Below are 221,993 nucleotides of genomic sequence, written 5' to 3'. Positions count from 1 at the left end.
CGACCAGAGCGCGACCGGTGGTGTCGTCGCCGGCACCCCGAGCTACATGGCGCCTGAGCTGCACCAGGGCCGTCCGGCTGGCCCGGTGAGCGACGTCTACTCGCTCGGCTGCCTGCTCTGGGCAACGTTGACCGGCCGGGCGCCGTACGTCGGCACGACGGACTACCAGGTCGTCGAGGCCCACATCGGGGCACCGATCCCGCAGTCGACCGGCCGTACGGCGTTCGACCGCGAACTCAACCGGGTGCTCCGCACGGCCCTCGCCAAGAATCCCCACGAGCGCTATCCGTCGGCCGCCGCCTTCCGCGACGACCTCCGGTCTCTCCCCGGTACGACGTCCGTTCGGCCGCGCAGGTCAGCCGCTGTGATCGCTGCGACCGTCGGGGGCATCGCCGCGCTCGTCGTACTGATCGCGCTGGCGGCGGTGCTGATCGGCCGCGGCGACGACGGCGACCGGAGTGCGGGGACCGACACCAGCACCGACCCGACCACGCCCCAGGGCCTGCTCGCTTCCCGCGAGGAGACCACGATCGCCAATATTGCCCAGACCCTCGCGGAGGAGGCCGACCTCGACGCCGATGACGCCGACTGCACCGCCCGCGAACTGGTCAAGAAGCACGGGGTCGACGGCCTTCAGGAGCAGGGTCTGATCGACGACGACCTGATGCTCGTCGAGGACGGCAACGGCAAGGTGAAGCCCGGCATCCTGGCCGACATCTTCACCTCGACCTTCTCCTGTCTCTGGGAGTAGCGCCCCTCAGCCGTCGGCCAGACGGACCAGGCCGATCAGCGTGGCGACGTACAGCGTGCCGTCGGGGCCGAGGTAGATCGCGGCGTAGTGGTTGTTCCACTGGATGCCGGTGCCGGTGAGGCGACTCCAGGCGGTCTTGCCGGTGCGGATGTCGATCGCCGTGACGTACCAGGCGTCGAGGAGGTCGGCGCGCTTCGGCTTGGAGTAGACGTAGACGAGGCCGTTGCCGAGGGACGCCTTCGGGACCGAGGTCGGCGCGGAGGTGGGGTTGGTCCAGGCGACGTGGCAGCCGTCGTCCTCGATCATCACGCGGGAAACGCCGGGGGTCGTGGTCTTGCCGAGCAGCGTGGACTGCACGCCGGCGTACCCGTAGTTGTTCTCGATGATCAGCGAGTTCCCTGCTGCGACGAGGCTGTTCTCGGTCGTGCTGGCGCCATCCGCGAGCACGGGCACGGAGCAGTGCAGGCGATCGGTCACGCCGACGCGGCGGTCGTAGACCAGGACGTGGCTCTGCGGGTCGGCGTTGTCGGCCACCGCGATCCAGCGCTCGCCGATCAGGGTGGGGGAGGTCCCCGACCCCTGCGAGAGCATGCCGGGCTTCTTGACGCTGCCGCGGTCGTACGGGATCGCCCACGTGATGTGGGGGACGCCGTTGCTGTCGGCGTCGGCCCGATAGGTCTGGTGCGTCGTGACGAAGTAGATGCCGCCGGTCTCGTCGGTCGACACCGAGTTGAAGATGCCCTCGCCGCCGCCGAGGGCGAGTTCGTGGACCGCCCCGGTCTTGCGGTCGAGGGTGCCGATCACGCCCTGCTGACTGAACCACCAGACCCGGCCCGACCAGTCGACGCCGGTGGCGACGAGGCAGTCGCCGTCGGGCAGGTGCGCGGCCAGCGGCCACTCACGGCCTTGCACGAGTCCGCCGGCGGCGGTGACGCTGACTTCGGCGATGGAGGAGCGCGTGGTCGTGGCGTACGCCCGGTCCTGGCCGTCGAGGAAGAAGTAGGTGCCACCGCAGATGTCGGTCAGCGGGTTCGCGCCACTGGTGAAGTCGCGCTGCGAGACCCGCATCTGCGAGATCGTCTTCAGCGTCACCGGGTCGATCACCATCATGGTGAAGCCCTCGAGGCCGCCGCACAGCCCGACGATCCGGTCGTGCGAGTCGAACGCCATCGTGGCGCACTCGCGGACGCCGTACGTCGCCGACTTCACGGTGAGGGAGCGGCCGGTCGGCCCGGAGACGGCGTACGCGTCGGTGCTGTACGCGTCGTTGTGCATGCTGCTGCGGCCGTTCGGCGCGAGGAAGGGGTTCTGCGGTACCGGCGGTGCGGCCAGCGGTTGGGGCGTGACCGCGGCGCCGATGAACCTCGGCACCAGCAGGTCCGTCGGCAGCGACGGGATCGGCAGGACGTCAGCCGTCGCCGGGGCCGCGGCGAGGGTCAGGGCGAGAACGGTCGCGGCCCCCGAGGCCACCACGGAGCGGAGCATGCGCATCCCGAGAGAGTAGAACGTGTTCCACCTTTGCGGGAAGGCCCTTCGGGAAGGGTCAGCGCGACGGTGTCTGCTCGCCGAGCAGCCAGTCCTCGAAGAACGACGTGAGCTCCTCGCCCGTCTTCTCCTCGATCCAGGCCCAGTACTCCTCGCGGTCCGCGTTGCCGTTCTCCTGCGAGGCCGGCCATTCCTTGAGGACCTCGAAGAACTTCGTGTCGCCGATCTTCTCCCGTAGCTCCTGCCACATCAGCGCGGGTCCGAAGTAGATGTTGCCGTCGCCGAACTTCTTCGGGTCGTAGTCCGCCGGCGGCCCTGCGGCGTCGCGCAGCGTGGTCTCGAAGGCGGCCCACTCATCCATCTTCTGTACGACGGTGCGGCCCTCCTGCTCGGCTTCCCACATGCCCTGCAGGTACATCGCCATGCCCTCGTTCATCCACACCTCCGACCAGTCGGCGGGGGAGACGGTGTCGCCGTACCAATGGTGCGCGGCCTCGTGCACCACGACGGCCGGCGAGAGGCTGTACTCCGAGTCGCCCAGCGTGACCATGGTCTGCGTCTCCATGCCGCTTTCGTTGTTGACGACGACGATGCCGAACGTGTCGAACGGGTAGGGGCCGAGGTACTTCTCGAGCCAGTCGATCGCGTCAGGCGTGGTGGCCAGGCCCCCGGGCAGCGCCGCGCCGTCGGGGTCGGTCCAGATCTGGATCGGCACGCCGCTCTTCGACTTCAGGTCGGTGCGCTGGAAGTCTCCGAACGCCACCGTGACGAGGTACGACGACGCGGGCTCCGCGAGATGCCACGTGTTCGTCGTCCGGCCGTCGGCCTTGGTCGACGACGTGAGCACGCCGTTGGAAACGCCCTGCATCGCGTCCGGGGAGGTGAGGCTGAAGTCGTAGAACGCCTTGTCGGCCGGCTGGTCGTTCGCTGCGTACCAGGTGAAGGCGCCGTACGGCTCCTGCACGGTCCACGTCTCGTGTTCGTCGGTGATGTTCCAGCCGACGCCGGTCGCGAAGTCGGACCGCTCGCTCGGCGCGGGCGCGGGCTTCGGGACGCCGGCGTAGGACAGTTCGACGGTGTACCGCTTGCCCTTCGTGATCGGCGCGTCCACGGTCAGGTGGTAGCCGTCGATCGTGTGCTGCGCGTCCTTGCCGTCGACGGTCAGGGCCGAGATCTTCAGGTCCTGGTTGAAGTCCAGCGGGATCTGGTCGGCGTCGGCGGTCGCGCGGAAGACCAGCGTCTGCTGGCCGGTGAGCGTGTCCGCCACCGGGTCCCAGTCCAGGTCGAGGTCGTAGCTCAGGGCATCGACCAGGGGGTCGCCCACCTCCGGATAGACCGAGTCCTCCCGGGTCTCGCTCTCGGCCAGCGCCAGGTCCGTGGCGCCTGCCGGCGTCGTGCTGCTCGGCTCGGTCGGGGTCGTCAGGGTCGGTGACGGCGATGCGTCGGGGGCCTGCTTCATCTCGCCGCCGCCGTTGCAGCCGGCGAGCGCCGCGGTGAGCGCGAGCGCGGAGAGCGCGCCGAGCGCGCGCGTGGTGCTGGTCATGGAGGTCCCTTCCCCGATCCGTGCCGCCATCATGCCTGCCCGCCCCACCCCGTCTCCGGGGACGGCAAACATGAACGGGGTTCACATTTGGCGTAGCAACGGCTACGTTCGCTCGTTGGCAGTGTGAGCGCAGGCACATCCAGAGTGCCGGGGAACGGAGATCAGTCGTGATGATCGAACGACGTCGGGAGCCGGAAGCCGGCAACTCGGGGCAGCGCGTCGGGCTCGCCGTGATCGCCGCCCTCGCCGTGATCGGGACGGCCCTCGCCATCCCCGTCGCCTCCGGCGGCGGTACGACGACCCTGGCCGTCGCATCGGAGCAGGCCCGGTCCGACCGCGGCCTGCCCCACGACGACTCCGTGCTGCCCGCGCACGACCACAACGACCCCGCCACGAAGAACGACGTGTCCCGCGGTCTGGCCGTCGGTGACAACGTGGTCGATCCCACGACCTCGCTCGAGCGGACCGCCTCCGAGGCCTACGTCGAACGCGAGCGGGCACTCCCCGACCCTGTGCTGGTGAAGGTTCCGGCCTACCCGTCGCGCCAGGCCGTGCCGGGTGACCGCTACGCCATGGCCGGTGGGTGCTACACCTTGAAGACCGCGTCCGGGCGCTACGTCACCCGCACCGGGACGGTCCTCGGCGCCACCGCGGTCCCGCTGGCGTCCGCGGCGCGGTTCTACTTCAAGGCGACCCGGCTGGGCGGCTACCTGCTGCACACCGAGCCCGGCGAGGTGACGCTGGCGACGAACGGTTCGGTGGCGATCGCAGCCAAGCCGACCCCGGCGGCCGACTGGACGGTCACGAAGGTGGTCGGTGGCTTCCTCTTCCAGATCGCGGCCGACAAGCAACTCACGGTCGTGTCCGGCGGCAAGCTCGCCGGGAGCAGCGCCGGCACGCCCTTCCAATTGGCCCTCGCGACCGGCTGCCCGGCGTACCCGGAGGCGGGCATCAACATCTCCGGCGACCCGTTCGCAGGCGCGTCGTCGTACCAGGAAGTGCGCGGGTTCGTGGACGCCCACACCCACGGCATGGCCTTCGAGTTCCTCGGCGGCAAGGTGCACTGTGGCCGCCCCTGGCACCAGTACGGAGCGCCGTACGCCCTGGTCGACTGCCCCGACCACACCGCCACCGGCGGCAACGGAGCGCTGCTCGAAGCGGTGCTGTCCGGGAAGGCGTCCCATGACCCGGTGGGCTGGCCGACCTTCAAGGACTGGCCGGCGCCGGAGTCGCTGACCCACGAGGGCACGTACTACCGCTGGCTGGAGCGGGCCTGGCGCGGCGGCCAGCGGTTGTTCGTCAACCTGCTCGTCGAGAACAACAAGCTGTGCCAGCTCTATCCGCTCAAGAAGAACTCCTGCGACGACATGGACTCGATCCGGCTGCAGGCCGCCGACATGGTGACCATGCAGTCCTACATCGACGCCCAGTTCGGTGGCCCGGGCAAGGGCTTCTACCGGATCGTGAAGGACCCGTTCGCGGCGCGGAGTGTCATCAACTCCGGGAAGATGGCCGTGGTGATGGGGATCGAGACCTCCATCCCGTTCGGCTGCACCTACAAGAAGTTGCTTGGCAAGGACTTCCCCGCGTGTACGACGGCGGAGATCGACGCGAACCTCAACGAGATGCACGCGCTGGGTGTTCGCCAAATGGAGCTGGTCAACAAGTTCGACAACGCGCTCGCCGGAGTGGCCGGAGACGCCGGCGAGGTGGGCGTCGTCGTCAACGCCGCCAACTTCCTCGAGACCGGGTCGTTCTGGGCGATGGAGCACTGCGAGCCCGCGGACGGGGAGTCCGCCGACAACCCGCAGATCACGCTGCCCGACATCACCGCCGGCCAGCAGGACGCGCTGTTCGGCGCGATCGGCCAACTCCTCGGCGTCCTGCCGGCGCTCCCGCTGTATCCCCAGCCAGCGCACTGCAACAAGCGCGGCCTGACGGACCTGGGCGTGCACACGATCAAGGGCCTGGCCCAGCGGCAGATGGTGTTCGACCCCGACCACCTCTCCGTGAAGGCGCGGGCGGCGTCGATGGACGTGATCGAGGAACTCCGCTACCCGGGCGTGATCTCCAGCCACTCGTGGTCCACGCCCGACACCTACCCGCGGATCTACAAGGCCGGCGGCTTCATCACGCCGTACGCGGGCGACTCGACCGGCTTCGTCGAGAAGTGGCGCCGCCACCTCGGCTGGGCGGACCCGCGCTACTACTTCGGCTTCGGTTTCGGGGCGGACATCAACGGCCTCGGTGCGCAGGGCAACCCGCGCGGCGCCGGCGTGACCAACCCGGTCCGCTACCCGTTCACGGGCCTCGGCGGGGTGAGCATCGGCAAGCAGCAGGCCGGCCAGCGCACCTGGGACATCAACGTCGACGGTGTCGCGCAGTACGGGCTCTACCCGGACTGGGTCGAGGACCTGCGCCAGGTCGCGGAGAAGCAGCAGGCTGGCGACGGCAGCAAGATCGTCGACGACATGGCGCGCGGCGCCGAGGCGTACCTGCAGATGTGGGAGCGGACCTCCGGCATCAAGGCCGACTCGTGCCGCAACGCCGCACTGCGCCCCAGCACGAGCACGGTGCAGCAGGTGGTCAAGGTCGGGATGACGACCGGGTCGGTGTTGAAGGCCGTCGGTCAGCCCTACCAGCGCCGCGGGACGTCGTACGTCTTCTGCGCGAAGACGTCGACCCGGGCCCGGGTGCCCGTGACGGTCACCTTCTCGGCCGCCGGAAAGGTCACCGCACTCACCATCTCCTGAGGCGATCGTCACGTCCCGGGGCAAGTTACCGACCGGTAAGATGCTGGGCGCGAGCCTGTTGCGGGCGGCGCGGGTAAGGGTTGCCTTTCATCCGCGAAACCGGCCGGTGGCAATAGGCTCGACGCGCGCACTCGTGTGCGCACGCTGAGCCCCCTGTGGACGAGGAGCTGTTCGAGATGTCCTTCCAGACCATTGCGATCGTGGTGTCACTGGCGGTCTCGGTCGTCGCGATTGCGCTGACCACCCGTGCCGTTCGCTCGATGCTCGGCGTGATCCGCCGCGGCCAGCCGGCTCCTGGCCGGATGGGCAACCCCGTCGGCCGCACGGTGACCATGGTCAAGGAGACGTTCCTCCACACGCGGATGCTCCAGTGGACCTGGGTCGGCATCCTGCACTGGTTCGCGTTCGCCGCGTTCCTCTTCCTCTCCACTGCGGTTGCCGCGGCCTTCCCGCAGCTGTGGGATCCCGAGTGGACGATCCCGATCATCGGCAAGTGGGTCGTCTACGAATGGACCGCCGAGATCCTCGGCCTCCTCGGTGCGCTCGCGATCATCCCGCTGATCTACTACCGGCTCACCCACCTGCCCTCGAAGCTCGGCCGCAAGAGCCGGTTCTTCGGCTCCACCATGTGGCAGGCCTTCTTCGTCGAGGCGATGGTGCTCCTGGAGAGCGCCGCGATCCTGTTCATCCGCGGTGCCGAGTACAACCTCGCCCAGGCCCACGGCGGCGAGCACGCCGAGCACGCGACCGGTGCCCACTTCCCGATCTCGCAGTACGTCGGCAACCTCTACCCGACCGGCCACGACTCCATCGGGTCGCTCGAGAACATCATCTTCGCCATCGCGATGTTCAAGATCACCTCCGCGATGATCTGGCTGATCGTCATCTCGACCAACCTGACCATGGGCGTGGCCTGGCACCGCTTCACCGCCTGGTTCAACATCTGGTTCAAGCGTGAGGACGACGGCAGCACCGCGCTCGGAGCCGTCAAGCCGCTGACCGTCGGCGGCAAGCCGATCACCCTCGACGACGTCGATGACCTCGATGAGGACGCCGTCCTCGGCGCCGGCTCCATCTGGGACTTCTCCTGGAAGGACCTGCTCGACTTCACCACCTGTACCGAGTGTGGTCGCTGCCAGTCGCAGTGCCCCGCGTGGAACACCGAGAAGCCGCTCTCGCCCAAGCTGATGATGATGGCCCTGCGCGAGCAGGCGTACGCCGCTGCCGGTGGCGTCGACGGTGCGGCCGACAAGGTGCTCATCGGCAACGCCGACGCCGACAAGGGCGAGTGGTTCTACAACCCCGAGGGTGGCGACTTCGTCATCGACGAGGACGCGCTGTGGGGCTGCACCAACTGCGGTGCCTGCGTCCAGCAGTGCCCTGTGGACATCGAGCACGTCGACCACATCGTCGACATGCGCCGCTATCAGGTGCTCGTCGAGTCGAACTTCCCCTCCGAGCTCAACGGCCTCTTCAAGGGCCTGGAGAACAAGGGCAACCCGTGGAACATGTCGCCCACGGTCCGCCTCGACTGGGCCAAGGGCCTGCCGTTCGACGTCAAGGTCGTCGGTGACTCGATCGAGACGCTCGACGAGGTCGACTGGCTGTTCTGGGTCGGCTGCGCCGGTGCCTACGAAGACCGTGCGAAGAAGACGACCCGCGCCGTGGCCGAGTTGCTCGACCTCGCCGGCGTCTCCTTCGGCGTACTCGGCAATGGCGAGACCTGCACCGGTGACTCCGCGCGCCGCGCCGGCAACGAGTTCGTGTTCCAGGGCCTGGCCCAGCAGAACATCGAGACGCTGACCGAGGCCCGTGCGAAGAAGGTCGTCTCGACCTGCCCGCACTGCATGAACACCCTCAAGAACGAGTACCGCGAGCTCGGCATCGAGCTCGAGGTCATCCACCACACGCAGCTGCTCAACCGCCTCGTGCGCGAGGGCAAGCTGACCCCGGTGGCCGAGGGGGCCGGTGCGCACGAACGCAAGATCACCTACCACGACCCCTGCTTCCTGGGCCGCCACAACCAGGTCTACACGCCGCCGCGCGACCTCCTGGAGATCCTGCCCGGCGCCGAGTTCGCCGAGATGGAACGCAACAAGGAGAAGTCCTTCTGCTGTGGCGCCGGTGGCGCCCGCATGTGGATGGAAGAGACCATCGGTGAGCGGATCAACCTCAACCGCACCGCTGAGGCGGTCGGGACGAAGGCCGACCAGATCGCCGTCGGTTGCCCCTTCTGTCGCGTGATGATCTCCGACGGCCTCACCAAGATGCAGGCCGATGGCGAGGCTCGCGAAGAGGTCGAGGTCCTCGACGTCGCGCAAATGCTGCTCGCGTCGGTCAAGGGTGAGCAAGCCACCAAGCTCAAGCCCGGCGAAGGTACGCCGGTCAGTGCTCCCGCGGCCAAGACGTCCTCGCCGGCCGGGACCGCCATCGCCGCCGCGACCGCCGACACCGAGGTTGCTCCCGTGGCGCCTGCAGTCGAGGCCGCTCCCGAGGCCAAGGCTGCACCGGCCGGTGGCTCGATGTTCGACAACCCGGACTCGATGTTCGACACGCCTGCGCCAGCTGCCACCCCGGCTCCGGCCGCGGCCGAGCCGGAGACCAAGCCGGCTTCGGGCGGATCGCTGTTCGACGACTCGAGTTCGATGTTCGACACGCCCGCGCCGGCCGCCACCCCGGCTCCGGCCGCGGCCGAGCCGGAGACCAAGCCGGCTTCGGGCGGATCGCTGTTCGACGACTCGAGTTCGCTCTTCGACACCCCTGCTCCGGCGGCGCCCGCCGCCGCGGCACCTGCCGCTCCGGCACCTGCCGCTCCGGCGGAGGCCAAGCCGGCTCCGGCGGAGGCCAAGCCCGTCGCGGACCTGGGCGCGGGTGGGTCATTGTTCGACGTCGCTCCGACGGAGACCGCTGCACCTGCGGCACCTGAGGCCGCCGCGGAGGCACCGAAGGCCGCTGAACCGGCCAAGGCCGCCGAGCCTGCTGCTCCCGCGACGCCCGCTGCTGCACCGACGCCGTCGGCGGAGATCCCGTCCGGTGGGTCGCTGTTCGACATCGCAGCACCCGAGCCCGCCCCGGCTGCTGCCGCCCCGACCCCCGTGGTCGAGGAGAAGGCTGCCGAGCCCGAGCCCGCCCCGGCGCCGGTGGTCGAGGAGCCCAAGGCAGCCGCGCCCGCGGCGCCCGCTGCTGCACCGACGCCGTCGGCGGAGATCCCCTCGGGTGGGTCGCTGTTCGACATCGTGGCTCCGGAGCCGGCTGCCCCGGCAGCGACGCCGGCCCCCGTGGCTGCTCCGGTCGAGGCCGAGCCGGTTGCCGCGGCCGAGCCGGTTGTCGAGGCTGAGCCCGAAGCAGCCGAGCCTGCTGCCGAGGAGCCTGCTGCCGAAGAGCTTGTTGCGGAGGAGAAGCCCGCCCCGGCGGCGCCTCCGGCCGCGTCGTCCGGCGAGGCCAACCAGCCCCGCACCGACGTGGACATCAACGAGACGGGTTCGCTCTTCGATCTCTGATCGGTATTGGGGAACTTCTGATCAGCCTGCTTGATCAGAAGTTCCCCAATCTGGTTTTTGGCAGTCTGGGCACGGAGTCGCGGAACCGGCCCACCCCCTGAGTTGCAGAAGCCGACCGAGCTTCGCGGCCGTCCTGCAAGGCCGCCCGAGCACCTGCCCGTACCCGAGCCGCACGGTGTCCTCGAGGTCGAGCGCCGCGTCGAGGTCGCGCTCCATGTCCCGATCGCGCGCAGCGGTCGAGTCGTGCCAGAGACGTCCGTCGAGTTCGACGATCTGACGCCAGCGGGGTCGAGCCCCGCCATACACGACGTCCCGGAACATCCGGCGCCCGCCGGCATCGAGTGCGACGACCTGCCGAAGGCCGCGCGGTAGTCCGTGCGGCTGCTCGACCCGCGTGAGATAGGCGTGTTCGAGCACCGAGCAGGAGCCCTCGGCCACGTCGCGGACGATGCCTGAGAGCCAGACCCGCCGAGCGAGACGGGGTGTCCGCTCCATGGCGGCGAGGAGTCGCGTCGCCGTGGTTCGCCGGCCTCCGCACGCGTCCGCGATGACGGCGATCGCAGCGAGGTCGTCGCGAGCAGCGTCGGCGATCGTGATGATCGCTTCGTCGTACCGGACCCTGGGTGGACTCAGGTTCCACTGGATGATCGGCTCGAACCCGCGCGCCCGGGTGACCGTCACGCCGTCGGGTGCCCGTGCCTTGCGCCGATGCGCGACGACGATCTCAATGGGTGCATCGGTGCTGCCTGCTCGGCGCCCCGGGCCCTCGTGGGCTCGGCGGGCCGACTCGCCCGACAACGCCGCGGGCCAGCATGCGAGAACCGCCGCCCAGGCTCGCTGTTGCCAGGTCAGCGGCCCGGTGTGCAGCACATAGACGCCGTCGTGGACGGGCGTCCACTCGCGCCTGCGCAGGCGTCGGGCGACATCGGTGGGGGTGAGCCCGCACGTCAGCGCCTGCCGTCGGCTGATCACTCCGTCCTGGCGATCCAGTAGTCCGTCGATGTTGTCCATCCCGATCAGGTCTCCCGCAGGCCCTGCGCCCACACCGCGCCTCCCGGCGCCTGTGGATGGGAGCGTGAACCGCTGGTTCGGAACCGAACGGGAGGCCTCGGCGGTCACACTGAGTGACCCCGACTCCGAGGAGCCCGATGGACTTCAGCACGTACGTCGCGCAGCGGCGCCCGCGGCTGGTGCGGACGGCCGTCCTCCTGGGCTGCCCGTCGGCCGACGCCGAGGACGTCGTGCAGAGCGCGTTGCTGAAGTGCTACCGCTCGTGGCGCAAGGTGGTCCGCGCCGATCACCCCGATGCGTACGTCCATCGCGTCCTCGTGACGACCTTGTACGACGCCCGCAACCGTCGCTGGAACGGCGAGCTGCCGACGGAGGAACTGCCGGAAACGGCAGCCGCCGACCCGGAGTGGGCCGAGGGCATCGCCGTGCGTCGGGCCCTGGGCGCGATGAGCTCTGACCACCGCGAGGTGCTCGTGCTCCGCTACTTCGCCGACCTGTCCGAACGGGACACCGCGCTGGCGCTGGGTGTCGCGCCGGGCACGGTCAAGTCCCGCACCTCCCGGGCGCTGGCTGCGCTCGCCCCGCTCGTCGCTGCCGAGGAGACGTCATGACCGACCCGATCGACGAGGGCGTGGCCCGGCGGCTCCTGGCGAATGCAGCGGCAACAGTGGAGGTGGTGGAGCACGCGCCGCTGACGCTCACGGGCATGCCCGATCCGGACGCCCTGCATCGGCGGCGCTGGGTCAGTCCGGTGGCGGCTGCGGCGGTCCTGGTGTTGGTCGTCGGCCTGACAGCGTGGGCGTTGGGCCGGCAGGCCGGTATGTCGCCAGATCCGGCTCCGCGGCCGACGGGTGATCCGGTGGAGACGGAGCACGCCTTTGAGGCCGGCCAGATGCCGTCGTACCTCGGCTTCGACCGGGCGGATGCCGTGGCCGACCTCGAGGCGCGCGGCGTCGAGGTGGACGTGGTCGAGCGCCCGACGGATTGCTCGCTGCGCGACGTCGTGGCTGGCACGAGCCCTGGCCCCGGGGCTCCGCTGCCGACGGAGAAGTGGGACTCCGTGACCGTGTGGGTGACGGCGCCGGCACGGACCGAGGGTTGCTACGACTCCTGGCTCGACGCCTGGAAGCTGCTGCGGTTCGCGCGCGGGTTGGGGCCGGCGCCGGAGTTCACAGACCAGGTCCGGCTCGCCTTCTGGGGTCCGGGGCAGAGCAACCGCAGTGTCACCGTCGACGCCGCTGACCTGACGGATCCGAAGGCCGCCGCCTGGACTGTGTGCGACGGCGCCACCTGTCACGCCGTTCCCGCGCTGCTCCGGGACCTCGCGACCCGCACGTGGACACGAGGCGGACAGGCTGTGTCGCCTGAACTGCTGGTCGTGGATGAGGAGTGTCCGGGCACGCACTCGTCCTTCATCCTGACCATCGCGGCGGGACGACCGGCCTGCCCGGGCCTGTCCGTCTTCTGGACGTACGACGGAGAAGGCCGCATCAACGTCATCTCGATGTCGCTGGAAGGCGCACCGGCCGCGTCGCCGCCGCCGATCGAGCCACCGACCGCTGGCCGGGCGCAGTCGGCCCGAGAGTTCCTCGCCTGGGCGCGGGGCAAGGACGACGTTCCCCGGTTCGCCGACCGGGTCCGCAACTTCCTCGCTGGGTTCACGTCCCCCTGGAACGACAGGCCCGAGGAGCGATTCGGCTGGGCCGGGTGCTCGGGTCTCGGGTACCCCGACTGCGGGATCGACCCGCTCGGCGCGCTGTTCCAGGAGAAGCGGGACATCGTCGTCGCAGCCGGGCCGGCGACCTGTTCGTGGCGGAGGGACACGACCCCGGCGTCGCTGCCGAAACGGTTCGCGCAGGCCGGCGACGACATCGTCCGGCTCCAGGTCAAGAATCTGGTCGGCTGTGACGACGGTGCGGTCGTCGAGTTGTGGATCCGGCCTGACGGCGAGATCTACGGCGTCCAGCTGGTGGTGCCAGCACTTCCCGCGGGTTGACGCCACGATGCCTTGACAGTGACGTCATCGTGACGTCATAGTGATGCACATGGACATCACCCCCTTCGTCGAGAGCCTTCGACGCGACCTCCTGGCCGCGGCGGACAGCGCCGGTCCCGAGGCGCGCGAGATCGCCGAACGCCTCGGCTACGCGCTCGACCCGGCCGTTCGTCTTGCCGTGATGGAGGCGATCAGCCAGGCCGCGTCGGAGATCACGGCGGCGATGTCGAGTGGCAGCGTCGACGTACGGCTCGACGGGCGCGAGCTGGACTTCGTCGTCGACGCCGGTATGCGTCCGGAGCCCCCTGCCCCGCCGCCGCCCCCGCCCCGCCGCTGCCCCCGGGCGCGGAGGACGAGGGGCTTGCTCGCGTCAGCCTCCGGCTGCCCGAGTCCCTCAAGGCCCGCGCGGACGATGCTGCTGCGCAGGCCGGCCAGTCGCTGAACACCTGGCTGGTCAGCCTGATCCGTGGCGCCACCCGCGACAACGCGATCCACGTCGACGTCGACCTGTCGAGCCTGCCCTTCGGTGGCGACTTCCCCTTCGGGGGCAAGCGCGGCAATCGCCGGATGACCGGCTGGCTCTGACCCACCACCCCTGAGCACCCCCACACGAGGAGTACGCCATGTCCGAACCCGTCACCCGCGTCTTCGACACCCCCGCACCCGTCCACCTGTACGTCGAGAACGGCTCCGGCCGCGTCGTGATCACCACCTCCGACCGCACCAGCACCGAGGTGCGCGTGCACGGCGCCCGCGCCGCCGAGGTGACGGTCCTGGAGGAGGGCGACCGGGTCAGCGTCATCGCTCCGAAGAACCGCGCCGGCTTCTTCGGTGGAGACCAGCACCTCGACATCGAGATCCACGCCGGCGAGGGCAGCCACCTGGTCGCCAAGACCGGTAGCGCCGACCTGTCCGTGTCTGGCCCGCTGGGCGACGTACGCCTCAAGAGCGGGTCCGGCGAGGCCGTGCTCGACCAGGTCGACGGCGCCCTCGTCATCGACACCGGCTCCGGCAACGTCAAGATCGCCGGCGCCTCCGGGGACCTCAAGATCCGCAGCGGCTCCGGAGACGTGGCGCTGAACCGGAGCGGTGGGTCGGCGTCGATCTCGACCGGATCCGGCGACATCCGGATCGCCCACGCCCGCGGGCCGGTCGTCGTGAAGACCGGCTCCGGTGACCTCGAGATCGGTGAGGCCGAGTCCGATGTCGCGAGTACGACGGCCTCGGGTGATGTCCTGGTCCGGGCCGCGCGCCGCGGCAAGATCACCGCCAAGGGTGCGTCCGGTGACATCTGCGTCGGCGTACCCGCCGGCACGCCGGTGTGGACCGACGTCAGCACCCTGAGCGGCCGGATCACCTCCACGCTGCAGGCCGTCGGCGAACCCGAGCCGGGCGTCGAGCACCTGGAACTGCGTGCCACGACGATGTCGGGCGACATCGCCCTCATCCCTGCCTGACCCCAGTCCCCACCCCAGTCCCCACCGTACGAGAGGAGGAACGCAATGTTCGAGATGCTCACCGAGACCCGGGTCCGTCAGGACCTCGACGACCGCATGCGCAAGGCTCGTCAACGCCGCCTCGTGGCCCGCGTGAAGACCGCTCGCCGGAAGCCCGACCGCCTGGCGTGACGACAGTCACGGGTCCCTCGTTGTCCCCTGCAGATCCAGGAGAGGGACCCCCCATGACTTCAGCGCTGCCCCGCGTTGCCGCGGCCGCACTCACCGCCGTACTCGCCGCTGCCACCCTGCTGCCGGCGGGTACGGCGACAGGCGCTTCCGCCCAGCCGACGGACCGCCTCGCCGCGGCACCGCTGCCGCAGGTCGCGCCGACGCCGTGGAAGCCGCGGCCTGAGCAGTACAAGGCCACCGTCACCACTCGGGACATCCCGATCGTGATGGACGACGGCGTCGTCCTGCGCGGTGACCTGGTCCGACCGGCCGTGCTCGGCCAGCCGGTCCTCACGAAGCTGCCCGTGATTGTCACGATCACGGCGTACAACAAGACCGTCATGGCGTCGGGTGGTGGCGGCCTCGCCGGCTCCGGACCCGACTACCTCGTCAAGCGCGGCTACGCGCAGTTGACCGTCGACGCCCGTGGCACCGGTTCCTCGCAGGGCCAGTGGGGAGCGTTCTCGGCCCGTGAGGGCAAGGACGCGGGCGCGATCATGAACTGGGCGGCCCGTCAGCCCTGGAGCAACGGCAAGACCGGCATGACCGGGCCGTCGTACATGGGTATCTCGCAGTTGTTCGCGGCCGCGAACCAGCCCACGGGACTCAAGGCGATCTTCCCGCAGGTGCCCGCCGCCGACGTCTACCGCGACGTCGTGGCCTCGGGCGGCCAGATCGATGTCGGCTTCATTCCGCTGTGGCTGGGCCTGGTCACCGCGACCGGCGTGATCCCGCCGGCGTACGGCGCCCAGGAGCCCGCCGCGGGCTTCAAGATGGCGACCGACCACCTGATGGGTGGCCTCAACTTCACGCTCCCGCTCGCGGTCAAGGCGGTCCTCGGCGGCGAGTCGGCGTACGACGGCCCGTTCTACCGCGAGCGTTCACCGATCTCGATCATCGACAAGGTGAAGGTGCCGACATTCCTGATCGGCGGCGAGTATGACCTGTTCCAGCGCGGGACGCCGCTCGACTTCGAGCGGCTCCAGAAGAACGGCGTGCCGACCAAGTTCATCCTCGGTCCGTGGGACCACCTGCAGGGTTCGTCGGGCGCCGAGGTCGCGAAGGCCGGCTACGGCACCCTCGCCGAACTCCAGTTGCGCTGGTTCGACCACTACATCAAGGGGATCGACGGCAAGCTCGACGCGATCGCCCCGCTCACCTACTTCGAACAGGGTTCCGGCGCCTGGGTGAAGAAGAGCAAGTGGATGGACACGGACCTCACGGCGAAGAAGTACGCCCTGTCCGGGACGTCGATGGCCGGCGGCAAGGCCGGCGCGCTCACCACGGGGACCCCGGTGGCCGGCAAGTCGATCGTCGCGCCGCTCCCGGTCACCGGGTTGTGCACCCGTTCTGCCAACCAGTGGACGGCCGGTGTCATGAACCTGTTGCTCGCCGACCTGCCCTGTTTCCACGACAACAAGCTGAACGACCTCGGCGGCCTGACCTTCGACACCGCGCCGGTGACCAAGGCGGTGCGGATCCAGGGTCCGATCAATGCGCGGCTCTACGCGTCATCGATCACCGGTGACGGGATGTTCTCGGTCGCGATCGAGGACGTCGCGCCTGACGGCAAGGTCAGTCGGCTCACCGGTGGCTGGCAGGTGATCTCGCACCGCGCGCTCGACACGAGCAGGTCCCGCTACCTGGGCGGCCAGTTGCTGCAGCCGTACCACCCGTTCACGAAGGCGGCGCAGAAGAACCTTGCCCCCAACGAGATCGCACCCATCGATGTCGAGGTGTTCCCGACCGGCGCGGTGATCCTGCCCGGCCACAAGCTGCGGATCGCGGTACAGGCGTTCGACATCCCGCACCTGCTCTCGCCGCTGACTGCGCTGCTGGGTCAGTTGGTGCCGGTGACGGTCCATACCGGCCCGACGTACCCCTCGGCGATCACGATGGCGGTGCGCTGACTCAGGAGCGCATGGAGACGCCTTCGCGCCAATAGCCCATGAAGGCGACCTGCTTGCGGTCCAGTCCGAGGTCGTTGACCAGCTTGCGACGGAGGCCGGTGACGACCTTGGACTCGCCGGCGATCCAGGCGTAGAGGCCGGCGTACGGCGCCTCGCCCGTCGGTACGGCGGTCGCCTCGGCGACCTCCTCGCCCGACGACGAGTAGATGGGGGTTTCCCACAGGTCGGGGTCGATCTCGTCCTCGGCCACGATCAGCGCCTCGTTGGGTGCCTCACCCGTCAGGTGCGCGAGTACGGCGGCGTGCAGTGCCTCGCCGCGGGCGGCGCCGTTGCGGGGGAGCCACGACACGGTGACGTCGTTCGGGGTGGTCACGTCGTTCGGCACGTCGCCGTCGACGGGCACCTCCACGAACGCGGCGCCGGTCGCGTCGGCCGGCAGGTCGCGCAGGACGCCGCGGATCGCGGGCAGCGCGGTCTCGTCGCCGACGAGGAGCAGGCGGGTCGCCTGGCCGGGGGACCACTCGATGCCGCCGAAGTCGTGGCCCCGGCGCGGCGCCATCACGATGAGTCGCTGGCCGACCGCAGCCTGCTGGGCCCACGCGTTGCCGGCGCCGTCGAGGGCGTCACCGTGCGCGCCGTCGTGGGCGCCGTCGTGGGCGTGGGTCACGATGTCGACGACGAAGCGGGTGTCCTCGCCCGACCCGACCACGTCGCGGATCGTGTAGGTCCGCATCGACCCGCGCTCGTCCTCGGGGATCTCCATCCAGCTGGTCCACCAGGACTCGTCGGCCGCGGTGAAGTCCGGCAGGTTGCCGGCGGAGTTGGGGAAGATGACCTTGATCCGCTGGTCGAAGACCGGTCCGTCGACGCCGAACTCGCCGAGCGCAGCACCGCCCAGTTCGACCCGAACGAACGACGGGGACACCCGTTTGGCGCTGCGCACCTCGACCTCCGTGAGCAACAGCGGGAGGGTGGCGACGTACTCGTTCTGATCGGTGGACATAAGGGCAGCCTAACCTGACTGCCGCGGTCCGTCGAAGCGGGCGGTCAGATCTTGGTGCGGTGGAAGCTCTGGAACGAGCGCGACGGGGTCGGGCCGCGCTGGCCCTGGTAGCGGGACCCATACTTCTCGGAGCCGTAGGGGTGCTCGGCGGCCGAGGAGAGGCGGAAGAAGCAGACCTGGCCGATCTTCATACCGGGCCACAACTTGATCGGCAGGTTGGCGACGTTCGCGAGCTCGAGGGTCACATGACCCGAGAAGCCGGGGTCGATGAAGCCGGCCGTCGAGTGCGTCAGCAGGCCGAGGCGGCCGAGCGAGGACTTGCCCTCGAGGCGCGCGGCGACGTCGTCGGGGAGCGTGACGACCTCGTAGGTCGAGCCGAGCACGAACTCGCCCGGGTGCAGGATGAACGGCTCGTCGCCGATCGGCTCGATCTCGCGCGTCAGGTCCGACTGGTCCTCGGCGGGGTCGATGTGCGGGTAGCGGTGGTTCTCGAACACCCGGAAGAACCGGTCGAGCCGCACGTCGACGGACGACGGTTGCAGCATCGAGGGGTCGTAGGGGTCCAGGGCGATTCGGCCGGCGTCGAGTTCTGCCGAGATGTCGCGGTCGCTGAGCAGCACGACGGCACCTTACCCGCAGGAGGGCCTGACCCTTCTCGTCCTTCGGCCTTTGGGCTGATCAGGTCCTCCGACGCACAATGGCTCGGTGACTTTCCAGAAGTACGTCGCCCTCGGCGACTCGTTCACCGAAGGCGTCGGTGACCCCGACGACACCCGTCCCAACGGCCTGCGCGGCTGGGCGGACCGCACGGCCGAGGTGCTCGCGGCCGATGCCGCCGCGGCCGGTGCCGACTTCGGCTACGCCAACCTCGCGATCCGCGGCCGCAAGCTGCCCGCGATCGTCGCCGAGCAGGTCGATGAAGCACTCGCCCTGGGGCCCGATCTCGTCACGATCCACGGGGGCGGCAACGACGTACTCCGGCCCAAGGTCGACCTCGATGCCCTCGCGGCCGATTACAACGCAGCCGTCGCGCGCCTGAAGGCCTCGGGCGCGCACGTCGTCATGTTCACCATCGCCGACCCGCGCGACAGTGGCGTGTTCAAGTTGATGCGCGGCCGGTTCGCGATCTTCAACGAGTGGGTGCGCGAGATCGCCGAGAGCCACGACGCCACGGTCGTCGACATGTGGCGGATGCGCGGCTGGGCGCACGCCGAGGTCTTCGACGAGGATCGCCTGCACCTCAACCCCGTCGGTCACCAACAGATCGCGATGGCGGTGCTGGACGCGCTGCGGATCCCGCACACCCTCGAGCCGCTCGCGCCGATCGAACTGCCGGTGCTGTCCTCGCGGGAACAGCGGCAGGCCAACCTCGCCTGGGCCCGCACCCACGTCGCGCCCTGGGTGCACCGCCGCGTCACGGGCCGATCGTCCGGCGACACCGTCGAACCGAAGCGTCCCGCCCTCGCGCCCATCGGGTAGCATCCTCCACGCTCGGGCGACCGGGCATGCGGACGTAGCTCAGTTGGTAGAGCGCGACCTTCCCAAGGTCGATGTCGCGAGTTCGAATCTCGTCGTCCGCTCCACGTTCGCCCCACTGCTCCTCGCGTTCTTCGGGTTAGATGTCTCCCATGTCCGAACCGGGACCTCCCCCCTTCACGTTCGAACCGCGCCCCTTTCGGCCCTTCTGGGTCGTGACGGCGCAGTTGCTGCTGCTGGTCGGTGGCGTGGCCGCGGGCTACGGCATCGGGTGCACGGTCATCGACGGGTACGGCGACGGCCCGGCGTCGTACATCGCGGGTGACGAGGCGGGTCTGGCCACCATCGGCGGCGGCGTCGCCGCCGTGCTCGGCCTGCTGACCTGGTCGCTGATCGTGGACCAGTACCCGCTCCAGTTCGGCCTGTGGCACGCGCTGGGGACGTTCGGCCTGGCTTCCGCGCTCGGCCAGTTGTTCGCGGTGGTCGAGCTCGACGTCGAAGGCCGGTACGTCGTCGCGGCCATCATCTCGGGGGTCGTCGGAGCCGCGGCACTGCTCGTGGGCGGCGCCCGGGTTGCTGCACGTCGCAAGAGGTTCGCGCACGAGGTGGCGCTGATCGCGCGGGGCGTGCCGGTCGACGCGACCGTCGTCGATCCCGGTTGGGAGCCGGACGACTTCGACGAGGCGAGCAACGTGATCACCACCAGCACGTTCCGCTACGTGGGGGCGGACGGGACGTCGTACGTCGTGCGTCGGCGGGTGACGATCCCGTCGCGTGCCCCGATCGAGAAGGGGCAGCACACGACGGTCTGGTACGACCCCGACGACCCGCTGAACGACAAGGCCATCGTCGTCGGCATCCAGCACGCGCTGCGCTGGAACGTCCCGGTCCCCGTCCCTGGCAGGGCTGCCCGGCATGGCTGAGTTCACCGGCTTCCCCGAAGCTGCCCTCGACTTCTATGACGACCTCGAGGTCGACAACACGAAGTCCTTCTGGGAGGCGCACAAGGACGTCTACGCGACCGAGGTGAAGGCGCCGATGGTGGCGCTGACCGATGCGCTCGCGCAGGAGTTCGGCGCGGCCAAGGTGTTCCGCCCGTACCGCGACGTCCGCTTCGCCAAGGACAAGACGCCGTACAAGAACCACCAGGGTGCGTTCGTCGGCGTCGGCCCCGCGACGGGTTGGTACGTCGAGGTGGCCGCGCCGGGCGTGCGGGTCGGTGGCGGGGTCTACGAGATGGCGGGGGAGCGGCTGGCCGCGATGCGCGAAGCGATGGCCGACGACAAGACCGGTCCGGCCCTGGCGCGGATCCTGGGCGACCTCGAGCGGGGCGGCTTCGGGATCGCGGGCGACCGATTGAAGACCGTGCCGCGCGGCTACGACAAGGAGCACCCGCGGATCGACCTGCTGCGGATGAAGACCGTCCTCGGCATGCGGGAGTACGGCTTCGAACCGTTCATCCACACCGCCGACCTGCTCGACCGGGTGCGTGAGGACTGGCGCCGGCTGCGTCCGCTGGTCAACTGGATCGCGGAGGCCACGGCCTGACGCACCAGCCGAATTTGTCGTCCCGCGACGGGAGTCGCGACAAATTTGGTTGGTACGACGCCGTCAGGTTCAGGCCGAGGTGAAACTGGCCATCGTGCGGTCGGGCTCCCAGAACGCCTTCATCGACTTCACGCGGCCGTCGTCGTGGATGACGTAGACCATGATCAGGTCGGTCACTGCGGACGAGCCGTCCGGGAACGTCGTCCGGATCTGGCCGATGTTGGCGCAGGTGTTGCTGCCCGGGTTCGCGAACGAGTCGCTGATCGTGAACTCGAACTTCGCGATGGACGCGATCGCCTTGTCCCAGAAGGCCGAGATGCCGGCGTGGCCGCGGTGACCCGCGCCCTCGGGGTCGAACATCGACGGACCGACGGGGTCCTCGATGACGGCGTCCTCGGCGTAGGCGGTCAGCCACTCGGCCAGATCGCCCTTGGCGACGGCGGAGTACGAACGCTGGGAGGCGGCGCGGGCCGGGTGCGGGTCGTTCGGCGCGTTCCAGACGATGGCGTCGGAGGTGATCATGGGAGCATCGTAGACAAAATCTAGAACGTGTTCTAGTGGCTGACCGCACATGCAGCGCACGCCCTCCGGCCACCATCGGTTCACGTCGCGCTCACCGGCCCCTGCGACCGTCAGGACATGCCCAAGAAGCACAAGGCGTGGATTCACGTCGGGATGGCAGGCACGGCCGACGCGATCGAGCCCGCCCTCGCCCACCACCACGAGGCACTCGTCGAACTCGGCGTCTCCTCGATTGCACAGACGCCCGCGGAGAGCTTCCGCGCGGCCGTTGAGCTCACCCGCTCCCACAAGGCCTGGGGCCTCAAGCGCACCGACGTCGAGGGTCAGTGGACCCGGATGGTTCGCCGCGCCCAGAAGTCCCGCGCCGACCTGGCGTTCAGCCAGCCCCTGCTCGCCACCGCCACGGCGGACCAGATCGCCCTCCTGATCGACGCCCTCGCCGGCTACCAGGTCCACGTCGTCATCACGACCGGCCTGGACGACGAGTCCGACGCGATCACGCGCTGGTCGGCCGCCGTACGCAAGCCCGAGCGGTTGCATGTCGTCGAGACCGACGGCATGGACCCGGCCCATGTCTGGAAGGCCTTCGGCAAGGTCGTCGGCTTCGGTACGGCGTCCCTGCGGCTCGACGTGGTCCCGCAGGCCGCGCCCGCGGTGCAGTCGCTGCCCGAGGCCCTGCGCGAACTGGAGAAGCTCTCGCGTCGCAATGCCTCGCTCGAGGTCCGTCTCGAGGAACTCGACCGCCGGCGCCGCAAGCTCAAGCGCAAGCTCGGCAAGCTGGACGACGTCGCCTGACGTCTGCCGGTCAGTTGACGGTGATCGTCAGCGGGTCAGCCGAGTCGTCGGCGTAGCCGGCCACCCCTGAGAGCGTCGCTGTCCAGGTGCCGCTCGCCTTCGGATAGACCCGTGCAGTGAAGGTTCCTGCCGTCGTGGTCGTCACGGTCGAGACCAGAGTGGACGTCGACCCACCCGTCGGCTGGAAGGTCACCTTCACCCGGAGTCCGGGCGCCGGAAGCGTTGCGCCCAGGTAGGTGCGGGTCACGGATCCCGTGATCGTCACCGAGCCACCGAGGACGACCGAGGCCGCTGACCTCGAAGCGGTGACGGTGGTGGTCCAGGTCCCCGACACGACGGCGCCGATGTCCGCCCGCGCGGCCGGTTGTCCGGCGGCGCCGGCATAGGCGACGTACAGGAGTCCGCTCACCTTGAGCGGAACGGACGCGGTGAAGGTGCCGTTGGCGGTCGTGGTCGCTGACCCGACCTTCACCGGCGCGCCGGTCGCAGGCGCAACGTAGACCGCGACCGGCTTGCTGGCCAGCGCCGTCACGACGCCGCCCGCATCGCGCCGCAGGGTGCCGGTGACGACCACCGCCTGCCCGTAGCCGACGTCGGTCCTGTCGACCGCCCCCGTGATCAGGGTGGCGGGAATGCGGACCGTGATCGCACCGGCCGAAGCGGTGGACGCGGTGTAGGCCGTGCTGGCGGCGAGGCTCACCGCAATGGTTCCGCTCGCGGTCGGCTTCACCACCAGTGCATAGGTGCCGTCGGCGGTGGTCTTCGCCGAACCGAGGGTGAGGACCGTCCCGGTCGCCGTGGTCAGGCGTACGGCGAGCGTGACGCCGGATGCGGCGACGGGGGTCGCGCCGACTGCGGCGGTCAGGGCGCCGGACACGGTCACCGGGTCGGCGTAGTGGATGTCGTTGTCGCTCACGCTGGCGGAGAGCGCCGTCGTACAACGGGCCGGGGCGGCGGCCAGCGCGACCTGGGCGCCCGCGGCATAGACGGTGCCGGCGGCAGTCCGCCCGCGGTAGGTCGTCGCGACGCTTGCGGTCTGGCTCTGCGTGGCCACGCCCGACGCCGCCGTGATCGGGGAGCCGGCGCTGGCGGGCGCTGTCATGGTCGCGGTCTGCTTCGTCAGCGGCACGGCCAGTCCCTTGATGGGTTGACCGCTTGCCACGTCGACGACGCGGGCGGTGAGGGGGAAGGCGGCACCGGTGCAGACCGACGCGCTGCCGCCAGCGGGCCACTGACCTGCAGCGCCGAGGCTCACCGTGACGGGGCGGGCGGTGCCGGTGGCGAAGGTCAGGGGACTGGTGATCACCTTGGTCGCGCCGGAGGAATCGGTGAGGGTCGCCGTCACCGTCGTGGCGGCGGAAGCGGCCGCGCCACACGCGACCTCGGTCTGCAGCGCGGTCGGCGTCGTGAACGAGCAGTCGGTCCGTGCGGACTTCCACTGCACCGACGTCACCGTCCGGCCGGCGGGCAGCGAGGGCGCCACCGACGCCTGCGTGGCCAGGCCCGGGACGGCCGGGTTGTTCACGGCGATCGTCGCTCCCAGGACCGTCGGGGCGCCGGGCGTGCCGCCGCCCGCGCCGTTGCCGCCACCGATCAGGAACCGCGAGTCGGCGGCGTTCCAGTGGCTGTCGAGATAGCTGCCTGGGTCGGGGTACGTCGAGAAGTAGTCGTCGTTGTTGCAGTCGAAGAGGTACTCCCGCTCGGCCGGGCAGATCTGCTGCATCGAGAACCCGCCGCCGTCGGCGTAACACATCGTGTCCGACTCGTCCCAGCAGTGACCTGCGCGCGTGCCGTGCGGTGCGGTGCTCATGACACCGCCCAGGGTGTGCAGGAGCTCGTGGGCCTCCACGGAGTGCTGGGCGGCACCGTCGCCGAAGCCCCAACAACCCGAGTCCGTTCGGGCGTACTGCGCGTAGCTGCCGTTGTTCGGGTTGGCCTGCGTGTCACTGTCGTTGGGATACATCGAGGCCACGCCGCAGAGCACGGTGGCGTCGGTCCACATGAGGTACTTGCGGCTCGGGTCGGTGTAGCCGAGCGCCTGGATCGCCGAGATGCTGGAGTTGAACGACGACAGTGCTCCCGCCGGGACGGTGACGTTGAGGACCCGAGCGACACAGGTGCCGCCGGACGGGTCGGTCACGAACCGGACTTGTCGTACGCCGCCGGTCAGCGCCGCCGATCGGTTGACGACGTCGTCGACCCCTGCGGCCCACAGCTGGAAGCTCGACTGGAGTGCCGCAAAGCGGTTGGTGCGGCCGGCCTCGACGACGTACATCGCCTGGACGCGGTAGCCGGCGACACCGTCGCCCTCGCACGTCACGGCCGGGCTGGACGCAGCGACCGCGCTGGGGGCGGGGACGCCGAGCTCCTCGGCAGCGGCGTACGCGCCCTCGCTCCCGCCCTCGCGGGTGCGCAGTTCGGCCGTCGTGACCGGTTCGGTCGGGTCGACCCCCGGAGGTGCCTCGTCGCCGTGCTGACAGGCGCCCGGCAGCGTCCAGCTCAGGTCGCTGCCCGTGCCACAGCGCGCCGCGACGGTGACGGTGTCCGGCAACCCGATGACCGCCGGCGTGACGACAGCGACAGCAAGGGCGAGGGCGACGAACACACGGCGGACCATGTGCGTCCGATTGGCCCCGCGGTCACCCGCCTGAGCGAATGAGCCTCAACTCAGGCCGGGGGTCCCAGAACTCAATGCGGTTGCCAGGCGTCTTCGTCGGCGGTGCGGGACGTGACGGCTTCCGGCAGTACGCCGTCGGCGAGTTGCTGGATCGACACGTCCTCGAAGACCTCGCGCAGGGCGCGGCGGGCGGCGATCCAGACGTGCTGGAGGACCTCGGCCGACTCGTTGTAGTTCACGGCTTCGGGGCGCAGGCCGTAGACGGAGACGAGCGGTCCGTCGACGGCGCGGATCACGTCGGCGACCGAGACTGTGTCGGCCTCGCGGGCCATCCGCCAGCCGCCGGACTGGCCGCGCTGCGACATCACGATGCTGGCGCGTCGGAGGTCGGCGAGGATTGCCTGGAGGAACCCGTGGGGGATGTCCTGCAGGCGGCCGAGTTCTTCGGCGCTGACTGCCCGCCCGTCGGATCGCGAGGCCATCGCAATCAGGGCGCGCAGGGCGTAGTCGGACTTCGCGGAGACGCGCATGGACCCAAGTGTGTCAGATTGCTCGATCGATTCACTCGACCTAGTGGTCTGTGCCTGGTCAGTGCGTAGTTCGGGAGTAGTTCGCGACTGGTTCGTTGGTGTGAGGCAGAACCACCCGCCCCGTGCTTGCCCGCAGCAAGCACCCCCCGTATCATTAAGTTACTGACGAGTAGCACTCTTCACTTCGAGCTAGAAACGGTGGGACAGTGAGCCACTACAAGAGCAACCTCCGCGACATCGAGTTCAACCTGTTTGAGCTCTTCAAGGTCCAGGAGTACCTCGGGACCGGCATCTACGAAGAGATGGACGCCGACACCGCACGCGAGATCCTCAGCGAGGTCGAGCGCATCGCCCGCGAGGACCTCGCGGCGTCGTACGTCGACTCGGACCGGAACCCGCCGGTGTTCGACCCCAAGACCAACACCGCGCCCGTGCCGGCGTCGTTCAAGAAGTCGTATGACACCTGGATGGAGTCCGGCTTCTGGGGCCTCGGCCTGCCGGAGGCGATCGGTGGCACCACCGCTCCGCCGTCGCTCGTGTGGGCGACCGGCGAGATGGTCCTCGGTGCGCAGGCCCCGATCTGGATGTACTGCACCGGCCCGTCGATGGGTTCGGTCGTCTACAAGAACGCCAACGGTGTGGCCCGCGACGTGCGGATCGCCGAGATCATGGTCGAGCGCCTGTGGGGCGCCACGATGGTCCTCACCGAGCCCGACGCGGGCTCTGACGTGGGTGCGGGCAAGACGTTCGCGACGCCCAACGAGGACGGCTCCTGGAACATCTCCGGCGTCAAGCGCTTCATCACCAGCGCCGAGTCGGACCTGCAGGAGAACATCATGCACCTGGTCCTCGCCCGCCCGAAGGGCGTCGAGGGCGTCGGTGGTCCGGGCACCAAGGGCCTCTCGCTCTTCCTGGTCCCGAAGTACCACTTCGACCACCAGACCGGTGAGCTGACCGGCGAGCGCAACGGCGTCTACGTCACCAACGTCGAGCACAAGATGGGCATCAAGGTGTCCAACACCTGCGAGCTCACCTTCGGCGACGCGCAGGTCGGCGGCGGCGAAGCTGCCCAGGGCTGGCTGCTCGGCGAGGTCCACGACGGCATCCGCCAGATGTTCGACGTCATCGAGAACGCCCGCATGATGGTCGGCACCAAGGCCATCGCGACCCTCTCGACCGGCTACCTCAACGCACTCGAGTACGCCAAGACGCGTGTCCAGGGCGCCGACCTGACCCAGGCCGCCGACAAGGCCGCGCCGCGGGTCACGATCACCCACCACCCGGACGTCCGCCGCTCGCTGATCACCCAGAAGTCGTTCGCCGAGGCGATGCGGTCGCTGGTGATCTACACGTCGACCTGGCAGGACAAGGTCGCCATCGCGAAGGCGTCCGGCGAGCACGACAAGCTGGCCGAGGCGGTCAACGACCTGCTGCTCCCGATCGTCAAGGGCTACGGCTCGGAGCGTTCGTGGGTGCTGCTCGGCACCGAGTCGCTGCAGACCTTCGGTGGTTCGGGCTTCCTGCAGGAGTACCCGATCGAGCAGTACGTCCGCGACGCGAAGATCGACACGCTCTACGAAGGCACCACCGCCATCCAGGGCCAGGACTTCTTCTTCCGCAAGATCGTCAAGGACCAGGGCAAGGCGCTCGGTCACCTCGCCAACGAGATCAAGGCGTTCGTGGAGACCGAGGCCGGCAACGGTCGTCTCAAGAACGAGCGTGCGCTCCTCGCGACCGCGCTCGACGACGCCAACAGCCTCGTCGGTCTGATGATCAACGACCTGATGTCCTCGGACGTCAACTCCGGTGGCGACCTGCGCAACATCTACAAGGTCGGCCTCAACACCACGCGCATCCTGATGGCGCTCGGTGACGTGGTCTGCGCCTGGCTGCTGCTCCGCGGCGCCGAGGTGGCGCTGGAGAAGCTGGACGCTGCCGGTGGCGACAAGGCCTACTACGAGGGCAAGGTCGCTGCCGCCCAGTGGTTCGCGCAGCTCAACCTGCCGCGGATCACGGCCGAGCTCCGGATCGCCGAGGCCACCGACCTCGCGATCATGGACCTCGACGAGGCTGCGTTCTGATTCACCCCTGAAGCAACAGGTACGACGGCCGTCCCGGGTTCGCCCGGGACGGCCGTTGCCCCTTTTTCGGGCCGTCTGGGACTGGTTGCCCTACCCCTGCGCGGGGTAGGAAGGGTCCCGTGACGCAACCGCCGCAGCAGCCCGATGAGAACACGCCCTACGGGCAGCCCGGACAACCCCAGCCCGGACAGCAGCCGCAGTGGCCGGTCGCGCCGCCTCCGCCGGGCCAGTACTCACCGCCCCCCGGTGGCTACACGCCCCCTCCCGGCGGCGGCTACAACCCGCCTCCCGGCGGCGGCTACGGCGCGCCTCCTGGTGGCTACGGCGCCCCGTCGCCGTACGGACAGAAGCCCTCGGGTGGCAGCGGCAAGGTGATCGCCATCGTCGTCGGCGTCATCGTGCTGCTCGTCCTGCTGGTCTGCGGTGGCGCCGTGGGACTGATCATCTGGGGCGCGAACACCGTCGACGACGCGCTGGACGAGTTCGACCCCGACCGGGTCGGGGGCAGCAACAACCCCATCACCGTCGCGGTCGGGGAGGACTTCGAGATCGACGGCGTCGAGTACGCCGACGGGTGGAGTGTCGCGCCGCCGGTGGACGAGTACTCCGGCGAGACGATCAGTGGGCTCAAGGGCACCAATGACCGCGATGACGAGTCGGGGGAGTCGGTCTACCTGAACTTCACGTTCCTCGACAGCAGCGACACCGAGGTCGGCGAGGTCAACTGCACGTCGAGTGGCGACATCTCCTACGGCAACACCGAGGAACTCAGCTGCACGAACTACTCCAAGCTCACGGGTGCCTACGACCACATCGAGGTCGCGGCGTCGTACTGACGGACATCGGCTGACCACCAGCAGCTGACCACTAGCATCGGCAGCATGAGCGATCAGGAGCTGCTGGCCGGGTACGTCGACACCTGGTGGGCCTCGGTCGGGGACCTCGTGGCTTTGCTCGAGGAGCTCGACCCCGACGACTGGGCGGCGCCCACGGACCTGGCCGGCTGGGATGTGAAGGCCGTCGCGTCGCACGCCGCGCACCTCGAGTCGATCCTGGCCGGTGGTCCGGACGAAGCCGCCGAGATCGCAGACGCGCCCCACATCACCGGCCCGATGGGCCAGTTCACCGAGATCGGCGTGGTCACGCGCCGCGACCGGGAGCCGGCCTCGATCATCGAGGAGATCCGGTCGGTGACCGAAGCCCGGCGAGCCAGCCTGGCTGCCAACCCGCCCAGCGACCCGGCCGCTGGCGCCGACGGCCTCTTCGGTCTGATCGGCTGGAACCTGCGGACGTTGCTGCGCAACCGTCCCCTCGACATCTGGATGCACGAGCAGGACATCCGCCGCGCGGTCGGCCGACCCGGCGGCATGGACAGTGCAGGCGCCCGGCACACCGCCGACTACCTGTCCGAGACCTTCGGCTTCATCGTCGGCAAGCGCGTCGCGCCGCCCGCGGGTACGACGGCCGTGCTGGCCGTCGAGGGCAGCCCCACCGTTGCGATCGAGATCGGCGACGACGGCCGGGGCCGCCGGCTGGACGCCGTACCGGATGCGCCGACCGTCCGGATCGACACCGATCGGGAGAGTTTCATCGTGATGGCGGGTGGACGCCGTGCCGCGGAGCCGGGGTCCGTCGTTGTCTCGGGAGACCAGGAGCTCGGTCGACGCATTGTCGAGCGGCTCGCGACCACGCCCTGAGGACCGTCATGAACTGGAATGTCGCCGACCTGCCCGACCAGACCGGCCGGACGATCGTGGTGACCGGCCCGACGCTCGGTGGCCTCGGTCACCACACGGCCCTCGAGCTCACCCGGCGCGGTGCGCAGGTGGTGCTTGCCGGGCGCAATCCGGCCCGGGTCGAGGAGACGGTGGCTGCGATCCGGTCGGAGGTGCCGGACGCGAGACTCGAGGCGCTGCACCTGGACCTCGCCAGCCTCGCGTCGGTGCGGACTGCGGCCGCGGCGGCGCAGCAGCTCGGCCCGATCGACGTACTGATCAACAACGCCGGGGTGATGGGGACGTCGTACTCACGAACCGCCGACGGTCTCGAACTCCAGATGGCGACCAACCACTTCGGGCCGTTCCTGCTCACCGGCCTGCTGCTGCCGCAACTCGTGCAGAGTGCGGACGGGCGCGTGGTGTCGGTGGCGTCGATGGCGCACACGTGGGCCCGCAAGGCGCCGCTCGGTGACCCGCGCGAACAGACCGGCCGCTACAGCAAGTGGCGGGTCTACGGGCAGTCCAAGCTGGCCAACCTGTACTTCACCGCCGAGCTCGACCGGCGCCTGAGCGCGGCGGACCTGCCGGTGCGGGCACTGGCGGCCCACCCCGGTTTCGCGGGAACCCACCTCGCCGCGAACGGCCAGTACGGCCGGCCCGGTGGCGGCCTTGCGTCGATCCTCGACGCCACCGTCAAGGCGATCTCGCAGTCGGCGGCGGCTGGTGCCTGGCCGTCCCTGATGGCCGCCACCGACGACCTGCCGGGCAACACCTTCGTGGGCCCCAGTGGGCTCAACCAGATGGTCGGCACGCCGCGGATCGTCGGGCGCAGCAAGCTGGCGCGGGACGAGCGGGCGGCGAAGAAGCTGTGGGAGATCAGCGAGTCGACGGTCGACCTCCAGTACCCCTGAGGTAAAGGTTTTTCGTACCGCCGACGGGCAGGTAAGGACCACCTACTCTTCATAGAGGGAGCCCGGGACAGGCTCTCTGTGGTGGGGGGTACAGCCATGGCAGAAACCGACGACGGGCAAAGCTCGAGCGCTGGCTTCTACGCGGCCCTGGTCCGGAAGTGGCAGGCCGAGACCCGCGACCTGGTGCAGCATCCGCCGCAGCCGATGCTCCTCACTGAACTCGACGTCGAAGAGATGGTGGAGCTCGGGTGGGTCGCGTGCGACCTGACCGAGGAGAGCGTCGTCATCGCCACGTGCGTTCGCCCCGCCGAGGAGCTCGTGGTCGAGGTGCACGAGCACTTTCCCGGCCGTTCCATCGAGTTCGTCCGCTGCGCGCAGCAGGACCTCGACGCCGTCGCGATGCGGGTACGACGACAGCGAGCGAATGGCCGACAGCCCACGGTGATGCCCATCGTCCGGCTCCGGCACCATCTCCTCGCCCTGGTGATCGCCACACTGGGGATCGTTGCCGGCTGCGTGGTTCCGCTCGCGTTGGTGGGGGCGACCGTGGTCGGCGCGGTCGTGGTCTTCGTGGTGGGCGCCCTGGTCTCCTCGAGTGCCGGCTACCCGGTGCTGGTGAACGATCTCCGGGGCCCGCATCGGGCGGAGTTGCGCGTGATGGCATCGCTGCCCTTCGACATCGTCAACGAACCGGTGCCCGCCGACCAGGGCCTGCCCGTCTACACCGCCATCGTGCGGCTGAGCGGCGGTGACCGGGCGCTGCAGGCCCTGCTGGAGAACTTCAGCGTCATCGACTACCCGTGGGCCCGCACCGACGCCATCTTGTTGGTCGCCGACAGTGACCTCGAGACCCTGGACGCGCTCCGTCGTGCGACGCGGCGCGCGTGGACCCGGGTCGTCAAGGTTCCCGACGGGGATTTCGTCGATGCTGTCCGGGCCTACGACCACGGCCTGGCCCTGGCGCGCGGTCGGTACGTGGTCGCCTGGGAGCAGGACGAGAGGCCTGCCCGAGACCAGGTACGACGTGCGGTGGCCGCCTTCGAGCGGGATCTCGAGGAGCGGGTGGACCGGCGTGACGCCGTCCAGCCCCTGCTCGCGCTGCGGGTCGCCCGCCGGGTCAGCTCGGCACAGACAACGTTCGGACGGATGACCGCCGCCGACGAGGCGCTGCGTCTGGATCACGGAACCGGGGCGGGGTCAGCCTCTGGCCGCGAGCCCAACATCACCTCGGTCCACTGCAACATGCGGCTGCTGCGCCGGTTCGGGGGATTCTCCAGCCTGGCCCGACGGCCGACCATGGACACCGCCGACGAGGACGCCCGCCCCCGGATCGCGGAGCTGGACTCGACCTCGACACGGACCTCCGCTCCGGGGCCGCTGATGTGGACCAGCAACCGAGCCGAGGGGACCGCCCTGATCCTGCTCGACACGGTGCTGCAGGTCCGGAGCATGGTGCGACTGCACGGCCCCCGCCGTGTCGAGCGTGCCCGGATCCGTGCCCTCGCGATCGGACTCGGCACGGCAGCGATGTTCCTGGCCTATCCGCTCGTGCTCGTCGGTTCACTGCTGGCGACTCTTCGGTCCCATCGCGTCGAGGGGGCGTTGACCGGACCGATCGCATGGATCGGCCTCGTCGCCGCCCTGCTCGTGCTCATGGTGGCGGTCGGTGCGGCCTGGTTGGTCCTGGCCCGCCGCCGGGGATGGCGGGTCGGTTTCGCGGCACTTGCCCTGCCCGCCCACTGGTTCCTGCATTCCCTCGCCGTGTGGTCAGCGCTGGTCGCCGTACTCCTGCAGCCGTCGCTTCACCGGGACTGGCCTAGCCTGAAGTCGTGACCAGCGACGACATCGCCCGGTGGGTGGCCGAGGTTCGATTCACGCCCGTGCGCATGCGCGAGGGCTACGACATGGGCGAGGTCGACGTCTTCCTGGACCGGGTCGTGGCCGTGGCGGGTGAGCCCGGGGCCATCGCTGCGCTCGTCCGTGGTGCCCGGTTCACGCCGGTGCGACTGCGTGAGGGCTACAAGATGGCGGAGGTCGATGCGTTCCTGGCCGGCCTGGTGGGTGCCGAGCCGGCTTCGCATGTCTCGGCTCCGGCTCCGGCTCCGCGTCCGTTGCCGGCCCGTTCGTCGTACGACGGCGGCATCACCGAGTCGCGCAGTTGGTGGTCACGACTGTTCGGCCCGAAGGGCCGCTGACGCGCAGGATCAGGCGGCGATCAGGCGGCGAGCGGTACGGAGCCGGGCATGATCGTCGGCCGGCACGCACAGGTGTCGCTGCAGGCGAGGTAGGTGTGCACCGCGTGCCCGCAGGCAGGACACGGCAGGTCGTGGCTGAGGTGCTGCTGGTTGTTCGGGGTCGTGTCCCACATGGTCCTGTCTCCTTGGCCGAGTCGTGAGGTTCCTTCACTAGGACCACGAACGACCCGACACTGATACGACAGGTTCGGAGCAGGAAACTGATCGGCCGGGTCAGCGCACCCGCGGGCCGTAGGTCGCGTCGGCCTTCTTGAACGCTGCCTCGCGGGCGGCCTTCGTGTTGCGGGCCGCCAGCAGGAAGGCCTGCTCGATGCGTTCGCGGGCGAAGGTCTTGCGCGGCGAGGAGTTCCAGCTGTCGTTGAACAGGCGCTTGGCCGCAGCCAGGGCGTCGGGGGACTTCTGGGTGAGCTGGTCGGCGAGCCGGAAAGCTGCGCCGACCGGGTCGTTGTCGAGCTTCGTGACCAGCCCCAGTTCGAGGGCGCGGGAGCCGTCGAAGATCTCGGCGGTCATGGTGAGGAGCTTGGCTTGGTCGATGCCGACCAGTTCCTTGAGCGCCTGGATGCCCGACATGTCGGGGATCAGGCCCCACTTGCCCTCGAGCACGGACCAGCGCGAGTCGGGGGTGGCGATCCGGAAGTCCGCGGCGAGCGCGATCTGCAGGCCGCCGCCGAGGCAGTGGCCGTGGACGGCGGCAATGACCGGCACCGGGATCCGGCGGAAGGCCCAGGGCGCTTCCTGGAAGGTGTTGGTGCCGCGGAACGGGTTCGGGATGAACGCCTTGGCGACGCCGGCGGGGTTGCGCAGCACCGACGCGAAGTCGAGGCCCGCGCAGAAGGCATCGCCCTCGCCGCTGATGATCACCGCGCGCAGGGACTTGTCCTTGCGCAGCATCGCGGCCGTCGAGACGAGGTCATCGAGGATGTCCAGCGTCAGCGAGTTCAGCTTGTCCGGGCGGTCCAGTCGCACGTGCGCGATGCCGTCGGTGATCGTGCAGGTCACGTTGCTCATGGAGCAATGCTACCGCCGAGTAACCACGAGCGCCGTACGACGTGGGTCACGTCGTACGGCGTCGGGTGGTCAGGAAGATCGGTCAGGCGGCCTGGGTCTCCGGTGTGGCGGACTCCTGCTTGGCCTTGCGCTCGAGCAGCTTCAGCATGACGCGGCGCTTGCGCTTGTCAGCGGTGGAGATCTTGTAGAGCGCCACCAGTTGGGTCGGCAGGTTCTTGGCGTTGGTGGTCTCGAGCCAGCCGTTCGGGAACGACAGGCGGACCACCTTGTGCCAGGCGCTGGCGACCTGGGGGATGAACGGGCGGGTGAGGTAGGTCAGTTCGTACTTCTCGAACACGGCCTTCACCTGGGGCGCCACTTCGGCGTACCGGTTGGACGGCAGGTCGGGGAACAGGTGGTGCTCGATCTGGTGCGACAGGTTGCCGCTCATGATGTGCAGCAACTTCGAGCCGGAGAAGTTGGCCGAGCCGAGCATCTGGCGCAGGTACCACTCGCCGCGGGTCTCGTTCTTGGGGATCGACTTCAGCTCGAAGGTCTCGACGCCTTCGGGGAAGTGGCCGCACATGATGACCGAGTGCGACCAGACGTTGCGGACCAGGTTGGCGGTGAAGTTGGCCGCCAACGCGGGCAGGAACGATCCGGTCGGGATCGCGAGGGCCGGGTTGACGACGTAGTCCTTGGTGGCCTGCTTGCGGATCTTGGTCAGCGTGTTCTTCGCGTTGCGCTTGAACGCCTCGCTGCGCTTGTCCTTGGGGATCTTCAGGTTGCGGCCGAGTTCGAGGTCGTAGGCCGCGATGCCGTACTCGAAGAAGCAGGCGTTGATGAAGTTCCACAGCGGCTGGGCCAGGAACAGGGGGTACCAACGCTGCTCCTCGTCGACGCGCATGATGCCGTAGCCGAGATCGTTGTCCTTGCCGACGATGTTCGTGTACGTGTGGTGCACCTGGTTGTGCGAGTGCTTCCATGCCTCCGACGGCGTGGCGTTGTCCCACTCCCACGTGGTCGAGTGGATCTTCGGGTCACGCATCCAGTCCCACTGGCCGTGCATGACGTTGTGGCCGATCTCCATGTTCTCGAGGATCTTCGCGATGCTCAGGCCGACGGTGCCGGCGACGAACGCCGGCGGGAAGATGCTCGCGAGGAGGACGGCGCGGCTGCCGAGCTCCAGCTTGCGCTGGACGTCGACGACCTTGCGGATGTACGCCGAGTCGCGCTCGCCACGGGTGTCGAGCACCTCCTGGCGGATGGCGTCGAGCTCGGCGCCGAGCGCCTCGATCTGCTCCGGGCTGAGGTGCGCGGTCGGGTTGGTGCTCTTCTGCGTGATGGTGGTCATGCGGAGGCTCCTTCGAGGTCGATGTGGCAGTCGCCGGCGGCGGCACTGATGCAGGTCTGGATCGGAACGCCACCCGGGTTGGTCTCGCCCGGGACGGCGACGGTGACGACACCGGTGCGCAGGTCGCGCACGGCGCCGGACTTCATCGGCAGCACGCAGCCCATGCAGATGCCCATGCGGCAACCGCTCGGCATGAGGACGCCGGCGGACTCCGCGGCGTCGAGGATCGGGGTGGAGCCGTCGGCTTCGACGACCTGGTCGTTGCCGGTCGTTGCGGTGCCGGCGAAGGTGAGGGTGCCGCCTGCGCCCTCGGTCTCGACGATGGCCGCGCGGAACCGCTCGGTGTTGAGCGTGAGCCGGCGGTCGGCGTAGAAGGCCTCGAGGGTGTCGAGCAGGCCGGCCGGGCCACAGGCGTAGGCAGCGCGCTCGGCGAGGTCGGGGACCTCGGTCTCGAGGTCGGCCGTGGTGAGCAGGCCGTCGGTGTCGGTGTGGCGCTCGATGAGGCGGATCCGCCCGGCCGTGGCGTGGTCGCGGAGCTCGGCGCCGAAGATGACCTCGTCATGGCTCATCGCGGAGTGCACGAGGACGATGTCGAAGTCCCCGGCGACGCTGTGCGCGTTCGAGCGGTTGTAGAGGTTGCGCAGCATGCCGATGACCGGCGTGATGCCGGAGCCGCCGGTGACCAGGAGCAGCTTGGTCGGGCCGACGCCGGAGGTGTCGAGGACGAAGTCGCCCTCGGCCTGGGCGAGGTGGACCATCTGGCCGGCACGCGCGCTGTGGACCAGGTGCTGCGAGACGACGCCGCCCGGAATCGCCTTCACGGTGATCGAGATCCGGCCGTCACGGCGCGGGCCGTGGGTCAGGGAGTAGGTGCGCCACAGGCGGATGCCGTTGACGTCGACACCGACCCGGACGTACTGGCCGGGGATGTGACCGGCCCAGTCCTTGCCCGGCTTGATGACGATGGTGGCCGCGTCGGCGGTCTCGGCCTGGACGGACTCGATGCGTCCCTGCAGGCCGACCGCTGCGCCGGGGCGCAGGGGAGCGAAGTGGTCGAGGAGGTCGTCGACAGTCAGCGGGGTGACGGCGGCGTCGAGGACCGTGCGCAGCCGGGACGTGAACCGTCCGGCGCGGGCGGCGGCGTTGGGGGCCGCGGTCGTGGTGCTCATGCATCAAGCGTCGCAGTCGGGCGCGCTAAACTCATGACACCAGTTGGTGAATCTACCGCTCAGTTTTGTTCGCAAAAGACAAAAACCAGAAAGGCTCGCGATGCCGCGACGCTCGATACGACGACCCGATGGTGCCGCCCTGCTGCCTCCGGCCACGGTCGTCGCACTGCGGGCTGACCTGGCCACGGTCGCCGACGACGTCGTCGTCCAGATCATCCGGGAGGTGCCCGCCTACGAGGACGCCTTCGGTGGACCGATGGGCGAGACCATCCGCGGTGCCGTGCAGGTCGCTCTCGGCGGCTTCCTGTCGATGATCAGCGACAAGGACGCTCCGGCGCCTCGCTCGTCGGCCGTGGACGGCGCCTATCAACTGGGTCGCGGCGAGGTTCGCAGCGGCCGGACGGCCGATGCACTGCTGTCGGCGTACCGGATCGGGGCCCGGGTCTCGTGGCAGCACCTCTCGGCACGTGCCGTGGAGCAGGGCATCGACCCGGCCACGATGGCGTCGTTCGCCGAGATGGTCTTCGCCTACATCGATGAACTCTCGGCCGCGAGCGTCGCGGGCCACCGCGACGAGTCCGCGACCGAGGGCCGGATCCGGCAACGGATGATGGAGCGCCTTGGCCGCAACCTGCTGGCCGGTGCCGCCGAAGCGACCGTGCTGGCCGCCGCCGAACGCGCGGAGTGGGCGCCACCGACGACCCTGACGGCCGTGATCGCGCCGGAGTCGCAGGCCGGTGCACTGCAGGAACTGTTCCGCCGCGGCACCCTCCAGGTCACCGACCTGCCGGACCTGGACGGCTCGGCGCTGCTGATGGTGCCGGACGCGCACGGCCGCCGCCGGGGGACCTTGCTGCGGATGGTGCGCGACCGTGACTGCCTGGTCGGGCCTCCCCGCGAGTGGCTCGACGTCCGGGCGTCGTACGACCGGGTGATGCGGGCGCGTGCGCTGGGCCTGACCGGCGACACCGAGACCCACCTGCCGCGCCTGGTGCTCACTGCCGACCTCGATGCGCTCGCCGACCTCCGCGCCCAGGTGCTGGCGCCGCTGGACGACTTGCGGCCGACGGCCGCGGCCAAGCTGCGCGAGACGCTGCGCGCCTGGTTGCTGCACCAGGGTCGGCGCGACGACATCGCGGAGGCGCTCTTCCTTCACCCGCAGACGATCCGCTACCGCATGAACCAGTTGCGCGACCTGTTCGGCGACCGCTTGGAGGACCCCGATACCGTCCTCGCTCTGACCCTTGCGCTCGGAGTGGAGGAGGTGGCGCGGTGAACCGATGGCCCCTGATCGCCACCCTGTTGCTCGTTCTCGCCGGTCTCACGGCGTGTTCCGACGACGTCAGCGCGAAGAAGAACAAGGGAGCGCCCATCGAGGCGGGCGACAAGTACGTCGCGCTCGGCGACTCCTACACCGCCGGCGGCTACCTCGGCGACCAGACCGGCGCGGAGGGATGTCTGCAGTCCGCGGGCAACTACCCTCACCTGCTCGCCAAGGAACTGGACCTCGAGCTCGACGACGTCAGCTGCGGCGGCGCTCGTGCGCTCCATCTGAAGAGCCCGCAGCTCCCGAGCGGAGGTCGCGTGCCGCCCCAGCTCGATGCGGTCACGAAGGACACCAAGCTGGTGACCCTGAGCATCGGCGGCAACGAGTCCGGCCTCTTTGCCAGCATCGTCGTCAACTGCGTGAACCTCGGCGGGGAAGACCCGACCGGCAGCCCGTGCACCGACCTGGCCGCCCAGCGATCGGCCAAGCTCGAGCGGCTGATCGAGAAGGTCGCCAGCGACATCGAGGACGCCGTCGGCGACATCCTGGATCGTGCGCCCGGTGCCCGGGTGATCATCGTCGGCTACCCGCAGGTCATCCCGGCCACCGGCTGGTGCCCGGCGATGCCCCTCGCCCCGGCCGACTACCCCGTCGGGCGGGAGTTGTTCAGCGAGGTCACGCGCGCGCTGGAGGCCGGAGCCGAGAAGGCGGACGCCGAGTACATCGACGTGTGGTCAGCCACCGAGGGCCACGACATCTGCGCCAAGGACCCGTGGGTCGCCGGCGCAGCACCGGACCCGAAGCGGGGCGGCTTTGCCTTCCACCCCTACATCGAGGAACAGCAGGCCGTTGCCGACCTCCTCGTGAAGCAGCTCGGCGACACGTCGGCGGACTGACCGCCTCCGGGCCGATCTAGGGAGGACCCTCGGTCAGGGCATGCGCGAGCATCGCCTGCGCCGTCCAGCGCAGCTGCTGCGCAGCCTTCGGCCGGGAGAGTCCCGCGACGTCGGTCAGCCAGACGAGGGCCTCGATCCCGGTCGCGCTGCGGATCGCCACCGCCAGGCGGCGGACCTCCGCCTTCCCGAGTCGTGGCTCCAGCGGAGCCAGGGCATCGGTGAACCAGCCGATCGCCCGGCCCTGGCGCAGGGGGAGGTCGCGCTTGTCGGAGGCCTCCAGAGAGAGCCGAAGCATCGTCCGCTGCTGCCCCTCGCCCTCGAGCACCATCGCGAGGAACCTCTCGACGGCCTGGTCGAGCCTCGTGGCCGGGTCATCGCCGGCATCGTCCGACAGCAGGGACGTGGTGGTGATCTCCGGGTGCGCCGCGATCAGGAGTGCAGTCTGGCTGGGGAAGTAGCGGTAGGCCGTGGTCCGCGACACCGATGCCCGCTCGGCCGCCTCCTCCACTGTGGGGGACGGAGTGCCGCTCGCGATCAGGGCCCGGGTCGCCGCGATCAGCTCACCGCGCGTGCGCGCCTTCTGCCGGGTCCGGCCGGACTTCTCGTACGCCGTTGACATGCCTCTTACGGTACCTTAGTGTCGTTATGGGACACGAGTCCCATAAAGAAAAGGAGGCGTCATGGACACATTGACAGCCACGGTCCGGCAGCAGGGCGAGGGGGAGCAGTCCTGGTTCTGCGGCGGCGGCACGTTCACCTGGAAGGTCACCGGTGCCGAGACCGGTGGCGCGTTCTTCATGTTCGAGGACGACCTCGAGCAGGGGAAGGTCACCCCGCTGCACATCCACCCGAACGCCGACGAGACGTTCTACCTGCTCGAGGGCGAGATCCTGCTGCACATCGACGGCGAGGAGACCCGCCTTGGCGCGGGCGGCGTCGTGGCGTTCCCCCGCAACGTGCCCCACGCCTTCATGGTCACGTCACCGACAGCCAGGATGCTGACGTTCCAGAACCCTGCCGCCGGCGAGGCCTTCTACCGGCACGCGAGCGAAGCCCAGCCCACGCCGGTCGACTTCGACCGCATCCGAGCGGCCGCCGAGGCCACCGGCGCCATCGAGATCCTGGGGCCGCCGCCGTTCCGACCCCCGGCCTGATCAGCCCTGGAGAGCCTGGATCGCCTCGTTGATCGACAGCGCGCGCTCGGCCGACTCGACGTGGAGGCTCTCCACCATCTTGCCGTTGTAGGTCACGACGCCGGCGCCCTTGCCATCCTCCCATGCCTGGATCAGCCCGCGGGCGTCCTCGACGGCCTGCTCGCTCGGGGCGAAGGCGGTGTTCGCGCCCTCGACCTGACCGGGGTGGATGAGGGTCTTGCCGTCGAAGCCCATCTGGCGGCCCTGCTCGCACTCGGCGAGGAAGCCGTCGATGTTCTTCACGTCGTTGTAGACGCCGTCGATGATGACGATGCCGGCGGCGCGGGCCGCGAGCAGGGCGAGGCCCAGGCCGGTGATCACGGGCTGGCGACCGGGCACGTGCTCGGCGTACAGCTCCTTGACGAGGTCGTTGGTGCCCATCACGAAGCCGGTGAGGCGCTCGGACGCGGTAGCGATCGACAGGGCGTTGAGCATGCCGATGGGGGTCTCGACCATCGCCCAGAGCTTCGTCTTCTCGGGGGCGCCGGCGGCGCCGAGGGCGTCGACGAGGGCGTGGACCTCCTCGGCGGAGTTCACCTTGGGGACGAGTACGACGTCGGGCCCGGCCGCGGCCGCTGCCTTGATGTCGTCGTCGTGCCACTCGGTGCCGATGCCGTTGACGCGGATGATCAGCTGGCGGCGGCCGTACTCACCGGACTGCACGGCAGCGGCAGCGGCGGCGCGGGCGCCGACCTTGGCATCGGGGGAAACCGAGTCCTCGAGGTCGAAGATGATCGCGTCGGCGGGGAGCGTCTTGGCCTTCTCCAGTGCCCGCTCGTTGGCGCTGGGCATGTAGAGGACGGAACGCAGGGGCTTGAACTCGCTCATGCCGGAACCTCAATCGCGTCGTAGGCGGCCTTCAACTCGGGATCGATCTCGGCCAGCTGTTCGGCCAGCGCGACCAGGACCAGGCACTGCTTGAGGGAGGCGTCGTCCTCCATCTTGCCGTCGATCATCACGGCACCGGTGCCGTCGCCCATGGCGGCGGCGACCCGGCGGGCGTGGGCGATGTCCTCGACGCTCGGGGCGAACACGCGGTTGGCGATCGCGATCTGCTTGGGGTGCAGGCTCCAGGTGCCGACGCAGCCGAGCAGGAAGGCGTTGCGGAACTGGTCCTCGCACGCCACGACATCGGCGATGTCGCCGAACGGGCCGTAGTACGGGTAGATGCCGTGGGTCGCGCAGGCGTCGACCATCTTGGCGATCGTGTAGTGCCACAGGTCCTGCTGGAAGATCGCACGCGGTGCGTCGATCTGGCTGGTGCCGTCGGCGCCCTTCGGCGGGTCCTCCCGGACGAGGTAGCCGGGGTGGCCGCCACCGACGCGGGTGGTCTTCATCTTGCGGTCGGCCGCGAGGTCGGCCGGGCCGAGGGAGAGGCCCTGCATGCGCGGGCTGGCGCCGCAGATCTCCTCGATGTTCGCGACGCCGCGGGCGGTCTCGAGGATCGCGTGCACGAGGATCGGCTTGGTGATGCCGGCCTTGGCCTCGAGCTGGGCGAGCAGCCGGTCGATGTAGTGGATGTCCTCGGCGCCCTGCACCTTCGGAACCATGATCACGTCGAGCTTGTCGCCGATCGCCGGCACGAGCGCGGTGAGGTCGTCGAGCACCCACGGGCTGTCGAGCGAGTTGATCCGGGTCCAGAACTGGGTCGGGCCGAAGTCGGTCGACTGGCCGATCCGGATCAGGCCCTCCCGCGCGGCGACCTTGTTGTCCGCCTTGACGGCGTCCTCCAGGTTGCCGAGGAGTACGTCGACGGTGCCGACCATCCCGGGGATCTTCGCGGCCATCTTCTCGTTGCTGGGATCGAAGAAGTGGATCGCGCGGCTCGGCCGGGCGGGGATCTCGCGGGGCGGCATGGGCGCGCCCACGGCCAGCGGGCGGAAAAAGTCCTTGGCGCTCTTGTGGCTCACGTTTGGACAACTTACCGGCGGGTTGCCTTCGGTGGGTATGACGGATGTCTCGGCGAGACGTACCGATGTCCTATCGGGGCCATCGAGTCATCGACGCCGCCACCAGCGGGCGCGAGGCGCGGGCTCGGGTGCCACCGCCGCTGGGGTCGTACGACGGCGGGCGGAGCGGCGTTCGTGCCAGGCGGCGAGGGTGGCGTCGATGTCGCGGGGCATCGTGATCAGCGGCGGACCGTCGACGGGTGTGTAGCGGGCGCGGATGACGCGGGCGTTGAACTCCTCGATCTCGCGGCGGACCTGCTGCTCGGAGTCGAGGGTGTCGAGGTGCGCGTCGAGGGCGGCGTCGTCCTTGCGGAGCTGGAGGGCCGGTGGCAGCACTGCGATGTGTTCGCGCTCGACGAGTTTCTTGAGCCACCACTCGGGGTCGTAGGTGTCGCCGAGTCCCTCGATCGGCTTGCCGGCGCCGGGCAGGTTGTCGAAGTCGCCACGTTCCATCGCCTGGCGGATCTGCAGGTCGACCCAGGTCTGCTGGTGCTCGATGCGGGCGCGGGCGGCCTTCTTCTCGGCCTCGCGGGCGTCGAGGGCGTCGAGGGCACCGACGGACGGGGTCTCCTGCTGCGGTTCCTGCTGGTCCGCGGACATCGCGATCACCCCCGTTTCGCCATCAAGGGTGCCACGGGACGCCAGCGTCGGTCAGGCCTCGCCGCGCAGGAACCCGGCGACCAGGGGTGCCAGTTCGTCGGCGCTGGTGACCAGGCCCAGGTGCCCGTCGGAGTAGACGTGCAGGCGTGCGTGGGGGAGCAGCCGCCGCATGATCCGGGCGTTCACCAGCGGGATGATCGGGTCGTCGTCGCCCGCGAGGATCAGCGTGGGCTGCCGGATCAGGGGCAGCGCCGGAAGGCTGGACCAGCCCGCACCCGCAAGCAACTGGAGCAGGTAGCCACGGCGCGACCCGACACGGGACTGGTCGTGCATGAACCGTCGTACGTCGTCGGGTCGGTCGCGCATCTGTCCGCCGTACAGCTCGGCCGCGACCTGGACGGCGTAGCTCGCGTCCCGGTACCGCCGGGGAGTGACCATCTTGCGCAAGACCTGCGGACCGGCGGGAATCATCAGCGAGCCGGTGGCGGTGCTGGCCAGTACCAGCCGTCGACAGCGATGCGGCTGCTGGAAGGCGATCTGTTGCGCGAGTCCGCCGCCCCACGAGATCCCCAGGACGTCGTACTCGTGATGGCCGAGCAGGGTCATCAGCTTGCCGATGCCGTACGCGAGGAGCGCGAAGTTGTACGGCGTTCGCGGGTCCGGCGAACCACCGACGCCGGGCACGTCGAAGCGGACCACCTCGATCCGGTGGTCCAGCGCGTCGACGAAGGGTTGCAACAAGTCCAGGCTGGCGCCGATCCCGTTGCACAGCAGGAGCGGCGGCCCCGGCTCGGACCCCGGCCGCACCGAGACCCGGATCGAGTGTCCGAGCACGGTGACCTGGCGCAGTTCGTTCACAGGCGATGCCTCACTTGTCGTAGACGTAGGTGCCCGGGGCGTCGGCCAGAGGCTGCAGGCGGGTCGAGCCGAGTTCCTTGGGGGCCGCCTTGAGGTCGCCACAACGCTCGTTGAGCCACCCGGGTACGTCGTTCCACCAGGTGCCCTGCTGGGTGTCCGCACCGGCGAGCCAGGCCTTCGCGTCGGCGTCGTGGTCCTCGTTCGTGTGGAAGGTCGCCTTCGGGTTGCCGGGCGGGTTCACCAGTGCGGCGATGTGGCCGCTGGTCGACAACACGAAACGGCTCCTGCCACCGAGCAACTGCGTGGTGCGGTAGCAGTTCTCCCACGGCGTGATGTGGTCCGCGATCCCGGCGACGACGTAGTTGTCGATGGTCACCGCGCCCAGGTCGATCGGCACGCCGAGGACCGACAACGCGCCCGGTCGGGTGAGCTGGTTCTCCATCGCCAGGTCGACGAAATCGGCGTGCAGGCCCGCCGTCATCCGGGTGGTGTCGGCATTCCAGAAGAGGATGTCGAAGGCCGGTGGCTTCTTGCCGAGCAGGTAGTTGTTGACCCAGTAGTTCCAGATCAGGTCGCTGGGGCGCAGCCAGGCGAAGACCTCGGCGAGGGCCCGCCCGTCGAGGTAGCCCTTCTTCGCCGATCGGGCCTTCGCCAGCGCCGCAAGACGCGGATCGGTCAGCGCAGAGACCGAGCCCGCCCCGGCGTTGTCGATCACGGTCACGGCGAGCACGAGGGCGGCCAGTCGGTCCTGGCGGCCGATGCCGGCGAGATAGGCCGCCACGATGCTGGCCAGGATGCCGCCCGAGCAGATGCCGGCCAGCACGGTCTTGGCGCTCCCCGTGATCTCCTCGACGGCCTCGAGCGCCTCGAGGATCGCGCGCACGTAGGTGTCGAAGTTCCAGGCGGCGTGCCGGGCATCCGGGTTGCGCCAGGAGATGACGAAGATCTGCCGGTTCCCCTGGGTGCTGAACTCCACGAGGCTGCGGCCGGGCGCGAGGTCGATCGCGTAGAACTTGTTGATCGTCGGCGGCACGATCATCACCGGGATCTCGTAGACCTCGTCGCACTGCGGCGTGTACTGGATCAGCTCGAGCACCTCGTTGCGGAACACGACGGCGCCCGGTGTGGCCGCGACGTTCTCACCGAGCGTGAAGCCGGACGTGTCGACCATCTCCGGGATCCGCGGCGACGAGGCCAGGTCCTTGATCAACTGGGTGCCGCCACGGACCAGGCTGAGGCCGGCAGTGTCGACGACCGCCTTGGCCGACGCCGGGTTGACCAGCGGCACGTTGCTCGGCGCCAGCGCCTCGACGAGGTTCTCGAGCAGGAACCGGACCCGCTCGTGGTCACGGGGGTCGAGGTCGGCGTCGACGATGAGTTGGTCCACGGTTTTGCCCGCGGCGAGGTAGATCTGGACGAGACGGCGCAGCAGGGGGTTGTCGGTCCAGCCCACGTCGGCGAAGCGGCGGTCGCCGCGACGAGGCGTGACGTCCGACGTGCCGGCGACGATCTTCGCGGCCTCGCCGGCGAGGCCGCCCAGGCGTCGTGCCGTCGTCCGCGGCTGGCGGGCCAGGGAGATCGCCCACCGTGCGGTCGATGCGTCGGGCACGAAGCGGCGGACCGCGCCGAGGGCGGCGCCCACGAGCAGGGCGTCGAGCGGTGCCGCGTTCTCGGCCAGTTGGTTGCTGGGGATCGTGCTCATCGCGGGCTCCTGGGTCCTCGGGCTGTCCGCTCCAGCGTCGCCCGGATGATGCCCCCAGCGCATCGGCTGCCTGCACCGGCCTGGATGCGGCGCGCTGTGCACCGGCACAAGCGGGGCGTTACCTTTCGGTCGTGCAACGAGCTGACGTCGATCCCGAGGTGCGCGAGCTCAGCCGCCGCCTGCTCCCGGAAGCCGACCAGCTCGGCGTCCGGATCGCCGAACGGCTGCGGGAGGAAATTCCGTTCTATGCGGGCAACCCGGTGCTCGGGTTCGACGAGGTCGTCACGTCCTGCACCGACAACGTGCGCTACATCCTCGGGAAACTCGCCGGCGACGAAGCAGTGAATCTGGACAGCCCCCGGATGACGGGGGCGGCGCGCGCCGAGCAGGGTGCGCCCTATGCGGCCGTGCTCCAGGCCTTCCGCCTCGGTGGCCGGTTCCTCTGGGAGACGCTCGTCGAGCGCGCTGACCCGGAGGCGCGCGACGTGCTGCTGCTCGCGGCCGCCGACATCTGGGCAGTCACCGACGACCTCGCGGCCTCCGTCACCGACGCCTATCGCAGCGCGCTGACCGACCGGGCCCGCAGGGACGGGCAGATGCGCGCCGTGCTCGTCGGGTCACTGCTCGACGGCGAAGGGGAGGACGCCCCGATCGGTGAGACGGCCGGCCTGCTCGACCTCGGCCGCGGCGGTGAGTACGTCGTCGTGTCGGCCGAGTCGCCGACGCCGGGTGCCGAAGGCCTTCCGGACGTGGAGCGGGTGCTGCGCCGCAGCAACGTCGTGTCCGCCTGGCGCCTCGACCACGACCACCACGAGGGCGTCGTCGGGTTGCGTCGTGGATTCGGGGTCGACGAGGTCGTCGAGGCGCTGGCGCCCCTGGCGTCGGGCCGGGTCGGCGTCAGCCGCGTGCTGCAGCGACTGGAGGACGCCAGGGAGGGACGCCGCCAGGCGCGGGTGGCGTGCGCGGCGGGCACGCCGGGCTCGACGGCAGTCGTCCAGTTCGGTGACCAGCCCATCGCCGTACTGCTCGCCAGCAGTCCGGACCAGGCCCGGGCGCTGGCCGAGGCCGTGCTCGCCCCCGTGCTCGCACTCGCACCGGACGACCGCGCGGTCATGGTCGACACGGCGCGGGCGTGGCTGGAGGGCGGCGGCTCCACGTCGGTCGCAGCGAAGGCGCTGCACGTGCACCGCAACACCGTTCGCTACCGGGTACGACGGCTCGAAGAGGTCACCGGACGGGATCTCGCCCGGCCCGTCGATGCCGCCGAGCTGTACGTCGCGCTGGAGGCGGCCCGGATCCTCGGACTGGGCTGATTCTCGACAGCTGAAGTGGGCCGTAGGGCCGCGGTTCACCAACCGAATTTGTCGTTCCACGGCGGGGGATGCGACAAATTTGGTTGGTACGACGAACCACCGGCTACAGCGGGATGTCGGCGCGCCGGGGGTCGCCCGCACCGGTGGGGAGCGGGGCGCGGGAGAACTGCTCGTCGTACAGGCGCTTGTAGAGGCCGCCGGCGGCGATCAGGTCGTCGTGGGTGCCGCGTTCGACGAGGCGGCCGTCCTCGAGGCCGAAGATCACGTCCGCGGAGCGGATCGTCGACAGGCGGTGGGCGATCGCGATGGTGGTGCGCGAACGGGTGGCGCGTTCGAGGGCTTCCTGCACGAGGCGTTCGGTCTCGTTGTCGAGGGCCGAGGTGGCCTCGTCGAGGATCAGGATGGCGGGGTCCTTCAGCAGCACCCGGGCGATCGCAAGGCGTTGCTTCTCGCCGCCGGAGAGGCGGTAGCCGCGCTCGCCGGTGATCGTCTCGTAGCCCTCGGCGAAGCTGAGGATCCGGTCGTGGATGTTGGCGTCGCGCGCGGCCTGTTCGATCTCCTCGGCGGTCGCGGACGGGCGCGCGTAGGCGATGTTGTCGCGGATGGTGCCGTGGAAGAGGTACGGCTCCTGGGTCACCATCCCGACCGCGTCGGCGAGCGAGGAGAGGGTGAGGTCGCGGACGTCGTGCCCGTCGATGAGTACGGCGCCCTCGGTGACGTCGTAGAACCTCGGGACGAGGTACGTCGCCGTCGTCTTGCCGCTCCCGGACGGACCCACGATGGCAGCCAGCTCGCCCGGCTCGACCACCAGCGAGACGTGGTCGAGCGCCCAGGTCGGCCCTGCTTCCGGGCCCTCCGCGCGTGGATCTGCATCGATCCGCACACCGGTGTCACCGAACCGGTCGCGGTTCACGGTGCCGGACAGCGACCGCGGCTCGGGGTAGCGGAAGCGCACGTCGCGGAACTCGACCCGTCCCCGGAGGCGGTCGGGCTCGAGGGCGATGGCGCCTGGGCGTTCGGTGATCGCGGGCTCGAGGTCGAGGTACTCGAAGATCCGGCGGAACAGTGCCAGTGACGTCTGTACGTCCAGGGAGACCCGCATCAGTTGCAGCAGCGGCATCTGGAGGCGGCCCTGCAGGGTGGTGAAGGCGACCAGCGTGCCGGCGGTCAGCGCGTCCTCGCCGACGGGCAACGATCCCGTGATGATCCAGCCCGCCGCGAGGTAGATGAGCGCCGGCGTGATCGCGAAGAACGTCTGCACGACCGCGAAGAACGAACGGCCGGTCATCGCCTGCTCGACCTGCAGGCGGGTCTGGCGGTGGTTGGCCTCGCGGTAGCGGTCGACCTCCGACTCGGAGCGGTTGAAGACCTTCGCGAGCAGGATCCCGCTCACCGACAGGGCTTCCTCGGTGATGGCGGTCATCTCTGACAGGGATTCCTGCGTCTTGCGGGCCAGCCGCTGCCGGCGCCGGCCGACGCGCATCTGCAGGAACACGAACAGGGGCATCAGGATCAGGGTCAGGATCGTGAGCTGCCACGACAGCACGACCATCGCCACGAACGCCGCCATGACGGTCACGGAGTTCTGCACGATCGTTGTCGCGGTGTCCGTCAGCACGGTGCGGACGCCGGCGACGTCGTTGGCCAGCCGGGACTGGATCGCACCCGTCTTGGTGGCCGTGAAGAACGCCAGTTCCATCCGCTGGAGGTGCTCGAACAGGTCGCCGCGCAGGTCGGCCATCGCGGAGTTCCCGATGGTCGACGTCAGCCAGTTCTGCCCGATCCCGATCAGCGCCGTGACGACCGGGATGACGCACATGCCGACGACGAGCCAGGCGAGCAGGGGCAGCCGTGGTTCGCCGCCGTCGAGGGGGAACAGCGCGTCGTCGAACACCGCCCGGGTCAGGAACGGCACCACCGACTGCAGCGCCGCCGCGACGATCACGGCGACGAGGACGAGGACGATCTTGCCGCGGTAGGGCCGCAGCATCCGCGCGACGCGTGGGAGCACCTGCTGGTTGCCGCGCAGGTCGTCCGGCGACAGGTGGGTGATGTTGGCGCTCGGTCGCACTAGAGCCCGGCCCCCCAGCGGCCGCGGTGCGCCACCTCTTGCCACGGAGTACGACGACGCCGGCTCGCCGATCCCGCAGCACCCGTGGCGCGGGGGGCCGGATGGCCGATCGTGATCGCGCCGATGGGATGGGGTGCTTCCTGCTCGGGGGTGTCCACCAACCCGAGGTGCGTCCGAACGGCGTCGACGCGGTTCGGGACGAGCCCGAAGAAGCAGGAGCCCAGCCCGGCGTCGGTCACCGACTGGAGGATCAGGAGGGAGGCCATCGCGGTGTCGAGGTGCCAGTAGGGCATCGCCCAGCGGGACTCGTCGCCGCCCAGGCCGGCCCGCGTCTTGTCGGCCTCCGAGTAGCGCTCCAGATAAGCAGAGCGGCGACTGCACGGGACGATCACGACCGGGGCGCTCATCATCCCCGCGAGCCATCGATCGGGAGTGCCGGCGACGGCGTCGGGGGCCTGGGCCGTCCAGAAACCGCGGACCGATGCGGGGGTGTCCAGCACGATGAACGCCCAGCCCTGCGAGAAGCCGGCGCTCGGGGCGCGGGTGGCCGCTTCCAGCGCCCGCTCGACCACTCCGGGATCGACCGGGTCCGGGGTGTAGGCGCGCGTCATCCGGCGTCGTCGTACGACCTCGGAGAACTCCACCGCGCCAGCCTATTGCTGCCTCATCTGAGGTAGCTGCGGAGCGTCCCTGCTCAACCCGTCGCGGAACTAAGGCACTTGCCCGATGTGCGGGCCTACCTCAGGGGACGAATCTCTACGACATGAGCAACAACTACTTCCTCAACGCAGAGAACGAATACCGCCGTGAGCGCGTCGTCCGCGGTGTCGCCGCCAGCCGGTCCGGCCGGAGCCGGTCCTCCTGGTTGCGGCGCGTGGCCGCGGCCGACCCCGCTGTCGAGCGCCACACTCGCTGAGCCCCCGCTGAACACGCGCCTGTCGGCGCGGGACGCCATGATGGTGCCCGTGGCCGCACACAGCAGCCTGACCATGGTCGGGCGTGACGACGAGCTCGCCGAGGCGAGCGAGGTCCTCGACGACGCCGTCCGCGCCGCCGGGGAGGGCACGTCCCGACGGGTCGTGCTGCTGTCCGGCGATGCCGGGGTCGGCAAGACCCGGTTGCTGCGGGCGCTGCGCGACCGGGCGCTCGAGCGCGACTGGCAGGTGCTGGCCGGTCACTGTCTCGACTTCGGCGACAGCGCGCTGCCCTACCTCCCCTTCAGCGAGGTGCTCGGCCGGATCGGCACGGCCCACCCCGAGCTGGTCGACGCGGTGGCAGCGCGGCACCCCGCCATCGCCCGCCTGCAGCCCGGCCGCCGCTCGCGCACCGTCGCGGACGACGACGGCGATGGCGACTTCACCCATGCGACCGACCGCGGCGACATCTTCGAGGCCGTGCACGCACTGCTCGAGGCGGCGGCCACCGAGTCGCCCGTCCTGCTGGTGGTCGAGGACCTGCACTGGGCCGACCAGTCCACCCGCGACATGCTCGGCTTCCTGTTCACCCGCGCGTTCACGCAGCCGGTGGCGATCGTGGCGTCGTACCGCTCAGACGACCTGCACCGCCGCCACCCGTTGCGCCGCCAGGTCGCCGAGTGGTCCCGGCTTCCGCAGGTCGCCCGGCTCGCGCTGGGTCCACTGACCGAAGCCGCTGTCCGGGCGCTGGTCCGCGAGCTGGAGCCGACGTTGATCGACGACCGCTCGATCGACCGCATTGTCGAGCGAGCCGAGGGCAACGCCTTCTTCGTCGAGGAGCTCGTCGCGTCCGGGTCGTGCGCTGACGGCGACGTCCCCGGCGACCTCGCCGACCTCCTGCTGGTTCGCCTCGACCGGCTCTCCGACTCCGCCCGCCAGGTCGTGCGCGTCGCCAGCGTGGCCGGCCGTCGGGTCGGTCACGACCTGCTCGCTGCAGCGGCCGGACTGCCGGTCGACGAGTTCGAGGCCGGGATGCGCCAGGCCGTCGAGATGAACGTCCTCGAAGTCGGCGGCGCCTTCTACACCTTCCGCCACGCACTTCTCGGCGAGGCCGTGTACGACGACCTGCTGCCCGGCGAACGCGTCCGGCTGCACGCCCGTTACGTCTGGGCGCTCGTCGACGGAGCCGCCCGCGGCAGCTCCGCCGAGCTGGCCCTGCACGCACGCCGCGCCACCGACCTCGACCGCGCCGTCACGGCGAGCATCGAGGCCGGCGACGAAGCGCTGGCCGTCGGCGGTCCCGACGAGGCGGCCGACCACTTCCAGCAGGCCCTCGAACTGCTCGAGGACCCTGACCGGGTCGCCCGCTTGGGCATCGACCACGCCAAGCTGGTCGTCAAGGCCGCCGGCGCGCTCACCACCGGTGGCGACGCCCAGCGGGCCTGCCAGTTGCTCGCCCAGCAGCTCGACCGGCTGCCTGCCGATGCTCCGAACCCGGCGCGCGCCCGCCTGCTCAGCGAGTACGCCGAAGTCCTCTCCATCACCGAGACCGAACTCGACCCGCGCGAACTGTCGGCCGAGGCCGTCGCGCTGGCTCCCGAGGGCGACAGCATGCTGCGCGCCAAGATCCTCGCGACGCACGCCCGGATCATCGGCTACCGCCACGGCACCGTCGACGAGGCCGAGGCCTACGCCACCGAGGCGCTCGCGCTCGCCGAACGCCTCGCGATGCCGGTGCTCGCCTCCGACATCCGGACCACCCTCACCGGCATGCGGGTCAAGACCGCCGCCGGCAACGACCAGGACACGCTGCGCGCCGCCCTCGAACGGGCTGTGGAGCATGCCGCTGCGGCTGGCGCCTTCCAGGCCGAGATCCGCGGCCGCTGGCTCCTGGGCCGTTCCCACCAGGATGACGGCGAGTGGGAGCAGGCCGTCCGCTGGTTCGGCTCCGCCCTCGACCTGGGCCTCCGGGCCGGACTGGTCTGGGCGCCGTTCAGCATCGACTCCCGGTGGCAGCTCACCTGGATCCGCTACATCCTCGGCGACTGGGACGAGGTGCTCGGCCTCGTCACGCCCCTCGACGCCGTGGCCGGTCCCGCCATCCCGCGCGGTGTCGTCGAACCCGCCCGTCTGTCGGTCCTCGCTGCCCGTGGCGTCGACGTGCTCGACCGGGTGACCGCGCTGCGCGACCTGTGGGAGGACGAGGGCGGGGTCGCGGTCTACAGTGCCGGCGTCGAGATCGAGGTCCACGGTGGTCGCGGCGACGCACCCGCCGCGCTCGCGGTCTACGACGACGTGGTCGAGGTCCTCACCCGCATCTGGAACGAGCGCTTCGGCGCCCGCGTCCGACTGGCCGCGCAGACGCTGCGCGCGATTGCCCGCGCCATCCCCACTGCCAGCGCGGCCGAGCGCCGGACCCTGGCCGCCCGCGCCGACGGGCTCCGCGCCGACGGGGAGGACGTCCTGTCGTGGCTGCGCGAGACGGGCGCGACCTGGGGTCCTGAGGGCCGGATGTGGTCCACGCGCCTGGTCGCCGAGCACCAACGCGTGCGCTGGCTCGCCGGCGTCGACCCCGGGCCGCGCGAGGAACTGCTCGCCGCCTGGGCTGCTGCCCTCGACGCTGCCACGAAGTTCGGCCACGTCCCCGAACAGGCCCGGGTGCGTGCGGCCTACGCGCAGATCCTCCGGCTCGTCGGCGACGTCGCGCAGGCCCGCGAGGAGGCCGACGAGGCGCGGACCCTCGCGCAGCGACTGGGGGCCACCGTGCTGCTGAGTGACCTGAACGAGAGTGGCGGCGGGCGCGGTTCCGCGGCGCCGTCGGTGACCGGTGCTCCGGCGCTGACCGCCCGCGAGGTGGAGATCCTCACCCTCGTCGCCGAGGGCCGGTCCAACGGCGAGATCGGCAAGCAACTCTTCATCAGTACGAAGACGGTGAGCGTCCACGTCTCCAACATCCTCGGCAAGCTCGGCGCCGCCGGCCGCACCGAGGCTGCGGCGATCGCGCGGCGGGACGGTTTGCTCTAGGCGTAGCGTCGTCCCGTGACCACTGAGCTCGAGGACACCCGTGCACTGACGATGCGCCGTTTCGGCCGGTCCAGCGGAACGGGAGGCAGCACGCTGCCGCCGGTCCGGCTCGACCAACTCCCGCCCGGACCCCGCTGGCCCTCGCTCGTACAGACCGCCGCGCTGATGCGGTTCCGCCACCAGTTCCACCCGTGGCTGCACAAGAAGTACGGCGACGCGTACACCGTGAACCTGGTGCCGGGGAACCGGCCGCTGGTGCTCTTCACCTCGGCTGCGGTGACCAAGGAGATCTTCGCCGGCGACCCGGAGGTCTTCCACGCCGGCAAGGGCAACGCGATCCTCGGACCGATCATGGGTGAGCACTCGTTGCTCCTGCAGGACTCCGGCGAACACCACCGCGCCCGCAAACTGCTGATGCCGGCGTTCCTCGGCAACGCGCTGCGCGGGTACCGGACGGTGGTGTCCGAGGTGGCGACCGCCGAGGTCGTGGGGTGGACCGAGGACGAGACCTTCCGGTCGCTCGACCGGATGAACGCGCTGACCCTGGACGTCATCCTCCGGGTGGTCTTCGGCGTCACCGACGAGGACCGGCTCGCGCAACTGCGTCCCGCCGTCCGAAGGATCATCGACATCAACCCCGTGATCCTGCTGGGCTGGGCCTACCCGCGACTCCAGCGCCTCGGCCCGTGGCGCCGCACCATCGAGAACGCCGTCGAACTCGACCGGCTGATGTACGCCGAGATCCGCGAGCGTCGTACCGCCACCGACCTGGCCGAGCGCCCCGACGTACTCTCCCGGCTGCTCGCAGCGACGGATCCGGACGACGAGCACGGCGGGCTCTCCGACACCGAACTGCGCGACCAGTTGGTGACCTTGCTGCTGGCCGGGCACGAGACGACGGCGTCGGCGCTGTCCTGGGCGCTCGTCGAGATCGGGCGGGATCCCGATCTGCGTGCCCGCACGCGACGCGCGGTCGACGAGGGCGACGACGCCTGGCTCGAGGCGGTTTTCAAGGAGTCGATGCGCCTGCACCCGGTCATCCCGATGGTGGTGCGCACGTTGATGAAGCCGACCACGGTCGGTGGCTGGGACCTTCCGGCCGGTACGACGGTCGGGCCGTCGATCATCATGAGCCACCAGCAGGAGTCGAACTTCCCGGATCCGGAGGCGTTCCGGCCCCAGCGCTTCCTCGCCGACGGCGACGAACCGGTGCCCGCGTTGAATGTCTGGATCCCGTTCGGTGGGGGAGTGCGCCGCTGCATCGGGGCCGGCTTCTCCGTCATGGAAGGCGTCGAGGTCCTCCGCGCCGTCTTCGGTGCGTACGACGTCACGACCGTCGGCACCGACGTACCCAAGGTCCGCAACATCACCAGCGTGCCGAGGCGCGGGGCACGGATCCGGGTGCGGCGACGCTGACCGTCGCTGCGACGTCCTCGAACACGTCGCAGTAGGCGGCGTAGTCGTCGCGCGCGACCGAACCGGTGAGGGTGACGCCGACCCCGTCGACGACCCACGCCCACTGTTCGCAGATCACGTCGACCGTCCCGACCCGGTGGGCGAACCGCCGGTAGGAGGCAGGCCGGCCGCCGAGTTCGTAGGCATCGGAGTCCTCCACCTCGAACGCGTCGAGCTGGGCGGCCAGTTCGCGCATCGCGTCGTCCCGCCACGCGTCGAGGTCGGCTTCGACCGGGACCGAGCGCAGGACGATCTCCGGGCCGAAGCCGCTCGGCGGCGCTGTGGGTGCGCGGGCGGCGACGACGATGCCGTGGTCGAGGTCGGCGCGGGTCGCCCAGCGGCGCGGCAGGGCGACGGTGACGTCGTGCTCAGGGTCCATGCACGAGAGCCTGCGTCGGTCCGAGGTCTGGTGAAACAGGCGGCCCTGCACCCTGTGGAGGGCCGCGGGAAATCCGTGCAGCGACGGTCGCAGATCCGGCTTAGGGTCGAGGCATGGCCATCGCACGCAATCCGCAGTTCGTCCTCGACTGCCCGGACCCCGTCGTCCTGGCGGAGTTCTACGGCGCGATCCTCGGCTGGAAGCCGGTCCCCGATCCGGACGGGAGTTGGGCCACCATCACCTCCGGTGACCAGGCGATCCACTTCCAGCGGGTCGAGGGCTTCCGGGCGCCCGAATGGCCCGGACAGGACAAGCCGCAGCAGGTCCACCTCGACGTCGATGTCGACGACCTCGACGAGTCCGAGGGTGCGGTGATCGCCCTCGGTGCCCGCAAGCACGAGCACCAGCCCGGGACGTCCTTCCGGGTCTACCTCGATCCGGCCGGACATCCGTTCTGCTTGTGCCTGGCGCAGCCGAGCTAGAGACACGCCCTAGACGTACCATCTCCGCATGAGCCGGATGGCAGGTGCGCTGATCGCGCTGCTCCTGCCTGCGCTCCTCGTCTCGACCCTGGACTCGCCGACGACCGTCGTGCTGGCCACCGTCGCGGTCGCTGTCGCGGCGCTGCTCCTCATCCAGTCGTACGGCGCCACGTCGGCCGCGCGCCGACCGGCACCTCGTTCCTCCACGGACGACCGGGTTCCCTTGATGGCTGGTCGGGTCACCGACCCGCTGCGGCACCCGCTCCGCCCGCGCGCTCCCGGACTGGTCTGACCCTCGCCCCTACGGCGAGCACGTCCGACCACCCGTCCCGTCCCCAGGAGCACCCATGTCCCTTCTCGACCCGTTGATCCATGCCCTGGCCGCCGTTGTCGCGGCCACCCACGCCGGCCTCACCCACCTCGGCGCCGACCCTGCAGCCGGCTCCACGTGGCTCCTCTGCATCGCCACCGTGGTGGTGACCGTGCGGGTGGCGCTGCTCCCACTTGTCGTCCACGGAGTCAGGAACGCGCACTCCGCGGCCCGGGCCCGACCCCACCTGAAGGAGCTCGCCGACCGGTACCGCCACCGCAAGGACGCCGCCAGCCTGCGCGAGCACCTCGAGGAGCGCCGCAGGATCTCCGCTGAGCACGGGGTGTCACGCCTCGGTTGCCTCCCGGTCCTGGTTCAACTGCCGCTCTGGGTGGCGCTCTACCACCTGCTGGCCGGGGTGGCCGGCGGCACGCCTGTCGGGGCGATGGACACCGATCTCGTGGGAGCGTTGGGCACGGCCACCCTGCTGGCGGTGCCCCTCGCCGCGCGCGGGTACCTCGGCGGCGGTCCGGTCCACCTCGCCGTCGTCGCCGGACTGGCGCTGCTGGCGGCGGGCTTGTCCTTCGTCACCCAGCGCTACTTCGTCGCGACCAACACCGTGCTCGACGGGATGCCCGACGGCATGGCTGCCGTCCAGCAGATGATGCCGGTCATCTCGGCTGTCGGCCTGCTGGTCGCCGGCGGATTCGTGCCGACGGCCCTGCTCGTCTACTGGATCTGCAACTCGACCTGGACGCTCGGCCAGACCTTCGTCGTGTGGCGCTGGTTCCCGACCCCGGGGACGCCCGCGGCGCGGCGCAGGGCCACGCCCGCGTGAAACCTCAGAGGACGAACGCCTCGCGTACCTGCTCCTCGGTGAGGCCGTAGTCGGCCAGGTCGTAGCGGTGCGACGGGCGCGCCTTGCCGGTCTTCGACTCGGCGTCGATGCGGACGACCTCGCTGCGCGCGGCGTCGGTCCAGTCGATGCCGAAGGACTCGTAGATCGAGCCGACGGTGCCGACCGGATCCTGCACGAACTCGCGGTAGTCGACGTCGAAGAACTGGCGGTCGTCGTACTTCTGACGGGAGGTCCAGAAGGTCTGCCAGGACCGGGCCAGCATCGAGAGTTGGGTCTGGCCGATGGTCTCGCCGACGAACGTGGTCGAGGTGTCGACCGTGGCCTCGGCCGACAGGGAGCAGGCGGAGGCGATGGAGGTGATCGGCTCCCGGTGCGTCATCACGATCAGGGCGTCGGGGTAGACCGTCATCAGCGCGTCGAGCCCGACGAGGTGCGACGGGTTCTTGAGCACCCAGCGCTTGTCGGTGTCGTTGAGGCCGATCAGCTGGAGGTTCTGCTTGTGGCGCGCGTAGGCGTCGGTCCAGTCCTGCCCGGCCAGCCACTCGGAGTAGCGCGGCACGTTGGCCAGCGACTCGTAGGAGATCGACTTGCCGGTCTGGCGCAGCAGGCGCCAGCACTCCTCGACCGAGGTGGCATCCATGTAGTGAATGCCCATGAACTCGGGGGCGGAGATGTGGTGGCGCTGGAACGCCGCCTGCATGGCGTTGAAGACCGGGTCCTGTTCCCACGTGTCCCGCGGCGGGCGCGGTTGCGGGAACTCCGTCAGCCACGCCTCCAGGCCCTGGTGGCCTGGGTCGGCGCAGAGCAGGCGGTGCAGCGCGGTGGTGCCGGTGCGGGGGAGGCCGACCACGAAGATCGGTCGCTCGATCTTCACGTCGGCGTGTTCGGGGAACTGCGTGAAGCGGGCCTCGGTCAGCAACCGGCCGACCAGTGCGCTCTTCACCTCGGCGCGGTGGAAGTAGTTGCCGACCGGGGTCAGTCCGGCCTCCGGGGACGCCAGGTCCTCCACGAGGACACGCAGGCCTTCTTCGTGCGCGGTGCCGCCGAAGTCGGTCAGTCCAGTCGTCCGGCTGGCGGCGGCGGCGATGTCCTCGTAGGAGCCGACGTCGGCGCGCTGGCGCGGGCCAGGCTCTTCCGGTGATCGAGCCTGTCGAGATTCAGTCGACATGGAACTCACCGCAGTCCACGTTCAGCATCACGCCGGTCACCGCGGACGCAAGGTCCGAGGCGAGGAACAGGGTGGCGCGAGCGACCTCGTCGGGAGTGGCGAGCCGCTTGAGGTCGGTGGGCTCGGCCTTCTCGGCGTACACCTCTTCATGGGTGCGGCCGGACTCGGAGGCGATCCAGTCGAAGTACGCCTTGTTCACGTCTTCATAGATGTACGACGGCGCGACGCTGTTGACGCGGATCCCGCGCGGACCGAGCTCGGTCGCCAGCGAGGAGGCCATGTGCTTGAGCGTGCCCTTGGAGAGCTTGTAGCCGGCGTACTCGGGCTGGCTGCTGTAGACGACGCACGAGTTGACCATGATCACCGAGCCGCCGACCTTGTCGTCGGTGGCCGCAAGGGCGTCGGCGAACAGGGCGGACAGGCGCAGCGGCGCGAAGACGTTGGTCTCGTTCGCGGCGCGCAGGCTCTCCAACGAGAGCGTGCTGAGCGGGTCCATCGGGGGGATGCCGAAGGCGTTGTTGATCAGGCAGTCGACTTTGCCGAATTCGGCGAGCGCGGCGTCGACGAGGTTCTGCCGCGCCGCCTCGTCCGTGATGTCCGTCGGTACGACGAGGGCTCGGCGCCCGAAGGACCGGACCACCTCTGCGGCCTTCTCGAGTCGCTTGGGCGTGCGACTGGCGAGCACCAGGTCGGCGCCCATCTTCGCGGCCTCTTCGCCGAGCGCCCGGCCGAGGCCCGGGCCGACACCTGACAACACGATGACCTTGTCGGTCAGCAGATCCACCATGGGCACAGACTAGAACGTGTTTCAGTTTTGGTCGAGACCCAGTTTCTACGGGAGCAGTTCTGCTGGGTCGAACCTGACGTGCAGGGGCTCGTCGACCTCGACGATCTCGCCCGCAGTCCAGGTGCCCAGTTCGGCATAGACGCCGTCGCGCAGGGCGTAGGCGATCACCGTGATCGGGTCGAGCTCGACGCGCCAGTAGCCGGGGATGCCGGCTTCGCCGTACTTCTCGGCCTTGACCAGGCGATCTGTGCGCTCGGTCGTCGGCGAGGCCACTTCGACGACGAGGACCGCGGTCGAGGCCCGCTGATCATTGACTGTCCATTCGACCTCGGCGCGCTTCACGATCGAGAGGTCGGGCCCGACCAGTGAGTCCTTCAGGGCGACGCCGATCTCGCGGATGGCGATCAGGTCGTGTGGAATCTGTGTCTTCAGGACGGTCCGCAGTTCGTCCGCCACCGTCTGGTGCAGCGGGTTCGGCTGTGCGTTCACGAACAGCTGCCCGTCGATGATCTCGAACAGGTTCGATTCGGGCAGTGAGTCCAGATCCTCGGGGGTCCAGGACGCGAGCGTGGCCGGATGGTGCCCGACGATGAGGGTGCCGTCGAGGATCTCGACCCTCCACCCGTCATCGCGATCGAAGCGATCGAGGTCCTCGGGCGCCCAAGGTGCGGGGTGGCCCACGAGGAGCGCGAGCATGGCGTCACCGTCCATCCATCGAGTGTGTCACTGGTCCGAGACATGGACCAAGCATCACCTCGATCGGCGACATCGCGGCTGCGACCTGAGGTCGCCTGTGGAGAACCGCCCTACGAGAGCATGCGTCGCGCAACCGCACGCTGCCGCGCGGTGATCCGGGCGGCGTACTCCGCCTCGGTCAGCGCGACCATCGACGGGAGCCGTCCGGCCACTTCGGCCACTGGCACGATCTCGACGACCGGTCCGTCCGCAGCTGTCAGGTCGCGGGTCAACTGCTGCCAGCGCAGCATGATCGGGCCGGTGCGGTGGCCGGTCGTCTCCAGCCAGTTCGCGACCGGGGTGCCACCCGTGCCCGGCGGGCGCTCGGAGATCACGAACCGCAGCACCCCGTCGTCATCCGCCACGGCCTGGGCCTTGGTGAGCGAGGTCTGGTGGGTCTCGTAGTCGGTCGACGCGTACCAGTCCGAGCCGATCTGGATGGCCTGGTAGGTGCAGTCGTCGCACCGAGGGACGGTCACGATCATCGCCTCGTCCTCGGCGAGCTCGTAGTGCCCGATCGAGGAGAACTGCGACGACAGGCCGCCCGGTGTCGAGGTCGGCACGGTGAGGGTGTTGACCGGCTCCTTGAACTGGAAGAAATGCGGGAACGCGAACCAGGTCTGGATCGAACCGACCAGCGAACGGGCCGCGACCTCGTACTTCTTCTTCAGTGTCGCGGCCGAGAGTTCGCGACGAGCGCGACCGAGGGTGTCGGTCCGCTCAATGGTGATCGTCCCGCGCTCCTCGGTGTCCCAGTCGTTGAAGACCTCGCGCACGATCAGCGTCTTCGCGCCCGGTTCCGCGACGTAGGTGAACGAGAACGTCCCGTCTGCGGAGACCTCGAGCTCCCGCTCGTCGAACGCCATCAGTGACGTGGCGGCGGAGTCGGCGCTGTAGGCGCCGCCCATCACCTGGAACGACAGGTCCGCCGACGTCCCGCGCCGTCCGCGGACGACGTACTCGACACCCTCACGGAGGAAGGCGTTGAGGTAGACGGCGTCGGGATTGTCCAGGCCCTGCTTGGAGAACTGGTGCGTCGGGTTCACGAAGAGCGGCTGCTCGAGGTCGTAGTCGAACGCCGTCTGCATCGCCATCCGGATCCGGCCGGCGAGGTAGTCGTAGCCCTCGAGCCGATCGGCCTCGGTCCGGATGAACGGCGCGTTGGCGATCAGCTCCTCCGCCTCGGCGATCGCTGCCTGCAGAGGGCCGGTGAGGCCGAGCGACTCCGACATCAGCCGACCTTGGCGATGATGTTCTCGGCGTACCCCTCGAGGTGCTTGATCTTCGTCTCGAGCGGCTCGGTGTCCGGGCCCTTGATGTACGGCACGCGGAAGCCGACGATGCAGTCGGTGACGCCCTTGTCCTCGAGGCGCTTCACGCCGTCGAGCGTGTAGGCGTCGTACGAGATCACGTGCACCTCGAAGTCGTCGCGGGTGTCGCCCTCCTCTTTGCGGATCTCCGCGAGGCGCACGAGCAGGCGGTCGAGCTCTTCGCCGTCGCCGCCGGCGTGCATCCAGCCGTCACCCTTGCGTACGGCGCGCCGCAGTGCGGCGTCCGAGTGCCCGCCGACGAGCAGCGGAATCTTCTGGGTCGGCGCGGGGCACTGCTGGAGTGGCTCGAACTGGAAGAACTCGCCCTGGTAGCCGAAGAAGGTCGGCTCGTCGCCGGGCTGCATGAGGCCGGTGAGGATGTCCATGCACTCGTCCATCCGCTTGCCGCGCTTCTCCCATGGCACGCCGAGGGCCGTGAAGTCCTCGGGCCACGGCGACAGGCCGACGCCCAGGCCGAGGCGGTTGTCGGAGAGGAAGGCGAGCGACGACGCCTGCTTGGCGACGAGGACCGGCGGGCGCACCGGGAGCTTGAGGACGAACGGCGTCAGCCGCAGTGTCGAGGTCACGGCGAAGAGCTGCGCGCACAGGATGAACGTCTCGATGAACTCCTTGCCGAGCAGGAACTCACGGTCCCCGGTGTCGGTGTAGGGGTACTTCGAGTCCGACTCCTGCGGGTAGATGAGGCTGTCCGCGACCGACATCGACGTGTAGCCGGTGGCCTCGACGGCCTGGGCGAGGGGCGCGTAGTACTTCGCCTGGGTCATGCCTTCGGCGTAGGTGAATCGCATGGGCTCCACACTAGAACGTGTTCTAGATTTCTGCCAGAGTGAGTCCCATGGCAGAACCCAAGGCACGACCGGACGGTCTCGACAAGCCGATCGTCGGCAAGATCATGAAGTACGGCGCCAAGGCCAACGTGTGGATCTACCGGCTCACCAACGGCCGGATCGGCGCGAAGTGGCGCGTCGGCGCGGGCTGGAAGAAGCCGGTCCCGGTGCTGCTGCTCGACCACGTCGGCCGCAAGAGCGGCACGCACTTCACCACGCCGCTGCTCTTCCTCGCTGATGGAGCCAACCTCGTCATCGTCGGCTCTCAGGGCGGGATGCCGAAGAACCCGCAGTGGTTCCACAACCTCGTCGCCACCCCGGACACGACCGTCGACCTGCCGCGCGAACGGCGTCGTGCCGTGCGCGCCCGCGTTGCCGAGTCCGCGGAGCGCGCCGACCTCTGGCCGCGCCTCGTCGAGCTGTACGCCGACTTCGACAATTACCAGTCCTGGACCGAGCGGGAGATCCCGGTCGTCGTCCTCGAACCCCGCTGAGGACCGCCATGGAACTGCAGGAACTGATCGACCGCGCCGAGATCACCGACGCGATCACGCGCTACACACTGTCCGTCGACGAGGGCGACTTCGACCGTCTCGACACCGTCTTCACCCCGGACGCGCACATCGACTACACCGAGAGTGGCGGCGTCGTCGACACGTTCCCGGTGGTCAAGGCGTGGCTGGCCGAGGCGCTGCCCGGGTTCTCGAAGCACCGCCTGCACACCGTCGGCCAGATCGACTTCGCGTTCGCCTCCGGGGACGAGGCCGACGTGACGGCGTACTTCCACAATCCCATGCGGATCTCGGATGGCAAGGGTGGCGAACGGGTCGTCGAGGTCGGTGGGCTCTACCGCCACCACTTCGTCCGTACGGCGGACGGGTGGCGCTCCGACCGCCTGCACGAACAGGTCGTCTGGACCCGCGGGTTCTGAGCTCTCGCTCCGGGGGGTTTGGTTGCGCCGTCCACGTCACGGACAATGGCGAGGTGAGCGACCCCCAGCAGGAGCCCAGCGTCGACCGCCCCGTGCTCAACGGGATGGTGGCCCTGGTTGCCGTCACCCTCGGCGTGGGGCTGATCCTCGCGCTGGTGGCGCTGATGGGGTCGCGCTTCCTCGGTATCGGCGACGGCGGCGACTCGTCGGCGGCTGGCGCGACGGTCCGCGAGTCGATGTACCTGCCGACGCCGGTCGAGACCGCGGGCTCCCAGGGGCCGCGCATCACCCTGAACACCGCGACCCCCGAGGAAACCCAGTCCACGGAGGAGACGGACGTCGAGGAGACCGAGACCGCGGAGACCGAGTCGACCGAGTCCGAGTCGCCCTCCTCCGGCGAGATCTCCCTGCAGGCCGTCGACAACAGCGTCGCGGCCGACGAGCGCATCTACTTCAGCGGTGTCTACCCCGGTGGCGAAGGCGCGATCCTCTGGCTCCAGCGCTTCGAGAACGGCGGCTGGGCGGACTTCCCCGCCAGCGTCGGCGTCACCAACGGCACCTTCTCGAGCTACATCTTCACCGGCCAGGGCGGGCTCAACCGGTTCCGCGTGATCGACCGCGACGACGGCACCGTGAGCAACGAGATCCGGGTCCAGGTCGGCTGACCGACCCCGGACAGGCCTGCGCCGACCCGAGGAAACGCGGGTGTGGCGGGGCTGGTGCCTCGGTCCTGCCGGGGTGACGATGGGATGAGGACGCGACCCCGTCGCGCCGTCGGACTCGGGCCAACCACCTTGTCCCACCTTGTCACCGCCCGTCCGGAGTCGACGATGTCCGAGCCGTCCGCAGCACCTGAGCCACCGGACCTCGAGATGGACATGTGGATCGCCGTCGAGGCCGGTGACTTCGACGGCGCGTTCGCGAGCGTGACCCGGCTGCTGATCATCAGCCAGGACCCCGTCCAGCGCGGCCGCGTGGAGGCCGTGATCGGCCTGATGATGCAGCGCTCGGGCCTGATGGCCGACTCCCGCGACCAGTTCGCCCGTGCCCTCGACTTGATCGGAGACGCCGGCGCCGAGCGCGGCATGGTGCTGGCCGCGTCCTCGATCTCCTGCGTCCTGGCGGGCGACCTCGACCGGGCGGAAAAGGACGCCCTCGAGTCCATCGAGCTCGGCCTCGCGCACGGAGTCGACTTCGCCGTACGCCAGGGGCGGACCACGATGGCCGCCGTCCACCTCGGGCGCGGCCGTCTCGAGGAGGCGCTGGCGTGCGCCGAGACCGCTGCGGGGTACGACGACGACGGGATCGGCCAGGCGGAGTACCGCTCCACTGCCCACGTGCTGCTCGCCATGACCCTCGCGGAACTGGACCGCATGGACGACGCGCACGCGGCCATCGCCGAGGGGGTGCGGATCGCGGAGAACGAGGGCGACACCGGCCAGATCGCGTGGTACCTCGCGTCGCAGGCGATGTTGCACTTCATCGACGGGCACTGGGAAGCGGCGCGGGAAGAGACGGAACGTTCCCTCGAGACCGCCGCCCGGACGGGCGCCCTCGCGGCGCGGCCGCTGGCGTGGGGGATCGCGGCCTGCATCGAGGGCTTGCGCGGCAACGTCGCTGTCGCCCGCGGCCTGGTGGCCGAGGCCCGCAACCACCGGCTCGGTCCCAGTGGCGGGCTCGGCGAGGAGTGGGTCGCCCTCGCCGTCGCGGCGTCCAGTGACGACGTCACGGAGCGCTACGACGCCCTGTGTGAGGCCTGGTTCCGCCTTCGCGGCATGTCGACCCTGCTCGCCTGGAAGGTGTTCGCACATCCGCTGGTGGCACTGGCGGTGCAGCGCGGCGACCGGGTGTTCGCGGAAGCAGTGAGCGCGCGGGTGACCGAGGCCGCAGCTGCCGCCGGCACCGCGAGCGCGCGGGCCACGGCACTGTGCTGCGATGCGGCACTGTCCGGCGATCAGCAGATGCTGGCCGCCGGCCTCGAGCTGCTCCGGACCGTCGGGCGACCCCTTCCGCTGGCCTTCGGATGTGTCGCCGCGGCGGCCACCGCGACCGACCAGGCCCAGCGGATCGAGGCGTTGCGCGAGGCGGTCAGCGTGTTCCACGCTCTCGGAGCGACGACCTGGAGCGCCCAGACGGCGCGGAGCCTGTTCCACACCGCTGGAACGGCCCCGGATCCGGTGTGGTCACCGGACCCCGGGCCGTGGCATCTGTTGACGGCCAGCGAGCACCGGGTGGTTGCACTGGCGGTCGAGGGGCTGACCAACCCGATGATCGCGGCCCGGCTCGGGGTCTCGCCGCGGACGGTCCAGTCCCAGCTCGCCTCGGCCTGCCGCAAGTGCGGCGTCCACGGGCGGGTCCAGCTGGCCGGACTTTTCGCCGGCCAGCCCTGAACGGCGGTCAGGTCAGCAGCCCCTCGACGCTGTTCGACTCGCGGCCGGTGATCCAGTCGACCGTCGTACGGAACCAGCTCGGCGTGGGCGGGGTGGACGGGGTGTCGACCGACGCAAGGATCTGGCTGACCACGGCCGCGGCCTGCGCACTCGTCTCGCCCGCGTGGGCCAGACCGACGGCGTACGCGAGGCGGAGGTTCTCCTGGTCGTTGAGCCGCGCACCCAGCGGGGTCGCGCTCTCCTGGACGATCAGGCGGTAGAGCGCGGGGGCCCGGCGCAGCGCTGCCCGGTGGGCGGCGCGGAGGGTGTCCGCGCCGTCGTGGTCCTGGCCGACCTCGAGGGCGAAGTCGACGCAACCGCCGATCAGGGTCGTCCACTGCTGGAACAGGGCCCGGACCAGCTCGGCCCGGTCGGGGAAGACCGCCTTGATCTCGGGGTCCAGGTCGTCGATCCGGCCGGCGTCGATGACGCGGTGGACGACGGCGTAGCGGCGGTGCATCTGCTGCCAGCGGGCCTGGGTCTCGGACGGGGTGGTGGCGACGGCTGAGTGCTTCACGGTGGGCTCCTCGGGGGGTTTCACGTGGACGTCCCGAGAGCCCCGAGAGTCCCGCGTGGGCCTGTCTGACGGCATCCGCCAACTGGCGGATATCGGATGTGGGCTGCGTCTCAGTCGAGTCCGTGGCGGCGCAAGACCGACGTGAGTTGCACCCGCGAGGCGATCTTGAGCTTCGCGTAGATGTGCGAGGTGTGGCTCTGCACCGTCCGCGGAGAGATGAAGAGCGCTGCACCGATCTCGGGGTTCGTCAGGCCGCGCGCGACGTGCTTCGCGACCTCGCGTTCGGTCGTCGTCAGGTCCAGCCACCCGGCCGGTGCGCCGATCGCCGATCGCAGCACCGGCGCGGCCGTCGGGAGCCGCATGAGCCGCTGGCCTGCCCGTGCCAGCCACGGCGTGGCCCGCAGGTGATGGAAGATGTCCGCCGCCTCGCGCACGTAGGTGACCGCATCGTCGTCGTACCCGCGAGCACGGATCAGGCGGGCTGCATCGAGGCAGGCCGAGGCGAGGGCGAACGGCCGACCGGCCCGCCGGAACGCCTCGACCGATGCGACCGCCGTGTCGGCATCGCCGTCGAGCAGGGCCCGGCACCGCAGTGCGGCGCCGACCGCCGAAGCGATGCCGCCGGACAGGGCGGCGCCGGCTTCGGCATGCGCGGTGGCCTCGGTCGCCATCTCGCGGTGGCCGAGCAGGACGGCGTGATGGACGAGGGCTGGCGCAAGTGAACGCCAGCCCAGGAAGTACGGCGTCCGCAGCGCATGCAGCCAGCCCTCGACGAACAGTTGGTACGCCGCCTCCGCCTCCTGCGCCATGGCGGCGCGGGCCATCGACAGCCACTCCTCGCCGGGGTAGCCGATGGCCGTCAGGGCGCCCTCGCGCGGCGCAACGAGTCGCGCAGCGGTCGTGACGTTGCCGCGTCCGCCTTCGACCAGGGCGACCACCGCCCAGCCGATGGGTCGCGCGATCAGGGTGCCGGTCCGGTCGGCGTCGTCGAGTCCCGCCCGCGCGGCGATGAGTGCCTCGTCCCAGTGTCCCGAGAGGTAGTGCGCCAGTCCGCCCATGCAGTGGTACCAGGTCAACTGGCCGACCGAACCCGCGATCGCGCTGCGGCGCATGCCCTCGGCGAAGGCCGCCTCGGCGTCGGCGAAGCGGTCCATCTCGACCAGGGCAAGCCCGTGATAGAGGTGCGACAACGGCCCTCCGCCGGTGCTCTCCTTCTCCGCCGCCTGCAGGGACACGGCCTGCTTGCTCAACCGGAGGCCGTCCGCGGTGCGGCCCTCGCTGAGGGCGATCCCGGTCAGGGTGTTGAGGGCCTCGCAGACCGCGAACCGGTTGGCGTGCCGGTCGCCGAGGTGCCGGGCCCGCTCGGCCTCGCGTCCCGCACCGGCCAGGTCGCCGAGCAGGAACCGCGAACCGGCCTCGTCGGCGACGTACGACGCCTGCAGGCGGGGGTCGTCGGCGGTCAGTTCCGCGGCCAGGGCAAAGCGATCGCGCGACTCCGCGACTCGGCCGACCCGTTGCAGCAGCAGACCGAGGGCCGCGTGGATCTCAGCCTGGTCGGCCGGCGCCTCGAGCGAGTGGAGGAGGAGCAGGGCGTCGGTTGTCGCGCCGTTGAGTTCGCCGCGACCGATCCGGTCCCACATGGCGTTCCTGCGGGACACCTGCTCAGGCCCCATGGCCGTCCCCCTGGGCACGGCGCTCTCGTTGCGGGCATGCCTCAAGCCCGATCGTAGGCCCGTCCGGACGCCCGCCGACACTGTCGGAAAACCGGTGTCCCGCGAGAATTGGCGAGGTGGGAACAACCCGCCGCCGCCACCCGTTGTGGCCTGTGTCAGACTTGAGTCCATTCGGCTCAACTAACCTGACCCGCAACCGCGTCCCGTGACACACGGGACGGGATCAACGATCAGCTACACGGAGGAACAACACCATGGCACGAGCTGTCGGCATCGACCTCGGCACGACGAACAGCGTCGTCGCAGTCCTCGAGGGCGGCGAGCCCACGGTCATCGCGAACGCAGAGGGCGCCCGTACGACGCCGTCCGTCGTCGCCTTCGCGAAGAGCGGCGAGGTGCTCGTCGGCGAGGTCGCGAAGCGCCAGGCCGTCACCAACGTCGACCGCACCATCCGGTCGGTCAAGCGCCACATGGGCACCGACTGGACCCAGCACGTCGGCGACCCCGTCGACAAGGACTTCACGCCGCAGCAGATCTCGGCGTTCATCCTGCAGAAGCTGAAGCGCGACGCGGAGGCCTACCTCGGCGAGACCGTCACGAACGCGGTCATCACCGTGCCGGCGTACTTCTCCGACGCGCAGCGCCAGGCGACCAAGGAAGCCGGCGAGATCGCGGGCCTCAAGGTCGACCGCATCGTCAACGAGCCCACCGCGGCCGCGCTGGCCTACGGCCTCGACAAGGGCGACGACCAGACGATCCTCGTCTACGACCTCGGTGGCGGCACGTTCGACGTGTCCCTCCTCGAGATCGGCGAGGGCGTCGTCGAGGTGAAGGCCACCAGCGGTGACAACCACCTCGGTGGTGACGACTGGGACAACGCCGTCGTCGAGTGGATGGTCAAGAAGTTCAAGGACGCCAACGGCGTCGACCTGTCCAAGGACAAGATCGCCGCGCAGCGCCTCCAGGAGGCTGCGGAGAAGGCGAAGATCGAGCTGTCGTCCTCGGCCGACACCACGATTCACCTGCCCTACATCACGCACGGCGAGAACGGCCCGCTGCACTTCGAGGAGCGGTTGTCCCGTTCGGAGTTCCAGCGCCTGACCGCGAGCCTGCTCGAGCGCACCAAGGCGCCGTTCCAGAACGTCCTCAAGGACGGTGGCCTCGCGCTCTCCGCGATCGACCACGTGGTCCTCGTCGGCGGCTCGACGCGCATGCCGGCCGTGACCGAACTGGTCAAGGAGATGCTCGGCGGCAAGGAGCCCAACAAGGGCGTCAACCCGGATGAGGTCGTCGCCGTTGGTGCTGCCCTCCAGGCCGGTGTCCTCGCCGGTGAGGTCAAGGACGTGCTGCTGCTCGACGTGACCCCGCTGAGCCTCGGCATCGAGACCAAGGGTGGCGTCTTCACCACGCTCATCGAGCGCAACACCACCATCCCGACCAAGCGCTCGGAGATCTTCACGACCGCTGACGACAACCAGCCGTCGGTCGAGATCAAGGTCGCGCAGGGCGAGCGGGCCATCTGGTCGCAGAACCAGCAGCTCGGCAACTTCGAGCTCACCGGCCTGCCGCCGGCCCCGCGGGGCGTCCCGAAGATCGAGGTCACTTTCGACATCGACGCTGACGGCATCGTCCACGTGTCCGCCAAGGACCAGGCGTCGGGCCGCGAGCAGTCGATGACGATCTCCGGTGGCAGCGCGCTGTCCAAGGACGACATCGACCGCATGGTCAAGGAAGCCGAGCAGTTCGCTGAGGAGGACGCCAAGCGTCGCGAGGCCGTCGAGGTCCGCAACCAGGGTGACCAGCTCGTCTACACGACCGAGAAGTTCCTGGCCGACAACGGCGACAAGATCCCGGACGAGGTCAAGACCGAGGTCAGCGCCGACGTCGACGCCCTCAAGGCCGTCCTCGAGAACGCCGAGGCCGACGCCGAGTCGCTCACCGCCGCCATCAGCAAGCTGGGCGAGTCCAGCCAGAAGATGGGTGCCGCGATGTACGCCGCCGCCGAGGCCGAGTCCGCCGCTGCCGGTGGCAGCACGGGCGCGACGGGCGAGGCCGACGACGACGTCGTCGAGGCCGAGATCGTCGACGACGAGCCCGAGGCCACCGAGGGCGACGCCAAGTGACCGACGACAACGTCGTACCGGAGGGGGAGCAGCCCGACACGGCTGCTCCCTCCCCGGAGGTCCCTGAGGTCGACGCAACTGCGGAGGTCGGCGAGGTCGTGGAGGTCGTCGAGACCCCCGAGGCCGATGAGCTCACCGTGACGAAGATGGCCCTGGAGGAGCGCACGCTCGACCTCCAGCGTCTTCAGGCCGAGTACCTCAACTACAAGCGCCGGGTCGACCGGGACCGCGAACTGCTGCGGGAGAACGCGACGTACAAGGCGCTTGCGCCGATCGTCGACGTCCTCGACAACATCGACCGGGCGCGGGAGCACGAGCCGCTCGAGGGCGGCTTCAAGGCCGTGGCCGAGCAGCTCGAGCGCACCGTCGCCGGGCTGGGCCTGGCCAAGTTCGGCGAGGTCGGCGACGCGTTCGACCCGACGGTTCATGAGGCGCTGTCCCACATCGGGACCGACCCGGAGGTCACGGTCACCACGTGCAAGTTGATTGCCAAGGCCGGCTACAAGTTCGGCGACCGGGTCGTGCGCGCTGCGCAGGTCCTGGTGGTCGACCCGGTCGAATAACTCGGCGCAATGAAAACGGGAAGGGAGGTGTGCGATGAGTGACGACGGGATCCGGTCCGACTGGGCCACGAAGGATTTCTATGCCGAGCTCGGTGTCACGAAGTCGGCGACGACCGACGAGATCAAGAAGGCCTATCGGAAGCTGGCGCGCGCCAACCACCCCGATTCGAACCCGGACGACAAGGCCAAGCACGAGAAGTTCAAGTCCGTCGCTGAGGCCTACGACGTCATCGGCGAGCCCGCCAAGCGCAAGAAGTACGACGAGGCGCGGGACATGTTCCGGCGCGGAGGCTTCCCTGCGGGCGGCGGGTTCGGTGGCGGCGGCGTCAACATGGAGGACCTGCTCCGCGAGCGTGCTGGCGGCGGTGGTGGCTTCGGTGACCTGTTCGGCGACCTGTTCGGCGGTGGCTTCGGCCAGGGCCGACGCGCGCCGCGCCCGGCTCGCGGTGGCGACCTCGAGACGACCGCGACGATCGGCTTCTCCGACGCGCTCGACGGCGTCACGGTCTCGCTGCGGATCAGCTCCGACAGTGCCTGCGGCACCTGCAACGGCACCGGCGGCAAGCCCGGCACCCGCCCCCACGTCTGCGGCACCTGCGACGGCAGCGGCCAGATCACCGCATCCGTGGGTGGGGCGTTCACCATGAACGAGACCTGCCCCGCCTGCGGCGGTCGCCAACTCGTCTACGACGACCCGTGCCCGACCTGCCATGGTTCGGGGCGCGGCCAGTCGGCTCGCACGATCCAGGCGAAGATCCCGGCCGGCGTCAAGGACGGCCAGCGGATCCGGCTGCGCGGCAAGGGTGCCCCCGGTGAGGGCGGCGGTCCTGCCGGCGACCTGTACGTCGTCGTCAAGGTCTCCGCGCACCGCGTGTTCGGCCGCAAGGGCGAGCACCTCACCGTCGACGTACCCGTCTCGTTCGCGGAGCTCGCGCTCGGCGCCGAGATCAAGGTGCCCACGCTCGGCGGTGCTCCGGTGACGTTGCGCATCCCTGCCGGCACGCCCAGCGGCCGGACCTTCCGGGTCCGCAACAAGGGTGCCCTGAACGCCGACGGCAGCCGGGGCGATCTGCTCGCCACGGTGGAGGTCCAGGTCCCCGGCACCCTCGACGCAGCGGCGCGCGAGGCACTGGAGGCCTTCGCTTCCGCGACGTCCGGTACGACGCTGCGGGCGGGTCTTTTCGCGGAGGACTCGTGATGGTCGCCGGATCGACGCAGGGACCTCCCGGCGAGGGCGAGGCCGTCTTCGTCATCAGCGTCGCGGCCCAGCTCAGCGGCCTGCACCCGCAGACCCTGCGTACCTATGAGCGCGTCGGCCTGATCACCCCCGGGCGCACGGGCGGCGGTGGACGTCGCTACTCCTACCTGGACATCGAGCGGCTGCGCGAGATCGCGCACCTGACCGCGGCCGGCATCGGCATCGAGGGCGTGCGCCGGATCCTCGAGCTCGAGAACACGGTGATCGCGCTGCGTGCCCGTAACGCCGAACTGGCGGCGGAGGCCGAGGCGTTGCGCGATGCGTTGGCGCAGGCGATGTCCGCCCGCCCGGCTGCGGCTCGCAGCAACCTGCCGGCGCTTCCCCAGACCCCGTCGGGGCAGTCCGTCGTGGTCTGGCGTCGGAATCATTGACCGTCACCGGGTGTCGAGGTCGTTGACGTTTTCGCGCTGAGGTAAATTCCGTTGCATGGCCGGATCCAGCGAGTCCTTCAAGGAGCGGGTCCACGGCTTGTTGCGCACGTCGATTCTCGACGCGGCCTGGGAGCGCGCCAGTGACGCGTCGTGGGTCCACGTCCGGATCGCCGACATCGCCGAGGACGTCGGCGTCAGTCGCCAGACGGTCTACAACGAGTTCGGCACCAAGGACCAGCTCTCCATGGCGCTCTTCGAGCGCGAGATCGAGCGCCACATGGTGGGCATCGAGGACCTGGTGGCCCGCGCCGACCGGCTGGACGCCGCCCTGCGTTCGATCCTGAACTGGCTGCTCAGCGAGGCCGATCACCACCGACTGCTCAAGCGGATGGTGACGGACAGCCGAGCAGGTGGCGACGTCCTGGTGCCGGTGCTCACCGTGCGGGCAGACCGGATCATCAAGCCCGTCCGTGCGCGCCTCGTCGAGATCGTGCGCGGTCGCTGGCCCGACCTGCGTGTCGATGAAGCCACGATCGCATCGGACTTGCTGGTGCGGTTCGTGCTCAGCCAGATCGTCTGTCCGTCGGACCTCGATCGCTCGTCGTTGATCGAGGCGATGGTCGGCATGGCCGTGGGACTCCAGATCCCGGAGACGGCCAGGTGAAGGACGTCTGGCGCGACATCAGGATCTTCGTCGGCGGCCTGCTGGTCGGCGTCGTGCTGGCCGTGCTGGTTCCTCTGGCGATCCGGGCGATCTCCGACCTGACGCCCGAAACGGGTGACGACCTGGACTACGTCACGGTGGTCAGTGACGTCGATCCACTCACCCCGCGGCTCTCGGTCGTCGCCGCACGACTCGACAGCAGCACGGGGTTGGCGTGGCAGGCCCCCCTGCTGAGCGTCTCGACGATTCCTTCGCAGCCCACGACGCTGACGGCCGACCGGATTGCGCAGTTGGCCGCGGCGGTGACGGTGCCTGATGTCGAGGCCTATTCCGTCGACGGCGTGGTCACCAACCTCCTGTCCGAGGACTCGGTGCGTGCCAACGGGGCGTTCTACCTGGTCTCGGTGACTCGCCTCGGGCCCGCGCAGGACTGGCTTCTCGAGAACAACCGGATCTTCGTCGACGATGCCCAGGAGCGTGCGCGGGAGACCTTCCGCGCGGGTTCGTTGATCTTCTACTACGCCCCGACCGGCGAGGTCGACCACACGGATGCGATCCGTCGTTACGTCAACGAAGTCGTGCGCTGTCCTCGCGCGCTGGGCCCCTGTCCCGGCTGACGTTCAGCTCGCTGGCACCAGCGTCGCGGGGTTGTCGACCTTGCCCATCCGGTCGAAGGGCTGGATCCGGCGGTTCAGGATGGCCCCGATGTCGCTGGCCTTGACCAGGCCGTAGACCCGGGAGTCGTCGGAACCTCCCCAGTTGTCGCCGATGACCCAGTACTCGTCGGCGGGGATCGTCAAGGCCGTTGGCTGGGTGCTCGTGGTGCCGGTGGCCGAACAGCACACCTGGCCGGCGCGATCGCCCCACTGGGACGACCACGCCGGATTGTCGACGCGCATCTGCGTCGATTCGCCCGCGGGCGTCACCAGGACGACCGGCTGCTTGCCGTCGTTGCGCACGATGATCTCGTCGCCGGGGATGCCGATCACGCGCTTCACGATCTTCTGACCGTCGGGCAGCCCGACCTCGATCACGTCGAAGCGTCGTACGTCGTCGCGGCCGAGGAAGTTGACGAGGAGTCGATCGCCTGGCGCGAGCGTCGGCGCCATGCTCGTGCCTTCCACGCGCACCGAGAAGGCGAGGGCGCCGACGGGGACCAGGATCGCGATCAGGACCAGGCCGATGAGGGCCAGTCCGAGGATCCTGCCGAGCGGCCCGAAGTCGCGGGTGGAGTCGGACGTCATCGCATTTCGCTTCCGGTGTGGGCGGTGACCCCCGCCATTCGGCGTCAGGGTAGCGCGCCGTGGTCGATGACACCTGACTTGACGTCCTGCCTTACATGTAAAGCAGTTCAACCGCGCGGAGGAACTGTCGACAGGTGGACGAATCGTGGGGTAACGTCCATCACACGCAGTTTGTGGAGCGTTTTTTCGGGACGCTCTACGCAGGTGGGTTGGGAGCCCCGCCTGGGACGCCTCGGTCAGTCTTTCGTGCTGTCCAGCGACATTCCGTTGCGCGTGTGGCCGGAGGTATGCGAATGCGCCTCCGGAGCAATTCCTTGGGAGGGGAATTCATGAAGGAATCTGGTATGGGACGTACCCGTCTGGGTCGTTTCGCAGCAGTCACGGTGCCTGCCACCGCAGCCAGCCTCGGCCTCGGCTTCGCGATCGTCTCGGGCATGGTGTCCGCGACCGTCTCGTCGGCCGGCGGGTTCGAGGTCGGTGGTGAGCAGGCGCGTGCAGACGGCATGCAGCTCTCGTTGACCAAGACCACGGTCGCGGCCAACGAAGCCGACGCCGTCGGTGCGGACAAGGAAGCCGCTCTGGTGTCCCTGTCCGACGGTTACCTCAACGGCATGTGCCTTGCGGTCAACCAGAAGTTGCCGCTCATCGGTGACGTCAGCCTGATGCTGGGTGTTCCGGAGGGTGTCGTGGGGGTTGGCACGATCGACCTCAACGCCAGCCAGGTCAACTCGGGTGCGGCCTCGCTGCCCTCGACGACCATCGGTGTTGCTGCCGACGAACTGGACCAGACGGTCGACCCGTCCAACGCGGGTGGTTTCGGTCTCAAGACCAACGACACCAGCGGTGTCGCGGGCACCGATGAGGGTGCCCAGTCGGCCGTACAGATCGACGCTCTCGCGGCGACTGCCTACCAGCTCACGCTCAACAACGGCCTCGACGTTGACGCGCTTGAGATCGGCGTCAAGGCAGGCTCTCAGCACTGCTGATCGATTCGGAATCGGGCGGGTACACCGGAGCTCCGGTGTGCCCGTCCTCCCGATCGACCCGCATTGCTGTGGACCAAGGAGAGACCTGTGAGCACACACGAAATCAACCTCATCGCGCAGAGCGGGCCGGACGAATCGGCCTCCCCGGTGACGGAACCTGACCACACCGGGACCGGCCGTTCGCACGTCGGTACGGTCCTGCATGCCGCCAACCGGTGGCGTCGTACGCGTCCACTCGCGGGGTGCGTGATCCTGGCGCTCGGCGGATGGTTCGTCGTCAAGCCGGTCATCGGCTCGGCGTCGATGACGCTCGAGCTCGGTGCCGGTGCCATGGCCGGCTACCTGCTGGGTGGCGGCATGATCCTCGCTGCACTGATCGCGCTCGTCCTGCCCGCGCAGCGCCACTTCCCGGCGTTGATGGCCACCCTGATGTCGGTGGCGTCGCTGCCCCTGGCCAATCTCGGCGGATGGCTGATCGGCATGATCCTCGGGATCATCGGCTCCGGCATCGTGTTCGCCTGGACGCCCTACACCGACAAGCAGTTGGCGAAGTTCGCTGCCCGTGCCGAGCGCCGCGCTGCTGCCCGCGACGCGCGCCGAGCTGGGCGCGTCGAGGCGGGGGCGTAGCCGTGAGCGCACGCAAGCGCACCCGGTCCGTGCGCGCACGGATTCGGGACACCGCCGTGTCGAGCCTTGCGGACGGCGTTCGCGCGGTGCGCGAGCGTTCGGCCGCCATGGCTGAACGCTCGACCGAGGCCCGGATGGGCACCCGCCGCCGGACCCTGCTTCCCCTGATGGGTGGAGTCGTCGCGGTGGCCGGGCTGTTCTCGATGGTCGGCAGTGGCGTCCTGGCCGTGAACTTCACGGCGTCGGACCAGGCACATCAGATCTACACCGACCGCGTCGTCGGGCAGTACGCCGCCGGCTACATCAACGCGCAGGCGCAGAAGTCCGGCTCGACGGCCGTGGCACAGATCGGTTTCCAGCAGGCCGACCTCTTCGGGTTCTGTGCGATCGCCAAGCAGGACCTGGGCGGCGTGCTGGGTACCGTTTCCCTGGTGGTCACCGGCGGGGAGCCGGTGGACGGCACCGTCACCGATCCGACCAAGAAGATCACGGCCAACAAGCTGTTCCTCGCCTCGGACAGCCTCACGGGCAACGGCGAGAACATCGAGCAGATGACGCTGGGTCAGTCGGCGGACACCTTGACGATGGGCACGGGCAACCCGAACCCGGGAGCCGCCGGTGCCTTCGGCCTGCAGGCCAAGCTGATGCAGATCGGCAACCTGGACGGCAAGTCCTACGGGATCGACCTCCAGGGCAACATCAACCTGCCCGATCTGAAGATCCGGATGATTCCGGGGACGGCAACGAAGGCGAGTTGCGTCTCATGAGTGTGGTGGTGGTGGACATGGAGAAGACCGTGCTCGCCCGCACGGCCGGCGGCCTGCGGGCCGTGCGTCTGTGGTTCCGGGCCTTCCGCCGGTCGCGGCCGTTCTGGGGCGCGGTCTGGCTGGGACTGGGTGGTGCGGCGGTGATCCACTTCTCGCGGTCGCCGCTCACGATGGTGGTCGGCGGCGGGTGGAACTCCTCGGCGGGCTACATCCTCGGCGGTGCGATGGTGATGTTCGCGCTGGTTGCGGTGTTCGCGCCGCTGTACCGCGGACTGTGCGGGATCGTCGGCGTCCTGTTGGGCCTGGCGGCATTCATTGCCGCCAACCTCGGCGGCTTCCTGATCGGCACCCTGCTCGCCATCGTCGGAGGTTCGATGATCTGGGGTTGGGGCGAGAAGCGAACGCGTCGTTCGCGCCGCGGGCCCCGGGATGCCCGGGGCGCGCACGCGAACTCATCGGAGGAGGTCCTGACCGGTGGCGATGCGACTCCTGACCAGGCGAGCTGACCGGGCCGACCGTCGGGATCACGCCCTCGGGCGCGGAGTGGGCCGACAACGGCTCCTGGTGCTGTCCGCGGTGCTCGTCTTCAGTTGCGCCGTCGTCGCGGCACCTCCGTTCGGGGCCGGGCCCGGCCGTGCTGACTCCGGTGGGTTGCCGACCGCTGCGGCGGCGATGCCGGCCTGTGCGAAGGACGCCGGAGCGTTGAGCGGCCTGGTCAACGGCAACACCCTGTCGCTGGGCAACGGCACGACCGTCAAGCCGTGCATCCCCAACGCCCCGATCCACATGCGTCTCGGGTACAGCAACGGCGACACCGGTGGTGCGACCGGCAGCAGCACGGCGTTCACGACCGATGGGATCACCTTTCCCGATGGGAAGTTCACCCGGCAATACACCAGTTGCGGCGCCTTCCAGCGCAACGACTCCACGATCGCCCGGCCCACCATCCTCAAGTTCGCCGACGGCAGCCAGTCGGCAGGGCCGAGCAACGTTGCCACCAGTTCGAGGTGGGGTGCCTTCGGTACGTGCCCGTTCGACCGGACGCTGTACCAGGACAACGGCTGGTCCACGTCGTACGAGAAGAACGACAACGCCATGCTCGTTCACATGCGGCTGAAGAACCTGGAGATCCACCGCAACTCCTACATGACGGTCGTTCCGCAGTCCTCGGTGGTCGCGCCCACGTCCAGTGGAACGGGGGACTACAAGCTCTCCTTCACCCCGAGCAACCAGGGCAGCGCTGGCTGGAATGTCGGAGATTCCTGCGTCTTCACCGACCTGTGGCTGCGGGCAGACACCCACATCAAGGTCAACATCTTCGGGATCAACACCACCGTCGGAGACCTGGCCGGGGACGACAGCCTGTGGGGGTCGATCCTTGCCTCCATTGCCACCCAGGACAACATTCCGGGGCTCGAGCTCGACGCCTGGGTCTATTACATGAACACCAACAAGTCGAGCGGCTGCACCGGATCACCCACCACGCTCAACCTGCCCAACACGGTCATCCAGGTGACCCCATGACGTCAACGGAAGGCGCCATGGAAACGGACGCAGTGGCCCGCATGGGTACGCGCTGGCGCCGGGTCGCGGTGATGAACGTCGGTGCGTTCGCCGTACTCGGCTGGATGGTCTCCCAGCTCTGGACCGGCACGGTGATGGGGCTGGGTGCGGGGCTGGTGGTCCAGGGCGAGAAGTCGCAGTTCAGCAGCGCCAAATTGAGCACCACCAACGTCGGCCTCGGGGTCGTGCCGATCACGCTGCGATCCGGGAGCGGGGACAGCACCAAGTACGTCCTCCGGATGGGTTTCGCGAACGGCACCCTGGACGGCTTCTGCGTGTCCCAGACCGAAAGCTTTCTCGGTGTCGACTACACGATCAGGATCACCGCCGGCGGGAACGACATCAACGTCACCGACGTGTCGGGCAAGAACGTCCAGCTCGATGCCACGGCAGTCACGTCGACCAACCTGCCGAACACCAATGGCAACGGTGTCCTCCTGCGCGGAAACGTGGAACTCGGAGTCGCCGTGCAGAGCGTCACGACGTGGCAGTCCGGCGGCGTCGATGTGGTGAACCCGCTGGACGGACCCGAGAGCTACACCGGGATCAACGGCCGACTCTTCAGCGTCGACTCCGATGTCGGCGACCTCTACAACGTCAAGGGCGACCTCTACGACGCCGTCATCGAAGGCCCGGTCAACCTCAAGAAGTTGAAGATCGAGGTCGTCCCTGGCGGTGCAGCGGCCCAGGGCTGCAAGAACCTTCCGATCAAGTACTGATGGGTGCCGCTGACGTGCCACCGCCGGGTATGGGTCGGGTCGATCCCCTCAAGTTCTTGCGGCTGACTGCTCCAGCCACGGTGGCGAGCGTCGCCATCGGCGCTCGCGATCCTCGGGTACATCCAGGTCGTCATCACCTCGGTCCACCCGATCGTGATGGCGACCAGTGGCGGCACCGCCGACGAGATGGTGCTGGGGGTCGACTCCGTCGGCGGGGTGGTCGGTCGCGACGTCGCGGGGGAGGACCAGGGTGCGGCGCTGGTCCGCCTGGGCGAGGGACGGTTCGCTGACCTCTGCCTGATTCCGACCGTCGACGTACCGATCATCGGTCGACGGTTGAGCCTTCGACTGACCACGTCGCGCCCCGTCCACCTGCCCGAGGCCGCCCTGGCCATCACTGACGGGACCGTCCAGAACCTGGGCACGCCGCGGACGACCATCGGCGCCGCCCGGGGCGCCGGCGGATCGCCCGGCGCGTTCACGGTGCTCACGGAGGCCTCGCCCGAAGCGATCCGCCTGGGCAACACGACCATGTCGGCCCACGGCATCGTGCTCGACGGCGGGCTCCGTCTCTCGAGCCTCACGGCGCGGCCGTCCTTCGGGCGGCTGGAGTGCTGACCGGAAAACTTTCCTGCGACACCGTGACTGAGATCCTCGTGCCAATCGCGACAAGAGGCACTAGCCTCAGCCCGTCGGGACCGTCAGTGGCAATGGGGCGCGGCGGGGCCCAACAGGACGAGAGGTGCGTGTGGACGCGATAGGGGACTTCTTCAGGGACTGGGTGAGTGGTGATCTCACCGGAAGCCATGGCGTGGACTGGTTCGCGTTCATCTCGATCCCGTTCTTCACCGGCATCATCGGCTGGCTGATCAACTGGTCCGGCCTGTGGATGCTGTTCTCGCCCGTCAAGTTCCACGGCTTCAAGGTGCCGGGCCTCAAGGAGGTCACCGGTCTCATGCCGCGCAAGCTGCAGGAGATCCCGGGCTGGATGGAGGGTGGCCTCGGCTGGCAGGGCATCGTTCCGGCACGGGCCGCCAAGATGGGCAGCATCGCTGTCGACAAGGTCATCGCCAAGCTCGGCACGCCTGCGGAGTTCTACGCGCAACTCGAGCCCGACCAGATCGCCGAGCACATCGTCAATGTGTTCCGCCCCGATCTCCCGGAGCTCGTTGAAGACGTCATGCTGCGGGAGCACCCGAAGCTGTGGCGCGACCTGCCCCGTCCCGTGCGCACGGCCGTCATTGACCGCGTCCAGGCCCAGTTGCCGGCCGTCGTCAAGACGATCACCGATGAGATCGGTGTCCACATCGACCAGCTGCTCGACCCGAAGATCATGGTCATCGACCACTTCCGGAAGAACCCCGACCTCGTGGTGCGGGTCTTCAAGGACGTGGGCCAGAAGGAGCTGAACCTGATGGTGGCCTTCGGGTTCATCTTCGGCTTCCTGCTCGGTATCCCGGTCGCGATCGTCGACCAGACCTGGCACATCTGGTGGCTGCTGCCGCTGCTCGGCGTCTTCGTCGGATGGACGACCAACCTGCTCGGCATGTGGCTGATCTTCGATCCGCCGGAGCCCAAGCGGATCCTCGGCATCAAGGTGCAGGGCCTGTTCCTGCGTCGCCAGGACGAGTGTGCCGAGGTCTACGCCCGGATCATCGCGGAGGACGTCGTCACGCTCGAACGCATCGGTGACTTCCTGATGGACGGTCCCCGCGGCGACCGCACGCGTCAGATGATCGCCACCGCGATGCGGCCGGCCATCGACAAGGCCGCAGGCCCGCTTCGTGGCGCGGTCAACGTGGCCATGGGCGGCAAGCGGTACGACCGGATCAAGGACTCCTTCGCGCAGGAGGCCGTCGGTCGCACGATCACGCCGTTCCGTGACGCGGAGTTCAGTCGCAAGCAGTCGGAGAAGATCCGGGTGCTGATCGCACGTCGTACCAAGGAACTCCCGCCGACCGACTTCGTCGAGATGATGCGCTCGGCCATCAAGGAGGACGAGTGGATGCTCTACCTCCACGGTGCCGTGATGGGCGCCGCGGGCGGGTTCCTCCACCTGGCGATCTTCAACTGGGGCATGATCCCCGGCTTCCCGCCGTGAGTCGTGTCTCGTGGGTGTGACCAGCAGGGTGCGGGGCGGAACGCCCAAGGCGGTTTTGATGGAGGATGTGACCGTGGCCAGAGAATCAAGTTCGTCGGAGAACCTGGGTGTCGGTGGGGAAGACCTGCCGCGCCTGCCTGCGCTGACCAGTCCGTCCGCGGTCGAATCCCTTCCCGGTCTGGCGCGGGTGGCCGGTTCGGCCGCCCTGCACACCGCCGGTTGGGGCATGCGTACGACGGCCCGCAACTGGATGCGCGTCGGCAAGGCCGTGACGAACCGTGAGGAGGCTGCCTCCCTGATTCGCGAAGTCGGATCCGTCGTCGGTGCCGTGGGCGACCTGGCCCGCACCCTTGCGGACGGAACCCCCATGGGGACTGCCTTCCTGCGCGTCGGCGAGTCGCTCGGCGGCAACGGAAACGGCATCAGCAGCAGTGTCGAGCGTTCTCGCGAGAACAGCTCGTCTGCCCCGGTCGTCGACGGACAGGTGGTCGCGAGCCGACCGCTGTCGCTGCGCGATCGTGGCAACGAACTGCTGGAGAAGTCCCGCGACGTATGGGGTCAGAACGACCGTCACCCGGCGTTCGACCGGATCCTCGACGAGCTCGCACCCGACGAGGCACGCATCCTGGTGATGCTGCTGCGCAACGGTCCCCAGCCCAGTGTCGACGTCCGCACCGGCGGCCCGATCGGCATGATGAGCAGCCAGTTGATCGCCCCGGGCCTCAACATGGTGGGCGCGCGGGCCGGCCTGCGCTACGGCGAGCAGGTGCCGTCGTACCTCAACAACCTGTTCCGCCTGGGCCTGATCTGGTTCTCGCGCGAGGCCGTCCACGACCACCTGGAGTACCAGGTTCTCGAGGCGCAGCCCGACGTGCTGGCCGCGATGCACTCGGTGAAGTTCGCCAAGGTCGTGCGTCGCAGCGTCCACCTCACGCCGTTCGGCGAGGAGTTCTGCAAGCTGGCGCTGGTCGACGAGCAGACCGCCACGAGTGTCGCGCTGCCCGTCCACGAGGCGCCGCCGGAGATCGACGGCGACTGACCGGGGCGATCACCCGACGACGCGACCGCCCGCGTTGATCCACCACTGAGCCGCATCCCGGATCGCCGCTTCGGCGTGGGACGACGCGATCGTCACGAGTTCGGGCTGACCGGCCATGCCGGCGGCGAAGAGCGCGTCACGAGACACTTCGTCGTCGGCGGCCACCAGGTCGGTCAGCGTCGCCGCGGGCAAGGGAACCCCGGCGAAGCCGCAGATCGAGAGCCCGGCGGCCCGGAGGGCAGGGTCGGACGACGCCAGCCAGGGGGCGGGGTCGGCGACCTCGAAGGGCACCATCAGGTTCGCGAACGCGTAGGCCGCACCGTGCCGGGTGGTCTCGTCCGGCCCCTCCAGTGCTGCGATGCAGAGCTGCTCGCGGACCGCCTCGGAGAACGGTGACGCGACGAGGAGGAAGCCCGACGTGACGACGTGGGTCGCGCGGAAGTCGTAGAGCACCTCGAAGAGGAGGCGCGTCAGCACGCTCTCGCCTGCGGTGTTGCCTGCGATCTCCGCGGAGATCCGGGCCGCGTGGGCGAAGTGCCGATTGCGACGGCTGTGCGTCCAGGTGGCCGCCTTGCGGGGCGGCGGTAGGTCGAAGCCGACCGCCGTGCGTACCTCGCGCCGGAACTCGGGCGGGCAGGAGGCCAGTGTCGCGCTGAGGATCGGTCCGCGCCGGGAGTCGTCGACTGCGGCGATGCAGGCGGCCGCGAACGGTGCCACCAGCGGCAGCCAGTCGCGCGTCCGCAGGCCGCCGACGCTGCGCATGTTCTGGATGCCGAGGCAACTCGCGCGAGCGATCTGCCAGGACGGGTGGGCGAGGAGTTCCCCGCACCAGTGCACCAGTTCGGGCGTTGGCCGTTCGGTGACGGCACTCAACAGGTCGTAGGCCCGTTGCATGCCGGGTGCGAGGACCGCGGCTCGAATCTCGTCGGCCACGATGTCGCCGTACGCGCTGCAGCGCAGCTTGGCCAGCGCCTCGTAGCGCAGCTGGTAGCCCGTCCCCGCAGACCGGCCGACCTCGCTGACGAGGTGTTCGATGTGGGGGCGTACGGCGGCTTCGGGCAGTCCGAAGGGGGTGTGCGCGTGGTACTCGGCGAACCGCAACCAGTCGCAGCCGGCCGGTTCGTCCAGCACGGCCACGCAGCTGCTCGAGAAGCCCGCCAGGGTGGCTTCGGGCGTGTACGGCTCGACGTCCTCGGGTGCATAGGAGAAGGTCCGCGACAACACGTCGATCGGAGCGCGGAGCTGGCCGTACGGAAGGCCGAGGGCTCGTTCGTAGGCATCGATCACCGTGCCACTGCGCCGTCCGGCGTTCTCGACACGCGACAGGGTGGCGGGCGAGAGGTGCGCCCCGGCTCCGGCCAGGTCCCCGAACTCCCGCATCCGGACGCCGGCGGCCATCCGGCTGGTGCGCAGCAGCCAGCCGATACGTGCGGCCACGTCGATCCGGGCGCCCGCGAGCGGCGTCCGGTCATCGATGTCGTCCGCCCGCCGCGCCACGGGTCCATGCTGGCAGGGCGCGGGCGTCTGCGGGTCGTTTCGCGTGCGGTGGCACCTGAAACAACGGGTTGCAGGCGGTCGGGCTGTGGGACGGTTTTTGCCGCAGGGACCGCTGACTGCCAGTGATGTGGGGTTACTGGCGGGTTGTGGGGACAGGCGGATCCTGCATCCGTGGTGGGTGGGCGAGGACTCGCCCACCCACCATGAGGCTCCAGGTGAGACGTACCTCGCAAAGTTGAGTGCAATAGACTCAACTTTGCGAGCGTTGGAATGAGTGTCACGATCCATTCCCACGCACCTTCCAGGAGACTCCCCTTCATGAGCGCTTTCGGGTCCGACAAGTTCACGACGCGCAGCCGCGAGGCGATCGAGGCTGCGCAGCTCGCCGCGACCACGGCGGGCAACACGAGTGTCGAACCGATCCACCTCCTCGTCGCGCTGCTGCTGCAGACCGACGGCATCGCGTCCAGCCTCGTCGCCAAGTCCGGCGTCGACGCACCGGCGCTGGTGCACGCGGCGTCCGCGGTCCGCGACGGACTGCCCCGCGCGAGTGGCGCCACCGTCCAGCAGCCCGCGGCGTCGGCCGGGCTGACGCGCGTCCTGGCGTCGGGCATCGACCTCGCCAGCTCGATGAAGGACGACTACGTCGCCTCCGAGCACCTCCTGATCGCGCTCGCGACCGTCGAGTCGTCCGCGAAGACCGTGCTGACCGACGCAGGGCTGACGTCCGACGGGTTGCGGGACTCGCTCACGGCTGTCCGCGGCAACCGTCGGGTCACGTCGCAGGATGCCGAGTCGACGTACGAAGCGCTCGAGAAGTACTCCGTGGACCTCACCGCAGCGGCCGAGGACGGCAAGCTGGACCCGGTGATCGGCCGGGACGCCGAGATCCGTCGCGTCATCCAGGTGCTGTCCCGTCGTACCAAGAACAACCCGGTGCTCATCGGTGAGCCGGGCGTCGGCAAGACCGCCGTTGTCGAAGGGCTCGCCCAGCGGGTCGTCGACGGCGACGTCCCCGACTCCCTCAAGGGCCGGCGGGTGCTCTCGCTCGACCTGGCCGCGATGGTGGCCGGTGCGAAGTACCGCGGCGAGTTCGAGGAGCGGCTCAAGGCGGTCCTGGAGGAGATCAAGGACGCCGGCGGCCAGATCATCACGTTCATCGACGAGCTGCACACCGTGGTCGGCGCGGGTGCCGGAGGCGACTCCGCGATGGACGCGGGCAACATGCTCAAGCCGATGCTCGCGCGCGGCGAGCTGCACATGATCGGCGCGACCACGCTCGACGAGTACCGCGAGCGGATCGAGAAGGACCCCGCTCTGGAGCGGCGTTTCCAGCAGGTGTTCGTCGGTGAACCGACCGTCGAGGACACCATCCAGATCCTGCGCGGCATCCAGGAGAAGTACGAAGCCCACCACGGCGTCCGGATCACCGATGCCGCGCTGGTGGCCGCCGCGACGCTGTCCGACCGCTACATCACCGGGCGCCAGTTGCCCGACAAGGCCATCGACCTGATCGACGAGGCCGCGTCGCGGCTGCGCATGGAGATTGAGTCCTCCCCGGAGGAGATCGACCAGTTGCGCCGCCAGATCGACCGGCTCCGGATGGAGGAGTTCGCGCTCGCCAAGGAGTCCGACGACGCCTCGCGCGACCGGCTCGAGGTGCTGCGCGCCGACCTCGCCGACAAGGAGGAGGCCCTGCGCAGCCTCGACGCCCGCTGGGAGCGCGAGAAGGCGTCCCTGGAAGGCGAGGGCGAACTGCGCCGTCAGCTCGACCAGCTCCGCAGTGAGGCCGACCGCAAGCTGCGCGAGGGCGACCTCGCTGGGGCGAGCGAGATCCAGTACGGCCAGATCCCCGCGCTCGAGGCCCAGATCAGTGCGGTCGAGGCCAGCGAAGGTTCGTCCGACGCGGCCGCCGAGAAGGAGGAGAAGCTCGTCGGTGACGAGGTCGGCGCGCCGCAGATCGCCGAGGTCGTCGAGGCCTGGACCGGCATCCCCACCGGCCGGCTGCTGCAGGGCGAGACCGCCAAGTTGCTCGACATGGAGCAGGTCATCGGCTCCCGCCTGATCGGACAGCGCGAGGCCGTCCGTGCCGTCAGTGACGCCGTACGGCGATCGCGGGCCGGTATCTCGGACCCGAACCGTCCGACGGGGTCGTTCCTCTTCCTCGGCCCGACCGGTGTCGGCAAGACCGAGCTCGCCAAGTCGCTGGCGGACTTCCTGTTCGACGACGAACGGGCCATCGTCCGGATCGACATGAGCGAGTACTCCGAGAAGCACTCGGTGTCACGCCTGGTCGGTGCGCCTCCCGGCTACGTCGGGTACGACGAGGGCGGCCAGCTCACCGAAGCGGTCCGCCGCCGGCCCTACTCCGTGGTGCTGCTCGACGAGGTCGAGAAGGGGCACCCCGAGGTCTTCAACATCCTGCTGCAGGTGCTCGACGACGGTCGACTCACCGACGGCCAGGGTCGCACGGTGGACTTCCGCAACACGATCCTGATCCTCACGTCCAACCTCGGCTCGCAGTACCTCGTGGACCCGACGCTCGACCCCGAGGCGCAGCGCGAAGGCGTGATGGCGACGGTGCGCAAGGCCTTCAAGCCGGAGTTCCTCAACCGCCTCGACGAGATCGTCACCTTCGATGCCCTGACCCGGGATGACCTGGCCACGATCGTCGAACTGCAACTGCGGTTGCTGGAGAACCGGCTGGCCGGACGACGGATCTCGCTGGAGGTCACGCCGGCGGCGCGCGCGTGGCTGGCCGACGTCGGCTACGACCCGGCGTACGGCGCCCGGCCGCTGCGCCGCCTCATCCAGTCCGCGCTCGGCGACCCGCTCGCCCGCCTGCTGATCGGCGGTCAGGTCGCCGACGGTGGCGCGGTCACGGTGGACCACGGCGACGACGGGCTGGTCGTCAAGGTTTGATGGACCGTCTGATGGAATGGGCGCCATGAGCCAGGACCAGCCACGACCGGGACACGCGACGCTCGCGGGTTCGATGATCATCGGCGGCTCGATCATCGTCGTGCTGTCGGCATGGGAGCGGATCTCGACGCTGCACACGCTCGAGGCCCAGGAGAAGCTGCAAAAGGCCCTCGCGGACCCGCCGATGAGCGGCCTCGGGCTGACCGCCGACGGCCTCGCGTCGCTGATCCAGGTGCTCTGCCTGATCGGCGCCGGCGCGGCCGCAGCAGCCGCGATCCTGGGCTTCCAGGTCTTCAAGCGCTCGACCAGCGCCCGGCTTGCGCTGACCCTGCTGGCGCCGCTCCTGCTCGTGGGCGGCATGGCGACGGCCGGGTTCCTGGCGCCCATGGTGGTGTTCGGCATCCTGCTGCTGTGGCTCCAGCCGACGCGTGACTGGTACGCCGGACGGCCGTGGGTGCAGGCCTACGAGGCACGCCGGGCCGAGCGGGTCGGGCTGCTGCGCCCGCCTGGTGCGCCGACGGCGCCGACTGTGCCGGGCGACCCGGCTGCCCTGACTGGTCCGACGGCTGGTGACACGGCTCGCGACACAGCTGGTGACACTGCGCCGGCGGGCCGGCCCTCCGTCGTACGACGGACCCGGCCGCAGCCGCTGACGGCAGCCTGCACGCTCACCTGGCTTTCCTGCTCGCTCGTGCTGCTCGGCATCGGCGTGATGATGGCGGTGCTGCCGTCGCAGGCCGAGGACCTGTTCGCGGAGGTCACCCGCGACCAGCCCAAGATGGTCGAGGCCTACGACCTCACCGAGAACACGCTGCTGGCCGGGATGTACGTCGTCCTCGTCGGGTTCGCGCTGTGGACGGTCGCCGCGATCGTGCTCGCCGGTCTCGCGTTCATCGGGCAGAACTGGGCCCGGATCACCCTCGTCATCTCTGCGTTGACGGGTGCCCTGCCGCTGCTCGTCATGTCGATCGGCGCCTGGCCCTTGCTGGCGCTCGTGGGCGTGTTCGGGGCGACGGCCTGGATGCTGCTGCGCCCCGAAGTGGGTCGCTGGTACCAGCGCTGACGGGTCAGGTCGCCGGGGCGAACACGCGCAGCACGTTCTCGTCGATCTGCTCGGTGCCCTCGTCGGTCGTCAGTGCCAGCGCGCCGCCGATGTCGGCCGGGTCCGCGGTGGACGTCGTGGTCAGGTCAATCCGGGCGCCGGTGGGCAACAGGTTCGTTGACAGCAGCGGCCGGTCGTCGTCGAGCACCCACGTCGTTCCCTCCAGCCGCCAGACGCTCTGTGCGATTCCGGGGCGGGAGGTCGACGTGAAGTCGTCCTCGAACTCGCAGACGTTGGTGGAGCTGCTGAGGCGCAAGGTGCCGTCCCTGTCGAACCAGAGATCGTCGATCGTCTGGTACTCCTGATCGGCGGCGTCGCCTTCCACCATCGCGGACATGTCCGTGGCGACCGACTGGTCCGGGTGGGCCGGGTCGACGACGAACAGCGAGTAGCCGTAGACGCACGCGCCACCGCTGCCGCCCTGGAGTACGGCGGCGCGCGGACCGCCGTACGCCGACTGGGCCGAGAAGGCCTGGCCCTCCCAGAGTGAGACGCCGGACGGCAACTGGTTGTCGAACCGGGTGACTGTTCCCTCAGCGTCGATGCGATGCGCCATCGCGACGGGGCCGCCTCGGTAGCCGTCGGTGGAGTCGTCGTAGCCGAAGGCGAGGAGGCTGTCGCCGGCAGCCAGCAGGTCGTTCCAGGTGATACCGCCGGGCGCGGCCGCCACCTCCTGTCGGTCGTCGAGCGCCGGCAGTGCATGGCTCGCGAGCCGGGAACCGTCGAGGGTGACGACGCGACCGTCCCAGACGGCCGCCTGTGCGCAACCCTCGGGGTCACTGCAGTCGGCAGTCGTGGTGGCTCCGTTGTCGGTGTCGACGACGGTCAACCTGCCGGTCGACACGGCGGCCACGTAGCGGCCGTCCGTGCTCCACGAGGGGTTGCCCGCATCGGGAAGCCGGGTGATCTCGTCAGTCCCGTCCATGACGACGAGGGTGGTTTCGGAGATCCCGTCGCCGTCGGGATCGGCGCCGGTGAGTGTGTAGGCGTAGACGTCCCGCGGCGTCTCGGCTGGAGGATTCGAAGCAGCAGGGTCGTCGTCCTGGTTCAGGAGTACGGCGGCGCCGGCTCCCGCACTGACGACAGCGAAGATGCTTGCGGCTGCGATGGCCCCCTTGGCGCCACCGATCGCGGCCAGCATGCCGCCCCCGGACCCGGCGACCCCCGCTCCGCCCGCGCCCGCTGCTGCCGCGCCTCCGGCGCCGACGGCACCTGCGCCCGCCGCGCCGACTCCAGCACCCGCTCCGGCGCCCGCGGCGCTCACGCCCGCGCCTCCTGCGCCGAGGCCGGACCCGAACCCGACGCCACCGACACCGCCGACGCCCGCCGCGATCCCGCCCGATCCGATCGCACCAGCGGCAGCGTGGCCGGCTGCCAGCGGTGCGGCCGCGGGTGCGGCGCCGAGCAGGCCGAGTGCGGCCGGCGCTGCCGCGAGGCCCGACAGTGCGGCCAGGGTGGAGGCGACGAGCGTGCCGAGCGTTGCGCCTGCGGCGGCCCATTCGGCGCCGTACGACTGGGTTGCGGCGATGTTGAGACTGGTCAGGAAAGCTCGACTGTTCTGGTGGCGTTCGGCCGGGTTCTTGGCGAGATCCTGCGTGCAGAGACCGGCGAGGGCGTCGCTGATCCCCGGGTACAGGCGCTGGAGGTCGGGGATCGGCGACTGCACGTGCAGCAGCGCCGTCATCACCGGGTTCGGGCCGACGTACGGCGGCCGCCCGCAGAGCAACTCGAACAACATCACCGCGGTGGCGTAGAGGTCGCTGCGTTGGTCGATGTGCTGGCCGAGCACGACCTCGGGGGCGAGGTAGGCGGGCGTGCCGATCCAGGTGTCGGGGCCGGTGAGGGCACGCGGCGGTCCGGTGAGGCCGAAGTCGATCAGGCGCGAGGTCCCGGTGGTGTCGAGAAGGACGTTCTCGGGCTTCAGGTCGGCGTGGACCAGGCCCGCCGCATGGACGGCTGCGAGGCCCTGGAGCGCGCCCGTGAGGACCGACAGCGCCTGCGGGCCGTCGAGGGGGCCGGCCTCCTCGAGGACGCGTCGCAGTGACGCCCCTTCGACGTAGTCCGTGACGAGAGCGGCCAGGTCCGGGGTGTCGATGACGTCGCGGATCCGCACCACGTTGGGGTGGTTGACCGAACGCAGGGCAGCCGCCTCGTCGCGGAACATCTGGCGCCGCCAGCCCTGTTCGGGCCAGTCCAGCACCTTGATCGCCACGGGTTCGCCGGTCGCCGGGTCGGCACCGAGGTGGACGGTTCCGAAGCCGCCGGACCCGATGATTCGGGAGACGGGGTAACGGCCGATCTGCTGCATGGCCGTCAGACTTCCCGGGGGCGCTTGCCGAGAAACGGTCGACCGAGTACTTCCGCTGCCACGAGGGCCATGAAGCCGCTGAGCAACTTGTCCTCGACCGACGCCAGCAGGTTGCCGGCGAAGATCGACGCGAACAGGTGGTGCGTCACGGCGCGGATGGTGCCGATGACGTCGTCCGTCGCGTGCTGCGCCGTGCCGCCGAGCATCAGGATGATCGGTGCCGCGAGCGCCGAGCACAGGAGCGCGACGAGCAGGTTGAGCACGAAGAAGCGGGGGAGCGTCCGGCCCAGGCCGAGCCTGCGGACGCCGTACCCCCACAGGAGCGCGCCGCCGACGTTCACGATCCCGAACGGGATGGAGATCCAGCCGCTCAGCGCAGCGCCGCCCAGATTGGTCGTGATGCCGACGAGCACGCCCCACCAGGGCCCGAGAACGATGGCGGCGATGGCAGTGCCGACCATGTCGAGGAAGAGCGTGATGTCGAGGGGGCGCAGGACGTTGTCGACGGTGACCCGCCCCAGCAGGTTGAGGGCGATGCAGCCGACGAGGACGGCAGCGACCCAGCGGCGGGTCGGGCGCGGCAGGGACGGGATGTCGCCGGCCTCGGGTGCCGTCTCGGTGGGGGCCTTGGCGCTGGCGTGCGCCTCCAACACCCGCGCCTCCCAGCCCGGGACGTCGTGCTCGGGCACGCCCAGGGCCCGGACGATGTCACCGACGAGCGCCGCGTCGAGTCGACGCCGGCCGGGGCGGAAGGCGTCGTACACGGTCGTGCGGGCGGGGCGGGCGACCTCGGGGGCCAGGCCGCGACTCTCGCGCTGCAGTCCGATCCGCACCACGATGTCGTTGTACGACGGCATGCCGGCGGTCGTGCGCAGTCGCTTGAGGTCCTCGGCGATCGCGTCGAACGGACCTGTCTCGACTGACCGGTCGGAGTTGTCCGTGCTCACGCGTGCCCCCTGCCCGCGCATCCCCAAATGCGCCGCGCCGCGACGGTACCGGCCCGGCCGCGCGCGTGGGAGCGATTCCACGATGAGGCCGCTGGCAGCAGTCCGTGAGCACCCCCCACAGAACGCTCAAGGACCGCTGCACCACGACGTCTCGGGGATCCAACGAGGTCGGGTGGCGCCGGACCCGCCTGCGGGTGAAGTCCGAACAAGTCCGAACAGCGCTCAGCGGGCCAGGTCGGCGGCCGTCAGGCGGCGGACCGCCTCGGCGATCACCTCGGGCTTCTTGCAGAACGCCCAGCGCACGAGCTGCCGGCCAGCACCGGGCGCGTCGGGGTCGTCGTAGAAGACCTCGGAGGGGATCGCGACGACCCCTGCCCTTTCGGGCAGGGACCGGCAGAAGTCGCCGCCGCTGGCCCAGCCGAGGGCACTGACGTCGGTGGTGGCGAAGTACGTTCCCTCCGGTGTGTACGACGTCAGGCCGGCCGCCGTCAGACCGGCGACGAGTTCGTCGCGGCGCGCCTGCAGGTCGGCCCGGAGCCGCGCTGGGAAGCCCGACGGGCCGTCGAGGGCGCTGTCGAGCGCCTGGGCGACGGCAGGCTGGAGTGGCGCGCCCGAGGTGTAGGTCAGCCACTGCTTGGCGGCCGTGACGGCAGCGACGAGATGGGCCGGTCCGGTCGCCCAGCCGACCTTCCAGCCGGTGACCGACCAGGACTTGCCGGCGCTGGACAGCGTCAGGGTCCGCTCGGCCATGCCGGGCAGGGTTGCGAGCGGCACGTGGACCCGACCGTCGAACGTGAGGTGTTCGTAGACCTCGTCGGTCACCACGGTCAGGTCGTGCGCCTGGGCGACCCGGGCCACGGCCGCCAGCTCCTCGGCGTCGAGGACGCGGCCGGTGGGGTTGTGGGGAGTGTTGAGCAGGATCAGCTTCGTGCGCGGGGAGACCGCGGCTTCGAGCTCGGCCGGGTCGAGTCGGAAGTCGGGGGCGCGGAGGGTGACGGGTCGTCGTACTCCACCGGCGAAGGCGATCATCGCGGTGTAGGAGTCGTAGTAGGGCTCGAGGACGATCACCTCATCGCCGGGATCGACCAGGCCGAGCAGGGCACCGGCGATCGCCTCGGTGCAGCCGGTCGTGACGACGACCTGCGTGTTCGGGTCGAGCTCGATGCCGTAGTGGCGCTGCTGGTGGCGCGCGATGGCCTGGCGCAGGGCCGGGATGCCGATGCCCGGGGCGTACTGGTTCGCGCCTCCGCGCAGCGCGTCGACCGCAGCGCCGATCAGTTCCGGCGGCCCGTCGGTGTCGGGGAACCCCTGACCGAGATTCACCGCACCGGTGCGCACGGCGAGCGCCGACATCTCGGCGAAGATCGTCTCGCCCATGCCGGCGACGCGTCGGGATGCTGGGTGCACGGTCATGACCCTAGGGCCGATCCCGATAACCTTCGACCGTGACGACCACGGACACCGCCCTCGCCGCCGACATCGACGCCACCTGCCGCCTCACAGGCGAGTTCACTCTCCGCTCGGGCCAGGTCAGCAACGAGTACTTCGACAAGTACCTCTTCGAGGCCGACCCGGGCCTGCTTGCCCGGGTGGCTCGCGAGGTCGCCCAGCTGCTCCCCGGTGACGCGGACCTGCTCGGTGGCCTGGAGATGGGCGGCATCCCGATCGCCACCGCCGTCAGCCAGCTCGTCGGCATCCCGGTCGTCTTCGTCCGCAAGGAGGCGAAGAAGTACGGCACCGCCAAGCTCGCCGAGGGCCCTGAGGTCGCCGGCAAGCGGATCGTGCTCATCGAGGACGTCATCACGACCGGCGGCGCGGTGCGCGACGCCACGAACGCCCTGCGCGAGCGTGGCGCGGTCGTCGAGACCGTGGTGTGCGCGATCGACCGCAGCCCGGGCGACGACAACCCGCTCGCGGACGTCTCGCTGGAGCTGCGCTCCGTGCTGACGAAGGTCGAACTGGACGCCGCGCGGGCGGCCGCCCAGGCCTGATCCGAACCTTGCGGGTCAGTCGTCGACGACGGCGCTCGCAAGGGTGATGTCGTTGGCCGCTGCCCACTGCGCCAGGTCCTGCTTCTCGATGGCTGCGGCCATCAGCTCGGGGAACTGGTCCGGCGTGCAGGCGAACGCCGGGACGCCGATGGCGGCGAGTGCGGCGGCGTGGTCGGCGTCGTACGACGGCGCACCCGAATCGCTCAGCGCCAGCAGCGCGATCATCACCGTTCCGGCATCGGTGATGGAGTTGGCCCGGCGCAGCATCTCCTCGGCGATCCCGCCCTCGTAGAGGTCGCTGATCAGCACCAGCACCGTCTCCTCGGGGCGCTCGATCAGCGACTGGCAGTAGGCCAGCGCCCGGTTGATGTCGGTGCCGCCTCCCAACTGGACGCCGAACAGCACGTCGACCGGGTCGTCGATCTCGTCGGTCAGGTCGACGATCTCGGTGTCGAACGCGACCAGGCGAGTGGACACGGTGCGCACTGAGGCAAGGACCGCGCCGAAGATGCTGGAGTAGACGACCGATTCGGCCATCGAACCGGACTGGTCGATGCACAAGATGATGTGCCGTTGGGTCTGTCGGCTCCGGCGGGCGTGGCCGAAGAGCCGCTCCGGCACGACGGTGTTGTACTCGGGCAGGTAGTGCTTGAGGTTGGCCGCGATCGTGCGCCGCCAGTCGATCTCGTGGTGGCGGGGGCGTCGGGTCCGGGCTGCCCGGTCGATGGCACCGCTGATCGCCTGAATGGTGCGGCTGCGGAGTCGCTGCTCGAGGTCGTCGGTGACGGCGCGGACGACCGCACGGGCCGTGGCCCGACTGTGCTCGGGTATGACCTGGTTGAGCCCGACCAGGGTGGTCACCAGGTTGAGGTCGGGCTGGACGGCGCCCATCGTCTCCGGCTCCAGCAGCAGCTGGTGCAGCCCGAGTCGGTCCATCGCGTCGGACTGCATGACCTGGACCACAGAGGATGGGAAGTAGGTGCGGATGTCACCGAGCCAGCGGTTGACGCTCGGCGCCGACCGGCCCAGCCCACCGCCGCGCGGACCCTTGCCCTTGCCGGACTGACGTCCGGTGCCGTCGTACAACTGGGCCAGGGCGCGGTCGCGGACCAGGTCGTCGGCCGACAGCGGTACGTCGTCCGGGTCGGCCTCGTCGCCACCGAGGACCAGCCGCCAGCGGATGACCCGATCGCGCGGGCCGGGCAGGTCGGGGGTCTCGTCGTTCATGCCGACACCGCCAGGCCGAGCAGGGCCGCGACCCGCTGGGCCGCCGGGCGACCCGCCTCGAGGTCGAGACCCGGCACGACGTCGGCGTGATCGCTGCCGAGGTTGCGCACCCGGGTGGCGACCTGGCGTCGTTCGGCGGGCAGGAACCGCGCGAAGGTGCGGCGCAACAAGGGCAGCAGGTCCTCGAACACACCCTCGTCGACACCGTCGAGCCAGGCGTCGATCATGGTCAGCAGCGTCGGGTCGTGCAGCAGCAGGACCGCTTCGCCCTCGAGGAAGCCGTCGAGCCATGCGGCGGCGTGGGCGGGGGAGGCGCCGAGGGAGAGTTGGCGGCTGAGTCGCTCGGCGGCCCGCTCCGAGCTCAACTGGCCCCCGTCGAGCAGGATCCGGTTGACCCGGCCGGCGATCGCGCCGTGGATCCGGTCATCCGCGGCGACGGCGCCGAGGGCCTCGCGCCAGCGCTCGAGGCCGACCCCGACCAGCGCGATGCCGCGCTGCGCACTGTCGATCGAGGCGCGAAGGCTGGCGGCCGCGTCGTCGTCGAGCGCCGCACAGGCCGAGCGGAGCTCCACGGCTGCGCGGATGACCACGGTGTGCAGCACGTCGCGGACCCGCCCCACGTCGGCGCGCCGGACGTCGCCGTACCGCTGGGTCCGCGCCAGCGGCTCGACGGCGTCGAGGAGGGAGCGGGTGTCGTGCTGATGGGCGGTGGCGGCCGCCAAGGTGTCGATCACCGCGGCCAGGGCACCGGGGAGCTCGGCGACCAGGGCCACCTCGACCAGCCGGCCCAGGGTGGCCAGGTCGGAGGCCGACGCGGCGCCCTCCCGGACCCGGGCCTCGGCGGCGCCGAACACGGTCGTCCCGAGGAGGCCGGCCTCCACCAGCCCGACGGCGAACTCGGGCTGCCATTCGAGGTCCCAGACCTCCTTGAAGGTGCCGGTCGTGCGTCCGGAGTCTCCTTCGATGCCCCACGGCACCCCGAGCAGGGCCAGCCGGTGCAGCAGCAGCGAGCGTTCGAGCTGGCTCTCCTTGCGGAGGTCGAGGGTGACGGTGGTCGGTGTCGCGGACGGCTTGAGGCGGAGTCGCTTCTGCAGGCGCGCGAGGTCCTCGGCCAGCGGGACGAGGGGGACGCCCTCGGGCACCTGCCCGAGGTCCTCGCCGATGACGAGGCGCTGCTGGACCAGCACGAGGGGGACCGGGGAGCCGGCGCACAGCGCCGCCTGGCTGGCGTCCATGAGTTCGTCGAGTCCCACCGAGGGTCGACCTCGTACGACGGCCAGTGCCTCGGCCATCCGTACCGCATCCACGACCGTGGCCGGTGCCGCGTCCAGCCCGTCGTCGCGCAGGGCGCGTGCGACCCGGGTCAACCAGCCCGGCACCACGTCGTCGGGTCGGCCCTCGGCCCAGCAGAGGAACAGGTGCTGGTACCACCCGGGCGAGGTGACCCCGGCGCCGTACCCACTGGCGAAGGCGAGGCGTCCCGAGGTCCACGGCGCCCAGGTCGCAGTCACCTTGATCTTCGGGAGCCCGGTCAGCAGCTTGTTGTCCGCGGTGGTGGCGGGGAACGCATCGGGATGCAGCACGGGTGCGTGGAAGGCACCGCACACCACGGCGATCCGTTCGTGGCCCTCCTTGATCGTCGCGCGGAGCACCCGGCGCATGGCCGCCTCCCGGCGGAGGTTGTCGTCGCTGACCGGGGCAGCGTCGCGGGCCTCGGCCATGGCTTCGCGCAGGATCGCGAACCGGGCGAGCGTGGACTCCGCGCGGTGCTCGACGGCGTCCTCCCACCAGCGCTCGGGGTCGTCGTACCCGGCTGCGGCAGCGAGGACCGCGATGGGGTCGCTCCGCTCAGGCGTCGCGGCCGGTTCCTCCTCGACCTCGCCCGTCTCGGCATCGACTGCGGCTGTTGTCTCACCCTTCGGGGCGAGTGCATGGGTCGCCGGGAGGTCGGCGAACCGGACCGGCACCTCTCGCGCGACGGCCCATTGCAAGGCCACCCATTCGGGCGAGAAGGCCGCCATCGGATAGAAGGCCGCACGCCACGGTTCGGCCGTCGCGTAGACCAGTCCCGCGACCGGCGGCACCAGTCCTTCCGTGACGTACGACGTCAGCACGTCGAGCTCCGGAGGTCCCTCGATCACCACGACCGTCGGGTCCAGCTCGTCGAGCGCGTTCGCGACCGAGCGCGCGGATCCGGGCCCGTGGTGTCGAATGCCGAGTACCTCGACCTGCGGCGTCACGGTCAGGACAGCTCCCGGCAGGCGCGGTAGAGGTCGGTCCACTCGGGCCGGTCCTTGACCACCGTCTCGAGGTACTCCTGCCACACGATCCGGTCCTGCACCGGGTCCTTCACGACCGCGCCGGTGAGGCCGGCCGCCAGGTCCTCGGCCCGGATCACACCGTCGCCGAAGTGGGTCGCGAGGGCCACGCCATTGGTCATCACCGAGATCGCCTCGGCCGTCGAAAGGGTGCTGGAGGGCGACTTCACCGTGGTGCGCTGGTTGAGGGTCATCCCACCGCGCAGCTCACGGAAGATGGTCACGACGCGTTCGATCTCGGGGGTGGCGGCGAGGTCGGCGGGCAGTTCGAGGCTGCGACCGATCGAGGCTACCCGGCTGCGGACGATGTCGACCTCCTCGGCCACGGTGTCGGGGAGCGGCAGGACGAGTGTGTTGAAGCGTCGCTTCAGCGCGGAGGAGAGCTCGTTGACGCCCTTGTCCCGGTTGTTGGCCGTGGCGATCACGTTGAACCCGCGCCGGGCCTGGATCTCGCTGTCGAGTTCGGGGATCGGCAGCGTCTTCTCCGAGAGGATCGAGATCAACGCATCCTGGACGTCGGCCGGAATGCGGGTCAGCTCCTCGATCCGGACCAGCGCGCCGGACTCCATGGCACGCATCACCGGGCTGGGTACGAGCGCTTCACGCGAGGGCCCTTCGGCAAGCAGTCGGGCGTAGTTCCAGCCGAAGCGGAGCGACTCCTCGGGCGTCCCGGCGGTGCCCTGGACGACCAGGCCGGAGTTGCCACTGATCGCGGCCGCGAGGTGCTCGCTCACCCAGGACTTGGCGGTGCCGGGCACGCCGAGGAGCAGCAGCGCCCGGTCGGTGGCGAGCGAGGCGACGGCGATCTCCATCAGCCGGCGGGCGCCGATGTACTTCGCGCTGATCTCGGTCCCGTCCTCGAGCGTCCCGCCGAGCAGGTACGTCGTGACGGCCCACGGCGAGAGCCGCCACTGCGGCGGTCGCGGCCGGTCGTCCACGGCGGCCAGCGCGGCGAGCTCGTGCGCGTACTCGTCCTCGGCATGGAGACGGAGTACGTCGCCGGAGGGATCCGGTGCCGTGGTGGTGGGCGACTCGCTGACGGTCATCGGAAGGCCTCCGTGATGGCTGGAAGGAAGGACAGGTACTGGTCGAGATCGGCGGGCAGTGAGCCCCAGGTGTGGTCGGATCGGGCCCACACCGAGAGCTGCGGTCTGACGGTTGGGTGCAGGCCCGCGGCCAACGGCCCGAGCCAGCCGGCGCCCGCACCGGCGACAGGCTTCGTATGCCGCAGGAGGTCGACCACGGCGTTGCTGAGTGGTGCGCTCCAGGGCGCTGGAACTGAGGCGATCACGGCCGCGACCAGGGTCGGCGCGCGGCTGTCGCGCAGCAACTGCACGGCCGTCGCGTCACGTCGTTCCGGCGGCAGGATCGCGAGCAGGGCCGGGTCGCTGGCCACGACGGCTTCCGCCCAGACGTCGTCGTGGCGCACCCGGATCGCGCGCAGGATCCCTTCCCGGGCAGCGGGTTCGGTCACCATCGCCCAGGTGTGGGCGGCGTCCTTGCCGGACACATCGGTCCACACGGACAGGGGCGCGCCCGCACAGATCAACTCCAGCCAGCGTTCCCGCTGCGATCCGGTGCGCGTCGTGGTCAGGCCGTCCCGGATGCCCGCAGCGTCCGGGGTGGTCGGCAGGGTCACCTCCAGGCCCCGGCGAAGGCGACCGGTCATCGCGACGAGCGGGCGCAGCCGCGCGGCCATCCGGGCGGCCCGCTCCGAACCCGGAACGCCGTCGAGTGCCAGGCAGGCCTGGCGTCGTACCTTCTCGGAACGGTCGTCGAGGGCTTCCTCGAGCAGGGCGATGGTGGCCTGGGCGAGGGGTGTCGTGAGGGTGGTCAGCGCGGTGGCTCGGTCGTTCGCGGGTAGCAGGCGCCAGGCGTCCGCGTCGAAGTCGGACGACGGCGCGCCGGTCGGAGTGTCCGGCCGGTCGAGCACCCACGCCCAGTCGCTGCGGAGTGCGGCCAGCCAGTGCCCGCGCTCGCCGAGGACAGGCCGGGTCGCCGCTCGCAGCGGGGTGTCGCTGGTGGCGCGGTCGAGGAGGCGCGGCAACAGGTCGTGGGGGACGCGTGCTCCCCGTTGGGCGCAGGTGTGCAGCCACCAGCCCAGCGCCTGGGCGCGCAGCCGGGCGCTCACCGGCGGTTGGTCGAGGAGCAGGCCGAGCAACTGGACCGCGGTCGGGGGCGCCACGGGCGCGGTCTCCGGCAGCGTGGGCGGCGGCGTCTCGCGGACGGGGAACGGGTGAGCGGTCGCGCGCAGGAGTGCTCCGCCCACGGCCGCGGCATCGAGCAGGGTCGTCTCCGGGGTCGGGTCGGGACGCGGTGCGATCCCGAGCCCCACCGGGATGGCCGGGGGCTCGCGACGCGTGGTGCCGAGGAGCGCGGCGGCCGACGCCTGCTGCCACCAGTCTGCCGTCATGGCGCCCCTGCCGTCACGGTCAACGGTCGGAGGCCGGTCTCCTCGAACTCGCCGAACACGTCGGTCACCGCACCGCCCGTGCGCGCCAGCAGGTCCCACGGCTCGGGGCCGAGGAGCGGCACGGCTTCGCCCCGCTCGTCGACCAGCGCCGCTGGACCTTCGGGGGTCGGCGGCACCAGGTGACCGCGGATCAGGACCGGGGCACGGTGCGCCCACGGATTCTGCAGCCAGCGAGCGGTCAGCGCTGCGCGCGCGTCGGCGACGGAGCCACCGACTGGCAGCGGTGTTTCGACCGCGAGCCGGGCCGGCTCGCCGGTGAACCGGGCGCGTGCGGGTGCCGATCCGGGATAGCGGATCAGGGGTACGTCGAGCACGCTGCCCTCGAGTTGCGCGACGGGCAACGGCTCCGGGCCGCCTGCGAAGTCGAACACCACGACGAGCTCGCCGGTGGAGGTGGAGCGGAGCCAGGTCCGCTGCTCCTTGAGCCGCCCCCTTTCGTCCCGGTGCGCACCGAGGACCTGCCAGCTGTCGGCGTTCGTCTGCTCGGGAGCATCGAGGTCCTCGACGGTCCAGGACCAGCCGAGGTAGGTGCGCAGGTCACCGCGGGTGGCCGGATCGAGGTCGTCCCACCGGCGCCAGGCCTGGACGGCCAGCCACCAGCGCCCGACCTCGGTCAGCAGGTGGTCCGCCCAGTCGTCGCGCCGACTCACCGCCGACGACATGTCCCGCACCCGCTCGGCCAGGCCGGGGAGCTGGCCATCGACCAGACGGGCGGCCGCTGCGTCCCACCACGCCCACGGCTGGCGCCGGGTGGCGGCGGTGCCGCTCCGGGCGATGTCGGCCAGCCACTGGGCGAAGTCGTCCAGCGCCGTCGACATGGTCGCCCGGCGTTCCTCGATCCGTCGGGCACGGGTCTGGGGATCGGCCGGACGCCGCGCCGTCGCCACGCTCTCCTCCGCCGCGCGCCCGGCCCGGGTAGCGGCCCAGTCACCCGCGAAGCCAGCGGGCTCGGCCGCATCGGCCACCGCCCCGTCGGAGCGCACCCAGAGCAGGAGCAGGGCCAGAGCGTGCTTGCAGGGGAACTTCCGGCTGGGGCAGCTGCAGCGATAGGCAGGTCCGGTCAGGTCGATCGAGACCTGGTACGGCGTCTTGCCCGAGCCCTGGCAGCGTCCCCAGAGCAGGGCGTCGGTGCTGCCGGTCTCCGACCAGGGGCCGGGGAGAGCGAGCTTGCGTGCTGCCGACAGGGACGACGCGTCGGGCGCGGCCTTCTCGACGGCCGCGAGGCTCCAACGGGGCGCTGCCATAGTGAGGACATCATGTCTGACGTCCCCGACAGAAGGGACCGGATTCAGCTCACTCGGCGGGCTTCTCGCCCGCGATGTTGACCAGCCAGTCGACGCCGTACTTGTCGGACAGCATGCCGAAGGTGTCGCCCCAGGGCGCCTTCTCCAGCGGCTGCTGGATGGTCGCACCGTCGGCGAGGCCCTCCCACCAGGCACGGAGGGTGGCCTCGTCCTCGTTCGGGCCGCTGATGCTGACCTGCTGGGTCTGCGGCTCGCCGGGCACATGGTTCGGGTGGTCGGCGCCCATCAGGAGCACCGAGTCCGACACGGTCAGGGACGCGTGCATGACCCAGTCGGACTCGTCCTCGGCCTCGGCGACACTCGCCGCGGTGCCGCCCATGTCGGCGAAGGTCATCACCTGGAGATCGCCACCGAGGACGGACTGGTAGAACTCCATCGCTTCGCGAGCTTGTCCGCGCCAGTTGATGTAGGGGTTGAGGTTGATCGCCATCGCTGCTCCCGTGTCTGAAGTGGGTGATGCAGGAGAGACCGTCGCCTCAGTACGGATTCATCGCTCGTCGGTGACGGCTTCGGTGACGGCGGGCTCGGGGGTGAGGGCCTTCTTGCCCTTCGCGCCGGGACGCTTGTGGCGCCACCACTCCCACACCAGCGGGACGGCGGAGAAGGCCAGGATGGCGATGGTGACGTAGTCGATGTTCTCGCCGAGTTCGGGGATGGCCGCACCGAGGAAGTAGCCCAGCAGGGTGATCGAGACCACCCAGAGCACGGCACCGATGGCGCTCCACACGAAGAACCGGCGCCGCTCCATCTCGGTGACGCCGGCGACGACGGTGATGTAGGTCCGGACGAACGGCACGAAGCGGCCGATGACCAGCGCCTTGTTGCCGTGCTTCTCGAAGAACGCACTCGTGTTGTCGAAGTACTGCTTCTTCAGGATCTTGCCGTCGCGGTGATAGAGCGGCGGCCCGAGCTTGCGGCCGATCTCGTAGCCCGCGACGTTGCCCGCGAAGGCGGCGACGATCAGCAACGCCATCGCGATGAGGAGTTCGGTCGGTTCGTGCTCGATGCCCACGACGGAGTAGCCGGTGGTGTTGCTGCCGGCGATGAAGAGCCCCAGGGCGAACAGCAACGTGTCGCCCGGGAGGAACGGGAAGAACAGCCCGCACTCGACGAACACGATCCCGATCGCGATCCAGATGAAGGCGGCACCGTATTCGTGCTGGAGCCATTCGGGGTCCAGCCACTTGATGCCCAGCAGCATCGGCACGACGAAAGGGGTCGCGACCAGCGAGTTCACGGCGCAACGGTACCGGCCGGGTCCCAACGGCGCGGGCAATAGGGTCGGATCGTGGGCGATGATCTGGACAGCACAGACGAGCGGCGGGCGCCGTACGACCCGATGCCGAACGGCCAACCCGAGATCGGGGTCGGCCCGTGGCCGGGTGCTTGGCCCGAGGGCCCCGGTTCCGACGTGTACGACGAAGCGCTGCTCCGTGACGGCGATCGACGCAACGTCGTGGACCGCTACCGGTACTGGAGCCTCGAGGCGATCCGCGCCGACCTCGACCTGCGCCGCCACGGTTTCCACGTCGCGATCGAGAACTGGCAGCACGACTTCAACATCGGCACCATCGTCCGCTCGGCGAACGCCTTCCTCGCGGCCGAGGTCCACATCGTCGGCAACCGGCGGTGGAACAAGCGCGGTGCGATGGTCACCGACCGCTACCAGCACGTCCGCCACCACGCCACGGTCGAGGACCTCGCGGCCTACCTGTCGTCGTACGGCAGTGATGACGGAGGCGGGCCGGTGCCGTTGTTCGGCGTCGACAACCTGCCGGGCTCTGACCACCTCGAGACGATGGAGATCCCCGACCGGGTCTGCTTCCTGTTCGGGCAGGAAGGCCCCGGGCTGTCGGAGGGCGCGCGCGAAGTGTGCGACGCGACGTTCTCGATCGCGCAGTTCGGATCGACCCGTTCGATCAACGCGTCCGCGGCGGCCGCGATCGCGATGCACGCGTGGGTGCGCCAGCACGCCGACCTGGGCAGCGAGGAGAACTGGCGAGGCTAGGGCGCTTCGACGCGGCGCCGCCCCACCAGCACGAGGCCGGTGAGGAGGAGGGTGACTCCGAGACCGACCAGCGCACCGCTGTGGGCGGGCGCCCCGGTGTCGGGCAGGGCGGCGTCGGTGTCGGGTGAGACCCCGTCGTCGGGATCCGGGCCCGGCTCGGGTTCGGGGTCCGGGGTGGCGACGGCGGCGATCGTGGCGTCGTCGGTGGCCGTCACCGCGGTGCTGGAGCAGTCGGCGCAGTCGACGGATCCGGTCGCAGTGGCCACGTTGTGGTGACCGCCGACGCCCACCGTCACGTCGCAGGTGTACGTCGACCGGGCTCCCACGCCGAGGTCGCCGATCCCGCGTTCGCAGCCCGCCACCTGGTCGTCGGTGACCTCGATGCCGTCGACCCGCACGTCACCGGTGTTCTCGACCGTGATGGTGATCGTGACCGTGCTGCCCGGTGTCGTGCTCGCGACGGCCGGGGTCTTCGTGAGGGTCAGGGCCGGGTGGATCACGTCGACGAGGACGGTCCCCGACGAGGCGGACACGACGGCGCCTGTCGGTGACAGTCCTTCGATGGTCGCGGTGTTCACGATGTCGGCCGACCCGGCATCGATCGTGCAGGTGCGTTCCACGGTGGTGCCCGCGCCGAGTTCGGCGACCACGCTGTCGCAGGCCGGGTAGGCCGGGTCGCTCAGTTCCAGGTCGGTGAGCTCGGCCGTACCGGTGTTCGTGACGGTGAACGTGAACGTGACGGGGTCGCCGGGCAGCACGCGGGTGACGTCCACGTCCTTGGTCAGCGTGAGGCCGGTGCGGAACACGTCCACGACGTCCGTGGCGGTGTCCTTGACCTCGATGCCCAGCGACGAGGTGCCCGACGCGATGACGGTGTTGGTGATGTCGTCGAGAGGTGCGGTGACCGTGCAGTCGTAGTCGACGAACGCCCCGACGGCCAGCGGTCCGAGATCGGCTCGGTCGCAGGACGGGAAGGCGGGGTCGGCGACCGAGACCGGGTCGAGGGCGACGGTTCCGCTGTTCGTCACCGTGATCGTGAAGGTGACGTCGTCGCCCTGGTGCACCCGGTCGAGGTCCGCTGTCTTCGTCACCGTGACGGCAGGGTCCTGCACCTCGACCAGCGCTGACGCGTCGTCGGCGACCTCGATGCCGTCGGGCGGCGTACCGCTGACGGATGCGTCGTTGCGGAACTCGGGCTCGGTGTCGGCGATCGTCCCGCACGTGTAGGTGAGGCTCTCGCCGGGGGCCAGGTCGGCCAGGGACCCGGCTGTCCGCGCGCAGTCGGCGGCGGCCGCGTCGGTGACCGCCAGGTCCGTGAGCAGTACGTCGCCGCTGTTGATCACCTCGATCGTGAACGTGACGCTGTCGCCGATCGTGACGGAGTCCGCCGCGGTGGTCTTGATCAGCGTGACGTCGGGATGGATCACGTCGACTGGTGCCTCGGCAGCAGCGGTCACGGGGTCGCCGATGGGCGCGTCGGCGGTCACGCTCGCGGTGTTCGTGAAGTCATCGGTGCCGGCGACGACCGTGCACTCGACGGTGGCCGACGCACCCACCGCGAGGCTGGCGACCAGGCCCGAGCATCCGGGTGCATCCGGGTCGCTGATGGTGATGGCGGACAGCGGCACGTCGCCGTCGTTGGTCGCCGTGACCGTGAACGTCACCGTCGCGCCGGCCCGTACGACGTCCGGTTCGGCCGTCTTGCTGAGGGCGATTGACGGATGGATGACGTCGACCGTTGCGGCCCCCGATGCGCTCAGCGGGGTCCCGTCGGCACCAACTCCCTGCGCGGCAGCGACATTGGTCAGGTCGTCGGTCGCCGTCGACGTACAGGTGTAGGTCTGCGAGCCGGCTGGGGCGAGCGAACCGAAGGTTCGGTTGCAGTCGGGGACGGCGTCGTCGGAGACCGTGACGTCGAGGGCCTGGGCCGTGGTCGGGTTGCGCACCGTGATCGTCCAGGTGAGCGGGTCGCCCACCCGTGCCACCGCGGGCTCGACCGACTTCTCCACGCACAGCGCGGGGACCGGGACCGACAGCATGAGCGACTGCACCATGTACGAGTCACCGTTGGTGAAGGTCAGCATCTCGGCGCTGGTGTCGCCCGGGTCGATCAGGCCCGCCGGCACGTCGAACTTCTTGGCGTCGATGGAGAACGTGTTGGGGTGGCTCGGCTCGAGCGTGTTGTCGGCCGCCGACACGAAGAAGTTGTTCGGACCCAGGGCCGTGGTCGGTTCGGGGATCCCGTTCGTCGTGGTCAGCGTCGCCGGCGGGTTGATGTAGAAGCGGTCGCCGTTCTGGCTGGAGTCGCCTTCGTACGCGACGATCCCGGCACGGACGGGAAGGCCGCTCACCCGGAAGCCGCTCACCGGGATGGACGTGGAGTTGGGGGTCGTGCTCTGGCGGACGTGGCCGTCGTACACGAAGACCTGGCGGCGCTCCGCGCCACAGTCGGCCGCGTCGAGCGTGTGGATCACGGACAGCGACCAGCCGCCGTGGCAGCCCGAGCCGGTGGGTGCGAAGACGTTGCCGACGGTGATCGTGACGGCCTGCCCCGACGCCAGGTCGGCCAGGTCGCCGGTCACGTCGGCGTCCGCGCTGTAGTAGCCGATCGAGGTGGTGTCGAACGAGTGCTCGCCGGGTACGACGTCCCGCGAGGCCGCGCCGCCGACGGTCAGCCGCACGGGAGCGGTCGCCGACGACCCGGCCGGGTAGGTCCCGGGCTGGCCGATGCCGCACTGCTGGCCGTCGTAGTTGCCGCCCCACATCAGCCGGGCCCACGTGACGCGGGCGCCGGCGGGAATGGTCACGGTGCCGGTGGAGGAGTTGTAGGTGTCGGCGTCGTCATCGACGTCGACGTACTGCATGGCGTAGCCGTTGTTGTTGTTGTTCGGGCTGTCGCCCGACGCACGCAGCCGGTCGCGGGCAGCGAGGCATCCGGTGGCGGCGGGGTTGCAGTCGACGACCGTGTTGCCGGTGATCTCGAAGTCGCCATAGACCTGTTCGTCGTGCAGGAGCCCCATCGGCTCGGTCGCCGCCTGGGCAGGTGCGGGCGCGAGCACGCCCACGAAGGTCAGGGACCCGGCGGCGAGCAGCACGGACATGGCAAGGCGATGGGCGTGCTTCACGGCGCTCCCGAGGGCGAGGTGACGAGACAGCTGGGGGGTGGCCGACGCTAGCACCCTGTCGGGCGTCGGCGCGCCTAGATTGTCCCGGCCTGCGCGAGGACCCCGCGCAGCGTTTCGAGGCCCCGCGAGCAGTGGCTCTTCACGGTGCCCTCGGCGATGCCGAGTTCGTTGGCCGTCTCCGCCACCGACAACCCCAGCCAGTGCCGCAACAGCACGGTCGCCCGTTGCTGGGCCGGCAGGGTCTGCATTGCCGTGACCAGGGAGTCGTGGTCCTCGAGGGCGGTCGATGCGGGCGCCACGACCTCGGGCAGTTCGTCGGTTGCCCGCTCTCGTCGGGACGGCCGGCGCGAGTCGTCGATCGCCGCATTCAGCAGGATCTTGCGGACGTAGGCGTCCTCACGGCCGCCGCGCACGACCCGGGGCCAGGCGACGTACAGCTTGATGAGGGCGTTCTGCACCAGGTCGTCGGCCTTGTGCCAGTCGCCGCACATGCCGTAGGCGATCCGGCGCAACTGGTCGCGTCGGGATGCGGCGAATTCGACGTAGGCGAGTTCTCTGTCCGTGCGGTTCATCGCAGACCCTCGCTGCCGCCGGACTCGTTCTCCGCGTACTGGTTCTGCGTGTGGGTGCGGAACTGCTCGAACGAACCGACCTCTGCGTCACGGCGATAGGGGATGGCCTCGACCGGGCCACCCGCGATGCCCCGCACCGCGAGGAAGTACGTCGTCCCGTCCAGCACGACCTCGGCCAGTGCCGTGGGGTCGCCGGGTGGGGCGAAGTTCGCGCCGAGATCCGGGTCCGCCTCCTGCCGGACGATCGTCAGGCCGTCGAGCACCGTCACCAGGTGGGATTCGTTGTCGAAGCGCACCCAGGCGTCGTCGCCGATGTTGCTGCCGTCGACCGTCTGGGCAACCCATTCCCGCAGCGTCAGGCCCTGCGCCGGGGTGGGGAACGAGCTCGCTTCGTCGTCGCCGATGTACGCGTAGTACTCGTCGCCCCTGAGGCGCAGGTGGTAGGTGTCGACGACCGTGCCGGTGTCGGACGTGTAGTCGGCCCGCTCGAGGATCGTGGCGTCCGGATTGATGATCGTCTGGTTGTCTGGCCCCGAGAGCAGGGGCTCGGTGTCGTTCGGGCCAGGGTCGATCGTGACCGTCTCGGTGGGCGTCGGTGTGACCTTCGGCTGGACCGCCACCTCGCTGCTCTCCGGGCCGTTGTCGTCACCCGGAACGACCAGCCACGCGGTGCCGCCGACGACCAGCGCAGCAGCCAGGACCGCCCCACCTGCGGCGATCCGGCGGCGTCGTACCGCCTTGCGGCCGGAGGCCACGGTGCTCGCAATGTCGAAACCGGGTTCCGGCGCCTGGGCGAGCTCTCTCGCCAGCCTGTCGATCATGTCCTGCACGGGTTGCCTCCGTGTGTCGTCGGTGGTCGGTCATCGGGGGATACGCAACGCACTGCCGATCGGTTGCCACGGTAGGTTGATCGGTAATCAGTGACCAACCACACGTCCGTACCGGATCGCGCGCAGGAGCCAGCCAGCATGCCCATCGCAACTCCCGAGAAGTACGCCGAGATGCTCGACGCCGCCAAGGCAGGCGCGTTCGCGTTCCCGGCCATCAACGTGTCGTCGTCCCAGACGCTGAACGCGGCCCTCAAGGGCTTCGCGGACGCGGGTGCGGACGGCATCATCCAGGTCTCGACCGGTGGCGCCGAGTACCTCTCCGGCCCGTCGGTCAAGAACATGGTGTCGGGTTCTGTCGCGTTCGCGGCGTACGCCGCCGAGGTCGCCAAGAACTACCCGGTCAACATCGCGCTGCACACCGACCACTGCCCGAAGGACAAGCTGGACGGCTTCGTGCGGCCGCTGCTGGCGCTGTCGGCCGAGCGGGTCGCCCGCGGTGAGGCGCCGCTGTTCCAGTCGCACATGTGGGACGGCTCGGCCGTGCCGATGGAGGAGAACCTGATCATCGCCGAGGAGCTGTTGGCGCTCTCCGTCGCCGCGAAGATCATCCTCGAGATCGAGGTGGGCGTCGTCGGTGGCGAGGAGGACGGCGTCGTCGGTGCCATCGACGAGAAGCTGTACACGACCCCGGCCGACGCGCTGCAGACCGTTGCCGCGCTCGGGATCGGCGAGAAGGGCCGGTACATGACCGCGCTCACCTTCGGCAACGTGCACGGCGTCTACAAGCCCGGTGGCGTGACGCTGCGCCCGGAGATCCTGCGCGACGCGCAGGCCGCGGTCGTCGCCGAGCTCGGCCTGCCCGCCGGCTCCAAGCCCTTCGACCTGGTCTTCCACGGCGGCTCCGGTTCCTCCGCCGAGGAGATCGCCGCGGCGGTCGACTTCGGCGTCGTGAAGATGAACGTCGACACCGACACGCAGTACGCCTTCACCCGCCCGGCTGCCGATCACATGTTCCGCAACTACGACGGTGTCCTGAAGGTCGACGGCGAGGTCGGCGACAAGAAGGCCTACGACCCCCGCGCCTGGGGCAAGGCGGCCGAGGCCGGTATGGCCGCCCGTGTCGTCGAGGCCGCTGAGAACCTGCGGTCGGCCGGCAAGACCGTCGGCTAGTCCGGTGGTGGAGCGTGTCGAGACCCTTCCCACCGCGGCCGACGTCGACCGGGCGGCGGACCTGCTGGCGCCGGTCATTCCGACGACGCCCCTGCAGCGCGCCGACCGGCTCTCTGCCCTGACCGGGCTGGAGGTCTGGCTCAAGCGCGAGGACCTCACGCCCGTGCGGTCCTACAAGGCGCGCGGTGCCTTCACCGTTCTCGCCGGACTGTCGGAGGAGGAGCGGGCGCGCGGGGTGACCTGCGCCAGCGCGGGCAACCACGCGCAGGGCGTGGCCTTCGCCTGCGCCCGGGCGGGCGTGCACGCCACGATCTTCCTGCCGCGCACCACCCCGCGTCAGAAGCGCGATCGGGTCGCCGCCCTCGGCGGTGACCAGGTCGAGGTCGTCATCGCCGGAGAGGCGTACGACGACGCCGCGGTCGCCGCTGCGGACTTCGCTGCTGCGTCAGGAGCGACGGTCATCCCGGCGTTCGACCACCCCGGCATCATCGCCGGCCAGGCCACGGTGGCCGCCGAGATCCTGGCCCAGTCCTCCTCGCACGGTTGGTCTCCCGATGCGCTGGTGCTCCCGGTCGGTGGCGCCGGCCTGATCGCGGGATGCCTGACGGTCCTGGCCGAGCGCCTTCCGGGCGTGGCCGTGATCGCCGCGGAACCGTCGGGTGCGACGTCGCTGGCGGCAGCACTCGACGCCGGCGGTCCGGTCGAACTGGAGTCGGTCGACCCCTTCGTCGACGGTGCCTCCGTACGACGCGTGGGAGACCTGACCTACGCCGCCGTGGCTGGTGCGCGGTCGGCCGTCAACCTCTCCGTGGTTGCCGTACCGGAGGGCCTGATCTGCGTCGAGATGCTCGACCTCTACCAGGTCGACGGCATCATCGCCGAGCCTGCCGGTGCCCTGGCCGCGTCGGCCCTGCGACTGCCGGAAGTGTCCGGAACGCTGGCCCCCGGCAGCAAGGTCGTGGTCGTCGTCTCGGGTGGTAACAACGACGTCTCGCGCTACGCCGACATCGTTGAGCGCGCCCTGATCCACGAGGGCCTCAAGCACTACTTCCTGATCGAGTTCCCCCAGGAGCCCGGCGCGCTGCGTCGCTTCCTCGACGAGGTGCTCGGGCCGGACGACGACATCACGCTGTTCGAGTACACCAAGCGCAACAACCGGGAGACCGGTCCCGCGCTGGTCGGCATCGAGATGCAGCACAGCGACGACCTCACCGGGCTGCTCGCCCGGATGGAGGAGTCGCGGCTGCGCGTCGAGAAGGTCCCGCCGGACAGTCCGCTCTTTGGTTTCGTCAGTTAACGAACCGCAGCCTTCGGTCGCGCGAAGCACAGCACCGCGGCCAACCCGATCAGGATCACCGCCGGCGCGATCAGCATCGACTGCCCCATCGCGGTGGCGAACGGGTCGAGGGCCTCGGGCGGCAGGGCCGCGCCGCCGGCCGTCCCTTCGGGTGCCTTCGACGGGTCGAAGGTGAGTCCGTTGGCGGAGAGCCGGGCGTCCATGAACAGCGCGATCGCGGCCGAGCCGAGCACGGCACCGACCTGACGGGTCGCGTTGTAGACGCCGGAACCGGCACCCGCCATCTGCATCGGCAGGTTCCGGGTTGCCGTCGCGCCCAGAGGAGCCCAGATGGCGGCGCTGCCGGCGCCCATCAGGCCCATCGGCAGTGCGAGCTCCCAGACCGCTGAGTCCGGGGTGGTCACCATGGACAGCCAGACCAGGCTGATGCCGACGGTGGCGAAACCGACGCTGCAGAGATGACGCGGGTGCACGCGATCGGTCAGCTTGCCGACCGGTGCGGCCAGCACGATCGACAACAACGCCATCGGGACCATCAACAAGGCCGACTCGGTGGGGGAGTAGCCCCGGACCAGCTGGGCGTGGAGCATCAGCGGGAACCCGAGCGCGGTGAAGGTGAAGCTGATCGAGCTGATCGCGATGTTGGCCAGCGAGTAGTTGCGGTCCCGGAACAGGCTGAGCGGCACCAGCGGTTCCTGCTTGTTGTAGTGCTGCCACAGCACGAAGAGCACGAGTACGACGATGCCGCCGACGATGAGCATCGGCACGGTGAGGAACCCGGTGACCTTGCCCCAGTCGTACTGGTGGCCCTCCTGGATGCCGAACACCAGCAGGAACATGCCGACGCCGCTGAGCACGACGCCGAGCCAGTCGAACTTGTGCTGGTGGGTCGGCAGGGACGGCACGTTGCGCAGCGCGAGCGCGATGCCGATGATCCCGACGGGGATGTTGATGAAGAAGATCCACTCCCACGAGAACGCATCGACGAGGATCCCGCCGAGCAGCGGACCGACGAGCAGGGCGACGCCGGCCGTGGCGCCCCACAGCGACATCGCCTGGCCGCGGCGGTCGGCCGGGAAGATCCGGGTGATGATCGCCATCGTCTGCGGCGTGATCATGCTGGCGCCGAAGCCCTGCACGACCCGGGCGAGGATCAGCCCCTCGATCGACGAGGTCAGTCCGCACCACAGGCTGGCGAGCGTGAACACGACCATGCCGATGAGGTAGAGATTCTTCGGGCCGAACCGGTCGCCCAGGCGCCCGGTGATCATCACCGGCACCGCATAGGCCAGCAGGTAGGCGCTGGTCACCCAGACGACGGCGTTCACCTCGGCGTCGAGGTCCTCGATGATCGCCGGCGTCGCCACCGTGACGATGGTCGTGTCGACCATGATCATGAAGAACCCGAGGACCAGGGCCCACAGGGCCGGCCACGGGTTGATGTCCTCGACGGACGAGGTGGGGGTCGGGGTCGCGCTCTGGGTCACGGGAAGAGTCAACACCCGCGCGCCGACAGTCGCCGCTCGTGTGACCACAATGGGTGCATGAGCCTCACCCCTGGCGCCGACCTGATGGCTGGCCCCCCTCCCACGCACCTGCCCGTCGACCCCGCCGCCGAACTGCTCGCCTCGGGTGTCTCCGCCGCGGACGTCGTACGACGCCTGCCGGCCTCGCCGCTCGCCTGGGCCACGTTCGCCCAGGAGGCCCGCGACGCCGGTGCGGACGACGTCACCGTCTACGCCTACTCCCGTGTCGGCTACCACCGCTCGCTCGACCTGTTGCGTCGCAACGGCTGGAAGGGCAACGGCCCGGTCCCGTGGGAGCACGAGCCCAACCGTGGCTTCCTGCGCTCGCTGGCCCTGCTCGCGCTCGCCGCTCGGGCGATCGGCGAGACCGAGGAGTGGGACCGCTGCTCCGGGTTCCTCCGCGACTCGAGTCCCACCGCCGCCGACGAACTCCTCTGATCCCTCGCGTCGTACCTGACGAAACGGTCGTGGGATCGGCCGATTGACGACAGAATCGTCAGGTACGTCGCGTGGGTCGACGAGGAGAGTGACGGACGCCGTGAACAGTTCTCCCGGACCGACGTGGTGCACCAACTGCGGTGCGCCCATGAGTGGGCGCCGGTTCTGCTCCAACTGCGGGCAGGACGGCCAGCCGTCGCCGGGCGGCGGTCCGACGCACGACCCGGCACCGATGACGGTTCCGGTGACTCCCGTGCCGCCGCCGTACGTGGTGCTGCCGAACCACCCACCGGGGCCGCCGAACGTTCCGCCGCCGCTGGCTCCGCCGCCGTACGTCCCGTCCAGCCCACCGCCCCGCCGGCGTACGCCCCTCATCGTCGGAGCGGTGGTGGCGATGGCGCTCCTGCTCGCGACGGCAGGGGTCGGTGCCTTTCTGCTCGTGACCAGCGGTTCGGACGATCCGGACACCGGGGCGCAGGACAGGGATTCGGCCAGCACGTCATCGACCCCGGACCCCACGACTGCATCGAGCACGACCCCGACACAGGAGGCGGTGCCGCTCCGGCCGCTGAACCTCAGTGACGGGAGAGGCGACGCCCTGCTGCGCGGACAAGGTCCGGAGACGAGCTCGGGCGGCGACCTGAGGCTGGTCCACATCCACCCGCAGCAGGACGGCGAGCCCGGCTGGGTGATCGTGGAGTTCGCCGGCAACGCCTCGCCGCCCGTGGGAGTCATCGTGCGGTTCGACGTGGACGGCGACAGCACCCCCGACTTCGTCTCGTGGCGCCACGTGACCACCGGCGCGACCGGGTCCGGGGCGGTCAGCGACTGGGGGCACGGCCGCGACATCCTCGACGGCTCGCAGGCCGACGACCCGCGGTTCCCGGGGGACTTCTCCGCAGCGCCCCAGGACGGTCTGGCCTTCCCGTTCCAACTGAGGCCGGGCGACAGCGCCCGCGAGAAGATCAGGGTGAACGTGCAGATGGTCAGCGACGCGGAGTACTACGACTACGTCCCGGCTCGCCACGCCTGGTCCCCGCGCGTCGACATCGCGACCCGGCAGTGAGGGGTCGCTTCGGCAGGTGGGCGGTCGCGGTCAGCCTCGGTGCAGTCACGCTGGGGGTGGCTTCCTGCAGTGCTGGTGACCCGGATCCGGTGGTGGCGGCGCCGACCAGTTCTTCTGGCTCGACCAGTTCACCCGCTACGACCGAGCCCACCCCGTCGAGCGTCGAGCCCACGGACCGGGCCCACGTCGTCGCGATCTCCGTTGACGGCCTGGCCGTCGAAGCGCTCCTCGAACTCGGCGCGAAGGAGACACCGAACCTGCACCGTCTCCTCGACGAGGGCGCCTCGACCCTGAATGCCCGCACCGCCTACGAGAAGAACGTCACGCTGCCCAACCACGTCGGCATGGTGACCGGACGCCGGATCGACGCCGTCGCCGGCGGTCACGGCGTGACGTGGAACGGCAACCCGATCGACGACACCGTGCAGGCGGCAGCAGGGGAGAAGGTCGCGTCGATCTTCTCCGTCGCGCACCGCCACCACCTGACCACGGCGTTGTTTGCCGGCAAGACGAAGTTCGACATCATGCGGGACTCGTGGCCGAGGTCGATCGATGACTTCGAAGTGCGCAAGCCCCAGGCCCGCCTGGTGGCCGACGCCCTTGCCCATCTCGTGTCCGCGCAGCCGAACCTGACGTTCCTGCACCTCGCCGGCCCCGACGCGGCCGGGCACCGGGACGGCGGCATGAGTCCGGCGTACCTCGACGCGGTCCGCGTGGTCGACCGACTCGTCGGTCTGGTCATCGCGGCGATCGAGAGCACGCCAGCACTGGACGACACCACCACGGTGATCCTCACCGCCGACCACGGATTCGCCGCAGGCACCCGGGACCACGGGGCACTCGTGGCGGAGAACTACACGATCCCGTTCCTGGTCTGGGGACCGGACGTCGCGGCCGGCGACCTCTACGAGAGCAATCCGGACCGCCACGACCCGGGCACCGGGCGGCCGTCGTACGACGGAGCGCAACCGATCCGGAACCTGGATCTCGCCGACGCGGCGATGCGCGTGCTCGGCCTGCCGGCGGTCCCTCCCGATGAAGGACCACCCGACCTGCGCTGGTGACAGAGGCGCGAGGAGGCGGTGAGAGCGCTGCCCTTTCGGACATGGTCTGCGCGTCGCGCACCGCGGGAAGATCAGGGGTGGGTTCCCGGGTCGACTCCTCCACGCGGTCCCGGCGGCCGCGCCGACCACCGCGCCCGAAACCGGCCACGAAGGACGAGACCGAGAAGCCAGGAACACTCGGGCAGCTGCAGCAGACGGCAGGCAACGCGGCCGTCACGCGACTGGTGGGGGCGATGGCCTCCGCTCAGCGGGTGACGGCGACGCCTACCGTGGCCGCGCGCACCCTGACTTCGGTGGGCCCGAGCGTTGCAGGCGGGGAACCGGCGGCGGCGCCGTCACCGGCCATCAGCGCGCTGGGCCGGGTCACCGACCCGACCTTCAACCCCGCGACGCGAGCCAACGACCTGGTGCGTGCCATCGACTCGGCCGACTACGACATCGGGTTCAAGCAGTCCGGGTTCCTCGGCGGGCTCGAACGCGACGTGTCCAAGGAGAAGCGCAAGGTCGACGCCGCGAAGGTGCTGGTCGCCCTCGATGACCTGACGCCCAGCCAGGTCGGGGAGGTGGAGCGCCGGTACAACGCGTGGGAGAAGCGGACCTCGCTGCGCAAGGATCTGTTCGAGGGTGGCGAGTCCGGCAGACCCTCGAACCTGTCGCCCGACGAGCAGGCCCGGATCGCGATCCTGATGAAGGGAACCAGACCCGAGCCGATTCCCGAGTCGGTCCTCGCCGAGCTGGCGACCATGCCGCCGGAGGTCGCCGCCGACATTGCCCGGTCGATGGTGGCCGAGGCCGACAAGGCGGCCGCCCTCAACCGGCTGGAAGGGGAGGCCGTCGAGCTGCACTCCCTGCTGCGGGGGTTCCCCACGAACACCAAGGCTGATCAGGCGCTGGCAATGCACCGGGTCCCGGTGGAGCACATCGTGCGTCGCGACGCCCTCTACGAGCACCGGTTCGGACCCATCGCCGAGGACCTGCGCCGGATGACCGGGACCAGGCGGACGCGGATGGACCTGCTCCGCGGCGGCGACGTGGCGGGTGCCGACGCGATGCTGCTCGAGCAGCAGGCCCGCGAGATCGCGAAGCTCGATGCGGCCGACGCCAGTGCCGACGATTCCCTGTTCGGCGCGGTCGGCACAGAGGAACGGCGCCGGACGCGCAACGCCCTGACCAAGGAGATGATGGGGCTCATCGAGCAGAATCGCCTGGAGGCACTGGCAGATCCCGCCAACGCCACCAGGTCGGCCGGGGCCGCGGTGACCGATCGCCTCAGCAAGCTGCTCCAGCAACGTCCCGGGGCAGGCGGGGAGTCCGTCGGATCGATGCTGGCCAGGACCCTCGGCAAGGGCAACGCGGATGCCGTCGCTGCCCTCGGCAACACCGCCAAGGCAGGAGACAGCACGGCCCTGATCGAGTACGAGGCAGCGCGGCTGGTCGCTGACGAGAAGGCACGCACGACCAGCGCCAAGAAGATCATCGCCACGCTGCGATCGTTCCGCGACCTCGCCAAGCAGGACCTGATTGCGGCTGCGCAGGACCCGTGGGTGCCGGTGGCGACCAAGGAGTCGATCATCGCGGACATCGACGGAGCGATCGACGCCACCACCGGGCGCTACATCGCGCTGTACAAGAGTTCCTACCAGGGTCTCCGCGGGATGAGCGGGCGCTCCTTCGACAGGATCGTGGCCAGCGCCGACGACGCCGACGAGAAGCTGCTCGGCACGCTCGCGAGCGGCAGCGGTCGGGCGGAGGACGTGGCTGAGCTGGAACACGCGATGGGCAAGCGCGACGTCGCGAAGGTGAAGGAGATCCTGAAGCGCCAACCGCACGGTGAGGCCGTCGCGGCGCTGATCAAGGCCTACAACGGTCCCCGCGGGGAGCGGGACCTCAAAGGAGAGTTGTTCGGCCGCAATCTGGACGGAGCGGCACGCACCGAGTCGCAGGCGGCCGGCATCGACAAGCCCGGCATGTTCGAGATCCACGCCGTCAGCCAGGGACTCGTGTCGGGGCGCGACGCGACCCTGGTCGGCGAGCAGCTGGCCAAGCCCTCGAGCGCTGCGCTGAAGGAATCAGGCGGAGCGAGTGAGGCGGCCTGGCTGGTCGGTGGCGGGAAGGCCGAACACTCGGCCACGATGGCGAACCGCGGCATCACCGGCGACCTACGGGCCATCGGCGACGACCCCGAGACCCAGCGCCTGTTGACGGACACTCGCAACCGGATGTTGAAGCTCTCCAAGGACCTCGCGGTGACCCGGGACCCAGCCGCGCGCGAGGCGCTGTTGCTGGAGCTGCGGCGAGCCCGGGCAGCCCTCACCGGCGACGCCGCTGCCTACGAGGAGGACAACGAACGGGTCCGTGCCCAGCTGCAGAGTGCCGTCAGCTTTGCCGTCTCCATCGCCCTCGCCATCGCGATCCCCGGAGCCGGACCCGGTCTGGTTGCCTTCCTCCAGACGGCTGCGATCAACATCGCGGCCAGCGTCGCGACCAATGTCGTGATCAAGGGCGACGCGTACTCCCTCAACGACCTCAAGGCGGACCTGATCGGTGGCGCGCTCGGAGCCGGTGGCGCCAAGTTCGGAGAGGAGCTGTTGGGCCGGGTCGTGGGCAAGGTCCTGGCGCCGTCGGCCAAGGCAACGGGGGCGGCTGCTGAGAAGTTCGGCATGCACACCGTGCTCAGTCGCGAGGCAGCTGAACTTGCCAGCAGCGCCGAGCGTGCCGTGGTCGAGACAGCCGAGCTCGAGGCCAAGCTCGCCGGCCAGGCGACGGCGGCAACCGGTATCGGCGTGGCGTCCGATGCCGCAACGGCCGCGGGACGGCGCAACGCGTTCCTCATCGGAGGCGCCCAGGAGGTGGGCGGTTTCTTCGGCGGCATCTACGGAGGCAAGCTTCCGAGCGGCGACCTGAACCTCACCGTCGAGGAGCTCCTGCAGAACCTGGCCTCGACCTTCGCTGGCAAGGCGGGCCAACGCAAGCCGGTGAAGGCCGATGCCCCTGGCGAGCACGGGGGGCCAAGGACCCACGACGACGGCACCGGGTCGCCGGCGCACGAGGACGGACAGCAGCAGCGACGCGCCGAGGGTGAAGCGCTGCCGCACGACACCGCGTTGCCAGCCGGCGGCGAGTTCATCGCCGACCCGGCGCCGCCGTCGAGCGACGTGTTCGGACCGCGCTCGCCGAAGGAGATGTTGCAGGACGGCGGCATGCTGGAGGACACCGCGAAGGGGTTCCAGGCGGCCAGTGACCAGCTCAACGTGATCATCAAGGTGCGGCGCACGAACCCGGACTCGCTCCCGGTCCTGGAAGCGGGCGGCGTCGCGAAGCCCTCGCTGGTCAAGTCCAAGACGGTCGACCGGGTGGACGGGGTGATCGGCGGCCCGGTCGGTGGCGAGGGCAAGGTCGGCTTCTTCGAGCCGCGGATGCCGAGCGAGGCCATCTTGAAGGCGCTCACTCCGGAGGCGCGGGCTGCCGTCGAGAAGCGATTCACCGACCGCAAGCGCGAGTTCGAGACCATGAGCGCCTACTACGGCGACCTGACCGCGCAGGGCGTGGCCCGGGTCAAGGACGGAGTCGTCCAGGTCGTCGACCCGCTGCGCCCTGGCGCGGACGGTGAGGGGAGCGCCTTCAAGGACATCGGTGGCGACCACGACCTCTACCAGATCACCGGTCCCACGGGCGAGGACCTGACGGACGCCCAGCGGATGGCTGTGGTCAAGCAACTGCAGACGATGGGCATCAACGTCCTGCACCCGGACCACGTCAACTGGAAGAAGGACAGTCCCGAGACCCACGACCCCGAGCAGGACCAGAGGATCCGGGACAAGCACGCGACCGAGGAGCCCCTCCTGGCCTTTGTCCCTCGGCTGGGTCATGTGGAGGTCTTCGCGGGTGAGGTGGTGACCGGGCCGGACCGGACCGAGGGGACAAAGGACCGCTTCATGCCGGCCGAGAGCGTGACCGAGGTCCCCGGAGTCAACGAGTACGGCGGCCGGACCGACGAGATCGACTTCAGTGTCCCGCCCAAGCCGGGAGTCGCCGAACGCCAGGGCGATCCCGACCGGTCGGCCATCCGGGTCGAGGGCCTTCCGGACGACTTCACCTCCGAGGAGCCGACCCGGCCTGACATCAAGGCCAGCGCGCTCGACGACTTCAGCTCCGAGGAACCCACCCGGCCCGACATCAAGGTCAGGTCGCTGGACAAGGACGCCTACGAGAAGGTCAGTGACGCGGCGAAGGTAGAGCTCCACGGTGACCTCGCGAACAAGCCGCGCAAGGACCCGGCGACCGGGCATCCCGAAGGGTTGGTCTTCGGCCTGCTGGATCTCGTCTACGGGCCCTCGGCGGGAGGAAAGCTCCGCGAACTGTCCAACCAGGCAGGGGGACGGCTGCTCAACGATGTCGCCGAGAGCACCGTCTTTCCGAACTTCATGGCCAAGAGCAAGGCCGCCCTGGACTGGGCACGCAACAGTGGCGGCATCGTGCACTTCGACCTCAGCCACATCCCGGACGTGGCCGGGGCACTGGCGGGAACCGGCCCGAAGGCTGATTCGGTCACGTCGTTCGAACTGCGGTACGTGCGCGACCACTGGGCGGGCGACCCCGGGTTCCGAGGCAGGGTGCACTTCTACCTCCATGGCAAACGGCTCGATCGCCCGCCGTGGGAGACGCCGTGATCCGCCGGCAGCTGGGGACGGTGGAGGCGAGCGCCGACGAGGGGTTGGTGACCTTCCGTGCGCGGGACGGCTTCGTGCTCGGGGCCGGCACCGACTGGCGGGTCGCCTCGGCGCTCCTCGCGGCGCTCAGCGACCTCAGCAACACGAGCGGCATGGTCGAGGACGTGCCAGTGCGGGGCGTCTGCATGTTCGACCACACGGAGACCGACCTGGTCACCGGTCTCGACGGCGACCGGTTGCTCCTGGTGTGGCGCGACCCGCACGGACGCACGATCGGCCAGACCCATCTCGTCCTCGACGACATGCCGCCGCTGGTCGCCTGGCTCACGCCGATCGCAGCACCACCGTCAGGGAGTGAGCAGTGAGCGCACGTTCTCCGGGCCCAGGGCCGCGAAGAGGGTGGGCAGCCGCGGGCCGCGCTCGGCGGCGACCAGGAGTTCGTAGAGCAGCTTGAAGAACGCCTTCTGGTCCGCCTTCACCTCATCGGTGGGCGGATCGTCGAGGGCCAGGCCGCGCGCGAGCTTCGGGACGCCGTAGATCAGCGTGGTCAGCTCCTCGGAGTCCGCGAACGAGTCGGGCAGCCGGTCCAGCAACTGGCCGAGCCAGAGCGTCTCGTCCTCGGACAGCGCGCCCAGACGCTCGACGTCGGCCGACTCCCGCACGACGGTGCGGTCCTCGGGGTCGACGTACGCGGTGATCCAGGTGGCGGCCTTCGACAGCCGCGGCTCGAGATCCGCCTCGCTCGCGCCGACGGTGCGCGCGGTGATCTCCCGTGATCCCGCGGTCACGTCCGCCACGGACGACAGCATCCGGAACGGTGAGATGACGGCCGGCGTCGGCAGCGTGCCGGCGGTCGAGGTCGCGGAAGCCCGCTCCCACGCGAGGACCGCGGCATCACGCTTTTCGGGGATCGCGGCCTTCTTCGTCAGCGCGTCCCACTCGTCGTACAGACGGAGGACTTCCTGGCCGAAGTCGACGTTGAACGCCTGCTTCGGCTGACGGCGGACGTAGAGCCAGCGCAGGATCGGTGCCTCGAGGATGCGCAGGGCTTCCTCGGCGGTGGGCACGCCACCCTTGGAGGACGACATCTTCGGCATGCCGGCGACGCCGACGAACGAGTACCCGACGAACGACGGCGCGGAGCCACCGAAGATCGGGCCGACGATCTCCTTGCCGACCGTGTACGACGACCCCGGGCTCGCGTGGTCCACGCCGCCCGGCTCGAAGTGCACGCCCTCGAAGGTCCAGCGCATCGGCCAGTCGACCTTCCAGACCAGCTTGCCCTCGTTCTGCGTGGCGACGTTGGTGACGTAGGAGTCGCCGCACACGTCGCACGTGTAGGCCAGGTCGGTCGTGTCGTCGTCGTACGACGTCAGGGTGACGGTGTCGCGACCGCAACCGCGGCAGTAGGGCTTGTAGGGGAACCGGGCCAGGTCTTCGTTCGCGCCGTGGCCGGCCTCTTCTTCGGCCGTGGACTCGGCGATCTCTTCGCCGTCGATGGCGTCCCCGTCGGTCGAGCTTGTCGAGACCTTCTTCGTCCGGAACCGCGCCATCACGGTCTCGATCTCGCCGCGCTTCGCGATCGCGGTGAGGACCTGCTCGCGGTAGGTGCCGGCGGCGTACATCTCGGTCTGGTCGACCTCGACCATCTCGCAACCGAGGTCCTTGAGGGCTGCACGCAGCGGCGCCTTGAAGCGCTCGGCCCAGTTCGGGAACTCGCCGGTCGGGTCGGGGACTGCCGACAGCGGCTTGCCGATGTGCTCGCTCCACGACGGGTCGACGCCGGCGGGGACCTTGCGGAACCGGTCGTAGTCGTCCCAGCTGTGCAGGTGGCGGACGTTGATGCCGCGGCGCCGGATCTCCTCGGCGACGAAGTGTACGGTGAGGAACTCGCGCAGGTTGCCCAGGTGGATGGGGCCGGACGGGCTGATGCCGGAGGCGCAGGTGACCACCTCGGGCAGGGCGCCGCCGTTGACTGCCTCTGCGTGACGGAGCGCCAGGTCGGCGGTCCGGGTCACCCAGTCGCTGGGGTCCTGCTGGTCTCCACCTTGGTTGCGCTGTCCTCGTGCCACGGCGCGAAGCCTAGTTGGCTGACGGGTCCGACTCCGATTCGACCGGCACGACCATGGCGTACGCCGCCGGCAGCACCCGCCACGAACGGCTCCGGACCGGCCCGTCGATCTCCCCGTCGCTGTTGCACGTGAACTCGCTGCCGCTCACGCGCACGGACATCCCGCGCACGATCTGTACGTCGGAGTGCTCCTCGTGGCGGCCGAACGGCAGGCGCAGTGCGTAGCCGAGGCGGGACAGGGTGCCCACCGGCGTGGCGACGAGGACGTCGATGAGCCCGTCGTGCGGCTCGGCGTCCGGCGTGAGTTCGGTGCCGCCGCCGACGGAGGCTCCGTTGCCGAGCGCGACCATCAGGACCTGGTGGTCGACGTCGACCACGACCTCTCCGTCGACCTCGACCCGCACCCGCAGGGTGGGCGGGTTCAGGGCCGTCTGCAGGGCGCCGATCGGGTAGCCGATCTTGCCGAGATTGACCTTGCCGATGCCGACGGACCCGAGCCGGCTCTTCCAGCGGGCGCCCTTCTCGCCAGCCTCCGCGCCGGCTCCGAGGTGCACGCCATTGACGGTGACGGCGTCGAGGTCGTCGACGATCAGGTCCACCGCGCGGGTGTGGCCGGTGGCGAACGCCTCGGCGGCCTCGGCTGGATCGAGAGGGATGTCCAGGGTGCGGGCGAAGTCATTTCCGGTGCCGAGAGGGATGAGTCCGAGCACGCGTCCGCTGAGTTCGTTGCGGCGATGCAGGGCGGCCACGACCGCGTGGACGCTGCCGTCGCCGCCGACCACGACCACCTTGCGATCGCCCAGGTCGCCGAGCCCGTCGAGGACCTCGTCGAGTTCGTCCGGCGACGACGTCGCGTGCACGTCGACCTCGAAGCTCCGGCGCAACACCTCCAGCGCGGACTCGAGTGCCTCGTCGTCCGCCGTACCGGCGTCGGCGTTGGTGATCACCACGATCGAGTCGCTCACCTGCTCAGACTAGGGACACGCCTAGAGTTCCGGCCCATGGGGACGAGCCGCCGGTGGACCGCGCGTGAACTGATCGACCTGGTGGTGGACGAGGGGACCTACGAGTCGTGGGACTCCGCCGTCGACATCTCCGGTCACAGCGAGGCCTATCAGGCAGCTCTCCGCGCCGCGGCCGACAAGGCCGGCACCGACGAATCCGTCCTGACGGGACGCGGCGATGTTCGTGGACGTCCGTTCGCCTTCGTCGTCAACGAGTTCGCCTTCCTGGCCGGCTCGATCGGCATCGCCGCCGCCGCGCGGATCGCGGCCGCCGTACGACGGGCAACGGCGGAAGGCCTCCCCGTTGTCGCGAGTACGGCGTCCGGTGGCACCCGGATGCAGGAGGGCACCCGCGCGTTCGTCCAGATGGTCGAGATCTCCCGTGCGCTGATGGAACACCGCGCTGCGGGCCTGCCGTACATCGTGCACCTGCGGCACCCCACGACCGGCGGGGTCTACGCGTCGTGGGGGTCGCTCGGCCACGTCACCGTCGCCGAACCGGGCGCGCTGGTGGGCTTCCTGGGCCCGAAGGTCTACGAGGCGCTGGAGGGCGAGCCGTTCCCCGAGGGCGTACAGGTCGCCGAAAACCTCGCCGCGAAGGGGATCATCGACGCGGTCGTCCTCGCCGAGGAACTGCCTGCGCTGCTTGACCAGGCCCTCGGCGTACTCGTTGATCCCGCGACCGCCGCGAGTCTCGAGCGGCGTACCCCGGTCGCAGAGGGCACGACCTCGGACCACCCGGTCTGGGAGGACATCGAGCTGACGCGCGCCGAGGGCCGCGTCGGCGTCCGCGACCTCCTTCGGTACGGCGCCGCGGGCACCTTGCGCCTGCGCGGTACCGACGAGGGGGAGCGGGACGACTCGGTCCTGATCGCCCTGACCCGCCTCGACGGTCAGCCGTGTGTGCTGGTCGGGCAGGACCGGTCGCGCCAGTCGGGCGCCGCCGCGATGGGTCCCGGCGCCCTGCGCGAGGCCCTGCGGGCGATGAACCTTGCCGAGGAACTCGGCCTGCCGCTGGTCACGATCATCGACACCCCCGGCGCGGAACTGTCCGCCGAAGCCGAGGAGGGCGCCATGGCTGGCGAGATCGCCCGCTGCATCGCCCGCCTGGTCACGATGAGCGTGCCGACGGTGTCGGTGATCCTCGGCCAGGGCTGCGGTGGCGGCGCACTTGCCCTGCTCCCGGCCCGCACGGTGCTTGCCACCGAACGCGGCTGGCTCTCCCCGCTGCCGCCCGAGGGCGCCAGCGTGATCGTGCACGGCGACACCAGCCACGCTGCCGAGATGGCCGCCGAACAGAAGGTCGGCGCGCTCGACCTGCTCGCCTCCGGTGACGTGCACGCCGTCATCCCGGAGCGGGCTGAGGACACTCCGGAGACCCTCGCCCGTGCGGTCGCCGCCGAGGTCGCCGCCCGCCTCACCGCTGGTTGAGGTGCGAGCGAAATCTGGCGAGCCCGCTGGTTGAGGTGCGAGCGAAGCGAGCCTCGAAACCCGGCGTGATGGGGCTGGAACTGTGATGCGCATTCGACCGGGTTTCGAGACGCGTCGCTCAGCCCCTCGCTTCGCGCGGGTCTGAGCCGACGCTCCTCAACCTCGATCGCCTTGTCTGCCTTCGCTGCGCTCAGGCAGACGCGATCGACATGTCTTCGCCCGACCAGAACGCCCGCATGCTCAGGATCTTCCCGTCGTCGTCGAAGGTCATCACGTCGACCGGGGCGAGCGTGTAGTTCTGGTCGCCGACCTTGGTCACCAGTTCGAACGCGAAGGCGGCCTCGTTGCCGGCCACTCGCGCGTGGATCATCCGCGCCTCCTGCTCGAGCCCGTCGAGAGCGCCGTAGAACTCGGCGATCGACTCACGGGTGGTGCGCACCTCGCTGCCGACCGGGTCCTCGACGGTTGCGCCGTCGGCGTACAACGCGACGACCTCGGCGGAGGTGCCGTTGGCGACCAGGTCGACATAGCGCTGGACGGTCTCGAGGATGGTTTCCCTGCTGGCGGCCACTTTGCTTCTCCCGGTTGTCGAGCCCCGGCCCGGTTGTCGAGCTTGTCGAGACGTAGAACGTGTTCTTGTTTTCCCGAATCTAGCCTGTCGGTCGCGATTTGGTAACGTTGCGCCGCAAGAGCGCCCCGGTCCTTGCCGGGGCTTCTTGCTTGTCACACCCACCAGCATCATCAGTGGCGCGTCGAGCAGCCGTCTCCGGACGGAGGGACTCCGTCCGAGCGAAGGAGACACCAAATGCCTGCGATCGTGATCGTCGGAGCCCAGTGGGGCGACGAGGGCAAGGGCAAGGCGACCGACCACCTGGGTAGCCAGGTCGACTACGTCGTCAAGTTCAACGGCGGCAACAACGCCGGCCACACCGTTGTCATCGGCGACGAGAAGTACGCCCTGCACCTGCTTCCGTCCGGCATCCTGACGCCCGGCTGCACCCCCGTCATCGGCAACGGCGTCGTCGTCGACATCGACGTGCTGTTCCACGAGATCGACGGCCTCGAGGCCCGCGGCATCGACACGTCGAAGCTCAAGCTCAGCGCCAACGCGCACGTCATCGCCGACTACAACCGTCAGGTCGACAAGGTCGCCGAGCGTTTCCTCGGCAGCCGCAAGATCGGTACCACCGGCCGCGGCATCGGTCCGACGTACGCCGACAAGATGAACCGCATCGGCATCCGGGTCCAGGACCTCTTCGACGAGAAGATCCTCACCCAGAAGGTCGAGGGCGCCCTCGAGCTCAAGGGCCAGATCCTCACCAAGATCTACAACCGCCGCGCACCGTCGGTCGAGCAGACCGTCGAGGAGCTGCGCAGCCACGCTGAGCGCCTGGCGCCCTACGTCTGCGACACGACCCTGCTCCTGGGCCAGGCCCTCGACCGCGGCGAGGTCGTGCTGCTCGAGGCCGGCCAGGCCACGCTGCTCGACGTCGACCACGGCACCTACCCGTTCGTGACCTCCAGCAGCGCCACCTCAGGCGGCGCCTGCACCGGATCGGGCATCCCGCCGACCCGGATCGACCAGGTCATCGCCATCGTCAAGGCCTACACGACCCGCGTCGGCGAGGGTCCGTTCCCGACCGAGCTGAACGATGACAAGGGCGAGTTCCTGCGCAAGCAGGGCTTCGAGTTCGGTACGACGACCGGCCGGCCGCGCCGTTGTGGCTGGTACGACACCGTCATCGCCCGCTACGCAGCGCGCGTCAACGGCGTCACCGACTTCGTGCTCACCAAGCTCGACGTGCTCACCGGCCTCGACGTGGTGCCGGTCTGTGTCGCGTACGACGTCGACGGCGTCCGCCACGAGGAGATGCCGGTCAACCAGACCGACTTCCACCACGCCGTACCGATCTACGAAAACCTGCCGGGCTGGTCCGAGGACCTCACCGGTTGCCGCACCTTCGAGGACCTCCCGAAGGCGGCGCAGGACTACGTCGAGTACGTCGAGGCGCGCTCTGGCGGCCGGATCTCGGTCATCGGCGTGGGTCCCGAGCGCGAGCAGGCGATCGTCCGGCACCCGCTGCGCTGAGCCTCGAGGACCTTCGCCTTCAGTCGATGAAGGCGAAGCTGTCCTCGCACTCGGTCCCGCAGGCGAGGGCGCCCCAGTCCTCAGGGTCGGCGAACTTCGAGCCGTCGGAGATGCGGACGTTCACGCCGAGGGCGGCCTCGTCGGTGTTGAGCAGTTGCACGAGGTCGCTGTCGCCGTCGCCGTCGACGTCGGAGAGGGTGGCGTCAACCAATGCATCCTTGGCGAACTCCTCGCGACGTTCCTCCTTGGTGCGGCTGATGCTCCACCACACCCCCTGCTCGGTGAGGGCGCCGTCGACGAAGTCGTAGGCGATGATCCCCGTGTTGGTGGCCCCGACGATGACCAGTTCGTCGTCCCCGTTGCCGTCGATGTCACCGATGGACCAGTCGGACAGCAGCGGTGCCCGCGGTGCGTTGGTCAGGTCGAGGTCCTTTGTCGCCGTGAAGCCGTCGCCGTCGGCGACCAGCACGCGGATCAGGCCTGCGACGTCCTCGGTGGCGGGATCGGGGTCGCCGGCGCCGTCGTCGAGGTCGGCCGCGTAGAGGACGTCAGCGACGTCGTCGCCGTCGAAGTCGCCGACCCAGATGCTGCCTTGGGAGAGCTCGGAGCGATACCACGGCGCCGGTGCGGCAAAGCCGTCCTTGGTGCCCACGGCGACGTGGATCGTGTCCACGTCCCCGGCGTCCCCGACCAGCACCAGGTCGCCGCGACCGTCTCCGGTCACGTCGCCGATCTGGGCGGTGAAGTCCTGGAGGTCGTAGTCAGGTTCGATGCGGACGTCGGTGTCCCATGGCTCGCCTTCCGCAGGCTCGACGTGCACGGCGAGGATCTCGTCGGAGGTCTCCTCCGCCCACACGATGTCGGGGCGACCGTCGGCGTCCACGTCGCCGCGCGCAGGTGACCCCGCCGCGCTGGCCGTTCGTTGCGCCTTCTGGAACAGCGCGCCCGTCGAGGCCAGGGTCCAGGTGGGCAGGGGGCTGAGCGCGTCGAACCGGGACTGCTGGATCAAGACGTCGCCGTGACCGTCGCCATCGAGATCGCCGGCGATGCCGGGGGCGGTCCGGTCATCGCCGCCGCCTCCGCCGCCGTCGTCGTCGTTGTTGCGGAGCGTGAGCCAGGTGATGCCGCCGATGAGCAGGGCGAGCACGGCTGCGGCGGCCACGAACAGCGGCCACCTCTTGCGGCGCAGCGGGATGGAACTCCGGCCGCCGGGAATCACGGTGGGTGCCACTCCACCCGGCAGCGGCCGAACGGACGTCGGTGCACCTGGCGTCGCCGCGGGTCCGTCGAGGGTGTCGGCCGGCGCGGTCGCGGCGAGGCGTTCGAGGTCGGCGCGGAACGCGGACGCGTCGGTGTAGCGGTCGGCGGGGTCCTTCGCGAGGGCGCCTTCGACGACTGCGTTGAGTTGCTCGGTGAAGGGGCTGTTGCCGGGCAGGCGGGGGATGGGTGCCATCTGGTGTGCCATGGCGACCTGTACGTCGGTGCCCTGGTAGGGCTCGCGGCCGGTGAGGCAGGCCCAGAGCACGCACCCGAGTGCGTAGATGTCGCTGGAGGGTGTGGCCGGGGCTCCGGCGGTGCGGTCGGGGGAGAGGTAGGACCAGGTGCCGGCGACCATGCCGGTCGCGGTCGGCGCGGGTCCTTCGACGCCGTCGGCGCGGGCGATGCCGAAGTCGCACAGATAGGCGTGTTGGTCGGGGGTGCCTGCGCTGCGGATCAGGACGTTGCCGGGCTTCACGTCGCGGTGGATCACGCCGACGCGGTGGGCGTCGGCGAGGCCGCGTGCCAGTTGGGCGCACAGTTGCAGGGCCTGCTTCGCCGGCATGGCGCCGTGTTCGTTGATCTGGGTCCACAGGTCCACGCCTTCGACGTACTGCGTGACGATGTACGGCGTCCCGTCGACCTCGTCGTGTTCGTGGATGGCGATCACGTGCGGTGAGTCGAGGCGGGCCAGGGAGGCGGCTTCGGCCTGGAAGCGGGCCCGGAACTCGGGTGACTGGGCGAGGACGCCGGTGATGACCTTGAGGGCGACGGTGCGGTTCAGTCGCAGGTCGGTGGCGGCGAAGACGATGCCCATGCCGCCCTGGCCGAGGACCCGGTCCAGTCGGTAGCGGCCGAACTCTTCACCCACATTGGGCACGCGCATGTTTCCCCCGAGAGGTTGTGGAACGTCGGGCCCAGTGTGCCCGATCGGTCAGGCGAGCCCGGCAACCCGGCGGGCCGTGGCCCGGAAGTCGATGGCGACGTCGCTGCCGTCGAGGTAGTTGCCGACGAGCATCGCGTCCCGCAGCAGGACGAGCGCGGCAGCCGTGGCGGCCGGGTCCGGCAGTCCGGCGGCGGCGGCCAGATCGGTGAGTGTCTGGCGGAACCAGGTGCGATGACGGTGGACGACCTGGCGGACCGCGCCCGCCGCATCGGGGAACTCCGCACTGGCGTTGATGAACGGGCAACCGCGGGTGTGCAGGCGGGTCGCATCGTCGGCGACGCCGTCGATCACCAGCGCGAGCAGGTCCTGCGGTGCGGCGTGGGTTTCTGCAGCGAGGGTGGCTGCCGTCGCGAACAGGTCGCGGATGACGGCGTCCTCGTGGTCGAGGTAGGCGACGACGAGTGCTTCCTTGCCGGGGAAGTGGCGGTACATGGTGGCCCGGGTGACCCCTGCTTCAGCGATCACCTTGTCGACGCCGACGCCGTGGATTCCCTCTTCGTAGAACAGCCGGGTCGCCGTACGCAGGAGGCGTTCGCGGGGCTCGGAGACGGTCACGAACCCGATCCTACGAATCTTGCCCTTGACGGAATGCACGGCGGGCCTCCATGGTTGAGCCTACAAAGAGAACGAACGTTCTATCTCTCAGGATAGACCATCACACGAGGAGTAGCCATGAACACCACCACCGCCCCCATCACCGTCACCACCCGCGAGGCCGACGAGGTCCGCGCCGCCAATGCCTCCGGGCGCCAGCCGATCGTCTTCGTGCACGGCCTGTGGCTGCTCCAGGACAGCTGGAACCCGTGGAAGGAACTCGTCGAGAGCCGCGGCTATGCAGCGGTCGCCGTCGACTGGCCCGGCGACCAGACGTCCTTCGACGCGGCCCATGCCCACGCAGACTCGCTCGCCGGCACCTCGGTCGCCGACGTGGCCGATCACGTCGCGGAGGTGATCTCCGGACTCGACCGCAAGCCCATCGTGATCGGCCACTCCTTCGGAGGTCTGCTCGTCCAGATCATCGCGGGCCGCGGCCTGGCCGCCGGGACCGTGACCATCGACCCGGCTCCGAGCCAGGGCGTCCTGCCGTTGCCGGTCTCGGCGCTGAAGGCGGCGTTCCCGGTGCTCGGCAACCCGCTCAACCACGGCCGCACGGTCACCTTGACGTTCGACCAGTTCCGCTTCGGCTTCGCCAACGCGGTCTCCGAGGAGGAGGCCCGTGAGCTGCACGCGACGTTCCACACGCCGGCGCCCGGACGTCCGCTGTTCCAGGCCGCCACCGCTAACACGAACCCGTGGGCGAAGACCAAGGCGAAGAAGAAGAACGCCGACCGTGGCCCGATGCTCGTCATCACCGGCGAGAAGGACAACATCGTCCCCTTCGCCCTCGCCAACGCGGGATTCAAGAAGCAGCGCAAGAACAAGCACCACGTCACCGAGATCGTGGAGATCCCCGGCGTCGGGCACTCCCTGGTGATCGACAGCCACTGGCGTGAGGTGGCCGACGCGTCGCTCGAGTTCCTGGGCCGCAACGGGCTCGGCGCCAGGTCTCTCTAGAATCGACTTCCGTGAAGACCCTCGTCATCGGTACCGGCGGCCGCGAGCACGCGCTCGCCCTCGCGCTCTCCCGCGACCCTTCGGTGTCGGAGGTCCACGCAGCACCGGGCAACCCCGGCATCGGTGCGTTCGCGACGCTGCACCCCGTCGACCTGATGGACGGTACGGCGGTCGCTGCCCTCGCCGCCGAGATCGGCGCCGGGCTCGTGATCATCGGCCCGGAAGCCCCGCTCGTGGCGGGGGTCGCCGACGCCGTGCGAGCCCAGGGGATCGCAGTGTTCGGGCCGTCCGGTGCGGCTGCGCAGCTCGAGGGCTCGAAGGCCTTCTCCAAGGAGGTCATGGCTGCCGCCGGTGTGCCGACCGCCGGCTCCTTCGCCTGCACGAGCGCCGAGGAAGTGGCTGCCGCGCTCGACGCGTTCGGTCCGCCGTACGTCGTGAAGGACGATGCCCTCGCCGCCGGCAAGGGTGTCGTCGTGACGCGCAACCGCGACGAAGCCGTCGCGCACGCAGCCGGTTGCGGCCGCGTCGTGATCGAGGAGTTCCTCGACGGTCCCGAGGTCTCGCTGTTCGCGGTCTGCGACGGCGACACCGCCTACCCGCTCCAGCCCGCACAGGACTTCAAGCGCGTCTTCGACGGCGGCCGCGGCCCCAACACCGGCGGCATGGGTTCCTACTCACCGCTCACCTGGGCGCCGGCCGACCTCGCCGCGACGGTGATGGCGGCCGTCGTACAACCGACGCTGGACGAGATGAACCGTCGCGGTGCGCCGTTCGTGGGTTGCCTCTACGTCGGGCTCGCGCTGACCGAGACCGGGCCGCGGGTCATCGAGTTCAACGTGCGCTTCGGTGACCCGGACATCCAGCCGGTGCTGGCCCTTCTCGAGTCCCCGCTGGGCGAACTGCTCTCGGGGGCCGCCAACGGTCGCCTCGCCGAGACGCCGGCACCGACCTTCCTTGACGGCGCCTCGGTGACCGTCGTGCTCGCCTCGGCGGGTTACCCGGAGACGTCTTCGAAGGGCGACGTGATCACCGGCGTCGGCGTCGCCAACGGCGTCACCGATGTCGACGTGATCCACGCCGGCAGCAAGATCTCGACAAGCTCGATCACCGGTGAAGACCAGTTGGTCACCGATGGCGGGCGAGTGCTGGCCGTCCGGGCGATCGGGTACGACGTCGCGGATGCTCGTTCACGCGCCTACGCCGCTGCCGACCTGATCACCTTCGACGGACTCCAGCGCCGCTCCGATATCGCCGCTGAGCCGCTGGGCGTCATCGAAGGCGCCTCGCTCAAGGACGACTGAACGTGACGATCCGGCCCGCCACTGACGCGGACATCGATGGTGTTGCGGCGATCTACGCCCGCGAGGTCCACGACGGCACCGCCACGTTCGACCTCGCACCGCCGCCGCGGTCGAAGTGGGAGGGACTGCTCGCCTCGACCCACCCGGGCGACCACTTCCTTGTCGCGACCGACGGTGATGCCGTCCTCGGGTTCGCCTACTCCTCGGCCTTCCGGCCGAAGGGCGCGTACGACGGCACCCGCGAGGTGACCATCTACCTCGACCCGGCCGCCGCCGGTCGCGGCCTCGGCCGTCGCCTGTACGACGACCTGCTGGCGCGCCTCGCCAGCAGCGGCATGCGCACGGCCCTGGCCTGCATCTCCCTGCCCAACGACGCGAGCGAGGCGCTGCACCGCGCCTGCGGGTTCGAGCGTCAGGGCGTGCTGCGCGAGGTCGGCCGCAAGCACGACCGGTGGATCGACGTCGTGTGGTGGCAGAAGATGCTGGCCGGCGACTGACACCTGCCTGTGGACAGGCGATTCCGGTCGTTTCCCTTGCCGTGCGACGCGGCATTCCTTCCCTCGCTCCAGCCGGGAGCGCAGACTGGAAGGAGGCCGGATGTGTCCATGCCGTTCCCGGGAGGTGCCGTGGAAGCCCTGCAGCGGATCCCCATGTCGTGGGAGGACTACCTCGCGACGCCCGAGCACCCGCGCCACGAGTGGGTCGACGGGGTGGTCGTCGTGAGCCCCGACCCGGTGTGGCGCCACCAACGGGTTGCCAGGAAGTTGGCGAACGTCTTCGACGAGGTCGACGGTCTCTACGGATCGACATCCGGCAACATCAAGCTGCCGCACAACCGGGTCCGGATCCCCGACGCCTACGCGACGACCAAGCCCGAAGGACTCTTCATCGAGCAACCTGTCCTCGTCGTCGAGGTCCTGTCGCAGAGCACGCGATCCGAGGACCTGCTGCGCAAGGCACCGGAGTACGCCGCAGCCGGAATCGAGCAGTACTGGATCGTCGATCCGGAGCACCGCACCCTGGAGGTGCAGACGCTGGTCGAGGGGCGCTGGGAGCTGTTCGTACGTCTCGACGACCACACCCCGACGGGCCAGGTCGCGATCGGAGACCACGGCGTCGTACGGATCGACCTGCTGGACCTCCTCGACGGGTGACGCCGTTGCGGCTGGCAGAGTGGCGCCATGGCTGAATCCGCCGAACAGGTCCATGCCCGGGTCATGGCTGCTGCCGACGAGCAGGGCCGCATGCCGCTGCCCTCCGTCGCCGAGTGGGACATCTTTCCGTGGGACGTCGTCGACGGTGCGCTGGCCACCAAGCCCCTCGCTCCGCCGGCTCCGGAGGCGCCCCGCGAGGGCGAGGATGCTGCCGATTGCCGCATCTGCACGACCGACTCGGCACGGGTCATCTGGTCGAACGAGCGGTGGCGTCTCAAGCACCTGGCGGAGCGCAGTGGGCTGCCGCTCGTCCTGATCCTGGAGCCGCTGGAGCACCTCGACTTCGACGACCTGGACGACGCGATGGCTGCCGAGTACGGCGTGCTCGCGGTGCGGATCGTCCGCATCGTCGAGGGTCTGCCGAACATCGGCCGCTGCCACACGATGCGCGTCGGTGACGGCGCGACCCATCTGCACGTCTGGTTCATGGCGAGGACGGCCGGCCTGCCATCGGTGAAGGGTTCGTTCGCCGTGGACTGGGACGACATCCTGCCGCCCGGGCCGGAGGAGCCGTGGCGCGAGGACCTCGCTGCGGTGGCGCAGCAACTGGCGGCCTTCGATGTCTGACCAGCAAGCAGGCCTGGCCACCACGCGCCTGCGCCTGGTCCTCTGGGACGCAGCCACAGTCGCGGCCATCAAGGCCGGTGACCGCCGGCCCACGTGGCACCCGGACTTCCCGCGCGAGGACGACCTCGGTGCCGCGTCCCTGTGGCACGACGGCGACCCGTGGGGTCCGCGGTCGATCGTGCGCGACGGTGTCGTGGTCGGCTCGATCGGCTTCTTCGGCCCGCCCCAGACCGCCGACGACGGCGTGCCGGAAGCCGAGGTCGGCTACGGCCTGGTCGAGGAAGCCCGCGGTCAGGGCCTCGCGACGGAGGCGTTGGAGGCCGTGCTCGTCCCGATCGACCGGCAGCACGTGCGGCTGCGCGCCAGCATCGAGCCGACCAACAAGGCCAGCCTCCGCGTCGCGGCCAAGGCCGGATTCACCGGTCTCCGGGGTGCCAACGAGGACGGCGAGCTGGTGCTGGTCCGGCCCCCGCGCTGAAATCGGTCCCGCCCGCTGGGCATGGGAGAATGAGGCACGTGACCGTCCCGAATGTCGTGCCGAATGTCTTGGCCACCCGCTACGCCGCTGCTGACCTCGCGCAGATCTGGTCGCCGGAGCACAAGATCGTCCTCGAGCGGCAGCTCTGGATCGCCGTACTCCGGGCACAGAAGGACCTCGGCATCGAGGTGCCGGACGGTGTCATCGAGGCCTACGAGAAGGTCATCGACAACGTCGATCTGCCGAGCATCGCGGCCCGCGAGCGGATCACCCGTCACGACGTGAAGGCCCGCATCGAGGAGTTCGCGGCCCTCGCCGGCCACGAGCACATCCACAAGGGGATGACCTCGCGCGACCTGACCGAGAACGTCGAGCAGCTCCAGGTCAAGCAGTCCCTGGCCCTGCTCCGTGACCGCGCGATCGCGACGCTCGCCCGCCTCGGACGGCTTGCCGCCGAGCACGAGACCACCGTCATGGCCGGCCGTTCGCACAATGTCGCTGCTCAGGCCACCACCCTCGGCAAGCGCTTCGCGACCGTCGCCGACGAGCTCCTGATCGGTGTCGAGCGGATCGAGCAGCTGCTCGCCCGCTACCCGCTGCGCGGCATCAAGGGACCGATGGGCACCGCCCAGGACATGCTCGACCTGCTCGGTGGCGATGCCGACAAGCTGGCCGACCTCGAGCAGCGCGTCGCCGCGCACCTCGGCTTCGACCGGGTGCTCACCAGCGTCGGCCAGGTCTACCCGCGCTCCCTCGACTTCGACGTGGTCTCCGCGTTGGTCCAGTTGACCGCGGCGCCGTCCAACCTGGCGACCACGATCCGCCTGATGGCCGGCAACGAGATCGTCACCGAGGGCTTCAAGGAGGGCCAGGTCGGCTCGTCCGCGATGCCCCACAAGATGAACACCCGTTCCTGCGAGCGGGTCAACGGCCTCGCCGTCATCACCCGCGGTTACCTCTCCATGGTGGGCGAGCTCGCCGGTGACCAGTGGAACGAGGGTGACGTCTCCTGCTCCGTCGTACGACGGGTGGCGCTGCCCGACGCGTTCTTCGCCGTCGACGGGCTGTTCCAGACGTTCCTCACCGTGCTCGACGAGTTCGGTGCCTTCCCGGCGGTCATCCAGCGCGAGCTCGACCGTTACCTCCCTTACCTCGCCACCACCAAGGTGCTGATGGCTGCGGTCCGCAACGGTGTCGGCCGCGAGGCCGCGCACGAGGCGATCAAGGAAGCGGCCGTCGGCACGGCGCTGGCGATGCGCCAGGGCCAGGCCACCAACGACGTGTTCGCCAAGCTGGCTGCGGACGAGCGCCTCGGCCTCACCACCGAGCAGCTCGAGTCCCTGGTCGCCGACCCGATCACCTTTACCGGTGCGGCCGTCGCGCAGACGCAGGCCGTCTGCCGCCAGGTGGCCGCGCTGGTCGACCAGCACCCGGCAGCGGCTGCCTACAACCCGGGCGCGATCCTCTGACGGGGTCAGCCGTCCTCTTCCCGGTCCCACCGGACCGGGCATTCGGCTACCTCGCCGACCCGCGCAACCGGCCGGCGTGGCAGTCGTCCTTGCGTGCGGTCGCCGATGTGGTGCCCGGGTCCGACGGTTCCTTCACGGCTGTCGGCACGTCGTGGACCGACGTCACCGTGGTGCCGGGGGTGCGGCCGTTGCTGCGCACGGTGCAGTCCGACGAACCGGTCCGGTGGGTCGAGGAGGGCCGTTTCGGTCCGACCAACGCGCGGCTCGCGTTGACCTTTACCCCCTGCCCGGAGGGCACGCAGGTGGGCGTCGAGTTCACGGTGACCGCGCTCGGCGCCGGTCGCCTCGTCACCTTGCTCAGCCGTCGGGCCATCGTCGCGGATCTCCGTCGCGCCGCAGGGACCCTTGCCGCGTCTGGCTGATAACCATTTCGACCTACTGGTGAGTAACAGTTCCCGTCGGGCGACGGGTACGGCTACATTCCACCCACCCTGTGATGCCCATCACAGTCGGAGGGAGTCGGGTGCTCGCCGTACAGAATCTCGAGGTCGTGTACGACGACGTCGTACTCGCGCTCCGGGGCGTGAGCCTCGAAGTCCCTGACGGCAAGATCATCGCCCTGCTGGGCGCCAATGGTGGCGGCAAGTCCACGTTGCTGCGGTCGTTGTCGGGCCTGCTCGACATCCACGACGGTGAGATCCGCAAGGGCTCGGTGACCCTGGACGGTGAGTCGGTGGGCGAACTGAAGCCCTCGACGCTGGCCCGCAAGGGCATCAAGCACGTGCTCGAGGGTCGCCGGGTCTTCAAGGAACTCACTGCCGAGGAGAACCTCCGCGTCGGTGGCTACGCCGACCGCCGCAACCTGAAGACCAACCTGGAGCGGGTCTACGGGCTGTTCCCGATCCTGCGTGATCGCCGCGACGGGCAGGCCGGCCTGCTGTCCGGTGGCGAGCAGCAGATGCTCGCGATCGGCCGGGCGCTGATGTCCGACCCGCGCTACCTGCTGCTCGATGAGCCGTCCCTCGGCCTGGCGCCCAAGGTGGTCGAGCAGATTCGCGACATCATCGTGGAGATCAACAGCCAGGGCACGGGAATCCTCCTCGTCGAGCAGAACGCCTCCATGGCGCTGTCGATCGCGCACCACGGCTACGTCCTCGAGAACGGCCGCGTCGTGATGGACCGCAGCGCCGATCAGTTGCGCGACGACGCCGACGTCCGCGAGTTCTACCTCGGTCTGGGGGCCGAGGGCGAGGCGGCGCGGTCCTTCAAGTCCGTCAAGCACTACCGCCGCCGAAAGAGGTGGGCCTCGTGACCGCCGTCCTGCAGTTCGACGACGTCCACCTTTCCTTCGGTGCGGTCAAGGCCGTCAACGGCGTGAGCTTCACCGTCGAGGAGGACGAACTCTTCGCTGTCATCGGCCCCAACGGCGCCGGCAAGACCAGCATCTTCAACGTGCTCTCCGGCGTCTACCGCCCGCAGCAGGGGAGTGTCGTCCTCGAAGGCCATGCGCTGCTCGGCATGCGCCCGCCCGCCATCGCCCGGCTCGGGATGGCCCGCACCTTCCAGAACATTGAGCTCTTCGCGAACCTCACGGTTCTCGACAACCTGATGCTCGGTCGCCACCAGCACCTGCGCTACGGCACGCTCGCCGCGATGCTCTGGGTCGGGCGGGCGCGCAACGAGGAGCTCAAGCACCGGCGCAAGGTCGAGGAGATCGTCGACTTCCTCGAGTTGGAGCAGTACCGCAAGTTCCCCGTCGGGTTGCTGCCGTACGGCGTGCAGAAGCGCGTCGAGCTCGGCCGCGCGCTGGCCATGGAGCCGCGGCTGCTGCTGCTCGACGAGCCGGTGGCCGGCATGAACCTCGAGGAGACCGAGGACATGGCCCGCTACATCCTCGACATCCGCGACGAGCTGAGGATCCCGATGATCATGGTCGAGCACGACATGGGTCTGGTGATGGACATCGCAGACCGGATCATGGTGATCGACTTCGGCACTCCGGTTGCCACGGGGACGCCTGCGGAGATCCAGAGCAACCCCGACGTGATCCGTGCGTACCTCGGCGGCGATGCCGGTGACCTCGGCGGCACCGAGGGGGTCACGGCATGACCCGCACCGTCGTCACCCGGATCCGCGACCGCGCCGCGCAGTCGCCCAAGGGCGTCGCGATGCGCGAGAAGCGCCTCGGCATCTGGCACGAGATCACCTGGGCGACCTACTGGGACACGATCCTCGACGTCGCGCATGCCCTGCTGGCACTGGGCGTTCGCCCCGGCGACCGGGTTGCGGTCCAGAGCGAGAACCGGCCGGAGTGGTTGTTCCTCGACATGGCCACGGTGGCCATCCGGGCCACCACCGTCGGCCTCTATCCCACGAACCCGACCGCCGAGACGTCGTACCTGCTCTCGCACAGCGGCGCCTGCTTCCACTTCGCCGAGGACCAGGAGCAGGTCGACAAGGCGCTCGAATCCGGCGACCTGCCGGACCTGCGCCGGATCGTGTACGTCGAGCCGCGCGGCCTGCGGTCCTACGACGACCCGCGCCTGATGGCATGGGAGTCCCTGATCGCGATGGGTCACGAGCACCGCGCCGCGAACCCCGGCGCCGTCGAGGCACTCGTCGATGCGGCCGAGCCGTCCGACGTGATGACCCTCGTCTACACCTCTGGCACGACGGGTCCGCCGAAGGGCGCGATGCTCACGATCGGCAACGCCGAGTTCGCGCTGGAGACCGTGCTGGAGCGCAGCCCGTTCACCCGTCCGGCGCCCGGGCCCAAGGACCTGACGCTGTCCTATCTGCCGCTGTGTCACGTCGCGGAGCGGGTTCTGACGACCTGGTACAACGCCGGTGGCGGCACCCAGGTGAACTTCGCGGAGTCGATCGAGACGGTCCCGCAGAACCTCCGCGAAGTGCAGCCGACGTTGTTCTTCGCGGTGCCGCGGATCTGGGAGAAGTTGCTCGCAACGGCCCGGATCAAGCTGGACTCGGCGACCTGGGCCAAGCGGCACTGGTCGCGGTTCTGGCTGGGGCGCGCCGACAAGCTCGGGACCCGACTCGCGGCCAACGGTGGTCAGCACACCCTCGGCACCCGTCTCGCGTACGCCGTCGGGTGGCTCTTCTTCTACCGGGCGCTCCGCGACCGGCTCGGCCTGCGCCGGGTGCGGCACGCGAGTTGTGGCGCGGCGCCCGTGGCGCCGGAGGTGCTGCAGTTCTTCATGGGGATCGGCGTGCCGATGCACGAGCTCTACGGCATGACCGAGAACGCCGCGATCGCCACCGCCAACCGGCCCGGACGGGTGCGGCTCGGCACCGTGGGTGAGGCCCACGAGGGCATCGAGGTGAAGGTCGATGACGAGACCGGGGAGATCCTCACCCGGCACCCCGCGGTCTTTGCCGGCTACTGGGCTGACGAGGAAGCGACGGCAAGAGCCGTGTCGGCGGACGGCTGGCTCCACACGGGCGATGTCGGCGAATGGGACGGCACCTACCTGCGGATCACCGACCGGATGAAGGACATCATCATCACCGCCGGCGGGAAGAACATCGCGCCCTCCGAGATCGAGAACGGCATCAAGGCCTCGCCGTTCATCAAGGAAGCGATCGTCATCGGCGACGGTCGCAAGTTCCTCACCGCGCTGATCGGCATCGAACTCGACACCGTCGGCGCCTGGGCCCAGCAACGCAATCTCGGCTTCACGACCTACCGCGACCTCGCGGAGAAGGACGAGGTCCGCACCCTGGTCCAGTCGATCCTCGACGAGGTCAACAAGCGGCACAACCCGGTCGAACAGATCAAGTACTTCCGGATGCTGCCCAAGGAACTCGATCACGAGGACGGTGAGTTGACCGCCACGCAGAAGGTCAAGCGCGCCTCGATCGACGCCATGTTCCACGACCTCGTGGAGTCGATGTACGCCCCGGCGAAGGGAGGTGCGGCATGACGCAGTTCCTCGGTGCCGTTGCCGGCGGAGTCGGCCTGGGCTCGATCTACGCCCTGCTCGCCCTCGGGTTCGTGATCATCTACAAGTCGATGGGCGTGATCAGCTTCGCGCAGCCGTCGTTCCTGCTCGCGGGCACGGTGCTGGTGACCTACCTGTCGCCCGAGATCGGCTTCTTTGCCGCAGTGGTCGTCGGTGCGATCGCGATTGCCGCGGTGGCGCTGATCGTGGAGCGGATCGCGATCCGGCCGATGGTCGGCAAGGCCGTCTTCGTCATCGCGATCATCACGATCGGCATCGACATCATCGTGCGGATCGTGTCCGGCATGTTCGTCGGTTCGGACCAGCGCACGGTCGGCGACCCGTGGGGGCTGGACGCCTGGGAGGTGGGCGGGGTCTACATCGAGCATCGTGACCTGGCGGCCTTTGCCGTGACCACGGTGCTGGTCCTCGCGCTGTTCGCGTTCTTCCGCTGGACGCCGATCGGGCTGGCCATGCGGGCCTCGGCCCTCGACCAGGAAGCCGCGATGGCGCAGGGCGTCAGCGTCGGCACCGTGTTCGCCGTCTCGTGGGGCCTGGCCGGCGCGCTCGCCACCGTGGCCGGGGTGTTCGCTGCGGCCGGTCGCACGGTCGACCAGAACCACTGGCACATCGCGCTCCTGGCCCTGCCCGTGATCATCCTCGGCGGCCTCGACTCGCTCGGTGGCGCAGTCCTCGGCGGCCTCATCATCGGTGTGACGCAACAGATCGTGACGTCGTACCACCGGGACTGGTTCCCGGGCCTCGACACCAACATCGGCTCGATCACGCCGTACCTGGTGATGCTGATCGTGCTCCTCGTCAGACCGTACGGACTGTTCGGCACCAGAGAGGTCGAACGCGTATGAGCACCCTGATGAGCGGCTTGACCAGCAGGTGGGGACGCCCCGAGCTCTACACCAGCTACCGCCAGGACATGGCGCTGCTCAACACGCGCAGCAAGGTGCTCGGCACGGTCGCCGTGCTCGTCGTGGCTGCGCTGATGCCGATGCTCGTCTCCGACAACCTGCTGATCCTGCTCGGCAGCGGTCTGGTGCTCGCGATCGGTGCCATCGGCCTCAACCTCGTGACCGGGTACGCCGGCCAGGTCTCGCTGGGCCACGCGTTCTTCGTCGGCATCGGCGCGTACGCCGCCGCCGTACTCTCCGGCGACCCGGACGGCCGGTACCTCGGCTTCGGCGTCGACTTCATGCCGCTGTGGCTGATCGGCGCGGGCCTGGTCGCGGCGCTCGCCGGTGCCCTGGTCGCGCCCTTGGCGACGCGGCTGCGGGGTCTCTACCTCGCCGTCGTCACCCTCGGCCTGGTCTTCATCGGCCAGTACTTCTTCTTCGAGTGGAACGAGATGAGCGGCGGTCCGCAGGTCGGCCGCGAGGCGGCGAAGCCCGAACTGTTCGGCATCCAGTTCACCGTCGACAACGGGTTCAAGGGTGGCTGGACCGAGGAGCAGAAGCTCTACTGGCTGTTCCTCGGCGTCCTGGTCGTGGCCGCCGTACTGGCCCGCAACATCGCGCGTTCCCGGATCGGCCGGGCGTTCTCGGCGATCCGTGACCGCGACGTCGCCGCCGGAGTGATGGGCGTGAACCTCACCCGCTACAAGATCGTCGCCTTCACGATCTCCTCGTTCTATGCGGGGATCTGCGGGGCCCTGATGTTCTCGGCCAGCGGGCACTTCACGCCGGAGTCCTTCAGCCTGTTGATGTCGGTCCAGTTCATCGCGATCGTCCTGATCGGCGGCGTCGCCACGATCTCCGGCACGATCATGGGAGCGATGCTCATCGCGCTGCTGCCGCGCGTCGCGAGCGAACTGCCGGCCTTCGTGCCGTTCCTGTCGAGCTCGGCCAGCGAGCACCCGAACATCTTCGAGTTCGAGCAGATCATGTACGGCGTCCTGATCGTCGCCTTCCTGCTCTTCGAGCCACGCGGCCTCTTCGGCATCTGGCACCGCATACGCACCTACTGGAAGAGCTTCCCCTTCTCTTATTGACCGCCCAACCGGGGCTGCACCATCACAACAAGTGAGCACAACCACCAGGAGGAACCGTGAACCGAAGGTCGAGATCACTGGGGGTCATTGCGACTGCCCTGACCGTCACCATGGCGGTCGCCGGGTGCGGCCGCGACGACGACTCGAGCGGCGGTGCCGCGCCGGGTGTCACCGACGACGCGTGTCCGAACGCCATCGACAAGGACAAGGGCTGCATCTACCTCGGTACGGTCACCGACCTCACGGGCGTGTTCAAGGGCGTGGGTGAGCCGTTCACCGCTGGCCAGAAGGCCTTCTGGGACGAGGTCAACAAGGCCGGTGGCATCGGTGACTACGAGGTCGACGTGACCAAGTACGTCAAGGACAGTGGGTACGACCCGGAGAAGCACGCCGAACTGTTCAACGAGATCAAGGACGACATCCTCGCGGTCACCCAGTCGTTGGGCACCGCGCACACCAACGCGATCCTCGAGGACGCCACCAACGAGTCGATCCTTGTCGGCCCGGCCTCGCTCGGCTCGAACTGGATCTTCGACGACATCTCGCTGGAGGTCGGTTCCAGCTACTGCACCGAGGCGATGAACATCGTCGACTACGCGGCCGATGAGGGCGCGAAGTCGGTCGCGGTGGTGCACTTCCCCGGCGACTACGGCGACGACGCCATGGTGGGTGCGCGCATCGCGGCCAAGGAGCGGGGCCTCACCTTCACCGACATCACGACCGGCACGGTCGACGGAGGCGACGACCAGTCCGCCGCGATCGGTGCGCTCCTCAAGGCCAAGCCCGACTACGTCGTGATCGCGACCAGCCCCAAGGAGATGGCAGCGGTCGTCGGTGGCAGTGCGGCGCAGAAGTTCACCGGCAAGTTCATCGGATCCATCCCGAGCTGGAACTCCGCAGTGCTGGCGTCGCCGGCCGGTCCGGCCATCAAGGCGCTCTACCAGCAGGCCACCTCGTTCCCTGCGTGGGACGCGGACGTTCCCGGGCTGGAGAAGATGCGGGCCGCCGCGGGTGACCAGGCGCCGAACGACTGGTACTCCATCGGCTACGGCAGCGGGTACGTCCTCAAGGCGATCCTCGAGAAGGCACTCGACGACGACAACCTCGACCGCGAGGGCATGGTCGATGCGGCCAACAGCCTGACCGGGATCGACAGCGAGGGCACGCTCCCGGAGGGGACGGCCAACTACGAGGGTGACCCGAACGAGGCCGCCGTCCGTGTGACGCAGCTGAACAAGGTCGACGATGCCGCGTCGTCGAAGGTGTCCGTCGCCGTCGAGCCCTTCACGGGCAAGACAGCTGAGGCGTACAAGTTCACCGAGCCCTGCTACCTGCAGAAATAGGCACTACCCAGCACGCACAACGGCCCGTCGATCCTCGCGCAGGATCGACGGGCCGTTCTGTGAGGCTCAGGAAGGTCGTACGTCGAGCACGACCTCGAACTCGAGGAGATCGGCGCCGGTGGCGACCGGCTTCTTGGGCGCCTCGCCCGGCTTGTCGGCGTGGGCGGCCTTGCCCTGGCCGTCGCGCCACGCAGTGAAGGACTCCTCGTCGGCCCACTGGGTCACGACGAAGTAGCGCTGGTCGCCGGCGGTCGGCCGGAGCAGCTGGAAGCCGAGAAAACCGGGGGAGTTCTCGACGGCACCGGCACGCGCAGCGAAGCGCTGCTCGAGCTCGGCGCCGGCGCCCTCGGGGACGTGGATGGCGTTGATCTTCACGACAGGCATGGGGATTCTCCTCGGTCGAGTGCTTCGCGTGGTGCGAGCGGGTGGATCAGGCGCGTGCTTCGCCGCCCCAGTTGGACAGCTTCACCGCGATGTCGTGCAAGCGGTCCTCGCTCACACCGGCGACCTCGAAGGTGGCGTTGACGTGCGGCCCGGGCACGCGGCCGATCCGCACCGTGCCGGCGCCGTCGACGTGCTCGAGGATGCGGACCAGGCGGTTCGAGATCCGGCCCATCTGGGAGGCGTGCTCGTCATCGAGCTGGCCGAGCGCCTCGGCTTCGCGGGCGTGCAAGGTCAGGCCCAGGGCAGCACCGGCGTCGTGGCGGGCGAGGACCCAGATCTTGTCCTCCCACACCACTGCGGTCGAGTTCGTGCCCAGGCTGTCGGGGTAGGTCGCTGAAGACTCCGGCATGTCGCCACTCTGCCACCCGCAATCGCAGCCGGATGAGGCACCCCCTTTGTCGACATCCAAAGTCGACTCAAATGGTCGAGTATGATCGGCCCATGACCCTGGATGCGCTCGCCGTTCCGACGTACGACGACCCGCTGGTCGTCGTACCAGCGCCGGCTGCGGGTGCCGGCAACTGGGCGGGAGCCGCCAGCGCCGTCCTGGTCGACGGCACCTACTGGCTGACCTATCGCGTGCGTCGGCCCCTGTCCGAGGGGCGGGGTGTGAGTGTGGTGATCGCGCGGTCCGAGGACGGCGAGCAGTTCACCACCGTGGCCGAGGTCCAGCGTGAAGCGTTCGGCTGCGAATCCTTCGAACGCCCTGTCCTGGTGCCGGTTCCGGGCATCGGGTGGCGGCTCTACCTGTCGTGCGCGACGCCCGACTCCAAGCACTGGTGGATCGACAGCCTGACCGCCGCGACGCCCGAGGAGATCCCCCACGGCGAACGCCGCATGGTGCTGCCCGGTGACGAGACCGTCGCGGTCAAGGACCCGGTCATCGTGCAGCACTCGGACAGTTGGCAGATGTTCGTCTGTTGCCACCCGCTGACCGACCCGGGCCACGAGGACCGGATGACGACGCGTCTGATGCGCAGCTCTGACGGTTTGGTCTGGACCGATCACGGCGAGGTGCTCGCCGGGCAGGCGGGGGAGTGGGACGCGCGCGGCGCCCGCGTCACCGCCGTACTCCCGTGGCGGGTGGGTTCACCCCCAGCCGTCCTGTACGACGGCCGTCCCGATGCCGAGTCCAACTGGTTCGAGACCACCGGCGTGGCCACGTGGGACGGCGACCGCCTCATCCCGCTCGCCGGGCCGCCGCTCTCGTCGCCGCACAGTGATGGTGCGTGGCGCTACGCCAGTGCGGTCGCACTGCCCGACGGGCGCACCCGCTTCTACGTGGAGGCGGCGCGCCCCGACGGCGCCCACGACCTCGTCACGCTGGTGCGTTGATCCCGGACTGGAGCTGCTGACGCGCCTGGCGCTCGGCGAAGGATCCGCGGTCGCGCGTCGACAGCCAGTCGGAGAAGTCCTCGCCGGTGAGTTCGCCGAGCAGGCCGATGTCGTCGGCAAAGGCCGGCAGCAGCCGTTCGCGCTGCTCGGAGGTGAGCGAGGGGCGGTGTGCGTCGCGGGTCTGGAGGCGCGCGATGAGCGGCACGCTCGCGGCGCGCCACACCTCGGGCGCAGCGAACTGGCCGGCCCAGGCGCCGGCCCGGACGAGCGGTCCGACGACCTGCGGTCGCCAGCCGGGTGCGACGTACGGGCGCGAGTTGTCGCGAGGGATCGACGTGACCTGACCCTCGCGGATGCCGAGGAAGCGGCAGGCGCGATCGATGGTCTCCACCGGACGGTCGACGATGTCGCGGTACCGGACGACCAGCACCCGTGACTGCTCCACGAGCTTGAACAGGTCGCGGAACTGCTCGCCGTACAGGCCGAGCTCCTGGTACCGCCAGAACGGCGCGTAGCCGGCGGCGATGCGCTCGTCCTGGCGCGCGAAGGCGGTCTCGAAGTCCGCTTCGGGCTCGAGACCGTCGGACCACAGGTGCATCCAGTTGCTGTAGGCGCGGTCGATCGGATCACGAACGACGGCGATCAGCTTGATGTCGGGCAGGGACTCCGCGATCCGGCGCTGGGCGCCGCGGTGCCAGAGGTAGAACGGCGTGCTCTCGCCGCGCAGCGCGGCGTCGGGCGCGGGCCGGAACAGGTCCGTGTAGGCATCGCTCTGCCAGATCCATTCGCGTTGCGAGTGGCGGTCGCCGGGGCCGCTCCAGTGGGGCGGCGGCGCGTTCTCGCAGAGCCAGTACTTCGGCTCCTTGGGCGTGGTGACGAACACGTCGGGATGGGCCGCGAGGGCAAGGTGCAGCGCGCTGGTGCCGGCTTTGGGGGCGCCCACCAGGAGGAAGTCGGGGCGGGGTTCACGCGTCATGCGAATCCGATCAGAGGCCAATGTCAAGTAACCAAGTGTACTTAAACAACAAGGGGCCGTGCAACGATCCGATGACTGCCGGACATGGGAGGGGTATGACCACCGCTCGCGACGACGCGTTCCGCGACCTCTACGCCGCGCACTTCGACGCCGTCCTCGGGTTCGCCCTGCGTCGTACCGTGCGCCCGGAGGACGCCGCCGACGTCACGTCCGACACCTTCCTGGTGGCCTGGCGCAGGTGGAGCCACGTGCCGGCCGGTGACTCCACCCGGCCCTGGTTGTACGGCGTCGCGCGGCGAACCCTCGCCAACCAGCGTCGCGGCGACGGCCGGCGCACCGCACTCGGTGAACGATTGCGGGTCCAGGTCGCCCTTGCCGTCAGTGATCTGGCAGACGAGGTGGTGCACCGGGCCGACATCACGCAGGCGATGAAGCGATTGAGTGCGCGCGACGAGGAGGTCCTCCAGCTCCACCTCTGGGAGGGACTGGAGCCACGCGAGATCGCCGAAGTGCTCGGCCTGCCCTCGACCGTCGTACGACCGCGACTCTCGCGCGCGAAGGCGCGATTGCGTGACCTGCTCGGCAACGATCCGCCCGCAACCGGACATCTCCCCAGTGAAACCACCGCGATCGGCCCGAAGGAGGAGCTCCGATGAACCGCAAGATCACCGATGCCGGCGTTGCCGGTCTCCCCGTGCACGAGGGCCGCGCCGAACTCCTGGAGGAGATCATGGCCATCACGCCGCTCGAGTCCGTCACGACACCGTCCCCGACCCCGCCCTCGAAGCGTCGCCGGTTGGTCTCGGTCATCGGTGCCGCAGCGGCGGTCGCCGCCGTCCTGGCCGGCGTCGTCTGGCTGGGCAGCCAGGGCGGGGCCCAGACCGCCGAGGACGTCCCGGTCGCGAAGGCGCCGGGCACTGGCGAGATCGCTGTCCTCGACATCGACGGATGGGACATGACGTACTCGTCCATCGACAAGGAGTACGGCGGCGAGGTGCGCTACGAGAAGGGTGAACAGGGCCTGGACATCCACTGGCGTCCCGCCGCTGAGTACGACAGCTACGTCACGGACCGCGAGGACGTCAGCGCGCCCGAGGCGCTCGAGGTCCTCGGCCGGCCGGCCCAGCTGTTCACCTACTCGGCCAACGATCACGCGGTGATCCGCGAGGTCGTCGGCGACTTCATGCTGGAGGTCAGGGGACAGGGCATGGACAAGACGGGCTACCTCGCGCTCCTCGGCCAGCTCGTCGGCATCGAGCCCGCCGATCTGGACAGCCACCTCCCGGCGTCGTTCGTCACCGCCACCGAGCGACCGGCGGCCATCGCTGAAATGCTGGAGCCGATTCCGGTGCCGGACGGCTTCGACAGGACCCTTTCCTCCGAGGAAGTTGACCGCTACCAGCTGGGCGCCGAGGTCACGGGTGCCGTGGTCTGCGCGTGGGTCAAGGACTTCGCAGCGGCGAAGGAATCCGGCGACGCTGCGGCGGTCCGGGCCGCTCAGGCCGCACTCGCCACCAGCCGCGACTGGCCGATCCTCAAGGAGATGGACAGCGAGGGCGACTTCCCGGATGTCGTCTGGGACATCGCCGACCAGGTCGGTCGGGGAGAAGTGCCCGAGGGGACCGAGGAAGGGCTCGGCTGCGACGCCTGACGGTCTGCGCACCGCGGGCGGCAGCCGCTTCAATAGGCTGTCGCCCGTGACGCTCGCCAACATCCCGCCCGCACCCGAACTCCCCGGAGCCCGCCACCTCCACTCCGGCAAGGTGCGTGACCTCTACGAGGTCACCGAGGGACCGCACGTCGGCAAGCTGCTGATGGTGGCGAGCGACCGGCTCTCGATCTTCGACTTCGTGCTCGAGACGACCATCCCGGACAAGGGCGAGATCCTCACCCGGACCTCCCTGTGGTGGTTCGAGCAGCTCGCTGACCTGGTTCCGAACCACATCATCTCGACCGACGTGCCGGCTGAGGTCCGTGGCCGTGCGGTCATCTGCGAGCGCCTCGACATGTTCCCCGTCGAGTGCGTCGCCCGCGGCTACCTCACTGGCTCGGGACTGCTCGACTACCGCGCCACCGGCGAGGTCTGTGGCGTTGCGTTGCCGACGGGTCTCGAGGACGGCAGCCGGTTGCCGACGCCGATCTTCACCCCGGCCACCAAGGCCGATCTCGGCGACCACGACGAGAACGTCTCCTTCGACGCCATCGTGACCACCGTTGGCGCCGACACCGCCAATGCCTTGCGGGACCTCACGCTCCAGGTCTACGGCCGGGCCGAGCAGATCGCGCGCAGTCGCGGCATCATCCTGGCCGACACGAAGTTCGAGTTCGGGGTTTCCGCCGCCTCGCCCCAGATCGTGCTGGCCGACGAAGTGCTCACTCCCGACTCCTCGCGGTACTGGCCCGCCGATGACTGGCAGCCCGGACGAACCCAGCCGTCGTACGACAAGCAGATCGTGCGCAACTGGGCGCTCTCCCCGGAGAGCGGCTGGGACAGGTCGTCGGGCGAAGCGCCGCCGCCGCTGCCGCCCGAGGTCATCGAGCGCACCCGCAGTCGCTACGTCGAGGCCTACGAGCTGCTCACTGGCGAGCGCTTCTGACGGATCGGCATCTTGTGCCGGGCTCCAAAGCGGGGCGGCTCCTTGTGGTCACCTGAACAGTGACGGCAGTCACGGTCGCCGACTACGTTGGCCGCCATGACGAACCTCTCCGGCTTCCTCGAGAAGAGCGCCCAGGACTTCCCCGACCGCACTGCCATCGTTTTCGGTGACACCCGCCTGTCGTACCCGCAGGTCAACGGTGCCGCCAACCAGGTCGCCAACCTGCTGGTCGAGCGCGGCATCAAGCCGGGCGACAAGGTGGCGCTGAGCTGCCCGAACCTGCCCTACTTCACGATCGTCTACTACGGCATCCTCAAGGCCGGCGCGACCGTCGTACCCCTCAACGTGCTGCTCAAGGGCCGCGAGGTGGCCTATCACCTGGCCGACTCCGACGCGAAGGCGCTGTTCGCGTTCCAGGGCACGCCGGAGCTGCCGATCGGTGCCGAGTGCCACGCCGGCTTCGAGGCCACCGAGGGCTGCGAGAACTTCTTCGTGATCACCGCCGACCCGACCGCCCCGTCGCCGATCGAGGGCACCGAGACGTTCGGCCAGGCCGCCGGCACGAAGCCGCCGACGTTCGAGACCGTCGACGTTGATGACGAGGACACCGCCGTCATCCTCTACACCTCCGGCACGACCGGTCAGCCGAAGGGCGCCGAGCTGCGGCACCGCAACATGCGCGACAACGCACTGACGGGTGAGTCGCTCTTCGGTGCGAACTCGGCGAACCCGGACACCTACCTGTGTGTGCTTCCGCTGTTCCACTCCTTCGGTCAGACCGTCATCCAGAACGGTGCCTTCGCCTACGGCGGCACCGTCGTGCTGCTGCCCCGCTTCGAGGCTGCGCCCGCACTCGGCCTGATGCTGAAGGAGAAGGTGACCTTCTTCGGCGGCGTCCCCACGATGTACTGGGGTCTGCTCGGTGCGCTCGACGACACCGTCGACGTCACGACGCTCGCCGCGAACCTGCGGGTCGCCGTCGCCGGTGGCGCCGCGCTTCCCGTCGAGGTGCACCACCAGTTCGAGGAGCGCTTCGGCGTCACGATCCTCGAGGGCTACGGCCTGTCCGAGACCTCCCCGGTCGCGAGCTTCTCGCGGTTCGGCGAGACGCCGCGGGTCGGCTCGATCGGTACGCCGATTCCGGGTGTGGAGATGAAGTTGCTCGACGGCGACACCTGGGACGAGGTCAAGGACCCTGAAGGGATCGGCGAGATCGCGATCAAGGGCCACAACATCATGAAGGGCTACTACAAGCGCCCTGACGCGACCGCCGCCTCGATCAGCGAGGACGGCTGGTTCCGCTCCGGTGACCTCGGCCGCAAGGACGCCGACGGCTGGTACTACATCGTCGACCGGTCCAAGGACATGATCATCCGCGGCGGTTTCAACGTGTACCCGCGCGAGATCGAGGAAGTCCTGCTCACGCACCCGGCCGTCTCGCTGGCCGCCGTCATCGGCGTCCCGCACGACAGCCACGGCGAGGAGATCAAGGCCGTCCTCATCCTCAAGCCGGGCGCCTCGGCCACCCCTGAGGAGATCGTCGCCTGGAGCAAGGACCAGATGGCGGCGTACAAGTACCCGCGCATCGTCGAGTTCGTCGACGCGCTCCCGATGACCGCCACCGGCAAGATCCTCAAGCGCGAACTGAGCTGACCCCGCGACGTACCAACCGTTTTTGGCGTGATTCTCACGGTCCTGCCCCGAAAACGGTTGGTACGTCGACCGGCACTAGACTTCCGGGCGTGGCCCGAGTCGTCGTTTCCGTCATGCCGAAGCCCGAGATCCTCGACCCCCAGGGGAAGGCGGTGCTCGGTGCCCTGCCCCGGCTCGGCTTCACCGGCGCGACGGACGTCCGCCAGGGGAAGCGGTTCGAGATCGAGTTCGCCGGTGAGGTGACCGACGCCGTCCTGGCCGAGGTGCGCCAGATGGCCGAGACGATCCTGTCGAACCCGGTGATCGAGAACTACGCCGTGAGCGTCGAGCAGTGAAGGTCGGGGTCGTCACCTTCCCCGGCTCCCTCGACGACGTCGACGCGCAGCGCGCGGTCCGCATCGGCGGCAACGAAGCGGTTGCCCTGTGGCACGGTGACGCCGACCTCAAGGGTGTCGACGCGGTCATCCTGCCCGGCGGTTTCTCGTACGGCGACTACCTCCGCTGTGGTGCGATCTCGCGCTTCGCCCCGGTCATGACCGAGGTCATCGCCAAGGCCCAGCAGGGCATGCCCGTCCTCGGCATCTGCAACGGCTTCCAGATCCTGTGCGAGTCGCACCTTCTCCCGGGTGCGCTGATCCGCAACGACCACCGCAAGTTCGTCTGCCGTGACCAGTTGCTGCGCATCGAGAACAACAACACGCCGTGGACCTCGTCCTACGACCAGGGCCAGGAGATCCGGATCGTGCTGAAGAACGGCGAGGGCGGCTTCGTCGCCGACGCCGCCACGCTCGCCCGGATCGAGGGTGAGGGCCAGGTCGTGGCCCGCTACCTCGAGATGAACCCGAACGGCTCGCTCAACGACATCGCCGGCCTCACCAACGAGCGCGGCAACGTCGTCGGCCTGATGCCGCACCCCGAGCACGCCGTCGAGGAACTCACCGGCAGCGGCCTCGACGGGGTCGGCTTCTTCACCTCGCTGGTCGAGAAGACCTTCGCCTGACCCGTTGGCCGGTTCAGCCGGTCAGCTGACGAACTTGCCCACCTGCAGGTTCGCCCACGTGGCGGTGCTGACGATCCCCGCCCGCGGCATGCCGATCTTGGCCCGGTAGGCCTGTACGTCGGAAGCCATCTCGGCGTCGAAGATGCCGTCGATCTTGATCTCCAGGGTCGGTACGGCGGCCTGCATGGCGCGCTGCGCCCGTCGTACGTAGACACCGCGGGAGCCGATCTTGAGGACCGGCCGGTGGCCTGCGGACAGGATGGACATCCAGTCCTTCACGCCCCAGGTCGTGCTGGTGCGGAAGCCCAGCGACTTCTGCCACTTCATCGCGGCTGCCTGCGTGGCCGTGTTGTAGAGCCCGTTGATGGCGCCCGTGTAGACGGCCTTCTCGCGGAGCAGGCACTGCAACGCCTTGACCCGGGTCGCGTTCGGCACGGCCGAGGCGGTGGGGGGCTTGACGGCGGAGTACCGCACCAGGTCGATCCGGATGCCGGAGCAGTGTCGCTCGGCCGCCGGCGTGGAGTTGCCCAGGTCGAGGAAGTTGCGGTCGATGTTGATCGTCACGCCGCCCCAGGTCTCGTTGTGTCCGCCCTGGTACTGCTTCACGCGGCGACCGGGCAGCCACGCGGTGGGCGAGAGGTAGGCGGAACTGACCGTGGTGTTGGCGAGGCCGTCCCAGCGGGCGATCCAGAGTTGGTCGGGCAGCGCGACGCCGGGCGAGGTCTTCGCGACGTCGTCGAGCATCTTGATGCCCGAACCGGCGCTGGAGTAGAAGCCGGACTTGTAGCTCAGCCCGTGCACGCGCAGCGTCCACGCGTGCATGAACGCGACGGCAGACTGGCGGCAGCGCGTGTTGCCGAGGTCGAAGCCTTCGAGGTCGTAGAAGAGCGTGCTGGCGGGGGCCAGGCCCAATGCCTTCGCGGCCGTCACCGCACGCTCTGCCTCGAGCTTGCCCTGCGCCTTGGCCTTCGCGTAGCTGCTGGTCGGGTCCGGGTTGATCGTCGGGTCGTCCTTGTACTTCGGGTAGCGCACGCTGCAACTGGCCTGCGGTCCCAGCGTGATCGGCAGCAGGCGCCAGCCCTGCACCAGCTGGCGGGTCACCCAGGCCGGTGTCAGGTTCGGCTGGCTGCGGCAGGCACGGGAGTTGCCGCTGATGTAGATGCCGACCGACAGGAACGGCGAGTTCTCGAGCCAGGCGTCCATCTTCGCCTGGGTCGGAGCAACGCACTGGTCGAAGCCGTAGCCGGTGAAGTTGCCCGGGGTCACCGGGTTGGTGGTGGCGGCCGTTAGTTCGAGGGGCCGCGGCGGGCTGGCCGGAGTGTCCCCGCGGAGTTGTCCGAGCAGCGTCAGCGCGAGGACGGCGGCGAGCACGCCGGTGGCGAGTCGACCGGACTGCGAGCGCAGGCGCGCGTGCGGTGCGGGTCGTCGTACCGAAGTGGAAACGAGCCGGACTGACATGGCGGGACAACTCCAGGGGAAGAGGGAAGGGCCGTGGTGGCCATGTCACGGTAACCCCAACTTTCACACCAGTAACAGCCCTCGGCGATAACTACAGACCTGTAATTCGTCGCGGGCGGAGGCCCGGGACGGTGTCTGCACGCGGGTGAGCGATCTCATGGGGGAGCGGGCGGACTGAACCGCGACCACGGCCGATAGATTTGCCTCCGTGGCCGACTCAGCTCCTGCACCCGCACGTCCCGCGCTCGACACCGTCGCGGTCGCGACCGGCGACCCGGAGCGCGCACAGCCCTGGGCCGACCTCGGGCTCAAGACGGACGAGTACGACCGGATCAAGGAGATCCTCGAGCGCCGGCCGACCAGCTCCGAGCTGGCGATGTACTCGGTGATGTGGAGCGAGCACTGTTCCTACAAGTCCTCCAAGGTGCACCTCAAGCAGTTCGGTGAGATCCCCCAGGAGACGCCGATCGGCCCGATGCTCGCCGGCATCGGTGAGAACGCCGGCGTCATCGACATCGGCCAGGGCTACGCCGTCAGCTTCAAGGTCGAGAGCCACAACCACCCGTCGTACGTCGAGCCCTACCAGGGCGCCGCGACCGGTATCGGCGGCATCGTCCGCGACATCATCGCGATGGGCGCCCGCCCGGTCGCCGTGATGGACCCGCTGCGCTTCGGCCCGCTCGACGCCGACGACACCCACCGGGTGCTGCCCGGGATCGTCGCCGGCGTCGGCGGCTACGGCAACTGCCTGGGCCTGCCCAACATCGGCGGCGAAGCCGTCTTCGACGAGTCCTACCTCGGCAACCCCCTCGTCAACGCGCTCTGCGTCGGCGTACTGCGTCACGAGGACCTGCACCTCGCCAACGCGACGGGCAAGGGCAACCTCGTGGTCCTGTACGGCGCCCGCTCGGGTGGCGACGGCATCGGTGGCGTCTCCGTGCTCGCGTCCGAGACGTTCGACGCGGACGGTCCGGCCAAGCGCCCCAGCGTCCAGGTCGGCGACCCGTTCATGGAGAAGCTCCTCATCGAGTGCACCCTCGAGCTGTTCCAGGCCGGCGTGGTCGCCGGTATCCAGGACCTCGGCGGCGCCGGGCTGTCGTGTGCCACCTCCGAGCTCGCGTCCGCCGGTGACGGCGGCATGCACGTGCACCTGGACAAGGTGCCGCTGCGCGACTCGACCCTCTCGCCCGAAGAGATCCTGATGAGCGAGAGCCAGGAGCGGATGATGGCGGTCGTCGAGCCCGCCGACATCGAGGCGTTCCTCGCGATCACCACCAAGTGGGACGTCGAAGCCGCCGTGATCGGTGAGGTCACCGACACCGGTCGCCTGGTCATCGACTGGCACGGCGAGACCGTTGTCGATGTTCCCCCGCGCACCGTCGCCCACGACGGCCCCGTCTACGAGCGCCCCTTCGCCCGTCCGGCCTGGCAGGACGCGCTCCAGGCCGACAAGGCCGAGGCGCTCGCCCGCCCGACGACCGGCGACGAACTGAAGGCCACCCTGCTCCAGCTGGTCGCGAGCCCGAACCTCTGCGACAAGTCCTGGATCACCGACCAGTACGACCGCTACGTGCAGGGCAACACCGTCCTCGCGCAGCCGTCGGACAGCGGCATGATCCGCGTCGACGAGGAGAGCAACCTCGGCGTCGCCATCGCCACCGACTGCAACGGTCGCTTCGCCAAGCTCGACCCGTACGCCGGCGCCCAGCTCGCGCTTTCGGAGGCCTACCGCAACGTGGCCACCGGCGGCGCCCTCCCGCTGGCCGTCAGCGACTGCCTGAACTTCGGTTCGCCCGAGGATCCCGACGTGATGTGGCAGTTCGCCGAGGCCTGCCGTGGCCTCAAGGACGCGTGCCTCGAGCTCGGCATCCCGGTCACCGGTGGCAACGTCAGCCTCTACAACCAGACGGGCGAGACGGCCATCCTGCCGACGCCGGTCGTTGCCGTCCTCGGCGTCATCGACGACGTACGACGCCGGACGCCGTCGTCCTTCCAGGCGGCCGGCGAGCAGATCATCCTGCTCGGCACGACCCGCGAGGAACTGTCCGGTTCCGAGTGGGCCAACGTCGTGCACGGCCACCTCGGCGGCCTGCCGCCGCAGGTCGACCTGGCGGCCGAGCGCCGGCTTGCGCGCCTGCTCAAGGACCTCGTCGGTGTGGCGACCAGCGCGCACGACCTGTCCGATGGTGGCCTGGCGCAGACGCTGGCCGAGGGCGCGATGGTGAGCGGCATCGGAGCCACCGTGACGCTCGAGGGCGACGCCTTCATCGGTCTGTTCGCCGAGTCGGCGGCGCGCGCCGTCGTCACCGTCGAGGACGTCGACATCGCCGAACTGCGTGCGCTGTGTGCCCGGCACGACGTCCCGATGGCCGAGATCGGCACCACCGGCGGCGAGTCGCTCGTGGTCGAGGGCCAGTTCGACGTTCTCGTTGCTGACCTGCGGGATGCCTGGACGGCGACCCTGCCTGCTGCCCTGGGCTGATCGGTCCCGGGGGGCCGGTCAGCGCACCTTGGTGCTGACCTCGATGGTGGCCGTGAGCTCTTCGGGGGCGTCCGCGCCGCCGTAGATCGAGGTCTGCGTGACGGCGTAGGAGAACGCGGCGCTGAGCCGGGTCGAGGCGCCGTCGGCAAGGTCGAAGACCACGTTGTAGACCGTGGTGCAGCCGCCTTGCGTGAGATCGGGGCACGATCGGGACGCCGTGTCCTCGATGACCGCGGCGGACTTGACCTCGCCCAGCGTGAAGGTGGGCTTGACCTCCGTGGGGTAGTAGACCGCGCCGGACCGGGCATCGGACGACACGGCATAACGGCCCAGCGAGGTGCGGATCGTCACGCCGAGCCACTGGTGGTCGGGTTCGGCCCAGGCGCCGCCGGCGTAGGGCAGCCGCACCACGCGGCGCACGCTGCAGGCGAAGTCCGCCACGACGACCTTCTCGGCGAAGGTCGCGTCCTTCGTGCAGGAACGTGCGTTGTCCTTCGGGGGCTTGAGGTCGTAGAGCGGCTCGGCCGCGCCGGTGTCGCGCTCCCCGGTGCTCAGGTTGACGGTCTGTTTCACGCCTTCGAATTCGACAGCGAGGCTCGGGTCCTTGGCTGACCCGGAGACGAGCACGTAGAACGACGCCGACCCTTCGCCCGTTTCCCGCGGTGCCGGGAGCCGGTACGACGCCCCGTCGGCGACCAGGGTGATCGCAGGCGTGCTCTCGGTGGTGAGGAAGTCGGCGTAGTCGTTGAAGGTGGCGGCGTCGTACTGCCACGTCAGCGGGACGAACATGCTGCCCTCGGGCGCTTCGATCTCCTCCAGCTGCCGGGTGTCGTCGGCGCTGAGCGTGGCCGTCGGCTTGCCGAACGAGACTTCGAGCTTCCCGCGGGGAAGGACCACCGAGGAGGCCGCGCCGCCGCTGAACTGGTCATCGTTGCGGGCGGCCACGACGTCGCCGACCTCGACGCCGGCGTCGTCACCGCAGGCGGAGAGCCCCGGGGCGAGGACCAGCAGTCCGAAGGCGGCGGCAGCACAGCGTCGGAGAACCATGACCCCATTCTGGCCCGGCGCCCCTCAGGACACCGGCAGGGCCCACCCGCGAGCGGTGCGGGACAATGAGGGGCCATGCCTGCCCGCCTCCGTATTGCGTCTCCTGACGACGTCGCCGCCGCCCTTGCCCGCGTCGCTGCGGCGATCGACGGCGCCGAGGATCCGCCCCGCGCGGACCTGCGCCTGCTGACCAAGCACTACCTCGCGTTGCTCGAGGCGATCGCGCCAGGGAAGTCCGTCGAGGTCCGGGTGCCGCCCTACGCCGCCGTCCAGGTGGTCGAGGGCGTCCGGCACACCCGCGGCACGCCGCCGGCGGTCATCGAGACCGACGCGGCGACCTGGATCGCGTTGGCGACAGGTGACCTCACGTGGCCCGAGGCCGTTGCCGCAGGAACGGTGCGCGCCAGCGGCGAGCGGACCGACCTGTCGGCGTACCTGCCTCTTGGGAAGTAGTCCTCAGGGCTTCAGGCCATCGGCGAGTTCCTCGGCCTCGGCCCGGGTGAAGTCTCCGGTGATCTGCAACCTGCCGTCGGTGATGGCGGTCTGGACGACGGGTGCGCTGAGGACGGCGTTGTCGAACAGCACCGCGAACTGTTTCCCGGTGCCCGACAACTCGGTGCTGATCGCTTCGAACGCCTTGGCCGCGTCGTTGTCGAGCTCAAAGGTGACGATCCAGCCAACGCCTTGCGGCGAGAGTCCCGCCGTCGCGCGTTCGACACCGCCGACGATCTCCGCCGGGGACAACCGGTAGACGACTCCGTCGTCGTCGCAGGCGATCACTTCGGCCGTCGAGTCCGGCTGGGCCGCGGATCCGTGACCAGGCACGGTGCTGCAGTCCTCCGGTAGGTCGCCCGGCTCGAGCACACGACGGAACTGCAGGGGATCGTGCGCTTCCTTCACGGCAGCGTCGGGGTCGTCGTTGCAGGCCGTCAGCAGGGGTGTGAGCATGCTCGCCAGTGCGACGGTGGCGAGGACCCGAGAGAGTCGCATGGGCTCGATGATGCCTCATCTTCGTCCACGCGAGGGGCGTCATTTAGGTTGGTGACCATGACCGCACCTGTCTCCACCCATGACCTGCGTACGCGTCTTGCCGAGCTCCTCCCGGGCGTCCGATCGGACCTCGAGGCACTCGTCCGGATCCAGTCCGTCAGCGCCGACCCCGACCGCCTTGACCAGGTGGAAGTCAGCGCCCAGGCGACGGCTGACCTCTTCGCTGCCGAGGGGGTCGACGTCGAGATCGTTCGGGCGTACGACGGCGCTCCGCCTGCCGTGATCGGCCACCGTGCCGGCCCGGAAGGTGCGCCGACCGTGCTGCTCTACGCGCACCACGACGTGCAGCCCGAGAACGACCACGCCGAGTGGGACAGCCCGCCGTGGGAGCCGACCGAGCGCGACGGCCGCCTCTACGGCCGCGGTGCCGCCGACGACAAGGCGGGGATCATCACCCACATCGCCGCGCTGCGGGCGTTCGGCGACGAACTGCCCGTCACCGTGAAGGTCTTCATCGAGGGCGAGGAGGAGGTCGGCTCCGACACGCTCCCCGAACTGCTCAAGGCCTACCAGGACCGTCTCGCCGCCGACGTCATCGTGATCGCCGACTCCGGCAACTGGGACATCGGCGTCCCCGCGCTCACCACCTCGCTCCGCGGCCTGGTCCGCGTCGACGTCGAGGTCCGCACCCTCACCCACGCCGTGCACTCGGGCATGTGGGGCGGTCTGGTGCCGGACGCCCTGATCACCCTGTCCCGCCTGATCGCCACGCTCCACGACGACCGCGGCAACGTGGCCATCGAGGGCCTGTTCAGTGGCCCCGCCGCCGACGTCGACTATCCCGAGGCCCGGCTGCGTGCCGAGTCCGGCGCCGCCGCCGGCATCGAGTGGATCGGCGAGGGCTCCGCCGTCGAACGGCTCTGGACCAAGCCCGCACTGAGCATCACCGGCCTCGACGCCCCCAAGGTCGACGGTGCCTCCAACACCCTCGTCCCGGCTGCGCGCGCGAAGATCTCGCTCCGCGTCGCCCCCGGCGACACCACCGAGAACGCCTTGGTCTGCCTGCAGCGCCACCTCGAGGCCAACGTCTCGTGGGGCGCCACGCTGACCACGACGGTCGTCGACACCGGTGAGGCCACGAAGATCGACGCCACCGGGCCGTCGTACGACGCCGCGCGGGCCGCGTTCGCCGAGGCCTGGGACGGCACCGAGCCGGTCGACATGGGGGTCGGTGGTTCGATCCCGTTCATCGCGGAGTTCCTCGAGACCTTCCCGCAGGCCTCGGTGCTCGTGACCGGAGTCGAGGACCCCGACACCCGTGCCCACGGCCCGAACGAGGGCCTGCACCTGGCCGAGTTCGAGAAGGTCCTGCTCGCAGAAGCCCTCCTCCTGCGCAACCTCGGCGCCTCCTGATTCGCCGAGTTGGGGTTTGTCGCGCCCGAGTTGGGGTTTGTGACGCCCGAGTTGGGGTTTGTCGCGCCTGATCAGGAACCGCGGCGCCAGCGCCGACCCGGCGGCGCCGCCGCCGGGTCGGGTGGCAGTGGCTCGGCGCCATTGCCGGAGAACTCAGCCTTGGCCAACTCCTTCAGGGTCCTGACCGGGAAGACACGTGCCTGGGGTAGGTCGGTCAGGCTGCAGGCCCCGGTGAACACCTCGCCGATGACTGCAGGCAGGTCCAGGATCTCCAGCAACCCGGGAATGTCAGCGACCGGGCGCCGGATGAGGGCGCGCAGGTGCACGGCCTGCTGCTGGTCGAGGCCGAACCGCTTGATCAACTCCGCGCCATCGGATTCGCCAAGGCTGAGGTCGGCGGTCACGACGGCGACGAACTCCCGGAGTTCGTGGCGATGCAGTGACGCTGGCTCAATCACGGTCCAGTCCGGTCCCCAGAGCAGGCGCTGGTGGACATCGCCCTTGTGGAGCAGCGCGGCGTGGGTGAACTCTCCGCGCCGCCACAGAACCAGGGCGGGAGATCGGCCGCCTGCCGCCGCGGCGATCTCCCACATCCGGTCGTCGAGGTTCTCGACGAGGTCCGCCTCCGTGGCGCGTCCGTGCCCCGACACGGCCACCCACTCTCCGACGCGTGCCGCGACCAGGGCCCGCTTGCTGCCCGAGGCGTAGCCCGCGAACTGGTGGTCCGACTGATGGGCCAGCACGGCAAGGGAAGCGTGCTCGCCGCCGAGGGCGAACAAGCCGTTCTCCAGGACCTTCTGGCCGTTCCCCAGGTCGAGTTCGGCGCCGACGAGGACTCCGTCGCCGAACGCATCGACCAGAGCATCGTGCACGGTCTTCCAGGGCAGGAGGAAGGCGGTCGCGTCCTGTTCTGCGTCGAAGTACAGCAGCGTCTCGTCGGCCGTGTCGCCGAGAGTGCGAGCGAACACCCAGCCGGGAGCGCCGACGCGGGCTCCGTCGATGACCAGGCCCGTGACATCGAAGGAGCCGATGATCGAAGCGACGCGTGAAACGTCCGCGCCCGCTGCCCCTGACCGAACGGCGAAGCGGATCTCGCTGACCTGCATCTTGTTTCTTGCCACCGGCGGAGCGTAGCGGCGCCGTACGGATGGATCTGGAACACACCTTGGCTCGCGCTCGGCTGGTGACAACGCACAAGTCGAGGGTCACAACTCACAAGTCGACGGTGACAAACCCCAACTCGGGGGAAATGAGGGATCGGGCCCTCGGCCGGTAGGCTCAGCACCGTGTGCGGAGTCTTTGGTGTGTGGGCCCCGGGTGAAGACGTCGCCAAACTGACCTACTTCGGTCTCTATGCCTTGCAGCACCGGGGCCAGGAGTCCGCGGGCATCTCGGTCAGCAACGGGCGGCAGATCCTCGTCTACAAGGACATGGGACTCGTTTCCCAGGTCTTCGACGAGAACACCCTCGCGTCGTTCCGCGGTCACCTGGCGGTGGGTCACTGTCGGTACTCGACGACCGGCGCCAGCACCTGGCAGAACGCACAGCCGACGTTCCGCCCGACGGCTGACGGCTCGATCGCCCTCGGCCACAACGGCAACCTGATCAACACGGCCGAGTTGGCCGAGATGGTCGCCGAGTTGCCGAGCGACGAGGGTGAGCTCGACATTCACGCCCGCAACCTCGAAGCCGCGACCAACGACACCAGCCTGGTCACCGCGCTGCTCGCGCACCACCCCGACCAGTCGCTCGAAGCCCGCGCCATGGAGCTGCTGCCGCAGGTCAACGGTGCGTTCTCCTTCGTCTTCATGAACGAGAACACCCTGTACGCCGCCCGCGACCCCGAGGGCATCCGGCCGCTCGTGCTCGGTCGACTGGAGCGCGGCTGGGTCGTGGCCAGCGAGGACTCCGCACTGGCGACCGTCGGTGCCAGCATCGTGCGCGAGGTCGAACCGGGCGAGCTCATCGTCATCGACGAGGACGGCCTCCGTTCGCACAAGTTCGCCGAGCCGCGCCGCAAGGGCTGCGTGTTCGAGTACGTCTACCTCGCCCGCCCCGACGCCAACATCGCGGGCCGCAGCGTCCACGAGGCGCGGGTCGAGATGGGCCGCCAGCTGGCCCGCGAGTTCCCGGTCGAGGCCGACCTGGTCATCCCGGTCCCCGAGTCCGGCACCCCGGCTGCTGCCGGTTACGCGCTGGAGAGCGGCATCCCGTTCGGCCAGGGCTTCGTGAAGAACGCCTACGTCGGGCGCACCTTCATCCAGCCCAGCCAGACCTTGCGCCAGCTCGGTATCCGGCTCAAGCTGAACGCCCTCGAGCACATGATCCGCGGCAAGCGGATCGTCGTCGTCGACGACTCGATCGTGCGCGGCAACACCCAGCGTGCGCAGGTGCGGATGCTGCGTGAGGCGGGCGCCCTCGAGGTCCATGTCCGGATCTCCAGCCCGCCGGTGAAGTGGCCGTGCTTCTACGGCATCGACTTCGCGACCCGCGCCGAGCTGATCGCCAACGGCCTCGAGCCCGAAGAGATCGCCGCCTCGGTGGGTGCCGACAGCCTCGGCTACATCACGCTCGACGGCATGATCGAAGCGACCGGCCAGCAGGAGAGCACCCTGTGCACCGCCTGCTTCACGGGCAAGTACCCGATCGAACTCCCCGACGAGAGCCTGCTCGGCAAGCACCTGCTCGAAGCAACGCTCCAGCCGAGCACCCACGGCGAAGCACTCCCCGTCTTCAACAACCCCTGACCCTGGCCGGAGAACCATGAACGACAACGCTTACGCCCGCGCCGGAGTCGACATCGAGGCCGCGGACCGCGCCGTCGACCTCATGAAGGAGTGGGTCGAGAAGGCCCGCCGTCCGGAGATGCTCGGTGGCCTCGGCGGCTTCGCTGGCCTCTTCGACGCCTCAGCCCTGCTGTCCTACAAGCGCCCGCTGCTGGCCACGTCCACGGACGGTGTCGGCACGAAGGTCGCCGTCGCGCAGATGATGGACAAGCACGACACGATCGGCTTCGACCTGGTCGGCATGGTCGTCGACGACCTCGTCGTCTGTGGCGCCGAGCCGCTGTTCATGACCGACTACATCGCCACGGGCAAGGTGGTCCCGGAGCGGATCGCCGCCATCGTCAAGGGCATCGCCGAGGCGTGCGTCGAGGCGGGCTGCGCGCTCGTCGGTGGCGAGACCGCCGAGCACCCCGGCCTGCTCGCGCCCGATGAGTACGACGTCGCGGGCGCCACGACCGGCGTCGTCGAGGCCGACGCGCTGCTCGGCGCCAACCTGGTGCGCGCCGGGGACGTCGTCATCGCGATGGAGGCCAGCGGCCTGCACTCCAACGGCTACTCCCTGGCCCGCCACGTCTTCTTCACGCAGGCCGGCTGGACGGTCGACCGCCAGGTCGACGAGTTCGGCCACACGCTGGGCGAGGAGCTCCTCGTTCCGACGCGGCTCTACACGAAGCCCTCGCTGGCCATTGCTCGCGAGACCGAGACGCACGCGATGGCGCACGTCACCGGTGGCGGCCTGGCCAACAACCTCGCGCGCGTCATGCCGCCCGAGCTCAAGGCCACCCTGGACCGCAGCACCTGGACGCCCGGGCCGGTCTTCGACGTCGTACGCAAGCTCGGCAACGTGTCCCAGTCGGACCTCGAGGCCACGCTCAACTGCGGCGTCGGCATGGTCGCCCTGACCGCGCCCGATTCCGTGGATGCGGCCATCGCCCGCCTCGCCGACTTCGGGATCAACGCCTGGGTCGCCGGCGACGTCGCGGCCGACCCGGAACTCAAGGGCACCGTCGAACTGGTGGGCCAGCACCCCGGTTGGTGACCCGCCTGGTGACCCCGTGGGGGACCCGGTAGGTGACGTGGGCCTCAAACCCGACGGATCGCCGAGACCGGAGTACGGGAACACCCACGGGCCATGTAATGTTGTGCCCACGAGACTCAGATTCAGCAGTCCGGGGCCCTGAGGGCTACCGGCCAAGTGTGCGAGGGGGCTGGACCCTATGGGCCGCGGCCGAGCGAAAGCCAAGCAGACCAAGGTCGCACGCGACCTGAAGTACCAGACGCACGAGACCGATCTGTCGGCTCTCGCGCGCGAGCTCCATGGTGAGCCCGCAAAGCGCGAGGTCGTCGAAAAGGTCGACGAGCGCGACGAGTGGTCGGACTACGCCGACCCTCAGCGCGACTGAATCAACTGCGCGAGAGCGTCTTTGGAGCAGATCCGGGGCAGCAAGCTGCCCGGGGGACGCCTCCCGACGCGCTGCCGCGCTGAATCAACTGCGCGTCTGTCAGCCTCACCGGCTGGCGCGCATCACCACGACATCCCCGTGGGTGCCGTAACCGGCGAGCCGTCCGCCTGCGGGCGTGCCGTCGAACGTCACCAGTGACCATTCGTCCTCGGGCCGGGACTCGTCCGGCGCGATGACGGTCGGCCACGGGATGTTCGTGGGGTACGGCGCCTCGAGGGTGCCGATTTCGCGGAGTGCCAGGTCGAAGACCGGGAACCGGCCGCGGGTGGCTCTCGAGTTGTCCCTGCCGTCACTGGCGAGCACGCACCAGTCGTCACCGAGGCGCACGATCGTGGTGCCCTCGGTCGCCGTGCGGTCGGTTGCTGCTCCCCGGAGCGTGAGGTCGTCGAGCGACGGCCCGGCCGCCAGTACGGGGTGGAAGTCGAAGAACTTCCTCGCGCTGACGTAGCCGACCAGCCAGGCACCGGTTTCCGTGCGCACCAGGTGCGGATCCCACACGCCCACGCTCGGCCCGTCGCTCGGCAGCGCCAGCAACCGCGTGGGCAGCAGGTGCTGCCCACGCAGCAGGTCCTGGGTGGACTCGGCCAGCGTGATCTGGACGCGTGCATCGCGCCGCTCGGCCTTGTCGGCCGGGAAGTCGGCCCACGTGCTCGTCGCCACCAGCCACCGCTCGCCGTCGCGCACGAGGTGGGTGGCGTGGTCGCCGAAGCTGCCGGGCCGGTCCGGTCGCCCGAAGAACAGGTCGGCAGTGTGCGTCAGGGCAGTCCCGTCCAGCCGCCAGACCGACGTGTGAGCGGTGCCGAAGAAGCCCGGACCGGCGCTGGTGGCCGTGAACAGCACCGTTCCTTCGTCACGGTACGGCGACCCGTCGGCGTGCGACACGAGCCGGATGTCGCGCAGGCCGAGTTGCCCGAAGCCGCCGGCCGACCAGGCCGCGACGCCGTGGGTCGAGCCTGTCGAGACCCACGAACTGGTGAGTCCGGCCAGCCAGGCGCCGTCGTGGGTGTCGACGATGCCCGCGAGGTCCACCCGTCCGCGCACCAGCCAGGTGTCGTTCTCGAGGGTCAGCGCAGCCAGGTGGGTGCCCGTGAGCGTGAGCGCGAACCGCGAAGGCGGCGCTCCGACGCGGCCGTGTCGACGGCTCCGGTGGTGCGTCTCGGAGCCGCCGACGGCCACCGAGAGCGACACCGAGAGCGACACCGAGAGCGACACCGCGCCTTCGGTGAGGCTGACCCCGAGCGTGGAGCCGTCTGCGCTGGTGAGGGCCAGGGTCGTCGTACCGGGGGCGGAGGGCAGAACCACCTCGATGGCGGCGTACGGCGCCAGGAAGGGCGTTGCTGCGCTTCCTGAGCGTGGTCCCGTAGCGGCGTCGTACTCCTCGCTGACCAACGGGACTCCGACGATCGCCACCGGTCGGTGCCGGGCAATGACCTTGAAGCGGGGGAGCACCCGCTGACTTTAAGCCTGAATCCACCGATGGCTGGCCACTGCGCGACCCATCGGTGGATTCAGGCCAGGGCTCCCCAACGGGCCCCGGGACCGTCATGATCAGCCCATGGCCTTCCCAGGATCCTCCGGCGGCGCCTGGCAGCCGTCCGTCGCCTCGCCGGTCCGCAAGCGGCGCTGGGGACGGGTGCTGGTTGGTTCGCTGGGCCTGCTCCTCCTTGCGCTGCCCCTGCTGGCCGGTGGCCTCGTCGTCGCCATCGCGTCGTCGGCCTGGAACGCCGGTGACCCGGAAGGCGAGGGCCGCGTGCCCGGCAGCATGTCGCTCGACGCGGAGGACGGCCGCAAGTACGTCGTGGCGCTCGGCAACGGGCTCTTCAACGAACCGGGTCGCCGCCGCGGGTTCAACGAGACCGTGGCCACCGACATCCGGTGCACCATCACGCACCCGGACGGCAGCACGGACAAGGTCCGCGGCGACCGGCAGGGCTCGTCGGTCTCGCGCCACAACTACGCCACGGTCGGCACCTTCCAGGGCAAGGGTGGCGAGACGTCCGTGGACTGCACGTCCACGAGCAAGGACCTCTTCGGCGAGGAGCGCGACCTGCCGATGATCGTGCACGACATCAACGGCACCTGGCGCTGGGTGTGGATCGGGTTGTTGATCGCCGGCGCGGTCGTCGGCCTGCTCTCGGGGGCGCTGCTTGCGTCAGGGATTCGGGGCAGCCCGGTGCCCGCGCTCGACCTTCTCCGCTGACCCGCGTCCGACCTTGCGCAGGAAGAACAGAACACCCCCATCGGTCTCCCGACGGGGGTGTTCCTTGCGTGTGGCCAGGGGCGGGGTCGAACCGCCGACCTATCGAGTTTCAGTCGATCGCTCGTACCAACTGAGCTACCTGGCCAGGCAGTCGCACACCTTACCGGAGGGGGTGCCGTCGTACGAAAGCGAGGGCGACCCTGGCGTTCGGCGGACCGGAAGGCGACCGCAGTTGGGTGCTTCGCGCGTGCTCGCACTATGCTGTCCCGGCCGTGCCAGACTCCGGTCTGACGCGGTAGGGCCCCCATCGTCTAGCGGCCTAGGACGTCGCCCTTTCACGGCGGTAGCACGGGTTCGAATCCCGTTGGGGGTACGGCCTGAGTTCGAAGTGGTTCCCGATTGGATTCCGCGGAGAACCTTGGGTTAGAGTTCCACCGCTTCACCAGTAGCAAGTAAGGCCCTGTAGCGCAGTTGGTTAGCGCGCCGCCCTGTCACGGCGGAGGTCGCGAGTTCGAGTCTCGTCAGGGTCGCCAGTACTGCGAGCAGCCCGGTCCGCAAGGTCCGGGCTTCCTGCTTTTTCGGGGCAGGCAAGAATGGCTCCCGTGCCGGTCGAAATGAGCCCCGAGGACTTCGATGCCCTCGTCGACGCCGCCCTCGACGAGATCCCCGAACAGCTCGCCCGGCTCGTGCACAACGTCGTGGTCCTCGTCGAGGACGAGCCGCCCGAGGGCGAGCCCGACGACCTGCTCGGCCTGTACGACGGCGTCGCCCTCACTGAGCGCGACGGCTCGATGGGCGCCCACCTGCCCGACCGGATCTTCCTGTTCCGCGGGCCACTGCTCGACATGTGCGATGACGCGGCGGACCTCGCCAACGAAATCCGGATCACTGTCGTCCACGAGGTCGCCCACCACTTCGGCATCGACGACGACCGCCTGCACGAGCTCGGCTACGCCTGAGGACTATCGCGCGAGAGCGAAGCCCAGGGCGCAGGCGCCGAGGCCGGACAGGATCGTCACGGCCGCGTAGGCGGCGCCGCGGGCCGGCCCCAGGTCGCGGGCCTGGACTGCCAGGGACGAGTACGTCGACAGGCCGCCGCAGAAGCCGGTCCCGACCAGGCCGAGCGCCGACCCGTCCAGGGACCAGCCCACGCAGGCGCCCAGGAGCAGACTGGCCACGATGTTGGCCACCAGCGTCCCGTGATGCCACCGGTCGTCGTACCGCTGGCCGAGCGCGAAGCGCAGCGGGGCACCGACGGCGCCGCCGAGGGCGACCAGCAGCGCGGTCACCATTCGTCCTCCTCGGGCAGCGCCGGCGCGAGGGCTCCCACAGCGGTCACCGCGACGAGGCAGGCCGCGAGAGTGCCGAGGAGGTAGGCGGCAGCCAGTCCCGTGCGGCCGTCGGCCAGGAGGGCGCGCCCTTGCTCCGAGGTCGCCGAGAAGGTGGTGAAGCCTCCCAGCACCCCGGGGCCGAGGCCCGCGGCCCAGGCTGCGGAACGCCGGGCCAGGGGGAGCAGGAGCAGGCCGGCCAGCAGTGTGGACCCCACGACATTGATCGCGAACGTGGTCCACGGGAACCCGGAGCCGTCCGCGACCGCCTCGCCCGCGCCGAAGCGGAGCAGGGACCCGACGGCGCCACCGGCTGCCACGGCGAGAAGCAGCCGCGGCGGGGGAGTCATGCGGCGATGTTAGGGCAGGGATCAGAGCGCGCGGGACGGTGCGCCGGAGCCGGCGTTGCCCTGCCAGGACACGGGCGGTGCGCCGGCCGACTGGCGGCGGAACTCGCCGAGGAACCAGATCTGGAACGCACGCTGCTCGGGCGTCCGGGGCGCGGTCAGCAGGCGCTTGGCGCGGCTGAAGTCGTCGGCGGCGTCGAGCAGGTCGACGAGCCCGCCGATCTGGCGCGCGGCCTCTCTCGGCATCCGGAGCCGGAGGTCCACGGCGGCGTGGCCGTCCGCGTGAGCGGTGTCGACCTGTTCGCGGCCCATGTTGGCGCGCAGCGGGCGCTCGAGCGCGTCGAAGTGCTCCGACAGCACGCGGGCCAGCGGGTAGTCGTCCTCGTGAGCGAGGGCCAGCAGGCGGATCTCGCGGCGCAGGTCGCGGTGGTGGCGCTGGAACTGCCCGAACTCGCGGACCGGCACCCCGTTGATCTGGACGGCGACCTCGCCGACGCGGGTGTGCTCCTCGGCCATCGGCGCGAAACTGTAGGTGAGTTGGTACGGCGCCCCGCCGGTCTCCGAGAGCTCGGTCGCGGGCTCGAACCACACGGCCTTGCCGTCCTCCTCGATCTCGGCGCCCCAGGCGACCGAGGCGCGGGCCACGATGTCGAGGCCACGGCCGACGGTGGTGAGCGTCAGCAACTGCTCCTCGTCGAGGGCGTCGAACATGTCGAGGTCGAAGGCATCGAGATCGAAACCGCCGGCTCGGGTCACGGGCTGCGGAGCGACCGTGGTCGCGTCGTGGACCTCGAAGCGGGGGTGCTCGGTGGTGCCGCGCAACTGGGTGCGGATCGGCCCCTCGGCGTGCAGGACGGCGTTGGTGACCAGTTCGGAGATGGCCAGTTCGGCGCAGTCGATGAGCTCGTCTCGACCGATTTCCCGGCACGTCTGCACCGCCCAGCGGCGCGCGTCGTGGACGCTGCGCGGCCCGGGGGCCAACTCCAGTGTCTGCCGGTGCTGCACGGGTGAACCTTCCACTGCGGTTTCATTGCCCGAGGTTTGCGTTTGTCGGTCCGTGAGGTGCCGATCCCGAAGGCGATACCCCGTTGAACACGCAACTAAACCAACAGAGTTCTCGGGATTTGGTGACGCCGCTCGACAGACTGTGACCGACCAGACGATGCCCACGTGTTGGGACGTGCGGCCCAAACCCGGAAGAATGCGCGACAGAGGGTCATCGAAGAGGCGTCACAAGCGTCCAGGAGGAAGCCATGGCAGCAGGCGACACCACGCCAGAGATGTCGGATCGTGCGATCGTGCGCAGGTCTGACCGCCACCAGGTCGTGATCATTGGCTCCGGATTCGGTGGCCTCTTCGGCACCAAGGCGCTCCGCAAGGCCGACGTCGACGTGACCATGATCGCGAAGACGACCCACCACCTCTTCCAGCCGCTGCTCTACCAGGTCGCGACCGGCATCCTCTCCGAGGGCGAGATCGCCCCGCCGACCCGCGAGGTCCTGGCGAAGCAGGAGAACGCCCAGGTCCTGCTGGGGACGGTCACGACCGTCGACCTCGAGAACCGCCTGGTCACCTCGCACGTGCTCGGTCGCGAGATCGTGACGTCGTACGACTCGCTGATCGTGGCGGCCGGTGCCGGCCAGTCCTACTTCGGCAACGACCACTTCGCCGAGTTCGCGCCCGGCATGAAGAGCATCGACGACGCCCTCGAACTGCGCGGCCGGATCTTCGGCGCCTTCGAGATGGCCGAGCTCGGTGCCTCCCGCGGCGAGAACGTCGACCACCTGCTGACGTTCGTGGTCGTCGGCGCCGGTCCGACCGGTGTGGAGATGGCCGGCCAGATCGCCGAGCTCGCCCACCGCACGCTGACCCGCGACTTCCGTGCCATCAGCACCCGTACGGCGCGCGTCATCCTCGTCGACGCGGCGCCCCAGGTGCTGCCGCCGTTCGGCGCCAAGCTCGGCAAGTGGACCCAGGAGAAGCTGGAGAAGCTCGGCGTCGAGGTCATGCTCGGCGCTCTGGTGTCGCAGGTCGACGAACGTGGTCTTGTCGTCAAGTACAAGGACGGCACCGAGAAGCGCATCGACGCCGTGGCGAAGGTGTGGGCTGCTGGTGTCCAGGCGAACGCGCTGGGCAAGCAGCTCTCCGACCAGACCGGCGCCCCGCTGGACCGCGCCGGTCGGATCGCGGTCAACCCCGACCTGACGCTCCCGGGCTACCCCGAGGTCTTCGTCGTCGGCGACATGATCGCCCTCGACAACCTGCCGGGTGTGGCCCAGGTGGCCATCCAGGGTGCGAAGTACGCCGCCAAGGAGATCGACGGCCGACTCAAGGGCAAGCCCGCGCAGTCGCCGTTCAAGTACTTCGACAAGGGCTCGATGGCCATCATCAGCCGCTTCCGCGCGGTGGCCATGGTCGGTCGACTGCGCCTGACCGGTGTCATCGCCTGGCTGATGTGGCTGGTCGTCCACCTCTTCTACATCACCGGCTTCAAGAACCAGTTCACTGCCGTTCTCCACTGGCTGATCTCGTTCATCGGCACCGGCCGCTCGGAGCGGACGTCGACCGAGCAGCAGATCTTCGCCCGCGTGGCCCTGCAGCGCCTCGAGCGCGGTGCGACGGACCTCGTGTCCCAGCCCGGTGAGTTCGACGACGCCGAGCGTCGTCGCGCCGAGCTCGAGGAGCAGGCCGCCGAAGAGACTCGCCTCAGCGACGAGAACAAGCGTGGTGTGAAGGTCTGAGGCCCGCGCGTCTCGAAACCCAGTCGGTCACGAACAAGATGGTGCGGCGACGGGTCACTCGAAGATTCTGAGCCCGCGGATGGGTTCGCCGCCCGCTTCGGCGGCAGCCAGGGCCTCGCGGACGCGGCGCGGCAGGATGAAGACACCTTCGGCCTCGGCCGTGACGCCGTTCGGGCCGATGATGTGGCCCTTGGCCCACGTCTTCACGCCCTCCTGGCGTTCGACCCACGCCTCGCAGCGCAGGTCGCCCAGCGGCGTGCCCTGGCGGTAGACGATCGTCAGGGTGCCCGTCATCCCGGGACGCCCGGTCGTTCCGACCGCGTGGCCCAGGACCTGGTCGAGAACCATCGACACGACGCCGCCGTGGACCAGTCCCGGCGGGCCCTCGAAGGCAGCACCGCAGTGGAAGTCTGATTCGACGCGTCCCTCGGAGGACGTGGTCGTGAGGGTTGGAGCCATCGGGTTGCGGACGCCGATCACGGGGTTGCCCCACGGGCGACGCCGTCCGGCCGGCTGGTGGGCGACACCGAGGGTCGCGGTCATCTGCTCCTTGCGGAGACGGGCGACGATCTCCTCGATCTGCGCGGTGGCCGCGATGATCTCGTCCTCGTCGACCGTCGTACGAACGCTCACGTCGATCAGGTCGCGCACGGCCTGCGTGTACGGCGCCCACATCTGGATCTCGCGGTTGAGCGACTCGTCGTCGGACTCGTCGTCGATCGTGAACCAGTTCATGCCCTTGAGGGTAGAACACGTTTCACTTCTGCGGGGCGTGAGTCCCGTTACCTACCGGCTCTCGGCGTAGGCGTCGCTGATGGCGTAGCCGTCCTCGTCGACAGCGCCCGGCCGCAGCTCTGGGCGCAAGCGGTAGAGCGCGGTGGTGAACCAGTGCGGGTCGACCATCGAGGAGTTGATGACCACCAGCGGCATGCCCTTGCGCTCGATCAGCACCGTCCAGTGGCGGTGGCCGGGCTCGCCGACGATGGCGATGGGCGTGTAGGTGCTGCCCACGTCGACCAGTTCGACGTGGCCGCCGCGCTCGATCGACAGCTTGCCGCGGCGGATGGCCATCTTCGTGGTCGTGCAGCCCGCGCGGACCGCCCAGATCACGAGCGTCAGGAACGCCAGGGTCCCGGCGATGCCGAGCGCGGCGACCGTACGGTCCTGATAGGCGACGTACGACGTCACGGCCGTCGCCGCGAGGGCGGCGGCCAGGATCAGCGACAGCACCTTGCGGGCCGTGCCGCGGGCCGGGAAGTCGGCGTCGGTGGTGGCGTGGTTGGCGTTGAGGTGTTCTTCGGGTTCGGTCCACCGGCTCTGCTGGACCTGAGGGGCGGCGGTGGTGCGCACGGCCGGCTCCACGGGGACGGCGGGCGCCTCGGTGGCATCGGCCACGGGGGCCGTGCTGGCCGAAGAGGCAGGTCGCGTCACACGGACGGTCGGACCTCGATCGGAGCGGGGACTGGAGGTCGGCTTGGCCGGCTTGGCCGGCTTGGCCGGCTTGGCCGGCTTGGCCGGCTTCTCGGCCTTGGGCTCCTTGGCTGCCTTCTCCGGCTTGCCTGCCTTCTCCGGCTTGGCGGACCTGGCCTTCGACCTGGTGTCGCGTCGCGGCGCCTCGGTGGGGCTGTGGAGGGCCTCGACGACCGACCGTCCGGCCGCCGTGGTGTCGACGCTCGGGGTGCGGTGGTCGACGTCGGACTCGTCCTCCACGCCGAGCGCAGCGAGGACCGAACGGCCCACGGAGGTGCTGTCCGGACCGGACGGAAGGGTGGGCGTCACGAACTGCTCAGGGGCGGGCTCGACCCGGGCCGTGGGGCTGGCCGCCGCCGGCGCAGGTGCTGTCGCGGTCGCCAGGCCACCGCCGCCGCGAGGTGCCCCGATGACCCGGGCGTCCTTCGCGTAACTGGCGCGTTTGTTCAACCAGGCACGAATAGTTTCTGTGTCCGGTCCGAACTCGTCATTACTCCCCATGACAGAGTCCTCCCTTCCCTCTCCCACGGTCGAGCGTACTCCGCAAGAAGTTCTTCGTCTTGGGTTCGAAGGACCTCTCAACATGGCCCGTTGTGACTAGATGGACTGGTCCTTCGCCGGCGTCGCGGGCCGGGTAGATTGAGAGCGGTTCCCATTTTCTGGAGGTGAGTGATGTCCGAGATCGACGAGCGACCGAGCACATTGCGCCCGACGCGACAGCGCCTGGCCATCACCGATGCCCTGCGGGCCGGGGTCGACTTCCAGAGCGCCCAGGAGATCCACGACAGCCTGCGGCACGCGGGGGAGAAGGTCGGCCTGGCGACGGTCTACCGGACCCTCCAGGCGATGGCCGACGCGGGCGACGTCGACGTACGCCACAACCCGGCGGGCGAGACGACGTACCGCCGGTGCAGCACCTCGCACCATCACCACCTGGTCTGCCGCTCTTGCGGTCGGACCGTGGAGATCACCGGATCGGCCGTGGAGAAGTGGGCACACTCCATCGGCGACGAGCACGGCTTCATCGACGTGAGTCACACCGTCGAACTGGTGGGTCTGTGCGCGGAGTGCGCCGCGCTGCCCGCCAACTGACGAGCAATCTGGCAAAACTGGCACTCGGTAGGCCCCGTGGGACTCGAACCCACAACCAAGAGATTAAAAGTCTCCTGCTCTGCCAATTGAGCTAGGGGCCCCACGGGAGAAACCGCAGGTCAGCGCGGGTTTCGAGTACCATGAGGTATGGCTACATGCCGCCACGTAGGCTGTCATGTTGGCTACACACAGAGGAGAGTCTAGTGGGCGACCGACGGATTCGTGGCGAGGGCAGCATCTACCAGCGCGAGTCCGACGGGCGCTGGGTCGGTGTCGTGGACATGGGATGGGTCGCGGGCAAGCGCGTTCGCCGCACCGTGACCGCTCCGACCCTCAGGGAGTTGCGGCCGAAGTTCAAGCGCCTGAAGCAGCTCGTCGACTCGGGTGTGCTTCCCGATGACGCGACGGTCGAGCAGTGGATGACGCACTGGCTGGACCATGAGGTCGATGGCAAGCTGAGGCCCACGACCGCCGCTGGCTACCGTCGGAACGTCGACAAGTGGATCATCCCTCACCTCGGGAAGCGGCGACTAGATCGACTCCGACCCGACCACATCAAGGCTCTCTACGCGGCGATGAAGGACGCGGGCAAGAGCGACGCCACGAGGCGCCAGGTCCACGCGATCCTGAGACGTGCCCTGGTGATCGCCGAGCGAGAGCAGCGGATCCCGTTCAACCCGGCGGCGAAGGTCGACCCGCCGCCGGTCGGCAAGGGGTCGCACGGCAAGTTCACCCTCGAGCAGGCCAAGACCATCCTGAAGGCGCTCGATCGGCCCGACGTCTCGACGTCACGCTGGGCGTGCGCACTGCTGGCCGGCCTCCGGCAAGGCGAGGCGCTCGGCCTGCGCTGGGAGGATGTGGACTTTGATCGCGGAGTGCTCGTCATCAGGCGATCCATCCAACAGGTTCCGCATCAGGGCCTGCAGGTCCTCGCGCTCAAGTCGGAGAGCTCGTATCGAGCAGTCCCGATGGTCATGCCGGTGCGCGAGGCGCTCTGGGCGGAGCGCAAGGACGACGGGTACGTCTGGGGCGGCGAGCGGCCGACGGCGCCTCGAGGCGATTGGGCGGAGTGGAAGAGACTGCTCCGCCTGGCCGACGTACCAGACCGTCCGCTTCACGCCGCTCGAGCGACGACCGCAAGTCTCCTGATGGAGGCTGGGGTCTCAGAGAAGATCATCGCCGAGATCCTCGGTCACTCGCAGGTCATCATCACCCGAAAGCACTACCTGCATGGCGACGACAGGATGCGGCTGGATGCGATGGATCGGCTCAACGAACTCCTCTCGGGCGAGGTCGAGTAGCCCAAAACGACAGAACCGCCGCCCACCCGAAGGTGAGCGGCGGCCATCGTCGCTGTGAGCCCGAAGCTCTGGCGGCGTTCTCGGGTGCGCAGGTCAGTACCCGCGCCAGACGTGAACGAGCAGTCCAACAGCGCCACCGGCCAGCAGCGGCATGGCGACCTTTCGCGGCACGTACTTGCGGGTGGTCGAGCAGATGGTCGGCAGCCCGACGAGGTGGCAGGCGACGTTGAAACCGAGGGTGCCGGCGAGCGGCAGCCAGGGGTTCACAACTCCACCCAGTTGCCAGCGTCATCGCGCCACGCAACGCCGACCGGCCCGTGCGTCCCGTGCCCATGCGTCGCAGCCATGACGTCAGCCGGACAGGTGGCGCCTTCGATGTGGATCGTCCGCCCCGAGTCGACGACCACCCACTCGCGCATGGCTACTCGCCGTCGAGGTGCTCGAGGTTGATGCGGCCACTCAGCCCACCGCGTGCCACGTTGATGAGCACCGACAGGACCGCGCCACCGAGGGCATAGCCGCCGATGGTGGACCAGTCGAAGGTCAGCGCGTTGGCGGTGACGGTCTCGCCACCGATCGCCAGGATGGCTCCCTGAGCGGCGGTGACTGCGGCCCGGTCGATCAGGTCGCGGGTTCGGTCGTTGATCTTCACGGTTACCTCCGGTAGTGGTCGACGAAGTGCGGCAGCGCGGAAGGCTTGCCGTCGAAGTTGATGAGCGTGGTCGTGAAGCCAGCCCGAGACGCCCGAGCGAGACCAACCCGCCAGTTGAACCCGGCGAGCATCTTGATCTGGACGTGTCGCTGCCAGTCAGGGCCCCAGTTGCGCTTGGCCGCTCGAGCGAGGCGGTTGAGCATCCGCTGCGTGGGCACGAACTTCAGTTCGAACTCGATCCCCGGTACGCCGAGGTCCCTGCCGAGAGAGATCGCGGCGCCGGCACTCTTGATGCGGCGCCCGTTCTTGGTGCGCAGTCGGGCGATGCGGGCGAAGGTGATGCGGCGGAACGGGAGCGCGACCCGTCGCCCGGCCAGCGTGAAGCCCTCGCGCTTGGGGTAGGCCCAGTGCGTGCCGATGAAGATGCCGTCGCTGGACATCTGCAGGTCGCGGTCGATCCACATGCCGAGCCGCGCGGCCTCGCGCATCCCCTGGTCGTCGTTGCCCTCGGCGTAGGGGTGGCTCTGGTGGTAGATGCGCCGCCGCAGCCGGGTAGCCATCGTCAGCCGTCTGCCTTGACGGCCGCGATGATGCGCTCGACGTCAGCGTCGTCGCCAGCAGCGTTGGCCTTGATGAGCGCCACGATCGCCAGCGTGTTCCGCTGGACTCGGGCGTCGATGCGCTTCTCGCTGGCCGCGACAGCCGCCGTGAAGCCCTTGGCGAGCCGCTCTTCCTGTTCGGGGGTCATCTCGTCCTCTTCCTGTTGGTTGGCCCACTCGATGCCCTGACGCCACGTGCGCAGGGGCCAGTGCACGTCCTTGCGCGGGCCGTTGTCCGGTTCGCCGCGGTTGTCGTACAGCGGGCCGGTGCCGTCTCGACCCGCGTTGAGGTCAGCGACCTGTGGTTGCGCGATCGTGTTGTGCGGGCAGCCGTTGAGCCGGATGTGGCAGTGGTAGTTGTTCGCCCACCAGCGGTTCCATGCGGCGCCGCCGCAGTTACGTGCCTTGCGCAGCTCGTCTTCGGTCAAGACTCCGCAGTCGACTGATCCCCCGCCCCTGTGGAAGCCAGCGCTGGCTGGCGCGTCACCTATGGCCTGGGCGATCGGCACGCTTCTGCCAATCAGTGACTCGAATACCGGCCACCAAGCCAAGACGCAGGAACAGCAGGGTTTTCCGTAGAGATATCCGGTCACGGTCATGCCGCCACCCCCGCTGCGAACGGGTAGAATTGGGTGCACCCCGCGACGTGTCGAGCGCCCGGGGTGCTGACCGGAAACGAGGTTCCGATATGACCGATGCTACCTACCGCCGTCCCCAGATCGCCAAGGTCTGCGTGATCTGCAAGGCCGACTATCTTGGGCCGAGGAACGAAAAGGCGAGCAGGACGTGCGGCAGGAGTTGCTCCACGGCCCTGCGCGCATGGGCGGTGCTCGTCGCGAAGGATGGCGTGTCGTCCTACAGCGGAGCGCACCACAAAGTTCGGAAGCGCCGAGGCCCGGCCAAGCACCGCGCCTGCGCCTGTGGTCGCCCTGCGCGAGAGTGGGCGTATGTCGGGCCGCTGCAACCGGGGGCAAGCCATCCCTACTCCTCTGACGTGTCGCACTACCAGGCCATGTGCAAGATGTGCCACAACTACTACGACTGGGCGCGGGTGCTTCGCGACAAAGGCGTGATCTGAACCGAGACAGGTGCAGGCGGGGAGTCCTCGGTACGTGGTCACTGGTTGCCTCCTGAGTTGCCGGGGTTCGCGGATGCGCACGCCAGCGAGACCGAGCCGTCAGCGGCGACACCGAAGCCAGTCAGGTACTCGCCAGCGGGGCAGGCGTAGGTCCCGGGCTGCGCGGTGCCGGGAGCGCCGTCCTTGCCGTCGATACCGTTCGTGCCGTTGGTCCCGTCCTTGCCAGCCGGGCCGCGGCACGCCTCGAGGCCGAGCTCTGCGACGCATGACGCACCGACAGCACCGACGGCACCGGGGATGGGCGCGTCGTCGACCTCGGGCTGCTGCCGCTCAGGCTCCTGAAGTTCCGGCTCTTGGATCTCGGGTTCTTGGATCTCGCCGTCCTGCACTTCGGCGTCGTCCTCTGGTTCGGGGACGCGCACGGGAACACAGTTGGCGGCGATGGCGCAGCGCCGGTTCAGTTCGTCGACCGCGGCTTTGTTGGCGGCGTTGTCGGTGCGCACGTCGTCGAGCTGCGCTTCGAGGTCGCGAACCTGCTCGGCATTGCTGACCTTCTGGTCGTGCTGGGCGGCGACGACACCGAGCAGCGTGGCGATGAACCACGCCGTCACGAAGGTGGCGACGACTGCGGCGGTCCACTTCTGCCAGGTCTTCATGTCGGCGTGCCTCCGACTCGGTCGATGAGGGTGACCAGGGCGATGACGACGCTCACGATGAGACCGATGGCCGACAACGCGAAGGTCCGGGCACGGTTGGCGCGCTCCTCGTTCTCCTTGTCGGCGGCCATTCGTTCGGCGCGTTCGACGGCCAGCGCTGCGGCGTGCCGTTTGCTGTCCTCCATTAGTGCACTGAACTGCTGGGCCGTGAGGAGGTCGCGGGACTGGATCAGGGCGATGAGTTCGTCCTTGGTCGCCAGTCCACCGAGACGAGCCTCGACGCCAGCGACACCGCGCGCGAGGCCGTCGATCCGTTCGGCGAGAACATCGGTGCGGGGCGGCTCGGTCATGGGCGAGACTCCTGCTCGTCGGTCGCTGCGTGGCACGGCGGCCGTGGGTTGATCCACTCGCCTGCGAACGGGTCGTTGGTCACGGGTAGCCGCCAATCACTCGGTTGGCCTTGGGAGGCGGCCAGATGCGGGGAGCAGACGACATGCCGCGGCCGTCGTCGCGGGGGAAGAGTCGGACTGCCGGTGCGACGCTGCTGCCGTCAAAGCCGTAGATGTCGTCGGCCATGACTCGGATCGACCCCGACGGACCACCGGGGCCGCTCTGGTTGGGCTGCATGTTCAGATCCCAGGGCGCGCTGGCCGGGATCAGGTAGGGGTAGTCACCGTGAGCGAGGACCACGTCGGCGTCGACGTCGCGGATGGTCCAGCCGCCGGTGCGGAGCAGGTTGATCTCGAGCCACACGGGCCGCGGGAACGTCCCGCCGAGTACGACGGTGCTGTCGTTGTCGACGTAGGTCACGAGGTCGTCGTAGAACTCGTTGATCCGCAACTCGTCGCCGCGCCGGTCGACGGTGATGGATCCGGCGGCCTGCTCGTTGACGAATCCGATGGAGACGATCAGCGAGGACGAACTGCTGCCGCCGGCGCCTGCCTGGTCGGAGTAGAAGAAGCCGCCGAGACCAGCACAGATTGCGTAGTCGACGCTGAGCGCCCAGGCCGAGGAGCCGGTGAAGGCGAGGCCCTGGTCGCCAGCCACGCCTGGCGGTGCGGGGATGCTCCATGTGGGGTCGGGTAGTGGGCGGTATGTGGGTTGAGCGAAGCCGCTGGTTCGGTTGAGTGCCTGCACCGTCCAGCCATCGCCGGCGGTCTCGTCGTAGAGGTCATCGACCGTGCCGCCCTCGAAGTCCTCGAGGATCGCCACGTCAGTACTCCTCAGCCGAGGGCCACATGATCCGGCCGCCGTCGAGAGTTGCTGACGCTCCGACCCACACGGCGACCCAGAGCACGTTGCCGCGGTCGGTGTTGTTCATGAACGTGAGGAACGGGAACGATGCGGGGTCGTCGTGGATGCCCGTGAGGGTGCCGTCGTCGGACTTGCGGCCGGGGAAGTAGCCGCAGGGGTCCTCGTCGGATCCGGCGACGTAGTTGACGACGTAGGAGCGGTTCAGCTTGTTGTAGACGTTGGTCTCAGTCCAGCGCTTGCGACCAGCCAGCGTGAGCGGGGCGTTGGTGACGGCTCGCAGTCGCTTCGCGGTGATCTCGCGGCCGAACACCGCCATGACGAACTCGCGGTTCGGGGAGAGGCTGAGGCGGATCCGTTCGATGGTCCCGGCCTGCTTGGCGGGAACGGGGAACACTGTCCAGTCGTCGGGGTTCAGTTTGATCGGCGGGATCGTGCCGCCCACCTCGTCGAACGTGTTCTCGCGCTCAAGGTCGGCCGAGCGGCGCTGTGCGAAGAACGAGCGGTGGACGGTGTTGCGGTTCTCGCGGTCGCGCTGGATCGCAGCCCACACGGGCATCGTGTCGCCGGGTCGGGTGTCGACGGCCAGCATCACCGTGTGGCCCTCGTTGCGGACCGAGACGCCAGCGACGTGCACGAGGATGCCGCCAGCGAACAGCGGCAGCCAGATGTTCATGCCCGGGCGGATGTCGCGCGCACGGAGGATGCTGGCAATCGGGTCGCCGGGGGTGTGCTCGCCCGCGATGATCGCACCCGTGTTGATCTCGATGGTGCCGCGCCAGTGCGCGCCGGTCGAGAGCTCGCCCTGTGCCCACTGCCGGATCTGGGTGCGCTTGAAGCCCGCGCCCATCGCGATCGTGCGGTGCACGGCGAGGGTGGAGGCGACGTAGCCAGGATTGCGCGCGATGATCGAACCGTTCGAGGACAGCCGCCACGGGGTGATCTCCGAGGTTGCTGCTGCGGGCAGGATGCGGATCCCGCGCAGGGTGTACCCGGTCTTGGAGACGTCGAACAGCGCAGCCCATGCGGCTTTCGTCATGGTGCTGGTGACGGGCAGTCCGGCCCGTCGCTTGAGTGCGCGGATCGCCTCGCCCATCTCGGCGTCGTAGTCGTTGTAGTTCGGGCGTCCGTCAAGGAAGCCGGTGACGTTGAGCCGCCAGCCCATGACCACGATGCCGTCGCCTGTGTCGGTCTCGGCGTTGGTGGTGCCGATCCCGAAGTCGGAGTTGTCGTTCATCGGGTACGGCGCCGCACCGCCAGCAACGAGGCCGGGGTAGGCGCCGAACTTCACGACCATCCCGTCAGGGGCAACGCCGGACGCGAAGATCTGGTTGGGCTCCTCGGACAGGTCCGAGCGCAGGTCGCCCTTGACCCTGGCGTCGTCGAGGTACGCGGTGCCGTGGATGGTCTCGATGTCCTTGAGGTACGTCGAGTAGACGCCGTCCTCGTTGGGCATCGTGGTCCACTGGTCGCCATCGAGAGTGGTCATCTTCGCCGAGAGTTCGTTGATGTAGTCAAGCAGCCCGCCACCACCCCAGCGGATGAGGCTGATGCCGGTGACCGGGCCGTAGTAGGGGACGTGGGACAACCGGAGTTGCCGGATCGCACCCGCCATCGCCAGCCCGGAGTCGAGGCGGTACTGGATCAGTTGCATCTGCCGGTCCTGCAACGCAGCCCGACCAACGGCGTGACCGCCGCACTCAACGGTCAGGTTGCCGCCGTCGAGGGAGAACGCGACCACGAAGCCGCGGTAGTCGGTGGCGACCACTTCCTCGGTCGCGGTGTCGACGCGCTGCACGATGACCGGTGCGCCCTTCTTGAGCCACGCCAGGTCACCAGTGCCGGGGGTCTCAAACGGCACCACGGCCTGCGGGAGGGAGAACGTCCCGGACGCCCACCCCAGCGGCTGCACGTACTGGTATTCCATCGGCGGCGTCGGGACACCGCGCCAGAACGAGACGTCACGACCGCCAACCAGGAGGCGGTCTCGGTGCTCGGCCTCGTAGGCGTAAGTCGGCTCGATGATCGTGTGCGTGCCGTCGATGACTGGTGTCGTGAACGCCTGAGCCACGACCGCGTTCTGCGGGCCGATGACTGGCGAGGGGACGACGGCGGGGGACCATGTTGCGGTGCCGATGTTGTCGCGTCGCCAGCCACCAGCCCGGTTGACCTGTGACTCGGTGACACCCGCGAGTGCGACCGCGCCGACGACGCCGGGCACTTCGCCAGCGAACGAGATGGGCACGTTGTCGAGGTTGTCCAGCGCGACGGAGCCGACGACCGACGGGATGAGCCCGTCGAACGCAACCGTGCGGGACGGGGCCAGCAGAACCGGGCCGACGACGGCGGGGATGATGCCGTCGAAGCGGGCGATGCGGGAGGTTTCGAGGTCCACCGAACCGACGACCTGCGGGACGAGGCCAGCGAAGTTGACCTCGTTGGTGCCGACTGCGATGCCCGCCGCGTAGTGGGCGGCGACGCGAGCATCGGAAAGCGCGGTGCCGTAGATCGAGAACTCGTCAAACACGCCCGCGAAGGCGGCCTGGCCGAGCAGGAAGCCAAGGTTGACGGCCGAGATATTGATGAGCCCGGACCTACTCGCCCCACCAAGCAGTGCGCCGTCAAGGAGGACGGACATCGAGCCGGTGTCGAACCGCAGGACCACCTGATGGCGAGTCGCGGTCGCAATTAGTCCGGTCGCGCTGGTGAAAGTCGCCGAACCGGTGCCGGTCGGGTTGACGAACCCCGTCACCGTGCCTGTTGCTGGATTGATCGTGACCCGCTGGGAACTCGTAGACCCCGAGACGTCGAACGTCAAGGAGGTCGATCCGAGCGTGTCGTAGAACCAGAGCTCAATCGTCGAGGTGGCCGAACTGGCGAGCACTGTGCCCGAGTAGGTGACCACGTCGTCGACGCCGTCAAACGTGACCGCGGTATCGCCATCGGTGACCAATCCAGCCGTACCAAGCGTCGGCGAGCCTGCGTAGGTGCCGTGGCGCCCGTTGCCCGAGGCGTCGACAGCAGACGTGCCCGACGATTCACCGAGCCGCCACCACAGGACCGGTGAGTCAGCCGCGACCTCGGATGCGTAGGTCACCAGTCAGCCCGTCGCCCCAGCCTCGCGATCAGGCCGCGGGAAGCGTCAGGGTCGAGACCGCCACGAGAGCCACCGTCTGGCCCGAGGTGATCGACGTCGAGTCGATGATGAAGTCCGTGCCCGACGTGCCCACCGAACCGTCCAGCACCGTCGCGCCAGCCGAGTCCTTCAGCCGCGCCCACGTCGCCGTGGCAGTCGCAACAGCGGTCGCCGTGATCGCAGGGGACACGTCGATGGTGATGACACCCGTCGCCTGCACGCCGCCCGGGTCGTTCAGCGTCAACGTCGCCAGGAGCGTGCCCGTCGCGGTCGTGTCGGCATCCGCGGGCTGGGTGCCCGAACGGATCTCCAATGTCGCGCCACCGGAACCGCCGTCAATGGCAAGTTCCAGGGCGTCCATCATGTCCTCGCGCACAGCAACAGCGATTCGGAAAGTCATCAGTCCTCCAAGGGGTTGATCGAGTCAGCGAAACGGGGAGTCGCACGCACGAGAGGGCCAGAACCGGCGCCCGTCACGACGAGCGGTTCGGAGAGAGGACCGGAGTCATCCAGCACCGGGCCGCCGTCGTCGTAGATCAGCGCCCAGTGGTCCGGGTCGACGTCGTACTCGTCCGTCGTGTCCGGCAGTTGCATCAGGTTGGTGGAGATCCCACCGTCGACCGCCGGGTTCCAGTCCGTGTCGCCGTCGATCGTGACCCGTGCATAGCCGCCGCCCGTGACCTCCACGCCACCATCGCGGGGGTCGCCGTAGAACAGGGCGTACTCGTGGGTGCTGGGACGCAGCGGGCCACGGTTGGGTCCGTAGGACGCTTCGAGGTGCGAGTTCATCGCGGGGATGTCCACGGGTCAGGCTCCGATCACGAGCTGCTGCTCGACGAGGACGAGGAACTGCTGGACGAGCTGGACTCGACGCCGCCGAACGACGTCGGCGGGTTGACCGGGATCTGAACGACCGCCGAGGCCATGAACACCTCGGCCATGCCGTGGTCGACGAGACCCCAGCCGGGCACCGAGGGGCCGGCGGGCCACGTGCCGACCTCGATCCCTCCGACGCGGATCGTCACATCGAACGACAACTGCGCGAGGGCGACCAGAAGTTCGTTCTTCAGGGTTGTCAGGTTGGACTGCGAGGTCCCGTTGACGACGAGTTGCAGCGGAATCACGGAGGCGTCCAGTACTGCGCCGAGGACGAGGCGACCGGGCGTGAACAGTGAGTCCGGCGCATACCTCACCCGCATGGTGAAGTTGGGCTCAGCCAGCCCGTCCTCGGGGTACGTGAACGCGCCGTCGTGCGGGTCGTTATTGATGACCAACGGCGGCAGCGTGAGCCCGGTGCGGTCGATGCTCAGCGACGACGCGACCCTCATCCGTAGCCTCCCATTGCCTGACGGCGTGCGATGTCTTGCAGGTCCGCGATGAGGCGGTCGGAGTCGGCGCCACGGATCTCGACGCGACCGACGTTGATGCCGGCCGCGAGGCGGTCCGCGCCGCTCGGGCGGAACGGCCCGTTGAAGCCCTTGGGGACGCCGGACGGGATCGAGGGGACCCGCATCCCGGTCAACTCGCGCATGTAGTCCAGGAGGACCTTCGCGTCGGTCTTGGCCTTGCTCAACCCGAGGATGTTGAACAGGACCTTGTAGTCCTTCTTCGTCAGCCCGTCGACGTTCTTCAGCAGCGCCTTGACGTCGTCTTGGGTCTTGATCGTCGTCGGGTCCTGCAGCACCTTCAGTTTGGCGTCAGGAATCTTGCCGAACAGTTTCGTGACGTCGAGGCTTTCGCCGGCGCCCGTTGGGTTGCCCTGGAGAAGGGGCAGCAGATCCTGGCTGAGACCCTTCACGATCTCGTTCAGGTCGCGCAGTGCGAACGCGGCGTGGTCGCCGTTGGTCTGGATCCACGAGCCGACGACGGGGATCAGGTCGTTGATGTGCTCCCAGGCGCCCTCGTTGGTCTTTTCGAGCACCTTGACGGCGTCCTTGAACTGCTGCGACTGCGCGCCCTGCTTCGAGAGACCTTCGGCGAGCGCGTCGACGTTGATACCCAGGTCCTCGGCGTACTTGCCGAAGTCGGAGGCGTTGAGCGCGTCCTTGATGGAGTTCGCCGAAGTGCCGCCAGCGGCCTGCGGGTCTCGGAATCCGGTCAGCATCTCGCGCGACCCGTCGAGCACTTCCTTGCCGCCGAGGGCGCCGAGCAAAAGGCCAAGGCCGTTCAACTTGCCGGCCCCACCGTCGACGCCAGGCTTGCCGCCTGAGCCGCCGCCGTTGACGACAAACACGTAGGCGGGGTCCGTGATGCTGCCACCCGAGGACCCTCCGCCGAGCAGCCCGCTCGCCTTGCCCTTCACCTTCGCGGCGACACCGAGGCCGAGAGCACCGAGCACGGCGCCCTTCTTGGCCCAGTCAGGCATGTCGTTGAACGCCTCGACGATGTCCTTTGCGTAGGGCGCGGCGTCCTTCAGCGCGTCACGGACAGTTCCGAGCGCTCCGGCAGCGGCAGGCAGAATCTCCTTGGCGAGCGGCTTCATGTCGTCCGCGAAGTCGGAGATCGCCGGGATGCCCTTGTCGTTGAACCAGTCCGAGAACTTCTCGAAGGCCGGCACGCCCTCGTCGACGAGGAAGTTGGTCGCGTCCTCGACAATCGGCAGCAGGCCCTTGCCGAGCTTCGCCTTCGCGTCATCCCAGTTCGCGCCGAGGCGACGGCTCGCGTTTGCCGCGCCGTCGGCCGTCTTGGCGTAGTCGCCCTGCGTCTTGGCCGTCTTCTCCATCAGGAGCGAATAGGTGGCCTGGATCTTCTGCGTGTCAGTGAGATCCTTGCCAGCTGCAGCGATCCCCTTCGCGTAGGCGTGCGCCTCAACGGCTGCGGCTGACAGGTTGATTCCGTAGCGGCGTAGCGGCTCAGCCTCACCGGCGAGGCCGGACTGGAAGAGCCCTGCGGCTTCGGCGACCTCGATGTTGAACACCGATGCGAAGTCACCGGCGCGGGTCGTCAGATCGTCGAGGGTCTTGACCGTCTTGCGACCCTTGCCGCCCGAGATGGTCTCGGCGAACGAGGAGAAGCGCACCGCGAGTTCGTTGAACTCGACGTTCGACAGGGCGTCCTCGGTGTTGCGTCCGAGGCGCTGGACGGCCTTCGCCTGCTTGCCATAGGCCACGGTCACGGCGTTCACGGACTCGCCGAGGTTGGACGCCTGGTCGACGGAATCCTTGCCGAGCTTGAACGCCACGGCGCTGACGCCGATCAATGCGCCCGAAGCCAGCAGCGCAGCCTTCTTGGCGTGCGAGGAGAAAGACGCAGTGAGCGAACGCCCAGCGGAGTCGCCGAACACTCGCCCAGCCTTGGTGCCAGACTGGTCCATCGGGCGACCGATGCCGCGCTCGAGGTCGGCCTTGAAGCCATTCCCGAACACGGGGATGATCGGCATGGCTGCAGAGCCGATTTCGCGCATCGCGGTCACCTCCTCTTGAACAGGTCGAGGGCGTCATCGACGGTGCGGACCTTGGCCTTGGCCTCGGTCTTGGACGCCGCTTCGCGCAGCGCGTCGTGCAAGGCGCAGTCGGGCTTGAGTGACTTGATGAGCACCCACAGGCGGCGGGGACTCAGGGTTTCGCGGTAGAAGTCCGCGAGGTCGACGCCGTGGTCGGACTGCAGAGACGCCTCGATCTCGTCCTCGTAAACCTCGAGGAGGTCTACGAGGTACCGGAGTTTCCCGAGCCTCCAAAGCCGAGCGTCTTGCCGATCTTGTCGCCGAAGTCAGACAGCGCCTGCTCGTCGGGATCGATGTCGCAGAGAGCTTCGAACTGCTCGGCGTCGAGGAAGGTCTCAGCCAGGAGCAGGTCGATGTTGCCGAATGAGCGCCGGCCCTCTTCGCGCATGTGCCGCATGTGGCTCAGGTGCCGCTTGGCCGGGATGGTCCACTCGCGGCCGAAGTGCTCGAACGTGGCGGTCTCGCGGGTGGTCTCGTTCTCAATTGCAGACATGACGGTGCTCCCTTGGGTGCGGATCGGTGCGGATGGACAGAACACGCCGCGGGCCAACCTCCGCACCAGAGATGGCCCGCGGCGTGACTCAGGAGGACGAGCTGGAGGAACTCGACGAGTCGGCCAACTTCGGGCCGAGGTAGTACGAGTAGAGCTCGTCGGTCGACGTCGGCACGATGAGCAGGGTCACCGTGTAGAGCGACTCGTCGTTCGAGGCGTCCCGCTCGGCCGACTCGATGGTCGCGTAGTTCTTGGAGATCCGACGCTCGCAGTGAGTGCCGTTCTCGCGGTGGAACGCGACCCGGTACTGCTTGGTGTAGTCGCGCCGCTTGAGGGTGCCCGACAGGGTGCCCGTGGTGTCCGTGACATCAGAGACGTCGTACAGGATGCCGAGAGTGACCAGGGTCGTCTCCTTCGCGATGAAGGTGACCGTCTCCTTGGCGTTCTTGAACGTCGTGGCGTAGACCCCGAAGCCGGCCGCCGAGTGGTCGGTCGAGTCGACGGACTCCTCGCCGTTGTTGAACGGGCTGTCGGAGTCGAGCGCACCGACCGGGTCCCACTGGTCCGTTGGGGTCGGGTCGTCGTTCAGGGTGAAGGCGGCATTGCCGGTCGGGATGGTGGCCGTGGTGCTGCCGAGAAGTACGGCGTACTTCGACCAGACCGGGGCGTTGGCGGCGGGATCGCCGAAGAAGGGTTCGGGCATGACGGCTCCTCAGCGGTCGGAACGTGCAGGGTGGCGTGCGGAGATCAGAGGGCGACCAGCACGGCGTTGACCGTGAAGGTGCAGAACGGCAGGCCCGTGTCGGGGTCAATGCCAGGGATGCGGCCAGAGCCGCGGTCGACGCGCTGGATCAGCGCGGACGAGTGGTCGAGCAGTCGGGAGCGGATGCCGCCTGCGACGGTGGAGGCTTCGGTGACTTCGCCGCGTGGCGCCCACACGGTGATGCGCAAGGCGACGTCCTCGCGGTTGTCGGCATCGCTAGGGGTGCCGTCCCAGCCGTACTGGATGACGACGTGATCGAGCGTTGGGGCTGCGGGGTGCTTGGTGCCCTTCGCGGTGCCGGCCGGGTGATTCGGAGCATCGGCAACGAGGAAGTCGCGGATGGCTTCGATCGGGTTCGCCATCGCGTCCTCCTTGGATCAAGTCAGCGCGCCTCCGGCGATCGCCAGGGTGAGCCACACGGCGTAGGTCGCGACGCCAACGAGCATCGGAGCGGGGCTGGAACCACGGAGCTTGATGGCCCGGTTGATGAGGTAGGCGGCGGGGGTCAGAAACACCCAGCCCCACGCGACATGCTGGCCGGATGCGGTGATCCCGTGCTGGTCCAGGCTGGTCAACACGAACGGCGAAAGCAGAGCCGCGAGACTGATGATCGTGAGCGCGGCGCCTCCGGTCGCTTGCCCTTGCGTGGCGTAGGCCATGAGGAACACTGCGCCGACGATCACCACGGGCAGGACGGCGAGCGCCCAGGCGTAGGCATCGGTCGGGCGGACGGGGGCGTCGGACATGGGGCAAGGATGCCTCACCGATGTTGGCGGGTCAGGACTTCGAGCGAACCTGCAGGCCGACGTGCGCCGCAGCCTTCGTGAGAACGCCGTGTTTCGCCTGTACGGCCATTCCGGCGGGGTGGTTGATGCCCACGACCTCGCGGGCGCGGTCGGTTGTCTGTGAGTCGATCGTGACGGGCAAGTCGTACTCGTGCTTGCCGCCGTCAGTGTCACCGACGCGGATGCCCTCGCCTTCGATGAACGACTTCATCTCGCCGGCGAGATCCTGCAGCTCCTTGCGGACGTCGTCGCTCTTGAGGATGGCCTCGAGTTCGCGGTGGTTGAGTTTGACGCGCCGGCGAGCCATCAGGACGAGCTCGAAGAACTGGAACTGGACGACGAGGACGAGCTCTCGGCCTTGACGCGCTGGTCGATGCCGAACGCACGCTTGACCGGCACCACGATGCCGGGAGCCCACCCAGTGAACGGGTTCGCGCCCGAGCCAGTGAAGTCAGCCGAGCCGCCATCGATCTGCCATGTCTCGCCGTCGATGATGATCTCGTCGGCTGCGGTGAGGTCGAACGCCGGGCCGTAGATCTCCTTGCCGATCACCACGGGCGCGGCGTTCGGGTTGGTCGTCTCGGTGGCGTAGCGAGGTGCTACGGCACACGGACCCCAGGGCAGGTCGGTCGTGTCGTAGGCGACGTCACCGAGGTCGCTCTCCGTCTCGACGGTGCGCCGGACGGAGAGTGTGACGCCGTGTGGGAAGTCCATCAGGACGAACTCGACGACGACGAACTCGACGACGAGTCGGCTGCGGTCTCGGTGATCTCGTAGCGCGCGCCCACGAGTCCGACTGAGCGCAGGCCGCCGCCGAGGCGATACCCACGCAAGGCCAGTTTGTCGGCGGCAGTCATCCACATGTCGCCAGTGGTCGAGGATGCCGAGTAGGTCACGGAGAACGGTCCGGCCGTCTGCTGCTGGGCCATGCCGCTGCCGACGTTCGACGCCGCAGTCAGTCCGCGAGCAACCATCTTGGCGGTTACGCCGATGACGGCAGACGGATACGGCGCAGGCTCGAAGTCCTGCCCGCAGTAACCGATGACGATCGCGGACGCGTCGTCGAGCAATGCAGGAAGGCGAAGAATTTCGCCCGTGGTGAGTTCCCGGCCGAGGCGCGCCTCGACATCAGTCTGTCCGGCCAGTGCCATGACGCGCCTCCGCTCGGGTGGTTCGATGGCAGGCGGCGACCGAAGTCACCGCCTGCCGATTACTCAGGACGAACTGGACGAGGACGAGGAGCCGGCGTCCGGGGTGACCGCGCCGACGCCGTAGCCGGCAACGCCGGTCTCGGGGGTCGCCGGGTTGCCGAGGACGTAGGCGAACCGTGCCTTGAAGCGGAGCGCGACCATGTCCTTCTCGGCCAGGTTGATCCCACCGACGGTGGCCTGGTCGAGGAACTTCACGGTCACGTCCTGGCGGACGCCGATCCTCACCGTGGACGGGTCCACGATCAGCGCGGTGGCGTCAGCCGGGACCCATGCGCCGTTCCGCGACCAGAAGGTCTCGAAGCCACGGATGGAGTTGTCGACGAGCACGGGGTGGCCGTCGGTGCCGCGGAGGTTGGCGAGCTGGTACTGCAGGCTCCGCTTGGCGATCAGGGTCTCCGGGTCGAAGCCGGCGTCCGCGATCATGGCCGCCACCTGAAGGCTCGCGCCGTAGATGTCGGAGGTGTTGCCGGCGCCATCGACCACGGCCACGGTCTGCGACGTGGCCACGGCGGCCGCGTGCAGGTCGAGCGAGGTCCACGAGACCGGCTTGTTGGTGCCGAAGAACACGGCAGCGTCGAGCGCCTTGCCGATGGCCTGACCGCCGAGCTCGGCGATCTGAGCGAGGATGTCCTCGGTCGCGTCGTCGAGGGTGTTCTCGTGGATCGGGATGATGACCGCGAGTTCCTCGGCGACGAGAGTCTTGTTGGCCCACGTCACCTGCGCAGTGGGCTTGACGCCGGTGTTGTCGACGTCCGTGACCCACTCGGCGGCGGGGATGGTCGCCAGGACGGGCATGTTGCGCGTCTTGGTGCCCATGTTGATGTTCGGGAACGCAGCGAGGGCCGTGGAGCCCTGCGTCGCGGCCTTGATGACCTGCGGGCCGTATTCCTCGCCAATGAGCGAGGCGACCTCGGCGCGGGTGATGTCAGCCATGGCTGATCTCCTTTGTGTTGTGGTTCACCCGCCGAGGTCGATCCTCGCGGGAGTCAGTTGTTGCGCAGTTGCCGAAGGGCGGCCGCGGCGCGCTCCCTGCCGGTGCCCTGGTCGCTGTCAGCGGAGGAGCCGGAGTGGAGTTTCTTGGCGTCGGGCTTCGGCTTGGCCTTGGCTCCGAGGTCGGACAGGAGTTCGTCGGCGTCTGCCGCGAATTCCTCCTTGCTGGTTCCGACGAGGCGCTTGGCCTGCGTCGCAGTGAGGCCCTTCTCCAGCGCGACTTCGAGGCGCGCAACCTGCTGCTGCGTGGGCGTGAGGGCCGTTTCGGCCTTCTCTGCGCGCTCGCGCTCCCTCTGGAGCTCGGTCTTGTTGGCCTCGTCGGCCTGATCGAACTTCGCAGCCTTGGCCTTGATGTCGTCGTAGTCGGCGAACTTGCTGCGTTCGCGTTCCAGCCGGGCGCCGACCATGCGGTCGAACTCCTCCTGGGACGTCGGCGGCTTGAACTCGGCGGCCTTCTCGGCGTCGGTCTTGACTTCCTCGCTCATGCGAGTCCTCCTGCAGCCACGCATTGACCGCTGCGTGTCGGCGTAGCCCGCTGTCTGGCGGGGGCTAGTGGGTGGCGATGTACGCGCGGACGCGTGCCTTGTCGGCCTCGCTGGCCGTGCGCACCGAGGGAGTGAACGGCTTGACGGGGAGTGGCTCCCCGCCCCATGCGGGGACTGCGGAACATCGACAGTTGTCGTGCGACGCAAAGTCGGCAGTGGCCTCGGAGTAGACCGCGCCGCGGCCGATCAACATGTCGCAGAAACCGTCCTTGCAGGCGCCTACGCCCACGCGCTGCCAGCCACGGGCGCCGGGGTCTTCCACGGCCGAGCCGGTCACGGTGTAGCGGACATGGTCGGCGATGCGGCGCTGAGTGCCGCCCAGGATGAGCGCGTGAAGACTGGCGTCGTCAGTGGCCTTGCTTAGTGCCCAGCCAATGAGGGCCTGAGTGCCGCGATCGTCGGCCTCGACCGGGATTGCTGTGAACGGGCTCTTGACCGCCGACTTGGCACGCTGGTCGTCGTACCACTCGGCCGCGATGGCGGCGCCGGCGGCGCCAAACTCTTGAATGATCGATGGGAGCAAGTCGCGCAAGGCGGTCTCGGCTGACGCACCCGAAGCCACGAGGGACCAGAGGCGGGACAGGTCTCGCCCGGCCAGTGTGACCAGATCGGCAGTCTCAGACCGCAGGCCGGTCGCCACTGGCTGCCCTCAGTCGATCCAGAACGCCGCCGCCAGCAGCGCGGCGAACCGCCTTGCGGGCAGTGTCCACGCGCTGCTGCGACCAACCGGGGATGTCCTCGAGCATGGCCTCGATCGGCACATCGGCAGTCGTCAGCTTCACGATGCCGTCGACAACCTGCGCGAACGAGCGCGCCTCGGTCTCGGCCCAGACGACCTCTGCGTCCTCGGGGACCTCGATGTCGTGCAGGAAGGCGTAGTCACGGATCATGAGCTCAACGGACTCGCCCAGCGACGACTGCTTGGCGCCGAGCTTGTCCTGGTAGGGCTTTGCAATCTGGGCGATGGCGTCGGCGCCAAGGTTCGCGAATGAGCCCGTGATCCCGAATGGCGCGACGCCGGCCTTCATGGCGGCATGGACGGTCATCTCGAGCAGGATTGAGTTGTAGCCATCGACGGACGCCTGCGGAAAGGCGCCGACAGCGACCGTCTCCTTGGAGTCCTCGAAGGCCATGAGCGTCTGCGCAGATGCTTTCGCCAGTTCGGCCGGCCCGGACGGCGCCCAGCCGATGACGTACTTCTGCGGGAAGGCGCCGTAGCGCGAAACGACCAGTCGGTCGAAGTTCACGGCGTTGATCGCTCGCTGGTCGCCGATCAACGGCTCAATCTCGCCCTCGACGAGGTCCTCGCAGTCGCGCGTGTTGACGAAGCGGATCACAGGGCAGTGATCGAGGCCGTGGGCCTCTGGCTCCTCGTCGATCGTCAGTGACATGCGACGCTGAGCAGTGCGTGTCTGCTCGGCTTCGTCCTGCTGCTTGCTGATCGTGCCGAGGCTCACGGGGTAGACGTGCGTCTCGTCGAACAGTCGGCCCTTGCGCATGGGCTTCGGACCGGAGCGGTCAACCCAGGTCTCGAGCGCGTACACGGGGAAGTCGTCAACGTGCGCGTCGGCGTACACCGCGAACACCTGACGAGGGGAGCGGAAGCGGATCCCAGACTTCGACACGATCGCGTAGCCCGTGCCGTAAGTGACGGCGGCGCGGTAGACCTCGGCCTGTCGGGCGTCGAGCTTCTGCTGCTGCCACAAGCGCCAAACTTCGGCGTCGTTCTCCGTGGCATCGGGAGAGCGGAAGCCGACCACAAGCAGTGGGTCGGTGAAGGCGTTGCGGACGAGGCCGAGAACGTTCTTGACGGACATCTTGGCGATGTCTTGCAGCTCGTCGCCAGCGCCATCCGGCACATCCGGCACGCCCAGCTTGCCGCGCACATAGCCGTAGACACGGTCATGGGCGGGGAGCTCGTCCCGGTGTCGTGCCCAGAGGTCACGGACGGTGGAGATCACTTCGGCTTCGTCGAGCATCGTGGACCTCCTCTCATGCAAACACGGCACGGCCTGCGGACTTCGGGGATGTAGATGCGCCGTAGTGCGCGAGGGTCACGGCCACCAGCGGCGCGATATTGGCGTCGGGGTCACGGCGGTCCCAGCCCCAGCCGCCGGCCTGACCGATCGCGCGCTTCTTGGCGCCAGTGAGTGCGTCATTGACGGCCGCCTGACCCGCGTGCGTGAGTAGTTGGCCGAGAGCGGCTGCATAGAGCCCGCCGCAGCCCTTTGCCATGTCGCCAGCAGACCCCGCGTTGACCTTGCAGCGGCGATTCTTCAGCAGTGGAACGAGGCGTGCGGCCGGAGACGCGCTGTCGATGGTGATCGGGATTCGGCGGCCGGCTCGACCGGCGATCCAGTCCGCCGCCGCCTCGTCGTCGGCCCAGTTGTCGACCGCCAATAGTTCGACATGGGACGAATCGTCCTCGCGCCAGCAGGCAGCGACCACCAGGACGCCGTCGTGCGAAGCGTCAACGCCAATAGAGGAAGGAGCAGTCCCGTCCGGCGGCCCGTCGGCTGCAAGGTCGGTCCAGGTCGATGCGGGAATGACGGCGAGAGACTTTGCGGTCTCGTCCCAGATGCCCAGCACCTCGCGGAGCACATCCTCGGGCGACATGTTCTCGACCAGACGCTCAATGGCGGACTCGCCGACCCTGAACCCGAACGACGGATTGGCCGTCGCAAGATGCTGCCAGAATCCGTCTGCTTGGATGTCGAGTGGAGCGCCGCGGTCGGCAGAGAACTCGACGAACACACCCTTGTAGGGGCGAGGCTTCTTGACTTCGATCGCACGCTTGCGGCGACGCTTGAACGCCTCGTCGACCCCGAGTCGGGCTTCCTGTGGCCGCGGGGGAGTGCCCATGAAGAACGCCAGTCCAATGTCGGAGACGTTCATCGCCGCGAGCATGTCAGTGAGCGCCGATTCCTTGAGGTTCTGGCACTCGTCGTAGACCTGAATGTCGACCTCGGAGAACCCACGACCGAAGCCTGAGGAGCGGGCGCCGAACAGGATCCGTGATCCGTTGGCGAAGTGGACGCCTCGGTTGTCATCGGTGAACACGACCGGATACTGCGGCCGCATCTTCGGTCGAATCGCTGGCTTCTCTACGATGCCCGCGATCTTCGACAACGTCTCACTCGAGGTTCGGTCGTGGTGGGACGACCAGACGACCGTAGTTCCGGGTCGCGCAAGGCAGATGGCGACGAGGCCAACCATGACGCCCCACGTCTTTCCGGCCTGGCGGGCGATCGACAGAGTGACGCCCATGACGTCGCAGCAAAGCGTGCCATCGAGGCGCAGTCCAAGCGCGATCTCCCAGATGTCCTGCTGCCACTGGTCGAGGGTGATGCCCATCCCCGGCAACTCGGGCGCGATCAGCTCATAGAAACGAGTGAAGGCGATGTCCTCGGGGATGACGCAATGCCGAGCAATCTCGACGAGCGGAGCAGGATTAACTCGAGCGACGGAAGCGGTCGGCATTGAACGCGACCACCTTGCCGAATTGCGCGTCGGCCGCTTCGCTTACAGCCTCTCGTGCGGCGTCGGCAGACTTCTCCGCGCGCAACGACACGATCTTGTGCATGAGGCGGTCGGCTTCGATCGACAGCGCCTTGATCTCGGTGCCCGTGGGTGGGCGTTCGCTCTCACCTAGGATCCGGTTCGGATCCATCATTGTCGCGACGATCTCGTAGCGGCGTTCGGCTTCGGCGAGCAGGTCGCCGGCCTCCATCGCGGAGATCAGGCTGTGGGCCTCGTTGCTTGTCATCGGGTTCCTCCCAAGGTCGCCCGATTGCCGCTCGGCGTCAGCGTTGGTGCGTCGGGAGTGACGCAGTTCGAGGGGCCGCTCAAAAACGGTCCTGGCACACACACGGCCCTATGCCCTGAGGTGGCCGGGCCGTGGTGCGAAGGGGTCTCCCCCCACCCTCACCAGGTGCGCGTGGTGATGAACGAGGTGGGGCGGCGCTTGGCTCGGAGTTGAGCCTTGGTCTCCTGACCTCGCCTGACATTGCAAAGCCGGTGAGCAAGGCGCGCGTTGCTTCGGTCCAATGGATCGCCCCCGAGCGCAACAGGGATGACCTCGTCCACCTCGGGGGATCCGTCAAGGTGGGGCGGCAGGCTCTTATCGACAGGCTGGCCGCAAAGCCAGCAGTTGTCTTCCTCTGCGAGGACAGCGCGCCGGAGTTGATTGCGCCGATGGCCGTTCGCCCGACGGGGATTGGGGGTGGTCATGCGACCAGGGCGGGGTGGTCTCGCTCCCAGTGGCAGGGGGTGGGCCATTGCTCACGCGCCCATGCACCCAGCGCACCGCGCCACGAGTCAGGGTTGCCGCTCAGGTACGGCATGGGGTTGGCGAGCTTGGAGGCCAGCGACTCGGCCTTGACCTTGGCGTTGCCCCGATGGTCACCCTCGCCACCAATGCCGGCCAGTGGGTAGAGCTCGCCAACCGCAAAGGGTTGGCCAGTGGGGTACGCAGCGAGCGCGTCGCGCAGTCGCTTGGTGTCGAACATCAGCGGCGTGTGGCACTCATAGACGAACGGATCGGTGTCGGTGGTCTCGCCGACCCATGTTCCGGTCGCGATGACGGCACGGTGCCAGGCGTTGAGGGTGCGCCCATCCGCCTTCTCGGCTGCTGCCCACTTGGACACGCGGCTTCGGTTGCGGCAGACCACGATCTCGTTGTGCGGCTCGGTGGCGAACATGTCGTCGTTGAGCACCACAACGCGATCGGCGGCGCCGGGAAGATTGACGTAGGACTCGAGCGACTGCCGCTGGTTGCGGAACTTGTCGGCGTGCGGGGTGAGCGGGAGGCGTGCGCCGGCGAACCAGGCTGGCACATCGCCGACGGCCCACACGTCACGGATCTCAATGTTCAGGTTGGCCGCGAACGACCGGAGTGAGTACCGCATCTCCTCGCGACCGGGAGAGTCTGGCTCGCCGCCCACGACGTAGACGAGGTCGGTGGTCATGGCTACCGCGTGCGGACGATGGTGAAGCCGCGCTTGGTGGGCTGCTTGGCCCAGAGGTGAACCTCGCGGCCTTCCCAGTTCCACTTCTCGCGCAACACCTTGGTGCGGGTCAGTGCCAGTCGTGCGCCCTCTTCGACCTCGAACCGCGGGTCGCCAACGTCGTGCAGGACGATGACGGCGTCGTCGGCCATGTTCGGCAGCCACGCCTTGAGGTCATCGCGCACATCCTCCTTGCGGTGGAGGGCGTCATGGAACAGCAGGGCAACGTCGAGGTCGTCGTAGTCCTTGGCGCCGTCGACTCCGGTCGACTGGTGGGCGGTCACGTACTCGCCGGCACCAGTGCGAGCCATGTGGGCGTCGAACGCCTCACGGGTCTCAGAACGCACATACTCAACGATGCTCGGTGCGTGCGTCTCGTAGCCAGCGGGAGTGTCGCCGTTGTCCCACGGGTCGTAGGCATGGACCGCGACTGCATTGCCACGCGAGGAACCGAGGGCCAGGTGTGCGGTCGAGCGGCCCTTGAAAGACCCGAGTTCAACGATGGTCCGGCCGGCCGACACCTTGGATGCCAGCTCGATCAGGGCGTCACGGCACGGGTTCTCGATCAGGCCGGGGGACTGCTTCTGATCGAGGATCATCTCGGCGTTGAGCGTCATGAAGCCGCCTCCCAATCGGTGAGCAATGCGTCGATCCGGCGAATGCGCGGTCACCCACGGCGTGCAGTCGGGGTGGTGCAGTTGATGTGCCGCGTACTTCGCCAGGTGTGTGAGCGCTTCGGCGATGTCTTCGCGGCTGCTGTCGTCAGTGACGAGCAGGATGTCAACGCTCACGACTCACCCCCGAACGACAGCGACCCCGCTCGGCGTGCGAGTCGGGGTCGTGGTGGGAATCCGGGGACGCTTCCGCCACCAGTTACTGCGACAAGGGTAGCGCACGTCACGACGCAACCGCCGTATCTGTCGCATCGTCATTGGTGCGGGTCTGACCCTCGGCGCGCAGCATGTCCATCACGTCGCCCAGCAGGAAGCGCTTCGGCCCGATCTCGTCACCGTCACCATCGGCCCGCCGGAAGACGCTGATCTGCTCACGCTCACCCCACTTGCTAATCCGCTTGTGCAGCCGGATCACGCTCTGCTCGGTGTCGACCATCGCCACCACGGCCTCAGCCAGCGCCTTCGGTCGAGCCACCCAGTCCCGCGCCTCATCAAGGATCGTGTCGAGGTGATCCCTCGCGTAGGTCACCACGCCACAGGCGTTGCACTTCACCCACGTCAGGCCGGGGATCACATAGGTGCCGGAGTTGCACTGTCCGCAGCCACCCGCGTACCAACCGGGTGCGACATCCTCGGTAAGTGCCCGCAGTGCGTCCTCGTGCTCGCTGAGTTCCGCGACGAACGTGCCCGCCCATTCGAGCGTGGCGATGCTGGTCAGGTGCTCGGCCAGGATGCGGCACAGGGCCGCGGTCTGGTCAGCCTCGCCATCCATGTCGGGCAACTCGATGCCTCGGTCATCGGCCAGCGCCATTGCCCAGCCGACGATCTTGGCGCCGATCTCATCCAGTGCGGCACTGACTCGGTCGGTCTTTCGGGTCTCGCCGTCGTACAGCACGCGCGATCCGGGCACTGGTCGAGAGCCGGCGCGTCCTGGTCGCCAGCGTGCGAGGTTGCGGAAGTAGACCGGCAGGTACTCGAGGCACCCAGCCGCCTTCATCTGCGACAGCTCGCACAGCGCGAGTCCGTTGCTCGTCGTGGTTCCACAGTGCAGGCAGTTCATTCGCTCTCCTCGATCGCTTCCATCACTGCATCCACGGCCTGCTGCTGGTCCGGCCCGAGCCAGTCGAGCGCGTCGGTCACTCGGTCTCGCATGGTCATCAGTCCTCGCCCTCCCAGAGCAGTGGTTCAACCTCGGCGTTCAGCCACCAGATGCGGTGTTGGTGCGTGTTCCAGAAGCTCTCGTACCTCGGCATCGAGTCCGGGTAGACGACGATCTGGTCGATGACGCCAGCGACGTAGGTCCCGTGGTTCCCGTTTCCCGACACGTCCTCGGCGCTCGGCAGACGCCAGTACAGGAGCGGTTCATCGACAAGCACCTCGTCGGGATAGGTCGATTCCCCCTCCACATCCCAAGCCTCCCCGGGCACCAACCAACCGACCACCGCCAGCACCGCATCCACCGCGAGTCCGGCGATGCCCGTCCAGGTGGCCCACGCGCGGGTCATGGGGTGGCCTCGCGATACGGGTTGGGCAGCCGCTTGGCGTCACCCGGCAGCCCCGCGGCCAGTCGCAGGATCGCCTTCTCCACGGCATCCACGGCCCGGTCGTAGCCGCGATCCCACGCCACGGCCTGCTGCTCCCGCGCCTCCCCGTCCCCAACCAGCCCCCCAGCAACCAGCGCGTCAGCGAGAGCGTCAGCGAGGTGGGCGCGGTGGGTGTTCTCGCACTCGACCTTGGGCCACGGCAGTTTCTTGCCGCACTGGCAGTGGTTGTCCCACTCGGAGATGCCGGGCGCGGGCGTGGTTCGGCGGCGTTCGGTGTGCGCGTGCTCACTCGCCACCTTCTCCGCCACGGCGGCTGCACGGTCACGCGGTGAGGTGGTCATGGCGTCTCCTTGGTGCGGTAGGGGTTGTGCTTCTCGCAGCCGTCGAGTGATGACGTGATGCCGTCGCAGGTCGTCCCGTGCCCCAGGTCCCACGCCTCGGCCTGCTTGCTGGCAACATGTGCCTCCAGCCAGCGACCGAACGTCACGTACCAACCGGGGTCGCGGCTGTCGGGCCACAGGCTTCGTGCGCCTTCCATGAACGCCCGCTTGACGAACTCGTCGGTCGGCTCGTGCGGCACCTCTGTGCCGAACTTGCGCCGCACCTTCTCAGTCGCCCACCACTCGTCATGTGCGCTCACGGCTCGCTCACCTCCACCCACGGCGAGGGAGCAGGTGAGTACCGGGTCCGCTTGAACAGGTCTTGCGGTCGGCCTCGGGTGTCGTACCGCGCCAACTCCTCGTCGTAGTACCGGGACGTTCCGCCGGGGTCGATGCATCCCGCTTGGATGCCGGACCCGATGCCAGACGGCCCGCCCCGCACGCCCCACTCCACGACGCCCTCACTCAGCCGGGCCTCAGCAGCCTCGGCGCGTTCTCGAGTGCGCTCTCGCAGGACCCGGTCAAGTTCATCGAGCACGCGGTCCCGTTCGGCGGTGACCTCCGCGAGCCGGGCAGACAGGATGCGCTCGACGGCGTGCTTGATGCCGACCGCGAGCAGGTCCCCATGCGGCTGGATCCGATGCGTTCCCAGCACGGCGTAGACCGACGAGGCAACAGTGCTGACCTCGCCCTCCGTCAACCGCACGCCCTCGTCCCCCGCGTCCGCGCTCATGCGTCACACCCCGTGCACAGCCCGCAGTTCTCAGGCAGTCGGTGGCCGTGTGGGCATTCGTCCCGCGCGAACTCCTTCGACCGCGCCACGATCCGGGCCGCGTGCTCGTCGGACACGGTCTCCCGCAGTGCCTTGGCTTCCGGGGTGCCGAGCGAGGACCGCTCGATCAGGGCAGCCGCGTCCGTGTCGTCCGCGCTCATCGTCCGGCCTTCCAGTCGCTCCACACGGCGAACGCGAACAGGCTGGCGATCGCGGCGTACCCGAGCCATGTCCCGGTGTTCATCGGTCCTCCTTGGTGGTGGCGGCGCGCAGTCGTGAGTACGCCGCCATCGCGTACTCCGGCAAGAACTCGAGGTTGACGTGCGGGAGGACCGCCCGGATGTCCGCTCGCAGGGCCGCGTCCGTGTCGTCCGCGTGGACGGGGGCGGGGTGGGATGGCCCTGTGCATCCTTCGTCCGGACCGCAACAGTGATGATCCGTCACGGGGTACGCGTGCGCAGAGCCGTAGGGATCGATCGCACATGTCGCCTTCGCGGCCTGGACGCCGGTGGCGTGCACCCACAACTGCAGGTTGGCGCGGCCGATGCCCTCACCGCAGTTCGTGCACTTGTTCTCGGTCTGGATCATGGCTTCTCCTTGGTGGTCGCGAGTTCGGCCTGGTGGGTAGCGCAGATGGGGACGATCTCGACTCCGTGCGATCCGTCAGCGAGGACGACAGAGGTGGTGGCTTTGTCGGTGCAGTCCTTGACTCGGCATCGGCTCGTGCTCATCGGTCAGCCCATCGACACATGCCTTGGTGGCGAGCGCGATAGAAGTGCTCTCCGATGTGCCCGCGCACGCCCTGACAGGTGTGGTGACGGTGGTAGCCCGGACCGCCCTCGGGTGCCATGCATTGAGGCAGAAAGGGCAAACAGTTGTGGTCGTCGTTGCCGTGGTTCGGGTGCCCACATCCCTCTGTGCCTGGGGTCGTGGCGTCGACACTCAGGTCCCCTAGCGCCAAGAGTGCCTTGATGTCCGCGACTGGCAGCCCATCGAGCGGGATCCAGCAGGAGCACGGGTCGGCCATGCTGGTCGTCTGGCCGCATCCGTCGCAGGTCCATGGCGGACACGATGAGCAGTGGTCGGGGGTCGGGACGTCCGGACCTGCGTCTCGCCCGCAGTTCTTGCAAAGGTTGATAGGCGCGGCGTCGTACTCGGGCCGGACGGTTGGCCAATAGACCGTCACGTCAGCGTCGAGGGCGAACCTTGGACGGTCGCTCCATTGCTCGTTCGCTTGCGCCGTAGTCAACGTGGTCCCCGGCATCGGCCCCGTGCGCTCGAAGATCCGTTGCGCTATCCAATCGCCCCACTCCCGATCCGGCAAGACGATCAGCACGCGGCCATCGACCAGCATGACGTTCCCTGGACCGTGCTCGTGACCGCAGCACGATGCGATGGTTCGCAGCCCGCCGTCGTTGAGCGCCTTGATCAGCGGGGCGATGCACGGGTCGCACCAGGTCTTCTCGTCGAGCACGGTCATGGCCTGTTCGCGGTTCTTGTGGTTGCACATCAGTCGTCGCCCCCACCTTCGTGGCTGTGGCCGGAGTCGTCGTACAGGGCCGCGATCCGCTCGCTCGCCGCGTCAATGCCTTCGGACAGGCGCGCATGTGCGGAGTTGAGGCACTGAAGTCGGGCCGCGTACTCGTTGTAGCCGCCCTCGCTCGCCGCGTCCCCGGTGGCGACGGGAAGGTCGGACGGGGCCACGGTCGGCGGGGTGGGGGCGAGCGCGGCCCGGAGGTCGAACAACGGGATCACGCAGCGGCACGGCTCGTCGGGGAACACGCAGCCCTCCCCGACGTGCCCTTGGTCCAACTGCCGCACCCGGTCCAGCGCCTCGTCCGGGGCGGGGTCCGTGGCGGCGAGGCGTGTGGCGAACGTGTCGGCCAGCACTTCGGCAACCTCATCGGCCCACTCGTGATCGGTCGTGTGCGGCACGAGGGCGGCGAAGAACTCGTCGCGCAGGTCGTCAGGCATGGTCGTCCTCCTTGGACTCGGTGGTGGGAGCAGCGGTGGTGAGGTTGACGTCGAAGCCGAGAGCGGCTGCGAGCAAGCGGAGGTTCCGAAGCGTCGGGCTGTGGTCGCCGCGCTCCACCTCGCACAGGCCACCGCTCGAGAGGCCGGCGCGACGGCCGAGTTCGCGCTGAGAGATGCCCTGTCGTCGGCGCTCCTCGATCAAGGCGGCAATCAACGGGTCAGGCGCGCTCACTTGCCCACCTCGGCGTCAGGGTCAGCCAGGGCGGCGCGGACCCTGCCGAGCAGGTCGACCACGATCCGACCATCAGCAGCGCAGTACGGCATCGGGTGGCGACCGTTGATGACAGCCAACCCAGCCGCGACCCGCGCCCGCTCGGCATCCAGGGCGGCGGTCAGGCGGTCGAGCTCGGCGAGGAGCGCGGGGATGTCGCTGCGGGCGGCAGCGACAAAGTCATCGTCGGCAGGCGTGGCCCACGCTCGACGTTCGTACAGCCGGAAGAATCCCGCGGGCTCGTAGAAGCCGATCCAGTTCGTGTGCGCGATCTCGACGGACTGCCACGGTCCCGGTGTCGCAGCCTCCATGCGCACCCGGATCGCCTCGACGTCCAGATTCGCCCTGTGCGGGCCTACTGGCGTCGCGGTGGCACTCGGGTCCACCTCGGTGCTCGCGGGCCGCTGGTGAATTGCCGGGGTGGCTTCCTCGGCGTCCAGAGGGCAATCGTCGTCGCGCTTCCCACAGGTGTCGCAGTACGAGTGCATCGCACCGCAGCCGCAGACCGTCCGGTCGAACCAGCCAGAGTCGCACTCGTGCTCGGTCATGCCGACACCTCGGGAACCATGCCCTCGACGACGACCGAGAACTGGCGCGGCGGGGTCTCCTCGCCCATGTCGACGACCGAGAACGACCACAGCGGCGAGATCGTGATCATCGGGTCCGGGCCAACGGTGTCGACGCGGGCCATGACGAACTGCCAAGCGTCGGCAAGGCTGTCGACGGTCGTGGCGTATCGGGTGGTCACCTCGATGGGTGCGGTCTCGCTGCTCATGCTCGGGTCTCCTTCTCGTGGCGGGTGGGCTCTGGTGCGGCGGGGGTGGGGTCGGGGTCGATGTCCCGCTTGCGGGGAAGCGGCGGCTTCGGTGCCACGTCTCGGCGTCGGGCTGCGTCGTGGGCGCTGACGAAGTCGTGCCCCGACAGCGACGTGTGGCGGTGGACGGGCAGCGAGCAGATGTCGCACGCGGTGGTGGGGTCGTAGGGCTCAAGCGGCTGAGGACGAGTGCCGCGCTCCTGCCAGTTCGGGGCGCCGAGGTTCGCGATGACTCCGGGCGTCTGGGCCTTCGCGTCATCGGCAGCTCGGATCACCGACAGCGAGACGTCGGCGAGCGCGAGGTGGCGGACCTTGGCGATTGCGGCGAAGGTGCCGGCGTCATCCCAGCGGGGTGAACCTGACGGGCGGCAGCGAATGGCGAGGTGGACGAGTGCGCGGATGTCCTGGTCGGTCAGTGGCATCGCATTGACCTCGCAGCGGCTCGGCTCGTGCAGTAGGTGACGATGCAATGCGAAGGGGAGTTAATACTTCTTTTGGGTCGGGTCGGGTCGGGTCGGGTCGGGGCAGCGTTACGCCCTCCGTTACGCGACGCGTTAGTAACGGCGTTACGCATCACTTCTTGCCCTCCTTCTTCCGACGCTCGCGCCACTCCTTCTGTCGTCGTGCCGTTGCCTCTCGCTCGTCATGGACGTGCGCCTTGGTTGGCTGTCGTTGCTCCCACTCATGGAAGGCGTAGCCGGTCGGGAGGCGATCCCAGAGGCCGACCTCGACGAGCTTCTTTGCCTGTCCGGTCGTGCCGAGCGAGCCGACGATGACGTCGGGCACGAAGCCGTCGGAGAGGGTCTGCATCGACCAGGAGCCGGCGCGGACCCACAGGCCCATCGCGGCGTTTCCTGCCGCGACTGTCTTGTGGTGCAGGGCGAGGGTGTCGTCGACCTTGAACCAGACCATCAGCTTGCGGTCCTCTCTGGTCGGTAGCGGTTGGTATTCCAGCCCGTCAGCCGCTCGAGCTCGGCCAGCGATTTGCCATCGGCTTCCCAGAGGCGCACGACCTCGGCTTTCTCGGCGGGCGACGTATCCAGTCGGTACGCGCCGGCCAGCACCTCTTTGACGAGCACCAGATCGACGCCGACGCGTCTGCTTCCCAGCGTCTCGGTTGTGCGCCGCTCGTTCGGGTCGTCGATGTCGTCCCATGCGAGCGGCGGCACGTAACCCTGCTCGGCCGCGCGCTTGCGCGACAGTTGCGACGGTCCGGGCGAGCCGGACAGCGCTTCGTAGGCGGCATCGACGAGACGCCAGTCGTGCGCATTGATGGCCTTGTGTCGGTGTGCAGCGAGGTGGTGGGAAACGCGACCACCGAGCAGGCTGGTGATGTCCTCATGGCGCCACCCGAGCGCCATGAGCGCCCTGATACGACGGGCGGAGCCGAGGGAAGGAACGAACATCTGGTCTGGCACTGACTCGGGCACGCCGACACTGATCGGCAGGTCCAGGATCGGGGCGAACTTGCGCTCGGCGCGCATGGATCGACCGTTCGCGATCAACAGCAAACCGCCCACTGATGCATTGACGTTGGACGCTGCCAGGATCGCGGGACCCGACCATCCGAGGCCGATCAGTGCCTTGATATGGATGCGCAGGGGAGCGGCGTCGATTGGGGCGATGGGTTCGCCTCGCAGTTGGGCGAGGGCGATCCGCTTGCGTCGATCTGCGGCGACCCGAGCGTTCCGGCGAGCGGCGTCGTAGGTGCTCATGCCGCACCTCGGCCGCGAAACATCCGCAACCCGTACTCGCAGCCTTGCGCGGCACAGACGCCTGAGTGCTCGCCGCGGCTGAACGGGTGGAGTCGGTAGTCGAGGTTCGCCCGTTGTGTCGCCGCCCAGATGGACTCGACCTCGGTGATGAACTCGGGCGTGATGATCGCCTTCATGCCGCACCACTCTCTGGTCGCCGAATCTTCTCGAGGGACAGCCACATAGCAGCCGGGAGTCCCTTCTCGGGTGGGTGGATGCGTTCGGTGGACGCAGCGACGTGGACCCAGGAGTCGTCGCCGAGCACGCCCTCGTCGACCAGTGCGTCGGTGACGACCTTCTTGGTCGCGGCGAGGTTGTCGGCGTCACGTCGGCGCATGTCCGGCACGCGCCAGTGCAGAGTGACCTCGCAGCCGTCGAGCAGCGGCACCTTGGCGGCACGGATCGCCCAGCGTGCTTCGGTGCGCGCCTGTCCGGTCGCGCGTGCCTTGGTGGCCCAGTGGCCGCGATCATTTGGGGAAATCGGGGGCGCTGTCCAGGGCAGTGGGATCTCGTAGCGCTTCATGCGGCACCGCCGAACAGCGAGCCTTGGTCGTTGTTGCGAGTCCAAGCCATCAACTTGGGCAGGTTCACGTCCGGCCCGAAGCGCAAGTAGGTGCCGTCCACTGAGTCGACGCCCGATCGCGTCGGCGTACAGCCACCGCTTCTCGGAGTTCACGCGGCCCATGTGGACCCACTTGCCGCGCGCCTTGGCCTCACGGACCGCAGTGCGTCCATCGGGGCCGAGTTTGAAGGCGTCGTCGCCACCGATGAACAGGACGTCGAACTCATCCCACGGCACGTCGGTCTCGGCGAATCCGTTCTGCGCCACGTAGGCCACCGGGTAGCCGAGCTCGCGGATCTTCGCGAGCCAGGGCAGGGATCGTTCGAGGGTCGCAGCGGCGTCACCAACGACATCAGGCGCGGTGGCGAACATGCAGTCGGCTGCGGCGTGGGCGTTCTTGGTGAGGAAGTCCCACCACTTCGGCTCGTCGAACTTGTCGGAGTAGCAGCCATTGTCGGCGATCCACTGGACGCCGGGTGGTCGACGGTTGCCTTGTGCCGGCGTGTCGATGTAGTGGATCTGCCCGGCGAGCATCGCGGCGATCACGGCGTCACTCGCGCAGGGGTTGGCGTAGAAACGCATCGGACCTCCATGCCGGCCGTGGTCCAGGTGCTTTCGACTGACACGAGTTCGATGCCGTCGACCACGCTCAGGTCGTGGCCGATGCGATCAGTGATCTGCTCGTGAGAGACGCGCGCGTCCTTGAATCCGCGCAGGTACTCGGCGAGCGCGTGAAGCTCCAATGTCGCTCCATTGCACTGCCACGTGATCGTCACGCGGCCCTCGTCGACCTCGTCCACAACGGGGCAGAGGTGAGTCAGTGGTCCGGTCGCGGCGATCCTGACGTCAGCGTCAATCGGGATCGTTTGGCCGGATCGGCTGCGCTCGGTAGACCATTGCTGTCGGGCGAAGATGCTCATGCCGTCGCCGCCTTCCGACTGGACCGAACGACAATCACGAGCGCGACCACGACGGCCGTGACGGCGACCTTGCCGACCATCTGGCCCTGCCATGCGTCGGCGATCGGGAAACCGGCGATCCAGAGGAACAGGACCGTGTCGACAGCCGATCCGACGATGTTGCTCGCCACGGCTGCTCGGATATAGCCGCGCTTCCGCAGTGGTGTGTAGATCGCGAGGTCAGCGAGTTCGGCCGCAAGGAACGCGACCCCTGAGGCCGTGGCGATGAACGGGTCGGACACGAGGTAGGACAACCCGGCGCCGATGACAATCAGGGCTATGACCGCCCACTTGCCAGCGGTGTCCTGGATTGAGTCGCGAAGGACGAAGGTCAGGCCGGCGAAGTAGGTGCCCGCCGTTGCCATGTAGCCGAAGCCGACCGACACCATGCCGTAATCGGTGGTGACGTAGTTGGCGAGCAGGATGCAGGCCAGGAAGCCGATGGCGGCTCCGATGCGGATGCTCACTCGGTCACGCCCTCGGCTGGGAAAGCGTCCTCGGGGCTCACGTCGGCGGCCTTGATCACCGGCAGGTGGGCGAGCACAAGCTGCGCCTCGGCCTCGGTGAGTTCCTTGCTGCTGGCGATGTCGCGGCCGACGACCTCGGACATGAACGCCTTCGGGTCGGCGAAGTGGCCGCCTTCCTCGGCGGCGCGCAGGGCGGGGAAGAACTCGGCCCGCGCCCATCCGCTGCGGTAGTCGAACATCGGCTCGACGTCCAGAGCCTCCCCGGTGCTCGCCTCAACCGTGGCCGGGGCATCGGCCGCGTCGGGAGACTCGGCGCTTGGCGTCGCCTGCGCCGGGGAGGGGTTCAGGGCGGCGCGCAACTGGTTCACCGCGCCGACAGGCTGGTCAACGCGCTCGGACTCGACGCGCTCCATCTGCATCTCTTCGACGGCGTACACGCCATTGAGGACGTCGGGCGCGATCTTGCGGCACACCTCGGACAGAGCCTTGGCGTAGAGCATCGCCTGCGGGTCGGTGCGGTACTTCGCGTTGTCGGTGTAGCCCGCCTTCTTGGCTCGGTCAATGGTCCACGTCGACAGCTCGACGTGGTCGGCACCGCGGCGGCGACCCTCGACAGTGACGGCGGTGTCGCTGGTCTCAACGGTGCGCACCTGGTGGCCAGCAGCCATGACGAGCGCGGCCATGGACCGGGCGTAGAGCGCGGCCTGCCCATGGATCACGAACACCTGTCGCGCTGACTGCATCGGGTCGAAGCCGAGGGTGGCGCCGTAGAGCATCGCGGCGGTCAGGTCGTCGGGCTTGCCCCGGAAGTGCTTTGGCACCATGTCGGTCGAGCACACGGCCTTGGCGATCGCGTTGGCGTCAGCCATGGCTGCGGCGGTGGACCGGATCAGGTCGTAGCCGCTGCGGGCCGTGACGGTGGCGAGTTCGGTGGTCGGGTTGTACTGCTCGATGGTCATGCTGCGGTCTCCTTGCGGTCGGGAAGGTCTGCGGGCTTGGCGACGACGACGAAGGTCACGCCGTACTTGCCGGGTTGGCGGCGGGCGATGCGGACGCCGTTGTGCGTGGCGTACTGAGCGCGGCCCATGGCGTCAATGACGGTCGACTTGGCGAGGCGGTCGGACTTCTTGGTGGACTCCAGCTCGTCATGCCACTCCACGAGTTGCCGTGCGGTCGTGGCGTCGAGTTCGACCTCGGCCTTGGGCTCGATGTCCGGGTGGATCTTGCGGACGGCGTCATAGGTGGCGACCGTGTCGTCCAGCGGGGGCGGCACGTCGGCAGCGAGGGAGTCGTAGAACTCTCGCGCCCGCTGCTCGATCACCAGGGCGTCATCGGCGTAGTCGTCGTAGTCGACGATGAACTCGGTGAACACGAGGCGTGGGCCGATGACGGGCACGTGGCAGCGGTGGATGCCGCTGACATGCATCTGCCAGATGACCTGCGTCAGGTAGTAGGCCGGGAGTTCGTCCCAGTCCTGCGCGGTGGACTTCGCTTCGACGAGGACGTCGTGACCGTGCTCGGGCTCAACAGCGCGGGCGTCAGGTGTGGCCGCTGCCCAGTCCCCGAGGGTGTAGCTCGGCGACAGGTCGAGCACGCCAAGGAACTCGGGGTGTTGGTCGCGCCACCATGCGAGGATCGCGGGCTCGAGGTAGTGCCCCCGTCGCGTCGTGTCGGTCTCGGCGGTGTTCGGGAGGTCGCCGTGCATCTGGTGCCAGAGCGCCCGCGGCGACTGCCACGGGGACAGCCCCAGGATTGCGGCGACCTTGCTGGCGGTGACGACTCGCATCCACTCGGGCGAGCCAGGAGTCAGGTCGCTGCTCATTCCCCCACCGCCTGCTTGTGCTCAGACCACTCCCACGCTCGACACGCGGGCACCCAGCAGTCGGGGACCTCGCACACGGACGGGTGGGGGTGGGGGCCGAACCCAGCCGCGAGTTCGGCCAGCGTCGGCTCGGGGATCCCGGCCGCTCGTCGTTGCTCCCGTGCGCGTTCGGCCTTGCGCTGGTCATGGGCGTACAACTCGGGGTCGGTGTCGGAGAGGGTGACGCGCTCTCCATACTGGTCGTACACGGGGCGGCTGAAGACCGGCATCAGGGCACCTCGATCGGCAGCGGGGCATTGCCCTCGGCGATCAGGCGAACGGTCTCGGCGAGGATCAGCGTGACCTTGCCGTCGTCGTCGAAGTTGCCTGTGTCGCCGTCGTGAATCAGCAGGTAGGGGCGAGGCGGCTCGGGGTCACCGTCAAGCCGCGTGCCCACCCACTGCACGGGGTGCTTGTCGCAGTAGTGGCTGGTCCCGTCCGCGCCGATGCGCCAGTCGGCGTCCTCCATCTCGGTGTCGAGGGCATCCATCTCGCCCCAGCCGCCGTAGTCAGACGACTCCATGACGTCGGCGCCACACTCGGGCCAGTCGCAGATCGCGGTGAAGGTGTCGAATCGCTTGATGCTCATGACGGCATCCCGCCGAACTCGCGGACGCGTCGGATCGGCACCACGGGCGCAACGGACGCGGCAGCCTGAGCACGCATCCCCGCGACCGTCGGCATGAGGAAGTGGCGGTCGATCTGCAACGCCTGGACAGCGATCGTGACCCGCGCCCACTCAAGGTCACCCTTGAGCGCAACCACCTTCTCGTCGGCGATCTGGCGTCGTGCGTCGGCGCGGTTGCTGAGTCCCTGCCAGTCGGCGGCGATCTGCTGCCAGTCGGCGGCCTTCTTGTTGGCGCTGGCGATGTCGGCCACCAGCACCGCCCGGTCGCGCTTGTGGGCGTGGTGGATCGCGTAGGCCAGCAGCAGGAAGCCGGTGGCGGAGAGGGTGAAGGGGATCATGCTGGGACGCCTTCCGAGAGGACGCGGACGTGGTGGAGCACGGGCCACGGGACGGTCATGCCGACGTGCCCATCGGTCAGGCAGACCCAGGAGCCGTCCTCGCTGGCCGCCCACTTGAGCGGGCCGACGCCCTTCCCGTCCTCCCATTCGGCAGTCGCCTCGACCACCGCGCCCAGCCCGGTCGGCTCCTCGGGCTTCGGCGGGGTCGGGTTGGCGAACTCACGGAGCGCGGCCTGCAGCGCGTCGACCGTCTGAGCGCTTCCGACGCGTGCAATCTCGTCGTGGATCGCGTCCTCGCGGAAGGAGTGCAACTGCTCGACCTGCTCGCGGTCCTCGGGGTCGATGACGACGAGGGTCCGCCACCAGTCCGCCGCCTCGAAGCGCTCCGATCGAGAGCCTTCGCAACTGCGCCACTCCTCGATGTCCTCGTCGCCCTTGAAGCGGTCACGGACGCGGAGATAGATCAACGGTCCGGTGTCGTCGTCGTACATCGCCAGGGCAACGTCGCCCGGCTTCCAGTTCTGTACTCTGGTCATTGGGTGGTCCTTCTCTCGTAGGTTCTGTCCTCGCCCGCTGGTTGCCCCCAGCGGGCTTCTTGCTGTCTGGGTGGCCCGCTCCCTGCGCCTTCCCCAAGTCGTCGGAAGCGGGCCGTCCGGTGTCGTCGGCCAGTGGGGTGCCGATGCCGCCGGAGTCAGGTGGGGGTGGCGAACACTTCGTAGCCGCGCTCGTCGACGCGCATCTCGACGCGGCATCCCCATTCGCGAGAGATGGCGAGCGCGAAGTCGAACGCCTCGGGCAGTCGGTAGCCAGTGCTTCCCAGCCACCCGTCGGGGCCGTCGTCGGGGTCGAGTTGGATGCGCGTGCTGGTCATCGCGGAGTCCCGTCTGCGGTGTCGCTGAACGCGAGCGTCTCGACGGTTATCCAGTCGCCCCGCGCGCGACGGACGGTGATGGTGAGGCCGTCGCGCTTGGCGTCGGCATGGGCGTCCTTGAGTCGCTTAAATCGGGCGTCGGCCGCTTCTTTGGCGGTGTAGCCGGACCACTCGTGGACGAGGTGGTACTTCGTTACGTGGCCGTCGTTGAACGTCGTCTCGTAGTGGACGTCAAGCCGAGCCGTGACGCCCGGCGAGGGGACAGGGCAACCGAGACCGGGTGCTCCGATACCGATGCCGCGGCCGACGTCAGCCATGAGCGAGTCCAAACCACCGCACCGCCGCAACGACAGCGACGATCACGACCACCGCGAGGCACAGGACCAGCCACACGGCCGCGCCCATCGCGTCGTCGAGCTCGGACAGGGAGGTGGTGGGGAGGTCGTCCTCGGGGGTGGTCATGAGGTCACCACCACGGCGAAAATGACCTCGACGTACTCGTCATCTGGCTGCATCCCAAACAGGCACAGTTCGCAGGATTCGTCGACCTCGTCGGAGTTCGGGTCCTTGCAGACGCACGTCAGTTCCTCGGACTCCTTGCGCAGCGTGACGACGACGTTGCCGCTGGAGATGTCCGTCTCGACGGCCTCCCACTCGCCATCGGGAGTCCGCATGTCAATCAGCGCGTGGGAGGCGGCGCGAAGGATGTCCTCGCGGCTACTCACGCCACCGCCCCCTTGCACGGCAGCGCTCGCACCCCGAGTTGGGCGAGCGGGATCGGGTGGCAGGCGCAGATGGCATCGGAGCCGCAGAGGTAGGCGTCGACCAGGGGTTCGGCGATGGTGGACGCGTGGAGGCAGGCGGGCTGGGTGCACTTGACGGCGATGAGCGGCATCAGTCCACCGGCCCGTCGTTGCTGTTGCCAACGGCGTCGAGCGTCGAGTGGTAGATATGACCTCGGTTCGGCGTGGGGTCGTGGTCGTCGGTGCGGACGCAGATGAGGGGACCGTCGGCTAGGTGGTGGGTGCAGGTCATGGGGTCACCGCCAGGAGGATGATCGCGACGGCATTGCAGATCGTGGCGAGGGCGAGGAGCAGCACCGCGATCAGCAGATCCCTGCTCACGACCTCACCTCGTCCGGGTCGCAGTCGGCGAGTCCGTGGGTGGCGCCGTCGGTCCAGATGCTGATGACGCCCGACGGGGAGGAGGTGGGCCTCGTCGCAGGCGCAGATGGTGGCGGTGGTGGTCATGCCTTCACCGCCCCAGCGACGCCCCAGACCGCAAGGGCCGGGTTGTCGGTCGCGAGGTCCATCGCCGCGAGATGCAGCGACACGAGGTCACGGAAGGACTCCGGCCGCAACAGGAGTGTTGCCTGCCACGCGCCGACGTTGTACGACTCGCTGGATCGCGAGCACCAGATTGCGAGGGTCTTCGCGTCCTCACTGACGGCGCTGCGATTGAGGTGGGTGAGGGGGCTCATGCCGGCCACCGGCCAACCTCGGCACGGGCACGGACGAAGTCGGCCTCGACCTGCTCGCGACGCTCGGGCTTGAAGAGGGCCGGCGCCTCGGTGATCGCGGCGTGCTCGGCGGCATTCGCCCGAACACGTGCGGCCCATGCTGCGGCCATGTTCTCGGCCAGTCGGGACGGTTCCATCGGTTACGCTCCTTGCTAGATATCTGGTGAGGTCGCGTCTGCTTCGAGGTGGCGCGGCCTCGCTGGTTTGGGTTAGGCGGCGGACTTGCCGTTGTGGTGCAGGGCGTAGAGGCGCATCCGGTCGTCCGCTCGCACGAACGTGATCGGGCCGGTGATCCCGAAGTTCTTCGCGATCCGGCCGGGCACTCGCTCGCGGTCTGCGGTCGGCATCCCGTGGGGGATGGCGAAGAGGAACGGGCTGTTGAACTTCACGAGGTGCTCCTTGCGGTTTGGGCGGCGGTGCGCCAGCGGCGGTAGACGGACTCCTTGTTGCCGTTGCCGCGAGAGACCGACCCGTCGAGCTGCGCGGGGATGTCGGTCTTGTCGAGGTAGCCGTCACGCCCGCACGCCGTGGACCACAGCGCCGAGATGCGACGCGTGTTCACGTCCGGGTCGTTGGCCTTGAGTCGGGCGGTCACCTTGCACGGGTGGACCAGACCGGCGTTCGCTTCGGCTTCCAGTCGGCAGGCTTCGCGGAACTGGTCAGCCAGATCGATGCCGAGCGGGGTCCAGTTGTCGGCTATGAGCGAGAGGAGATCCGGTTCGTCGAGGGGGTGGGTGCTGAGGGTGGTCATCCGAAGTCACCCGCTGCGAGCTTCACTGCCAGAGCGAAGAAGCTGAGGACGACGCCGCCAACGAGGAAGGCCAGCACCAGGTTTCCGAAGCCGAGGTCACGCCCCGCCGCGAAGAGGATCGCCGCCATCGGAATGACGAGCATTGCCGTGCCGAGGATCTGGAGCGCACTCACCACGCACCACCGAACACGCCACTGATCGACTGGCCGGCGTTCTCGACCTGCTCGAGGAGGGTCTGGTCGGGGGCGGCGTTGATGGCCGCCAGGACGCAGGCGATGACGACGGCGAGGAAGAGGAGGGCGAGGAGGAGTTTCATGACACTTCCCCCAGCAGGTCGAGGGAGTAGCGTCGGCGAGCCTCATCCGCGTGCTTCTGCAGCCGCTTGTCCGACGCGCCGTTCTGGATCATCGCGAAGTGGATGTCCTCGTAGTCAGCGGCGGTCCAGAGCGCGCGGTCGCGCCCCTTGAGATTCCAGCGCGGGTTCTCTGTGGCGATCGCTTCGCGCTCCTTGCCGAGCGCGTAGTCCTTGTCGTTGAAGACGACGTAGCGGGTGCGCTCGACCTGGTTAAACCACCACGAGCTGCCGCGGTGCTGGTCCATGCGCTGGCGAGGCGATGCGCTGCATCCGACGTAGATCAGGCGGTCATCGCCGTCGAAGCATCGGTAGACAAAGTGGGGCCGTAGGTCGGACGGCCGCATCAGCCGGCGTGCGTATGCCACCTCGCACTCGGGGCACATCGGCAGTGACTTCGTGTCCCGCGCCGCCCCGGGAATCCAGACGGTTCCGCAGTCAGCGACGAGGGGGTGCTTGTTCTTGCGCGCATCGTCGGTGCCGATGACATTGCAGTTGGCCGCGTAGTGCCTGTGGGTCTGCGTCAGAACGTGCGTGAGACTCACTGGTCGTCCTCCGATCCAACTCGCGTCTGGCCGCGAAGCCAGTCCTTGGCGTCGTCGACGAACACGCGAATTGCTCGCCCGACTCGGAACGCAGGGAGTTCCTGCTTGTTGATGGCTTCTCGGATCGTCGTTTCACTGACGTCCAGGAGGGCCGCGAGCGTCCGGACGGACGCCGCTATCTGCTGCTCGCTCATTCCGTGCCCGTGGGGCGAAGGTGGTGGCCGGGGATGCCGGGCTCGACCGGCTTCACCAGGGGGCCCTGCCAGACGAGGAGCGGTTCCAGTCCGAGGGCGTTGGCCCACGCAGTCAGGAGTCGGTCGCTAGCGGGCTTGTTGCCGTTCTCCACGTTCGAGAGGCCGGCATTGGTGATCGGGACGCCTTGCTCGCGGATCCGCTCAGCCAGTTGTTCCTGGGTGAGGGTCGTGAGCTTCGTCCGGACCTCCTTGAGGCGGACCATCGGTCCGAGGGGTTCGGTTGCTGGCATGTATCGATATTGAACGACAAGTAGCGACAAGTCAAGATACCGAGGTGATAAATAACGACAAGTTATCGATGACCTGCAGTACTACACCGTCGTAACTAGCGACCTGCGCCGACAAGGCATCGGCAACTTGTCGTTACTGGACTGGACTTGTCATGGGTTGTGGGGTCAGGCTCTAGCCATGAACGAGAACGGGTTACAGGCGATTGGCCGTGTCGCGAAGGCTCGCCGAGAGCGCCTGGGGCTGAACCAGGACGAACTCGCCCAGTACGGCGGCCCCAAGGTCGCGACGGTCGGCAAGTTCGAGCGTGCGGCGGCCGAGTCATTCCCGCTGCGGACTCAGCACCAGATCGAGAACGCCCTGGGCTGGACGCGCGGAACGGTCGAGGAGTTCGCCGCAGCGGTCGACGAGGGCGTCCTTGAGATGGGCGACTGGGAACACGAGCTTGTGGTTGAGAACATCCCGGACTTGAGTCGTCCCGTTGTGCCGGCGGGCGCCGACGCCGACCCGCTCGAGGTGAGCCAGGCCGTCGAAGCACTGGCTGGCATCGCGAGGCTGCTCGAGCCGGATCGACTGAGCGACGCGGTTCACGACGCCGTTCTGGCGATGCTTCCCTACCTGTCAGCCACGGGCGCCACCCGCCTCGGCCGCGACCTGCGCGCCGACCACGACCGCAAGGGAGGTGATGGAAATGCCGAGAATCGAGACCCCCGAGGTGCCGCCCCCATGACGTTGGGCGTAATCGACGACTCGAAGATCGTCACTCGACAAGACTCGCTAGAACATGGCGAGACGCCGCGTCCTGATCCTCAGGACTGAGGCTTTCGTCGATCAGGAGTACGCGACTCCTGGTCACGAACAGCCACCCTTCGCTCAGTACGGTCACGAAGATGATGCGGATGCCCTTGTCCGCGAGATCCAGCAAGCACACTGCGATTCCCACCAATCGCGGCGAAGGTTTCCCCGAGTCGCCTCGCATCTCCGACCCCATGCCGGACGATTCCTTTACTTCCCCGTGCCGCGGAGTCTGCCCGATGAGTCCGACACTTAGAAGGGGTTCGCCAAATCAGCACATGCTGAAACCCCTAGCGTCCTTGCGTGCCACGACCGCGCGGCGAGACGCCAGTTCCCGGAACGCGCGCAATCCGTGTCGACGATGCCCTGTGGCGAGAGGCCAAGCGCGTCTGCGATGACATGGGTACCAACCGGAACGCTGAGATCGTGAGGTTCCTCGAGCGCCTGGTCCGGGATCACCCGATCGTCACTGACGCCTGAGGCGAAATCCGACGGCTGGCTACATTTAAGGCTGTCGGGGGCCCTGATTCACGCTCAGGGCACGGGGATTAAAAGTCTCCTGCTCTGCCAATTGAGCTAGGGGCCCGAAATCCGTACCGGGGAACTGTAGCCAAGGGCTCCGGTCGGGCGGGGGAGTGGTCGTCGTCGAGGCAGGCTTATGGTGTCCGGCCGGTTACAGTGAAGATGTCGACACGCTTGTCGGCCACCTCAGGGCAGACGCCTCGTTGACCGTTGGGCACACCGCCCGGCCACGAAGCCCGTCGCCTCCTCTGAGCCTTACCAGAGGAATCGGCCTTGTCCTTGTTCATCAGCGACACCTTCGTCCCCGCGCAGCCCTTCGACCTCCCGGTCGGTTCGACCGCCGTCGTCTACTGCGAGTCGCAGTTCGGTGAGCAGGACGGCAAGACCGCCAACGGCCTCGTCCGGCACTCGGAGAAGTACGAGATCCTGAGCGTCATCGACAGCCTGCGGGCCGGCGCCGACTCCGGTCAGTTCCTCGACGGCACCCCGAACGGGATCCCGGTGCTGGCGTCGCTGCGCGAGGCGATCGCGCACGCCGGCCACGTGCCCGACTACCTGATCTGCGGCGTTGCTCCGGCCGACGGCCTGTTGTCCGACGACCAGCGCGTGGTCCTGCTCGACGGCATTGCTCGCGGGATGCACATCATCAACGGCCTGCACGAGTTCCTCAATGACGACGCCGAGTTCGTCGCGGCGGCACTCCTTGCCGAGGTCACCATCACCGACATCCGTCGCCCGAAGGCGAAGCGGGACCTGCACCTGTTCTCCGGGCGCATCTTCGACGTGACCTGCCCCAGGATCGCCGTACTCGGCACCGACGGCGCGATCGGCAAGCGCACCACCTCGACGCTCCTGGTCCAGGCGCTCAACGCGGCCGGCATCAAGGCCGTCATGGTCGGTACCGGCCAGACCACCCTGATCCAGGGTGGCAAGTACGGCGTCGCGCTGGACGCCCTCGTTCCGCAGTTCTGCTCCGGGGAGGTCGAGCACCAGGTGGTGGCGGCCTTCGAGGGCGAGGACCCCGACGTGATCGTGGTCGAGGGCCAGGGCGCGCTCAGCCACCCGGCCTACCTGACCTCGGGCCACATCCTCCGCGGCAGCCGCCCGGCCGGTGTGATCGTGCAGCACGCGCCGAAGCGCCGTGTCCTGGGCGACTTCCCGATGATGCCGATGCCGACCGTCGAGAGCGAGATCGCGATGATCGAGGCGTTCGCCGACACCCGCGTCATTGGCGTCACCATCAACCACGAGGAAATGACCGACGACGAGCTCACCACGTCGATCGCCCAGCACCGCCTGCACCTCGGGCTGCCGGTCACCGACCCGTTGACCCGTCCCGGTTCCGACCTGGTCGAGATGGTGCTCAAGGCGTTCCCCGAGCTGGAGCGGGCGCGCGTCGCCAGCCCCGCCGCGGTGTGAGCAGTCCCCGACTCGAGATCGACCTCGACAAGCTCGAGGGCAACACCCGCGTCCTGGTGGATCGGCTGGGTCCCGCGGGGATCCGGGTCACCGGTGTCACCAAGGCCGTCCTGGGTTCGCCCGCCGTGGGAGCAGCGATGCTCCGCGGCGGCGCCGAGGGGTTGGCTGACTCCCGGGTCGCCAATCTCGAGCGACTGGCTGGGCTGGACGGACAGACGTCACGCACGTTGATCCGTTCGCCCATGCTCAGTCAGGTCGGGGACGTCGTACGCACGGCGACGTGCAGCTTGAACACGGAGGCCGTCGTACTCCGGGAGCTGGACCGCGCCGCCGAGGCGGCCGGGCTCCGTCACGACGTCGTCCTGATGGTCGAGCTCGGGGACCTGCGCGAGGGCATTCCCGTCGACGACGTGGCCGCCGCCGTCCGCCTGGTACTGGCCGCGCCGTCCCTGCAGCTCGTCGGCCTCGGCGCCAACCTGGCCTGCCAGAACGGCGTCGTACCCGACGACCGGAACATGGGCGTCCTCAGCGACCTGGTCGCCACCATCGAGACGTCGTACGACGTCGCGCTCACCACCGTTTCCGGCGGCAACTCGGCGAACCTCGACTGGGCGGCCTCGTCGGGGAGCATCGGCCGGATCAACGACCTGCGGCTGGGCGAGGCGATCCTGCTCGGCGTCGAGCCCCTCCATCGCACGCCGATCGAGGGCCTGTCCGGCGATGCGTTCGCCCTGTTCGGTGAGGTGATCGAACGCGTCGACAAGCCGTTCCAGCCGTGGGGTAACCGGGCGCAGTCCGCCTTCGGCGGCGTCCCTGATCGGGTCGGCAGCGGCACCGTTCGCCAGGCGATCGTCGCGCTCGGCCGACAGGACACCGACCCCGACGGGCTGATGCCGCCCGAGGGGATCACGGTCCTCGGGATGAGCAGCGACCACCTGGTGCTGGACCTCGGTGACCACGCCGCTGTGGTCGGCGACGAGATCCGTTTCGGCCTCGGGTACGGCGCCCTGGTCCGGGCGGCGACGTCGCCGTTCGTGACGTTGGTTGAACGAATGGGCTGTTAGCAGGGACGTCACGTGTGCGTAGCAGAACCTTCATGCACGAGCGCAAGATCGTGGCATTGGAGAGGTTTCGCGGTCACCTGCAATTGATAGGGTCGATCTCGCAGCGAATGCAGTTCGAAGGTGAACGCCTGCGGAGCAGTGTGGCCGACGGCGTATCTGGTTTGTGGTGTCCCATCACGGGTCGGAGCGACGTGTCATCGCATGAGTTGCGGGTCGCCGAGGTGGCGGCTCTCGCCCCGACACAAGGAGTAACGAGCACAATGGCTCAGGGCACCGTCAAGTGGTTCAGCGCCGAAAAGGGCTTCGGATTCATCGAGCAGGAGGGCGGCGGCGACGACGTCTTCGTTCATTTCTCTGCGATCCAGTCCAACGGCTACAAGTCCCTCGAGGACAACCAGAAGGTCGAGTTCGACGTCACCCAGGGCCCCAAGGGGCCCCAGGCGGAGAACGTCCGTCCCCTCTGACCGGGACCGATCTGATCTGAGAAGACCTCGCGTCTTCGGTGAGGCCCCGCCCGTCGGCGGGGCCTCACGAATTTTTGCTGAACTTTAGGGTTTACGGGAGGTGGTTGGAGGGAAGATGGTGCCTGAAGACCGTCTGGACGAGGCGTGAGGAGGGACCATGGGCGACCAGTTCGACGTGACCCTCGAGGACGGCGACCTCCTGGTGGAGGTCGAACTGACCACGAACCTGATCATCGCCGCGAGCGCCTCCGATGACCGGTTGCCCATGGAGGAGATCGACCGGATCCTGGGCGTCGCTCCGTTGAGCGCCTGACCCTCTAGTTGGCGGAGTGGGCCTTGAACCCACGCAGCCGCAGGCTGTTCGACACCACGAACACCGACGAGAACGCCATGGCCGCGCCGGCGAGCATCGGGTTGAGCAGGCCGGCGGCAGCCAGGGGCAGCGCGGCGACGTTGTACGCGAACGCCCAGAACAGGTTGCCCTTGATCGTGCCGAGCGTGCGACGGGACAGGCGGATGGCGTCGACCGCCACCCGCAGGTCCCCTCGGACCAGGGTGAGGTCGCTGGCCTCGATCGCCACGTCGGTGCCGGTGCCCATCGCCAGGCCGAGGTCGGCCTGCGCCAGGGCCGCGGCATCGTTGACGCCGTCGCCGATCATCGCGACCACCTTGCCCTCGCCCTGGAGCCGCTTGACCACGTCGACCTTGTCGGCGGGCAGGACGTCGGCGAACACGTCGACCTCGTCGATGCCCACTTCGGCGGCCACGGTCCGCGCCACGGCCGCGTTGTCGCCGGTGAGGAGCACGGGTCGCAGGCCGAGTGCGCGCAGTTCACGGATCGCGGTGGCCGAGGTTGCCTTGACCGCGTCGGCGACCACGACGACTCCACGCGCCTTGCCGTCCCAACCGACCGCGACGGCGGTGCCGCCCGTCGACTGGGCGTCCTCGAGCGCCGTCTTCAACTCGGGGGTGAGGTGCTGGGACCACTCCGCGAGCAGTTGCGGGCGCCCGACCAGGACGGCGTGGCTCGCGGTGCTGTCGGCGACGTCGACGAGGACACCCTGGACCCCGAGTCCTTCGATGTTGGTGAAGTCCTCGACCTCGGGGAGGGAGCCGTGCTCGTCCCGGGCCGCGTCGGCGATGGCCCGGGCGATCGGATGCTCCGAGGCGTCCTCGAGCGCGCCGGCGTACCGCAACACCTCGGAGGCGTCCTCGTCGTCGGCCGCGATCACTGCACGCAGGGTCATCCTTCCGGTGGTGACCGTGCCGGTCTTGTCGAGCACGACGGTGTCGACCATGCGGGTGGACTCCAGCACCTCGGGACCCTTGATCAGGATGCCGAGTTGCGCGCCGCGGCCGGTGCCGACCATGAGGGCGGTCGGCGTCGCCAGGCCGAGGGCGCAGGGGCAGGCGATGATCAGGACAGCGACCGCTGCGGTGAACGCCGTTGCCAGGCCGTTGCCGGTGCCGAGCCAGAATCCGAGCGTCCCGGCCGCGAGCAGGATGACGATCGGCACGAAGATGCCGGAGACCCGGTCGGCCAGACGCTGGACCTGGGCCTTGCCGTTCTGTGCGTCCTCGACCAACCGCGCCATCTGCGCGAGTTGGGTGTCACTGCCGATGCGCGTCGCTCGCACGACCAGGCGACCGCCGGCATTGACGGTCGCGCCGACCACGGTGTCCCCGGGGCTGACTTCGACCGGCACGGACTCGCCGGTGAGCATCGACGCATCCACCGCCGACGTACCGCGTTCGATCACGCCGTCGGTGGCGATCTTCTCGCCCGGGCGTACGACGAACAGGTCGCCGGCCGCGAGCTGCTCGACCGGCACGCTCGTCTCGGTGGTGCCATCGGCTCCGAGCACCGCGACGTCCTTGGCGCCGAGCGTGAGCAGAGCCCGCAACGCTGAGCCGGCCCTGCGCTTGGACCGCTGCTCGAAGTAGCGGCCCGCGAGGATGAAGGTGGTGACGCCCGCGGCGGCTTCGAGATAGATGTTGCCGCTGCCGTCGCTGCGCTCGATGGTGAACTCGAAGGGGTGGGTCATGCCCGGGGTGCCGGCGGTGCCCCAGAACAGTGCGTACAGCGACCACCCGAGCGCGGCCAGGGTGCCGAGGGAGATCAGCGTGTCCATGGTCGAGGTGCCGTGGCGCAGGTTGGTCCACGCCGCCTTGTGGAACGGCCAGGCGCCCCATGCCACCACCGGCGCGGCAAGTGTCAGCGACAACCACTGCCAGTTGGTGAACTGCAGCGCCGGGACCATCGCCATCGCGATCACCGGGACCGTCAGGACCGCCGAGATGACCAGCCGTTGGCGCAGCACCTGGAGCGCGTGTTCCTCGGGTGATGCGGCCGCGCCGGTCCCCGGGTCCGCCTGGGGCGGCTGGGGGAGCCGAGCGCCGTACCCGGCCTGCTCGACGGCTGCGACCAGTGCCTCGGGCGCCACGGCGGGGTCGAAGGTGACCTTCGCCTTCTCGGTGGCGTAGTTGACCGTGGCGCTGACGCCTTCGAGCTTGTTGAGCTTGCGCTCGATCCGGTTGGCGCAGGACGCGCAGGTCATCCCGGTGATCGCCAGCTCGATCTGCTGGTCAGTGCTGGTGTCCACTGCTCTCTCCGTGTTCGGTCTCGGACGGTGCGGTGTCCCCGGGGGTCGCGGCTCCGCCGGTGGTGACGGTGAAGGCTGCGGTGCGGACGACGCCGTTGTGCTGGAAGTCCAGGTAGAGGTGGTAGGTCCCTGCGCTGGGGACGGCGGTGTGGAAGACCACGTCGGGACCGGGCTTCGTGGTGCCGTCGTCGGGCTCACCGTCGGGGTGGACGTGGAGGTAGGCGAGGTCGCCGGCGCGCAGCGCGACGAGGTGGCCGTACGCGCCGAGGTACGGCTGGAGGTCGGTGACCGGCTCGCCGTTCCTGGTGACGCTCAGCGTGAGCTTCGCGTCGGCTCCCGCTGTCAGGTCTCCGTCGAGGGTGACCTCGTAGCCGTCGACCGTTGCCGTGCGGTTCTCGGGTGCGGGATCGGCAGGCTGGTGGTCGCCGCTGACGGCCAGATCGGTGCCGAGCGTGAGCGGGTCCGCGCCGCTGGCCTTGAAGTCGGCGAAGAGGCGCCAGGTCCCCGGTGTGAGGTCGAGGTCGATCGACCACACCCCGGTCTTCTCGTCGAGGACGGGGTGGACGTGCTGGAAGCCGGTGAAGTCGCGACGGACGGCGATCAGATGCAGCTGCTTCTCGTGCTCCACGTCGTACGACATCACCGGGTCGCCGTCGGGTCCGGTGATCGTGAACGCGACCGTCCGGTCCCGGCCGGCCGGGGAGCCCGGCTCGGCGAGCGCGAGCGTGTAGCCGTCCTGGGAGACCATGAGTCCTTCTGGGATCTCGGTGCCGCCGTCGCCGGCGGGGGTGAGGTGCACGCGGCCGTCGCCGGAGGCGTGCGCGTCGTCGTGAGCAGCGGGCTCGTCGTCCACCGGGCCGATGGCGCGGCCGACGACGAGGGCGAGCCCGAAGATGGCGGCGATGGCGGCCAGGAAGCCCGCGACCTTGACCGGGGTGCTCATGCGAGCTGGTAGCCGGCTTCCTCGACGGCAGCCCTGACGGCTGCATCGTCGAGGACCTCGGCGCTGGTGATGGTGACGGCACCGGTGGGCAGGTCGATCGCGACGTCCTGGACGCCGGGGATCTCCTGGACCTCCTCGGTGACCGAGGCGACGCAGTGGCCGCAGGTCATGCCGGTGACGGTGTAGGTGGCGGTCTGGTTCATGGCGGGTTCCTTCCGGGATTCAAGTGAGGGGATCGACGGTGTTCATGATGTTCAGGAGCGGACGAGGCGCGCGATCGCGTCGGAGGCTTCCTTGAGCTTGATCTGGGCCTCGTCGCCGCCGGCTGCGACCGCGTTCACGACGCAGTGCGCCATGTGCTCGTCGAGCAGGCCGAGTGCGACGGCCTCGAGTGCCTTCGTCATCGCCGAGATCTGGGTGAGGATGTCGATGCAGTACTTCTCCTCCTCGACCATCCGCTGCAGCCCGCGGGCCTGGCCCTCGATGCGGCGCAGCCGCTTGAGGTAGTCCGCCTTGGTGTTGTTGGCGATGTAGCTGTGCTGGTGGGCCTCGGTCATCGGGCTGTCCTTCTCGGCGAGTGTCTCGGTCATTCTCAGGGTACCCCCCTCCGGTATTTCGTGGTAGCGTCCGCCTTCGTTGGAATACGTTACCCCCCTAGGGTATTTAACGCAAGTACGACGTCCGGAATCGCCCCGCGCGTACTGGCCAGTGTCGGGCCGAAGGTGGCGACGGTGACCGGGCTGGTCCTGCTCGCTGCCGGGCTGGGCTGGCTCGCGCTGATCGATCCCGACGGCTCCTATATGCGGTCGACTCTGTCGCGGAGCGGTCTTCGTCGTACCAACCGAATTCGGGGCCACTAGCCCGAATCCACCCCGAATTTGGTTGGTACGACGCTCAGCCAGCCTGCCGGCGCAGCCATAGCTCCCGCTGCGACTCGTCCAGCGCTCGACGTTTCGCGACCGTCGATGTGTCCACCCACGACGACGGCAGGTCGAGCGTCCAGTTCGTCGTCAGGGGCCGCGCTGCCGCACGGCGATAGGCATTGTCCAGCCGCCACTCGAATGCCGACTTGTCGCGGAGGTCGGTGGACATCATCGAGACCATCTCGAGGCCGAGTTGGCGGCAGATCTCCTCGCGGTTCAGGTCCCGATGACCAACCCTGAGATTGAGGTGGACGGCACCGTTGTACTCGCCGAGCACCCCGGCCACCGGATCGAACAGATCGGGTGTCAGCAGGTGCCGTCCGTTCAAGTCGAAGATCGGGCGATTGCACAGGGGGCGATCAAAGCCGCGACCCGTCCACAGTCGACGCATGGTCACCTCCATCGGTGACCATGCGTTCTCGTCGGCCTGAGCAAGCGCACGTCGCAGCCGACGTACGCCCGGTCGGCTCGGCAGACGGCTCACGTAGTCCTCGAGACCCAGCAGGTCGATCTGATCGCCGGCTGCTGCCATGTCGATGATCTGGGTCGCTTCCTCGTCGCTTCGTGCCCGACGAGCGGCGAAGGTGACAGAGCGATCGGGGCGGGTGATCGGCAGGCCGTCGACCCAGATGATGTCGTCCTCGAACAGCCAATCGGCGGAAATGACGATGCCACGGGCGCCTCGCCAGGTTGCACGCGTCATTGACGGCAACAGGTACGGGCAGGTCGCTCCCATCTCTCGCCCGGCCGTCGAACCATCTGGTCCTGGTCCAGTGCAGGGCTGCCCAGCCGGTGATGGCAGCACCCGGTGGCAGGCCAACGGCGGCCTCGACAATGCGCTGTTCGGTGGTGACGACAATGTTGGCTCTGGTGAACCGCCCCGGAGAGGTCGTCCGACACCGGGGGCCGCGCGCCTGGTCTGGCGTCGGTCCGGTGATCCCCGCCGGATCGGCGCGCACCGGAAGAACGATGCCCGCCCTGGTGATGTGCAGATCCATCGGCCCAGCATCGCTGCGGCCCGCCAAACGTGCTGTTCGTTCTCCACAGGTTGGCTGGCTGGGCGTCGTACCAACCGAATTCGGGGCCACTAGCCCGAATCCACCCCGAATCTGGTTGGTACGACGCCGAACCCAGCTCAGCAGGTGGCGAAGAGGACCGGGCCCTTGTTCAGGTCAGACAGCACGAACGTGCCCTCGGCCGGCTCCAGCTCCATGGTCAGCGTGGTGCCGGTCGCGGCGACCTTCCCGAGCGTGAACCGTTCGGGGAAGGTGCCGCCCTGGCCGGGGGCCGGGCCGGCGGCCAGCTTCGAGCGGCTGTCGGCATCGGTGCGGGCCTGGTCCTCGTTCTCGAACGACATCGCCACGCGTACGTCGCCCGCGGGCTGCGCAGCGATCGCGAAGCCGGTCAGCGGGTGGACCTCGCCGGCGGCTTCGACCAACTCGGCGCCGCGGGTGCGGTCGGCCGGGTCGGCCCCGCTCATCGAGAGCTCCGAGCACGCGTAGTCGCCGGTGTAGGCCGAGGCGCTCAGCGCCGGGCCAGCAGCCTCGACGACCTCGGCGATGCCGTCAGTGCTCTCACCGCGCTCGACGTCGCGGTGCTCTGCGAGGAAGGCCGCTTCGTCGCTGCCGAACACCAGGCCGGCGTCCTCGTCGATCTGGAGGTACGCGAGTTGAGGGGTGACCGGCCCGTCCAGCGTCTCCAGCAGGTCGACCCCGCCGTTCCACACGCCGTCGGCCTGGTCGGGCTTCTCGAAGCCGATCTCCTCGAGGCGCGACCGGAGGGCGTCGACGTCGTAGTCGTCGGGCAATCCGAGGATCGTGAGGGCGCCGTCCTTGCCCTGGGCGAAGAGCTCCCACTCGATGTTCGCGGGGGAGAACCCGAAGGTCGACTGCAGCGTGGGCGCGGACTCGGCGAGGGCCGTCGTCGCGGACAGGTCGCGGTCGAAGGCGTCGAGCAGGAAGCCGGACAGTTCCTCGGCCGAGGACGACGCCGAGAGGTCGGCGTCGAGTTCCTCGCGCACGCCGGCCCAGTCGGTCCAGCTGAACCGTTCGGAGGTCTTCGGGGCGAGCGTCGCGGCTTCGGCGAACCGGCTGGCGTCGTCGCGGGTGAGCCGCCAGGCCACTGTACCGGCCACGGCGACGAGCAGGAGGACGAGGCCGACGACGACCCAACGGGACCTGGCCCTGAAGGCGGTCAGACGGCGCAACACCGAAGGGGTCTCCTCAACTCGGTCGATCTGATGTGAGACTAGGCCACGTGCCCGACATCCTTGCTGCCGGCGTCGTGGTGTTCCGGCCCGGTCGTGAGGTGCTGCTCGTCCACCGTCCCAAGTACGACGACTGGTCGTTCCCGAAGGGCAAGCTGGATCGAGCCGAGCACCCCACCGCCGCCGCGGTGAGGGAAGTGGCGGAGGAGACCGGCGTGCACGCGCGTCTCGGTCCGCCGCTGCCGACCCAGCGCTACCCGGTCGGCAGCCGGATGAAGACCGTCTACTACTGGACCGGCCGCGTGGTCGGTGATGACGACGTCTCCCAGTACCGGCCCAACCACGAGATCGACCAGGTCCGGTGGGTGCCGTTCGACGAGGCGCCGAAGCTGCTGACCTACGACCGCGACCGGGAGACCCTCGCCGCTGCGCTGCGGGTTCGCCGCAAGACCCGGGCGGTCGTCGTACTCCGGCACGCGCAGGCGCGCTCCCGCACTGCCTGGAAGGGCGACGACGCGGCCCGCACCCTGCTGCGCACCGGTGAGCTTCAGGCCGACCGCCTCGTCCCCCTGCTGGCGGCGTACGACGTCACGCGGGTCGTGACCTCGACCAGCACCCGCTGCGTGCAGACCGTCCACCCGTTCGCGCAGATGGCGGGCTACGACCTGGACCTGCGGCGCCGGCTGAGCGAGGAGCACGCCACGGAGCGCGCCGTCACCCGGATCGTCGAGGAGCTCGTGGAGACCGACCAGGGTGCGGTGGTGTGCACGCATCGCCCCGTCCTCGAGTGGGTGTACGACGCCCTCGGGCTGGACAGCGCGAGGGGCACTCCGCCCCTGGAGGCCGCCGAGATGCTGGTGCTCCACGTGCGCAAGGGAGCGGTCGTCGCGGTCGAGCGACACCGCCCCCGTTTCGTGGTCTGAGACCTGGACCACGCCGAAATGCCGCCCCGACCGCCACTGTTCACCATGCGTTCAGATCGGCCGGGGACTTGCGTTACCGACGCTCCCTAACTTCTCAGTTGTCCAGTACGAATCGGGGGGCCCCGACAAGACAAAAGCCCCTCACCTCTGAGAGGCAAGTTCCTTGAAGCTCAACACCATTCGCAACGCCGCGATCCCCGGTATTGCTGCGCTCGCCCTGCTCATGAGCGCCTGTGGCGCGTCCAACGAGGACGGCGGCGACGCCGCGTCCAGCGACCTGAGCGGCAACCTCAAGGGCGGCGGCGCGACGTCGCAGGAGAAGGCCCAGGAGGCGTGGAAGACCGCGTTCCAGGGCAAGAACAGCGGCCTGACCATCGACTACTCGCTGCTCGGCTCGACGGACGGCCGCGGCCAGTTCATCGCCAAGGCGCTGTCCTTCGCCGGCACCGACTCCTACATCAAGGACGAGGAGCTCGCGTCCGCCAAGGAGCGTTGTGGCGGAAACATCATCGAGGTCCCGGCCTACATCTCCTCGATCGCCATCGCTTTCAACCTCAAGGGTGTCGACGAGCTCAAGCTCGACGCCGCCACGATCGCCAAGATCTTCGCGGGCAAGATCACCAAGTGGAACGACGCTGCGATCGCCGCGACCAACGAGGGTGTCGAGCTGCCTGACACGAAGATCACCGCGGTGCACCGCGCCGACGACTCGGGCACCACGAAGAACTTCACCGACTACCTCGGCAAGACGGCGGAGCAGGACTGGGCCTACGAGGCCGAGGACGCCTTCCCGGTTTCCGGTGGTCTCTCCGCTGAGGGCACCTCGGGTGTCGTCAAGCAGATCGCCGACATCGACGGCGCTATCGGTTACGCCGACGCCAGCCAGGCCACCGACCTCAGCCACGTCTCGGTCAAGGTCGGCGAGGAGTTCGTTGCCCCGTCGCCCGAAGGTGCCGCGAAGACCGTCTCGGTCTCCCCGATCGTTGAGGGCCGCGACGAGACCGACATCGCTGTCGACGTCGACCGCAACACCACCGAGGCCGGCGCCTACCCGGTGATCCTGCTGTCGTACCTGCTCGCTTGCGAGACGTACGACGACGCTGCCGAGGCCGCCAACGTCAAGGGCTACCTCGAGTACATCGTCTCCGACGAGGGCCAGGCTGCTTCGTCCGACTTCGCGGGTTCCGCGAAGCTCGCGCCGGAGACCGCCACCAAGGCGCAGGAGATCGTGGCGGGCATCTCCGCCAAGTGATCCATCTGAGGGGTGAGGACGGCGATCCCGTCCTCACCCCTCAGCCCGTGGGGCAGCAGCCCCGCAAAGCCATCCACCCCCCGAACCTGAGGTGAATCCAGTGACAGCCCCCACCGCCGAGATCGAGGAGCAGCCCAACGACTGGGTGAGCGTCCGCGGTGGCGTCGGCGACCGCATCTTCTCCGGTCTGGCCCTCTCCGCGGGTCTGGCGATCATGGCCGCGCTGGCCGGAGTCTTCATCTTCCTGGCCCTCAAGGGTGCCTCGGGCTTCACCAAGTCCGGGGACGTCTATGGTCCGCACGCCGAGAGCTTCCTGGGTTACGTCTTCCCGCTGCTCGTCGGTACGTTCACCGCCTCGATCATCGCGTTGATCATCGCTGTCCCCCTTGCCTTCGGGATCGCGCTGGTCATCAGCCACTACGCGCCGCGGTGGATCGCGACGCCGGTCGCCTACGTGATCGACCTGCTGGCCGCCGTACCGTCGGTCGTCTATGGCCTCTGGGGGGCGTTCTACCTCGCCAAGAAGCTCGTGCCGATGCACGACTGGCTGCACGAGCACCTCGGCTTCATCCCGCTCTTCGGCGAGCCGAGCACGGCCGGTCGCACCGTCCTGACCGCCGGCATCGTGCTGGCCATCATGATCCTCCCGATCATCACCGCGATCTCGCGCGAGGTCTTCTCGCGCACCCCCCGCCTGCACGAGGAGGCCGCGTTGGCCCTCGGTGCCACGCGCTGGGAGATGATCCGGATGACGGTCTTCCCGTACTCCCGTTCGGGCATGGTTTCGGCCGTCATGCTCGGCCTGGGCCGCGCGCTCGGCGAAACGATGGCCGTGACGATGGTCCTGTCGGTCGGCTTCGACCTGTCGTGGAACATCATCGCGCAGTCCAGCCCGACGTCGATCGCGGCCAACATCGCGCTCAAGTACAAGGAGCGCAGCGCCGACCTGCTCAACGTGCTCGTGGCCACCGGCCTCGTGCTCTTCCTGCTGACCTTCCTGGTGAACTTCGCAGCGCGATGGATCATCGGCCGTAGCGAAAGGCGGATGGCGCGATGACGACGCTCGAACAGGCGCCCGCCGACCGGGTCCACATCCCGCTGACCCACCCGCGCCTTCCGCAGCGCGCGGAGCTGATCGTCGCCGGCATTGCCGCGGCCTTCGGTGCCCTGCTGCTGGTGCTCGGTACGTCGACCGTCGGCGCCGCGATCCTTGCCGGGGTCGCCTTCCTGGTGGTCCTCCCGATCTGGTCGCTCGCGGTCGAAGGCCGTCGCGGCGCCACTGACCGGTTGATGACCGGCCTGATCTGGACCACGTTCATCGTTGCGATCGTGCCGTTGGCCTCGCTGCTGTGGCGCGTGATCGACCAGGGGGCAGGCCGGATCGACGGCACCTTCCTGAGCTACTCGTTCTTCAAGACCCAGATCGACCAGCCCGTCGGCATCTATCACGCGATCATCGGCACCCTGCTGGTGACGCTGGGTGCGGCGCTGATCTCGGTGCCTGTCGGTGTGATGGCTGCCGTGTACCTCGTCGAGTACGGCAAGAAGAACAAGATAGCCAAGGTGATCACCTTCCTGGTCGACGTGATGACGGGCATCCCGTCGATCGTCGCGGGCCTGTTCGCCTTCGCGGTGTTCACGCTGATCTTCGGTCCGGCCTACGTGTCCGGCTTCGGTGGCTCTGTGGCGCTCTCGCTGCTGATGATCCCGATCGTCGTACGGGCCACCGAGGAAATGCTGATGCTCGTCCCGGACGAGCTGCGCGAGGCGGCCTACGCCCTCGGTACGCCGAAGTGGAAGACGATCGTCCGGATCGTGCTCCCCACGGCGCTCGGCGGGATCCTCACCGGCATCACGCTGGCGACCTCGCGGGTCATCGGCGAGACGGCCCCGTTGCTGCTCATCGCAGGTGCGACCGACAAGACGAACATGAATCTGTTCGACGGCGCAATGACGACCCTGCCGGTGCTGATCTACGGTCAGAACGTCCGTGGCGACGCGCCCGCGGAGGCCATCGCCTGGGGCGCCGCGTTCATCCTCATCCTCATCGTGATGGTGCTCAACCTGGTAGCACGCATCGTCGGCAAGATCTTCGCCCCGAAAAAGGGTTGAGAGGGAGTTTCATCATGGCCAAGAGCATCGACGTCTCCGACGTCAACATCTACTACAGCGACTTCCTCGCCGTGGAGGGCGTCAACATGACGATCCGCGCGGGTGCGGTCACCGCCTTCATCGGTCCGTCGGGTTGTGGCAAGTCCACGTTCCTGCGGTCGCTGAACCGCATGCACGAGGTCATCCCCGGCGCCCGGGTCGAGGGCAAGATCGTCGTCGACGGCCAGGACCTGTACGACGCCAACGTGGACCCGGTGGCCGTCCGGCGCCAGGTCGGCATGGTCTTCCAGCGGCCCAACCCGTTCCCCACCATGTCGATTGCCGACAACGTGGTTGCGGGCCTCAAGCTCAACTCGGGCCGCATGTCGAAGTCCCAGACCGACGACGTCGTCGAGAAGTCGCTGCGCGGCGCCAACCTCTGGAACGAGGTCAAGGACCGGTTGAACAAGCCGGGCATGGGTCTCTCCGGTGGTCAGCAGCAGCGGCTCTGCATCGCCCGCGCGATCGCGGTCGAACCGCAGATCCTGTTGATGGACGAGCCGTGCTCGGCGCTCGACCCGATCTCGACCTCGGCCATCGAGGACCTGATCCACGAGCTCAAGAAGGACTACACGATCGTCATCGTGACCCACAACATGCAGCAGGCTGCGCGGGTCTCGGACGACACCGGCTTCTTCAACCTCAAGGCGACCGGCGAGCCCG

The 221,993-nt window shown here is 69.1% G+C and carries 240 protein-coding genes, 5 tRNA genes and 1 pseudogene (2 of these 246 only partly in view); 108 read left to right on the top strand and 138 right to left on the bottom strand.

Annotation, left to right across the window (positions count from 1 at the left end):
- A protein-coding gene (locus tag HRC28_RS25040; protein ID WP_182378044.1) for a serine/threonine-protein kinase crosses the window boundary here: on the top strand, window positions 1-751 show its 3' portion. It extends 515 nt beyond the left edge of the window; the window shows 751 of its 1,266 coding nt (coding positions 516-1,266); its start codon lies beyond the left edge, outside the window; it ends in the stop codon at window positions 749-751.
- Between the two features lie 6 nt (window positions 752-757).
- Here HRC28_RS25040 and HRC28_RS25035 read toward each other — a convergent pair whose 3' ends face one another.
- Both HRC28_RS25035 and HRC28_RS25030 read right to left on the bottom strand, forming a co-directional pair.
- Window positions 758-2,242 carry a hypothetical protein gene (locus tag HRC28_RS25035; RefSeq protein WP_182378043.1) on the bottom strand — a complete coding sequence of 495 codons (1,485 nt, stop codon included), beginning with the start codon at window positions 2,240-2,242 and terminating at the stop codon, window positions 758-760.
- Window positions 2,243-2,294: 52 nt separating this feature from the next.
- Entirely contained in the window at window positions 2,295-3,779 is a 1,485-nt protein-coding gene (locus HRC28_RS25030) for a M1 family metallopeptidase (protein WP_182378042.1), read from the bottom strand.
- Window positions 3,780-3,946: 167 nt separating this feature from the next.
- Here HRC28_RS25030 and HRC28_RS25025 point away from each other — a divergent pair, with 167 nt between their 5' ends.
- On the top strand, window positions 3,947-6,532 hold the full coding sequence (locus tag HRC28_RS25025; protein WP_182378041.1) for a hypothetical protein: 2,586 nt from the start codon (window positions 3,947-3,949) through the stop codon (window positions 6,530-6,532).
- 176 nt (window positions 6,533-6,708) lie between these two features.
- A complete protein-coding gene (locus tag HRC28_RS25020; RefSeq protein WP_182378040.1) occupies window positions 6,709-10,032 on the top strand; it encodes a (Fe-S)-binding protein in 3,324 nt (1,107 codons plus the stop codon).
- Window positions 10,033-10,053: 21 nt separating this feature from the next.
- Here HRC28_RS25020 and HRC28_RS25015 read toward each other — a convergent pair whose 3' ends face one another.
- Window positions 10,054-11,076, bottom strand: a complete 1,023-nt coding sequence (locus HRC28_RS25015) for a type IV toxin-antitoxin system AbiEi family antitoxin domain-containing protein (protein ID WP_202033178.1) — start codon at window positions 11,074-11,076, stop codon at window positions 10,054-10,056.
- A gap of 104 nt (window positions 11,077-11,180) precedes the next feature.
- On the opposite strand from HRC28_RS25015, the gene HRC28_RS25010 reads away from it, so the two are divergent.
- The 6 genes from HRC28_RS25010 to HRC28_RS24990 all read left to right on the top strand — a co-directional run bounded on the left by HRC28_RS25010 (window position 11,181) and on the right by HRC28_RS24990 (window position 16,616).
- The gene (locus HRC28_RS25010; RefSeq protein ID WP_182378039.1) at window positions 11,181-11,654 is read left to right on the top strand and encodes a SigE family RNA polymerase sigma factor; all 474 of its coding nucleotides are present in this window, start codon (window positions 11,181-11,183) and stop codon (window positions 11,652-11,654) included.
- Window positions 11,651-13,039, top strand: a complete 1,389-nt coding sequence (locus HRC28_RS25005) for a PASTA domain-containing protein (RefSeq protein WP_182378038.1) — start codon at window positions 11,651-11,653, stop codon at window positions 13,037-13,039. Before HRC28_RS25010 ends, HRC28_RS25005 begins: the two co-directional genes overlap by 4 nt.
- Before the next feature lie 49 nt (window positions 13,040-13,088).
- Window positions 13,089-13,481, top strand: a complete 393-nt coding sequence (locus tag HRC28_RS25000; RefSeq protein WP_237111644.1) for a hypothetical protein — start codon at window positions 13,089-13,091, stop codon at window positions 13,479-13,481.
- 181 nt (window positions 13,482-13,662) lie between these two features.
- Entirely contained in the window at window positions 13,663-14,496 is an 834-nt protein-coding gene (locus tag HRC28_RS24995; RefSeq protein ID WP_182378037.1) for a DUF4097 family beta strand repeat-containing protein, read from the top strand.
- Between the two features lie 45 nt (window positions 14,497-14,541).
- Complete coding sequence (locus HRC28_RS25720) at window positions 14,542-14,667, top strand: hypothetical protein (protein WP_272902653.1); 126 nt, start codon at window positions 14,542-14,544, stop codon at window positions 14,665-14,667.
- 53 nt (window positions 14,668-14,720) lie between these two features.
- Window positions 14,721-16,616, top strand: coding sequence for a CocE/NonD family hydrolase (locus HRC28_RS24990; protein ID WP_182378036.1), 1,896 nt, complete (start codon window positions 14,721-14,723; stop codon window positions 16,614-16,616).
- A gap of 1 nt (window position 16,617) precedes the next feature.
- Here HRC28_RS24990 and HRC28_RS24985 read toward each other — a convergent pair whose 3' ends face one another.
- Window positions 16,618-17,619: a siderophore-interacting protein gene (locus HRC28_RS24985; RefSeq protein ID WP_182378035.1), complete on the bottom strand. Its 1,002-nt coding sequence runs from the start codon at window positions 17,617-17,619 to the stop codon at window positions 16,618-16,620.
- Between the two features lie 44 nt (window positions 17,620-17,663).
- Window positions 17,664-18,239 carry a dCTP deaminase gene (dcd, locus tag HRC28_RS24980; RefSeq protein WP_182378034.1) on the bottom strand — a complete coding sequence of 192 codons (576 nt, stop codon included), beginning with the start codon at window positions 18,237-18,239 and terminating at the stop codon, window positions 17,664-17,666.
- A gap of 85 nt (window positions 18,240-18,324) precedes the next feature.
- On the opposite strand from dcd, the gene HRC28_RS24975 reads away from it, so the two are divergent.
- From HRC28_RS24975 to HRC28_RS24960, 4 genes are all read left to right on the top strand, one after another.
- Window positions 18,325-19,098, top strand: coding sequence for an SGNH/GDSL hydrolase family protein (locus HRC28_RS24975; protein WP_182378033.1), 774 nt, complete (start codon window positions 18,325-18,327; stop codon window positions 19,096-19,098).
- Window positions 19,099-19,126: 28 nt separating this feature from the next.
- A tRNA-Gly gene (locus tag HRC28_RS24970) sits at window positions 19,127-19,202 on the top strand.
- A gap of 45 nt (window positions 19,203-19,247) precedes the next feature.
- Entirely contained in the window at window positions 19,248-20,018 is a 771-nt protein-coding gene (locus HRC28_RS24965) for a DUF3592 domain-containing protein (RefSeq protein WP_182378032.1), read from the top strand.
- A complete protein-coding gene (locus HRC28_RS24960) occupies window positions 20,011-20,643 on the top strand; it encodes a DUF2461 domain-containing protein (RefSeq protein WP_182378031.1) in 633 nt (210 codons plus the stop codon). The genes HRC28_RS24965 and HRC28_RS24960 overlap by 8 nt, the downstream gene beginning before the upstream one ends.
- A gap of 69 nt (window positions 20,644-20,712) precedes the next feature.
- Here the strand turns inward: HRC28_RS24960 and HRC28_RS24955 are convergent, their stop codons facing one another.
- Window positions 20,713-21,165, bottom strand: coding sequence for a nuclear transport factor 2 family protein (locus tag HRC28_RS24955; protein ID WP_182378030.1), 453 nt, complete (start codon window positions 21,163-21,165; stop codon window positions 20,713-20,715).
- Window positions 21,166-21,282: 117 nt separating this feature from the next.
- Here HRC28_RS24955 and HRC28_RS24950 point away from each other — a divergent pair, with 117 nt between their 5' ends.
- A complete protein-coding gene (locus tag HRC28_RS24950) occupies window positions 21,283-21,960 on the top strand; it encodes a hypothetical protein (RefSeq protein WP_182378029.1) in 678 nt (225 codons plus the stop codon).
- A 10-nt stretch (window positions 21,961-21,970) separates the two neighbouring features.
- Here the strand turns inward: HRC28_RS24950 and HRC28_RS24945 are convergent, their stop codons facing one another.
- Together HRC28_RS24945 and HRC28_RS24940 are read right to left on the bottom strand one after the other, a co-directional pair.
- Window positions 21,971-24,577, bottom strand: a complete 2,607-nt coding sequence (locus tag HRC28_RS24945; RefSeq protein WP_182378028.1) for a hypothetical protein — start codon at window positions 24,575-24,577, stop codon at window positions 21,971-21,973.
- Window positions 24,578-24,648: 71 nt separating this feature from the next.
- Entirely contained in the window at window positions 24,649-25,107 is a 459-nt protein-coding gene (locus HRC28_RS24940; protein ID WP_182378027.1) for an Rrf2 family transcriptional regulator, read from the bottom strand.
- A 206-nt stretch (window positions 25,108-25,313) separates the two neighbouring features.
- Between HRC28_RS24940 and HRC28_RS24935 the strand changes: the two genes are divergently transcribed.
- The 6 genes from HRC28_RS24935 (at window position 25,314) to HRC28_RS24910 (ending at window position 32,012) form a co-directional block, all read left to right on the top strand.
- The gene (locus HRC28_RS24935; protein WP_182378026.1) at window positions 25,314-27,188 is read left to right on the top strand and encodes an acyl-CoA dehydrogenase; all 1,875 of its coding nucleotides are present in this window, start codon (window positions 25,314-25,316) and stop codon (window positions 27,186-27,188) included.
- Between the two features lie 119 nt (window positions 27,189-27,307).
- Window positions 27,308-28,024 carry a hypothetical protein gene (locus HRC28_RS24930; RefSeq protein ID WP_182380997.1) on the top strand — a complete coding sequence of 239 codons (717 nt, stop codon included), beginning with the start codon at window positions 27,308-27,310 and terminating at the stop codon, window positions 28,022-28,024.
- Between the two features lie 45 nt (window positions 28,025-28,069).
- Complete coding sequence (locus tag HRC28_RS24925; RefSeq protein ID WP_182378025.1) at window positions 28,070-28,885, top strand: maleylpyruvate isomerase family mycothiol-dependent enzyme; 816 nt, start codon at window positions 28,070-28,072, stop codon at window positions 28,883-28,885.
- 8 nt (window positions 28,886-28,893) lie between these two features.
- Window positions 28,894-29,817 carry an oxidoreductase gene (locus tag HRC28_RS24920; protein WP_182378024.1) on the top strand — a complete coding sequence of 308 codons (924 nt, stop codon included), beginning with the start codon at window positions 28,894-28,896 and terminating at the stop codon, window positions 29,815-29,817.
- Window positions 29,818-29,913: 96 nt separating this feature from the next.
- The gene (locus HRC28_RS24915) at window positions 29,914-31,650 is read left to right on the top strand and encodes a hypothetical protein (RefSeq protein ID WP_182378023.1); all 1,737 of its coding nucleotides are present in this window, start codon (window positions 29,914-29,916) and stop codon (window positions 31,648-31,650) included.
- Window positions 31,647-32,012, top strand: coding sequence for a DivIVA domain-containing protein (locus tag HRC28_RS24910; RefSeq protein ID WP_182378022.1), 366 nt, complete (start codon window positions 31,647-31,649; stop codon window positions 32,010-32,012). Before HRC28_RS24915 ends, HRC28_RS24910 begins: the two co-directional genes overlap by 4 nt.
- 20 nt (window positions 32,013-32,032) lie before the next feature.
- On the opposite strand, the gene HRC28_RS24905 is transcribed toward HRC28_RS24910, so the two are convergent.
- From HRC28_RS24905 to HRC28_RS24890, 4 genes are all read right to left on the bottom strand, one after another.
- Window positions 32,033-32,185, bottom strand: a complete 153-nt coding sequence (locus HRC28_RS24905) for a hypothetical protein (protein WP_182378021.1) — start codon at window positions 32,183-32,185, stop codon at window positions 32,033-32,035.
- A 100-nt stretch (window positions 32,186-32,285) separates the two neighbouring features.
- Complete coding sequence (locus tag HRC28_RS24900) at window positions 32,286-33,080, bottom strand: crotonase/enoyl-CoA hydratase family protein (RefSeq protein ID WP_182378020.1); 795 nt, start codon at window positions 33,078-33,080, stop codon at window positions 32,286-32,288.
- Between the two features lie 82 nt (window positions 33,081-33,162).
- Window positions 33,163-34,413 (bottom strand): acyl-CoA desaturase, encoded by a 1,251-nt coding sequence (locus HRC28_RS24895; protein WP_182378019.1) that lies wholly within the window; start codon window positions 34,411-34,413, stop codon window positions 33,163-33,165.
- Window positions 34,410-35,582 carry a ferredoxin reductase gene (locus HRC28_RS24890; protein WP_182378018.1) on the bottom strand — a complete coding sequence of 391 codons (1,173 nt, stop codon included), beginning with the start codon at window positions 35,580-35,582 and terminating at the stop codon, window positions 34,410-34,412. Before HRC28_RS24890 ends, HRC28_RS24895 begins: the two co-directional genes overlap by 4 nt.
- A 100-nt stretch (window positions 35,583-35,682) precedes the next feature.
- Here HRC28_RS24890 and HRC28_RS24885 point away from each other — a divergent pair, with 100 nt between their 5' ends.
- Together HRC28_RS24885 and HRC28_RS24880 are read left to right on the top strand one after the other, a co-directional pair.
- Window positions 35,683-36,858, top strand: a complete 1,176-nt coding sequence (locus HRC28_RS24885) for a helix-turn-helix domain-containing protein (protein WP_182378017.1) — start codon at window positions 35,683-35,685, stop codon at window positions 36,856-36,858.
- Entirely contained in the window at window positions 36,855-37,745 is an 891-nt protein-coding gene (locus HRC28_RS24880; protein WP_182378016.1) for an SGNH/GDSL hydrolase family protein, read from the top strand. The genes HRC28_RS24885 and HRC28_RS24880 overlap by 4 nt, the downstream gene beginning before the upstream one ends.
- Window positions 37,746-37,761: 16 nt before the next feature.
- Here HRC28_RS24880 and HRC28_RS24875 read toward each other — a convergent pair whose 3' ends face one another.
- Window positions 37,762-38,364 (bottom strand): TetR/AcrR family transcriptional regulator, encoded by a 603-nt coding sequence (locus HRC28_RS24875; protein ID WP_182378015.1) that lies wholly within the window; start codon window positions 38,362-38,364, stop codon window positions 37,762-37,764.
- Between the two features lie 61 nt (window positions 38,365-38,425).
- On the opposite strand from HRC28_RS24875, the gene HRC28_RS24870 reads away from it, so the two are divergent.
- On the top strand, window positions 38,426-38,899 hold the full coding sequence (locus HRC28_RS24870) for a cupin domain-containing protein (RefSeq protein ID WP_182378014.1): 474 nt from the start codon (window positions 38,426-38,428) through the stop codon (window positions 38,897-38,899).
- On the opposite strand, the gene HRC28_RS24865 is transcribed toward HRC28_RS24870, so the two are convergent.
- The 5 genes from HRC28_RS24865 to HRC28_RS24845 form a co-directional block, all read right to left on the bottom strand.
- Window positions 38,900-39,766, bottom strand: coding sequence for a CoA ester lyase (locus tag HRC28_RS24865; protein WP_182378013.1), 867 nt, complete (start codon window positions 39,764-39,766; stop codon window positions 38,900-38,902).
- A complete protein-coding gene (locus HRC28_RS24860; protein ID WP_237111643.1) occupies window positions 39,763-40,848 on the bottom strand; it encodes a CoA ester lyase in 1,086 nt (361 codons plus the stop codon). Before HRC28_RS24860 ends, HRC28_RS24865 begins: the two co-directional genes overlap by 4 nt.
- 87 nt (window positions 40,849-40,935) lie before the next feature.
- The gene (locus tag HRC28_RS24855) at window positions 40,936-41,487 is read right to left on the bottom strand and encodes a DUF1992 domain-containing protein (protein ID WP_182378012.1); all 552 of its coding nucleotides are present in this window, start codon (window positions 41,485-41,487) and stop codon (window positions 40,936-40,938) included.
- A 51-nt stretch (window positions 41,488-41,538) separates the two neighbouring features.
- Window positions 41,539-42,345, bottom strand: coding sequence for a poly(3-hydroxyalkanoate) depolymerase (gene phaZ / locus HRC28_RS24850; protein WP_182378011.1), 807 nt, complete (start codon window positions 42,343-42,345; stop codon window positions 41,539-41,541).
- A gap of 10 nt (window positions 42,346-42,355) precedes the next feature.
- On the bottom strand, window positions 42,356-44,047 hold the full coding sequence (locus HRC28_RS24845; protein WP_182378010.1) for an alpha/beta fold hydrolase: 1,692 nt from the start codon (window positions 44,045-44,047) through the stop codon (window positions 42,356-42,358).
- A 131-nt stretch (window positions 44,048-44,178) separates the two neighbouring features.
- Between HRC28_RS24845 and HRC28_RS24840 the strand changes: the two genes are divergently transcribed.
- Complete coding sequence (locus HRC28_RS24840; RefSeq protein ID WP_182378009.1) at window positions 44,179-45,360, top strand: helix-turn-helix domain-containing protein; 1,182 nt, start codon at window positions 44,179-44,181, stop codon at window positions 45,358-45,360.
- Between the two features lie 103 nt (window positions 45,361-45,463).
- Here HRC28_RS24840 and HRC28_RS25715 read toward each other — a convergent pair whose 3' ends face one another.
- Together HRC28_RS25715 and HRC28_RS24830 are read right to left on the bottom strand one after the other, a co-directional pair.
- On the bottom strand, window positions 45,464-47,431 hold the full coding sequence (locus HRC28_RS25715) for an ABC transporter ATP-binding protein (protein WP_202033177.1): 1,968 nt from the start codon (window positions 47,429-47,431) through the stop codon (window positions 45,464-45,466).
- Window positions 47,431-48,075: a nitroreductase family protein gene (locus HRC28_RS24830; RefSeq protein WP_182378008.1), complete on the bottom strand. Its 645-nt coding sequence runs from the start codon at window positions 48,073-48,075 to the stop codon at window positions 47,431-47,433. The genes HRC28_RS25715 and HRC28_RS24830 overlap by 1 nt, the downstream gene beginning before the upstream one ends.
- Before the next feature lie 119 nt (window positions 48,076-48,194).
- On the opposite strand from HRC28_RS24830, the gene HRC28_RS24825 reads away from it, so the two are divergent.
- Genes HRC28_RS24825 through HRC28_RS24815 form a run of 3 tightly spaced genes read left to right on the top strand, consistent with a single transcriptional unit; the run spans window position 48,195 to window position 52,785 of the window.
- A complete protein-coding gene (locus tag HRC28_RS24825; protein ID WP_182378007.1) occupies window positions 48,195-48,347 on the top strand; it encodes a hypothetical protein in 153 nt (50 codons plus the stop codon).
- 49 nt (window positions 48,348-48,396) lie between these two features.
- Window positions 48,397-51,369 (top strand): helix-turn-helix transcriptional regulator, encoded by a 2,973-nt coding sequence (locus HRC28_RS25710; RefSeq protein ID WP_182378006.1) that lies wholly within the window; start codon window positions 48,397-48,399, stop codon window positions 51,367-51,369.
- A 15-nt stretch (window positions 51,370-51,384) separates the two neighbouring features.
- Entirely contained in the window at window positions 51,385-52,785 is a 1,401-nt protein-coding gene (locus HRC28_RS24815; protein ID WP_237111642.1) for a cytochrome P450, read from the top strand.
- Here HRC28_RS24815 and HRC28_RS24810 read toward each other — a convergent pair.
- Window positions 52,736-53,203, bottom strand: a complete 468-nt coding sequence (locus HRC28_RS24810) for a hypothetical protein (RefSeq protein ID WP_182378005.1) — start codon at window positions 53,201-53,203, stop codon at window positions 52,736-52,738. The genes HRC28_RS24815 and HRC28_RS24810 overlap by 50 nt on opposite strands.
- A 113-nt stretch (window positions 53,204-53,316) precedes the next feature.
- On the opposite strand from HRC28_RS24810, the gene HRC28_RS24805 reads away from it, so the two are divergent.
- Genes HRC28_RS24805 through yidC form a run of 3 tightly spaced genes read left to right on the top strand, consistent with a single transcriptional unit; the run spans window position 53,317 to window position 54,833 of the window.
- Entirely contained in the window at window positions 53,317-53,685 is a 369-nt protein-coding gene (locus HRC28_RS24805) for a VOC family protein (RefSeq protein WP_182378004.1), read from the top strand.
- A 28-nt stretch (window positions 53,686-53,713) separates the two neighbouring features.
- Window positions 53,714-53,977 carry a hypothetical protein gene (locus tag HRC28_RS24800; RefSeq protein ID WP_182378003.1) on the top strand — a complete coding sequence of 88 codons (264 nt, stop codon included), beginning with the start codon at window positions 53,714-53,716 and terminating at the stop codon, window positions 53,975-53,977.
- Window positions 53,978-54,032: 55 nt separating this feature from the next.
- Complete coding sequence (yidC, locus tag HRC28_RS24795; protein WP_182378002.1) at window positions 54,033-54,833, top strand: membrane protein insertase YidC; 801 nt, start codon at window positions 54,033-54,035, stop codon at window positions 54,831-54,833.
- 4 nt (window positions 54,834-54,837) lie between these two features.
- Here the strand turns inward: yidC and HRC28_RS24790 are convergent, their stop codons facing one another.
- From HRC28_RS24790 to HRC28_RS24770, 5 genes are all read right to left on the bottom strand, one after another.
- Window positions 54,838-56,022, bottom strand: a complete 1,185-nt coding sequence (locus HRC28_RS24790) for a sulfotransferase (protein ID WP_182378001.1) — start codon at window positions 56,020-56,022, stop codon at window positions 54,838-54,840.
- Window positions 56,012-56,809, bottom strand: a complete 798-nt coding sequence (locus HRC28_RS24785) for an SDR family oxidoreductase (RefSeq protein ID WP_182378000.1) — start codon at window positions 56,807-56,809, stop codon at window positions 56,012-56,014. The genes HRC28_RS24790 and HRC28_RS24785 overlap by 11 nt, the downstream gene beginning before the upstream one ends.
- A 45-nt stretch (window positions 56,810-56,854) precedes the next feature.
- Complete coding sequence (locus HRC28_RS24780; RefSeq protein ID WP_182377999.1) at window positions 56,855-57,520, bottom strand: Uma2 family endonuclease; 666 nt, start codon at window positions 57,518-57,520, stop codon at window positions 56,855-56,857.
- A 95-nt stretch (window positions 57,521-57,615) separates the two neighbouring features.
- Entirely contained in the window at window positions 57,616-58,776 is a 1,161-nt protein-coding gene (locus HRC28_RS24775; RefSeq protein ID WP_182377998.1) for a hypothetical protein, read from the bottom strand.
- On the bottom strand, window positions 58,776-59,663 hold the full coding sequence (locus HRC28_RS24770; protein ID WP_182377997.1) for a TIGR03619 family F420-dependent LLM class oxidoreductase: 888 nt from the start codon (window positions 59,661-59,663) through the stop codon (window positions 58,776-58,778). The genes HRC28_RS24775 and HRC28_RS24770 overlap by 1 nt, the downstream gene beginning before the upstream one ends.
- A gap of 47 nt (window positions 59,664-59,710) precedes the next feature.
- On the opposite strand from HRC28_RS24770, the gene HRC28_RS24765 reads away from it, so the two are divergent.
- The 4 genes from HRC28_RS24765 to HRC28_RS24750 all read left to right on the top strand — a co-directional run bounded on the left by HRC28_RS24765 (window position 59,711) and on the right by HRC28_RS24750 (window position 63,023).
- Window positions 59,711-60,196, top strand: a complete 486-nt coding sequence (locus HRC28_RS24765; protein WP_182377996.1) for a nitroreductase/quinone reductase family protein — start codon at window positions 59,711-59,713, stop codon at window positions 60,194-60,196.
- Between the two features lie 8 nt (window positions 60,197-60,204).
- Complete coding sequence (locus HRC28_RS24760; RefSeq protein WP_182377995.1) at window positions 60,205-60,633, top strand: nuclear transport factor 2 family protein; 429 nt, start codon at window positions 60,205-60,207, stop codon at window positions 60,631-60,633.
- A gap of 53 nt (window positions 60,634-60,686) precedes the next feature.
- A complete protein-coding gene (locus HRC28_RS24755) occupies window positions 60,687-61,298 on the top strand; it encodes a hypothetical protein (protein ID WP_182377994.1) in 612 nt (203 codons plus the stop codon).
- A 165-nt stretch (window positions 61,299-61,463) separates the two neighbouring features.
- Window positions 61,464-63,023, top strand: coding sequence for a LuxR C-terminal-related transcriptional regulator (locus HRC28_RS24750; protein ID WP_182377993.1), 1,560 nt, complete (start codon window positions 61,464-61,466; stop codon window positions 63,021-63,023).
- 7 nt (window positions 63,024-63,030) lie between these two features.
- On the opposite strand, the gene HRC28_RS24745 is transcribed toward HRC28_RS24750, so the two are convergent.
- Together HRC28_RS24745 and HRC28_RS24740 are read right to left on the bottom strand one after the other, a co-directional pair.
- Window positions 63,031-63,579, bottom strand: coding sequence for a hypothetical protein (locus tag HRC28_RS24745; protein WP_182377992.1), 549 nt, complete (start codon window positions 63,577-63,579; stop codon window positions 63,031-63,033).
- Between the two features lie 110 nt (window positions 63,580-63,689).
- Window positions 63,690-65,252 (bottom strand): LuxR C-terminal-related transcriptional regulator, encoded by a 1,563-nt coding sequence (locus HRC28_RS24740; protein WP_182377991.1) that lies wholly within the window; start codon window positions 65,250-65,252, stop codon window positions 63,690-63,692.
- Between the two features lie 254 nt (window positions 65,253-65,506).
- Here HRC28_RS24740 and dnaK point away from each other — a divergent pair, with 254 nt between their 5' ends.
- The 6 genes from dnaK to HRC28_RS24710 are packed head-to-tail and all read left to right on the top strand — an operon-like array spanning window position 65,507 to window position 70,848.
- Window positions 65,507-67,375 (top strand): molecular chaperone DnaK, encoded by a 1,869-nt coding sequence (gene dnaK, locus HRC28_RS24735; protein ID WP_182377990.1) that lies wholly within the window; start codon window positions 65,507-65,509, stop codon window positions 67,373-67,375.
- The gene (grpE, locus tag HRC28_RS24730; RefSeq protein ID WP_237111641.1) at window positions 67,372-67,938 is read left to right on the top strand and encodes a nucleotide exchange factor GrpE; all 567 of its coding nucleotides are present in this window, start codon (window positions 67,372-67,374) and stop codon (window positions 67,936-67,938) included. Before dnaK ends, grpE begins: the two co-directional genes overlap by 4 nt.
- A 34-nt stretch (window positions 67,939-67,972) precedes the next feature.
- Window positions 67,973-69,136 carry a molecular chaperone DnaJ gene (gene dnaJ / locus HRC28_RS24725; RefSeq protein ID WP_182377989.1) on the top strand — a complete coding sequence of 388 codons (1,164 nt, stop codon included), beginning with the start codon at window positions 67,973-67,975 and terminating at the stop codon, window positions 69,134-69,136.
- Window positions 69,136-69,567, top strand: a complete 432-nt coding sequence (locus tag HRC28_RS24720; protein ID WP_182377988.1) for a MerR family transcriptional regulator — start codon at window positions 69,136-69,138, stop codon at window positions 69,565-69,567. Before dnaJ ends, HRC28_RS24720 begins: the two co-directional genes overlap by 1 nt.
- A gap of 55 nt (window positions 69,568-69,622) precedes the next feature.
- Entirely contained in the window at window positions 69,623-70,231 is a 609-nt protein-coding gene (locus tag HRC28_RS24715; RefSeq protein ID WP_182377987.1) for a TetR family transcriptional regulator, read from the top strand.
- Window positions 70,228-70,848: a hypothetical protein gene (locus HRC28_RS24710; protein WP_182377986.1), complete on the top strand. Its 621-nt coding sequence runs from the start codon at window positions 70,228-70,230 to the stop codon at window positions 70,846-70,848. Before HRC28_RS24715 ends, HRC28_RS24710 begins: the two co-directional genes overlap by 4 nt.
- A gap of 3 nt (window positions 70,849-70,851) precedes the next feature.
- On the opposite strand, the gene lepB is transcribed toward HRC28_RS24710, so the two are convergent.
- Window positions 70,852-71,475, bottom strand: a complete 624-nt coding sequence (gene lepB, locus HRC28_RS24705; protein WP_182377985.1) for a signal peptidase I — start codon at window positions 71,473-71,475, stop codon at window positions 70,852-70,854.
- 344 nt (window positions 71,476-71,819) lie between these two features.
- Here lepB and HRC28_RS24700 point away from each other — a divergent pair, with 344 nt between their 5' ends.
- The 9 genes from HRC28_RS24700 (at window position 71,820) to HRC28_RS25225 (ending at window position 79,277) form a co-directional block, all read left to right on the top strand.
- Window positions 71,820-72,461, top strand: coding sequence for a DUF6230 family protein (locus HRC28_RS24700; protein WP_182377984.1), 642 nt, complete (start codon window positions 71,820-71,822; stop codon window positions 72,459-72,461).
- 87 nt (window positions 72,462-72,548) lie between these two features.
- A complete protein-coding gene (locus HRC28_RS24695; protein ID WP_182377983.1) occupies window positions 72,549-73,088 on the top strand; it encodes a DUF6114 domain-containing protein in 540 nt (179 codons plus the stop codon).
- A 2-nt stretch (window positions 73,089-73,090) separates the two neighbouring features.
- Window positions 73,091-73,855: a DUF6230 family protein gene (locus HRC28_RS24690; protein WP_182377982.1), complete on the top strand. Its 765-nt coding sequence runs from the start codon at window positions 73,091-73,093 to the stop codon at window positions 73,853-73,855.
- A complete protein-coding gene (locus HRC28_RS24685) occupies window positions 73,852-74,361 on the top strand; it encodes a DUF6114 domain-containing protein (protein ID WP_182377981.1) in 510 nt (169 codons plus the stop codon). Before HRC28_RS24690 ends, HRC28_RS24685 begins: the two co-directional genes overlap by 4 nt.
- Entirely contained in the window at window positions 74,330-75,379 is a 1,050-nt protein-coding gene (locus HRC28_RS24680) for a hypothetical protein (protein ID WP_182377980.1), read from the top strand. The genes HRC28_RS24685 and HRC28_RS24680 overlap by 32 nt, the downstream gene beginning before the upstream one ends.
- Window positions 75,376-76,137: a DUF6230 family protein gene (locus HRC28_RS24675; protein ID WP_182377979.1), complete on the top strand. Its 762-nt coding sequence runs from the start codon at window positions 75,376-75,378 to the stop codon at window positions 76,135-76,137. Before HRC28_RS24680 ends, HRC28_RS24675 begins: the two co-directional genes overlap by 4 nt.
- 156 nt (window positions 76,138-76,293) lie before the next feature.
- Window positions 76,294-76,755: a hypothetical protein gene (locus tag HRC28_RS24670; RefSeq protein WP_182377978.1), complete on the top strand. Its 462-nt coding sequence runs from the start codon at window positions 76,294-76,296 to the stop codon at window positions 76,753-76,755.
- Between the two features lie 193 nt (window positions 76,756-76,948).
- A complete protein-coding gene (locus tag HRC28_RS24665) occupies window positions 76,949-78,238 on the top strand; it encodes a hypothetical protein (protein ID WP_237111640.1) in 1,290 nt (429 codons plus the stop codon).
- Window positions 78,239-78,311: 73 nt separating this feature from the next.
- Entirely contained in the window at window positions 78,312-79,277 is a 966-nt protein-coding gene (locus tag HRC28_RS25225) for an Abi-alpha family protein (protein ID WP_202033176.1), read from the top strand.
- 9 nt (window positions 79,278-79,286) lie between these two features.
- Here HRC28_RS25225 and HRC28_RS24655 read toward each other — a convergent pair whose 3' ends face one another.
- Window positions 79,287-80,774 (bottom strand): helix-turn-helix transcriptional regulator, encoded by a 1,488-nt coding sequence (locus tag HRC28_RS24655; protein ID WP_182377977.1) that lies wholly within the window; start codon window positions 80,772-80,774, stop codon window positions 79,287-79,289.
- A 318-nt stretch (window positions 80,775-81,092) separates the two neighbouring features.
- On the opposite strand from HRC28_RS24655, the gene clpB reads away from it, so the two are divergent.
- Window positions 81,093-83,696: an ATP-dependent chaperone ClpB gene (clpB, locus tag HRC28_RS24650; RefSeq protein ID WP_182377976.1), complete on the top strand. Its 2,604-nt coding sequence runs from the start codon at window positions 81,093-81,095 to the stop codon at window positions 83,694-83,696.
- A gap of 25 nt (window positions 83,697-83,721) precedes the next feature.
- Complete coding sequence (locus tag HRC28_RS24645) at window positions 83,722-84,759, top strand: hypothetical protein (RefSeq protein WP_182377975.1); 1,038 nt, start codon at window positions 83,722-83,724, stop codon at window positions 84,757-84,759.
- Window positions 84,760-84,763: 4 nt separating this feature from the next.
- Here the strand turns inward: HRC28_RS24645 and HRC28_RS24640 are convergent, their stop codons facing one another.
- From HRC28_RS24640 to HRC28_RS24630, 3 genes are all read right to left on the bottom strand, one after another.
- Window positions 84,764-87,106, bottom strand: a complete 2,343-nt coding sequence (locus HRC28_RS24640; RefSeq protein WP_182377974.1) for a serine/threonine-protein kinase — start codon at window positions 87,104-87,106, stop codon at window positions 84,764-84,766.
- 5 nt (window positions 87,107-87,111) lie between these two features.
- Entirely contained in the window at window positions 87,112-88,053 is a 942-nt protein-coding gene (locus tag HRC28_RS24635) for an ECF transporter S component (protein WP_182377973.1), read from the bottom strand.
- Between the two features lie 222 nt (window positions 88,054-88,275).
- Window positions 88,276-89,466: a pyridoxal phosphate-dependent aminotransferase gene (locus HRC28_RS24630; protein WP_182377972.1), complete on the bottom strand. Its 1,191-nt coding sequence runs from the start codon at window positions 89,464-89,466 to the stop codon at window positions 88,276-88,278.
- A 32-nt stretch (window positions 89,467-89,498) separates the two neighbouring features.
- On the opposite strand from HRC28_RS24630, the gene pyrE reads away from it, so the two are divergent.
- Complete coding sequence (gene pyrE, locus HRC28_RS24625; protein ID WP_202033175.1) at window positions 89,499-90,044, top strand: orotate phosphoribosyltransferase; 546 nt, start codon at window positions 89,499-89,501, stop codon at window positions 90,042-90,044.
- Window positions 90,045-90,059: 15 nt separating this feature from the next.
- Here pyrE and HRC28_RS24620 read toward each other — a convergent pair whose 3' ends face one another.
- The 7 genes from HRC28_RS24620 to HRC28_RS24590 are packed head-to-tail and all read right to left on the bottom strand — an operon-like array spanning window position 90,060 to window position 98,603.
- Entirely contained in the window at window positions 90,060-91,271 is a 1,212-nt protein-coding gene (locus tag HRC28_RS24620; RefSeq protein WP_182377971.1) for a VWA domain-containing protein, read from the bottom strand.
- Window positions 91,268-93,553, bottom strand: a complete 2,286-nt coding sequence (locus HRC28_RS24615; RefSeq protein ID WP_202033174.1) for a DUF5682 family protein — start codon at window positions 93,551-93,553, stop codon at window positions 91,268-91,270. Before HRC28_RS24615 ends, HRC28_RS24620 begins: the two co-directional genes overlap by 4 nt.
- The gene (locus HRC28_RS24610) at window positions 93,514-94,635 is read right to left on the bottom strand and encodes an AAA family ATPase (RefSeq protein ID WP_182377970.1); all 1,122 of its coding nucleotides are present in this window, start codon (window positions 94,633-94,635) and stop codon (window positions 93,514-93,516) included. Before HRC28_RS24610 ends, HRC28_RS24615 begins: the two co-directional genes overlap by 40 nt.
- Window positions 94,632-96,002, bottom strand: coding sequence for a DUF5691 domain-containing protein (locus HRC28_RS24605; RefSeq protein WP_182377969.1), 1,371 nt, complete (start codon window positions 96,000-96,002; stop codon window positions 94,632-94,634). The genes HRC28_RS24610 and HRC28_RS24605 overlap by 4 nt, the downstream gene beginning before the upstream one ends.
- On the bottom strand, window positions 95,999-97,306 hold the full coding sequence (locus HRC28_RS24600; RefSeq protein WP_182377968.1) for an SWIM zinc finger family protein: 1,308 nt from the start codon (window positions 97,304-97,306) through the stop codon (window positions 95,999-96,001). The genes HRC28_RS24605 and HRC28_RS24600 overlap by 4 nt, the downstream gene beginning before the upstream one ends.
- A 49-nt stretch (window positions 97,307-97,355) precedes the next feature.
- Window positions 97,356-97,796: a VOC family protein gene (locus HRC28_RS24595; RefSeq protein WP_182377967.1), complete on the bottom strand. Its 441-nt coding sequence runs from the start codon at window positions 97,794-97,796 to the stop codon at window positions 97,356-97,358.
- A gap of 57 nt (window positions 97,797-97,853) precedes the next feature.
- Window positions 97,854-98,603: a VTT domain-containing protein gene (locus HRC28_RS24590; protein WP_237111639.1), complete on the bottom strand. Its 750-nt coding sequence runs from the start codon at window positions 98,601-98,603 to the stop codon at window positions 97,854-97,856.
- A 102-nt stretch (window positions 98,604-98,705) separates the two neighbouring features.
- On the opposite strand from HRC28_RS24590, the gene HRC28_RS24585 reads away from it, so the two are divergent.
- Window positions 98,706-99,374: a TrmH family RNA methyltransferase gene (locus tag HRC28_RS24585; protein ID WP_182380971.1), complete on the top strand. Its 669-nt coding sequence runs from the start codon at window positions 98,706-98,708 to the stop codon at window positions 99,372-99,374.
- On the opposite strand, the gene HRC28_RS24580 is transcribed toward HRC28_RS24585, so the two are convergent.
- From HRC28_RS24580 to HRC28_RS24570, 3 genes are all read right to left on the bottom strand, one after another.
- On the bottom strand, window positions 99,371-102,499 hold the full coding sequence (locus tag HRC28_RS24580) for an LPXTG cell wall anchor domain-containing protein (protein ID WP_182377966.1): 3,129 nt from the start codon (window positions 102,497-102,499) through the stop codon (window positions 99,371-99,373). The genes HRC28_RS24585 and HRC28_RS24580 overlap by 4 nt on opposite strands.
- Window positions 102,500-102,573: 74 nt before the next feature.
- A complete protein-coding gene (locus HRC28_RS24575) occupies window positions 102,574-103,071 on the bottom strand; it encodes a SigE family RNA polymerase sigma factor (protein WP_182377965.1) in 498 nt (165 codons plus the stop codon).
- On the bottom strand, window positions 103,068-103,901 hold the full coding sequence (locus HRC28_RS24570) for a hypothetical protein (protein WP_182377964.1): 834 nt from the start codon (window positions 103,899-103,901) through the stop codon (window positions 103,068-103,070). Before HRC28_RS24570 ends, HRC28_RS24575 begins: the two co-directional genes overlap by 4 nt.
- A gap of 138 nt (window positions 103,902-104,039) precedes the next feature.
- Between HRC28_RS24570 and fbaA the strand changes: the two genes are divergently transcribed.
- Both fbaA and ilvA read left to right on the top strand, forming a co-directional pair.
- A complete protein-coding gene (gene fbaA, locus HRC28_RS24565; protein ID WP_182377963.1) occupies window positions 104,040-105,071 on the top strand; it encodes a class II fructose-bisphosphate aldolase in 1,032 nt (343 codons plus the stop codon).
- Between the two features lie 4 nt (window positions 105,072-105,075).
- A complete protein-coding gene (gene ilvA, locus HRC28_RS24560) occupies window positions 105,076-106,368 on the top strand; it encodes a threonine ammonia-lyase IlvA (protein ID WP_182377962.1) in 1,293 nt (430 codons plus the stop codon).
- Here ilvA and HRC28_RS24555 read toward each other — a convergent pair.
- Entirely contained in the window at window positions 106,365-107,855 is a 1,491-nt protein-coding gene (locus tag HRC28_RS24555; RefSeq protein ID WP_272902652.1) for a DHA2 family efflux MFS transporter permease subunit, read from the bottom strand. The two genes, ilvA and HRC28_RS24555, sit on opposite strands and share 4 nt — an antisense overlap.
- A gap of 57 nt (window positions 107,856-107,912) precedes the next feature.
- On the opposite strand from HRC28_RS24555, the gene HRC28_RS24550 reads away from it, so the two are divergent.
- The 5 genes from HRC28_RS24550 to HRC28_RS24530 all read left to right on the top strand — a co-directional run bounded on the left by HRC28_RS24550 (window position 107,913) and on the right by HRC28_RS24530 (window position 115,497).
- The gene (locus HRC28_RS24550; RefSeq protein ID WP_182377961.1) at window positions 107,913-108,332 is read left to right on the top strand and encodes a DUF3151 domain-containing protein; all 420 of its coding nucleotides are present in this window, start codon (window positions 107,913-107,915) and stop codon (window positions 108,330-108,332) included.
- A gap of 100 nt (window positions 108,333-108,432) precedes the next feature.
- Entirely contained in the window at window positions 108,433-109,398 is a 966-nt protein-coding gene (locus tag HRC28_RS24545; protein WP_182377960.1) for a zinc ribbon domain-containing protein, read from the top strand.
- Window positions 109,399-109,490: 92 nt separating this feature from the next.
- Entirely contained in the window at window positions 109,491-110,462 is a 972-nt protein-coding gene (locus tag HRC28_RS24540) for an alkaline phosphatase family protein (protein ID WP_182377959.1), read from the top strand.
- A 251-nt stretch (window positions 110,463-110,713) separates the two neighbouring features.
- Entirely contained in the window at window positions 110,714-115,132 is a 4,419-nt protein-coding gene (locus HRC28_RS24535; protein ID WP_182377958.1) for a hypothetical protein, read from the top strand.
- Window positions 115,129-115,497: a hypothetical protein gene (locus HRC28_RS24530; protein WP_182377957.1), complete on the top strand. Its 369-nt coding sequence runs from the start codon at window positions 115,129-115,131 to the stop codon at window positions 115,495-115,497. The genes HRC28_RS24535 and HRC28_RS24530 overlap by 4 nt, the downstream gene beginning before the upstream one ends.
- On the opposite strand, the gene lysS is transcribed toward HRC28_RS24530, so the two are convergent.
- Together lysS and HRC28_RS24520 are read right to left on the bottom strand one after the other, a co-directional pair.
- Window positions 115,480-117,204: a lysine--tRNA ligase gene (gene lysS, locus HRC28_RS24525; protein ID WP_182377956.1), complete on the bottom strand. Its 1,725-nt coding sequence runs from the start codon at window positions 117,202-117,204 to the stop codon at window positions 115,480-115,482. The two genes, HRC28_RS24530 and lysS, sit on opposite strands and share 18 nt — an antisense overlap.
- 10 nt (window positions 117,205-117,214) lie before the next feature.
- Window positions 117,215-118,168, bottom strand: coding sequence for a YegS/Rv2252/BmrU family lipid kinase (locus HRC28_RS24520; protein WP_237111638.1), 954 nt, complete (start codon window positions 118,166-118,168; stop codon window positions 117,215-117,217).
- A gap of 36 nt (window positions 118,169-118,204) precedes the next feature.
- Between HRC28_RS24520 and HRC28_RS24515 the strand changes: the two genes are divergently transcribed.
- Entirely contained in the window at window positions 118,205-119,638 is a 1,434-nt protein-coding gene (locus tag HRC28_RS24515; protein WP_182377955.1) for a carboxyl transferase domain-containing protein, read from the top strand.
- Window positions 119,639-119,828: 190 nt separating this feature from the next.
- Here HRC28_RS24515 and HRC28_RS24510 read toward each other — a convergent pair whose 3' ends face one another.
- On the bottom strand, window positions 119,829-120,209 hold the full coding sequence (locus HRC28_RS24510; protein ID WP_182377954.1) for a nuclear transport factor 2 family protein: 381 nt from the start codon (window positions 120,207-120,209) through the stop codon (window positions 119,829-119,831).
- A gap of 234 nt (window positions 120,210-120,443) precedes the next feature.
- Between HRC28_RS24510 and HRC28_RS24505 the strand changes: the two genes are divergently transcribed.
- A complete protein-coding gene (locus HRC28_RS24505; protein WP_182377953.1) occupies window positions 120,444-121,727 on the top strand; it encodes an adenylosuccinate synthase in 1,284 nt (427 codons plus the stop codon).
- Between the two features lie 19 nt (window positions 121,728-121,746).
- Here HRC28_RS24505 and HRC28_RS24500 read toward each other — a convergent pair whose 3' ends face one another.
- Both HRC28_RS24500 and HRC28_RS24495 read right to left on the bottom strand, forming a co-directional pair.
- Entirely contained in the window at window positions 121,747-123,870 is a 2,124-nt protein-coding gene (locus HRC28_RS24500) for a protein kinase (RefSeq protein ID WP_182377952.1), read from the bottom strand.
- 48 nt (window positions 123,871-123,918) lie between these two features.
- Entirely contained in the window at window positions 123,919-124,485 is a 567-nt protein-coding gene (locus HRC28_RS24495) for a TetR/AcrR family transcriptional regulator (protein WP_237111637.1), read from the bottom strand.
- Between the two features lie 117 nt (window positions 124,486-124,602).
- Here HRC28_RS24495 and HRC28_RS24490 point away from each other — a divergent pair, with 117 nt between their 5' ends.
- From HRC28_RS24490 to HRC28_RS24425, 14 genes are all read left to right on the top strand, one after another.
- Complete coding sequence (locus tag HRC28_RS24490) at window positions 124,603-125,484, top strand: alpha/beta hydrolase (protein ID WP_182377951.1); 882 nt, start codon at window positions 124,603-124,605, stop codon at window positions 125,482-125,484.
- Window positions 125,485-125,495: 11 nt separating this feature from the next.
- Window positions 125,496-126,785 carry a phosphoribosylamine--glycine ligase gene (gene purD, locus HRC28_RS24485; protein WP_182377950.1) on the top strand — a complete coding sequence of 430 codons (1,290 nt, stop codon included), beginning with the start codon at window positions 125,496-125,498 and terminating at the stop codon, window positions 126,783-126,785.
- A gap of 2 nt (window positions 126,786-126,787) precedes the next feature.
- Window positions 126,788-127,282 (top strand): GNAT family N-acetyltransferase, encoded by a 495-nt coding sequence (locus HRC28_RS24480; RefSeq protein WP_182377949.1) that lies wholly within the window; start codon window positions 126,788-126,790, stop codon window positions 127,280-127,282.
- Window positions 127,283-127,390: 108 nt separating this feature from the next.
- The gene (locus tag HRC28_RS24475; RefSeq protein ID WP_182377948.1) at window positions 127,391-127,939 is read left to right on the top strand and encodes a Uma2 family endonuclease; all 549 of its coding nucleotides are present in this window, start codon (window positions 127,391-127,393) and stop codon (window positions 127,937-127,939) included.
- 27 nt (window positions 127,940-127,966) lie between these two features.
- Window positions 127,967-128,566, top strand: coding sequence for a hypothetical protein (locus HRC28_RS24470; protein ID WP_182377947.1), 600 nt, complete (start codon window positions 127,967-127,969; stop codon window positions 128,564-128,566).
- Window positions 128,559-129,044, top strand: coding sequence for a GNAT family N-acetyltransferase (locus HRC28_RS24465; RefSeq protein ID WP_182377946.1), 486 nt, complete (start codon window positions 128,559-128,561; stop codon window positions 129,042-129,044). Before HRC28_RS24470 ends, HRC28_RS24465 begins: the two co-directional genes overlap by 8 nt.
- A gap of 38 nt (window positions 129,045-129,082) precedes the next feature.
- Entirely contained in the window at window positions 129,083-130,513 is a 1,431-nt protein-coding gene (gene purB / locus HRC28_RS24460; RefSeq protein ID WP_237111636.1) for an adenylosuccinate lyase, read from the top strand.
- Window positions 130,441-130,935, top strand: a complete 495-nt coding sequence (locus HRC28_RS24455) for an SRPBCC family protein (RefSeq protein WP_202033467.1) — start codon at window positions 130,441-130,443, stop codon at window positions 130,933-130,935. The genes purB and HRC28_RS24455 overlap by 73 nt, the downstream gene beginning before the upstream one ends.
- Window positions 130,936-131,009: 74 nt before the next feature.
- A complete protein-coding gene (locus HRC28_RS24450; RefSeq protein WP_202033173.1) occupies window positions 131,010-131,825 on the top strand; it encodes an ABC transporter ATP-binding protein in 816 nt (271 codons plus the stop codon).
- On the top strand, window positions 131,822-132,622 hold the full coding sequence (locus HRC28_RS24445) for an ABC transporter ATP-binding protein (protein WP_237111635.1): 801 nt from the start codon (window positions 131,822-131,824) through the stop codon (window positions 132,620-132,622). Before HRC28_RS24450 ends, HRC28_RS24445 begins: the two co-directional genes overlap by 4 nt.
- Entirely contained in the window at window positions 132,619-134,454 is a 1,836-nt protein-coding gene (locus HRC28_RS24440) for an AMP-binding protein (RefSeq protein ID WP_182377943.1), read from the top strand. Before HRC28_RS24445 ends, HRC28_RS24440 begins: the two co-directional genes overlap by 4 nt.
- Window positions 134,451-135,338 carry a branched-chain amino acid ABC transporter permease gene (locus HRC28_RS24435; protein WP_182377942.1) on the top strand — a complete coding sequence of 296 codons (888 nt, stop codon included), beginning with the start codon at window positions 134,451-134,453 and terminating at the stop codon, window positions 135,336-135,338. Before HRC28_RS24440 ends, HRC28_RS24435 begins: the two co-directional genes overlap by 4 nt.
- Window positions 135,339-135,346: 8 nt before the next feature.
- A complete protein-coding gene (locus tag HRC28_RS24430; RefSeq protein WP_182377941.1) occupies window positions 135,347-136,474 on the top strand; it encodes a branched-chain amino acid ABC transporter permease in 1,128 nt (375 codons plus the stop codon).
- A gap of 56 nt (window positions 136,475-136,530) precedes the next feature.
- The gene (locus tag HRC28_RS24425; RefSeq protein ID WP_182377940.1) at window positions 136,531-137,817 is read left to right on the top strand and encodes an ABC transporter substrate-binding protein; all 1,287 of its coding nucleotides are present in this window, start codon (window positions 136,531-136,533) and stop codon (window positions 137,815-137,817) included.
- Window positions 137,818-137,883: 66 nt separating this feature from the next.
- Here HRC28_RS24425 and HRC28_RS24420 read toward each other — a convergent pair whose 3' ends face one another.
- Entirely contained in the window at window positions 137,884-138,201 is a 318-nt protein-coding gene (locus HRC28_RS24420) for an antibiotic biosynthesis monooxygenase (protein WP_182377939.1), read from the bottom strand.
- A gap of 46 nt (window positions 138,202-138,247) precedes the next feature.
- Window positions 138,248-138,610, bottom strand: coding sequence for a hypothetical protein (locus tag HRC28_RS24415; RefSeq protein WP_182377938.1), 363 nt, complete (start codon window positions 138,608-138,610; stop codon window positions 138,248-138,250).
- Between the two features lie 92 nt (window positions 138,611-138,702).
- Between HRC28_RS24415 and HRC28_RS24410 the strand changes: the two genes are divergently transcribed.
- Complete coding sequence (locus HRC28_RS24410) at window positions 138,703-139,596, top strand: hypothetical protein (RefSeq protein WP_182377937.1); 894 nt, start codon at window positions 138,703-138,705, stop codon at window positions 139,594-139,596.
- On the opposite strand, the gene HRC28_RS24405 is transcribed toward HRC28_RS24410, so the two are convergent.
- Entirely contained in the window at window positions 139,580-140,572 is a 993-nt protein-coding gene (locus HRC28_RS24405) for a sulfotransferase (RefSeq protein ID WP_182377936.1), read from the bottom strand. The genes HRC28_RS24410 and HRC28_RS24405 overlap by 17 nt on opposite strands.
- A 95-nt stretch (window positions 140,573-140,667) precedes the next feature.
- On the opposite strand from HRC28_RS24405, the gene HRC28_RS24400 reads away from it, so the two are divergent.
- The 6 genes from HRC28_RS24400 (at window position 140,668) to purQ (ending at window position 145,822) form a co-directional block, all read left to right on the top strand.
- Complete coding sequence (locus HRC28_RS24400) at window positions 140,668-141,228, top strand: sigma-70 family RNA polymerase sigma factor (protein WP_182377935.1); 561 nt, start codon at window positions 140,668-140,670, stop codon at window positions 141,226-141,228.
- Window positions 141,225-142,223: a hypothetical protein gene (locus tag HRC28_RS24395; protein ID WP_182377934.1), complete on the top strand. Its 999-nt coding sequence runs from the start codon at window positions 141,225-141,227 to the stop codon at window positions 142,221-142,223. The genes HRC28_RS24400 and HRC28_RS24395 overlap by 4 nt, the downstream gene beginning before the upstream one ends.
- A gap of 46 nt (window positions 142,224-142,269) precedes the next feature.
- Window positions 142,270-143,169: a phosphoribosylaminoimidazolesuccinocarboxamide synthase gene (locus HRC28_RS24390; RefSeq protein WP_237111634.1), complete on the top strand. Its 900-nt coding sequence runs from the start codon at window positions 142,270-142,272 to the stop codon at window positions 143,167-143,169.
- Between the two features lie 96 nt (window positions 143,170-143,265).
- Entirely contained in the window at window positions 143,266-144,822 is a 1,557-nt protein-coding gene (locus HRC28_RS24385) for a long-chain fatty acid--CoA ligase (RefSeq protein ID WP_182377932.1), read from the top strand.
- Between the two features lie 89 nt (window positions 144,823-144,911).
- Window positions 144,912-145,157: a phosphoribosylformylglycinamidine synthase subunit PurS gene (gene purS / locus HRC28_RS24380; RefSeq protein WP_182377931.1), complete on the top strand. Its 246-nt coding sequence runs from the start codon at window positions 144,912-144,914 to the stop codon at window positions 145,155-145,157.
- Complete coding sequence (gene purQ, locus HRC28_RS24375) at window positions 145,154-145,822, top strand: phosphoribosylformylglycinamidine synthase subunit PurQ (RefSeq protein ID WP_182377930.1); 669 nt, start codon at window positions 145,154-145,156, stop codon at window positions 145,820-145,822. Before purS ends, purQ begins: the two co-directional genes overlap by 4 nt.
- Before the next feature lie 21 nt (window positions 145,823-145,843).
- Here purQ and HRC28_RS24370 read toward each other — a convergent pair whose 3' ends face one another.
- A complete protein-coding gene (locus HRC28_RS24370; RefSeq protein ID WP_182377929.1) occupies window positions 145,844-147,280 on the bottom strand; it encodes a glycoside hydrolase domain-containing protein in 1,437 nt (478 codons plus the stop codon).
- 208 nt (window positions 147,281-147,488) lie between these two features.
- On the opposite strand from HRC28_RS24370, the gene purL reads away from it, so the two are divergent.
- Window positions 147,489-149,762, top strand: a complete 2,274-nt coding sequence (gene purL, locus HRC28_RS24365; protein WP_182377928.1) for a phosphoribosylformylglycinamidine synthase subunit PurL — start codon at window positions 147,489-147,491, stop codon at window positions 149,760-149,762.
- 18 nt (window positions 149,763-149,780) lie between these two features.
- Here the strand turns inward: purL and HRC28_RS24360 are convergent, their stop codons facing one another.
- Window positions 149,781-150,809 carry a hypothetical protein gene (locus HRC28_RS24360; protein ID WP_182377927.1) on the bottom strand — a complete coding sequence of 343 codons (1,029 nt, stop codon included), beginning with the start codon at window positions 150,807-150,809 and terminating at the stop codon, window positions 149,781-149,783.
- A gap of 75 nt (window positions 150,810-150,884) precedes the next feature.
- On the opposite strand from HRC28_RS24360, the gene HRC28_RS24355 reads away from it, so the two are divergent.
- Window positions 150,885-151,262 carry a sterol carrier family protein gene (locus tag HRC28_RS24355; protein ID WP_182377926.1) on the top strand — a complete coding sequence of 126 codons (378 nt, stop codon included), beginning with the start codon at window positions 150,885-150,887 and terminating at the stop codon, window positions 151,260-151,262.
- Window positions 151,263-151,265: 3 nt separating this feature from the next.
- Here HRC28_RS24355 and HRC28_RS24350 read toward each other — a convergent pair whose 3' ends face one another.
- A complete protein-coding gene (locus tag HRC28_RS24350) occupies window positions 151,266-151,799 on the bottom strand; it encodes a hypothetical protein (RefSeq protein WP_182377925.1) in 534 nt (177 codons plus the stop codon).
- A gap of 57 nt (window positions 151,800-151,856) precedes the next feature.
- Between HRC28_RS24350 and HRC28_RS24345 the strand changes: the two genes are divergently transcribed.
- Window positions 151,857-153,212 carry a dipeptidase gene (locus HRC28_RS24345; RefSeq protein ID WP_182377924.1) on the top strand — a complete coding sequence of 452 codons (1,356 nt, stop codon included), beginning with the start codon at window positions 151,857-151,859 and terminating at the stop codon, window positions 153,210-153,212.
- A gap of 71 nt (window positions 153,213-153,283) precedes the next feature.
- Here the strand turns inward: HRC28_RS24345 and HRC28_RS24340 are convergent, their stop codons facing one another.
- Entirely contained in the window at window positions 153,284-154,333 is a 1,050-nt protein-coding gene (locus HRC28_RS24340) for a hypothetical protein (RefSeq protein WP_182377923.1), read from the bottom strand.
- Between the two features lie 165 nt (window positions 154,334-154,498).
- Between HRC28_RS24340 and purF the strand changes: the two genes are divergently transcribed.
- From purF to HRC28_RS24325, 3 genes are all read left to right on the top strand, one after another.
- Window positions 154,499-155,959, top strand: coding sequence for an amidophosphoribosyltransferase (gene purF, locus HRC28_RS24335; RefSeq protein ID WP_237111633.1), 1,461 nt, complete (start codon window positions 154,499-154,501; stop codon window positions 155,957-155,959).
- A 16-nt stretch (window positions 155,960-155,975) separates the two neighbouring features.
- Window positions 155,976-157,037: a phosphoribosylformylglycinamidine cyclo-ligase gene (gene purM / locus HRC28_RS24330; RefSeq protein ID WP_182377922.1), complete on the top strand. Its 1,062-nt coding sequence runs from the start codon at window positions 155,976-155,978 to the stop codon at window positions 157,035-157,037.
- A gap of 178 nt (window positions 157,038-157,215) precedes the next feature.
- Window positions 157,216-157,401, top strand: coding sequence for a DUF3073 domain-containing protein (locus HRC28_RS24325; protein WP_182377921.1), 186 nt, complete (start codon window positions 157,216-157,218; stop codon window positions 157,399-157,401).
- A gap of 105 nt (window positions 157,402-157,506) precedes the next feature.
- Here HRC28_RS24325 and HRC28_RS24320 read toward each other — a convergent pair whose 3' ends face one another.
- On the bottom strand, window positions 157,507-158,910 hold the full coding sequence (locus tag HRC28_RS24320) for a hypothetical protein (RefSeq protein ID WP_182377920.1): 1,404 nt from the start codon (window positions 158,908-158,910) through the stop codon (window positions 157,507-157,509).
- 106 nt (window positions 158,911-159,016) lie between these two features.
- Between HRC28_RS24320 and HRC28_RS24315 the strand changes: the two genes are divergently transcribed.
- Window positions 159,017-159,661 (top strand): hypothetical protein, encoded by a 645-nt coding sequence (locus HRC28_RS24315; RefSeq protein WP_182377919.1) that lies wholly within the window; start codon window positions 159,017-159,019, stop codon window positions 159,659-159,661.
- Between the two features lie 71 nt (window positions 159,662-159,732).
- Here HRC28_RS24315 and HRC28_RS24310 read toward each other — a convergent pair.
- A tRNA-Phe gene (locus tag HRC28_RS24310) sits at window positions 159,733-159,806 on the bottom strand.
- A 155-nt stretch (window positions 159,807-159,961) separates the two neighbouring features.
- Between HRC28_RS24310 and HRC28_RS24305 the strand changes: the two genes are divergently transcribed.
- The 3 genes from HRC28_RS24305 to HRC28_RS24295 all read left to right on the top strand — a co-directional run bounded on the left by HRC28_RS24305 (window position 159,962) and on the right by HRC28_RS24295 (window position 160,620).
- A tRNA-Glu gene (locus HRC28_RS24305) sits at window positions 159,962-160,034 on the top strand.
- An 83-nt stretch (window positions 160,035-160,117) separates the two neighbouring features.
- A tRNA-Asp gene (locus HRC28_RS24300) sits at window positions 160,118-160,194 on the top strand.
- Between the two features lie 69 nt (window positions 160,195-160,263).
- Window positions 160,264-160,620, top strand: a complete 357-nt coding sequence (locus tag HRC28_RS24295) for a metallopeptidase family protein (RefSeq protein ID WP_182377918.1) — start codon at window positions 160,264-160,266, stop codon at window positions 160,618-160,620.
- Window positions 160,621-160,623: 3 nt separating this feature from the next.
- On the opposite strand, the gene HRC28_RS24290 is transcribed toward HRC28_RS24295, so the two are convergent.
- From HRC28_RS24290 to HRC28_RS24280, 3 genes are read right to left on the bottom strand one after another with little or no spacing between them, the layout of a single operon-like run.
- On the bottom strand, window positions 160,624-160,953 hold the full coding sequence (locus HRC28_RS24290; RefSeq protein ID WP_202033171.1) for a CrcB family protein: 330 nt from the start codon (window positions 160,951-160,953) through the stop codon (window positions 160,624-160,626).
- On the bottom strand, window positions 160,947-161,339 hold the full coding sequence (locus tag HRC28_RS24285; RefSeq protein WP_182377917.1) for a CrcB family protein: 393 nt from the start codon (window positions 161,337-161,339) through the stop codon (window positions 160,947-160,949). The genes HRC28_RS24290 and HRC28_RS24285 overlap by 7 nt, the downstream gene beginning before the upstream one ends.
- A gap of 21 nt (window positions 161,340-161,360) precedes the next feature.
- On the bottom strand, window positions 161,361-162,341 hold the full coding sequence (locus tag HRC28_RS24280) for an ATP-binding protein (protein WP_182377916.1): 981 nt from the start codon (window positions 162,339-162,341) through the stop codon (window positions 161,361-161,363).
- A 248-nt stretch (window positions 162,342-162,589) separates the two neighbouring features.
- Between HRC28_RS24280 and HRC28_RS24275 the strand changes: the two genes are divergently transcribed.
- Window positions 162,590-164,077 carry an NAD(P)/FAD-dependent oxidoreductase gene (locus HRC28_RS24275; RefSeq protein ID WP_182377915.1) on the top strand — a complete coding sequence of 496 codons (1,488 nt, stop codon included), beginning with the start codon at window positions 162,590-162,592 and terminating at the stop codon, window positions 164,075-164,077.
- A 54-nt stretch (window positions 164,078-164,131) separates the two neighbouring features.
- On the opposite strand, the gene HRC28_RS24270 is transcribed toward HRC28_RS24275, so the two are convergent.
- Entirely contained in the window at window positions 164,132-164,812 is a 681-nt protein-coding gene (locus tag HRC28_RS24270; RefSeq protein WP_182377914.1) for a PaaI family thioesterase, read from the bottom strand.
- Window positions 164,813-164,863: 51 nt separating this feature from the next.
- On the bottom strand, window positions 164,864-166,048 hold the full coding sequence (locus HRC28_RS24265) for a hypothetical protein (RefSeq protein ID WP_182377913.1): 1,185 nt from the start codon (window positions 166,046-166,048) through the stop codon (window positions 164,864-164,866).
- 171 nt (window positions 166,049-166,219) lie between these two features.
- Between HRC28_RS24265 and HRC28_RS24260 the strand changes: the two genes are divergently transcribed.
- On the top strand, window positions 166,220-166,639 hold the full coding sequence (locus HRC28_RS24260; protein ID WP_182377912.1) for a Fur family transcriptional regulator: 420 nt from the start codon (window positions 166,220-166,222) through the stop codon (window positions 166,637-166,639).
- A 28-nt stretch (window positions 166,640-166,667) separates the two neighbouring features.
- On the opposite strand, the gene HRC28_RS24255 is transcribed toward HRC28_RS24260, so the two are convergent.
- Window positions 166,668-166,740: transfer RNA gene (locus HRC28_RS24255), tRNA-Lys, on the bottom strand.
- Window positions 166,741-166,842: 102 nt separating this feature from the next.
- Between HRC28_RS24255 and HRC28_RS24250 the strand changes: the two genes are divergently transcribed.
- Window positions 166,843-167,940 carry a site-specific integrase gene (locus tag HRC28_RS24250; protein WP_182377911.1) on the top strand — a complete coding sequence of 366 codons (1,098 nt, stop codon included), beginning with the start codon at window positions 166,843-166,845 and terminating at the stop codon, window positions 167,938-167,940.
- Window positions 167,941-168,033: 93 nt separating this feature from the next.
- Here HRC28_RS24250 and HRC28_RS24245 read toward each other — a convergent pair whose 3' ends face one another.
- Genes HRC28_RS24245 through HRC28_RS24225 form a run of 5 tightly spaced genes read right to left on the bottom strand, consistent with a single transcriptional unit; the run spans window position 168,034 to window position 169,619 of the window.
- A complete protein-coding gene (locus HRC28_RS24245; protein ID WP_182377910.1) occupies window positions 168,034-168,207 on the bottom strand; it encodes a hypothetical protein in 174 nt (57 codons plus the stop codon).
- Window positions 168,204-168,359 carry a hypothetical protein gene (locus HRC28_RS24240; RefSeq protein WP_182377909.1) on the bottom strand — a complete coding sequence of 52 codons (156 nt, stop codon included), beginning with the start codon at window positions 168,357-168,359 and terminating at the stop codon, window positions 168,204-168,206. Before HRC28_RS24240 ends, HRC28_RS24245 begins: the two co-directional genes overlap by 4 nt.
- A gap of 2 nt (window positions 168,360-168,361) precedes the next feature.
- The gene (locus HRC28_RS24235) at window positions 168,362-168,592 is read right to left on the bottom strand and encodes a holin (RefSeq protein ID WP_182377908.1); all 231 of its coding nucleotides are present in this window, start codon (window positions 168,590-168,592) and stop codon (window positions 168,362-168,364) included.
- 2 nt (window positions 168,593-168,594) lie between these two features.
- Window positions 168,595-169,152, bottom strand: a complete 558-nt coding sequence (locus HRC28_RS24230) for a hypothetical protein (RefSeq protein ID WP_182377907.1) — start codon at window positions 169,150-169,152, stop codon at window positions 168,595-168,597.
- Between the two features lie 2 nt (window positions 169,153-169,154).
- Window positions 169,155-169,619 (bottom strand): hypothetical protein, encoded by a 465-nt coding sequence (locus HRC28_RS24225; protein ID WP_182377906.1) that lies wholly within the window; start codon window positions 169,617-169,619, stop codon window positions 169,155-169,157.
- A gap of 260 nt (window positions 169,620-169,879) precedes the next feature.
- On the opposite strand from HRC28_RS24225, the gene HRC28_RS24220 reads away from it, so the two are divergent.
- Entirely contained in the window at window positions 169,880-170,269 is a 390-nt protein-coding gene (locus HRC28_RS24220) for a hypothetical protein (RefSeq protein WP_182377905.1), read from the top strand.
- Window positions 170,270-170,307: 38 nt separating this feature from the next.
- Here HRC28_RS24220 and HRC28_RS24215 read toward each other — a convergent pair whose 3' ends face one another.
- The 63 genes and pseudogenes from HRC28_RS24215 to HRC28_RS23900 form a co-directional block, all read right to left on the bottom strand.
- Window positions 170,308-170,925, bottom strand: coding sequence for a hypothetical protein (locus HRC28_RS24215; RefSeq protein ID WP_182377904.1), 618 nt, complete (start codon window positions 170,923-170,925; stop codon window positions 170,308-170,310).
- The gene (locus tag HRC28_RS24210) at window positions 170,922-171,275 is read right to left on the bottom strand and encodes a hypothetical protein (protein ID WP_182377903.1); all 354 of its coding nucleotides are present in this window, start codon (window positions 171,273-171,275) and stop codon (window positions 170,922-170,924) included. The genes HRC28_RS24215 and HRC28_RS24210 overlap by 4 nt, the downstream gene beginning before the upstream one ends.
- Window positions 171,276-171,354: 79 nt before the next feature.
- Entirely contained in the window at window positions 171,355-172,137 is a 783-nt protein-coding gene (locus tag HRC28_RS24205; RefSeq protein ID WP_182377902.1) for a hypothetical protein, read from the bottom strand.
- A 1-nt stretch (window position 172,138) separates the two neighbouring features.
- Window positions 172,139-175,273: a LamG domain-containing protein gene (locus HRC28_RS24200; RefSeq protein ID WP_182377901.1), complete on the bottom strand. Its 3,135-nt coding sequence runs from the start codon at window positions 175,271-175,273 to the stop codon at window positions 172,139-172,141.
- A 28-nt stretch (window positions 175,274-175,301) separates the two neighbouring features.
- The gene (locus HRC28_RS24195) at window positions 175,302-175,712 is read right to left on the bottom strand and encodes a hypothetical protein (RefSeq protein ID WP_182377900.1); all 411 of its coding nucleotides are present in this window, start codon (window positions 175,710-175,712) and stop codon (window positions 175,302-175,304) included.
- Window positions 175,712-176,116, bottom strand: coding sequence for a hypothetical protein (locus HRC28_RS24190; protein ID WP_182377899.1), 405 nt, complete (start codon window positions 176,114-176,116; stop codon window positions 175,712-175,714). Before HRC28_RS24190 ends, HRC28_RS24195 begins: the two co-directional genes overlap by 1 nt.
- A gap of 14 nt (window positions 176,117-176,130) precedes the next feature.
- Window positions 176,131-176,640, bottom strand: coding sequence for a hypothetical protein (locus tag HRC28_RS24185; RefSeq protein ID WP_182377898.1), 510 nt, complete (start codon window positions 176,638-176,640; stop codon window positions 176,131-176,133).
- A complete protein-coding gene (locus HRC28_RS24180) occupies window positions 176,637-178,715 on the bottom strand; it encodes a hypothetical protein (RefSeq protein ID WP_182377897.1) in 2,079 nt (692 codons plus the stop codon). Before HRC28_RS24180 ends, HRC28_RS24185 begins: the two co-directional genes overlap by 4 nt.
- 5 nt (window positions 178,716-178,720) lie before the next feature.
- A complete protein-coding gene (locus HRC28_RS25705) occupies window positions 178,721-178,849 on the bottom strand; it encodes a hypothetical protein (RefSeq protein WP_272902651.1) in 129 nt (42 codons plus the stop codon).
- Between the two features lie 107 nt (window positions 178,850-178,956).
- The gene (locus HRC28_RS24175) at window positions 178,957-179,247 is read right to left on the bottom strand and encodes a hypothetical protein (protein WP_182377896.1); all 291 of its coding nucleotides are present in this window, start codon (window positions 179,245-179,247) and stop codon (window positions 178,957-178,959) included.
- 88 nt (window positions 179,248-179,335) lie between these two features.
- Window positions 179,336-179,950, bottom strand: coding sequence for a hypothetical protein (locus HRC28_RS24170; RefSeq protein ID WP_182377895.1), 615 nt, complete (start codon window positions 179,948-179,950; stop codon window positions 179,336-179,338).
- Between the two features lie 44 nt (window positions 179,951-179,994).
- On the bottom strand, window positions 179,995-180,372 hold the full coding sequence (locus tag HRC28_RS24165) for a hypothetical protein (protein WP_182377894.1): 378 nt from the start codon (window positions 180,370-180,372) through the stop codon (window positions 179,995-179,997).
- A gap of 15 nt (window positions 180,373-180,387) precedes the next feature.
- Window positions 180,388-180,756 carry a hypothetical protein gene (locus HRC28_RS24160; protein WP_182377893.1) on the bottom strand — a complete coding sequence of 123 codons (369 nt, stop codon included), beginning with the start codon at window positions 180,754-180,756 and terminating at the stop codon, window positions 180,388-180,390.
- A gap of 31 nt (window positions 180,757-180,787) precedes the next feature.
- Window positions 180,788-181,102, bottom strand: coding sequence for a hypothetical protein (locus HRC28_RS24155; protein ID WP_182377892.1), 315 nt, complete (start codon window positions 181,100-181,102; stop codon window positions 180,788-180,790).
- Window positions 181,102-181,509 carry a hypothetical protein gene (locus tag HRC28_RS24150; RefSeq protein ID WP_182377891.1) on the bottom strand — a complete coding sequence of 136 codons (408 nt, stop codon included), beginning with the start codon at window positions 181,507-181,509 and terminating at the stop codon, window positions 181,102-181,104. Before HRC28_RS24150 ends, HRC28_RS24155 begins: the two co-directional genes overlap by 1 nt.
- Window positions 181,509-181,946: a hypothetical protein gene (locus HRC28_RS24145; protein WP_182377890.1), complete on the bottom strand. Its 438-nt coding sequence runs from the start codon at window positions 181,944-181,946 to the stop codon at window positions 181,509-181,511. The genes HRC28_RS24150 and HRC28_RS24145 overlap by 1 nt, the downstream gene beginning before the upstream one ends.
- 63 nt (window positions 181,947-182,009) lie before the next feature.
- Window positions 182,010-182,942 (bottom strand): annotated as a pseudogene (locus HRC28_RS24140) (phage major capsid protein); the annotation flags it as partial.
- Window positions 182,943-182,992: 50 nt separating this feature from the next.
- Complete coding sequence (locus tag HRC28_RS24135) at window positions 182,993-183,481, bottom strand: hypothetical protein (protein WP_182377888.1); 489 nt, start codon at window positions 183,479-183,481, stop codon at window positions 182,993-182,995.
- A gap of 64 nt (window positions 183,482-183,545) precedes the next feature.
- Complete coding sequence (locus HRC28_RS24130; RefSeq protein ID WP_182377887.1) at window positions 183,546-184,073, bottom strand: hypothetical protein; 528 nt, start codon at window positions 184,071-184,073, stop codon at window positions 183,546-183,548.
- A gap of 85 nt (window positions 184,074-184,158) precedes the next feature.
- Entirely contained in the window at window positions 184,159-185,520 is a 1,362-nt protein-coding gene (locus tag HRC28_RS24125) for a phage portal protein (RefSeq protein WP_182377886.1), read from the bottom strand.
- A gap of 13 nt (window positions 185,521-185,533) precedes the next feature.
- Window positions 185,534-187,021 carry a terminase gene (locus HRC28_RS24120; protein ID WP_182377885.1) on the bottom strand — a complete coding sequence of 496 codons (1,488 nt, stop codon included), beginning with the start codon at window positions 187,019-187,021 and terminating at the stop codon, window positions 185,534-185,536.
- Window positions 186,993-187,307 (bottom strand): hypothetical protein, encoded by a 315-nt coding sequence (locus HRC28_RS24115; protein ID WP_182377884.1) that lies wholly within the window; start codon window positions 187,305-187,307, stop codon window positions 186,993-186,995. Before HRC28_RS24115 ends, HRC28_RS24120 begins: the two co-directional genes overlap by 29 nt.
- 460 nt (window positions 187,308-187,767) lie before the next feature.
- On the bottom strand, window positions 187,768-188,508 hold the full coding sequence (locus HRC28_RS24105; RefSeq protein ID WP_182377882.1) for a hypothetical protein: 741 nt from the start codon (window positions 188,506-188,508) through the stop codon (window positions 187,768-187,770).
- 2 nt (window positions 188,509-188,510) lie between these two features.
- On the bottom strand, window positions 188,511-189,338 hold the full coding sequence (locus tag HRC28_RS24100; RefSeq protein ID WP_182377881.1) for a class I SAM-dependent methyltransferase: 828 nt from the start codon (window positions 189,336-189,338) through the stop codon (window positions 188,511-188,513).
- Window positions 189,339-189,444: 106 nt separating this feature from the next.
- Window positions 189,445-190,281 carry a hypothetical protein gene (locus HRC28_RS24095; RefSeq protein ID WP_182377880.1) on the bottom strand — a complete coding sequence of 279 codons (837 nt, stop codon included), beginning with the start codon at window positions 190,279-190,281 and terminating at the stop codon, window positions 189,445-189,447.
- A gap of 97 nt (window positions 190,282-190,378) precedes the next feature.
- A complete protein-coding gene (locus tag HRC28_RS24090; protein ID WP_182377879.1) occupies window positions 190,379-190,726 on the bottom strand; it encodes a hypothetical protein in 348 nt (115 codons plus the stop codon).
- On the bottom strand, window positions 190,723-191,106 hold the full coding sequence (locus tag HRC28_RS24085; RefSeq protein WP_182377878.1) for a hypothetical protein: 384 nt from the start codon (window positions 191,104-191,106) through the stop codon (window positions 190,723-190,725). The genes HRC28_RS24090 and HRC28_RS24085 overlap by 4 nt, the downstream gene beginning before the upstream one ends.
- Complete coding sequence (locus HRC28_RS24080) at window positions 191,103-191,405, bottom strand: hypothetical protein (RefSeq protein WP_182377877.1); 303 nt, start codon at window positions 191,403-191,405, stop codon at window positions 191,103-191,105. Before HRC28_RS24080 ends, HRC28_RS24085 begins: the two co-directional genes overlap by 4 nt.
- Window positions 191,402-191,878, bottom strand: coding sequence for a hypothetical protein (locus tag HRC28_RS24075; RefSeq protein WP_182377876.1), 477 nt, complete (start codon window positions 191,876-191,878; stop codon window positions 191,402-191,404). Before HRC28_RS24075 ends, HRC28_RS24080 begins: the two co-directional genes overlap by 4 nt.
- Window positions 191,875-192,078, bottom strand: a complete 204-nt coding sequence (locus HRC28_RS24070; RefSeq protein ID WP_182377875.1) for a hypothetical protein — start codon at window positions 192,076-192,078, stop codon at window positions 191,875-191,877. The genes HRC28_RS24075 and HRC28_RS24070 overlap by 4 nt, the downstream gene beginning before the upstream one ends.
- A 79-nt stretch (window positions 192,079-192,157) precedes the next feature.
- The gene (locus HRC28_RS24065) at window positions 192,158-192,505 is read right to left on the bottom strand and encodes a hypothetical protein (RefSeq protein WP_182377874.1); all 348 of its coding nucleotides are present in this window, start codon (window positions 192,503-192,505) and stop codon (window positions 192,158-192,160) included.
- A gap of 139 nt (window positions 192,506-192,644) precedes the next feature.
- Window positions 192,645-193,427, bottom strand: coding sequence for a hypothetical protein (locus tag HRC28_RS25220; protein WP_202033170.1), 783 nt, complete (start codon window positions 193,425-193,427; stop codon window positions 192,645-192,647).
- Window positions 193,427-193,891, bottom strand: coding sequence for a hypothetical protein (locus HRC28_RS24055; RefSeq protein ID WP_182377873.1), 465 nt, complete (start codon window positions 193,889-193,891; stop codon window positions 193,427-193,429). Before HRC28_RS24055 ends, HRC28_RS25220 begins: the two co-directional genes overlap by 1 nt.
- The gene (locus HRC28_RS24050; protein ID WP_182377872.1) at window positions 193,884-194,123 is read right to left on the bottom strand and encodes a helix-turn-helix transcriptional regulator; all 240 of its coding nucleotides are present in this window, start codon (window positions 194,121-194,123) and stop codon (window positions 193,884-193,886) included. Before HRC28_RS24050 ends, HRC28_RS24055 begins: the two co-directional genes overlap by 8 nt.
- Complete coding sequence (locus tag HRC28_RS24045) at window positions 194,120-194,710, bottom strand: hypothetical protein (RefSeq protein WP_182377871.1); 591 nt, start codon at window positions 194,708-194,710, stop codon at window positions 194,120-194,122. Before HRC28_RS24045 ends, HRC28_RS24050 begins: the two co-directional genes overlap by 4 nt.
- Window positions 194,707-194,937 carry a hypothetical protein gene (locus HRC28_RS24040; RefSeq protein ID WP_182377870.1) on the bottom strand — a complete coding sequence of 77 codons (231 nt, stop codon included), beginning with the start codon at window positions 194,935-194,937 and terminating at the stop codon, window positions 194,707-194,709. Before HRC28_RS24040 ends, HRC28_RS24045 begins: the two co-directional genes overlap by 4 nt.
- The gene (locus tag HRC28_RS24035; RefSeq protein WP_182377869.1) at window positions 194,934-195,398 is read right to left on the bottom strand and encodes a hypothetical protein; all 465 of its coding nucleotides are present in this window, start codon (window positions 195,396-195,398) and stop codon (window positions 194,934-194,936) included. Before HRC28_RS24035 ends, HRC28_RS24040 begins: the two co-directional genes overlap by 4 nt.
- Window positions 195,399-195,549: 151 nt before the next feature.
- The gene (locus HRC28_RS24030) at window positions 195,550-195,888 is read right to left on the bottom strand and encodes a hypothetical protein (RefSeq protein WP_182377868.1); all 339 of its coding nucleotides are present in this window, start codon (window positions 195,886-195,888) and stop codon (window positions 195,550-195,552) included.
- Window positions 195,888-196,691 (bottom strand): hypothetical protein, encoded by an 804-nt coding sequence (locus tag HRC28_RS24025; RefSeq protein ID WP_182377867.1) that lies wholly within the window; start codon window positions 196,689-196,691, stop codon window positions 195,888-195,890. Before HRC28_RS24025 ends, HRC28_RS24030 begins: the two co-directional genes overlap by 1 nt.
- Window positions 196,688-196,867 carry a hypothetical protein gene (locus HRC28_RS24020; RefSeq protein ID WP_182377866.1) on the bottom strand — a complete coding sequence of 60 codons (180 nt, stop codon included), beginning with the start codon at window positions 196,865-196,867 and terminating at the stop codon, window positions 196,688-196,690. Before HRC28_RS24020 ends, HRC28_RS24025 begins: the two co-directional genes overlap by 4 nt.
- Window positions 196,864-197,874: a hypothetical protein gene (locus HRC28_RS25215; RefSeq protein ID WP_202033169.1), complete on the bottom strand. Its 1,011-nt coding sequence runs from the start codon at window positions 197,872-197,874 to the stop codon at window positions 196,864-196,866. Before HRC28_RS25215 ends, HRC28_RS24020 begins: the two co-directional genes overlap by 4 nt.
- Complete coding sequence (locus HRC28_RS24005; protein ID WP_182377864.1) at window positions 197,835-198,212, bottom strand: hypothetical protein; 378 nt, start codon at window positions 198,210-198,212, stop codon at window positions 197,835-197,837. Before HRC28_RS24005 ends, HRC28_RS25215 begins: the two co-directional genes overlap by 40 nt.
- Window positions 198,209-198,718, bottom strand: a complete 510-nt coding sequence (locus HRC28_RS24000; protein ID WP_202033168.1) for a VUT family protein — start codon at window positions 198,716-198,718, stop codon at window positions 198,209-198,211. Before HRC28_RS24000 ends, HRC28_RS24005 begins: the two co-directional genes overlap by 4 nt.
- Complete coding sequence (locus HRC28_RS23995; RefSeq protein WP_182377863.1) at window positions 198,715-199,677, bottom strand: recombinase RecT; 963 nt, start codon at window positions 199,675-199,677, stop codon at window positions 198,715-198,717. The genes HRC28_RS24000 and HRC28_RS23995 overlap by 4 nt, the downstream gene beginning before the upstream one ends.
- A complete protein-coding gene (locus tag HRC28_RS23990) occupies window positions 199,674-200,540 on the bottom strand; it encodes a YqaJ viral recombinase family protein (RefSeq protein WP_182377862.1) in 867 nt (288 codons plus the stop codon). The genes HRC28_RS23995 and HRC28_RS23990 overlap by 4 nt, the downstream gene beginning before the upstream one ends.
- Window positions 200,537-200,809, bottom strand: coding sequence for a hypothetical protein (locus tag HRC28_RS23985; protein ID WP_182377861.1), 273 nt, complete (start codon window positions 200,807-200,809; stop codon window positions 200,537-200,539). Before HRC28_RS23985 ends, HRC28_RS23990 begins: the two co-directional genes overlap by 4 nt.
- A complete protein-coding gene (locus HRC28_RS23980; protein ID WP_182377860.1) occupies window positions 200,809-201,168 on the bottom strand; it encodes a hypothetical protein in 360 nt (119 codons plus the stop codon). The genes HRC28_RS23985 and HRC28_RS23980 overlap by 1 nt, the downstream gene beginning before the upstream one ends.
- Window positions 201,165-201,545, bottom strand: coding sequence for a hypothetical protein (locus HRC28_RS23975; RefSeq protein ID WP_182377859.1), 381 nt, complete (start codon window positions 201,543-201,545; stop codon window positions 201,165-201,167). The genes HRC28_RS23980 and HRC28_RS23975 overlap by 4 nt, the downstream gene beginning before the upstream one ends.
- Window positions 201,542-202,081: a hypothetical protein gene (locus tag HRC28_RS23970; RefSeq protein ID WP_182377858.1), complete on the bottom strand. Its 540-nt coding sequence runs from the start codon at window positions 202,079-202,081 to the stop codon at window positions 201,542-201,544. Before HRC28_RS23970 ends, HRC28_RS23975 begins: the two co-directional genes overlap by 4 nt.
- A 155-nt stretch (window positions 202,082-202,236) precedes the next feature.
- Window positions 202,237-202,416, bottom strand: coding sequence for a hypothetical protein (locus tag HRC28_RS23965; RefSeq protein WP_182377857.1), 180 nt, complete (start codon window positions 202,414-202,416; stop codon window positions 202,237-202,239).
- A complete protein-coding gene (locus HRC28_RS23960) occupies window positions 202,413-202,733 on the bottom strand; it encodes a hypothetical protein (protein WP_182377856.1) in 321 nt (106 codons plus the stop codon). Before HRC28_RS23960 ends, HRC28_RS23965 begins: the two co-directional genes overlap by 4 nt.
- A complete protein-coding gene (locus HRC28_RS23955) occupies window positions 202,726-202,878 on the bottom strand; it encodes a hypothetical protein (RefSeq protein WP_182377855.1) in 153 nt (50 codons plus the stop codon). The genes HRC28_RS23960 and HRC28_RS23955 overlap by 8 nt, the downstream gene beginning before the upstream one ends.
- Window positions 202,875-203,141, bottom strand: a complete 267-nt coding sequence (locus HRC28_RS23950; protein WP_182377854.1) for a hypothetical protein — start codon at window positions 203,139-203,141, stop codon at window positions 202,875-202,877. The genes HRC28_RS23955 and HRC28_RS23950 overlap by 4 nt, the downstream gene beginning before the upstream one ends.
- Window positions 203,138-203,311: a hypothetical protein gene (locus tag HRC28_RS23945; protein ID WP_182377853.1), complete on the bottom strand. Its 174-nt coding sequence runs from the start codon at window positions 203,309-203,311 to the stop codon at window positions 203,138-203,140. Before HRC28_RS23945 ends, HRC28_RS23950 begins: the two co-directional genes overlap by 4 nt.
- 351 nt (window positions 203,312-203,662) lie before the next feature.
- Window positions 203,663-203,896 carry a hypothetical protein gene (locus HRC28_RS23940; RefSeq protein WP_182377852.1) on the bottom strand — a complete coding sequence of 78 codons (234 nt, stop codon included), beginning with the start codon at window positions 203,894-203,896 and terminating at the stop codon, window positions 203,663-203,665.
- A complete protein-coding gene (locus tag HRC28_RS23935; protein WP_182377851.1) occupies window positions 203,893-204,072 on the bottom strand; it encodes a hypothetical protein in 180 nt (59 codons plus the stop codon). The genes HRC28_RS23940 and HRC28_RS23935 overlap by 4 nt, the downstream gene beginning before the upstream one ends.
- A 72-nt stretch (window positions 204,073-204,144) precedes the next feature.
- The gene (locus HRC28_RS23930; protein WP_182377850.1) at window positions 204,145-204,324 is read right to left on the bottom strand and encodes a hypothetical protein; all 180 of its coding nucleotides are present in this window, start codon (window positions 204,322-204,324) and stop codon (window positions 204,145-204,147) included.
- Window positions 204,321-204,686 (bottom strand): hypothetical protein, encoded by a 366-nt coding sequence (locus HRC28_RS23925; protein ID WP_182377849.1) that lies wholly within the window; start codon window positions 204,684-204,686, stop codon window positions 204,321-204,323. Before HRC28_RS23925 ends, HRC28_RS23930 begins: the two co-directional genes overlap by 4 nt.
- Window positions 204,683-204,859 (bottom strand): hypothetical protein, encoded by a 177-nt coding sequence (locus tag HRC28_RS23920; RefSeq protein WP_182377848.1) that lies wholly within the window; start codon window positions 204,857-204,859, stop codon window positions 204,683-204,685. The genes HRC28_RS23925 and HRC28_RS23920 overlap by 4 nt, the downstream gene beginning before the upstream one ends.
- A complete protein-coding gene (locus HRC28_RS23915) occupies window positions 204,856-205,002 on the bottom strand; it encodes a hypothetical protein (protein WP_182377847.1) in 147 nt (48 codons plus the stop codon). The genes HRC28_RS23920 and HRC28_RS23915 overlap by 4 nt, the downstream gene beginning before the upstream one ends.
- On the bottom strand, window positions 204,999-205,583 hold the full coding sequence (locus HRC28_RS25210) for a DUF3039 domain-containing protein (protein WP_202033167.1): 585 nt from the start codon (window positions 205,581-205,583) through the stop codon (window positions 204,999-205,001). The genes HRC28_RS23915 and HRC28_RS25210 overlap by 4 nt, the downstream gene beginning before the upstream one ends.
- Window positions 205,580-205,777 (bottom strand): helix-turn-helix domain-containing protein, encoded by a 198-nt coding sequence (locus tag HRC28_RS23905; RefSeq protein ID WP_182377846.1) that lies wholly within the window; start codon window positions 205,775-205,777, stop codon window positions 205,580-205,582. The genes HRC28_RS25210 and HRC28_RS23905 overlap by 4 nt, the downstream gene beginning before the upstream one ends.
- Window positions 205,774-206,067, bottom strand: a complete 294-nt coding sequence (locus HRC28_RS23900; protein ID WP_182377845.1) for a helix-turn-helix transcriptional regulator — start codon at window positions 206,065-206,067, stop codon at window positions 205,774-205,776. The genes HRC28_RS23905 and HRC28_RS23900 overlap by 4 nt, the downstream gene beginning before the upstream one ends.
- A gap of 178 nt (window positions 206,068-206,245) precedes the next feature.
- Between HRC28_RS23900 and HRC28_RS23895 the strand changes: the two genes are divergently transcribed.
- From HRC28_RS23895 to HRC28_RS23875, 5 genes are all read left to right on the top strand, one after another.
- Window positions 206,246-206,884, top strand: a complete 639-nt coding sequence (locus tag HRC28_RS23895; protein WP_182377844.1) for a helix-turn-helix domain-containing protein — start codon at window positions 206,246-206,248, stop codon at window positions 206,882-206,884.
- Window positions 206,885-207,655: 771 nt separating this feature from the next.
- The gene (locus HRC28_RS23890; RefSeq protein ID WP_182377843.1) at window positions 207,656-208,801 is read left to right on the top strand and encodes a DUF1611 domain-containing protein; all 1,146 of its coding nucleotides are present in this window, start codon (window positions 207,656-207,658) and stop codon (window positions 208,799-208,801) included.
- Entirely contained in the window at window positions 208,798-209,865 is a 1,068-nt protein-coding gene (locus tag HRC28_RS23885) for an alanine/ornithine racemase family PLP-dependent enzyme (RefSeq protein WP_182377842.1), read from the top strand. Before HRC28_RS23890 ends, HRC28_RS23885 begins: the two co-directional genes overlap by 4 nt.
- 260 nt (window positions 209,866-210,125) lie before the next feature.
- Complete coding sequence (locus HRC28_RS23880) at window positions 210,126-210,329, top strand: cold-shock protein (protein WP_056749414.1); 204 nt, start codon at window positions 210,126-210,128, stop codon at window positions 210,327-210,329.
- 157 nt (window positions 210,330-210,486) lie between these two features.
- Complete coding sequence (locus HRC28_RS23875) at window positions 210,487-210,642, top strand: hypothetical protein (protein ID WP_182377841.1); 156 nt, start codon at window positions 210,487-210,489, stop codon at window positions 210,640-210,642.
- Between the two features lie 4 nt (window positions 210,643-210,646).
- Here the strand turns inward: HRC28_RS23875 and HRC28_RS23870 are convergent, their stop codons facing one another.
- Genes HRC28_RS23870 through HRC28_RS23855 form a run of 4 tightly spaced genes read right to left on the bottom strand, consistent with a single transcriptional unit; the run spans window position 210,647 to window position 214,432 of the window.
- Window positions 210,647-212,932, bottom strand: coding sequence for a heavy metal translocating P-type ATPase (locus HRC28_RS23870; RefSeq protein ID WP_272902650.1), 2,286 nt, complete (start codon window positions 212,930-212,932; stop codon window positions 210,647-210,649).
- Window positions 212,916-213,875, bottom strand: a complete 960-nt coding sequence (locus HRC28_RS23865) for a hypothetical protein (protein WP_182377840.1) — start codon at window positions 213,873-213,875, stop codon at window positions 212,916-212,918. Before HRC28_RS23865 ends, HRC28_RS23870 begins: the two co-directional genes overlap by 17 nt.
- Window positions 213,872-214,078: a heavy-metal-associated domain-containing protein gene (locus HRC28_RS23860; protein WP_182377839.1), complete on the bottom strand. Its 207-nt coding sequence runs from the start codon at window positions 214,076-214,078 to the stop codon at window positions 213,872-213,874. The genes HRC28_RS23865 and HRC28_RS23860 overlap by 4 nt, the downstream gene beginning before the upstream one ends.
- A gap of 51 nt (window positions 214,079-214,129) precedes the next feature.
- A complete protein-coding gene (locus HRC28_RS23855; protein WP_182380950.1) occupies window positions 214,130-214,432 on the bottom strand; it encodes a metal-sensitive transcriptional regulator in 303 nt (100 codons plus the stop codon).
- Window positions 214,433-214,606: 174 nt separating this feature from the next.
- On the opposite strand from HRC28_RS23855, the gene HRC28_RS25700 reads away from it, so the two are divergent.
- A complete protein-coding gene (locus HRC28_RS25700) occupies window positions 214,607-214,735 on the top strand; it encodes a hypothetical protein (protein ID WP_272902649.1) in 129 nt (42 codons plus the stop codon).
- A gap of 34 nt (window positions 214,736-214,769) precedes the next feature.
- Here the strand turns inward: HRC28_RS25700 and HRC28_RS23850 are convergent, their stop codons facing one another.
- On the bottom strand, window positions 214,770-215,534 hold the full coding sequence (locus tag HRC28_RS23850; protein ID WP_237111632.1) for a hypothetical protein: 765 nt from the start codon (window positions 215,532-215,534) through the stop codon (window positions 214,770-214,772).
- Window positions 215,535-215,933: 399 nt separating this feature from the next.
- Window positions 215,934-217,007 carry a hypothetical protein gene (locus tag HRC28_RS23845; RefSeq protein WP_182377838.1) on the bottom strand — a complete coding sequence of 358 codons (1,074 nt, stop codon included), beginning with the start codon at window positions 217,005-217,007 and terminating at the stop codon, window positions 215,934-215,936.
- 47 nt (window positions 217,008-217,054) lie between these two features.
- On the opposite strand from HRC28_RS23845, the gene HRC28_RS23840 reads away from it, so the two are divergent.
- The 5 genes from HRC28_RS23840 to pstB all read left to right on the top strand — a co-directional run.
- Window positions 217,055-217,927 carry an NUDIX domain-containing protein gene (locus tag HRC28_RS23840; protein ID WP_182377837.1) on the top strand — a complete coding sequence of 291 codons (873 nt, stop codon included), beginning with the start codon at window positions 217,055-217,057 and terminating at the stop codon, window positions 217,925-217,927.
- A 163-nt stretch (window positions 217,928-218,090) separates the two neighbouring features.
- On the top strand, window positions 218,091-219,179 hold the full coding sequence (locus HRC28_RS23835) for a phosphate ABC transporter substrate-binding protein PstS (RefSeq protein WP_202033166.1): 1,089 nt from the start codon (window positions 218,091-218,093) through the stop codon (window positions 219,177-219,179).
- Between the two features lie 100 nt (window positions 219,180-219,279).
- Window positions 219,280-220,236, top strand: coding sequence for a phosphate ABC transporter permease subunit PstC (gene pstC / locus HRC28_RS23830; protein WP_182377836.1), 957 nt, complete (start codon window positions 219,280-219,282; stop codon window positions 220,234-220,236).
- Entirely contained in the window at window positions 220,233-221,291 is a 1,059-nt protein-coding gene (gene pstA / locus HRC28_RS23825) for a phosphate ABC transporter permease PstA (protein WP_182377835.1), read from the top strand. The genes pstC and pstA overlap by 4 nt, the downstream gene beginning before the upstream one ends.
- A gap of 14 nt (window positions 221,292-221,305) precedes the next feature.
- Window positions 221,306-221,993: the 5' portion of a phosphate ABC transporter ATP-binding protein PstB gene (pstB, locus tag HRC28_RS23820; RefSeq protein WP_182377834.1), read on the top strand. 92 nt of this gene lie beyond the right edge of the window; 688 of the gene's 780 nt are visible here — the first part of the coding sequence; the start codon lies at window positions 221,306-221,308; its stop codon lies beyond the right edge, outside the window.

It is taken from the genome of Nocardioides sp. WS12, assembly GCF_014108865.1.
GTDB lineage: Bacteria > Actinomycetota > Actinomycetes > Propionibacteriales > Nocardioidaceae > Nocardioides.
This window is presented reverse-complemented; position numbering and strand designations above follow the sequence as displayed.

Excerpts from the sequence above, each read along its gene's own strand:
- HRC28_RS25035 (WP_182378043.1), bottom strand. The coding sequence starts at position 2,242 with ATGCGCATGCTCCGCTCCGTGGTGGCCTCGGGGGCCGCGACCGTTCTC.
- HRC28_RS25030 (WP_182378042.1), bottom strand. The coding sequence starts at position 3,779 with ATGACCAGCACCACGCGCGCGCTCGGCGCGCTCTCCGCGCTCGCGCTC.
- HRC28_RS25020 (WP_182378040.1), top strand. The coding sequence starts at position 6,709 with ATGTCCTTCCAGACCATTGCGATCGTGGTGTCACTGGCGGTCTCGGTC.
- HRC28_RS25010 (WP_182378039.1), top strand. The coding sequence starts at position 11,181 with ATGGACTTCAGCACGTACGTCGCGCAGCGGCGCCCGCGGCTGGTGCGG.
- HRC28_RS25005 (WP_182378038.1), top strand. The coding sequence starts at position 11,651 with ATGACCGACCCGATCGACGAGGGCGTGGCCCGGCGGCTCCTGGCGAAT.
- HRC28_RS25000 (WP_237111644.1), top strand. The coding sequence starts at position 13,089 with ATGGACATCACCCCCTTCGTCGAGAGCCTTCGACGCGACCTCCTGGCC.
- HRC28_RS24995 (WP_182378037.1), top strand. The coding sequence starts at position 13,663 with ATGTCCGAACCCGTCACCCGCGTCTTCGACACCCCCGCACCCGTCCAC.
- HRC28_RS25720 (WP_272902653.1), top strand. The coding sequence starts at position 14,542 with ATGTTCGAGATGCTCACCGAGACCCGGGTCCGTCAGGACCTCGACGAC.
- HRC28_RS24990 (WP_182378036.1), top strand. The coding sequence starts at position 14,721 with ATGACTTCAGCGCTGCCCCGCGTTGCCGCGGCCGCACTCACCGCCGTA.
- HRC28_RS24985 (WP_182378035.1), bottom strand. The coding sequence starts at position 17,619 with ATGTCCACCGATCAGAACGAGTACGTCGCCACCCTCCCGCTGTTGCTC.
- HRC28_RS24965 (WP_182378032.1), top strand. The coding sequence starts at position 19,248 with ATGTCCGAACCGGGACCTCCCCCCTTCACGTTCGAACCGCGCCCCTTT.
- HRC28_RS24960 (WP_182378031.1), top strand. The coding sequence starts at position 20,011 with ATGGCTGAGTTCACCGGCTTCCCCGAAGCTGCCCTCGACTTCTATGAC.
- HRC28_RS24955 (WP_182378030.1), bottom strand. The coding sequence starts at position 21,165 with ATGATCACCTCCGACGCCATCGTCTGGAACGCGCCGAACGACCCGCAC.
- HRC28_RS24950 (WP_182378029.1), top strand. The coding sequence starts at position 21,283 with ATGCCCAAGAAGCACAAGGCGTGGATTCACGTCGGGATGGCAGGCACG.
- HRC28_RS24945 (WP_182378028.1), bottom strand. The coding sequence starts at position 24,577 with ATGGTCCGCCGTGTGTTCGTCGCCCTCGCCCTTGCTGTCGCTGTCGTC.
- HRC28_RS24940 (WP_182378027.1), bottom strand. The coding sequence starts at position 25,107 with ATGCGCGTCTCCGCGAAGTCCGACTACGCCCTGCGCGCCCTGATTGCG.
- HRC28_RS24925 (WP_182378025.1), top strand. The coding sequence starts at position 28,070 with ATGAGCGATCAGGAGCTGCTGGCCGGGTACGTCGACACCTGGTGGGCC.
- HRC28_RS24920 (WP_182378024.1), top strand. The coding sequence starts at position 28,894 with ATGAACTGGAATGTCGCCGACCTGCCCGACCAGACCGGCCGGACGATC.
- HRC28_RS24915 (WP_182378023.1), top strand. The coding sequence starts at position 29,914 with ATGGCAGAAACCGACGACGGGCAAAGCTCGAGCGCTGGCTTCTACGCG.
- HRC28_RS24905 (WP_182378021.1), bottom strand. The coding sequence starts at position 32,185 with ATGTGGGACACGACCCCGAACAACCAGCAGCACCTCAGCCACGACCTG.
- HRC28_RS24900 (WP_182378020.1), bottom strand. The coding sequence starts at position 33,080 with ATGAGCAACGTGACCTGCACGATCACCGACGGCATCGCGCACGTGCGA.
- HRC28_RS24895 (WP_182378019.1), bottom strand. The coding sequence starts at position 34,413 with ATGACCACCATCACGCAGAAGAGCACCAACCCGACCGCGCACCTCAGC.
- HRC28_RS24890 (WP_182378018.1), bottom strand. The coding sequence starts at position 35,582 with ATGAGCACCACGACCGCGGCCCCCAACGCCGCCGCCCGCGCCGGACGG.
- HRC28_RS24885 (WP_182378017.1), top strand. The coding sequence starts at position 35,683 with ATGCCGCGACGCTCGATACGACGACCCGATGGTGCCGCCCTGCTGCCT.
- HRC28_RS24875 (WP_182378015.1), bottom strand. The coding sequence starts at position 38,364 with ATGTCAACGGCGTACGAGAAGTCCGGCCGGACCCGGCAGAAGGCGCGC.
- HRC28_RS24870 (WP_182378014.1), top strand. The coding sequence starts at position 38,426 with ATGGACACATTGACAGCCACGGTCCGGCAGCAGGGCGAGGGGGAGCAG.
- HRC28_RS24865 (WP_182378013.1), bottom strand. The coding sequence starts at position 39,766 with ATGAGCGAGTTCAAGCCCCTGCGTTCCGTCCTCTACATGCCCAGCGCC.
- HRC28_RS24855 (WP_182378012.1), bottom strand. The coding sequence starts at position 41,487 with ATGTCCGCGGACCAGCAGGAACCGCAGCAGGAGACCCCGTCCGTCGGT.
- HRC28_RS24845 (WP_182378010.1), bottom strand. The coding sequence starts at position 44,047 with ATGAGCACGATCCCCAGCAACCAACTGGCCGAGAACGCGGCACCGCTC.
- HRC28_RS24825 (WP_182378007.1), top strand. The coding sequence starts at position 48,195 with ATGAGCAACAACTACTTCCTCAACGCAGAGAACGAATACCGCCGTGAG.
- HRC28_RS24810 (WP_182378005.1), bottom strand. The coding sequence starts at position 53,203 with ATGGACCCTGAGCACGACGTCACCGTCGCCCTGCCGCGCCGCTGGGCG.
- HRC28_RS24805 (WP_182378004.1), top strand. The coding sequence starts at position 53,317 with ATGGCCATCGCACGCAATCCGCAGTTCGTCCTCGACTGCCCGGACCCC.
- HRC28_RS24800 (WP_182378003.1), top strand. The coding sequence starts at position 53,714 with ATGAGCCGGATGGCAGGTGCGCTGATCGCGCTGCTCCTGCCTGCGCTC.
- yidC (WP_182378002.1), top strand. The coding sequence starts at position 54,033 with ATGTCCCTTCTCGACCCGTTGATCCATGCCCTGGCCGCCGTTGTCGCG.
- HRC28_RS24790 (WP_182378001.1), bottom strand. The coding sequence starts at position 56,022 with ATGTCGACTGAATCTCGACAGGCTCGATCACCGGAAGAGCCTGGCCCG.
- HRC28_RS24785 (WP_182378000.1), bottom strand. The coding sequence starts at position 56,809 with ATGGTGGATCTGCTGACCGACAAGGTCATCGTGTTGTCAGGTGTCGGC.
- HRC28_RS24780 (WP_182377999.1), bottom strand. The coding sequence starts at position 57,520 with ATGGACGGTGACGCCATGCTCGCGCTCCTCGTGGGCCACCCCGCACCT.
- HRC28_RS24775 (WP_182377998.1), bottom strand. The coding sequence starts at position 58,776 with ATGTCGGAGTCGCTCGGCCTCACCGGCCCTCTGCAGGCAGCGATCGCC.
- HRC28_RS24770 (WP_182377997.1), bottom strand. The coding sequence starts at position 59,663 with ATGCGATTCACCTACGCCGAAGGCATGACCCAGGCGAAGTACTACGCG.
- HRC28_RS24765 (WP_182377996.1), top strand. The coding sequence starts at position 59,711 with ATGGCAGAACCCAAGGCACGACCGGACGGTCTCGACAAGCCGATCGTC.
- HRC28_RS24760 (WP_182377995.1), top strand. The coding sequence starts at position 60,205 with ATGGAACTGCAGGAACTGATCGACCGCGCCGAGATCACCGACGCGATC.
- HRC28_RS24750 (WP_182377993.1), top strand. The coding sequence starts at position 61,464 with ATGTCCGAGCCGTCCGCAGCACCTGAGCCACCGGACCTCGAGATGGAC.
- HRC28_RS24740 (WP_182377991.1), bottom strand. The coding sequence starts at position 65,252 with ATGGGGCCTGAGCAGGTGTCCCGCAGGAACGCCATGTGGGACCGGATC.
- dnaK (WP_182377990.1), top strand. The coding sequence starts at position 65,507 with ATGGCACGAGCTGTCGGCATCGACCTCGGCACGACGAACAGCGTCGTC.
- dnaJ (WP_182377989.1), top strand. The coding sequence starts at position 67,973 with ATGAGTGACGACGGGATCCGGTCCGACTGGGCCACGAAGGATTTCTAT.
- HRC28_RS24720 (WP_182377988.1), top strand. The coding sequence starts at position 69,136 with ATGGTCGCCGGATCGACGCAGGGACCTCCCGGCGAGGGCGAGGCCGTC.
- HRC28_RS24715 (WP_182377987.1), top strand. The coding sequence starts at position 69,623 with ATGGCCGGATCCAGCGAGTCCTTCAAGGAGCGGGTCCACGGCTTGTTG.
- lepB (WP_182377985.1), bottom strand. The coding sequence starts at position 71,475 with ATGACGTCCGACTCCACCCGCGACTTCGGGCCGCTCGGCAGGATCCTC.
- HRC28_RS24700 (WP_182377984.1), top strand. The coding sequence starts at position 71,820 with ATGGGACGTACCCGTCTGGGTCGTTTCGCAGCAGTCACGGTGCCTGCC.
- HRC28_RS24685 (WP_182377981.1), top strand. The coding sequence starts at position 73,852 with ATGAGTGTGGTGGTGGTGGACATGGAGAAGACCGTGCTCGCCCGCACG.
- HRC28_RS24675 (WP_182377979.1), top strand. The coding sequence starts at position 75,376 with ATGACGTCAACGGAAGGCGCCATGGAAACGGACGCAGTGGCCCGCATG.
- HRC28_RS24670 (WP_182377978.1), top strand. The coding sequence starts at position 76,294 with ATGGCGACCAGTGGCGGCACCGCCGACGAGATGGTGCTGGGGGTCGAC.
- clpB (WP_182377976.1), top strand. The coding sequence starts at position 81,093 with ATGAGCGCTTTCGGGTCCGACAAGTTCACGACGCGCAGCCGCGAGGCG.
- HRC28_RS24645 (WP_182377975.1), top strand. The coding sequence starts at position 83,722 with ATGAGCCAGGACCAGCCACGACCGGGACACGCGACGCTCGCGGGTTCG.
- HRC28_RS24640 (WP_182377974.1), bottom strand. The coding sequence starts at position 87,106 with ATGCAGCAGATCGGCCGTTACCCCGTCTCCCGAATCATCGGGTCCGGC.
- HRC28_RS24630 (WP_182377972.1), bottom strand. The coding sequence starts at position 89,466 with ATGACCGTGCACCCAGCATCCCGACGCGTCGCCGGCATGGGCGAGACG.
- HRC28_RS24620 (WP_182377971.1), bottom strand. The coding sequence starts at position 91,271 with ATGAACGACGAGACCCCCGACCTGCCCGGCCCGCGCGATCGGGTCATC.
- HRC28_RS24610 (WP_182377970.1), bottom strand. The coding sequence starts at position 94,635 with ATGACCGTCAGCGAGTCGCCCACCACCACGGCACCGGATCCCTCCGGC.
- HRC28_RS24605 (WP_182377969.1), bottom strand. The coding sequence starts at position 96,002 with ATGACGGCAGACTGGTGGCAGCAGGCGTCGGCCGCCGCGCTCCTCGGC.
- HRC28_RS24600 (WP_182377968.1), bottom strand. The coding sequence starts at position 97,306 with ATGGCAGCGCCCCGTTGGAGCCTCGCGGCCGTCGAGAAGGCCGCGCCC.
- HRC28_RS24595 (WP_182377967.1), bottom strand. The coding sequence starts at position 97,796 with ATGGCGATCAACCTCAACCCCTACATCAACTGGCGCGGACAAGCTCGC.
- HRC28_RS24585 (WP_182380971.1), top strand. The coding sequence starts at position 98,706 with ATGCCGAACGGCCAACCCGAGATCGGGGTCGGCCCGTGGCCGGGTGCT.
- HRC28_RS24575 (WP_182377965.1), bottom strand. The coding sequence starts at position 103,071 with ATGAACCGCACGGACAGAGAACTCGCCTACGTCGAATTCGCCGCATCC.
- fbaA (WP_182377963.1), top strand. The coding sequence starts at position 104,040 with ATGCCCATCGCAACTCCCGAGAAGTACGCCGAGATGCTCGACGCCGCC.
- HRC28_RS24550 (WP_182377961.1), top strand. The coding sequence starts at position 107,913 with ATGAGCCTCACCCCTGGCGCCGACCTGATGGCTGGCCCCCCTCCCACG.
- HRC28_RS24515 (WP_182377955.1), top strand. The coding sequence starts at position 118,205 with ATGGGGACGAGCCGCCGGTGGACCGCGCGTGAACTGATCGACCTGGTG.
- HRC28_RS24505 (WP_182377953.1), top strand. The coding sequence starts at position 120,444 with ATGCCTGCGATCGTGATCGTCGGAGCCCAGTGGGGCGACGAGGGCAAG.
- HRC28_RS24500 (WP_182377952.1), bottom strand. The coding sequence starts at position 123,870 with ATGCGCGTGCCCAATGTGGGTGAAGAGTTCGGCCGCTACCGACTGGAC.
- HRC28_RS24490 (WP_182377951.1), top strand. The coding sequence starts at position 124,603 with ATGAACACCACCACCGCCCCCATCACCGTCACCACCCGCGAGGCCGAC.
- HRC28_RS24475 (WP_182377948.1), top strand. The coding sequence starts at position 127,391 with ATGCCGTTCCCGGGAGGTGCCGTGGAAGCCCTGCAGCGGATCCCCATG.
- HRC28_RS24470 (WP_182377947.1), top strand. The coding sequence starts at position 127,967 with ATGGCTGAATCCGCCGAACAGGTCCATGCCCGGGTCATGGCTGCTGCC.
- HRC28_RS24465 (WP_182377946.1), top strand. The coding sequence starts at position 128,559 with ATGTCTGACCAGCAAGCAGGCCTGGCCACCACGCGCCTGCGCCTGGTC.
- HRC28_RS24450 (WP_202033173.1), top strand. The coding sequence starts at position 131,010 with ATGCCCATCACAGTCGGAGGGAGTCGGGTGCTCGCCGTACAGAATCTC.
- HRC28_RS24440 (WP_182377943.1), top strand. The coding sequence starts at position 132,619 with ATGACCCGCACCGTCGTCACCCGGATCCGCGACCGCGCCGCGCAGTCG.
- HRC28_RS24435 (WP_182377942.1), top strand. The coding sequence starts at position 134,451 with ATGACGCAGTTCCTCGGTGCCGTTGCCGGCGGAGTCGGCCTGGGCTCG.
- HRC28_RS24430 (WP_182377941.1), top strand. The coding sequence starts at position 135,347 with ATGAGCGGCTTGACCAGCAGGTGGGGACGCCCCGAGCTCTACACCAGC.
- HRC28_RS24420 (WP_182377939.1), bottom strand. The coding sequence starts at position 138,201 with ATGCCTGTCGTGAAGATCAACGCCATCCACGTCCCCGAGGGCGCCGGC.
- HRC28_RS24415 (WP_182377938.1), bottom strand. The coding sequence starts at position 138,610 with ATGCCGGAGTCTTCAGCGACCTACCCCGACAGCCTGGGCACGAACTCG.
- HRC28_RS24410 (WP_182377937.1), top strand. The coding sequence starts at position 138,703 with ATGACCCTGGATGCGCTCGCCGTTCCGACGTACGACGACCCGCTGGTC.
- HRC28_RS24405 (WP_182377936.1), bottom strand. The coding sequence starts at position 140,572 with ATGACGCGTGAACCCCGCCCCGACTTCCTCCTGGTGGGCGCCCCCAAA.
- HRC28_RS24400 (WP_182377935.1), top strand. The coding sequence starts at position 140,668 with ATGACCACCGCTCGCGACGACGCGTTCCGCGACCTCTACGCCGCGCAC.
- HRC28_RS24395 (WP_182377934.1), top strand. The coding sequence starts at position 141,225 with ATGAACCGCAAGATCACCGATGCCGGCGTTGCCGGTCTCCCCGTGCAC.
- HRC28_RS24385 (WP_182377932.1), top strand. The coding sequence starts at position 143,266 with ATGACGAACCTCTCCGGCTTCCTCGAGAAGAGCGCCCAGGACTTCCCC.
- HRC28_RS24370 (WP_182377929.1), bottom strand. The coding sequence starts at position 147,280 with ATGTCAGTCCGGCTCGTTTCCACTTCGGTACGACGACCCGCACCGCAC.
- HRC28_RS24360 (WP_182377927.1), bottom strand. The coding sequence starts at position 150,809 with ATGGTTCTCCGACGCTGTGCTGCCGCCGCCTTCGGACTGCTGGTCCTC.
- HRC28_RS24355 (WP_182377926.1), top strand. The coding sequence starts at position 150,885 with ATGCCTGCCCGCCTCCGTATTGCGTCTCCTGACGACGTCGCCGCCGCC.
- HRC28_RS24350 (WP_182377925.1), bottom strand. The coding sequence starts at position 151,799 with ATGCGACTCTCTCGGGTCCTCGCCACCGTCGCACTGGCGAGCATGCTC.
- HRC28_RS24345 (WP_182377924.1), top strand. The coding sequence starts at position 151,857 with ATGACCGCACCTGTCTCCACCCATGACCTGCGTACGCGTCTTGCCGAG.
- purM (WP_182377922.1), top strand. The coding sequence starts at position 155,976 with ATGAACGACAACGCTTACGCCCGCGCCGGAGTCGACATCGAGGCCGCG.
- HRC28_RS24325 (WP_182377921.1), top strand. The coding sequence starts at position 157,216 with ATGGGCCGCGGCCGAGCGAAAGCCAAGCAGACCAAGGTCGCACGCGAC.
- HRC28_RS24315 (WP_182377919.1), top strand. The coding sequence starts at position 159,017 with ATGGCCTTCCCAGGATCCTCCGGCGGCGCCTGGCAGCCGTCCGTCGCC.
- HRC28_RS24290 (WP_202033171.1), bottom strand. The coding sequence starts at position 160,953 with ATGGTGACCGCGCTGCTGGTCGCCCTCGGCGGCGCCGTCGGTGCCCCG.
- HRC28_RS24285 (WP_182377917.1), bottom strand. The coding sequence starts at position 161,339 with ATGACTCCCCCGCCGCGGCTGCTTCTCGCCGTGGCAGCCGGTGGCGCC.
- HRC28_RS24275 (WP_182377915.1), top strand. The coding sequence starts at position 162,590 with ATGGCAGCAGGCGACACCACGCCAGAGATGTCGGATCGTGCGATCGTG.
- HRC28_RS24270 (WP_182377914.1), bottom strand. The coding sequence starts at position 164,812 with ATGAACTGGTTCACGATCGACGACGAGTCCGACGACGAGTCGCTCAAC.
- HRC28_RS24265 (WP_182377913.1), bottom strand. The coding sequence starts at position 166,048 with ATGGGGAGTAATGACGAGTTCGGACCGGACACAGAAACTATTCGTGCC.
- HRC28_RS24260 (WP_182377912.1), top strand. The coding sequence starts at position 166,220 with ATGTCCGAGATCGACGAGCGACCGAGCACATTGCGCCCGACGCGACAG.
- HRC28_RS24240 (WP_182377909.1), bottom strand. The coding sequence starts at position 168,359 with ATGCGCGAGTGGGTGGTCGTCGACTCGGGGCGGACGATCCACATCGAA.
- HRC28_RS24230 (WP_182377907.1), bottom strand. The coding sequence starts at position 169,152 with ATGGCTACCCGGCTGCGGCGGCGCATCTACCACCAGAGCCACCCCTAC.
- HRC28_RS24220 (WP_182377905.1), top strand. The coding sequence starts at position 169,880 with ATGACCGATGCTACCTACCGCCGTCCCCAGATCGCCAAGGTCTGCGTG.
- HRC28_RS24215 (WP_182377904.1), bottom strand. The coding sequence starts at position 170,925 with ATGAAGACCTGGCAGAAGTGGACCGCCGCAGTCGTCGCCACCTTCGTG.
- HRC28_RS24210 (WP_182377903.1), bottom strand. The coding sequence starts at position 171,275 with ATGACCGAGCCGCCCCGCACCGATGTTCTCGCCGAACGGATCGACGGC.
- HRC28_RS24195 (WP_182377900.1), bottom strand. The coding sequence starts at position 175,712 with ATGACTTTCCGAATCGCTGTTGCTGTGCGCGAGGACATGATGGACGCC.
- HRC28_RS24185 (WP_182377898.1), bottom strand. The coding sequence starts at position 176,640 with ATGAGGGTCGCGTCGTCGCTGAGCATCGACCGCACCGGGCTCACGCTG.
- HRC28_RS24180 (WP_182377897.1), bottom strand. The coding sequence starts at position 178,715 with ATGCGCGAAATCGGCTCTGCAGCCATGCCGATCATCCCCGTGTTCGGG.
- HRC28_RS24175 (WP_182377896.1), bottom strand. The coding sequence starts at position 179,247 with ATGTCTGCAATTGAGAACGAGACCACCCGCGAGACCGCCACGTTCGAG.
- HRC28_RS24170 (WP_182377895.1), bottom strand. The coding sequence starts at position 179,950 with ATGCCCGAACCCTTCTTCGGCGATCCCGCCGCCAACGCCCCGGTCTGG.
- HRC28_RS24165 (WP_182377894.1), bottom strand. The coding sequence starts at position 180,372 with ATGGCGAACCCGATCGAAGCCATCCGCGACTTCCTCGTTGCCGATGCT.
- HRC28_RS24160 (WP_182377893.1), bottom strand. The coding sequence starts at position 180,756 with ATGTCCGACGCCCCCGTCCGCCCGACCGATGCCTACGCCTGGGCGCTC.
- HRC28_RS24155 (WP_182377892.1), bottom strand. The coding sequence starts at position 181,102 with ATGGCTCGCCGGCGCGTCAAACTCAACCACCGCGAACTCGAGGCCATC.
- HRC28_RS24150 (WP_182377891.1), bottom strand. The coding sequence starts at position 181,509 with ATGGACTTCCCACACGGCGTCACACTCTCCGTCCGGCGCACCGTCGAG.
- HRC28_RS24145 (WP_182377890.1), bottom strand. The coding sequence starts at position 181,946 with ATGGCACTGGCCGGACAGACTGATGTCGAGGCGCGCCTCGGCCGGGAA.
- HRC28_RS24135 (WP_182377888.1), bottom strand. The coding sequence starts at position 183,481 with ATGAGCGAGGAAGTCAAGACCGACGCCGAGAAGGCCGCCGAGTTCAAG.
- HRC28_RS24125 (WP_182377886.1), bottom strand. The coding sequence starts at position 185,520 with ATGCTCGACGAAGCCGAAGTGATCTCCACCGTCCGTGACCTCTGGGCA.
- HRC28_RS24120 (WP_182377885.1), bottom strand. The coding sequence starts at position 187,021 with ATGCCGACCGCTTCCGTCGCTCGAGTTAATCCTGCTCCGCTCGTCGAG.
- HRC28_RS24115 (WP_182377884.1), bottom strand. The coding sequence starts at position 187,307 with ATGACAAGCAACGAGGCCCACAGCCTGATCTCCGCGATGGAGGCCGGC.
- HRC28_RS24105 (WP_182377882.1), bottom strand. The coding sequence starts at position 188,508 with ATGACCACCGACCTCGTCTACGTCGTGGGCGGCGAGCCAGACTCTCCC.
- HRC28_RS24095 (WP_182377880.1), bottom strand. The coding sequence starts at position 190,281 with ATGAACTGCCTGCACTGTGGAACCACGACGAGCAACGGACTCGCGCTG.
- HRC28_RS24090 (WP_182377879.1), bottom strand. The coding sequence starts at position 190,726 with ATGACCCGCGCGTGGGCCACCTGGACGGGCATCGCCGGACTCGCGGTG.
- HRC28_RS24085 (WP_182377878.1), bottom strand. The coding sequence starts at position 191,106 with ATGACCACCTCACCGCGTGACCGTGCAGCCGCCGTGGCGGAGAAGGTG.
- HRC28_RS24075 (WP_182377876.1), bottom strand. The coding sequence starts at position 191,878 with ATGAGCGCGGACGCGGGGGACGAGGGCGTGCGGTTGACGGAGGGCGAG.
- HRC28_RS24070 (WP_182377875.1), bottom strand. The coding sequence starts at position 192,078 with ATGAGCGCGGACGACACGGACGCGGCTGCCCTGATCGAGCGGTCCTCG.
- HRC28_RS24065 (WP_182377874.1), bottom strand. The coding sequence starts at position 192,505 with ATGATCCAGACCGAGAACAAGTGCACGAACTGCGGTGAGGGCATCGGC.
- HRC28_RS25220 (WP_202033170.1), bottom strand. The coding sequence starts at position 193,427 with ATGTGCAACCACAAGAACCGCGAACAGGCCATGACCGTGCTCGACGAG.
- HRC28_RS24055 (WP_182377873.1), bottom strand. The coding sequence starts at position 193,891 with ATGCCTGACGACCTGCGCGACGAGTTCTTCGCCGCCCTCGTGCCGCAC.
- HRC28_RS24045 (WP_182377871.1), bottom strand. The coding sequence starts at position 194,710 with ATGACCGAGCACGAGTGCGACTCTGGCTGGTTCGACCGGACGGTCTGC.
- HRC28_RS24040 (WP_182377870.1), bottom strand. The coding sequence starts at position 194,937 with ATGAGCAGCGAGACCGCACCCATCGAGGTGACCACCCGATACGCCACG.
- HRC28_RS24035 (WP_182377869.1), bottom strand. The coding sequence starts at position 195,398 with ATGCCACTGACCGACCAGGACATCCGCGCACTCGTCCACCTCGCCATT.
- HRC28_RS24030 (WP_182377868.1), bottom strand. The coding sequence starts at position 195,888 with ATGGTCTGGTTCAAGGTCGACGACACCCTCGCCCTGCACCACAAGACA.
- HRC28_RS24025 (WP_182377867.1), bottom strand. The coding sequence starts at position 196,691 with ATGAGCACCTACGACGCCGCTCGCCGGAACGCTCGGGTCGCCGCAGAT.
- HRC28_RS24020 (WP_182377866.1), bottom strand. The coding sequence starts at position 196,867 with ATGAAGGCGATCATCACGCCCGAGTTCATCACCGAGGTCGAGTCCATC.
- HRC28_RS25215 (WP_202033169.1), bottom strand. The coding sequence starts at position 197,874 with ATGCGTTTCTACGCCAACCCCTGCGCGAGTGACGCCGTGATCGCCGCG.
- HRC28_RS24005 (WP_182377864.1), bottom strand. The coding sequence starts at position 198,212 with ATGAGCATCTTCGCCCGACAGCAATGGTCTACCGAGCGCAGCCGATCC.
- HRC28_RS23995 (WP_182377863.1), bottom strand. The coding sequence starts at position 199,677 with ATGACCATCGAGCAGTACAACCCGACCACCGAACTCGCCACCGTCACG.
- HRC28_RS23990 (WP_182377862.1), bottom strand. The coding sequence starts at position 200,540 with ATGAGCAGCGACCTGACTCCTGGCTCGCCCGAGTGGATGCGAGTCGTC.
- HRC28_RS23985 (WP_182377861.1), bottom strand. The coding sequence starts at position 200,809 with ATGCCGGTCTTCAGCCGCCCCGTGTACGACCAGTATGGAGAGCGCGTC.
- HRC28_RS23980 (WP_182377860.1), bottom strand. The coding sequence starts at position 201,168 with ATGAGCATCAAGCGATTCGACACCTTCACCGCGATCTGCGACTGGCCC.
- HRC28_RS23975 (WP_182377859.1), bottom strand. The coding sequence starts at position 201,545 with ATGATCCCCTTCACCCTCTCCGCCACCGGCTTCCTGCTGCTGGCCTAC.
- HRC28_RS23970 (WP_182377858.1), bottom strand. The coding sequence starts at position 202,081 with ATGACCAGAGTACAGAACTGGAAGCCGGGCGACGTTGCCCTGGCGATG.
- HRC28_RS23965 (WP_182377857.1), bottom strand. The coding sequence starts at position 202,416 with ATGACCAGCACGCGCATCCAACTCGACCCCGACGACGGCCCCGACGGG.
- HRC28_RS23960 (WP_182377856.1), bottom strand. The coding sequence starts at position 202,733 with ATGGCTGACGTCGGCCGCGGCATCGGTATCGGAGCACCCGGTCTCGGT.
- HRC28_RS23955 (WP_182377855.1), bottom strand. The coding sequence starts at position 202,878 with ATGACCACCCCCGAGGACGACCTCCCCACCACCTCCCTGTCCGAGCTC.
- HRC28_RS23945 (WP_182377853.1), bottom strand. The coding sequence starts at position 203,311 with ATGCCGCTCATCGCCGTCAAGTGCACCCAGCCCGCCTGCCTCCACGCG.
- HRC28_RS23940 (WP_182377852.1), bottom strand. The coding sequence starts at position 203,896 with ATGAGCCCCCTCACCCACCTCAATCGCAGCGCCGTCAGTGAGGACGCG.
- HRC28_RS23935 (WP_182377851.1), bottom strand. The coding sequence starts at position 204,072 with ATGGAACCGTCCCGACTGGCCGAGAACATGGCCGCAGCATGGGCCGCA.
- HRC28_RS23925 (WP_182377849.1), bottom strand. The coding sequence starts at position 204,686 with ATGACCACCCTCAGCACCCACCCCCTCGACGAACCGGATCTCCTCTCG.
- HRC28_RS23915 (WP_182377847.1), bottom strand. The coding sequence starts at position 205,002 with ATGAAACTCCTCCTCGCCCTCCTCTTCCTCGCCGTCGTCATCGCCTGC.
- HRC28_RS23905 (WP_182377846.1), bottom strand. The coding sequence starts at position 205,777 with ATGAGCGAGCAGCAGATAGCGGCGTCCGTCCGGACGCTCGCGGCCCTC.
- HRC28_RS23900 (WP_182377845.1), bottom strand. The coding sequence starts at position 206,067 with ATGCCAGCAACCGAACCCCTCGGACCGATGGTCCGCCTCAAGGAGGTC.
- HRC28_RS23895 (WP_182377844.1), top strand. The coding sequence starts at position 206,246 with ATGAACGAGAACGGGTTACAGGCGATTGGCCGTGTCGCGAAGGCTCGC.
- HRC28_RS23880 (WP_056749414.1), top strand. The coding sequence starts at position 210,126 with ATGGCTCAGGGCACCGTCAAGTGGTTCAGCGCCGAAAAGGGCTTCGGA.
- HRC28_RS23875 (WP_182377841.1), top strand. The coding sequence starts at position 210,487 with ATGGGCGACCAGTTCGACGTGACCCTCGAGGACGGCGACCTCCTGGTG.
- HRC28_RS23865 (WP_182377840.1), bottom strand. The coding sequence starts at position 213,875 with ATGAGCACCCCGGTCAAGGTCGCGGGCTTCCTGGCCGCCATCGCCGCC.
- HRC28_RS23860 (WP_182377839.1), bottom strand. The coding sequence starts at position 214,078 with ATGAACCAGACCGCCACCTACACCGTCACCGGCATGACCTGCGGCCAC.
- HRC28_RS23855 (WP_182380950.1), bottom strand. The coding sequence starts at position 214,432 with ATGACCGAGGCCCACCAGCACAGCTACATCGCCAACAACACCAAGGCG.
- HRC28_RS23850 (WP_237111632.1), bottom strand. The coding sequence starts at position 215,534 with ATGGGAGCGACCTGCCCGTACCTGTTGCCGTCAATGACGCGTGCAACC.
- pstA (WP_182377835.1), top strand. The coding sequence starts at position 220,233 with ATGACGACGCTCGAACAGGCGCCCGCCGACCGGGTCCACATCCCGCTG.